The organism is Knoellia sp. AC549 (assembly GCF_979258975.1).
In genome coordinates this window covers 3,232,741-3,458,834 of sequence record NZ_OZ409890.1, presented here as the reverse complement: position 1 = coordinate 3,458,834, position 226,094 = coordinate 3,232,741, and the positions used below count along the sequence as shown (strand labels likewise).

Here is a 226,094-nt window from a genome sequence, read left to right as displayed (position 1 = left end):
CGGACCGTGGTCGTGCCGCTGCGGATGTCACGCTGGGTGTTCTGCAACCAGATGGTGCGATAGGCGGGCTCGTGCGCCAGGCGGCGGCGGTGGAGCACGGCGACGTCCTGGAGCAGACCGGGGTTGTTGATGATGCGCGGCGCCTGGCTCTCGATCTCGGCGCGCTCGATGCCGATCATCTCCTTGGACAACGGCACCCGCACCTCCTCACCGTCCACGGTCACCGCGGCCATGGTGAGCGAGTTGATCACACCGTCGTTGCGGACGGAGAAGGCGTACTGCGACATGGGCGCGAACGGCCACCAGCCGTCGTTGCCGATCAGGGTCCCCAGGGCGACCGTGACCGTGACGGCCACGCTCACGGCGATCCGCCACGCCACGGCATACCCAGGAATGGTGCGTGTCGACTCCCCCGTCATGGCGTCATGGTGCCAGATCCCGTGGCGCCGACGAAAGACGTTGCCGCCGGATGCCGTGGCTTGCGTTATCTCATATCTGACATACGCTATTCGGCATGACTGAGTCCAGCTACCTCACTCGTATCGGCACCCTCATCCGGGACGCACGCCGCCATCAGGGCCTCACCCAGAACGAGCTCGCCGACAAGCTCGGCACCAGCCAGAGCGCCGTCGCGCGCATCGAACAGGGCCGCCAGAACCTCAGCCTCGAGATGCTCGCCCGCGTCGGCGAGACGCTCGGCAGCGAGTTCGTCTCGCTGGGGCACAGCGGTCCGCAGCACCTGCGGATCGTCGGCGGCGCCAAGCTGTCCGGCTCGATCCCCGTCAAGACCAGCAAGAACGCCGCCGTCGGCCTGCTCTGCGCCGCCCTCCTCAACAAGGGGCGCACCACGCTGCGCAACCTCGCCCGCATCGAGGAGGTCAACCGGATCATCGAGGTCCTCACCTCGATGGGCGTCAAGGTGCGTTGGCTCCCGGACAGCAGCGACCTCGAGATCATCCCGCCGGCGACGCTCGACCTCGACGCCATCGACGTCGCGGCCGCCCGCCGCACGCGGACCGTGATCATGTTCCTCGGCCCGCTGCTGCACCAGTTCGAGACGTTCTCGCTTCCCTACGCCGGTGGCTGCGACCTCGGCACGCGCACCGTCGAGCCGCACCTCACGACGCTGCAGTCGTTCGGTCTCGACGTCGCGGCGACGCACGGCTTCTACGAGGCCAAGGTGGACAAGACCAAGCGCCCCGAGAAGGCCATCGTCCTCACCGAGCGTGGCGACACGGTCACCGAGAACGTGCTCTTCGCCGCAGCCCTGTATGCCGGTACGACCGTCATCCGCAACGCGTCGTCGAACTACATGGTCCAGGACGTCTGCTTCTTCCTCCAGCGCCTCGGCGTGACGATCGAGGGCATCGGCACGACGACCCTCACGGTCACCGGCCGCGAGTCCATCGACGTCGACGTCGACTACTCCCCCAGCGAGGACCCGATCGAGGCCATGAGCCTCATCGCCGCCGCCGTCGTCACGGAGTCGTCGATCACCATCGAGAGGGCACCGATCGAGTTCCTCGAGATCGAGCTCGCGACGCTGGACGGGATGGGCCTGCAGTACGAGATCTCGCAGGAGTACCTCGCCAAGAACGGCCACACGCGTCTCGCCGACATCACCATCCTGCCGAGCCAGCTCACTGCCCCGATCGACAAGATCGCGCCGATGCCCTTCCCCGGGCTCAACATCGACAACCTGCCGTTCTTCGCGCTCATCGCCGCCTGCGCCGAGGGCACGACGATGATCCACGACTGGGTCTACGAGAACCGCGCGATCTATCTCACCGAGCTGACCAAGGTCGGCGCCCAGGTGCAGCTGCTCGACCCGCACCGCGTCATGATCACCGGCCGCACCGCCAAGTGGCGTCCGGCCGAGGTCATGTGCCCACCGGCGCTGCGTCCCGGTGTCGTCGTGCTGCTCGCGATGCTGGCTGCCAACGGCACCTCGGTGCTGCGCAACGTCTATGTCATCAACCGCGGATACGAGGATCTCGCCGAGCGCCTCAACGCCCTCGGCGCGACCATCGAGATCTTCCGCGACATCTGATCCACACCCCCGGCCGCATTATCGGGTCACCCGATAAAGAGGCGCTCGACCCCGGATGTCAACTCGGGCGGAGCGGGACGAAGTCGGGTGGAGCCCGCAACCGAGGGCGCCTGGAGCGCCTGGAAGGAATGGATCTCGTGAACGACTGGGACGACCTGCGCCGCTGGCCCGACGTCGAGGCGTCCAACCTCCAGGCGTGGGACGCGACCGACCTCCTGCTCCTCGACGAGGCCGGTGCCCTGCCCGGTGGCGACGGCGACGTCGTCGTCATCGGGGACCACCACGGGGCGCTCACGCTCGGCGCCCTGGCGGCCGTAGCGTCAGGGGTCCGGGTGCACCAGGACGGGATCCTCAACGAACGGGCACTGGACGCCAACGCGGCCCGTCGCGGTGTGGACGGCTACGCCCGCCACGGTCTCGACGCCTCGCTCGTGGCGGGTGCGCGGCTGGTGCTCCTCCAGCTCCCCCGGTCGCTCGACGAGCTCGACGAGATCGCCCAGCTCATCGCCCAGCACGCGCACGCCGACGTCCGGGTGCTCGCCGGTGGTCGGGTCAAGCACATGTCGCTCAAGATGAACGACGTGCTCGGTGCGTCGTTCGCGACGGTCCGGCCGAGCCTGGCCCGGCAGAAGTCCCGGGTCCTGCGCGTCTCCGGCCCTCGCCAGGACGTCGCCTCGACCTGGCCCAGGCAGCGCACCCACGACGACCTCGGCGTCACGATCGTCGCGCACGGTGGCGTGTTCGCCGGCACCAACATCGACATCGGCACGCGGCTCCTGCTGGAGCACCTCACGGAGATGCGCGAGGCCGACCGAGCTGTCGACCTGGCCTCGGGCAGCGGAGTCGTGGCCGCGGCCTTGGCGCTGACCCGTCCTGCACTTCACGTCCTCGCGACCGACCAGTCCGCAGCCGCGGTCGCCTCGACCGTGGCGACGGCCGAGGCCAACGGCGTGGGCGAACGCATCGAGGTCGTCCGGGCCGACGCGCTCGAGATGCTCGACGCCGCGTCGGCCCAGCTCATCGTCCTGAACCCGCCGTTCCACGTCGGGTCGGCCGTCCACACCGGCCTCGCCGAACGCCTCTTCGCCGATGCGGCACGGGCTCTGGAACCGGGTGGCGAGCTCTGGTGCGTCTGGAACACCCCGTTGCACTACCGGCCGATCCTCGACAAGCTCGTCGGCTCCACCAAGCAGGTCCAGCGCACCTCCAAGTTCACGGTCACGAGCTCGCGCAAGCGCACCTGATCAGTGGGCGGTCCAGCCGCCGTCCATCGTGAACGAGCTGCCGGTGATCGAGTCCGACGACGGGCCGCAGAGGAAGCCGATGAGGTCCGCGACCTCGGCCGGCTCGATGAGCCGCTTCACGGCCACCGGCGTCAGCATGACCTCCGCCAGGACCTCGGACTCCGGTATGCCGTGTGCCTGCGCCTGCGCGCGAATCTGGTTCTCCACCAAAGGAGTTCGCACATAGGCCGGGTTGATGCAGTTGCTGGTGACGCCCTTGTCGCCGGCCTCGAGGGCCACGACCTTGCTCAGCCCTTCAAGGCCGTGCTTGGCCGAGACGTAGGCCGACTTGAAGGCACTCGCCCTTAGCCCGTGCACGGACGAGACGTTGACCACGCGACCCCAGCCGGCGGCATACATGTGTGGCAGGCAGGCACGCACGAGCCGGAACGGCGAGAGCAGCATGAGCCGGTGGATCCGCTCGAACTCCTCGATCGGGAACTCGTGGACCGGTGCGACGTGCTGGATGCCGGCGTTGTTGACGAGGACGTCGATGTCCGTGGGCAGGTCGGCGTGAGTGTCGAGGTCGGCCAGGTCGAGCACCCAGGGGGTCACCCGGTCCACGCCGAGGCGCGCGACGAGCTTGTCGAGGGCGTCGCCGTCGATGTCGACCGCATGGACCTGCGCTCCGTCGAGTGCGAGGCGCTCGACGACGGCGGCGCCGATCCCGCTGGCAGCACCGGTGACGAGCGCGGTGCGAACCTCAGGCATCACGGTCTCCGCGGGATGCAGGTCGGTTGCGGATCCGCTCGACGAGGTCGGCCACCGTGCCCCAGATGCCCTTGCGGAAGAGCAGGACGATGAGGACGAAGATCGTTCCGGTGATGATGCCGATGCCGTTGAAGCCGGAGGATGCCAGCTGGTCCTCGAGCAGGACGACGACGGCCGCGCCGAGTGGGCCACCCCAGAGGGTGCCGATGCCACCGAGGACCGTGATGAGCACGACCTTGCCCGACGTCTGCCAGATGAGCTCCTGCAAGGACGCGAAGCCGTGGCTTACCGAGAACACTCCCCCGGCCAGCCCGGCGATGCCGGCGGAGATGACGAACACCATGATCTTGTAGCGCTCGACGTCGTAGCCGAGAGCCCGGGCCCGGGCCGGGTTGTCGCGGATGGCGAGGAGCACCCGGCCGAACGGCGACGACACGGTGCGCCAGGCGATGAAGGCGCCCAACAGGATGAGCGGCAGCGCCGCGTAGTAGAAGTAGAAGGCGTCCCTGTTGATGAGGTCGGTCAGCCCGCCCAGGTTCTTGGGGATGCCCTGGAGGCCGTTCTCGCCACCGGTGAGGTCGCGCGCCTGGTTGGCGATGAAGTAGATCATCTGGGCGAAGGCCAGCGTGACCATCGCGAAGTAGATCCCGGTCCGGCGCACGGCGAGGTATCCCGTGGGGACGGCGACGATCATGGCCACGACGGCCCCACCCAGGATGGCCACCGGGAACGGCAGACCCGAGCGGATGGCGATGATCCCGGTGACATAGGCCGAGGTCCCCCAGAACATCGCGTGTCCGAAGCTCAGCAGCCCCGTGAACCCGAGCAGGAGGTCGATGGAGATGGCGAAGAGCCCCCACGCGAGGATGTCCATGGCCACGGGTGGGTAGATGAGCCAGGGCAGGGCGAGGACCGCGAGCAGGGCGAGGAGCAGCAGGCCGGCCCGGACCAGCGGGTTCAGCCTGCGGTCCGGCGCCGCCGACGCGGCTGTCTCCACCCGCGTCGTCTCGGTGAGCTGGGCACTCATGAGGCCTCCTCGCGGCCGAAGAGTCCCGCCGGGCGGACGAGGACGACCGCTGCCATGAGGACGAAGATGAGGACCTGCGCGTAGGACGGTGCGTAGGCCTGACCGTAGGCCTCGACGAGCCCGACAAGGAACCCGGCGACGACGGCGCCGAGGATCGATCCGAGCCCGCCGATGACGACAACGGCGAACAGGATGATGATGAAGTTGCTGCCCATGTCGGCGGTGATCGCGCGGAACGGCGCGGCGAGCACCCCGGCCACACCGGCCAGCGCGATGCCGAAGCCAAAGACCGGCGTCACCCACCGACCCACGTTGATGCCGAGGGCCCTGGTGCGTTCGGCGTCCTCGGTCGAGGCCCGCACGATCATGCCGATGCGGGTCTTGGTGAGCAGCAGCCAGACGGCGACGCAGAGCACCACCGAGAAGAACGCTGCGAACAGCTGGTAGCTCGACAGGCTCAGCCCGCCCACGCTCACCCGCCCCTCGAGTCCGGCCGGCAGCTCGTAGGGCAGCCCCGAGACGCCGTAGCGGCGCTTGACCAGGTCGACGATGAGCAGCGTCAGGCCGAAGGTGAGGAGGAAGTTGTAGAGCGGGTCGAGCCTCAGCAACCACCTCACGAGGAGTCGCTCGACGAGGATGCCGAAGAGGAACAGCAGGATCGGGACGATGACGAGCGCACCCCAGAACGGGATGTCCGCGACGTCGAGGAGCACGGCCGACCCGACGGCGCCGAGCATGTACATGGCGCCGTGGCTGAAGTTGACCACCCCCATGACACCGAAGATGACCGCCAGCCCCAGGGCGGCGAGGGCGTAGAATCCGCCCGTCGCCAGGCCCTGGAGCGTGTACTGGATGAATGCACTCATCGGGGTCTCAGTGACCTCTCGTCACATCGAGCAGCCGGACTCGGCCACCGGCTTGAAGGCTTCGGCCGCCGGGATGGTGGCGACGATCTTCTCGTAGTCCCACTCCTCCTTGACCTCGGCGGCGGGCTTGACCTCGGCGAGGTAGGCGTCGTGGATGACGCGGTGGTCCTGCGCACGGACCTCACCGTTGCGCAGGAAGAAGTCGTTGATCTTCTTGCCCTCGAGCTTGGCGACGACGTCGTCACCGGTGTCGCTGCCGGCCTCCTGGACGGCCTCGAGGTAGTTGTAGGCCGCGGAGTAGTTCGCGGCGTGCGCGAACGAGGGACGCGTCTTGGTCCGCTCCTGAAACTTGTCGGCCCACTTGCGGTTCTGCTCGTCGAAGTTCCAGTACCAGGCCTCGGTGAAGGTGACGCCCTTGAACTGCTCGGCGCCCAGGCTGTGGATGTCGGTGATGAACATCAGGCCGACGGCAAGCTTGATCTGGTCGGAGATGCCGGCCTGGTTGTACTGCTTGACGAAGTTGATCAGGTCACCGCCGGCGTGCATCGTGCCGATGACGTCGGGGTCGTCGGCCGCGGCCTTGGTGATGTAGGTGGCGAAGTTGTCGTTGGGGAAGGGCGTGGGGACCTTCTGGCCGATGGCGCCGCCGGCGCCCGTGATCTGACCCTCGAACGACTTCGTCATGTCCTGGCCGAAGGCGTAGTCGGGGTAGACGACGTTCCAGTCCTTGCCGCCGTCCTTGGTGAGCGTGCCGCCCGTGCCCTTGGCGAGCATGTAGGTGTCGTAGGCCCAGTGGAACGTGTACTTGTTGCACTGCGCGCCCGTCAGCGCGGTCGTGCCGGCGCCGATGTTGATGTAGACCTTCTTCTTCGCCTTGGCCTGCGTCGCGACGGCGAGGGCCGCCGACGAGGTGGGGACGTCGAGGATGATGTCGGCCTTCTGCCGGTCGTAGAGCTCCTGCGCCTTGGTGTTGGCGATGTCGGGCTTGTTCTGGTGGTCGGCCGTGACGACCTCGATGTTCGTGCTCACCGCATCGTCCTTGTGCGCGGCCTTCCAGTCCTCGACGGCCATCTTCACGGCCTCGACCGAGTTGGGTCCGGAGAGGTCCTTGTAGACGCCGGACTGGTCGTTGAGGACGGCGAGGACGACCTTGTCGTCGCTGATCTTGCCGCCGCCCGAGGCTGGGCCACCGCCGGCGCTGCCGCACGCGGTCAGCACGAGGCCGGAGCCGGCCACCATGGCCGCGAGACTGATCATCTTGGTGTTTCGCATGTTCCCCTCCTGGGGTGTGTATGCCGTGCCCGGCGAGAGTGCGTCCCGGCTACATGCCGAGGTGCTGAAGCAGTTCCGTCGTGCGCGTCTGGAACTCGGTGTTGTCGAGACTCTCGACGACCTCGCCCTGGGCGAGGAGGTTGTGGCGGTCGGCGACGGTGGACGCGAACTTCACGTTCTGCTCGACGAGCAGGACGGCGACGCCCTGCGCCTTGATGTCGCGGATGATCTGGCCGATCTGGTTGACGATGACCGGAGCCAGACCCTCACTCGGCTCGTCGAGGAGCAACAGCCGTGACCCGGCGCGCAGCGGGCGGGCCATGGCGAGCATCTGCTGCTCGCCACCGGACAGCTTGGTGCCTGGGAAGTCACGTCGCTCGCGCAGGACCGGGAACTGGTCGTAGATCGAGTCGAGGCTCCAGGCGGCGTCCTTGTCGACGACGGGAGGCAGGCTGAGGTTCTCGGCGACGGTGAGCGTGGCATAGATGCCGCGGTCGTCGGGCACCCAGCCGAGGCCGAGACGTGCTCGCCGGTCGGCCGACCGACCCTCGAGCGAGGTCCCGGCAAAGGTGATCGAGCCGCGAGTCCCCTTGTGCAGACCCATGATCGAGCGCAACAGAGTCGTCTTGCCGGCGCCGTTGCGACCCACGAGCGTGACGACCTCACCTGCCGCGACGTCGATGGAGACGTCGCTCAGGACCTGCGCCTCGCCGTAGAAGGCGGAGAGGTTGTCGACCGAGAGCAACGTGTCACTCATGGGTCTCTCCCCCCGTCTCTCCGAGGTATGCCGTGATGACCCGTTCGTCCTCGCGCACCTCGTCGTAGGTGCCCTCTGCGAGCACCTCGCCCGACTGGAGGACGGTGACCCGGTCGGCGAGCGAGCCCACGACGTGCATGTTGTGGTCGACGAAGACGACCGTGCGGCCGGCGGACACCTTCTTGACCAGCCCGATGGTCCGGTCGACGTCCTCGAGGCCCATCCCTGCGGTGGGCTCGTCGAGCAGGAGCAGGGTGGGGTCGAGGGCCAGGGCGAGGGCGATCTCGAGGGCCCTCTTCTGCCCGTAGGCGAGCGACCCGGCCCGCTGCCCGCTCCGGTCGGCCAGTCCGACCTCGGAGAGCAGCTCCATCGAGCGCTCCCTGAAGGCTCCGAGCTTCTTGCGCGAGGTCCAGAAGCGGTAGCCCAGACCCGTCGGCGACGCGAGGGCGAGCTCGAGGTGCTCGAGCAGGGTCATCTGGTCGAACAAGCTGGTGATCTGGAACGAGCGGGCGACCCCGAGGTGGGTGATCTTCTCCGGCTGCTGGCCGGCGATGTCCTGGCCACGCAGCAGGATCTGACCTGACGTCGGGGTGAGGAAGCCGGTGAGCAGGTTGAAGAGGGTGGTCTTGCCGGCCCCGTTGGGTCCCACGAGCGCATGGATCGTGCCGTCGGCGACGTCGAGGTTCACGGCGCTCACGGCGGTGAAACCGCGGAAGTCCTTCGTCAGGTCGACGGTCCGCAGGACGGGTGTGGACCCGGCCGACGGGGACGCCGACGGGGACTCCGTCGTCGATGGGCTCGCGCTCACCAGCACCTCCTCGTGCTCCGCGATGCAGGACCTCTGCAGGCGGTGAAGACACACCCTAGGACGGCCGTGCACGGGCCCACATGGCGCCTGGCCCCATGGTCTGGCGGGTCTCATGGTCTGTGAGCCCATGCGTCGGGTGCGAGTGGAGCCTAGGATCGACCCATGCACGACGACGTGGATGTGGGCACCGGGCTGCTCGAGCTGCTCGCCTCGGGGGCATCTGCGGCCGAGCTCGCGGCCCTCGACGTCAACCCTCGCGCCCGCGACCTCGCGATCCGGATCAGCGGTGCCTTCGACGTGCAGCGCCGACGGGAGCAGCAGCTCGCCGCGCTCGTGGAGACAGCCGGCGAACTGGCCTCGATGCGCGACCCGTCGGTCGTCCTCGACGCGATCGTCCGACGCGCCCGCACCCTCATGGGCACCGACGTCGCCTACCTCACGCTCTTCGACCACGACCGTGGCGACACCTACATGCGCGCCACGGCCGGATCGGTCTCGGCCCAGTTCCAGGTCGTGCGCCTGGCCTTCGGGGCCGGCCTCGGTGGGCTCGTCGCGCAGTCGCACAAGCCCTACTGGACCTCCGACTACTTCGCCGACTCACGCTTTCGGCACACCCACTCGATCGACGGTGCCGTCGGAGACGAGGGGCTCGTCGCCATCTGCGGCACGCCGCTCATCGTCAAGGACGAGTTCGTCGGGGTGCTCTTCGCCTCCAACCGGACCCCCCGTCCCTTCACCCACGACGAGGTCGCCCTGCTCGGCTCGCTCGCCGCCCTGGCAGCCGTGACCATCGTCCAGGTCCAGGCGGCCGAGGAGGCGTCGCGGACCCTGGCCGCCCTCTCGAACGCGACCGACCGGGTGAGTCACTACGCCGCCGGGATCGAACGGGCCGCGGCCGCGCACGACCGCTTCGCCGAGATCGTGCTCGAGGGCGGTGGCGTCGACGACCTCACCGAGTCCCTGAGCCAGCTTCTCGGTGGGTGGGCCCTCCTCCTCGACCTCGACGGCGCAGCCCGGAGCATCGCCGGTGATGCTCCGCCGACGGGCGCGGCGTTGCGGCGCCTCGCCGACAGTGTCGCCGGCGGTGTCGAGGGTGGTCGACTGTCGAGGCTCGACGGCTCCTGGGCCATCGGCATCGCCGCAGCCGGTGAACCCTTGGGCGTCCTCGTCGTGGGCGAGGTGTCCTCGATGGACGACTCCGACGAACGGACGGTCGAACGCGCCGCCGTCGTCACCGCCCTCGTGCTCCTCGGTGAGCGCAACCGCGCCGAGACGCGGCAGCAGCAACGGAGCGACCTGGTGGCGGGTCTCGTGGGCGGGCACGGCGACCTCGGGCTCCTGCTCCCCACCGCCCGCTCTCTCGGACTCGACCTGCGCGAGCCCGCCTGCCTGCTCGCCGTCCTCGGCGCCGAGGCAACCGCGCGATCTCTGGTCCTCGCGACCAACGCCGCGCTGGGGGGCGTCGGCCTGGTGGGCGAGGTCGATGGTCACGTCGTCGCGCTGGTCCCGGGCGACGACCCGGGCTCTGCCGCAGCAGATCTGGCGCAGCGACTGTCTCGCAGCAATGTCGTCACCGTGGGGGCGGCGGGGCCGGTGAGCGAGGCAGCCGGCACGCTGAGCCTCGACCTCGCGGCCGCGCACACCGAGGCGGTGCGCACCGCCGAGGCGCTCGAGGCACTGGGGCGTCGTGGGGACGGGGCGGCGGCCACGGACCTGGGCTTCGCGGGTCTCATCGTGGGCACCCAACCGGAGGTGACGGCATACGTGCACTCCATCCTGGGACCGTTGCGCGACTACGACGCCTCGCGCGGCACCGACCTCGTTGGGACCCTCGAGGCCTACTTCCTCGCCGGCGCCAGCCCGCGCCACGCCGCCAGCAGGTTGCACGTCCACACCAACACGGTGGCGCAACGGCTGGAGCGCATCACCCGGCTCGTGGGCGAGGGCTGGCAGGCGCCCGAGCGGGCACTCGAGCTGCAGCTGGCCCTGCGACTGCGGCACCTCGTCGGAGCCACCACACCCTGAGCGGTGTTTCGCGGTCCCGCCGCCACCTGCGAGGCTGAGCGCGTGCTGACCCCCAACGACGTGGCCAAGTGCGAGCAGTGGTTCGACGCCAACGGTCTCCCATACTTCGTCGAGGCCGGCCACGAGTCCATCCGCCGCGCCTTCGGCCCTCGTGTGGTCGCGCTCTGGGCCGGCATCGCGCTCGCCGTGGGGGTGGGTGCCGCAGCCCTGGCACTGGTGGCCGGTGCCTCCCGGCCGGATGCTGCGCTCGTCGCTGTCGTCACGGCGGCCATGGTCGCCGCACTGCGTTGCGCCAAGGTGCTCCGGGTCCCGCTCATCGGGCGGTGGGCGCTCGCTCATGCGTGGGCGGGACGGTCGCTGCTCATCCCCTTGGCGACGCGGGCGCTGCCGTTCCTGCTGCTGTTCATCACCTTCCTCTTCATCAACACCGAGGTGTGGCAGGTCGCGTCGTCGCTCAGTCGCCAGCTCCTCTGGGCGAGCGTCGCCGTCTTCGTCGTCCTGGCTGTGTCCTTCCTCGCCCCTTCGTTCGACACGGAGATCAGTCGGTTGGGTGCAGAGGTTCAGGGTGAGCGACTGGTGGCGTCGTGCGTCGGCACCCCAGTGGCATCGGCGGCGCGGGAGATCCTCGACGAGCCGCAGCTCGCCGCCCAGGTCGCCGGCATCCGGCTGCGCGGGCTCGAGCGCCGCAACCTGCTGCTCATGCTCTTCATCACCCAAGCCATCCAGGTCGTCAGCCTGGCCTTCATCGTCTTCTGCTTCTTCGTCGTGTTCGGCTCCATCGCCATCCAGCCGGAGGTCATCGAGTCGTGGGTCGGTCACCCGCCGACCTACGAGACAGGCGGACTGCACCTCGTGAGCAACGAGCTGTTCTCGGTCGCAGTCTTCCTCTCCGGGTTCGCGGGGCTCTACTTCACCGTGCAGGCGGTCATCGACCAGAACTACCGCCGTGAGTTCTTCTCGCGGATCGAGGACGACCTCCAGCGCGCGATCGGCGTCCGCAAGGTCTACGTGGCGCTGCGAGCCCACCTGGCCGACCGCCCCTGACAGCTCAGGCGGCCAGCTCGAAGCGACGAGTCGGGAAGGCGAAGTCGACACGCAACACCCAGTCGTCGGGCTCCGGTTCGGGTTCGGGCCAGCCTTCCCCGAGGATCGGTGGCGCGGTGGAGTCGTGCACGCGTCCCGTGGGTGTCGTGATGCGTATGCCGTGTGCTCCCGTTCCGTCGAGACCGGTCGACTCGACTCTCACGTGCCACCCAGGTTCTTCCTTCACCAAGTTGTGGCGTTTGCAGAGCCCAGCACCATTGGCCCCTGCTGTCGGGCCGTTGGCTTGGATCGCGTGCACATGATCTGCCTCGACCGCGGGAGCGTCACACCAAGGGACGCGGCAGGTCGGATCGCGCAGCTCCAGGAAGCGGCGGAGGCCGGCGAGGAAGCGCCGGCGCTTCGAGTCGAGCGCCACGAGGTCGCGACCGGAGGGGTCGGTGAACAGCCGACGCAGCCACAGTGTGGTCGCGCAGTTCTTGCCGCCATCGCCGGCGCCGCGTGCGATGGCGGCTGCGTCGGCATGATCGAGCAGTTCGGCGATGTGCGCGCGAGCCTCGGCTCCGGGGATCGAGCCCCAGCCGGGGATGACTGCCACGTCGTCGTCGGGTGCCCGGCCACCGAAGGCGGCCGGTAGCAGGACCTTGTCGGTCATGACGAGGTTGACCTCGACCGGCTGCGGCTGACCCTTCGCCCGACCTGACAACAGCTCCAAGGCCCGGTCAGCAAGCCACGCACCCTTGCCGCGAGCGTCCGCACGAGCTGCGGCAGCGGCAGCCTCCCACTGAACACCGGGTAGGTCGGGGTCGATGACGTGACGGTGGGACTCCTCGGCGGTCAACGCGACGTGCGCGCCGATGATCTCTTTCATCGGACCCAGGATCGACAGCCAGGCCATCCCATCGGCGGCCGGGCGGACACTGACACGACGACTCGCGACAGCGCGGCGGTTGCGCTCAGCAAGACTCTCCGCATCCAACGCGGCACCGGCACGCCGGGCCGCCCCGGCCAACGCCTTGTCCCCCAACGACCCGATCGTCGGAGCCAGCCGCTTGTCGACCTCCGCGCGGTGCTCCACACTCAGGCAGGCCGTCTCCCGCACCACGATCATCGCCCGCCGCTCACTGATTTCCCCACGCGTCAACGCCGCCATCGTCTCGGGCATCTCACCCACCAGCGCCTTCGCGACACCCACGTGCTGGTCCGCCAACGTGGGCGAACAGCGCCGCGCCAGAGCCAAGTCCGCGCGCACACTGCGCGAGTCCTCACCCAACGCCTCACGATCCACCACCGCAGCCGCCGTCAGTCGCGCCTGCGCAGCAGCAGCCGCACCCTTCAACGCCTCCAACGCGGACACTGTTGCGACCCGCTCCGCCTGCGTCAAACCCTCCGGGTCCATCTCCGCGAGAGAGGACACGACGAAGCGGACCTGAACCTCAGGCCCTCCGATTGCTGGTGTCCCCTCCATACCACTTATCGTACACCTGTTCGGTGACAGTCCACGGGTTATCCACACCAATTCACCTGCGGCACAGCGCATCTGGCCCAAGACACGGCAAGGAGCCCTTCAGGTTTAGGCAACCCGAAGCGCACTCAGGTCGTCGAACCAGCCGACAGTCGATGATGTCGGCCAGGCAGCGACCGGTGCCGAGGCCAGCACGATCGATGAGTAGTTGGTGTCGGGGACAGATGTCGTCTCGGCCAGCCGGCAGCCCGAGCAAACCGCGCCGTCAGCGCGTCGTCGACCGAAGTCGTGGAACGACCTCATCAAGTGGCCGACGAGGACCGGCAGCCTGCCGATGGCAGACGCGACCGCGCTGGGCGTCAACGGGTCTGGTGGATCCACGAGGGCGGGGTCACAATGGCACATGGCCCCGCAGCGCACGCCCCGCACCGGGATGGTCCTCCCCGACCTCCGTGGTGATGGCCGCTCGCTTCGCGCGACCTGGCACCAGGAGCAGCAGGTCGTCGTCCTGTCGCTGTGGCGCAACAACGTCTGCGTCAGCACCTTCCGGCTCGCAGCCGACGACGTGCCCGACCTGATCACCCTGCTCCGCCACGGGCTCGACGAGGCGTACGACACCGCCCGTGAACGGGTGGAGCGCCTCGAACGGCCCTCCCAAGCGGGCTGACGGCCGCGTCGGAACCCCCGTCAGCCGTGCGCAGCGAGACGCGGCCTCAGCACAACGCGGCGAGAAGCCTCGTCGAGATGGCGTCCGGCGTGAGGCCGACCCGGTCGAGGACCTGTCCGCGCGAACCATGGTCGAGGAACTCGCGCGGCAGCCCGAACAGGTCGATGGGAGCGTCGATCCCGTTGTCGCGCAAGGACTTCATGACGTGTGAACCCACGCCGCCGGCAACCGAGTTGTCCTCGACGACCGCGATGCGACCAGCCGAACGCCCCAGCTCACCCAGCGCCGGGTTGACCGGCAGGGCCCACACGGGGTCGACCACGCGCACGCGCAGCCCCTCGGCGGAGAGCTTGTCGGCGACGGTGAGGGCGGTGGCGACCATGGACCCGACGCCGACCAGGAGCAGGTCGACCGGCTCATCGGTGTCCGCGGGCTCGACGAGCACGTCGACACCATCGACGGTGCGCACGGCCTCGATCGGGTCGGACACCGAACCCTTGGGGAAGCGGATGACCGAGGGTGCGTCGTCGATGTCGACGGCCGCGCGCAGGGCGATCGGGATCTGGTGGCCGTCCCGGGGTGCGGCGAGGTGCAGACCGGGGACGATGCCGGCGATCGACATGTCCCACATGCCGTGGTGCGAGGCCCCGTCGGGACCGGTGATGCCGGAGCGGTCGAGCACGAACGTCACGCCGGCCCGGTGCAGCGCGCAGTCCATGAGCAGCTGGTCGAAGGCGCGGTTCAGGAAGGTCGCATAGATCGCGACGACCGGATGCCGGCCGGCATACGCAAGTCCGGCAGCCATCGTCGTCGCGTGCTGCTCGGCGATGCCGACGTCGAAGGTGCGGTCCGGGAAGCGCTTCGAGAACGCGTCGAGCCCGACCGGGATCATCATGGCCGCGGTGATCGCGACGATGTCCTCCCGCTCCTCGCCGAGCTCGACGAGGGCGTCGCTGAACTCGTCGGTCCAGCTGCGTCCCGAGATCTCGAGCGGCAGGCCGGTCTCGGGGTTGATCACCCCGACGGCGTGGAACTGGTCGCTCTCGTCGTTGACCGCGTGCTCGTATCCCTTGCCCTTCTGGGTGATGACGTGCACGAGCACCGGCCCACCGAAGGCACGAGCCCGACGCAGCGCCTGCTCGAGCGCCGCCTCGTCGTGGCCGTCGACGGGCCCGACGTACTTCAGGCCCAGGTCCTCGAAGAGACCCTGCGGCGCGACGATGTCCTTGATGCCCTTCTTGACGCCGTGGAGCGTCTCGTACATCGCTCCTCCGACGACGGGAGTGCGGTGCAGGGCGGACTTGCCCCAGTCGAGGAACCGCTCGTAGCCGCGGGTCGTGCGCAGCGTCGCGAGGTGGTCGGCGAGCCCGCCGCGGGTCGGCGCGTAGGAACGCTCGTTGTCGTTGACGACGATGACGAGCGGGAGGTCGGACTCGGCGGCGATGTTGTTGATGGCCTCCCAGGCCATGCCGCCGGTGAGCGCGCCGTCACCGATGACGGCGACGGTGTGCCGGTTGCTCTCACCCGCGAGGACACGCCCGGCCGCGATTCCGTGTGCCCACGACAGCGAGCTCGACGCGTGGGAAGCTCGACGACGTCGTGCTCGGACTCGGCGCGGCTGGGGTAGCCCGACAGCCCTCCCTGCTTGCGCAGCGTGGTGAAGTCATGGCGACCGGTGAGGAGCTTGTGAACATAGGACTGGTGACCGGTGTCGAAGACGACGGTGTCGCGGGGGCTGTCGAAGACGCGGTGGATGGCGATCGTCAGCTCGACGACGCCGAGGTTGGGTCCGAGGTGTCCGCCGGTGCGGGAGACCTCGTCGACGAGGAAGGCACGGATCTCCTCCGCCAGCGTCGCAAGCTTCCGAACGGCTCAGGGCCTCGAGGTCATCAGGCCCCTGGATGCGCTCCAACACGCTCACGCGCTCTCCCTCTCGGTGCGGTAGTCCATCCGCAAGAGTCTAGGTGCTCTCCTGCGCGCCGCCGCTCCCCCTTGGAGCAGCTGCCGTGGTCCCACACGAAACACTCACCGGCTCCACACTCCCTCCTCAGAGGCGCGGCACGAAGGCATGGCCGTGCATCGCCTCCAGCAGGAGCCCTGCTGCGCGCCGAGCCGCGAGGAGGCGTGCCCCCTCGGCCTCCAGCGCCGCCAGCGAGGCGGCGATCCCCTCGGGCTCGACGTGCTCGGCGAGGTCCACCCGCAGACCCCGGTATGCCGCCCGCATGGCTCCCAGCTGTGCGTCCAGATGGTGCGTGGTCACCCAGGCGAGGGCGATCGGATGGCGACGCCACACGGCATACATGCGGTACTCGGACGGGCAGTGGTCCAGCAGCCAGCCGACCGCGGGCACCTGCCAGCCGGGCGCTTCCGGTGGTGGCACGCGGTCGGGCCAGCCCGGCGGGCCCGGACGGCCCGATCCGCCCGGAGCTTCCCGGGCTCGCCGCACGGCGCAGCGGAGGCCGGGCGGGCGTGTCGAACATGTGTTCGATGGTAGCGCCTCTCGCGCTGTCCCGACACGGCCACATCGTGGACCTCGTCCTCCTGCGACATAACCGACACTTATGCTTCCCATCAGCATTGGCACCCCATTGAGGAACGAGGACCCATGACGAGCGTCGCCTCCGGCAGCCGCGCCCTGCGGCCGCCGCGCACCGGCCGGTCCAACGGTCAGTGGGCCGTCGACGGCCGCGAGCCGCTCAACCCGAACGAGACGTTCAAGGCGGAGGACAACGGGCTCAACGTCCGCGAGCGGATCGAGACGATCTATGCGCGGGAGGGGTTCGACGCCATCCCGGGCGACGACCTCCACGGGCGCTTCCGCTGGTGGGGCCTCTACACGCAGCGCAAACCCGGCATCGACGGCGGGCAGACCGCCTCGCTCGAGCCGCACGAGCTCGAGGACAAGTTCTTCATGCTCCGGGTCCGCACCGACGGTCAGGTCCTCTCCCCCACCCAGCTGCGCGTCCTAGGCGGCATCTCGACCGACTTCGCGCGCGAGAGCGCGGACATCAGCGACCGGCAGAACATCCAGTACCACTGGATCGCCATCGAGAGCGTGCCGGAGATCTGGCGCCGGCTCGAGGAGGTCGGCCTGCAGACCACCGAGGCCTGTGGCGACACACCTCGTGCCTTCCTCGGCAGTCCCGTCGCCGGGATCGCCGCGGACGAGATCATCGACCCCACCGCACTGATCCGCGTCATCACCGACCGGTGGTTGGGCGACCCCGAGCTGTCCAACCTCCCCCGCAAGTTCAAGACGGCGATCACGGGTCACCCGAGCCTCGACGTCGTCCACGAGATCAACGACATCTCCCTCGTCGGTGTCGTCCATCCCGAGCTGGGGCCCGGGTTCGACCTCTGGGTGGGTGGCGCCCTCTCGACCGCGCCGCGGCTCGCCGAACGACTCGGTGTCTTCGTGTCCGAGGCCGACGCCCCCGACGTGTGGCACGGGGTCATCTCGATCTTCCGTGACTACGGCTACCGGCGGATGCGCACCAAGGCCCGCCTGAAGTTCCTCCTCGCCGAGTGGGGGCCCGTGAAGTTCCGCGAGATCCTCGAGACCGAGTACCTCGGGCGGGCACTCCCTGACGGGCCCGCGCCCGCGCCCGCCAGGGGTCCCGGCGACCACGTCGGTGTCCACCCCCAGAAGGACGGTCGCTTCTACGTCGGTGCGGCCCCCATCGTCGGTCGGGTCAGCGGCACCATCCTCAGCAGCCTCGGTGACCTCGTCGAGCGGATCGGCGGCGACGGTGTGCGCCTCACCGCCCACCAGAAGCTCGTCGTCCTCGGTGTCCCGGAGTCGGGAGTCGCCGAGCTCGTCGCCGGCCTGGAGGGGCTCGGGCTGACCGCGACGCCCAGCCCGTTCCGTCGCACGACGATGGCCTGCACGGGCATCGAGTTCTGCAAGCTGGCGATCGTCGACACCAAGGACACCGCGACCGCGGTCATCGCCGAGCTCGAGGAGCGTCTTGCCGGAGTCGAGCTCGACACCCCGATCTCGTTGCACGTCAACGGTTGCCCGAACTCGTGCGCCCGCATCCAGACCGCCGACATCGGACTCAAGGGACTCATCACGACCAACGACGCGGGCGAGAGCGTGCCCGGCTTCCAGGTCCACCTCGGTGGCGGGCTGGCCTCCCCCGAGCGGGACGAGGCCGGGCTGGGCCGCACGGTCCGCGGACTCAAGATCGCCTCGACCGACCTCGCCGACTACGTCGAGCGGATCACCCGCCGCTTCCTGGCCCAGCGGACCGCCGGCGAGTCCTTCGCCACCTGGGCCCACCGAGTTCCGGACGAGGAGCTGACATGAGCACCCTGACCCGACGCACCACCAGGCGCAGTGAGGAGGAGCTGCGTGCCCTCGCCCTCGAGGGGTCGCAGCTCGACGACACGGACGCTGCCGGCGTCGCGCGCTGGGCGGCGGCGAACTTCCACGGCACCCTTGCTGTCGCCTGCAGCATGGCCGAAGGCGTTCTCCCGCACCTGATCTCACAGGACTCCCCCGGTGTGGACGTGCTCTTCCTCGAGACCGGCTACCACTTCTCGGACACCATCGGCACCCGCGCCCGCGTCGCCGACGAGCTCGACGTCACCATCGTCGACGTCATGCCCACGCGCACCGTCGCCGAGCAGGACGCGGAGTTCGGTGCCCGCCTCTACGAGCGCGACCCGGCCGCCTGCTGCGCCATGCGCAAGATGGAGCCGCTCGCCCGGACGCTCGCAGGCTACGAGGCGTGGGTGACCGGCGTGCGTCGTGACGAGGCGCCGACTCGCACGGCGACGCCCGTCGTCACGTTCGACGAGAAGCACGGCCTGGTGAAGATCAACCCTCTCGTCACCTGGTCGCTCGACGACGTCACGGACTACGCCCTCGATCACGGCGTGCCCATCAACCTCCTTCTCTCCGACGGCTATCCGTCGATCGGTTGCGAGCCGTGCACCAAGCGCGTCGCACCCGGAGAGGACCCTCGATCCGGTCGATGGGCCGGACTCTCGAAGACCGAATGCGGGATCCACACATGAGCGCCACCACCACCGACCTCACCGGGTCGCCGCTCGACACCGCCGTGGCCACGGAGGCCACCACGTCGTATGCCGGCCAACCGGCATACGAGGGGCACGTCCTCAGCCAGCTCGACGCCCTCGAGGCCGAGGCGATCCTGATCATCCGCGAGGTCGTCGGTGAGCTCGAGCGTCCGGTGCTGCTCTTCAGCGGGGGCAAGGACTCCGTCATCATGCTGCACCTGGCGACCAAGGCCTTCTGGCCGGCGCCCATCCCCTTCCCCGTGCTGCACGTCGACACCGGGCACAACTTCCCCGAGGTCCTCGACTACCGCGACGAGACGGTCGCGAGGCTCGGGCTGCGGCTCGAGGTGGCGAGCGTCCAGGACTACCTCGACGACGGCCGCCTCCGCGAGCGGGCCGACGGCCTACGCAACGCCCTCCAGACGGTGCCGCTGCTCGACGCGATCAACGAGCACCGCTTCGACGGTGTCTTCGGGGGCGGGCGCCGTGACGAGGAGAAGGCCCGCGCCAAGGAGCGGATCGTCTCCCTCCGGGACGAGTTCGGCCAGTGGGACCCCAAGAACCAGCGGCCCGAGCTGTGGAACCTCTTCAACCCCCACCATCGACCGGGCGAGCACGTGCGTGCCTTCCCGATCAGCAACTGGACCGAGGTCGACGTCTGGAAGTACATCGAGCGCGAGGACATCCCGCTCGCGCCGCTCTACTACGCCCACGAGCGCGAGGTCTTCAGCCGCGACGGCATGTGGCTCGCGGTCGGCCCCCACAGCCAGCCGCGCGAGGACGAGACGGTGGAGACCCGGCTCGTGCGCTACCGCACCGTCGGTGACATGTCGTGCACCGGGGCCGTCGAGTCTCCGGCGCGGACCAACGCCGAGATCGTCGTCGAGGTGGCCGCCTCGACCCTGACCGAGCGAGGCGCCACCCGCGCCGACGACCGGATCTCCGAGGCCGCCATGGAAGACCGCAAGAAGGAGGGCTACTTCTGATGCAGCCCACGACCACCGCAGTCGCCACCCGCGGAACGCTCTTGCGCCTGGCCACCGCCGGCTCCGTCGACGACGGCAAGTCCACGCTCGTGGGCCGCCTCCTCCACGACACCAAGTCGGTCCTCTCCGACCAGCTCGCTGCCGTCGAACGGGTCTCACGAGACCGCGGGCTCACCGGCGCCGACCTCGCGCTCCTCACCGACGGCCTACGCGCAGAGCGTGAGCAGGGCATCACCATCGACGTCGCCTACCGCTACTTCGCAACGGCCCGGCGCTCCTTCGTGCTCGCCGACTGCCCCGGGCACGTGCAGTACACGCGCAACACCGTGACCGGCAGCTCGACGGCCGACGTCGTCGTGCTCCTCGTCGATGCCCGCAAGGGCGTGCTCGAGCAGACGCGTCGCCACCTCGCCGTCACCGCCCTGCTGCGCGTGCCCCACGTCATCGTGGCGGTCAACAAGATCGACCTCGTCGGCTTCTCCCAGGAGACCTACGAACGGGTCAACGCCGAGGTGCAGGCCGTCGCGCGAGAGCTCGGCGTGGCCGAGGCCACGGCCATCCCCGTGAGCGCCCTCGACGGCGACAACATCGCCACCCGTTCGGCACGCACCCCCTGGTATGCCGGCCCGAGCCTGCTGGAGCTGCTCGAGGCACTGCCCCCGGCGGACGACCCGTCCCACGAGGCCTTCCGTCTGCCCGTCCAGCTCGTCATCCGTCCGCAGGGTGCCGCCCTGGACGAGGCGCACCGGGACTACCGGGGGTATGCCGGCCAGGTCGCCTCAGGTGTCGTGCGGGTCGGCGACGAGGTCGTCGCCCTGCCCTCCGGGCGGCGCTCGACCGTCACCGGGATCGACCTCGGCGAGCGGTCACTGACCGAGGCCTTCGCGCTCCAGTCGGTGACGCTGCGCCTCGCCGACGAGATCGACATCTCGCGGGGCGACGTCCTCGCCGCGGTGGCGGACGCCCCACAGCCCACGCAGGACATCAAGGCCGTGGTCTGCTGGCTCGGCGATGCTCCCCTGCGCCCGGGCCAGCGCCTGCTGCTCAAGCACGGGTCGCGCACGGTGCAGTCCGCGGTGCGCAGCATCGACGGTGCCCTCGACCTCGACGGCCTGCACTCCATCCCGGCCGAGACGTTGGCTCTCAACGACATCGGCCTCGTGACGCTCCGCCTGGCGAGCCCGGTGCCGGTCGAGAACTACGCGACCTCACGGCGCGGTGGGTCCTTCCTCCTCATCGATGCGCACGACGGACGCACCGTCGCCGCCGGCATGGTCGGCGCGACCCTGCCGACCGCCGCCGACGCGCCGACGCAGCCCGAGGGGGACGAGGAGTGGGAGATCTGAGAGGGGCCCTGCCGGTCGTCCTGGACCTCACCGGCCGAATGGTCGCCGTCTTCGGCGGTGGCCCGGTGACCGGGCGCCGCGTTCGGGCCTTCCTCGACGAGGGTGCCGTCGTGCGGCTCGTCTCGCCGTGGATCTGCGAAGAGGTCCATGACCTCGTCGCGGAGCATTCTGACCGGGTCACCTGGCTGCAGCGGGACTACGCCGGACCAGCAGACCTCGACGGCGCCTGGCTGGCCCACACGGCGACCGGCGATCCCGACGTGGACAACGCCATCAGCGCGGACTCGCAGGAGCTGCGCGTGTGGTGTGTCGACGCCACCGACTCGCGGGCCACTGCAGCCAGCATCCCTGCCCGCACGCACGTGACCACGCCCGACGGCAGGGTCACGGTGGCCGTCCACGGCGGCGGCGACCCCCTCCTCGCGACCACCGTCCGCGACGGCATCGACCTTGCCCTGCGCAGCGGTGGCCTCGACCTGCGCCGTCACCGTCCCCGAGCCGGAGGCTGGGTCGCCCTCGTCGGTGGCGGGCCCGGAGCCGACGGTCTGCTGACCTCACGCGGGCACGAGTTGCTCGCCACGGCCGACGTCGTCGTCATCGACCGGCTCGCCCCGCGGGGAGTCGTGTCCCGCCTGCACGAGTCGGTGCGGGTCATCGACGTCGGCAAGACCCCTGGGCATCATCCGGTCCCACAGGACCGCATCAACGAGATCCTCGTCGAGGAGGCCCAGCGCGGCCTCGGCGTCGTCCGGCTCAAGGGCGGCGACCCCTATGTCCTCGGGCGCGGAGGCGAGGAGCGCCTCGCGTGCGAGGCACACGGCATACCTGTCGAGGTCGTTCCCGGAGTGACGAGCGCAGTCTCCGTGCCCGCGGCCGCAGGCATCCCCCTCACCCACCGCGGGGTCGCCAAGGCCTTCACCGTGGTCTCCGGCCACGAGCAGATCCCGACGCTCCCCCCGGGTTCCGACCACACCCTCGTGCTCCTCATGGGTGTGTCCACCCTGCGCAACAGTGCGAGTTCTCTCGTGGCAGGGGGACGGTCGGCCGACTGCCCCGTGGCCATCATCGAGCGTGGCTTCCTGCCGACCCAGCGAGTGACGATCGGCACGCTCGGTGACATCGCCGACCTCGCGCTGTTCCGCGGCGTCGAGTCACCGGCCGTCGTCGTCGTCGGCGACGTCGTCCGCCTCGCCCACGACGCCTGAGTGCACCATCACGTCGACGGGCAGCCGGACGTCGGCAGTCGTCGCTAGGTTGCTGTCATGGACAGCGAACGCAGTGATCTCATCGAGTCCCTCCAGCGCCACCGCGGCTTCCTGCGGACCACGGTGCACGGCATCACCGACGACCAGGCGCGGGAGCGCACCACCGTCAGCGAGCTCACCCTCGGCGGGCTCGTCAAGCACGTGGCAGGCACCGAGAAGCAGTGGGCCACCTTCATCACCGACGGGCCCGCAGAGGGTCCCTCGATCGACTGGGAGAGCGTCGACTGGAGCAATCCACCGCCCGAGGTGCAGGCCTTCATGGACTCGCACCGGATGACCGAGGACGAGACCCTCGAGGGCCTGCTCGCCACCTATGACGAGGTTGCTGCGGCGACCGACGCCCTCGTCGAGTCGGTGCCCGACCTCAACGCCAGCCAGCCTTTGCCGCCGGCCCCGTGGTTCGAGCCCGGAGCGCGATGGTCCGCGCGCCGCACCGTCCTGCACATCATCGCCGAGACCTCCCAGCACTCGGGCCACGCCGACATCATCCGTGAGGCCCTCGACGGCCAGAAGACCATGGGCTGATCGGCGTCCCCGCGGCGACGACGGGGCGCCCCTCCGTCGAGTCAGGTGCCGCGGCCAGCTGCGCTGCTCACGCGATGGTGACCTCGAGGCCGGGGGCCTGCACGTCCACGACTTCCCCTCCGGAGTCGACCGACACCGACACCTCGACGTCACCGACCCGTATCCCCCGCACCGTCGTGGCGCCGAAGGGTGCCGGTCTCATCGGCGCGATCGTGAGACTGCGGTTCGGCGCGTCGGCGGTCAGGCCGAGCGCCACTTCCACCAGCACCCCCGCCGACGCGGCCGCCCAGGCCTGCGGTCGGCACGACGCCGGGTAGGGCACGGGCCGTCCCATGAGGAGCTCGCCACCGAACAGCTCTGGCCACCTGTTCCCGCTCGACGAGGCGACCTCGATCAGGGTCTCGAGCACGCGTCCGGCCTCCTCGGTGAAGCCCTCTCTGGCCAGCCCGAGCGCCACGATGGCGTTGTCATGGGTCCAGACCGAGCCGGTGTGATAGCCGATCGGGTTGTAGGCGGGGTTGTCACGAGAGAGGGTGCGCACGCCTGCGTCCCCGAGCATGTCCGGCGACGTGAGCGTCCGGGCCGTCCGTCGCGCCTCCGGTGCACTGAGCACGCCGCTCCCGAGGACGTGGCCCATGTTGCTGCCCACGCCGTCGACGGGTTCGCCGTCGCCCGCGATCGCCATGGACAGGTACCTGCCGGTCGAGGACTCATCGACCCAGAACAGCTCGCGAACGGTGCCGGTGAGGTCGTCGGCCCATGACCGCCACTCGTCACCGGGTTCGCCCAGCACCGACTCGAGAAGGTGCGCCGCACCGCAGGCTGCCGCGACGGCATACGCCTGCGTCTCCAGCAGAGCGATGGGCCCCATGGCGATCGAGCCGTCGCTGTGGCGCATCGAGTCACCGGAGTCCTTCCAGCCCTGGTTGGCCAGGCCCGAGCCGCTCTCGTCGACGTAGCGGAGCAGCCCGTCACCCTTGTCCGCCTCGGCGCGCATCCAGGACAGGGCAGCCCGCAAGTGAGGAGCGAGCTCCTGGACGACCTGGTCGTCCAGGCCCCAACGCCACGAGTCGTGCAGCAACCCGACCCACAGTGGTGTCGCGTCGACCGAGCCGTAGTAGACCGGCGGCAGCGTCATGCCCGTCACCGGGTCGACGTAGGGGGTCCGTCGGACCTCGTGGAGGATCTTGCCCGGGGCCGACGCCGCGACCGAGTCGGTCGCGGTCGCCTGGCGTCGGGCCAGCGCGCGCAGCGTCCCCCGGGCGAGGTCGGTGCCGAAGGGGAGCATGAAGCGGGCGGCCCACAGGGAGTCGCGACCGAAGAGCGTGAGGTACCACGGCGTCCCGGCTGCCGCGAAGACGTCCCCGGGTGACTCCGGGTCGGTGAGCAGGAGTCCACGCAGGTCGACGAGCGACTGGGTGAGGATCCTGCCCGGGCGGGGGTCCGTGGCCTCGAGCGCGACGTCGTCCCAGTGGATCTCGTCCCAGCCTGCGTCGGTCGCAAAGACCGCGTGACCCATCCGACGGCTCTGCACGCTCGTCTCAAGGGTCGACGAGGCGCCCGGCGCGACCGTCGTCACCCACACCCAGGTCGCGCTGCCGTCCTCGTGGTGGCCGGACCCCTCCGACGCCGTGAACGTCGTGGCGTGCCGCCCGTCCTGCCAGGTCACCCCACCGTCCGTGACCTGCGCGTCAAGGAGGTCCGCACCGGCCCCACCCTTCACCGTCGCCACGTCGGCGCCGTCGGCGCCCAGGCGTATCACCAGCCGCACCTCGACAGGTCCTGCGGCGTGCGAGCTGACGGTCAGGGTCTCGCGCATGCCCTGGTCGACGAGCGTCCGGCCGCGCACGAGCCCCACCGTCGGGTCGGCGCCGAGGTCGCCGAGCGAACGCAGGAGTGTCGAGACCGTCGTCGTCGGACCGGAGCTCCCTGCTGCCAGCCAGGTGGGCCGCTCGTCCTCGACCCGGACCTCCCACAGCGACAGGACGCGCCGGTCGTCGACGAACAGCCCGGTCCCGGGCTCGCCCATGTCGCCATGGCGGTCCGAGACGCTCGTGACGTTGCCCCGCACCGCGATCTCGAGCTCGTGGAGCCACGGCTGCACGTAGCGCGTCATGCTCGCATCCGCTCCCTGCTCTCGGTCCTCGGCGTGGGCGGTGATGCCCTCGGTCGCTTGACAGCCAAACGTGGTCCGGGTCACAGTAGGCACTATAGCGATTTGAAGGTTCAAATTCGATACACATCGTTTTGGGCCCGCAGCCGCACCGCTTCTCACCGTCGAGGAGGTCCCCATGGCGTCACGGCCGTCAGCTCGAAGCCGCGCGACCGTCAACGACGTCGCATCCGCGGCCCGGGTCTCACGCCAGACGGTCTCCAACGCCCTCATGCACCCCGAGCGGGTCAGGCCCGAGACCCTGCGGCGCGTGCACGCGGAGATCGAGCGTCTGGGCTACTCCCCCTCGACGGCTGCCAGCTCCCTGCGCCAGCAAAGGGCCGGTGCCGTGGGCATGGAGCTGACCGGTCTGGGGTCGCAGTCCCTGAGCGACGCCCTCGCGCCGTTCCTGGTCTCGCTCACCATCTGCGCCCCTACTCACGAGTGCCACATCGTGACGTTCGGGTCCGACCAGGACGGCCCCACCCTCGAGCGTTACCGCGAGATGTGGCGCGGCCGCCTCGTCGACGCCTTCGTCATCATGGACACCCACCACGGCGACCCCCGCCCGACGTGGCTGGCCGACCAGGGGATCCCGTTCGCCTCCTTCGGCCGCGTCTGGGACGAGCCCGCCTTCACTGCCTGGGCTGATGTGGACGGGCGCGCCGGCACCGACACCGCGGTGGAGCACCTCGTCTCCGAGGGGTACGGAGCCATCGGCTACCTCGGCTGGCCCTACGGCTCCCTCGTGGGTGACGAGCGCCGCGAGGGCTGGGCCAATGCCACCGCCCGCCACGGTCGCGGCGACCTGAGCCTCCAGGAAACCTCCAACCAGGTCCTCCCCGAGGCCATCGACGCGGCAGGTCGGCTGGTGGACCGCGTCGGCGACGGTGGCGCCATCGTCTGTGCCTCCGACCTGCTCGCCCTCGCCGTCCACCACGTCCTGCTCACCCGTGGACTGAGGCCGGGCCGGGACGTGGGGATCGTCGGCTTCGACGGATCCCAGTCCGCACTCGCCCACGGTCTCACCAGCGTGGCGCAGCCGTTCCGGGCGATCGCCGACGAGCTGCTCACCCAGGTGCACGACCAGCTGACCTCCGCTCCCCAGCCCACCTCCGGCGTCATGCTCACCCCCGCACTCGTCCACCGATCCAGCTCGCATCGCAGACCCACCGCCCCCGCCACCCACCATCAGGAGAAGTCATGAACACCCACCGCGCCCGGCGCTCACGCGCCGCCATCGTCTGTGCCGCAGGCGTCATCCTCTCGCTCGCCGCATGCGGCGGCGGCGGAGGTTTCGAGGAGGACTCCGCTGCCCCGCAGCAGTCGACCGGGCCCTCCAGCTTCCAGATTCTCATCGGCACGTCCGGTGACGCCGAGACCGCTGCTGTCAAGGCTGCCGCGGACGGCTGGGCGAAGAAGACCGGCAACACCGCAGAGGTCATCGTCGCCTCCGACCTCAACCAGCAGCTCGGCCAGGGGTTCGCCGGCGGAACGCCGCCGGACATCTTCTACGCGGACGCTGCCCGCATCGGCGACTTCGCCAAGGCCGGGAACCTGTTCGCCTACGGGGACCAGGTCGCGGACGCGGGCTTCCTCGACAGCCTCGTCAAGACCTACACCTACGAGGACAAGCTCCAGTGCGCGCCCAAGGACTTCTCGACGCTGGCCCTCATCATCAACACCGACCTGTGGACCAAGGCCGGCCTCACCGACGCCGACATCCCCAAGGACTGGGCCGGTCTCGAGGCCGCGGCCACGAAGCTCACGAACGGCAAGGTCACCGGCCTCGTCGTCAGCGGCGAGTGGGCCCGGGTAGGCGCCTTCATGAAGCAGGCGGGTGGCTGGGTCGTCAACGAGGACGGCACCGAGGTCACGGCCGACTCGGCCGAGAACCTCGCCGGGCTGACGCAGGCGCAGAAGCTCCTGAAGTCCGGATCCATGAAGTATGCCAAGGAGGTCGACTCCGGCTGGGGCGGCGAGGCACTGGGCAAGGGCGTTGCCGCGATGACGATCGAGGGCAACTGGATCCGGGGTGCCCTCACCAAGGACTTCCCGAACATCAAGACCAAGGTCGTCGAGCTGCCCGAGGGCCCCGGCGGAAAGGGCACCCTCGTCTTCAGCAACTGCTGGGGCATCGCTGCCAAGTCCAAGTCGCAGGCGGCGGCGGTCGACCTGGTCAAGACGCTGACCTCAACCGAGCAGCAGATGGCCTTCGCCAAGGCGTTCGGCGTCATGCCGTCGACCAAGGAGGGCAGCGAGCAGTACGCCCAGCAGTTCCCGGACAACGCCGCCTTCGCGGCCGGCGGTGAGTACGGTCAGGGCCCGGTCAACGCGCCCGGCTTCGACCCCGTCATGGCCGCGTTCAACACCGACCTCGAGCAGCTGAAGACCAAGGACCCCAAGGCCATCCTCGAGGCCCTCCAGAAGAATGGCGCCTCCGCCCTCGGCGGGAAGTGAGCCATGACCAGTGATGTCGCATCCCGTCGCGGCCGGACAGCCTCCGGCCGCGACGGGACCCGCAAGGGTGATGGCGCGGCGGGCTGGTTGTTCACGGCCCCCATGCTCCTGATCCTCGGTGTCTTCCTGTTCATCCCGGTCCTCATGGCCTTCTACGTGAGCCTGACCAGCTGGAACGGCAACGGATCGCCGTTCACGGGAGGGGAGAACGCGCAGTTCGTCGGGGTCGACAACTACACCTCGCTGTTCGCCGAGGACGGCCTGCGGCGAGAGAACTTCATGCAGAGCATCGGCAACAACTTCTGGTTCGTGTTCTTCGTCGTGCCGCTGCAGACCGCCCTGTCGTTCTTCCTCGCCGTGATCGTCAACAACAAGTTCCTCAAGGGCAAGGGGTTCTTCCGGACCGCGTTCTACTTCCCGTCGGTGACCAGCTCGATCGCGATATCGGTCGTGTTCATCTTCCTGTTCGCGAACTCGGGTGCGGTCAACGCCGTTCTGAGCAAGCTCGGCGTCGACGGGCCGGCCTGGTTCAGCGATGCCCGTGGGCTGTTCCACATCCTCGCCGGCGGCGTCGGTGTGGACGGCGCGCCCGGGTTCGCCGAGGCGGAGGTCCTCGGACGCAGTCTCTGGGACTGGTTCTCCGGGCCCTCGGTCGCCATGTGTGTCGTCATCATCCTGGTCGTCTGGACCACCACCGGAACCTTCATGCTGATGTTCCTCGCAGCGCTCCAGGACGTCCCGGTGGAGGTCGAGGAGGCCGCGATGCTCGACGGCACCACGGGGTGGCAGAAGATGCGTCACGTCACGGTCCCGATGCTCAAACCCGCGTTCTTCCTCGTGACGACCCTCGGACTCATCGGCACGTGGCAGGTCTTCGACCAGATCTACGTGATGGGCAAGGGTGCTCCCGCGAACACCACGCTGACACCGGCGTTCCTGTCCTACAAGCAGTCGTTCACGAGTCTCGACTACGGCACGGGAGCGGCGATCTCGTTCGTCGTCTTCGCACTCATCGTCGCGCTTACCTCGGCCCAGCGGTGGCTCCTGCGCGACCGTGACCCCAAGCCCCGGCGCAAGGCACGCCAGGCGAGCATCGCGGCCTCCAACACCCAGACCGGAGCGAGGAAATGACTCACCGCACCACCACGTGGAAGCTGCTCGTCTTCTACTTCCTGCTCGTCCTCTTCGCCGTCGTCTTCATCTATCCCTTCTTCATCCAGATCGCGACCTCCTTCAAGTCCAACCCCGCTGCGACCGAGAACCCCCTCAGCCTGCTCCCCAACCCCCTCGACCTCGATGCCTGGAAGCGCATCTTCGGAGTGGAGGGCGGCGCTGCGGTTCCCATCCCCACGTGGACGAAGAACTCCTTCCTCGTGGCCACCGTCGTCACCGGTCTGCGGGTCTTCCTCGACAGCCTCGCCGGCTATGCCCTGTCGCGACTGAAGTTCCGCGGTCGCGGGTTCCTGTTCGCGACGGTGCTGGCCGTGATGAGTGTGCCCGGGGTGGCGCTCCTCATCCCCAAGTTCCTCATCGTCAACTACCTCGGCATCTACGACACCTACACCGCGATGATCCTCCCCCTCATCGTCGATGCGGCCGGCGTCTTCATCATGAAGCAGTTCTTCGACTCGATCCCGGTCTCGATCGAGGAGGCCGCCCGGATCGACGGGGCCAGCGTCTTCCGCACCTTCTGGTCGGTGGTGCTCCCCATGGCCAAGCCGGCGCTCATCACCCTGACGATCCTGTCGTTCCAGGGTTCGTGGAACGAGTTCGGCCACTTCCTCGTCGTCACCCAGGACGTCGAGAAGCGCACCCTCGTGACCGGTCTGGCGAGCTTGGCCAGCGGCGAGCTCAGCGCGGGGACGCAGTACCCCCTCAAGCTCGGAGCCGCCCTGCTCACCACCATCCCTGTGGCCATCCTCTTCTTCATCTTCCAGCGCCACTTCACCTCAGGCGCCAACGAGGGCGGGGTCAAGGGCTGAGCCCTGCGCGGCCCAGGACGACCAGACGACAACGAGAGACGCCGGTATGCCGTGAGCTCACGGCATACCGGCGTCGTCGTCTTTCCGACGGAGTCGGGTTACTTCACGAGCGACCGCAGGACGTACTGGAGGATGCCGCCGTTGCGGTAGTAGTCGGCCTCGCCGGGGGTGTCGATGCGGACGACGGCATCGAACTCGATCGGGGACTCGGTGTCGGAGTCCTTGCGGGCGGACACCTTGACCGTCCTGGGCGTGGTGCCGTCGTTGAGTGCGGTGATCCCCGTGATCGAGATCGTCTCGGTGCCGTCGAGGCCGAGCGAGTCGGCGTTCTGGCCCTCAGGGTACTGGAGCGGAATGACGCCCATACCAATGAGATTCGAGCGGTGGATGCGCTCGTAGCTCTCGGCGATGACGGCTCGGACGCCGAGCAGGCGGGTGCCCTTGGCGGCCCAGTCACGCGAGGAGCCCGAGCCGTACTCCTTGCCCGAGAGGATCACCAGCGGCACTCCAGCGGCTTGGTAGGCGGCCGAGGCGTCATAGATCGTCGACTGCTCGCCTGCCTTGACCTCGGGGGTGTCGATGAAGGTCCGGGTGAAGCCACCCTCGACGCCGTCGAGCAGGAGGTTCTTGAGGCGGATGTTGGCGAACGTGCCGCGGATCATGACCTCGTGGTTGCCGCGACGTGAGCCGTAGGAGTTGAAGTCCTTGCGCTCGACACCGTGCTCGGCGAGGTACTTGCCGGCGGGGCTGTCGGCCTTGATCGAGCCGGCCGGGCTGATGTGGTCGGTCGTGACCGAGTCACCGAGCTTGGCCAGGACGCGGGCGTCCTCGATGTCGACCACCGGTGTGGTGTCCATCGACATGCCGTCGAAGTACGGAGGCTTGCGGACGTAGGTCGAGTCCTCCGCCCACTCGAAGGTCTTGCCCTCGGGCGTGGGCAGGCTCTGCCAGCGCTGGTCGCCGGCGAACACGTCGGCGTAGTCGCTGGTGAACATCTCCTTGCTGATGCTCTCGGCGATGACTCGCTCCACGTCGGCGGGGGCCGGCCACAGGTCCTTCAGGAAGACCTCCGTGCCGTCGGTGTCAACGCCCAGCGGCTCGATGTCGAAGTCGAAGTCCATCGTCCCGGCCAGCGCGTAGGCGATGACGAGCGGCGGCGACGCGAGGTAGTTCATCTTCACGTCGGGGTTGATGCGCCCCTCGAAGTTGCGGTTGCCCGACAGCACCGAGACGACGGCGAGGTCGTGGTCGTTCACCGCCTGGCTCACCTCGTCGATGATCGGACCCGAGTTGCCGATGCAGGTCGTGCACCCGTAGCCAACGAGGTGGAAGCCGAGCTTCTCGAGGTAGGGCCACATGCCGGCCTTCTCGTAGTAGCCGGTGACGACCTTGGAGCCGGGCGCCATCGAGGTCTTGACCCAGGGGGCGACGGTGAGGCCGCGCTCGACGGCGTTCTTGGCGAGCATGGCGGCGGCCATCATGACCGACGGGTTCGAGGTGTTGGTGCACGACGTGATCGAGGCGATCGCCACGATGCCGTGGTCGACCTCGGTCGCCTGACCGTTGATCGTGATCGGGACCTTCTTGTTCGGGCGGTCGCTGCCGTTGCCCTGGTCGGCCGGCTTGTCGCCACCGTTGCGACCCTCGGGCGAACCCTGTGGAGTCGGGTCGCTCGCGGGGAAGGACGAGGCCAGGCCGTCGTCACCCTCCTCGTGCGCCACGTAGGTCGGAAGCACCTTGCGGAACGACTCCTTGGCGTCGGTCAGGGCGATGCGGTCCTGCGGACGCTTCGGGCCGGCGATCGACGGGACGACCGTCGACAGGTCGAGCTCGAGGCGCTCGGAGTAGCGCGCCTCCGCAGAGGCGTCCAGCCACATGCCCTGTTCCTTGGCGTAGGCCTCGACGAGCGCGAGCGACTCCTCGGAGCGACCCGTCAGGCGCAGGTAGTCCAGCGTGACCGAGTCGATGGGGAAGATCGCGCAGGTCGAGCCGAACTCCGGGCTCATGTTGCCGATCGTCGCGCGGTTGGCCAGCGGCACGGCCGAGACACCCTCGCCGTAGAACTCGACGAACTTGCCGACGACGCCGTGGGCGCGCAGCTGCTCGGTGATCGTGAGGACGACGTCGGTCGCGGTCGCACCGGCCGGGATCTCGCCGGTGAGCTTGAAGCCGACGACGCGCGGGATGAGCATGGAGACGGGCTGGCCGAGCATGGCCGCCTCGGCCTCGATGCCGCCGACGCCCCACCCGAGGACGCCGAGGCCGTTGACCATCGTCGTGTGCGAGTCGGTGCCCACGCAGGTGTCGGGATAGGCGACGACGCCGGTCTCGGTCTCCCGCGTCATGACGGTGCGGGCGAGGTGCTCGATGTTGACCTGGTGGACGATGCCGGTGCCCGGAGGGACGACCTTGAAGTCCTCGAAGGCGGTCTGGCCCCAGCGCAGGAACTGGTAGCGCTCGCCGTTGCGCTCGTACTCGATGTCGACGTTGCGCTCGAAGGCGTCGGCGCGGCCGAAGACGTCGATGATGACGGAGTGGTCGATGACCATCTCGGCGGGGCTCAGCGGGTTGATCTTGGCCGGGTCGCCACCGAGGTCGGCAACGGCCTCGCGCATGGTGGCGAGGTCGACGATGCAGGGCACCCCGGTGAAGTCCTGCATGAGGACGCGAGCGGGCGTGAACTGGATCTCGGTGTCGGGGTCGGCGTTCTCGTCCCAGGCGCCCAGCGCACGGATGTGGTCGGCGGTGATGTTGGCGCCGTCCTCGGTGCGCAGGAGGTTCTCGAGGAGGACCTTGAGGCTGTAGGGAAGCGTCTCACTGCCCTCGACCGCCGCGAGGCGGTAGATCTCGTAGGCGTTCTCGCCCACCTGGAGTTCGCCGTGTGCCTTGAAGCTGTCAGTGCTCGTCACGAGCCTGCTCCTTCCGCGCGTCATCGCGTGTGTCGGTCCACCAAATTATCTTGACGTCAAGATACTAGCGGAGGGGCCTTCCTGTCCAACCTTCCCACGCCGGAAACGACCATGGGCGGCGCGGCCCCGGCCCGTCAGGCCTGGTCCCTCTCGAAGATCGCCACGCACTCGACGTGGTGCGTCATGGGGAAGGCGTCGAACGCCCTCAGGGAGACGAGCGCGTAGCCGCGCTCCATGAGGTATGCCGTGTCGCGGGCCAGCGCTGCCGGGTCACAGGCGACGTAGGCCAGGGCGCGTGGCGCCAGCGAGACGACGGCTCCGATGACCGCCTTGCCGGCTCCCGTGCGAGGGGGGTCGAGCACCACCACGTCGGCAGTGGGCGGCATGGCGCTGTTCGGCCGGCGGGGCGCACTTCGACGGCGACCGCCCTTGCGCGAACCGGCCACGCGCCCTGTCGACTCGACACCGAAGACGTGGTCGACCCGGCCCTGGACGTAGTGGACCCACGGAGTGGACTCCACGTTCAGCCGCGCCTGGGCGACGGCGGTGGCGTCCGACTCGACGGCGATGACCTGGCCGCCCTCCCCCACTGCTTGTGCCAGGGCGGAGGTGAAGACCCCGACGCCCGCATAGAGGTCGAGGCAACGCTCACCCGCTCGGGGGTGCAGCCCGTCAATGACAGCGTCGACGAAGGTGGCGGCGGCGCCGGGATGGACCTGCCAGAAACCGCGTGCGCTCACGTCGAACTTCCGCGAGAGCGACTGCGCCGCAACGCTTTCCGTCACGACCGGGACCATGGGCTCATCCGAGGGGATGCGCACGACGACCGCCGCACCCTCGCTGGGAGCGATGACGTCGACCGCCTTCTCACCCGCCCAATGACCGTGCAGCACACCGGTGCCGACGACTCGATCGGCGGCGATGAGGCAGTCGTCGATCGTCAGGACGTCATGACTGCGGTGCCGCCGCATGCCCGCCCGTGCATCGGGGCCCACGGCGAACTCGGCTCGGGTGCGCCAACGCAAACCGTCCGTGTCACCTGGCACCGGCTCGACCACGACCTCGCGCTCGACGTGGGCCAGGCGCTGCAGCTGTTCCGCCACGACCGCTGCCTTGAGGCGCCGTTGCTCGGCGAGCTCGACGTGCTGGAAGTCGCAGCCACCGCACAGTCCGGGGCCGGCATACGGGCAGGGCGGTTCGACCCGGTGAGGTGAGGGATCGACGACCTCGACGGCATCGGCACGCAGGAAGCGGTCGCCGGCGCCACCCTCGGTGATGCGCACACGGACGCGCTCCCCGGGGATCGCGTGCCGCACGAAGATGACGCGACCCTCGTGCCGCGCGACGACGAAACCACCATGCGCGATCGGCCCTGCGTCGACGACGACCTCGTCGCCGACCGTGAGGCCTGCCTCGCTCATCCCTCGCCGCGTCGCACGTCGCCGGCCACGGGGCCGTCCAGGCGTTCCTCGACACCTGCGGAGGACACCAGCTGCCACGGCACGCTGGCCACCATGACCCCCGGGGTGAAGAGGAGCCGCCCCTTGAGCCGCAGCGCGCTCTGGTTGTGCAGCGCCTGCTCCCACCAGTGCCCCAGGACGTACTCGGGGATGTAGACCACGACGATGTCACGCGGGTTGCCGGACCGGATCGACTTCACGTAGTCGACGACCGGGCGGGTCACCTCGCGGTAGGGGCTGTCGAGGGCCTTGAGGGGGATCGGGATGTCGCGGCGGTCCCACTCGGCCTGCAGTGCCTTGGTCTCGTCGGGGTCCACGTCGACGGTCAGTGCCTCGAGCATCGAGGGTCGGGTGGCCCGCGCGTAGGCGAGCGCCCGCAGCGTCGGCTTGTGGATCTTGGACACGAGCACGATGGCGTGAACCCTTGACGGCAGGAGCTGCTGCCTGGTGTCGCCCTCGTCGACGCGCAGCTCGTCGCGCACCCGGTCGTAGTGGCGCCTCACCCGCATCATGAGGAAGTAGAGGACGGCCATGGCGGCCATCGCGTAGCCGGCACCGTGCAGGAACTTCGTCGCGAGGACGACGAGGAGGACCAGGCCACACATCACCGCACCCACGCCGTTGATGATCCGGCTGCGCTGCATGCGTGCCCGCGTCCGAGGGTTCCGCTCGACCGCGAGGTGGCGGTTCCAGTGACGGACCATGCCGACCTGGCTCAGGGTGAACGAGACGAAGACACCGACGATGTAGAGCTGGATGAGCTTGGTGACCTGCGCGTCGTAGAGCGCGATGAGTACCGCCGCAGCGCCGGCCAGGATGAGGATCCCGTTGGAGAACGCGAGCCGGTCGCCCCTGGTGTGGAGCTGACGCGGCAGGAAGCCGTCCTTGGCGAGGATCGAGCCGAGGACCGGGAAGCCGTTGAACGCCGTGTTGGCCGCGAGGAAGAGGATGAGCCCGGTGACGACGGAGACGAGGACGACGCCGGGGAGGAAGCCGTCGAAGACCGCCTTGGAGACCTGCCCCATGACGGTGTCCTGCACGTGCCCCTCGCCGACCGGCTGACCGTCGCGGAGCAGCTGGGTCGCGGGGTCCTCGGCGATCTTGACACCGGTCCACCGGGCGAGAGCCACCATCGAGACGAGCATGGTGATGGCGAGGCCACCCATGAGGAGCAGCGTCGTCGCCGCGTTGCGGCTCTTCGGCTTCTGGAACGCAGGCACTCCGTTGGAGATCGCCTCGACCCCCGTGAGCGCCGCACAGCCGGACGAGAACGCCCGCAGCAGCAGGAACGCCATCGCGGCTGTGCCCAGGGCGCCCATGCCGGGCTCGGGGGCGAAGCTCGAGCTCCGCACTCTCGGCGAGCGGCAGGGTCCCGGCGGCCTCCCGGAAGAACCCGATGACCGCCATGCCGAGAATCGTCAACATGAAGAGGTAGGTCGGGAGCGCGAAGGCCTTGCCGGACTCCCGGACCCCGCGCAGGTTCATGGCGGTGAGGAGGACGACGATCGTCACGGCCGCGGCCACCTCGTGCCCGCGCAGGAACGTGAAGGCCGATGCGGCGTTCTGGACACCGGCCGAGACCGACACCGCGACGGTGAGGACGTAGTCGACGAGGAGGGCGCTGCCCACGGTGAGGCCGGCCTTGGGCCCGAGGTTGACGCTCGCCACCTCGTAGTCGCCACCACCGGACGGGTAGGCATGGACGTTCTGGCGGTAGCTGAGGACGACGACGGCCATGACGACGACGACGCCGAGGGCGATCTCCCAGGAGTGGGTGGCGGCCAGCGCACCGCCGGCGAGGCCGAGGGTGAGCAGGATCTCGTCCGGGGCGTAGGCCACGGACGACAGGGCGTCGCTGGCGAAGACGGGGAGGGCGAGGCGCTTGGGGAGGAGGGTCTCGCCGAGCCGGTCCGAGCGCATGGCCCGCCCGAGGATGACGCGTTTGACCACGCGACCTGAGGAACTCACGACGGCCACTCTATGCATCCGCACGCCCCGTTGCGCCCATGGTTCGCCGGTGTAGCGTCGGAGCGTGCATTTCGTCATCATGGGCTGCGGCCGCGTCGGTGCCTCGCTGGCCCGAGCCCTCGAGCGGGCCGGCCACGAGGTCGCGATCATCGACCAGGACGAGTCGGCCTTCCGCCGGCTGGGTGCGTCCTTCGAGGGGCGGCGCGTCGTCGGTGTCGGCTTCGACCGGGACACGTTGCGAGAGGCCGGGATCGAGGAGGCCTACGCGTTCGCGGCCGTCTCGAGCGGTGACAACTCCAACATCCTCGCGGCGCGGGTCGCCCGCGAGAAGTTCGGCGTCGAGAACGTCGTCGCCCGCATCTACGACCCCGGTCGTGCCGAGATCTACCAACGGCTCGGCATCCCCACGGTGGCGACGGTCAAGTGGACGAGCGACCAGGTCCTCCGACGGCTGCTCCCCCAGGGCCACGTCCCGGAGTTCACCGACCCCAGCGGTCGGGTGGTCATCGCGGAGATGCCGGTCAACCCTGCCTGGGTGGGTCGTCGCGTCTTCGATCTCGAGGCCGTCGTCGGTGGACGGGTCGCCTACCTCACCCGTCTCGGCGAAGGGCTCATCCCCACGAGCGAGACCGTCCACCAGGACGGCGACCTCCTCCACTTCTCGCTCGACCGCGCCCGCCTCTCCGAGGCCGAGCGAATCCTCGACGCCGCTCCCCCGGCCTAACCGACAGCAAGGACCACCACGCATGCGCGTCGTCATCGCCGGAGCCGGGAGTGTCGGTCGCTCCATCGCCCGCGAGCTCATCCGCAACGGACACCAGCTCCTCCTCATCGACCGGGACGCTGACGGCGAGCGGGTCGCCAAGGTCGCCGACGCGGCCTGGCTCCAGGCCGATGCCTGCGAGCTGAGCGCCCTCACCGAGGCCGGTGTCGCAGACTGCGACGTCGTCGTCGCGGCCACCGGGGACGACAAGACCAACTTGGTCGTTTCGCTGCTCGCCAAGACGGAGTTCGGCGTCCCGCGGACGGTGGCCCGCGTCAACAACCCCAAGAACGAGTGGATGTTCGACGACGCCTGGGGTGTCGACGTCGCCGTCTCGACCCCACGCCTCATGACCGCACTCATCGAGGAGGCCGTCTCAGTCGGCGACCTCGTGCGCATCTTCGAGTTCCAGCAGGGTCACGCCGCGATGGTGGAGATGACCTTGCCCGAGGGCAGTCCGTATGCCGGCACGCGCGTCGGTGACATCGCCTTCCCTCCCGACACGGTCCTGACCGCGATCATCCGCGGCGGCGCCCCGATCGCGCCCAGCCGTGACGACGCCCTGGAACCGCTCGACGAGCTGCTGTTCATCACGACGACCGACGGCGAGTCAGACCTCGAGTCGATGCTCAGCCCCGGCACCCGGCAGAAGCGTCAGCTCGACGACTGAGCGACCTCGGGGTCGAGCTGTTGGGGCGTGTTGCCACGGACGAGCAGCCAGCCCATGACCGCCACTCCCGCGAGCCACAACGGCCAGCCCAGGACGATCTTGGCGACGCCCAGCGCCTCGACCTGCGCGGCGAGGTAGAGGGGGATCTGGATCGAGAGCCGCACGACGTAGACCCCCACGAGAACCCACGACAGGCGCGAGCAGACTCGCACCATGCCGGCGTCCCGACGCCAGCCGAACGGGTCGTCGGCGACGCGCGGGTCGCCGGCTCCGACGAGGAAGCCCACCGCGGGCCATTTCACGAGGATCGAGACCACGGTGCCGACGAGGTAGGCGCCCGAGAGCAGCATGCCGGGCAGGAAGGCATCCTCGGCCCTGCCGCTGCGCATGGCGAAGAACGCCGCCAGTCCGGTGGCGATGACAGCCCCGAAGACGTGCTGCAGGCTGGAGCGCTGCACGATCCGGACGACCGCGAGGACGACCGCCACGCCGACAGCGGTCCAGACGGCCAGCTGCAGGTCCTGACGCCAGCTCCAGAGCGCGATGAACGCGATGGTCGGCAGGGCCGTCTCCAGGGAGCCACGCCAGCCACCGAGGGCCGCGGACAGCCGCCGCCGGATGAGCTGCTCGACCGTCTGAGCTGCAGCCCTCTCGTCCGCGGTCACCTCAGCGCTCACTTGGTCGCGACGATCTGGTAGGTCGGGTTGAAGATCGTGGGCTGTCCCTTGGCCTTGGCGATACGCCCCTGCGCGGTGAGGAAGACGCCAGGCTCGATCCCGGCGATGCGTCGACGGCCGATCCAGACGAGGTTGACCGAGCGTTCACCGTCGAAGAGCTCAGCGACGAGCACCGGCATGCCCTGGCGCGGCGGCATGGTGATGCAGCGGATGCAGCCCGCGACGGTGGCCTCCCGGCGCTCGACCAGCTTGCCTGCGCACGCGACTGCGGCGCCGGGGTCGGAGATCGTCCGCTGGCGGATCTCGTCGGCCTCGAGCTGGGTCTCGGTCCGGGTGAGGTCTCGCAACCGCTCCTTGAGGCCCATCAGCGCACCTCGGTGATCTCGGGCCCGCGTTCGAACGGGTTGAGGTCGTCGGTCGACGTCGGGGTCTCCTCCGCGTCGGGCGCGGCCGGCATCGGTGCGGCCTCCTCCTGCGGCAGGCTCAGCGGAAGCAGCTCCCGCGGCGCCATCGGGTCGCTGCCGCGCACCACGACGGTCTCGCGGAAGATCTCGAGCAGCTTCTGGGCGGCCGGCTCGTCGATGGCCCCACGGCCGGAGATGACTCCGCGCAGGAACCACCGGGGTCCGTCGACGCCGATGAAGCGCGCCGGGGCGAAGACGGTGCGTCCATCCGGGCCCGCACTGGGCATCCGGGTGCGGAGCTCGGTGCCGAACTCGGTGTGCTCGACGTCCGCCGTGCCGCCCTGGGCCTCGATCGCGACCGCGATCTCGGAGCGGATCTGGGCCCACAGGCCACCCGATCGTGGCGCCGCGAACGCCTGGAGCTGCAGCGCGGACTCGCCCACGACAGCGGTCGCCGCGATGACGTTCTGCTGCTCCTGGTCGATCTCGAGGCGCAGCTCCATGCCCTCCGTGCCGCTGATGCGCAGCGAGCCCAGGTCGAGCCGGCCGTCGTCGTCGTCGACCTCGGTCGCGTCGAACGGTCCGGCCGAGCGGTCCACGGGCTCGTCGGCAACGATCTGCGCCGAGCCCTCGGTCACGTCGTCCGACGCGTCCTCGGAGGCGTCGGTGTCGGTGTCGGGGTCGACTGCAGACTCTGCCTCGACGGCCGTCTCTGCGTCGGCCTTGCGCCGGCGAAAGATGCTCACGGTGTGGTCACTTCCTCGAAGGTGTCTGGAGGCGTCGTGCCGAAACCTCCGGTGGATCCGTGTCCAGTGTCCCCCCGGACGCTGTCCGGCAGCGAGTCGGCCTCGCTGAAGTCGGCGTGGAGATGTTCCTGGACGACGATCTGGGCGATGCGGTCCCCCACCGCGACGGTGAACGCCTCGTAGGGGTCCAGGTTGACGAGGTTCACGAGGATCTCGCCGCGGTATCCGGAGTCGATCGTCCCGGGAGCATTGACGACGGTCACGCCGTGTCGTGTCGCGAGGCCGGAGCGCGGGTGGACGAGCCCCACCGTGCCCGGCGGCAGGGCGATCGCGATCCCCGTCGGGACGAGTGCTCGCTCACCGGGGGCGAGCGTCACCGAGGCCACTGCGGTGAGGTCCGCCCCGGCGTCGCCGTCCGACGCGTATGCCGGCATGCGGGCTTCCGGAGTGAGCCGCCGAAAATCGACCGGAATGCGAGAAGGGCCAGTCACGGGGACTGACCCTATCTCGGACGCAGGCGTGGCCGACCACGGTCGGACCACGCGGGACGTGCGTGGCGCACTGGTCAGGCAGCGCACTCGCGGCAGACCATCTGGCCGGCCTTCTCGCTCGCCAGCTGGCTGCGGTGGTGCACCAGGAAGCACCGCGAACAGGTGAACTCGTCGGCCTGACGCGGGATGACCCGCACCGACATCTCCTCACCGGAGAGATCTGCTCCTGGGAAGCTCGAACCCCTCGGCCTGCTCGGTCTCGTCGACGTCGACGCTGGAGGATCGCTTGTCGTTGCGACGCGTCTTGAGCTCCTCGATGGAGTCCTCCGACAGCTCATCGTCAGTCTTGCGTGGGGCGTCGTAATCGGTCGCCATGGCTCTCCTTCCACAAAGTCGTCTGGCCGCTCACCGACGAGCTGTCGGTTGCTGGCATCCCTGCTGGCCCAGTCAACGCACGGAGCGTCGATTTTGTGCCCGTGCGAGCGGCGATTGTGCACCATCTGAGCCCTGAGCGCCACAGCGGACCTGAGACTAGCCCCTGAGGTGCCTTCTGGTGCCGTCTTCGACAAGGTCCGGGAAGGCCGGGGCGAGTCCAGGGGCACAGGCCGAGGTCAGCGCTTCGCCCGGACCGTCCAGCCCACCGACCACCGCACCTGCCTCGGCGGCGACGAGCCACCCGGCCGCGAGATCCCACGGGTTGAGACCGGTTTCGTAGTAGGCGTCGACCAGACCGGCTCCCACCGCACAGAGGTCGAGGGCGGCGCTGCCGATCCGACGGATGTCACGCACCTGCGGAAGGAGGTCGAGCAGGAGCTGGGCCTGTCGCTCGCGGCGCTCCGCGGCATACCCGAAGCCGGTGGCGACGAGTGCCTGACCGACGTCGGTGCACCCCGTGGGGGTGAGCGAGCGTTCGTCGCCGCCCGGGCGGACGACCAGCGACCCCGCACCCGCCCGGGCCCGGTAGAGCTCGTCCGTGACGGGGTTGTAGACCGCCCCGACGAAGGGGCGCCACGCACCGTGCGTCGTCGGGTCACCGACGACCGCGGCGACGGACACGGCATACGCGGGTATGCCGTAGAGGTAGTTGACCGTGCCGTCGATCGGGTCGATGACCCAGGTGATCCCGGAGGTGCCGGTCGCTCCCCCGCTCTCCTCACCGAGGACGGCGTCATCGGGCCGGCTCTCGCGCAGCCGGGCGATGAGGTGGTCCTGCGAGCGCTGGTCCATGACGGTCACGACGTCGGTCGCGCTCGACTTGGTCGATGCGACCTCGACGGCGTCCGGTCGTTCGTCGACGACGAGGCGACCGGCGGATCGTGCCACGTCGGCGGCGAGCGCCTCGAGGACCTGCGCCAGGGAGTCGTCGGGGAGGGTGAGGTCGGGCGAGGTCGATGACATGTCAGTCCCGTCCACAGAGAGCCGGCAGCGCCGCCCGGAGGTTGGGGCAGCAGCCCGGGTCACAGGTCGACGGTCGCACGTCGCCGCCATCCGCATGGGCGGGGATGACGACCTCGCCGCGTGCCTGCGCCGCGCGCTCCTGGAGCAGGTCGACGAGGGCTTCGACGAAGAGGGGATGGGTTCCTGCCGTCGGGACGCGCACGAGACGCACACCGAGCCGGTCGGCCGTCTCGCGGGCCTCTCGGTCGAGGTCGTTGACGACCTCCATGTGGTCGGACACGAAGCCGATCGGGGCGAGCACGACAGAGGTGACGCCCTCGGCGGCCAGCTCCTCGATGCGGTCGTTGACATCGGGCTCGAGCCACGGGGTGCGCGGGCTTCCCGAGCGTGAGCAGAAGACCAGCTCCTGCTCGAGGGTCACGCCGGTGCGTTCGGCGAGCCCCTGGGCGATGAGATGCCCCGCTCGGAGGTGCTGCTCGACATAGAGGTTGCCGTCGCCGTCGCCCGGTCCTGACGTGTCGTCCATCGCCTCGGGCACCGAATGCGTGACGAAGAGCAGCCGAGTGGTCGGGAGGTCCGCGGCGTCGATCACGCCCACGGCCTCGACGAGGTGCTCGGTGTTGACGGCGATGAAGCCGGGGTGCAGGGCGTAGGGCCGCACCTTGTCGATGTCGAGGTCGACCGCCGCGAGGCCGAGCTCCTCGGTGGCCGCGGCGAGGTCCTCGCGGTACTGGCGGCACCCGGAGTACGACGAGTAGGCCGACGTGACGACGACGCAGATGCGCAGGTGGCCCTGCGCCCGGGCCGCGCGGAGGGTGTCGGTGACGAACGGCTCGCTGTTGCGGTTGCCCCAGAGCACGGGGACCGTCGAGCCGCGACGGGTCAGCTCGGTCTGCATCGCCGCGATGAGCTGCCGGTTCTGTCCGTTGATCGGGCTGGCACCCCCGAAGTGGTGGTAGTGCGTCGCCACCTCCTGAAGCCGGTCCTCAGGGACGTCCCGTCCGGCTGTCACGCGTCGGAGGAACGGCATCACCTCGTCGGGTGCTTCGGGACCTCCGAACGAGAGCAGGAGCACGGCGTCGTAGGGGGCGAGTGCGTCGTCATCGGACCTGGTCGGCATGGTTCCAACCTAACGAGCCCCGGATCGCTGCTCACGACCGGCGTGGGCTGCTTTGTCGAAGGCGTCAAGGGTGGCACAGTCGTGGGTGACCAGTCCACAGCCCGGGAGTTCACTGATGCAGGACCTTCGTCTCATCGGCGTCCACGAGGACGGCGCGCACGTCCTCCTGTCCGACGCCGAGGGCAAGCGCTACCGCGTGCCGCTCGACGAGGCGATGCGCGCTGCCGCCCGGCGGGACCGCCCCCGGCTCGGCCAGCTGCAGATCGAGATCGACGGAGGCCTCCGGCCACGCGACGTGCAGTCGCTCATCCGGTCCGGCCTGTCGACGGAGGAGGTCGCGGACCGCGCCGGCTGGACCGTCGAGAAGGTCCAGCGGTTCGAGGGCCCCGTCCTCGCCGAGCGCGAGCACATCGCCAACCAGGCCCGGGCCTGCGTCATCGGCACCTCACGCACCGACTCGGTGACGGGTGCCGGGCGGGGCTCGGTCAGCAGCGCGGGGAGCGAACAGACCCTGGGGAACCGTGCGGACGAGCGCTTCAAGGAGCGCGGGGTCCCCGCCGAGCTGGTCCGTTGGGACTCGTCGCGCCTCGACGACGGCCAGTGGACGGTCACCGCCCTCTTCCCGGCCGGCGGCCGTGAGCGCACCGCGTCGTGGCGCTTCGACCCGCGCCTGCGCTCACTCGTGCCCGGCAACGACGAGGCGCGCTGGCTGAGTGAGGAGTCCTCTGGCGACTCTGCCATCCCGACTCCCCACGTGGCCACCAACTCCAACCGCGCCAGCGCCGTGTTCGACGTCGAGGCCGAGGGAGGCGTCGAGGACGAGAAGCCGACCCGGCGGGCGAAGTCGCGCGAGCCGATCGACCTCATGGCCGCCATGCGCGAGCAGTCCACCCGCAGCCGGCGTGGGCGCCGCCGCCCTTCACCCACGCACACGCCCGTCGAGGAGTCGCCACGCGAGGACGCGCTCCCCCTCGAGGACCTCGTGATGGACACCGCCGACGCCCCGGAACCCCCGGCCGCCCGCGGCGAGCACCCGATGGCCGCACACCTCGACGAGCGCGCCCCCGACGACGACGCCGCCCCGGCCAACATCCACCACCTGCCCCCCAGCACGGTGGACGACGCCGTCGACGACCCCGAGCCCGACCCCATCGAGACCCACGACGCCAAAGCCGAGGACGAGCCCGCCACCGAGGAACCAACCCCGACGGTGCCGGCGGCGCCGAAGCCGGCCGCTCGCAAGACCTCCGGCCGCAAGGGCCGACCGAGCGTCCCCAGCTGGGACGACATCATGTTCGGCGGAGGCCGCGGCAGCAACAGCTCCTGACCCAAGTCGAGATCGGGCGACACGCCGATCAGAGGGGCCGAACCTGAGCATGTCCCCCGACCTCGACCCCCTGAGCGTCGACAGCGGCACGTGACACGCACCTGGGAGTGGGCACATGCCGGTTCGCCGCCGGCTGGGCCTGGCGGGAGCCGGGAGTGCGCTCAGCGCGCGAGCGGCGGATGGGACTGCGGCGAACCGGCATGTGCCCGCGACCCACAAAGCCGAGCAAGCGGCATACGCGAAAGTCAGTCGCGCGGGGGCACCGCACAGACGTCGAGGTCGAAGGGGAGGACGTCGGGAGTGGCGGAGGCCATGCGCGCCGCGTGGCTGCTCATGCGTCGCATGTAGTGGCGCCGGCAGAGGACCTCGTACTCGACCGAGGCGTCGGTCGCACTCGCCGTGTCCCCGACGACGACCTGCTCGCCCTCGACGACCATGACCCCGTCGATGATGCGGGCGTTGTGGGTGGCGCGGGCGCCGCACCAGCAGAGCGCGGCCACCTGCAGCACCTGCACCCGGTCGGCGAGCTCGAAGAGGCGCTTCGAGCCCGGGAAGAGCTCGGTGCGGAAGTCCGCCGTGATGCCGAAGCAGTTCACGTCGATGCCGAGCTCGTCGACGATCCTGGCCAGCTGCTCGATCTGGGCCGCGGTGTAGAACTGCGACTCGTCACAGATGAGGTAGTCGGCGCGCTGGCCGTGGGTGAGGTGCTCGACGACGACGTCCCAGAAGTCGAGGTCGTCGCTGACCTCGTGGGCCTGGGTGGAGAGACCGAGCCGCGACGACAGGACCGACTCGCCCATCCGGTCGAGCTTGGTGAAGATCAGACCCACCCGGGCTCGCGCCCGGTGGTTGTGGTCCATCTGGAGCGCAAGCGTCGACTTGCCGCAGTCCATCGTCCCGGAGAAGAACACGAGCTCAGCCACGAGGCGACACCCTAGATCGACCTCGGCGCGACATGGAACATCGGCACGGGCACCTCGTCGTCCGTGAGCGATCCGTGCAGGCCGACGAGGGCCAGCAGCGCCGGCCGGTGGTGGCGGGAGTCGACGACGGCGTGGGCGTCGCGCATGGCGACGACGACGTCCCCGATCCGGGCGAGGTGCTCGTCGTGCACGGCCCCGAACAGGCCGCCGCCGACCGCCTCGTCGCGTGACAACACCCACGCGAAGTCGCCCACTCGGGCCCGCCACGTCGCGAGCACGTCGTCCACGGCGCCAGCCTCGCAGTAGAGCTGTGGCGCCCTCGGCTCTCCCCCGGTGTGCCGCACCCCCGCGGCGAGCTCGGGGTCGTGGGCGACGTCGACCCGGTTGGCCATGGGGACGTCGACCATGCCGTGGTCGGCCGTGATCGTGAGAGAGCAGTCCGAGGGCAGGCCGTCGGCCAGCCGAGCGAGGGCCCGGTCGATCGTCTCGAGCTCGTCACCCCACTGCCAGGACTCGCAGCCGTGGACGTGGCCGACCTTGTCGAGGTCGCCCCAGTAGAGATAGGTGAGCGTCGTCCCCGGCGTCCGTGCGTGGGCGAGCGTCGCGTCGACCCGGGCGTCGAGCTCCTGCGCCGCGACGAAGCGCCCACCGCGCAGCGCTGCCCGGGTCAGGCCGGAGCCGTCGAAGAAGCCGGGACCGGTGCGCATGACGTCGACTCCCGCGGCTGCGGCCTTCTCGAACCACGTGTCCCGTGGCTGCCAGCGCTCGGGGACCGGTCCGTCCTCCCACGAGAAGCTCGTTGAGCAGCCGGTCCTCGCCGGGCACGAGCACCTCGAAGCCGACCATGCCGTGCGCGCCCGGCACCAGGCCGGTGCCGAACGACCCCATCGACACCGGTGTCGTCGACGGGAAGCCGCTCGTGATGCGCAGCCCGTCACCGAAGAGGGAGCGCAGCCACGGCGCGTGTCCACCCCGACGCCGGAGCAGGTCGTAGCCGAGTCCGTCGACGAGCACGACGACGGCGCTGCGGGCGGGAGGCAGGACCCAGCGGGGTCCGCCGCCGCGGAGGCCGATCGATGCAGCGATCGAGGGCAGGACGTCGGCTAGGCCGCCCCCGGCGTAGGCCGGTGCCGGGACCCCTGACAGCGCAGACGTCGTCGGAGCCGTCGGTGCCGTGGATGCTGTGGATGGCTCGTATGCCGCCGCGCGCCTCGCGCGTGAGTGCCGCGGCTTCCGCGGCGTGCGCGGCTCCGGCTGCGCGGGCTCGGTCACTGGCCGAGCGAGCCCGAGAGCTCGTGCGCGAAGGCGATGGCCTGTTGGAGGGCCGCGTCACCGTCCGCCGTGGCGGAGACCCGCAGCGCGAGGTCGTCGCTGGAGATGGTGCCGTCGTAGCCGTGGTCGGCGTCGCACCCGGGGTCGCCACAGGTCGCCGGGAGCAGGTCGACCCGGCTCACGGCGCCCCAGCCCAGCGTCAGGGTCAGCTCGCGTCCGAGCGATCCGGGCACGTAGTTCTGCGGGTCGGCGACGACGTGGGTGAGCATGACGCCGCGGACCGCGGACAGCGGGATGCTCTCGGTCGTGGCGGTGGCGACCTCCTGCCCACCCGGACCGGCGACGTCGCCGTCGCCCTCGACGCCGGCACCCGGACTCCCGGCGTCGGTCACGCCGGCGCCGGCAGCCTCATCCGCGTGGTCGTCGGCGTGGGCGATGACGAGCCGTGAGGGGGTGAGCACGAGGACGGTGACGTGCCGACGGATGACGTCACGGTCGAAGGTCGTCTCGAGGTGGACGAGGTGTGAGCGCACCTGCTCTCCGGCCAGCGCCGCAGCGACGACATCGCCGACGAGCGCCGGGTAGTAGCCCGCTCGCTCGATCGCCGCAGTGAGGTCCACCGGCAGGGTGGGGACGTCGAACGAGCGCATCATGTCGCCCATTCTGCCGCACCGACCCGGCCGCGCCCGCCCGTGCACGGGTCACACCCACCCCCGACACCGGGCTCAGGTGAGCGAGCGACGCCCCGGGTCCGTGCGCCGGGCCGTCGGCGCGAGGGTCACCTCGGCCCCGAGCACCTCGACCCCGCCGGGGTGGGCGTTGACCGGGTTGAGGCGCAGCGAGGCGATCTCGGGCATGTCGTCACTGATGACGGACACGCGGGCGATGAGGTCGGCGAGCGCCGCGCGGTGCACCGGCGTGGAGCCACGGTGGCCGTGCAGCACGGGGGCCGCCTTGACCGACGAGATCAGCTCGGAGACGGCGACGTCGGTGAGTGGCGGGATGCGGTGGGCGATGTCGTCGAGCAGCTCGGTCGGCAGGCCCGCGACACCGAAGCTCACGACGGGACCGAAGAGCGGGTCCTCGTCCGCGGTGACGACGCAGGCCACGCCCGGGGTCGCCATGCGCTGCACCTCGAGCTGCCCGGCAGCCAGGGGCGAGAGGCGCTCGCTCAGCGAGGCCCAGGCCTCGCGCACCGACTGCTCGCCAGCGAGGTCGACGCGCACCCCGGTGATGCCGCCCTGGTGACGCAGCATCGGTGCCGTGGACTTGAGCACGACCGGGTAGCCGATGTCGTCGGCCGCCTCGACGGCTTCCTCGACGGTCGACACCCGCCGGGAGGGCCACACCTCGATGCCGTATGCCGTGAGGAGGGCGAACGTCTCGTCAGGGTCCAGTCGTCGTCCCTCCGGACTCACCGACAGCACCGTCTGGACGACGTCCTCGGCCACGCGCCGGTTGATCCCCGCCGGAGCGACCGGGACGCCGTGGTCCTTGTTGCGCCACTCGGCATACTTCGTGGCCTTGGCGAGGGCGTAGGCCGCGTCCTCCGGCATCGCGTAGATGGGGATCGCCTGCCCGGTCCCACCCTCGTCCATGGAGGTGGAGGAGTTGACCCCCCGCATGCCGAGAAAGGTTGCTACACAGGTCTTGTCGGAGTCTCGGGCTGCTGAGCGGACCGCCTCGGTGACATCCTCGTCGTGCGCGACGATCGGCGGGATGAAGCAGGTGAGCACCGAGTCCACGTCTGGGTCGGCGAAGGCCTCGGTCAGGGCCTCGCGGAACTGCTGGGCCGTGGCCTCGGACGGCAGGTTCACCGGTCCATGGGTCACGGTCAACCCGCGTCCTGCCACCGCGCCGGCAGAGAGGGCACCCAGCGCCGACGAGTTGCCGACGATCGCGACGCGACGCCCGGCCGGCAGCGGCTGGTGGACGACGAGCTGGGCCACGTCGAACATCTGGTGGACGTTGGACACCCGGATGCAACCCGCCTGGCGCAGCATGGCGCCGAAGACGGCCGGCCTCACCTTGGTGCGGCGGACCCGGTGACCTGGCGGCGTGCCATAGGCCGACACGCCGGACTGGACGACGATGACGGGCTTGATCCGGCCGAGGTTGCGCGCGATCCGTGAGAACTTGCGCGGGTTGCCCATCGACTCCAGGTAGAGCCCGACCGCATGGGTGTCGGCATCGTCGATCCAGTACTGCATGAAGTCGTTGCCGGAGACGTCGACCCGGTTGCCTGCCGACGCGAACGTCGAGATGCCCAGTCTGCGGCGGGCTGCGGACGCGAGGACCGCGATGCCCAGGGCGCCGGACTGCGCGAAGAGTCCGAGGTGCCCCGCCGGCGGCATCTCGGGCGACAGCGACGCGTTGAGGGACAGCGACGGGTCGGTGTTGATGAGGCCGAACGAGTTGGGTCCGACGATGCGCATGCCCGACCCTCGCGCCCGACGCACGAGCTCGGCCTGGAGCTCGTCACCGCCCGCTCCTCCGCCCTCGCCGAAGCCGGCGCTGACGATGAGGAGGGCGTCGACGTCGGCTTCCGCGCACTCGTCCACGACCTTGAGCACCTTGTCGGCGGGCACCGCGATGACCGCGAGGTCCACGTGACCGGGGACGTCACCGATCGTGTCGTATGCCGTCCGCCCCAGGATCGTCGTGGCGTTGCGGTTGACGGGGTGCGCCTCTCCGGTGAAACCGCTGTCGAGGAGATTCTTGAGGAAGTGGTGGCCCATGGACTGTGGCGACCGCCCGGCGCCGATGACGGCCACGGTGCTCGGCCGCAGCATCCGCTTGACGCTGATCGCCTCGGCGCGGTGCTCTCGCGACATGGCGACGGCCTTGGACCGGTCGGTCGGCTCGATGTCGAAGTGCAGCGCGACGACACCGTCCTCGACCTTGCGGCTCACCTCGTAGCCGGCCTCCGAGAAGACCGTGAGCATCTTGCGGTTCTGCGGCAGGACCTCGGCCGTGAAGCGGGAGATCCCGAACTCCTGGGCGATGGCGGCGAGGTGCTCGAGGAGGACCGAGCCGATGCCACGGCCCTGGTAGTGGTCGCTGACGTTGAAGGCGACCTCGGCGGAGGTCGCCTCCACGCGGTCGTAGCGCCCGATGCCGATGATCTCGTCGCTGAGCGTGAGGACGAGGGCGACGCGGTCGTAGTAGTCCACGTGGGTGAACCGGTGGACGTCCTTGTCCGACAGCCGCCGGAGAGGAGCGAAGAAGCGCAGGTAGATCGACTCGTCGGACTGCTTGGCGTGGAAGGCGTGGATGCCCTCCTCGTCGCTGGGCAGGATGGGTCGCAGGTGTCCGACGCTGCCGTCGCGGAGCACGACGTCGGCCTCCCACTGCACCGGGTAGCCCGGCGGGAGATCGAGGTCCTCGCTCATGCGCCCATCGTGGCACGGCACGATGGACGCCATGGACCTGACCGAGGCGGTGTCGCGGCGACGGATGGTGCGACGCTTCGACGCCGACCGCGCCGTCCCGCTCGAGACCGTCGAGCGGCTCGTCGCGCTCGCCCAGCGCGCTCCGAGCGCCGGCCACACCCAGGGGTGGGACGTGCTCGCCCTCACCGGTGCGCAGGACCGAGAGCGGTTCTGGGAGGTGAGTCGCGAGCGCGAGGGCGAGCCGGACGGATGGCTGCGCGGAGTCTCGGCAGCGCCGGTCCTGCTCGTCATGCTCGCCGACCCGGCGGCATACCTCGATCGCTATGCCGAGCCGGACAAGGGCTGGACCGACCGCTCGCTGGACCGGTGGCCGATCCCCTACTGGGACACCGACACCGCGATGGCCGCGATGATCATCCTGCTCGGGGCGGTCGACGCCGGACTGGGTGCGCTCTTCTTCGGTGTCCCGGCCGGGCGTCACGACGCGGTCAGAGCGGCGTATGCCGTCCCGCCCGGTCGGCGGCTCGTCGGCGTCATCGCACTGGGTCACGAGGCCAGACGGGTGAGGAGTCCGTCGCTCCGGAGGGGACGTCGTCCTCTGGGTGACGTCCTCCACCACGGCACCTTCGGCGCGTCGGCTGCGGGGACGTCAGAGCGCTGAGGGAGGATGCAGTGATCGCTCGCGCCGCGTCCGCGAGGCACCGAACCCGACTGAGGTAGACCGCCCACCCATGGCAAAACGCACCAGCTCCCCACCGGAGACGCCGAAGAGGTCGCCGAGCACATCGTCGACATCGACGTGGGGCTCGAGATGCAGAACGCCTTCCTCGAGTACTCCGTGTCGGTCATCCACTCGCGCGCGCTCCCGGACGTGCGCGACGGGCTCAAGCCGGTGCAGCGCCGCATCCTCTACTCGATGAGCGAGATGGGCCTGCGCCCCGACCGCGGCCACGTCAAGTCCTCGCGCGTCGTCGGCGACGTCATGGGCAAGTACCACCCGCACGGCGACACCGCCATCTATGACGCCCTCGTCCGCATGGCACAGCCGTTCACGATGCGCCTGCCGCTGGTCGACGGCCACGGCAACTTCGGCTCGCTCGACGACGGGCCGGCCGCGTCGCGCTACACCGAGGCGCGGCTCGCACCCGCCGCGCTCGTCATGACCGCCGGTCTCGACGAGGACACCGTCGACTTCGTCCCCAACTACGACGACCAGCTGCTCCAGCCAGGCGTGCTGCCGGCGGCCTATCCCAACCTGCTCGTCAACGGCGTGAGCGGCATCGCCGTCGGCTTCGCGACGAACATGCCTCCGCACAACCTCGTCGAGGTGATCGGCGCGGCCAGGCACCTCATCGCCCACCCCGACTGCAGCCTCGACGACCTCATGAAGTTCGTCCCCGGGCCCGACCTGCCGCTGGGCGGCAAGATCGTCGGGCTCGACGGCATCCGCGACGCCTACCTCACCGGCAAGGGCAGCTTCAGGACGCGCGCCACCACGCGGATCGAGAAGCTCACCCCTCGCAGGTCCGGCATCGTCGTCACCGAGCTGCCCTACCTCGTCGGCCCCGAGAAGGTCATCGAGCGGATGAAGACGCTCGTCCAGGGCAAGAGCTTCCAGGGCATCAGCGACGTCAAGGACCTCACCGACCGCAAGCACGGCCTGCGGCTCGTCATCGAGGTCAAGAACGGCTTCCACCCTGAGGCCGTCCTCGAGCAGCTCTTCAAGCTCACGCCGATGGAGGACTCGTTCGGCATCAACAGCGTCGCGCTGGTCGACGGCCAGCCGCAGACGCTCGGCCTCAAGGACCTCCTGCGCCACTACGTCGAGTTCCGCATCGACGTCGTCCGGCGCCGGACGGCATACCGGCTGCGCAAGGCCCAGGACCAGCTCCACCTCGTCGAGGGCCTCCTCATCGCGATCCTCGACATCGACGAGGTCATCCAGCTCATCCGCACGAGCGAGGACACGGCCACGGCCCGGTCCCGCCTCATGAGCGTCTTCGACCTCAGCGAGGTCCAGGCCAACCACATCCTTGACCTGCAGCTGCGCCGCCTGACCAAGTTCTCGCGCCTCGAGCTCGAGACCCAGCGTGACGACCTGCGCAGGCGCATCGAGGAGCTCGAGGCGATCCTCGGCGACGAGAAGCTGCTCCACAAGACCGTGTCGAGCGAGCTGGCCGAGGTCGCCAAGCAGCACGGCACACCAAGGCGCACCGTGCTGCTCGAGTCGGCCGGCAACCCGGTGAGCACCGCGGCCCCGCTCGAGGTGAGCGACGACCCGTGCTGGGTGCTCCTCTCCTCCACCGGGCTGCTCGCTCGCACCGGGACCGACGACCCCATCCCGTCAGAGGGCCCGCGCGCCAAGCACGACGCCGTCATCGCGGCCGTGCGCACGACGGCTCGCGGCGAGGTCGGTCTCGTCACGAGCCGCGGCCGGATGATCCGCATCAGCGCGCTCGAGCTGCCGACCCTGCCGCCGCTCGGTGGTGCACCGAGCCTCTCCGGCGGGGCACCGCTCGCGGCCTACGTCGACCTCCCCCGTGGTGAGGAGCCGATCACGGTCGTCTCGCTCGACCCCGACGGTCCGGGCCTCGCGCTCGGCACCGCGCAGGGCATCGTCAAGCGGGTGACTGCCGACCAGCCCAAGTCCCACGACTGGGAGGTCATCTCCCTTAGGGACGGCGACACCGTGGTCGGGGCCGGCCAGGTCGTCACCGGTGACGAGGACCTCGTCTTCGTCACCACCGACGCCCAGCTCCTGCGGTTCCCGGCGAGCGCCGTCCGCCCGCAGGGCCGCTCCGGCGGAGGCATCGCCGGCGTGCGGGTCACCCCCCGTGAGCGGGTGGCCTTCTTCGGCGTCGTCGACCCGGCTCGCGAAGCCGTCGTCGTCACCGCCAGCGGGTCCGCCGACGCCCTGCCCGGCACCCAGCCCGGAGCCATCAAGGCCACTCCCCTGTCCGAGTACCCCGCCAAGGGGCGGGGCACCGGCGGCGTGCGGGCGCACCGCTTCCTCAAGGGCGAGGACACCCTCGTGCTTGCCTGGGTCGGCGCCACCCCTGCTCGCGCCAGCGGTGCCGGCGGCGTGGCCCTCGAGCTGCCGCAGGCCAACGGGCGGCGCGACGGTTCAGGTGTCCAGGGCTCGGCCGTGATCACCGGCATCGGCTCCTCACCCTCCTGAGCCCCCCGTGTGCAAGGAGTCCGCGGGCTGAGACGCCGGACGTCGGGTTGCGGCTCATGACGGTGCGAGGACCCGCGAAACCGGCCGTCACTGCGCGAAGGTGAGCGAACGGCATACTCGCAGAGCAGTTTCGGTCGTGTTACTGGATCGTGACCGACGAATGACAGCAAAGACGTTCCACCGGACATGTAACCGCTTTTACACTTCGAACGAATCACCTCAGCGCCGAGGGTCAGTGATGGCCACGGCGCGTCCCCTTGAACAGATGGAGGCGGGCATGGCCCACAAATCACAGCGCCGCACAGCACTGGCGTTCGCCAGCATTGTCGCGGTTTCCCTGAGCGTCGCGGCCTGCGGCTCCTCGGACGACGGCGGCGGCAGCACCGACGCCGGTGCCAGCGGAGACAAGAGCTCGATCGACTGCGCGCCCTACGAGGCGTTCGGCGACCTCAAGGGCAAGACGGTCTCGGTCTACACCTCGATCACCGCGCCCGAGGACGAGCCGCACATCAACTCGTACAAGCCGTTCGAGGACTGCACCGGCGTCGAGATCAAGTACGAAGGCTCCAAGGAGTTCGAGGCGCAGCTGCCCGTGCGGGTCAAGGGCGGCAACGCCCCCGACATCGCCTACCTGCCGCAGCCCGGCCTCCTCAAGACGATGGTCGCCACCGGCAAGGTCATCCCGGCCCCGCCGGAGACCGTGGCCAACGTCGACAAGAACATGCCCGACTTCAAGGAGTACGGCACCGTCGACGGCAAGTTCTACGCCGCCGCCCTCGGCGCCAACGTCAAGTCTTTCGTCTGGTACTCCCCCTCTGCCTTCGAGGAGAAGGGCTACGAGATCCCCAAGACGTGGGACGAGCTGCTCACGCTGAGCGAGAAGATCGCGACCGACAACCCCGACAGCAAGCCGTGGTGCGCGGGCATCGAGTCCGGTGACGCCACCGGGTGGACGGCGACCGACTGGGTCGAGGACGTCATGCTCCGCACGGCGGGTCCCGAGACCTACGACAAGTGGGTCAAGCACGAGATCCCGTTCAACGACCCCGCGGTCGCGACGGCTCTCGCCGAGGTCGGCAAGATCCTCAAGAACCCGAAGTACGTCAACGGTGGACAGGGTGACGTGAAGACGATCGCCTCGACGTCCTTCCAGGACGCGGGTCTGCCCATCCTCGACAACGCCTGCTACATGCACCGCCAGGCGTCGTTCTACGCCGCCAACTGGCCCGAGGGCACCAAGGTCGCCGAGGACGGCGACGTCTGGGCCTTCTACCTGCCGTCCAAGGACGAGAGCACTCGTCCGGTCCTCGGTGGTGGCGAGTTCACCACAGCCTTCGCCGACCGCCCCGAGGTCAAGGCCTTCCAGACGTACCTCTCCTCCGTCGAGTGGGCGGACGAGCGCGCCAGGACCTGCGGATCCGGTGGTTGCGTGACCGCCAACAAGAACGCCGACGTGTCGCTGCTCAAGAACGCCGTCGACGCGCTGTCGGCCGAGCAGCTCACCGACAAGAGTGCGACGTTCCGCTTCGACGGGTCCGACCTCATGCCGGGAGCCGTGGGTTCGGGAACGTTCTGGAAGGGCATGACCAACTGGATCACCGGACAGGACGACAAGGCCACTCTCGACTTCATCGAGAACTCCTGGCCCAAGTCCTGACCTGACTCCTCGGTCCGAATCCCGGACCTGAACGGTCACCAGCCGGGGTGGGGTGGCATCCCACCCCACCCCGGCTTCCCTTCTTCTGCACCCTCACCCAGGAGGTGGAGTCATGGTCGCGAGCCTGCTGAGCACCGCGCCGTCCGCAATCCCAGAGCCGTTGCTTCGTGCCGAGAGCACGGCCGGCAAGTTCTTCCTCATGTTCTTCGCGGTGGCCGTCTTCGCCGCAGTGTTCGGCCTCATCCTCCTGCTGGCCTCGCGATTCAACGGACGCAAGGGAGAGCGGACCCAGGGCGCGCTCTTCGTCTTCCCGGCCGTCTTCCTCCTCGCGGTCGGCCTCCTGTACCCCGCCGTCCTCACCATCATCCAGTCGCTGCGCGGCAAGACGGGCGAGGGTGGCTTCACGCTCGACAACTACGGGGCGATGTTCACCCAGCCCGAGCTCCTCATCGTGCTGCGCAACACCGCGCTGTGGGTCATCCTCGTGCCGTTCCTCGCGACCGCGATCGGCCTGCTCTATGCGATCCTGATCGACCGGGCCCGAGGTGAGGCGTTCGCCAAGGCACTCATCTTCCTCCCCATGGCGATCTCGATGGTGGGCGCCGGCATCATCTGGAAGTTCGTCTACCAGTACAAGCAGACCGAGCGTCCCCAGATCGGCCTGCTCAACCAGATCGTGAAGAGCCTGGGCTTCGAGACCCAGCAGTTCCTCCTCGACGCCCCGCGCAACACGTTCATGCTCATCATCGTCATGGTGTGGATCCAAGCTGGGTTTGCCATGACCATCCTGTCGGCGGCGATCAAGTCGATCCCCGACGACATCATCGAGGCCGCTCGCCTTGACGGTGTCGGTGGTCTGAAGATGTTCCGTCACATCACCCTGCCGAGCATCCGGGCAGCCCTCGTCGTCGTGCTGACGACGATCGGCATCGGCACGCTCAAGGTGTTCGACATCGTCCGGACCATGACCGCTGGTCAGTTCGACACCTCGGTCGTCGCCAACGAGTTCTACAACCAGAGCTTCCGGTATGACGCGCCCGGCCTCGGGGCGGCCCTCGCGGTGCTGCTCTTCGTCCTGGTCGTCCCCATCGTCATCTACAACATCGTCCAGATGCGCAAGGAGGCTTGAGCCGTGAGCACTGTCCAGACGGGCGCGCTTCCCGAGTCGTTCGAACCCACGGATCTCGAGCCGCCGAACAAGCCGAAGAAGGCCAAGAAGGCAGCCAGCGGCGACGCCGCCGGAGCCCTGAACTCACGCTGGGCCTCGCTCGTCGCGGTCGTCATCGCCGTCCTGTGGACGACGCCCACCCTCGGTCTGCTCGTGACGTCGTTCCGCAGCCAGCGCGACATCAACCGCAGTGGCTGGTGGACGGCCCTGACCGACCCTGGCGCCTTCACGCTGGAGAACTACCGCCAGGCCCTCGCACCGGGCACCTCCGCGAGCCTGAGCCAGTACTTCATCAACACCATCGTCATCACCGTCCCGGCGGTGCTTCTACCGCTCTTCCTCGCCTCGCTGGCGGCCTACGCCTTCGCCTGGATGCCGTTCCGAGGGCGCGACGCGATCTTCGTCGCAGTGTTCGCCCTCCAGATCGTCCCTCTGCAGATCGCCCTCATCCCCCTGCTCGACATCTACACCAACAAGCTGGGGTTCGGGGCGTCCTACTGGAGCGTGTGGCTGTCTCACACGATCTTCGCCTTGCCACTCGCGACCTTCCTGATCCACAACTTCATGCGCGAGCTCCCGGGCGAGCTGATGGAGGCGGCTCGCGTCGACGGAGCCGGGCACGTGACGATCTTCTTCAAGATCATGCTTCCCCTGCTCACCCCGGCTCTGGCGGCGTTCGGGATCTTCCAGTTCCTCTGGGTCTGGAACGACCTGCTCGTCTCGTTGATCTTCCTCGGAGGATCGCCGGACGTCGCGCCGATCACCGTGCGGGTGGCCGAGCTCTCCGGATCTCGCGGCAGTGCCTGGTACCTCCTGTCGGCCGGTGCGTTCATCTCGATGATCGTCCCCGTCGCCGTGTTCCTGGCCCTGCAGCGGTTCTTCGTCCGAGGCCTCCTCGCAGGCGGCCTGAAGGGCTGACATGACTGCTCCAGACCGCCGCCGGCGGATGAGCACGATCACAGATGTTGCGCGGGAGGCCGGGGTCTCCGTGGCCACGGTCTCCCGCGCCCTCCGTGGGCTCGACCGGGTGAGCCCGCGCACCCGTGAGCGGGTGTTCAAGGTGGCCACGGAGCTCGACTACGTCGCCAGCCCGACGGCGACGTCACTCGCGTCCGGACGCACCCAGGTCGTCGGAGTCGTGGCGCCCTTCCTCACCCGGTGGTTCTTTGCGACCCTCGTGAGTGCCATCGAGAAGACCCTGCGGCAGCACGGACACCACGTCCTGCTCTTCGACCTCGAGGACGACACCTACGACCAGCGGCTCCCGCTGTCGCAGAACATGCTGTGGAAGCGCGTCGACGGTGTCATCACCCTCAACCTGCCCCTGACCGTGCAGGAGCTCGAGCTCGTCGACCGTCTCGGCCTGCCCCTCGTCGCCATCGGGACCCCGGTCGCCGACCGGCCCAACGTCCGCATCGACGAGGACCTCGCGATGCGCACCGCCACCGAGCACCTGGTGTCCCTGGGGCACCAGCGCATCGCCTACATCGGCACCGTCCCGTCCAACGCGGCGCACATCCAGACCCCGCAGGCGCGCCTGGACGCGTTCCGGGACGTCATGCGCGCACACGGGCTCCAGGAGCACCCGGACTGGATCCTGGAGTCCGACTGGACCGCGGACAGTGCCGCGGCGGACACGCGGACCCTGCTGGCGTCGGCGGACCGACCCACCGCCCTGGCTGCCGCCTCGGACGAGATGGCGATGGGCGCGATGGCCGCGGCACGGGCCGAGGGCCTCCGCGTCCCTGAGGACCTCTCCGTCATCGGTGTCGACGACCACGTCCTCAGCAACGTGCTCGGCCTGACGACGGTGCGCCAGGACGTCGCCGCCCAGGGCCGTGAGGCTGCCGAGATCCTCCTGCGGGCCTTGGGGGTCGACACCCCAGGTGGCGGCACGACCGAGGTCGTCGTGCCCACGGAGCTCATCGTGCGAGGAAGCACGGCGCCGCCCCCGCCCAGCTCCTGACTCCGCCACCCCTACGACCCGTCACGCAGACAAGACTGTGCCCCCAGGAAGGTCCTGGGGGCACGGTGACGTCTCGCGAGGCCTCGGTCAGGCGGCGCCGGCCTCAGTGGCGAGCGTGGTCGGGGTCGCCGAGCTCCTCCGGGTCACGCATGTAGGTCTTCTTGGCGAAGAAGAACCGGTTGGCCAGCCACGTGATCGCCCACAGGACGACTCCGATGGCCAAGAGGCCCCCCGCGATCTTGTACTGGATCGTGTCACGCCCGGTCCACGGACCCACGAAGAACGCGCAGACGATGGCGCCGATGATGGGCAGCGCCGTCGGGGCGACGAAGTGCTTCCGGTTGATCTTGTCCTTGCGCAGGACGAGCACGCAGACGTTGACGATGCTGAACACCCCGAGCAGCAGCAGCGCAGTGGTGCCACCCAGTGCCGCGATGATCGGCGAGTCCGACCGGGTCGACACGAAGTAGATGAGCCCGAAGGAGATGGCCGTGGTGAAGAGGATGGCCGCCCACGGGGTCCGGCGCTCGGCGTGCACCTTGCCGAGGAACGGCGGGAGCACCTCCTGCTTGGCCATGCCGTAGAGCAGGCGGCTGGCCATGAGCATGTTGATCAGCGCCGAGTTGGCCACGGCGAACATGCCGATGAACGGGAACACCTTGTCGAACGGGACGTTGGGTGCGCCCGCCGCCACGACCTGGGTGAGGGCCGACTCGTTGTCGGGGTTCGCCAGCTCCCCCACGGGCACGAGTGCGACGGCCGTGATCGAGACGAGGACGTAGATGAGGCCGGTGATGCCGAGGCCGGTAAGCATGACCCGCGGGAAGTCCCGGACCGGGTCCTTGGTCTCCTCGGCCATGTTGACCGAGTCCTCGAAGCCGACCATGGCGAAGAACGCGAGTGACGTGGCTGCGGTGATGGCGAAGAACGTGCTCTTGTCGCTCGGGCTGTCGAAGACGACGGCCCGTGAGAAGTCCGCCTTGCCCTGGGTCACGGCATACAGGCCGATGAAGATGATGAGGAGCAGACCCGAGAGCTCGACCATCGTCAGGACGACGTTGGCCTTGACGCTCTCGCTGACCCCGCGGAAGTTGATCGCCGCGACGAGCGCCATGAAGCCGAGCGCGATGATGAGCAGGGGCGTGCTTCCCGCCTCCCACTCCGTCCCGAGGCCGTCGCGCAGGAAGCCCGCGAAGGCGTTGGACGCGGTCGAGGCCGAGGTGATGCCCGAGCACATCACCGCGAAGCACACGATGAACGTCACGAAGTGCACTCCGAAGGCCTTATGCGTGTAGAGCGCTGCACCGGCCGCCTGCGGGTACTTCGTCACGAGCTCGAGGTAGGAGAAGGCCGTGATCGTCGCAATGACGAACGCGACGAGGAATGGGGCCCAGGCCGCACCGCCGACCTCACCCGCGACGGTGCCGGTCAGGGCGTAGACACCTGTCCCGAGGATGTCACCGACAATGAAGAGCAGGAGCAGCTTGGGTCCCATGACCCGGTTGAGCTCGGGCTCTCCGTTGCGTGGTGCGTCGATCACTCCCGTGTCGCCGCGATCGTCGATGTGACCACTCATGTGCACGCCCTCCTGATGCGGCCCCGGGTGTCCGACGCCTGTATCGGCTTACTGTGGCCCAGATCACGGCTCAGGGCAACGCAAACGCGCCGGTATGCCGTGAGTTCGCCGAATGCGTTCCGTGAGCCTCCATCCACGGCGAAAGTGAGGTGTGGCCGGCTCAGGCGTCGATGCGCTCCCGGTCGAGCCGGGCCGAGCCCTGCACGATGAAGTCGCGGCGCGGCGCCACCTCGTTGCCCATGAGCAGCTCGAAGATTTGCTCGGCCTTCTCGGCGTCGGCCATCGTGACCTTGCGCAGGGTGCGGTGGCGCGGGTCCATGGTGGTCTCGGCCAGCTGGTCGGCGTCCATCTCGCCCAGCCCCTTGTAGCGCTGCATGGGCTGCTTGATGTTGCGGCCCTTCCTCGTGAGGGAGGCGACGGTCTTGCGCATCTCTCCCTCGGAGTAGGTGTAGATGAGCTCGCCCTTGCGCGCCCCCACGCCCGACACCTCGATGCGATGCAGTGGTGGCACCGCGGCATACACCCGCCCCGCCTCCACGAGGGGCCGCATGTAGCGGAAGAACAGGGTGAGCAGCAGGGTGCGGATGTGGGCGCCGTCGACGTCGGCGTCGGTCATGATGATGACCTTGCCGTAGCGCGTGGACTCGAGGTCGAACGTCCGCCCCGAACCGGCGCCCAGCACCTGGATGATCGCGGCGCACTCGGCGTTGCCGAGCATGTCGGTCAGTGAGGCCTTCTGGACGTTGAGGATCTTGCCCCGGATGGGCAGGAGCGCCTGGACGTCGGAGTCGCGGGCCAGCTTGGCGGTGCCGAGGGCGCTGTCACCCTCGACGATGAAGAGCTCGGTGCGGTCGACGTCGTTGCTCCGGCAGTCAGCGAGCTTGGCCGGCAGCGACGAGGTCTCGAGCGCGTTCTTCTTGCGCTGGGTCTCCTTGTGCAACCGCGCACTGATGCGCGACTTCATCTCGGCAGTGACCTTCTCGAGGAGCATGGCCGCCTGCTGCTTCTCGCCGCGCTTGGTCGACGTGAGGTTGGTGGTGAGCTCCTTCTCGACGACTCGGCCGACGATGGCGCGCACGGCGTTGGTGCCGAGCACCTCCTTGGTCTGACCCTCGAACTGGGGCTCGGCGAGGCGCACGGTCACCACGGCCGTGAGCCCCGCGAGGATGTCGTCCTTGTCGACCTTGTCGCTGCCGACCTTGAGGCGACGGGCGTTGACCTCGAGCTGCTTGCGGAAGACCTTGAGCAGGGCCTGCTCGAAGCCCACCATGTGCGTGCCGCCCTTGGGCGTCGCGATGATGTTGACGAAGGAGCTGATCCTGGCGTCGTAGCCGGTGCCCCAGCGCACCGCGATGTCGACCTCGCACTCGCGCTCGACCTCCTGCGGGGACATGTGGCCCTTGGAGTCGAGGACGGGCACGGTCTCGGTGAAGCTGCCGGTGCCCTGGAGCCGCCACACGTCGGTGACCGACGGGTCGGGTGCGAGGAACTCGGCGAACTCGCTGATGCCGCCGTCGTGGAAGAAGACCTCCTCGTGCGGACCGGCCTCGCCCGCGGTCCCGGGGAGCCGGCGTTCGTCGCGGATCATCAGGGTGAGCCCGGGGACGAGGAACGACGTCTGCCGCGCGCGCGCGACGAGTCCCTCGTAGTCGAACTCGGCGTCCTTGATGAAGATCTGCGGATCGGCCCAGTAGCGGATGCGCGTGCCCGTGACACCGCGCTTCGCCTTGCCGATGATCGCGAGCTCGCTGGTCCGCTCGTAGGGCTTGAACTCGTGCTCGGGGCTCTTGTCGGCGCTCGCCACGTCGGGGAAGTAGCCGGGCTCACCGCGGCGGAAGCTCATCGCATAGGTGTTGCCACCCCGGTCGACCTCGACGTCGAGGCGGGCGGAGAGGGCGTTGACGACCGAGGCGCCCACCCCGTGGAGGCCTCCGGAGGCGGTGTAGGACCCGCCACCGAACTTGCCACCGGCGTGCAGCTTGGTGAAGACGACCTCGACCCCGGTGAGCCCGGTGCGGGGCTCGATGTCGACGGGGATGCCACGCGCGACGTCCCGGACCTCGACCGAGCCGTCCTGGTGCAGGATCACCTCGATGCGGTCACCGTGGCCACCGAGGGCCTCGTCGACGGCGTTGTCGATGATCTCCCAGAGACAGTGCATGAGACCGCGGCTGTCGGTCGACCCGATGTACATGCCCGGCCGCTTGCGCACGGCCTCGAGGCCCTCGAGGACCTGGAGGTGGTGCGCGCTGTAGTCGGACGAGGTCTTGCTCGTCGCGGCCTTCTTGGCCGGGGACGTGGGGCTCATGCGTTCCTTCGGGTCGTGCGTGGCGGGGTCGGGAGGCGGATGCCGCCTGTGCCGCTGGTCAGCGCGTCGTGCGTGTTGCCTCGCGTTGCGCTCAGGCTAGCTCCGGCCACCGACCACCCCACCGAGGCGCGCTGTCCGACCCGTGGGGAAGAATCGTGTCGTCGGCATCGGATCGGTCACAACGCGAGCACTTCCCGCGCAGGAACAGGTCGGCATGTTTGACTGTTACAACGCTCGACGCCCACGCATCCGCCGTGGGCGCAACTGACGAGATCAGCCGAGGAGGCCGATGTGACCACCGCACTGGCACCCACCCTGACCGCTGCGGACCGCTGTGACCGCTGCGGTGCCCAGGCCTATGTTCGGGCGACGCTCCACGTCGGGGGTGAGCTGCTCTTCTGCGCTCACCACGGGCGCGAGCACCTTCCGAAGCTCCGCGACCACGCGGACATCACCGACGAGAGCGACCGGCTCACGGAGCCGCCCAGCGTCGCAGACATCGACGTCTGACGCCGCACGCGTGAACCTCCTGCCGGAGGGCACCAGCGTCTGGGTGCCGGCGATCCTCATCTTCGTGGGGATCGTCGGCATCGTCGTCCCGGTCGTCCCCGGCCTCCTGCTCGCCGTGCTCGGCGTGCTGCTGTGGGCCTACGAGACCGGCGGCCCCACGGCCTGGACGTTCTTCGGGGTGTGCCTGGCGATCTATCTCGCCGGCGTCGTGATCCAGTTCCTCGTGCCGGGCAGGCGCCTGCGCGAGCAGGGCGTGAAGACGACCACCCTCCTGTTGGCCGTCGTCCTCGGCATCGTCGGGATGTTCGTCATCCCAGTCATCGGCTTCATCATCGGCTTCGTGCTCGGGATCTTCCTCGTCGAGCAGAGCCGCAGCCGGGACCGCGCTCAGGCGTGGGCACGCACCAGAAGTGCAGTCCGGGCCGTCATCACGAGCATGGGCATCGAGCTCTGCGCCGGACTGCTCATCGCGGTCACCTGGGTTCTCGGCGTCCTCGCCACCTGACCGCGCCCCACTTCAGGCCGCGCCTTTATTGGGTGACCCGATAAAGGGGCGGCCGACCCGACTTGCCAACCGGGGTCGAGCGGACCATCATCGGGTCACCCGATGATGCGGCAACTGCGGGCGGTATGCCGTCCGCCCAGGTGCGCGTGTCCGAGGACCGTCGATCGGACCTAGTTCCAGCCGTCCTGGCCTCGGCGGTCCCACCGGTTGTCGAGCTTGTCCATGAACCCGGATCCGCTCTTCTGCTTGCGCCCGCTCGACGCCGGCCCGGTCGAGCCGTCGTGGCGCACGACCGCGAGCTTGCCGCGTCGTGGCGGGGTGAGGGCGAACGCGACGGCGGCGACCATCACCGCGAAGCCGGCCGCGCCGACCCACATCGTCGTCTGGATGCCCACGAGGACGAGACCCAGACCCACGAGCACACCGACGATGCCGATGATCCACCGCAGACGCGTGGGGCCACCGCGTCGGGTGCCCTCCATGCTGGAGGCGAACTTGGGGTCTTCGGCGACCAGGGCCTGCTCCAACTGCTCGAGCATTCGCTGCTCGTGCTCTGACAGCGGCACGGCGTCCTCCTGGTGTGCGGCGTGGGTGGTGTCGTGTCATTGATCTTCCACCAATGACAACGCTTGGCGCCGCGGTTTCGTTGCTTCGCCAGCTGCGGTGCTGGTTCTTCCTAGGATAGGTCCCGATCGTCGCTGGGGGAAGGTTGGCCCCGGTCAATCAAACTCGCAGGTCGCACGGAGCCCGCACCGAAGCGGGCGCTCGCCCGGTCGACGGCCCGGTCGGCGTCCCGCCACCCGTGATCGGCCTCGCCGAGCATGCCCTGGATCGGAGCCTGCTCGACCGCCACCAGCTTCTCGAGCCGCACGCCGACGAGCCTGATCCGGGCCCGCTGCAGCCCGAGGGCGTCGAACAGCGAGGTCGCGGTCTCATAGATCTCACGGCTGGTGTCGGTCGGCTCGCGCAGCGTGCGGGCCCGGGTGATCGTCGTGAAGTCCGAGAACCTCACCTTGATCGACACCGTGCGGCCGGTGAGCCGAGCCCCTCGGAGCCGCGCTGCGACCCGGTCGCTCAGCTTGAGCAGGTGCCGGTGGATCTCTCGCGGGTCGTCGATGTCGTACTCGAAGGTCTCGTCGGCGCCGATGCTCTTCTCTCGCTGCTCCCGCTGCACCGACCGCGGGTCACGTCCCCAGGCGAGCTCGTAGAGGTGGTTGCCGGTCGCCTCACCCAGCCCACGGACGAGGGTCGGCAGAGGGGTGTGCGCGATGTCGGCGACGGTGCGCAGCCCGAGCCGGGTGAGCTGCTCCTCGGTCTTCTCCCCCACTCCCCACAGCGCGCCGACGGGCAGCTGCTGGACGAAGGGGATGACCTCGTCGCGCGGCACGACGACCATGCCGTCGGGCTTGGCCAGACCGGACGCGATCTTGGCCACGAACTTCGTCGACGCCACCCCGACCGAGCAGGTGATGCCCTGCTCGTCGTGGATCGTGTCCCGGATCTGCGCCCCGATCAGGGCGGGCGACCCCAGCCGTCGGATGGCGCCCGACACGTCGAGGAAGGCCTCGTCGAGCGACAACGGCTCGATGTCGGGGGTCACCGAGCGGAAGGTCTCCATTACCGCGGACGAGATCGCGGCATACAGGCGGTGATCCGGCGGCAGGACCGTCGCCTGCGGGCAGAGCCGCCGCGCACGCGTCATCGGCATCGCCGAGGCCACCCCGAAGCGGCGGGCTTCGTAGGTCGCAGACAGGACGACTCCCCTGTTGCCGCCGCCGATGATGACGGGGGTGCCGACGAGCTCGGGGTGCGAGAGCAACGTCGCCATGGCATAGAAGGCGTCCATGTCGACGTGCAGGATCGTGCACCCGGTGTCGTCGGGTGGCTCGTTCGAGGACCGACCGGGGAGGCTGAACTGGCGACGGCTCATGGCCGCTCTCAGGGCCGGGTGGCGATGACGTGCAGCGAGGTGCCGAGGTCAGCGAGGACGGCGAAGTCCGGGTGGGCCGCCACGGCACGCTCGAGGTCGAGGAGTGCGGCGCGGTCGGCGTCGGAGTCCACGAGCGCCGAGGGGACGAGGTCGCTGAAGAGACGTATGCCGTGTGCGCCCGTGATCGTGAGGCCGGCGGCCTCGAGGAGGCCGACGACGCCTGCCCTGTCGAACCGGCGCGGGACGGGATCGGCGTCGCCCCAGCGTCCATCGGGACGGTCGAGAGCCGCGCGAGCCTGGGCGAACTGGCCGGCGAGGGCACGGGCGATGACGGCTGCGGACCGCTGGGGGACGACGAGGCTGAGGATGCCGGAGGGCGCGAGAACCTCGGCGATCTGGGCGAGGGTCGCCTCCGGGTCGTCGACGTACTCGAGGGTGCCGTGGCACAGGACGAGGTCGGGTCGGTCGCGGCCCACGAGGGACGACAAGGTCTCGGCGTCACCCTGCACGGCGCTGACCCGCGACGACGCCTGGGCCTCGGTGGCGCGACGGCGCAGGGAGGCCAAGGCGTCCGGGCTGGGGTCGACGACCGTGACGTCGTGACCGGCGACGGCGAGTGGGACGGCGAGGCCGCCGGTGCCGCCACCGAGGTCGATGACCCGCAGGGGGCGTCCGAGCAGGGCGCTGCGGGCGCGGACGACCTCGTCGACCGCCGCCCACATGGCTGCTGTCCGTGGTGAGGTCGAGACCCCGGTGCGGCGTGCGATCGTCGCGTCCTCGGTCACGATCCACCTCCTCGTCAGATGCCTCTGGGGCAGTGCGACCGGCCGGGTGCCTCGCGCCCCACCAGCCTAGTTGCCGCGCACGACAGCGTCCTCAGCCGACCGCCTTCCTGACGAGTGTCGCGACGAGCTTCTCGTTCGCGGCGTTGACCGCGGTGATGGCGAACACCGTCGGCCACATCGTGCCGTCGTCGAGGGCGGCCTCCTCGTTGAACCCGAGCTCCGAGTAGCGGACGTCGAACTTGGAGGCTGCCTTGAAGAAGCAGACGACCTTGCCGTCGGCGTTGGCGTAGGCCGGCATGCCGTACCAGGTCTTCGGCATGAGGTCGGGTGCGTTCTCGGTGACGATCCGGTGGATCGCCTCGGCGAGAGCTCGGTCGTCGTCGGGCATCTCCTTGATCTTGGACTCGAGGTCGGCCAGGCCCTTGGCCCGGTCCTTCTCGCCCTTGGCCTCGGCCCGCAGCTCCTTGGCGCGCTCCTTCATGGCGGCGCGCTCGTCGGCGCTGAAGCCGCTCTTGGTCGTGGTCTTCGTGGTCTTCGTGGCTGCTGTCCTGGTGGTCATGGAAGCACCGTAGGTTTGCGGGCCACGTCGCTGCTTCTCGATTCCTGACCGGTTCCCTTCCGGGGTCTCAGTGGCCGGAGCTGCCGGGGCTGGAGTGCCACAGCTTGCGCGACGGCGTGCCGTGCTCCGGGACGGCGACCGATCCGACGAGACGGCCGTCGGTGGTCGACGTGCCCGCGGGCTTGATGTCGGCATAGGGCGACTGCTTGAACCCGGACGCGTGCACGAGCACCCGGCGCCTCCCGCGGGAGTCGGCCTCGCGCTCCCCCACCTCGGCGCGGGCGATGGCCTCGGCGTCGGCACTCTCGAGCGCACGCACGACAGCAGCCTGACCACCGTCGCGCCAGGCATCCCAGAGCCCGGCGAGCTCCCAGGCACCGGTCGCACGGACCGAGATCCCGCGTGGGCCCGTTCGACGGACGACACCACGCACCAGCAGGAGCCAGGAGTGGAAGATCGTTGCGGCATACGGGCCCTGGACGTCCTCGAAGAAGGTCGCGTCGACGGGACCGGTGGAGTCGTCGAGGGTGAGGAAGACGACCCGGCGGCCCGACCGGATGGGTGGGGTCTGGGTCGCGACCTTGACCCCGGCGATCCACACCTCGCTGTTGCTGCGCGCTCCCAGCAGGTCGCGGCTGCGGACGACCCCGAGCGCGTCGAGCATCGGCCCGTAGAACTCGACGACGTGCGCCGAGGCGTCGAGCCCGAGGACGTCGAGCTCGGCCCGGACCCGCTCGGTGCCGGTCATCTCGGGCAGGCCGGTGCCGGGGGTGAGCTCGGGCCGGTCGCCGAGGTCGAGGGTGAGCTGCACCGACTGCTCGGCTGCAGCCACGACCGGCCGAGCTGCCTGTGACTGCGCCGCTGCCCGCTCCCGCACGAGGTCGTCGCGGAGGGTCGGCGGCGGGACCCGGCGACGCGACGACCGTCCCGTGCTCACCCGCTCCCACCGGTCTAGCTCACCGACGTGGAGCAGGAGGTCACGGCGGGTGATGCGACCGCGACGCCCCAGCCCGGAGCCCGAGACCCCGATGCCGTGCATGGAGTCGAAGGCACCGGCGAGGACGAGTCGTTCGACGACCGGCCGGCTCACCGTGGCACGTGACCAGAAGTCACCGAGGTTCGAGAACGGCTGTCCCGCAACGATGCTCGCGACCTCGGCACCACTGATGCCCTTGACGTCGGTAAGCGAGAGGCGGATGCCGTAGCCGCTTGCGTCGGGCAGGTCGGGGTGCACCGGGGTGAAGTCGCCCCTCCTGCCCTCGTCGAGCCGCTCGATGCGGTAGGTGTCGCCCGAGGCGTTGACGTCGAGCGCGAGGACGGCGATGCCGAGCGACCGGGCGTCGTCGAGGATGAGCCGCTTGGGATACATCCCCGGGTCGTGGGTGAGGACACCGGCGAGGAACGCCGCCGGGTGGTGGGTCTTGAGCCAGGCCGAGTGGTAGGTCGGGAGGGCGAAGGCTGCGGCGTGCGCCTTGCAGAACCCGAACGACGCAAAGGACTTGAGCACGGCCCAGATCTGGTCGACATCGTCCGGCGCATACCCTCGCGCCCGGGCCGCGGGACGCCACCACGCCTCGATGTCGAGCTGCCCCTGGGGAGTGCCCATCGTGCGGCGCACCTCGTCGGCCTGGGCCAGCGTCACCCCGGTCGTCTCGGCGACGATCCGCAGGACCTGCTCGTGGAAGACGACGACACCCTCGGTCTCGGCGAGGGTCGGCACGAGGGTCGGGTGGATGAGCTGGGGCTTGGACCAGCCGTGCCGGCTCTCGAGGAACGGGCGGATCATGTCGGACTTCACCGGCCCGGGGCGGAAGAGCGAGATGTCGATGATGAGGTCACCGAAGCGTTCGGGACCGAACTTGCCGATGAGCTCGCGCTGCCCCGGGCTCTCAATCTGGAAGCAGCCGAGGGTGTGGGCCGTGCGGATGAGCCGGAACGTCGCCTCGTCGTCGAGCGGCACCTGCCTCTCGTCGTCGAGGTCGACCTCGTCGCCGTCGACCCGCCTGACCTCGGCGACGGCGTGGGCCATCGCCGACTGCATCCGGATGCCGAGGACGTCGAGCTTGAGCAGGCCGAGGGTCTCGACGTCGTCCTTGTCGAAGTGGCTCATCGGGAAGCCGGGCCAGCTCGCCTCGACGGGCGTGCGGTCGAGCAGCCCGGCGTTGGACAGGACGACGCCGCACGGGTGCAGGGCGATGTGGCGAGGCAGCCCGTCGAGGCGTTCGACGAGCTCGAAGAAGGTGTCGAGGCGGGGCGCATCCAGCCCGCGAGAACGCAGCTCGGGTAGGTCGGCGATCGCACTGCGGGCGTCCTTGGCGCGGATGTGCGGGAACGCCTTGGCGATCTCGTCGATCTCGACGGGCGGCATCCCGAGTGCCGCACCGACGTCACGGATGGCGTGGCGCACCTTGTAGGTGTCCATCATCGACACGCAGGTCACCCGGTCACCGCCGAAGCGGTCGAGGATCGCCTCATAGATCTCGGTCCGCCGCGCCGACTCCACGTCGATGTCGATGTCGGGCAGCTCGGCGCGCAGCGGTGAGCAGAACCGCTCCATGAGCAGGTCGTGCCGGATCGGGTCGACCCCGCTGATGCCCAGCAGGTAGTTGACGAGCGACCCTGCCCCCGAGCCGCGAGCCGCGACGCGCACCCCCTTGGCCTTGATGAGGTCGGTCACCTCCGCGACCGTGAGGAAGTAGGTGGGGTACCCCAGGTCCGCGATGACGCGCAGCTCGTCGTCCAGACGGGACAGCACGGTATGCCGTGCCGCGTCCCCGATCTCGGGGAACCTTGCGCCCATCGCGGCTCGACAGCGCTCGGTGAGGACCTGGTGCGGGTCGACCCCGGCCTCGATGCCCAGGATGCTCGGCTCGGGCAGGTGGACGGCGCCGATGCCGAGGTCGCCGCGGGCGTCTTGGACGCACTCGTCGGCCAGTGCGAGCGTGGCGCCGACGAGCTGGGCGGCGCGGCCGTTGTCACCGGCGATCTCGAGGGCGCGCAGCCACATCTCCTCGCTGCTCGCGAGGTGACCGGCGTCGGTGACCCGGTCGAGGTGGCGTGAGTCGAGGACCACCAGCCGACGTGCGGCGTCGAGGATGTCGACGGTGCGCACCCCGTCGCGGTCGGCGTGCCGGACCGCTGCGGTGATGACGGCGGGGACGCGGGCCTCGTCGGCGAGGCCGAGCAGGTGGCGGGCGTGGACGCGGGAGCCGGGGGTCCCCTCGGGCCCACCGTTGCCGACGACCTCGATGGCGAGCGCCTCGGGTGGCAGGAGCGTCCGCCACCTCTCGAGCCGGGCTCGGGCCTCGACGGGGCGACGGGCGAGGAGCGCCCGACCCACGTCGGAGTCCGGTCCGAGGAGCACCCGCAGGCGACTTTGTGCCCCATGGGGACCATCCGCTCGATGGTCACCGATGCTGGAACGGTCCCAATGGGGCACAAAGTCGGAGTCGCCGCCGCGGCACCAGCGGGCGAGGAGGTCGGGCAGCGTCACGGGGACACCGCGCTCACCGCGCAGGTGGGTGTCTGTGACGAGCCGGCACAGGGCAGCCCAACCGAGCCCGGGACCGGTGCCCGCAGCCCGTCCCCGGGCGAGCACGGTGACCCGCGGCAGCCGTGGGTCGACGACGGCGCCGCCACGCACCGGCGTGCGGGCCTTGCGCGCGGGGCGCCCCGTCACGGGCTCCCCGACGGCGAGGTCGACACCGAGGATGGGGTCGATGCCGGCCCGGCGACAGGCCATCGCGAACCGCACCGCGCCATAGAGACCGTCGCGGTCGGTGAGGGCCAGGGCAGGCTGCCCGTCGGCGGCGGCCCGTTCGACGAGGTCCTCCGGGGTCGAGGCGCCGAACCTCATCGAGAAGCCGGACGCGGCGTGCAGGTGGACGAAGTCGTTCATGCCGTCTCTCGAGCGGCGGCGAGGCGACGGGCAGCACGCTCGCCACGCGGCATACCCAGGGTGACGGTGACAAGCTCGACGAAGGTCTCGGCGGCGCGCAGCAGGTCGTCGGCCTCGCGCACCGACACCCGGACCGTGCGCGACTCGATCTCCTCGCGACGCACGGCCGCGAGGGCGAAGAAGTCGGCCCACTCGCCGAGCTCCGGGGCGTGGTTCGCGACCAGCGGCCACAGGTCCTGACGGCTGCGTCCGCGTCCGGAGTGACCGGCGACGAGGGCGGCGGCGGCCCGCATCGCGGCATCCTGGGAGGTGACGTAGCGAGCGGCAGCCAGCTCCGCGGCATACGCCTCGGCAAGGCACTGGCGGGACTGTTCGAGCAGGGCGAGGGCAGGGGCGGCACCCACGGCGGTCAGTCCTGGGCCCGGAGCAGGACCCAGGGGTCGCTGCAGCCGTCGGCGGCGTCGGAGGCGAGGTCGTAGACGCCGGTGCCAGCAGCGCTGCCGGCCTCGACCCGCCAGACATGACGTTCGGGACGCGCGCCGAGGTCACCGAGGTCGCGCCACCACGACCGGCGCTCGCTCCAGTCCTCGAGGACCTCTCGGACGACGAGGATGCGGCCGCGCCAGACGAACGCACGCGGGCGGCAGCGGACGGCGAGCGAGCCATCCGTGGCGGGCGCCGCGGCCTCGACCCGGACCTCGACGCGTTCTTCGTACCGGCGCACCACGACATGGCCTCCTCAGGCAGGATGGGATGGAGTGAGAGGGGCGATCGAGATGATCGCCAAGGTTCGAACGCCTGTTCGAACATCTCCACTGTACAACCGCCGGACAGCACGCCGTCAAGCCCCTACGCTGACGGCATGAGCCAGCCCGGGGACGCCGTCTCTCAACGAGACCTGAGCAACCACCCCTCGGTCGCTGCCGTGCTGAGCACCCTTGCGACACACCATGTCCAGACCGTGGTGCGCTACCTCCCCGATGCCGTCCGCACGGCTCGGGCCGCCGCCGAGGCACTCGGGGTCTCCCCCTCCGAGATCGCCAACTCGCTCGTCTTCGCCGGGCGCCGCCACGACGGCTCGACCGAGCCGCTCCTCGTGCTCGCCTCGGGTGGTCGCCGCGTCGACCAGGACCGCATCGCCGCCCTGCTCGACCTCGCCGCCGTCGAGAAGGCCACGCCCGAGCAGGTGCGCGAGTGGACCGGCTTCGCCATCGGCGGGGTGGCGCCCGTCGGTCACCCCACTCCCCTGCGCACCGTCGTCGACGTGACGCTCAGCAGCTTCGACGTGGTGTGGGCCGCGGCCGGGCACAGCCACTCCGTCTTTCGCACGACGTACGACGAGCTGCTGCGCATCACGAGCGGCAAGGCGATCCAGGTCGACTGACGCCGGCCACGAGAGGCGGGACGGCCGCGTCGCCGGGATGACGAGCGCCCCTCCACACTCACCGACCCGGCCACGCGGCCGCGTGATCACTCTGGCGGCAACAAAGGTGGCGCCGGATCAGTACACGTACTCAGGTTCGGCAGGCCCGAGGTACTCAGACCAGGGTCAGCGAGCCCCCGCGGACAGGCCGAGGTTCTCGTAGACCTCGAGCGTCGCCGTGGAGCGGTTCATCGTGATGAAGTGCAGCCCCGGTGCGCCCTCGGCGAGCATGCGCTGGGCCAGCTCGGTCGCGATCTCGACGCCGACCGCACGGACCGCGGCCGGATCCTCGCTCACGGCCTCGAGCCGGTCGACGACCGGCTTGGGCAGTGGCGTCCCCATGAGCTGCGACATCCGGGTGATCTGCCTGAGGTTGGTCACCGGCATGAGTCCGGGCGTGATCGGCAGGTCGCGGTGCTCGGCGACCCGGTCACGCAGGCGCAGATAGCTGTCGGCGTCGAAGACCATCTGCGTGACCGCGAAGCTCGCGCCCGCATCGGCCTTCTTGAGCATGATGTCGACGTCGTGGTCGAGGTCCGGGGAGGCCGGGTGCACGTCGGGGAAGGCCGCGACGCCGATCGTGAAGTCGCCGAGCGTGCGGATGAGCGACACGAGGTCGGTTGCGTGGTTGAGGCCCTCGGGATGGGCGACCCACTCGCCACCGGGGTCGCCCGGCGGGTCGCCACGCAACGCAAGGATGTTGCGCACTCCCGCGGCGGCATACTGCCCGATGACCCGGCGGACGTCCTCGACGGACGCACCGACGCAGGTCAGGTGGGCCAACGGGGTGAGGGTCGTCTCGCGCGCGATGCGCTCGGTGACCCGGACGGTGCGGTCCTGGGTCGTCCCCCCGGCGCCGTAGGTCACCGACACGAAGTCGGGTCGGACCCGCTCGAGGCGTCGGATGGCATCCCACAGCGCCGCCTCGGACACGTCGTCCTTGGGCGGGAAGAACTCGAAGCTCACCGAGGGCCGCTCGGAGGAGAGGAGCTGGGGGATGGAGCGGGGTGCCATGGGGTGAGATTAGTCCAGTGGGCAGGCCGTAGGCTCAGGCCCACACCCCGTGAGATGCGTGAGATGCGAGGAGCGTTCGTGACCAGCCCGTTGGACGAGGCAGATCTCCGCGCTCGCGTGCAGGCCTGCATCGACGACGAGCTGCGGCGCCAGGCCGTCGTCCTCGACGAGCTCGGACCGGACGTCACCGACCTCCTCGACCGCGTCGGATCCCTGCTCGCCGGGGGCAAACGACTGCGGGCCGCCTTCCTCTACTGGGGCCACCGGGCCGCCGGCCGCGCCGACTCGAACGAGCTCGTGCGCCTCGCGACCGCCATGGAGTTCTTCCAGGCCGCGGCGCTCATCCATGACGACGTCATGGACGACTCGGACACCCGACGGGGTATGCCGGCCGCCCACCGCGCGCTCGCCGCCGTCCACACCGAGCGTGGCTGGGGCGGTGACGACGAGCGTTTCGGCGTGGCGGGCGCCATCCTCGCCGGCAACCTCTGCCTCACCTGGACCGACGAGCTGGTCGCCACGAGTGGGCTCGACGCGGCCGACCTGGCGCGGGGACGTGTGGTCTTCGACCGGATGCGCACCCAGCTCATGGCCGGGCAGTTCCTCGACGTCGTCGACTCGGTCCGCCCGTGGGACGACCTGCCGGCAACCGAGCGCATCGAGCGGGCGCAGCGGGTCATCCGCTACAAGAGCGCCAAGTACACCGTCGAGCACCCGCTCCTCATCGGCGCCACGGCCGGGGGCCTCGGTGAGGCTGATCTCGCCTACCTGTCGTCGTACGGCCTCGACCTCGGGCACGCCTTCCAGCTGCGTGACGACCTCCTCGGGGTCTTCGGCGACCCCGAGGCGACGGGCAAGCCGGCGGGCGACGACCTGCGCGAGGGCAAGCGCACCGTGCTCATCGCGCACACCCTGAGCGGCACCGACGACGCCGGACGCCAGCTCCTCCGCACCGCCCTCGGCGACCCGAACCTCGGGACCACCGCCGTCGACGACCTTCGAGCGGTCATCACCGCTTCCGGCGCCGTCGACGCGGTCGAGTCCGAGATCGGCCGTCTCGCCGCCAGTGCCCGCGCCTCCCTCGCGGCGGCCACCGGTGTCGCCCCCGACGCAGCGGTCATCCTCGACCAGCTCGTCGAGATCAGCACCGCCCGCACCGCCTGACCCGCCTCGACAGCGATTCGCCTCAGGTGGACCGGTTCAGGGCCACCTTGCGCACCATCACGCAGTTGCCCAGGCCTTTGGGGCGGTCATACGTGAAGCCCTCGCGCTCGTACATCGTGCGGGTGCCGTTGTAGAGGAACGACGAGTTCTTCTTCCGTTTCCCGCCGGTGTCGTGGGGGTAGCCCTCGACCACGCCGCCGCCTGCCTGCGCGATCAGGTCCACGGCTCCGCGCAGGGCAACCGACGCCAGCCCCTTGCCACGGTGGGCCTTCTCGACCTGGATGCAGGTGATCCGGTAGTCGGGCAGTCGCTCGGCCGTGGCCAGATACTCCTTGCGGTGGTGGATGCCGGGTAGCTCCTCAGGTGTGCCGTACTCCGCCCAGGCGATGGCCAGGTCCCCGTCGTAGACCAACGCCGCGTGCGCGATCCCCTCGTCCACACGGCGCCTCTTGAACGCCCGGTTGTCCTCGACGGCGCTGTCCGGCTCCCGGTCGTCGGGATGGAACCAGGTGCACCAGCAGCTGGCGAACATCCCCTTGTTGCGCTCGACGAGGGCGGCGAAGTCGTCAAAGGTCTCCGGAGTGAGCGACCTGGTCGTGAGCTCGGACATGTTGGCAACCTAGACCGCGTCGGACGTGGACTCCTACCGTTCGGCCCCCCAGCGTCCGAGGGCAGCGATCGCCTCGCTTAGTGCGAGCCCTCGATCGGTCAGCGCGTAGGCGCGTGTGTTGTGCCGAAGAGGCAGTCGGGTCAGCACACCGGCGGCCTCCAACTCGCGCAGGCGGGTCGCCAGCATGTTTGTCGGCGTCCCGAGGTCGCGCTGGAGGTCGCCGTAGCGCTGCGGGCCCTCGAGCAGCCGCTCCACGATGAGCAGCGCCCACCGGCTTCCGACGATGTCGAGGGCCGCGGCCAGGTCGCTCACTCGGCGGAGTCGGTGTTCGGCTTCATCCAGAACGGCGAGTAGTGGTAGCCGTCGGGATCGTCGAACTGGCGCTGGTACATGAAGGGGTAGTCGTCGATGTCGCCGACTCGTCCGCCGGCTGCACCGGCACGGTCGACCAGCTCGTCGACCGCCTCCCGGCTGCCGAGGTCGAACGACACCGTGACCTTCGAGGGTGTGTCCGGTCCGCCGATCACTTCCTCGACTCCCCCGATGCTCGCGTACATCTCGCGGCTGCCGAGCATGAGGTACTGCTCCGGCGCGATGGCGAAGCACGACACGTTGTGGTCGGACATCTCCGGGTTGAGCGTCCAGCCCAAGGCCGTGTAGAAGGCGGTGGCGCGCTCGACGCTCTGGACGGGGCAGGTGATGAAGAGGCTCATGCGGCCATACTTGCAAAATGCAAGTGCGCCGTCAAGGGCTGCCCCATCTCTCACCGGGACCGTTAGCTCAGCGCACCCACACGACGTGCGTTCCGGCGGTACGGAAGCCGGCCGAGAGCCACTGACCCAGCTCGTCCCCGTGCGCGTAGCCGACGAGCGGTCGGCCGGGGTTGAGGACGGCTGCGCACGCGACCATGGCGGCAACATCCTCAGTCCCGTCGGCAGCGGCCCACGCGTTGGAGAGCTCCACCGTGGTGCCTGCCTCGTGCAGCACGGCGCCGCCGACCAGCTCCTTGCTCTCGCGTTGGGCGAGGATCGTGAAGCGCGGGTGCTCGAGGAATGCCGGAAGGAGCACTCCCGTGTAGTCGTGCAGCTCGTTCCATGTCACCAGCTCGTCAGGCTCGGCGACGACGCCCCACCCATCGGGCAGGGTGGCTTGAGGGGAAGCCGCTTCGCGGTGCAGCCAGTCCGCCTCGAACAACCGCTGGAACCCGGCAGGCTCGAGGTCGACCGTGCCGTACGAGTCGGCGACGGAGCAGTGCTCGAACGGCTCCATGGCGCGCAGCACACGGTCGACCGTGACGTCGCGCCGCAGCGTCTTGGCGGCGGAGTGCCACGGGGGCGGCTCAGCGAGCGCCCACCACAGGGCGTCGTCGGACCGGGTGGGGATCCCGTGCACGGCGAAGACGTCCTCGTACCACGCTTGGCTCGCGCGGACCCCGGCCTCGTGCTCCGCCGCCGTCTCCCCTGCCACCCTCCAGTGGTACCAGAACGGAGGCTTCACGGTCCGGTGGACGAGGAACGTAGGCGGGCACTCCGTCACCTGATGCGACGTACGAACCCGCCCGCTCATCGTGGCGTGTTCGGATGTCCGAGCAACGTGACCCGCTGTGTTGTGATCCGGGTGCGAGGGACCTCCTCGACCTGCGATCTCGGTCTGATTCGGTGTGGCAGTCGGACCAGCCAGTCCCTAGGGTCAACCCCATGAAGCGGGTGTGCAAGGTCGGTGTCCAGCTGCCGGAGGTGGAACGGTTCCTCCCGTGGCCCGAGTACCTGGATCTGGCGCGACGGGTGGAGGCATCCGGCTACGACTCGGTCTGGGTGGGTGACCACTTGCTCTACGACTTGCCGAATGGGGTGACGCGGGGGCCGTACGAGGCCTGGACGACGCTCGCGGCCATCGCGGCAGTGACGGAGCGGGTGGAGCTCGGGCCGCTCGTCGCCTCGACCAGCTTTCACTCCCCGCCGATGCTGGCCAAGCAGGCCGCGACCGTGGACGCGATCTCTCAGGGGCGGCTCATCGTCGGGCTCGGCGCAGGCTGGAACCGACGGGAGTACGACGCGTTCGGCTTCCCCTATGACCGGCGCGTCTCACGCTTCGAGGAGGCGCTGGCGATCATCGTCCCGCTGCTGCGGACGGGGCGCACCACCTTCCATGGGGAGTTCTATGACGTCGAGGACTGCGTGCTCGACCCGCGCCCGGTGAGGGAGGGTGGCCCGCCGATCATGCTCGGCTCCACCGGCCCTCGGATGCTGGGCATCGGGTTGCCGGTCGTGGACTCCTGGAACGTCTGGTGGAGCCGGTACGACAACTCGGTGGAGCGCTTCGCGGAGGAGAAGTCGAAGGTCGATGCTGTGATGCCGAACGGGCGGCACGTAGAGGCAACCGCTGCCGTTCTGGTCACCCTCCCCGGCGCAAAGGGCCGGCTGATGGGTGACGTCTACGACGCGAAGGTAAGGACGGTCACGCCCGACGATCTCTGCGACCACGTGCAAGGGCTGTCACAGGCCGGCGCGACGCACCTCCAGCTGGTGTTGGACCCGATCACAGCCGAGTCGATCGACGTGGTGGCGGAGTCGCTGGCTGGTCTCGACGGCTGACTGTCGAACGAGGGTCAGGCCTCGAAGCGGTCCACACGGCAACGGGCGAACTGGTCTACCGTGCCGTTCCCGAGGATCTCGTCGGCGGCCAGGCGCCCCACCGTGGGGCCCAGGCACAGTCCAGAGTGCATGACGGCGAGGTAGAGGCCCGGCAGTGACCGGTGACCGCCGATGATCGGGCCCTGGTCCCCGGGCATCGGCCGGCGCCCCAGCTGGTAATCGAGAAGTCGCACGTTGTGCCCGCCCTCGAAAGCGGAGGCCAGCCGCTCGACGGCCCGAGCGGCCAGCCTGGCCAGCGCACCGACGCCGTGGGCATCTTCCCCAACCGCACACTGGAGCCCGATCGCAGTGTTAGTTCCGAATGGGGCGAAGCGCACGAAGAGCGAACCTGATCCGGATCCGGGGGCACGAACCTGATGGAAGCGCCGGACACGTCTGCCGAACCCTCTCCGATGTGTCTCTATGACCACGGTCATGTGTGGGATGCGTTCCACAAGGTCGGCCCGAAGATCCTTTGGTTGACTGCCTCCATGTCCCGAGCGATGAAGTGGTTGATTGCGTTCATCATTGCGATGGCCGCAAACTCGATCGCTGGCATCTGGCTGGAGGGCGACAGCGCTCAGATGGTTCGGTTGGCGCTTACCGTCGTGATGATGGGCTGCGGAGCAACGGCCTTCTTCGTTTGGTTCCGCGAGTCCCAGCGATGACTGGTCCCTACGACCCCCCGAAGCCGACCCGAGAGCAACGTCGGTCCGTTTTCCTGTGGTCTCTCGGCCTCCTCACCGTCGTCGTCGCAGGAGTCGTCTTGCGGGTTGCGTTCGAGGACGAACCCTTGGTCCGTATCGCCTTGACAGTTGTTGCCGTCCTCACCGCAGCAGTACTCATTGGCGGGTGGCTGAACCTTGCAAAAGTACTTCGTGACCTCAAGGTCAGAGACCGCGAGTGAGGACCGTCCTGGTCCCAGTCAATGGCGCGTGGCCCGCCATGGAGGCGCCTCAATAACGACGATCTACAGGACCCTGATGCGGGCACAGGCGGACCGATGTGTCCTCGGTGCGGCTCGTCACGCTGCCCGGTCCACGCCAGCCCGTGCTCGTCCTGGGACTCGTCGTCCTTTCCTCCGCAGCCGTAGCGATGCATCCGCGACTCATCCAGCGCACTAAACGCGGCTACTTGTTTCATTGACGGCAGGACCGGTGCCTGCGCAGGCTCGGTTCAGGTGCCCGGGTTCGTCGCTCTCAATCGCGGCTGCCCACGATGATCGTGTGGCTCTCACATGGACTGCGCCGCCCGGGCACCGCCGGGCAGGAGAGGCTCAAGAAGGGATTGCTCTGCTCGAAGTAGCGGTGCCCTCCACGCCCAACCATCACAGGTTCAAGGCGACGGAGGACGTCATGGAAGAGCAGGTTCCGCGGGTTGTTATCGGGATGGATCCGCACAAACGCAGCGTCACGATCGAGGTGATGCTCGCCGACGAGACGGTCGTGGCTGGTGGCCGGTTCGACACCACGGTCGAGGGTTACCAGGCGATGCTGGACTTCGTCGCCGGGTGGCCGGACCGGGTCTGGGCGATCGAGGGCTGCGAAGGCATCGGCCGGCACATCGCCCACCGGCTCCTGGCCGACGGACAAGACATCGTCGACGTGCCGGCCAAGCTCTCCGCTCGGGCGCGGGTGTTCGCCACCGGGCAGGGCCGCAAGACCGACGCCACCGACGCGCACTCGGTCGCGCTGGTCGGCACCCGCATGGCCGGGCTGCGACCCGTGGTGTCCGACGCCCAGCTCGAGGTGCTCCAGCTGCTGGTGGATCGGCGCCGCTCCATCGGGGACGAGCACACCCGCAAGATCAGCCAGCTGCACCGGATCCTGTTGGAAATGCTGCCTGGTGGCGCGAAGAAGTACCTCTCCGCGGCCCAGGCCAAGACCCTGCTCGCCGGCGTGCGCCCGCGTGACGTCGTGGGCAAGACCCGCAAGCGGGTCGCGGCCGAGCTCGTGGCCGACCTGGAACGGATCTACACCCGCAAGAAGGCCGCCGACAAGGAGCTCAAGGACCTCGTCGCCGCGACCGGGACCTCCCTGCTCGACCTGCACGGCATCGGCCCCTCCGGCGCCGCACGGCTCCTGGTCGAGGTCGGGGACCTGTCCCGCTTCCCCGACCGCAACCATTTCGCGTCCTGGACCGGCACCGCCCCCATCGACGCCTCCTCCGGCGACCACGTGCGCCACCGCCTCTCCCGCGGCGGAAACCGACAGATCAACCGGGTGCTGCACATCATGGCCACGGTCCAGCTGCGCACCCCCACCACCGAGGGACGCGCCTACTTCGACCGGAAGAAAGCCGCCGGCAAGACCTCGATGGAAGCGATGCGATGCCTCAAACGGCGCCTGTCCGACCTCGTCTACCGAACGATGCTCGGCGACTACACCGCGAGCAAGGTGACGAGCCCGGGAGGGCAACGGGGCAACGACTCTGACTCCAGCGCGACCGGCTCACAACCCCACGCCGGCTCTTCGGACAAGCCACTTCCCGGACCCGCCACCACCAAGCCTACGACCAGCCTCCCGCGGGCGTCTTGACACAGAAGGGAGCCATGGCCGGACGAGGGCATCGACCGCGATATTCGAATCCGTGCGAAAGATGCCTGGTCACCCCTACCAGTTGTCCATGGGCACCGGGTGGGGTCGTCTCGTTGAGAGCCCCGCATACAAGTACGTCGTCCTCGTTGTGTGCATCGCTGTTCAAATCAGCATCATGGCGAGCCCAAACCGCGAGCGTGATCTCGACTGGGTGGGTTGGTCCGCCCTACTCCTGTTCAGTGTGCTCGGCTTTGTCTACGCGGTTCGCGACGTCAGGCGCACAAGCGGCCGGGGGTAAGGCGTCAGACGATCAGCGGCCCAAGAGACCACTGCCGCCTTAAAAGCTAGGGGTGGTGTCCCGTCCATCAGGATGCCCGGATCGCGGCATGTCCGGAAGTTACGAGGCCGCCTGTGCCCGTCGGATCGCGGTCTTCCAACCCCAGACCTTGTGGCTCGTGCCGACCTGCGTATCGCGGAAGTTAAACGGGAGCGAGGTCGCCACAATCTCGGCTTGGTCGACGACCTGCAGCCCACCCTGAGTGAACAGCTCCACCGGAGCTAGGCCATGTTCGACCGCGCCGATGCCGACGATGTCGTCACGAGTCGGAGCGGCTTGCCCGCGCCAGGGCAGCACTCCAGCCACGAACGTGGTGCGCGCTCCAGCGCCGCCGCGCCGGAGATCCACCACCTGTAAGCACGCCCAGCCAGACGGTTCGCACGGAACCGCAATCAGGTCGCCCACCTCGAGCGCGACCGTACTCCGAGGTGAGAACGGGAACGAGCGGTCAGCCATGGGCGCATCGTTTCAGAAGTGCCGTTCATCGGTGCAACGGATCGCGCTAACTGCGGCAGAAGAGTGCGTTTCCTCATGCCTTCCAGGGGAGCCGGCGGCGGAGTTCCTCATGCTCCGGACGCATGCCCCGAACTTTCATTGCCCGCACCGACCGGAGTTTTGGCAGATCCAGTAGTGGGCTGTAGTCGAGGTCGTCAACCACAACCGTGTGCAAGAGAACCTTCTCCAGGTCTCTGAGCGGGCGCAGGAATCCAATGCTCGCGATGTGACCGTTGCGCGGGGTCATCCAGGCTCCGCCGATCTCGAGATCGGCCAAGCGGTGCAAGTTCGCAAAGGGCGACGGGTCCTCAATCGTGCGAAAGCCCTCCAGCGCTAGCAACCTCAAGTCGTGAAGAGCCGCCAGAGGCCCCACATCGGTCACAGCAGAGGCGCCGCGCAGCTCCAAATGGCGCAGCCCCGTCATCGAGCCGAGCGGGCTCAAGTCCGTGTAGTCGCCCCACTTCACGACAAGTCGAGTCAGTTGTGGCTGACCGGCCAGCGCCGCGAACAGGCGCTTCGGAGTGCGGGTCGTGAACCGCAGTTCCGTTAACGGCGTGCGACTGCTCAGGAGCTCGATCCACTCATCAACGACACGCCGGGCCCGGCTGGACGTGAACCCGGTCCCAAGTTGGGTGCAAGAGACGGCAATGGCCTGCTGACCGGTGTACTCCGACACCTCGGTGAGCATCGGGACTGCGGCTTCTCGAGGCACGAGGATCAGCGTAGGGGCACGCTCGTATTCGCCCAATGCGGCAGATGCGGACGTTCTGTGGTGGACGTTGGCACCCTGCCAGCCCCCTGCTGCACATGGGCTCGATGGGGAATTCATGCCTTTATCGACGCTTCGCGACGACGCGCCCAAGACGCCGTAGCCAAGGGTAGTTCTGAGAACTCGCGACCAGCCCATTGCTCCAAGCGTCGGCAAACTTCGTCGAGTTCTGGGCCACCTACGTCTGTGAGCAGCACGGCGAGCACTATGTCCCTCATGCCGGGGCGGTGGAGGACTGGGCTAGTTTCGTCTATCGCGCCAGTTCTGAGCGCAGTGAGCATCCGACCAGGACCCATGAGGCCCAGCATCCTTGTTATAGCCACGTCTTGCAGGGCGGCGGTCATCTCAGCCGAGGCGGCTCTCGCCTGAGCCAGTGAATCCACCGTCCATTCGGTCGAGTGGTGGTTTCGTTTCCCTGGGGGCATTAACCCACCTCGGTACAGGCCGTCCCAAGGGAGTGCCCGACCGGGTTTGCTCGAGCTTCCCCAAGGCGTGTCTGGGGCGCACTCGTGCGTCCACGCCCACCAGCAAGGTGGAACGACGGACAGGCTGACGTCGAAGGTCCCATAAGTACCCTCGTTGTACTGACCGGACTGAATACTGACCACGGCCGTGTCGCCGTCACGCTCCAGCCGCCACGTCGGGTACGTCCCCCTGAAGCCGGCCGCCCGCAGCGTCGGCACAACGTCGTCCTTGACCGCTAACTTCAGTGCATCCCTGGCCAACATCAAAGGATTGTGACACTTCCCTACTCACACGTCCTGTCACCCATGGAGAGAAGGGAGCGGGCGCATCAGGCGGGCGGACGCCGCTCCCCAAGGAAACGGATCGCGGCAAGAGAGTGCGTTTCATGGCACCCTGCCACCCGTGCCCTTCAACCTGGAGATGTTCGCGCCCCGTGTGCAGCAACATGCGATCGAGTGGGATTCCCTCGGGCTGGACTGGTCCGTTGGTCCGATCAAGGCGAACTACGGCAAGGCGGTCACGTCCGCCATATTCGCGAATGGACAGTGGCTAGCCGAGATTCTCATTTGGGAATCGGGTGAGACTGAACTCGGAACCCTTCGTTTGCGGGATGGGCAAACCATCAACAAGCACTACGACCTTGTGACCGTCGCCGACCTCGACGCGGTCATTGACGAAGTTCTGGCACTGCTGAAGGACGGAGAGATCCCGGCCGAGGCATACCTTCCCTGACTACCGCTCATCGGCATGAGCGGACGTTTCATCGCCGAATGCCTTCCGAGACAACTCGTCTCTGTGGCACGTGCCTTCGGACGAATCAGAAGGCGAGTTCCATGGCCCGTCGCCGCACCTCGGTCTTGAAACCGCCACGGAGCGAGTCGATCGGGGCACCTTCGACGGGCAGCGTGGGGTCCGGGGTGAAGAGCCAGGTCAGGATCTCCGTGTCGTTCATGCCGCCGTCGCCGAGCACGGTGAACGTGCCCTTGAGGGAGGACATGACGCCCTCGTCGTCGAGGAACTTCTCGGGCACGGCGACGACGCGACGCTCGCCGATGCGAGCCGAGAGCACCTCGCGGTCGTCGATGAGCTGACGCACCGCCGACAGGGGCAGGTCGAGCCGCTCGGCGAGGTCGGGAACGGTCAGCCACTGGCCGACGAGGGCCTCGAGATCGGTGTCCTGGTCTTTCACGAGGCAAGCGTGCCACACCGCTACCCCTCGCACGGACTAGTCTCACCCGCTACTCTGTCAACGCTTACCACATCTGTCCCATTGTCAACACCAGTCTCCACGACGGCCCTCGGCGGGCCGTTGCCTCGGAAAGGACGGCCCTCATGGTCATCGCCCTGCCCCCCGCGACGGTGCCACCCGCCGTCCTCGTCCCCGCGACGGTCTCGACCCACTCCAGCCCGGCACCACATGGCTGGACCACCTACACGGTGAAGGACGGCGACACCCTCATCGGTCTCGCCGCGACCTTCCGCACGACGCCACGTGCACTCGCCGCCAAGAACCACATCAGCGACGCCCGTCGGCTCTGGGCCGGCTCCACCATCCAGGTGCCGGGCCGCGCGGGGTCGACGGCCAAGGCGAGCCCCCGGGCGACGTCCCGTTCGGCCGGCAGCCACACGGTCAGGGCCGGTGACACCCTCTACGGCATCGCCGCCCGCTACGGGACGACCGTCCCCGCGATCGCCAAGGCCAACGGCATCTCCCCGCGCTCCTTCATCTACCCGGGCCAGCAGCTGCGCCTCTCCGGTGCGGCGTCCTCCCAGAACAACAGCGCGAAGGCGAGCGGCAAGGGCAAGTCGTCGAGTGCGGCATACACGGTCAAGAACGGTGACACCCTGCTCGCCATCGCGGCCCGCACCGGGCGCACCGTCTCCTCGATCGTCAAGGCCAACGGCTTGCGCGGCACGATGATCTACCCCGGCCAGCGCCTCACCCTGCCGGGCACCGCGGCACGGAAGTCTGCCCCCAAGGCGGCGCTGCCGAACACCTTCGCCGGGCGCACCTACCCCGACCGCATCGTCCAGAACGCAGCGCGCAACCGTGAGATCCTCGCCGGCCGCTCGGTGCCGACGCGCTCGCAGACCAAGGCCCTCATCAAGGCGACCGCCCGCCGGCACGGTGTCGACCCGCGGCTCGCGCTCGCGATCTCGATGCAGGAGTCCGGGTGGAACCAGCGCCAGGTGTCTGTCGCGAACGCAGTCGGCATCATGCAGGTCATCCCGTCCGGCGGTGAGTGGGCGTCCTCCCTCATCGGACGCAAGCTCAACCTGCTCGACCCCGAGGACAACGTGACGGCAGGAGTCGTCATGCTGCGCGCCCTCACTCGCGCCGCCCCGTCCGAGGACATGGCCATCGCGGGCTACTACCAGGGCCTGCACTCGGTGACGACGCGCGGGATGTTCACCGACACCAAGAGCTATGTGGCCAACATCAAGGCGCTCAGGGGTCGTATGTGACACCGGCAGCGTCGGGCACCGGGGTCCCCGGGCTGCAACCGCGCAGTCCGTACACTCAACTGGTGTCCACCGCCCCCGCCGACGGTCTCGTCGGAGAGATCCTCGACGGTCGCTACCGCGTCATCGAGCGCCTCGCCGACGGTGGGATGGCCACGGTCTACCTCGCCCTCGACACCCGTCTCGACCGGGAGGTCGCGCTCAAGGTCATGCGCCAGCACCTGGCCCAGGACGCCATGTTCCGCTCACGCTTCCACCGCGAGGCCCGGTCCGCCGCCCGCCTCTCGCACCCCGGCGTCGTCGCGGTCTTCGACCAGGGCGAGGACGACGGTCGGATGTTCCTCGCGATGGAGTACGTCCCCGGGCAGACGCTGCGCGAGGTCATCGACGCCGAGGGCTCGCTCACCCCGCGGGCCGCGATCGATATCATGATCCCGGTGCTCGACGCCCTCGCCGCGGCCCACCGCGCCGGCATCATCCACCGCGACGTCAAGCCCGAGAACGTCATCCTGCGTGAGGACGGCGCGGTCAAGGTGGCGGACTTCGGGCTCGCCCGCGCCGTGACCTCGCAGACCGTGACGTCGTCGTCCGGACTCCTCCTCGGCACGGTCGCCTACCTCTCCCCGGAGCAGGTGGAGCGGGGCATCGCCGACGCCCGGAGCGACGTCTACGCGGCGGGTCTCGTCCTCTTCGAGATGCTCACGGGGTCCAAGGCCTTCGACGGCGACACCGCGATCAACGTCGCCTACCAGCACGTGCACGCCGGTGCGCCACGGCTGCGCAGCCGTGACCCCGAGGCGCCCGAGATCCTCGACGAGGTCGTGGCGGCAGCGACGTCCCTCGACCCTGACGGTCGACCCGCGGACGCCGCCGCGTTCGCCGCCCTGCTGCGCACGGCTCGCCGTGAGCTCACCAGTGACGAGCTCGACGACCGCCCCTCCGCAGCCGAGGCCGCGGCATCGACCCTCACCCGCACGACCGCGCTGCCGGTCGCGCGCTCGCGCCATGCCGCACCTCGAACAGAGACGTCGTTGCGCGACCAGGTCCGGGGCGCACCTCCCGCCACGGCCGGTGTCGCCGTGCGCGACGACGCACCCCGCGCCCGGCGCCGGGCCGTCTGGCCGTGGGTGCTCGTCGTCGTGTCCGCTGCCATCGCCTCGGCCACGGCGTGGTTTTTCATCGCCGGCCCGGGCTCCCCGACGATCGTGCCGGCAGTCGTGGGCAAACCGGTGGTGGCGGCTGAGGCCACGTTGCGCACCCAGCACCTGGACCCCGACCGGCGGGACGGCTTCAGCGAAAGCGTCGCCAAGGGTCTGGTCATCTCGACTACGCCCGCGGCCAACGCCGAGGTCCGGCGCGGCACAGCCGTCACGCTGCTCGTGTCCAAGGGCCCCGAGCGCTACGTCGTCCCACCCCTGCCCGGCACCAGCCAGGCCGAGGCGACCAACCAGCTCACCGCTGCCAACCTCGTCGTCGGCAAGATCACGGAGGCGTTCAGCGAGGACGTCGACGACGGGCAGGTCATCTCGACCAACCCCAAGGTCGGCACCCAGCTCAAGCGCGGCACCGCCGTCGCACTCGTGGTCAGCAAGGGTCGCCAGCCGATCACGGTCGAGAACTTCACCGGCAAGAGCCTCGACTCTGCGCAGGACACGCTCGGCAAGGCCGGTCTCGAGGTCGAGGTGACCGGCGAGGAGAACGACGACACCATCCCCGACGGGTCGATCATCCGGCAGGACCCAGCAGGCGGGAACCTCTTCAGAGGCGACAAGGTCTCCGTCGTCGTCTCCAAGGGGCCGGTGCTGATCACCGTGCCCGGTGGCCTCATCGGCAAGCAGTTCACCGAGGTCAAGGGCCTGCTCGAAGGGCTCGGCCTCAAGGTCACCGAACGCCAGGCGATCCCGGGCATCAACTTCGGCACCGTCCAGGGCCTCAACCCGGGCTCGGGCGACCAGGTCCGCAAGGGCTCCGAGATCGTCGTGACGACGGTCTGAGGTGACCTCTCCCCCATCGCCCGCCCACGACCGGCAGTCCCGCCTCGCCGTCCTGCTGCTGCTCGCGGTCACGGCCGTCTGGGGCTCGACGTTCTTCCTCATCCGTGACCTCGTCGAGCACGTCCCGTCGGCGGACTTCCTCGCGGTGCGCTTCGGCATCGCCGCGGTCCTCATGTTCGCCCTGTTCCACCGGCAGACCCTGGCCCTGACCCGTCGAGAGCTCACCCTGGGCGCGGGACTCGGAGCCCTGTATGCCGTGGCGCAGCTCCTGCAGACCACCGGACTCGAGACGACCGCCGCCTCCGTGTCGGGATTCCTCACCGGGACCTACATCGTCCTCACGCCCGTGCTCGGCGCGCTGCTGCTGCGCGACCACATCCCCCGCGCTGCCTGGGTCGCAGCCCTCATCGCCACCATCGGCATCGGGGTGCTGTCGCTGCAAGGTCTGGCGATGGGGTTCGGCGAGGCCCTCACGTTGGGCTCCGCCGTCATCTATGCCCTGCACATCCTCGCGCTCGGCCGCTGGTCCACGGGGTCCACGGCGCTGGGGCTCTCGACGGTCCAGGCGGCGGTCATCGCCGTCATCTGCTTCGGCGCGGCCATCCCAGACGGAGTGACCCTGCCGGCGACCGGCGGTCAGTGGACCTCGCTGCTCTACATGGCCGTGGTCGCCGGGGCCGGCGTCCTCATCGCGCAGACGTGGGCCCAGGCCCACCTCACGGCGACCCGCGCCGCGATCGTCATGGCGATGGAGCCGGTCTTCGCGGCCGTGTTCGCCGTGCTCTTCGGCAACGAGGTCGTCACGGCGCGGCTGCTGCTCGGCGGCGGTCTCGTGCTCGGAGCGATGTACCTCGTGGAGCTGCGCGGCAGCACCCACACCGACGACGCGTCAGCGCTCGAAGACCCACCGGTGGAGATCCTGCACCACGACGTCTGAGAGCGTCCGCTCCCTGCGCCAGGACGTCAGCGCAGCAGGTCGACCAACACGTCGGTCGCGGCGTCCGTCGCCGCGTCGTCGACGTCGAGGTGCCAGACGAGACGCACGCCGGTCCGCCCGGCGGCATACGTGCGTATGCCGCGTGCCCCAGCCGCGTCGACCAGCTCAGCCGGTGCCCACTTGGTCGAGGACAGGTCGAGCATGACGATGTTGGTCTCGACCGACGCCGGGTCGAGCACGGAAGGAGCGACCTCTCCCACGGCCGCTGCGAACCGCGCGGCCCGGGCGTGGTCGTCCGCGAGGCGCTCGATGTGGTGGTCGAGCGCGTGCAGACCTGCCGCGGCGAGGATGCCGACCTGCCGCATCCCACCACCAAAACGCTTGCGCCAGATGCGTGCTCGCGCCATGAGCTCGGCCGAACCCACGAGGACGGAGCCCACAGGAGCACCGAGCCCCTTGGAGAGGCACACGCTCACGGTGTCGAACTCTCGGCCGTAGTCACTGAGCGGCACACCGGTGGCGACATGGGCGTTCCAGAGGCGGGCACCGTCGAGGTGCATCGCGACGCCGGCCTCGCGGCTCACCGACCGCACCTCGCGGATCGCGCCCAGAGGCTGGATCGTTCCGCCGCCGAAGTTGTGCGTGTTCTCGACGACGATGAGGGCGGTCCCCACCTGGTAAGGCCCGGCACCGACGCTCATGAGACCCAGCGGTCCAGACGGCACGAGACGGCCGCGCTCACTGGCCCACGTGCGTGACGAGATGCCCGACAGCACCGCGGCGGCGCCCAGCTCCGCGCGCAGGACGTGGGCGAGGGTGTCGGCGATGATCTCCTGGCCGTGCTCGACGTGCAGCCGCATGCCGAGCTGGTTGGCCATCGAGCCGGTCGGTGCGAAGAGGGCGGCCTCGTGGCCGAGCAGCGCGGCGACCCGGGCCTCGAGGGCGTTGACCGTGGGGTCCTCACCGAAGACGTCGTCGCCCACGGGCGCGTCGGCCATGGCGCGGCGCATCGCCGGTGTCGGCTGGGTCAGCGTGTCCGAGAGCAGGTCGGCAACCCAGCGACGCGGCATACCGGCGTCCTGAGTGGGTTCAGAGGTGACCACGTCAGTCACGACTGAGCATCTCGGCGACGAGGAAGGCCAGCTCGAGGCTCTGCTGGTGGTTGAGGCGCGGGTCGCAGACCGTCTCGTAGCGCTTGTTGAGGTCGGCGTCGAGGATCTTCTCGGCGCCACCGATGCACTCGGTGACGTCGTTGCCGGTGAGCTCGACGTGGATGCCGCCGGGCACCGTGCCGAGGGCCTGGTGCACCTCGAAGAAGCCGCGCACCTCGTCGACGACGTCCTCGAAGTCGCGCGTCTTGTAGCCGGAGGCCGACTCGAAGGTGTTGCCGTGCATCGGGTCGCAGATCCACGTGACGGCCGCGCCACTCGCCGTGACCTTCTCGACGATCGACGGCAGGGACTCGCGGACCTGGCCGGCGCCCATGCGGGTGATGAACGTCAGGCGACCCGGAGTGCGCTCGGGGTCGACGAGGTCGATCATCCGGAGGAGGTCGTCGACCTGGGCCTTGGCCGAGACCTTGACCCCGATCGGGTTGTGGATGCGGCTCACGAAGTCGAGGTGCGCGCCACCGATGTCGCGGGTGCGCTCGCCGATCCAGACGAAGTGGGCCGAGGTGTCGTAGAGGTTGCCGGTGCGCGAGTCGACCCGGGTGAGGGGCCGCTCGTAGTCGAGGAGGAGCGCCTCGTGCGCGGCGAAGAACTCGGTCCCCTTCATCGCCTCGAAGTCGGCGCCACACGCGGCCATGAACTTCATCGCCTTGTCGATGTCGCGGGCGATCTTCTCGTAGCGCTGGTTGGCGGAGTTGGCGACGAAGCCACGGTTCCAGTCGTGGACGTGGCGCAGGTCGGCGAAGCCGCCGGTCGTGAAGGCGCGCACGAGGTTCAGCGTCGCGCTGCTCGCGTGGTAGGCCCTGACGAGCCGCTGCGGGTCGGGGTTGCGAGCGGCCTCGGTGAACTCGAAGTCGTTGACCATGTCGCCGCGGTAGGCCGGGAGGGTCACGCCCTCGCGGGTTTCGGTGTGGCTGCTGCGCGGCTTGGCGAACTGCCCCGCCATCCGACCGACCTTGACCACGGGCACGGACGCGCCATAGGTGAGCACGGCGGCCATCTGCAGGATCGTCTTGATCCGGTTCTTGATGTTGTCGGCCGTGGCGCCGGCGAAGGTCTCGGCACAGTCGCCGCCCTGCAGGACGAAGGCGTCACCGCGGGAGGCGGCAGCCATCCGGTCGCGCAGGACGTCGCACTCACCGGCGAAGACGAGCGGCGGATAGGTCGCGAGCTCGGTGACGGCGGCGTCGAGGGCGGCAGCGTCCGGCCACAGCGGCTGCTGGGCAGCGGGGAGGTCGGGAGTCGCCTCGAGAGAGGTGCGCAGTTCGGGATCGGTGGTCAGGCTCACCCGCCAAGGATAGGCGCGTCGCGTGGGAGGGCCTGCGGCGCCCGTATGCCGGTCAGCCGCCGATCGCGTGCCCGCTCACTCATCCGCCTCCCGAGCCGCATTATCGGGTCACCCGATAATGTCCCGCTCGACCCGGGTTGCCAACCGCGGTCGAGCGCCCCTTTATCGGGTCACCCGATAATGCGGCAGGGCCTGCGGCGCCCGTATGCCGGTCAGCCGCCGATCGCAGGCCCTCTCACGACTCCGTGCCGCTGGGACCGTCCTCGAGGCCTCGGGCCAGGGCGAAGCGGACGAGCTCGACCCGGTTGTGCAGGTGCAGCTTGCCCAGGGTGTTCTGGACGTGGTTCTGCACCGTGCGGTGCGAGAGGACGAGCTCGGCGGCGATCTCCTTGTAGGACATGCCCGTGGCGACGAGCCGCAGCACCTCGGTCTCGCGGTCGGTGAGCTCGGGGATGGGCCGCTCGGCCGGCTGCGGTGTGGCCACGGCCTCGGCGCCACCGGCAGCCATCCGACGGAACTCGCCGAGGACGAGCCCGGCCAGTCCGGGGGTGAACACGGCCTCACCTCGGGCGGTGGCTGTGACGGCGGCGACGATGTCCTTGCTGGACGCCGACTTCACGAGGTAGCCGGTCGCGCCGGCCTTGATCGCGGCGAGGACGTCCAGCTGTTCACCGCTCGCCGAGAGGATGAGGACGCGGGTCTCGAGGTCGCCCAGAGCCCGGCACACCTCGTCGCCGCGCATCCCCGGCAGGTTGAGGTCGAGGACGAGGACGTCGGGCCGGGTCGCCCGGGCCCGCCGCACGGTCGAGGGCCCGTCGGCAGCTGTCGCGACCACGTCTAGGCCCGCCTGGACGAGGTCGCGCTCGAGGGCACCGAGCCACAGGGGGTGGTCGTCGGCGACGAGCACTGTGGTGGCGGGTGGGCTCTCTGTCATGCGGACTCCTCGCGTGGGACGGTGATGACGACACGGCAGCCACCGCCGGGTCGGGTGATGACGTCGGCGGTGCCGCCGAGGTCGCGGACACGACCGACGATCGACTGGCTGACGCCGAGCCGCCCGCGGGAGGCAGCCGAGAGCAGATGGTCGGGCTCGTCGCCGACACCGTTGTCGCGCACGGTGACCGTGACCGTGTCGCCGTGGTCCTCGAGCAGCAGCCACGCCCGGGCGTCGTCGCCCGCGTGACGCTGGACGTTGTCGAGGGCCGCCACCACGGCGGCATCGAGCTCCTCGGCACGGGCGCCCTCGAGGGGCACGGGTCCACCGGGGAGGGACACGCTGACCCGCTCACCCTCGTGGGCGCCGAGCAGCAGGCGGAGGTCCCGGCGGACCGCGCCTGCCGGGACCGCGAATGCACCGGGCAGCTGCGCACCCGTGACGTCCTGGGAGACCAGGCGGCGCAGGGTGCGCTCCTGCTCGGCGGCCATTGCGCCCAGCTCTGCACCCTCGCCTCCGAGCTCCTCACCGCGGCGGTGGATGAACGCGAGGGTCTGGAGCACCCCGTCGTGGACGACGCGGGCCAGCCGCTCGCGCTCGCGCAGCCGCTCACGTTCGGCGAGCACCTGTTCGTAGCGGTGCAAACCGCCCCGGGCGAGGTCGACGGCGAGGCCGATGAGCACGCCGAGCAGGACGAGCAGCAGGATGTTGTGCCACGTGGTCTGGGTGGGCGACCCGATCTCGACCAGGTCGGCCGCCGCGATGATCCCAGCCACCACGAGGCCGCCGAGCCGGCCGTGGAGGACGGCGGCACCGACGACGCCTCCGGCCGCCCAGATCGTGGGCAGAGTGAACTGTCCTGCGGCGACGTCCTCGGGGTGGTCGGCGAGCAGGGTCGCGAAGATCCCGCCGACGGCCAACGCCACCTCGATGGCGAGCAACCAGGTCGTCCGGCGCCGGAAGACGAGCAGCAGCAGGCTGAACGCCATGAGGACCCCGATGACGGTGAACGCCACCCAGGGCCGTGCCATCGTGTCGTGGCGAGCCCAGACGACCGACCCGGCATATAGGGCCGCCGCAGGCCGGAAGTAGTCGAGCCCGCGCGAGAAGGCCTCGACGATGACCGGTTCGGACCGACCAGTGCGCACCGAGCGGTACGTCACCCCGAACAGGGCCCCCCGGCGGTTCATGGCCTCAGCCAGCACGTTGTTCGTCGGCGTCCCGGGTCCTGGCCTCGCCGGCGTCCCTGGCCTCGCCGGCGTCAGCGGCTTCGTCGGCGTCTTCGGCTTCGGCCGCGGCATCGACCGCGTCAGCGGCATCGAGCTCACGCTCGAGCTCGTCGGCCGCGCGACCGGGGTTGGCCGCCTCGGCCTGCTCACGCTGCAGGATGCGCTTGGCGCGGGTGAGACGGTCCTTCATCGACCCGGCATACATGTCGACGTACTCCTGGCCGGAGAGCTCCATGAGCGCATACATCACCTCGTCGGTGATGGATCGCAGGACGAAGCGGTCGTCCTCCATCCCCTTGTAGCGTGAGAAGTCGAGCGGCTTGCCGACGCGCACGCCCACGCGCATGACCTTGGGGATGACCTGACCGGTCGGCTGTGCCTTGTCGGTGTCGATCATCGCGACGGGGATGACGGGGACGCCGGCCTCGAGGGCCATGCGGGCGACACCGGTCTTGCCCTTGTAGAGGCGGCCGTCGGGTGAGCGCGTGCCCTCGGGATAGAGGCCGAGGAGCTCGCCGCGCCGCAGGATCCTCAAGCCCGAGCTGAGCGCCGCCTCGCTGGCCTTGCCGCCGGAACGGTCGACCGGAACCTGGCCGACGCCCTTGAAGAAGGCCGCGGTCAGCCTCCCCTTGAGGCCACCGCCGGTGAAGTAGTCGGCCTTCGCCAGGAACGTCACCCGGCGCGGCACGACGAGCGGCAGGAAGATGGAGTCCGAGAACGACAGGTGGTTGCTCGCGAAGATCGCGGCGCCGGTCTCCGGGATGTGCTCCTCACCCTCGACCCAGGGGCGGAACAGGATCTTGAGCAGTGGTCCCAGGATCACCGTTTTGAGCACCCAGTAGAACACCGTCGTCCTTTCCGTCGAATTCTGCTGACTCTAGTGCACGGGGTGCACCCCACCTGCCGGACTAATCCGATCCCCCAGAACGTTGGCGAGGGTGTTCCGGTGCACCCACCGTCCGCGACGTGGCACCATTTCAAGTGTTCGTCCCCATCCCCGTGAGGCAGCCATGAGCGAGCGTGACATCGACGCCGAGTTCGACGCGATCGTCTCGCGGTGGGACGACGACTCGCCGCAGCCGCCCAGGCCGCGGACCGTCCAGGACATCACGACGGCGTATGCCGCCCTCTCCCCTCCCGAGACCACTCCACCCGAGCCGGTGGACGAGTCCACCGACGACGTGGCGCCGGTCGATCCCGACGCGGAGGGGGCCCGGGCGAGGCGCGAGCCCGAGGCCCGGCCCGAGGCCTGGCCCGAGGTCGAGGCGGAGCCCGCACCAGCGTGGCGCGAGGGACCGAGCATCGACGCCGAGGACGACGACCACTTCGAGCCCGCGCCGGTGCAGCTGCCACCCGGCGAGGACATCGGCTACTGGGGCGCGATCGTCGGGCTCGTGGGTGGCCCCCTGCTCATGGTGTGGATCGCCCTGGCCGGCCCCTTCTACCGCGGCTGGTGGATCCTCGGCTCGATCGTGCTCTTCCTCGGTGGCTTCGCCCTGCTCGTCATGAGGTCGCCGCGACTGCGCGACCCTCACGACGACGACGGTGCCCGGGTCTGACCCAGCACGACGTCCGCCACACCCGGGGGGCCTACAGCCGGAGGTCGACCCAGGTCGGTCGGTGGTCGCTGCCGGCGACGAGGTCGGCCTCGTCGATCGGCACGTCCGCGTGCGGCTCGGCCTCCAGCCCGGACGAGGCGAAGATGACGTCGAGGACCTTGCGGGGCCGTGACGCGGGATAGGTCGGGGTCATGGGAGACACGAGTCGCAGGGCACCGGCGAAGGCCTGCCAGGCCTGACCGGACTCACCCTCGTTGAGGTCCCCGGCAAGGACCACCTCGCCCCCGACGTCGATCATCTGCAGGATGACCCGGGCGTGGGCAGCGCGCTCCTGAGCATCGAGGCTGAGGTGGACGCTCGCCACGGCGATGGGCTCCCGACCGGGCGCCGCGACCCGGGCCAGGGCGAACCCACGAGTCCGTTGCAGCCGCGCGACGCGCAGCCGGTGGTGCGCGGACTCGACCACGTCAACGCGCGTGGACGTGAAGATCGTCGTCCCGCCGCTCCCCCGGTGCCGACCCGTCCAGGACATGCCGCAGTGCTTGGCGAAGGTCGCGACCCGTCGGGTCGAGAACAGCCGCCTCGGCACCTCCTGCAGGCACAGCACGTCCGGGTCGATGGCACGCACGACCCGCGCCGCGGCATACGGGTCCTCGAGGAAGTCCCGCGTGTTGTAGCTCGCGATCCGGATCGTCGTCATGCCGGGTCCACCACCAGGACTCAGGGCGTGCTGTCGTTGCGGGCGAGGTCGGCCGCTCCGATGAGACCGGCCTCGTTGCCCAGCCTGGCGGCGACGATCCGGGCCTCGGGCCGGTAGCCGCGGCCCGTGAGACGTCGGCGGAAGGTGTCGCGGGCGGGGCCGAGCAACAGCTCGCCGGCGGCCGAGACGCCACCGCCGATGACGAACGTGCCGGGGTCGAAGGCCGCTGCGAGGTTGGCGATCCCGATGCCGAGCCAGTGGCCGATCTCGGCGAGCAGCTCGATGGAGGTCGGGTCTCCCTCGCGGGCGGCCTCGGTGACGATGGGTCCGGTGAGCTCGTCGGCGCGTCCGTCGACGCGGGCCGCCAGGTCGGTGGCCACGGGCGAGTTCGCGAGGATCATCGCCCGGGCCTCGCGCACGAGGGCGTTGCCGGAGGCGTACTGCTCCCAGCAGCCGCGGTTGCCGCACTCGCAGCGCTGGCCCTCGGGCACGACCTGCATGTGGCCGAACTCGCCCGCGATGCCGTAGCGGCCACGGATGACCTCGCCGTGCATGAGGATGGCGCCGCCGATGCCGGTGCCGAGGTTGACCATGACGACGTCCGAGTCGCCCTGTGCGGCACCGAACCTCCACTCGGCCCAGCAGGCCGCGTTGGCGTCGTTGTCGACCATGATCGGGGCGTCGATGCGCTTGCTGAGCGCGTCGCGCAGGGGTTCGTCGCGCCACGACAGGTGCGGCGCGAAGACCACCGTCGCACGGTCCGCCGCGACGAACCCCGCCGCGCCGATGCCCACGGCCACGACGTCCGGGTGCTCCGCCCGCAGCTCCTCGACGACGTCGACGATCGTGTCCTCGACGACCTGGGGTCGCTTGGAGCGGTGGGGAGTATCGCGGCGAGCGCGCGCGAGGATCTCGCCGTTCTCGTCGACAACACCACCAGCCACCTTGGTCCCGCCGATGTCGATGCCGATGGCCAGACTCATGACAGCTCCTCCTCGTCGACGACGGCGATGGGTTCGGTGCGGGGGGTGCGGTCCGCGGGCGCGCGCCCGGTGTCGGCCGACGAAGCCGCGGTATGCCGGCTCGCCAGGTCCGCGAGAACCGTCGCTGCCGCTGTGGCCAGGTCGGCGAGACGCGTCAGGGTCTCGGGACTCACTCCCCTGAGCAGGGACACCGAGCGGCAGACGGGGCACCAGGTGCAGGTCTCGGCATCGCCCATCGCGACGTGCACGTGCTCCGGAGGCACAGTCTCGTCGCCGGTGCGCGGCGCCCCCTCCGGACGTGGTGCGCCGGCAAGGCTCTCGCCGCGCGGCGGCTGGCCACGGCTCATGGTCTCGAGCAGCCTCGCGGCCTCCTCGGCCACCGAACCGACCGCGGCATCGAGTCGCGCCTCAGCGTCCACGGGGCCACACCTCCTCCACACGAGCGAATCGCACCCGGAGCTCCCCGGCGCGCACCCCAGCATTCTTGACGATGCATCGTCGCAGCACCGAGGGCAGGGCGATGACCCGGCGCACACCCCCGACGTCGACGACGAGGTCATCGGCCCGGCGGGCGAGGTCCACGTCGCCCGAACGGGCCAGGGGCAGGGGCAGGGTGAGGACGAACTCGTCACCGTCGGCCTCGACGCGCAGCCCCTGCGACCGCACCGGTGCGTCCAGCGCGGGCAGCTCACCGTCGAGGCAGGTCGTCTGCTCCGCGAGGTCTGCGAGCGCATCGACCCCCGTCGGCTCGCCCGCCAGATAGGGAGCGGTGAGGACCGGCGTGCCGTGGAACGACTCGGTGATGGTGGTGATGCCGGCCGCCTGCGCGGTGTTCCAGGCCGAGCGCCAGGGGTCGTCGTCGACGGGGATGACGCGGTTGACGACGACCGCGTCCACGGCATACCCGTGCAGTGAGAGGGAGGTGAGGATGCGACGGGCCTCGGCGATGACGACGTTCTCGGGAGTGAGGACGATCCGCACGCTGGCCCGGTCGGAGGTGAGCATCGTGCGGATGTCGGCCATGTGGGCCCGCCACGTCGCGATGACGTCAAGGACTGCTGCGTCGGGCATCGGCACGCCGGCCGCCGCGGCGGCGGCGGGGCGCATCACGGTGAGGAGCCGGCGCTGGGCCGGGAGGAGGCGGTCGAGGTGCCAGCCGAGCACCTCCGGCAGGGCGAGCAGGCGCAGCGTCTCGGCGGTCGGGGCGCAGTCGACGACGATGACGTCCCACTCGCCGCTCGCCGCGTGGTGTCCCAGCGTGAGCAGGGCGCTGATCTCGTCGGCCCCCGGGAGCGCGGTGAGCTCCTCGGCCACGACCGGGTCGACCCCGACGGAGTCGAGCACCGTGAGCAGGTAGTCGCGCAGGGTCCCCCAGTCGGCGGCGACGCTCGTGCGTGCACCGACGGCCTGGGCATGGAGCCGGTCCTGCACCAGCAGGGTCTGCTCCCACGACGGCGACGTGCGCAGCTCGACCCCGAGGGCGTCACCCAGGCTGTGCGCGACGTCGGTCGACATGACGAGGGTCCGGCGCCCGGTGCGGGCGGACTCGACGGCCATCGCCGCCGCCGTCGTCGTCTTGCCCACCCCGCCCTTGCCGGTGACGAGGACGACGCGGGGTGCGGCGCGCGTCGCGACGGGCGCCACGGGAGAGGTCACGGCCGGCGGCACCGGGTCGTCGTCGCTCAGCTGAGGGACTCGACGCGCTTCTTGAGCTCCTTGAGCGCCGTGTCGATGATGACCTTCTCGGCCTTGCGCTTGAGCATCCCGATCATCGGGATCTTGACGTCCGCTGCCAGGGAGTAGGCCACCTGCGTGCCGTCACCGTCGCGGCTGAGCGTGTAGGTGCCGTCGAGGGCCTTGAGGACCCCTGCTCGCACGAGGTGCCACGACACCGAGCCGGAGCCGTCCTCGGCGATCCCGTCCCAGTCGTACTCGAGCACGTAGGTGTCCTTGATGGCTCCCGCGTCGAGGACGTACTCGACCTGGTCGGCCCATCCGTCGCCGTCCTCACTGAGGACCGTCACCGTCTTCACCTGCTCGGCCCATTCGGGGTAGGCCTCGAAGTCGGCGATCACGTCGAGCACGGCGCCCGGGTCGGCAGCGATGTGGACGGAGGACGACGTGCTGTCTGTCATAGGCGCAGGCTACCGGGCGCGGAAGTTCCCCTAGGATCGACCGCGCGGTGGATGTCGCGTCCGTCGCCCCACCCGCTGGTGATCCGGGACGACGACGACGTCGCACCCGGACGAAGGAGAGCACCTTGCACGAGAAGACCACTCCGGCCCTCGCCCCCGCGACCACGCAGGGTTGCCTTGCCGACCTCCCCGTCCGGCATCGACGCGACACCCCCGGCAAGGCCCTGTTCGGCGTCCGCGACGGCTCGGGCTGGAGCGACGTCACGGCCAAGGAGTTCGCCGACCAGGTCGACGCGCTCGCCAAGGGCTTCGTCGCTGCCGGGGTCACGCCGGGCGCCGCGATCGGCATCATGAGCCGGACGCGCTACGAGTGGACCCTCGTCGACTTCGCTCTCTGGGCCGCGGGCGCCATCCCGGTCCCGATCTATGAGACCTCCTCGCCCGACCAGGTCGAGTGGATCCTCAAGGACTCCGGCGCCGTCGGCGTCGTGCTCGAGACCGACAAGCACGTCAGCGCCCTGGCCAGCGTGTCGGCCAACCTCTCCGCCCTGGCCCACACCTGGGTCATCGACAACGGCGACCTCGACAGCCTTGCCGCATCGGGAGCCGCGTCCGACGACGCGGTCCTGGCCACGGCCCGGGCTCACACCGACCGCCGGTCCGTCGCGACGATCATCTACACGTCCGGCACGACCGGTCGCCCCAAGGGTGTCGAGCTCACCCACGGCAACTTCCTCGACCTGGCCGAGAACACGGTGGAGAAGCTGAAGGACGTCGTGAGCAGCGACGGCGCGTCGACCCTGCTCTTCCTCCCGCTCGCGCACGTCTTTGCCCGCTTCATCGAGGTGCTCTGCCTGGCCTCCGGCGCCAAGATGGCCCACTCGGCCGACATCAAGACCCTCCTCGACGACTTCGCGAGCTACCAGCCGACCTTCATCCTCGCTGTGCCGCGAGTCTTCGAGAAGGTCTACAACTCGGCCGAGGCCAAGGCCGTCGCCGGCGGCAAGGGCAACATCTTCGCCAAGGCGGCAGAGACCGCCATCGCGTGGTCCGAGGCCACGGACAAGGGGTCGGTCGGCTTCGGCCTCAGGGCCAAGCACGCCGTCTTCGACAAGCTCGTCTACGGCAAGCTGCGCGACGCGATGGGTGGCAAGGTCCAGTACGCCGTCTCCGGTGGCGCCCCGCTCGGCACGCGTCTGGGTCACTTCTTCCGGGGCATCGGCGTGACGATCCTCGAGGGCTACGGCCTCACCGAGACGACGGCGCCAATCTGCGTCAACCTGCCCGAGCGACTCAAGATCGGCACGGTCGGCCCGCCCCTGCCCGGCACCTCGGTGCGCATCGCGGAGGACGGCGAGATCCTTCTGCAGGGCGTCAACGTCTTCGGCGCCTACCGCAACAACGACGGCGCGACGGCCGAAGCCATCCGCGACGGCTGGTTCCACACGGGTGACATCGGCGAGCTCGACGACGACGGCTACCTCAGGATCACCGGCCGCAAGAAGGAGATCCTCGTGACCGCGGGCGGCAAGAACGTTGCCCCGGCCGTCCTCGAGGACCGCCTCCGCGCGCACCCGCTCGTGTCCCAGTGCATCGTCGTCGGCGACCAGAAGCCCTTCATCGCGGCCCTCGTCACGATCGACGAGGAGATGCTCCCGATGTGGGCCGCCAACAACGGTCTCGAGGGTCTCACCGCCGCCAAGGCACGCACCCACGAGACCGTCCTCGCCGAGATCCAGAAGGCCGTGGACGACGCGAACTCGGCCGTCTCCAAGGCCGAGTCGATCCGCAAGTTCGCGGTCCTCGAGGCGGACTTCACCGAGGAGTCGGGCCACCTGACGCCCTCGCTCAAGCTCAAGCGCAACGTCGTCATGCGCGATTTCGCGGACGAGGTCGATGCGCTCTACGGCGACTGACCCCACCTCGCGCCCGACCGCCCTCACCCGCTCCCACACGAGCTCCGGGTATGCCGCGTGCGCGCTTGCCGCTCTCTGGCTCGCCTCCCTTGGTGTGCTCCAGTGGAGCGTCGTCCGGTTCCGCTTCCCGATCGTGCTCACCCTCACGGTGGCCGCGCTGGGGCTCGGGGTCTGGCTCTGGCGGCGCACCGAGATCCGCTCTGCGCCACCGTGGCTCGTGCCGGTCGTGCTGCTCGCGTCGGTCGCCATCACCTGGGCCGTCCCGCTCTTCAGCTATCTGAGAGGGGGCACGCTCACTGCTGCACTGGCGGTCCTCACGGCCGTCGGCGTCGGCGCTGCTGGGCTCCTGGCTGCGCCGACAGCGGCACGTGCGGGGGCGGCATACCTGCTCGCGGTGCTCGGCCACGTCGTCACCGCGGCGATCGCCACGATCGGTGACCCCGCGCCCAGGATCGACGTGTGGGTGACCCTCCAGCAGGCGAGCGATGCGCTGGCCCGGGGCGAGAACTTCTACGACATGAGCTGGACCGACTCCCCCGGCATCCAGGACGCGTTCACCTACCTGCCCTGGACGACGGTGCTGCTCGCGCCGGGACGCTGGCTCGGCGGGGACGTGCGATGGGCGATCGCCTTCTGGTCGTTCGTCCTCTTCGCGGGCATCTGGGTCCTCGCCCGCCCGGTCCGGGGCGACGCCCCGAGCGACGCGTGCGCCACGGCGCTGCGAGCGGCGGTCCCGGTGACGGTGCTCGTCGTGGCCCCGGGCACGCTCACCCAGATCGACCAGGCCTGGACCGAGCCCCTGCTCGCCGCCGGGCTCGTGTGGTGGGCCGTCCTCGTGCGTCGCGGTCACGCCTGGTGGGCGATCGTCCCGCTCGCGCTGGTCTGTGCGAGCAAGCAGCACCTCGCCCTGCTCCTGCCCCTGCTCCTGCTGTGGCGTCCGTTCGGGGCTCGGCGTGCGGTCGCGACCGGGGCGCTCACGGGCGTGCTCATCGCGCCGTGGTTCCTTGCCTCCCCGTCGGACTTCGTCCACGACACGGTCACGCTGCTCGTCGGCTTCCACCCGATCAGGTTCGCCAACACCTGGTACCTGTACTTCCTCAACGAGCACGGCATCACCCTGCCCTTCTGGGTCACCGGTCTTGTCGTCCTCGGGGCTCTCGGGGCGGCGGCGTGGCTCATCTCGCGACGGCAACCGGCGGTCGGCGAGCTGCTCAGGTGGTTCGCGTTCGTCCTGCTGGTGGCCAACCTCGTCAACAAGCAGGCGTTCTACAACCAGTTCTGGCTCAGCGCTGCGCTCGTCGCGATCTCGCTCGCGGTGCCGGCACTGGCCGGAGAACGACGCTGACGACGTTCTCGGCAGCCGCGCTGGTGACGTCGGTGCCGTCGATGTCACCGCGGAGCCGCGAGCTGGTTCAGCTCGGCCAGCCACCGGCTCGTGAACCGCGCGCGGGTCGTGCCGAGAACGTCGACGAAGGCCCGGTCCATGGCGGTGTCCGCCGCCGCCGGCGAGCCCATCACGCTCGAGGCCTCGTAGAACCTCTGCAGCCTGGCCTCACCGTGGCGCCGTGCGATGAGGTCGACCGCGAGCCAGGCCCCGAGGTAGGTCGGGGCGATCTCACCCTGGCTCGGGTCGAAGTCGCCCTGGGTGGGCAGGCGCGTCGGCCCGCTGCCCTCTGCCACCCGGGTGAGCAGCGGCGCGGCGAGATCCACTGTGCGGCGCCCCGATCCGGCGTAGCCGACGTGGTCGGCGAACCCCTCGACGAGCCACAGGGGGGCCGTGCCGGGCAGCGAGCCGCGCACGGCGACATGGGTGGTCTCGTGGGTGATGACGAACTGCCGGCCGGTGGGCGTGAGCCGGGCGAAGGCATCGGGGTTGAGGACGACCCGGTCAGTGGTCGCGCGACCGGAGGCATCGACGGGGCCGTCGGTGACGGCCGCGACCTGGCTGAGGTCGTCGGCCCGTCCGACCTGCTGGCGGAAGGCTGCGGCGTCCTTGGGGGCGACGATCGACACCCGGCGTGGCCACGTGCGTCGCCAGTGCTTCGACACGTCCGCCACTGCACGGTCGGCCATCGTCGCGTAGGCCGTGAGCGTCGCTCGGTCGACGGTGCCGGTGACGGTGCTCGACCGGCCGGTGACCGTGGTCGCGCCGGCCAGGGGTGTGGCGGTCTGCTGGTCGGCAGGCGGTGACGGGGCAACGGTCGGTGACGCGTCCGGAGCCGGCTGCGCGGTCTCCGGTGCGGTCGGCGACGGAGCAACCGAGGCCGAGGTGGTGGGTGTCGCCTCGTCACGGGCACAGGCGGTGGCGAGGGTGAGGAGAAGGGAGGCGACAGCGACGCAGGCGGTGCGACGCGCACGCAAGGTGCGTCGCGGCATACGCGAAGGTCGGTCGTCCGGGGGCACGAGCCCATCGTCTCAGGCGAGGCTCAGCCGACAGCACGTCCGATGTCGAAGGGCGCGCGCTGGGAGCGCACCGTCGCGGCCACCTCGGCCGTGATGAGCCCGGCGCGCACGCACGCCGTCACCGCAGCGCGCTCGTCGTGGTCGAGCGGCAGGTCACTGCCGAGCCCCATGGAGGCCGGGTCGATGAGAGCGGTCACCATGCAGTCGCCGCACTGGAGGTCACGCACCGGGCAGCGCGCGCAGACGATGGTCAGGCTGTCGTGGTTGAGGTCGTGGATCATGTCGTCACCCCTTTCGTCTTGGGCACTGCCCACGCTAGGAGCCGCCACTGACAGTGGTGGGGTGTGCCCGGCGGTGGGACGTCCCACACCCGGCCGGCACGCGGCTTGGCTACCCTCCATCCGTGAGCAACCGCATCGAGACCTTCACCAACGAGGCTCTGCGCTTCCCGGTGGTGGACACCGGTCCGCTCGACGGCGTCCCCGTCCTGCTCCTGCACGGCTGGCCGCAGGACCAGCACAGCTGGGCGCAGGTGGCCAAGCGGCTCAACGACTCCGGCTACCGGACCTTCGCACCGGGACTTCGTGGCACGAGTGAGGCTGCCAACCCACCGGACCGGCGCTCGTTCGGTGCCAGCAGGCTGCGCGACGACGTGAGGGTGATGGTGCGCCAGATCGGGCAGCCGGTGCACCTGGTGGGCCACGACTGGGGTGCGGCCCTGGCCTGGGACGTCGCGACGCACGACCCGCAGCTGTTGCGCAGCCTCACGGCGGTGTCGGTCCCCCACCGGGCCGCCTTCCTCCGCTCCCTCCTCACGAGCACCCAGGGTGTGAGCTCCTGGTACATGTACTTCTTCCAGCTCCCCTGGCTGCCGGAGCTGTCGCTGCGTTCAACCTGGCTCCTGACCCGCGCCCTCACGATGACGGGCCAGCGACCCGAGCTCGCCGCCCGCGACGCACGACGCAACCAGACCCACAGCCTGCGCCGGGGCGGGCTGAACTGGTACCGCGGCATGCTCACCGAGCCCCCGGACTTCGGCTCCCCCACACCGGTGCCGGTCCTGCAGGTCTGGAGCGATGGTGACACCGCGGTCCGACGAGACGCGATCGACCGCACCTCGGCGCACGCGGCGGGCACCTACCGCCTGGCGGTCCTCGAGGGTGTGTCTCACTGGGTCCCGGAGGAAGCCCCGGACGCGCTCACCGCCGAGCTCATCAGCCACTTCACCGATGCCGACGGCCAGCCCGCCTGAGGCAGGCCTGCCCACACGTGTTGGTCCTCCGGCCCGCGCCGCGCCTCCACGGGCCTGTCGGACCTCACACCTAACCTCGCTGACATGCAGATGGTCCAGGGCACTCTCGACGACCTGGGCACCCCTCTGTCGGACGTGACGTTCGTCGTCGTCGACCTCGAGACGACCGGCGGCAGCCCCAGCGAGTGCGGCATCACCGAGATCGGCGCGGTCAAGGTGCGTGGCGGGGTGGTCCTCGGCGAGTTCCAGACGTTCGTCAACCCCGGCCAGCCGATCCCCGCCTTCATCTCCGTCCTCACCGGCATCACCGATGCCATGGTGCGTGGCGCGCCGCGCGTCGAGCCCGCCCTCGTCGCCTTCCTCGAGTTCGCCGCAGGGTCGGTGCTCGTCGCTCACAACGCCGGCTTCGACATCTCGTTCCTCAAGGCTGCCTGCGCTCGCGCCGAGCGCGACTGGCCCCGCTTCCCCGTCGTCGACACCGTCCACCTCGCCCGCCAGCTCGTGACCCGCGACGAAGCCCCCAACCACCGACTGGGTTCTCTCGCAGTGCTGTTCGGTGCGACGACGACCCCTGACCACCGCGCCCTCCATGACGCGCGGGCGACAGTGGACGTCCTTCACGGGCTCATCGCCCGGGTCGGGTCGCTCGGGGTGCACTCGCTCGAGGAGCTTCGGGCCTACTCGGCCAAGGTCCCCGCTGCGACGAGGCGCAAGCGCCACCTCGCCGACGGGCTGCCGGAGGCACCCGGTGTCTACCTCTTCAAGGACGGCCAGGGCCGCGTCCTCTACGTCGGCACGTCGGTGTCGATCCGCACCCGCGTGCGCAGCTACTTCACGGCGTCGGAGCAGCGTCGCCGCATGGCCGAGATGGTGCGCATCGCCGAGTCGGTGACGCCGATCGTCTGCGCCACGCCCCTCGAGGCCGAGGTGCGCGAGCTGCGGCTCATCGCCGAGCACAAGCCCCGCTACAACCGGCGGTCCCGTCACCCAGAACGCGCCTGGTGGGTCAAGCTGACCGTCGAGGCCTTCCCACGTCTCTCGATCGTCCGCGACGTCGCCGACGACGACACACGCTACGTCGGGCCCTTCGCCTCTCGCGGCTCCGCAGCCGACGCGGTCGCCGCCGTCCACGAGGTCCTGCCCCTGCGCCAGTGCCTCGAGCGCCTGTCGGCGACCAGGCCGCGCTCCGCCTGCGCCCTGGCCGACATGGGCAAGTGCGGTGCGCCGTGCACCGGCGCGCAGAGCGTCGAGGACTACTCCGCTGTGGTCGCCGAAGCAGTGGCCCTCCTCGCCGGCGACGCCACCTCGGCCGTCTCGACGTGGCGCGAGCGGATGGACCACCTCGCCGAGCAGCAACGCTTCGAGGACGCCGGAATCGTGCGAGACCGGATGCTCAGCCTTGTGCGTGGCGCCTCGCGCGCCCAGCGCCTCGATCCCCTGTCCCGGACCGCCGAGCTGCTCGTCGCCCGGCGGAGCGAGACCGGCGGCTGGGAGGTCATGTGCATCCGGCACGGACGCCTCGCGGGCAGCACGCTGTCACCGCGGGGAGCCGACCCCATGCCCTACGTCGAGGCCTTGCGCGCGAGTGCTGAGGTCGTGCCCGCCCCGTTGCCGCCGGCCACGTCGGCGACGCCGGAGGAGAGCGAGCGCATCCTGCGCTGGCTCGACGCCCCCGGGGTGCGCGTCGTCGACATCGACGGTGCCTGGACGTGTCCCGTCGGCGGCGCGACGGGTGTGCGTCAGGCGCTGGAGCCGGTCGAGGCGTCGAAGCGCGCGACCCCGGGGTTTCGCTCGGCGGGCTGAAGCCCTGGCGAGGGTCAGGCCACGTAGCCCTCGAAGACGTGGACACCGTCGAGGTTGCCGTTGGTGCTCGTCGAACGGTTGGTGTTGAAGTACAGCTTGCCGTCCTTGCTGTTGATCCCCAGGCTCTCCATCTCGAACTTGCTGTACTTCGAGGAGGTGATGCGGAAGGAGGTGTCGCTCGAGGGCGAGAGGACCCCCGACGACGTGGGGCTCACGTTGCGATAGACCAGCACGACACTGACGTTGTCCTTGGTGAGCGGGTAGTAGAGGACCTGCTTCGACTCGTGGTAGAAGAATCCCTGGTTCGCGAAGCCGGTGAGGTCGATCGGCTGGCCGTTGACCAGAGCACCGCTGGTCTTCAGCGTGAACGCCGTCGAGACCGTGATGTTCCCCGTGTTGGCCGTCGCGGGGATGCTGCCCCGGTAGACCGTGGCACCGCTCTTGAAGAAGAAGTCGATCTTCGTCGACGTGACCAGGACCCGGTTGATGCCGGACACGGCCTTGGTGGCCCCGCTCGAGTCCTTCACCGTGAAGCGGCCGACCTCGCGATAGGTGTTGCCCGAGTAGCTAGCTTCTTGACCTGGTAGCCGGTGGTCGACATCGTGACGACGAAGAAGTGGTTGACCCCACCGATGGTCACGATCGTCATGTCGTTGGCGTGCCCCAGCCCCGTGATGGAGCTCGACCCGTTGGCGCCGTTCTTCATCACCTGCGGCACCTCGGTGGCGTTGGGGACGCGGTAGATGACCGCCGACCCATCGTCACGCGTGCGGTTCTTGATCGAGTAGTTGTAGTCCGCGCCCACGGCGAATCCCTGGGCACCGGTGTGCTCGCCCACGTTGGGGGTCGCGCCCTCGTCCTGGTAGGTGTTGAAGTAGCCGGTGCCGGCCTGACCGGCGGGCGCCGATGCCAGGACGAGCCCGGCAACCCCCGCGGCCAGGATCAGTCGTCGTGTGCCGAATCGCATGATGAACGCACTCCCTCACAAGTCCTGCATGTCGAGTGAGACCCCTGACCGAAGCCCCCGGAGCGAGGCTATGGCCGGCACCGGAGGCCCGCAACCGCTGGTGACGGGGAGCTTCTCCCCGGACCGGTCACCGGCCTACGCTCGATGCGTCGCCACACCACCCCGACCCTCGAGGAGCGATCCCGTGTCCTATCCCCCACCGCTCTACACCGGCCCCAGCGGCGAGAAGTCGGCCTGGGTTCGACCCGGGGCGGACGAGCCAGACGTGGTCTACCCCAACGGAAACCGCGTGCACTACCTCGCCCGGGGCGCTGCCACCGGAGGCCTCTTCGGCCTCTATCGGTGGGAGTTCGCCGGGCCTCCGAGCGGTCCCGGGTCACACTTCCACCGGACCATCTCCGAGTCCTTCTACGTGCTCGAGGGCACGGTCACGATCTTCGACGGCGACAGCTGGGTCAAGGCCGGCTCCGGCGACTTCCTCCACGTGCCGCCGGGCGGGCTCCACGGCTTCCGCAACGAGGACGGCCCGGCCTCGATGCTCCTCCACTTCGCGCCGGGGGCGCCGCGCGAGGCCTACTTCGAGGGGCTGGCGCAGGAGGGCGGGATCGCCGCGATGAGCGAGGAGGAGCAGGCCGAGTTCATGGCCGCCCACGACAACTTCTGGCAGGAGGACTGACCCGACTACGCTGCGAGACGTGATCACCGCCATCGTCCTCATCACTGCCGACGTCAACCGGATCCCCGAGGTGGCCCAGGAGGTCGCCGAGCTCGACGGCGTGAGCGAGGTGTACTCCGTCGCCGGGGACGCCGACCTCATCGCCATGGTGCGCGTGCGTCAGCACGACGAGCTCGCCAAGGTCATCGCCGACAACCTCAACAAGGTCGAAGGCGTCACCGGCACGGCCACGCACATCGCCTTCCAGACCTACTCCAGGCACGACCTCGAGGCCGCCTTCAGCCTCGGTCTCGAGTAGCGAGCCTTCGGCTCGCCGGTCGGGGTATGCCGGCCGGCTCAGCTGTCGGCGACGGCGCCGCTCGCGCCGACCCAGCGGTCCAACAGTGCAGCCGCGTCACCGGAGTCGATCGCTCCGGCAGCTCGCTCGACACCTGCCGCGATGGCCGCGTGGATCTCGGGAGCCGACGTGCCGGCAGCACCTGCCGCCACAGCGAGGGCCGTGCCGGCGTTGAGGACGACGGCGTCCCGCGCCGGACCTCGGTCACCGGCGAAGACCCGGCGAGCCACCTCGGCGTTCTCGTCAGCCAGGCCTCCCCGGATGCTCTCGATCGTCGAGACCTCGAGTCCCACGTCGGACGGGTGCACCGACACCTCGTCGACCACGCCGCCACGAGCCCACAACAGGGTCGTCGGCCCCGCGATGGACATCTCGTCGAGCCCCTCGTCACCACGGAAGACCGCCGCCGACGTCCCGCGGTCCGCGAACACTCCTGCGACGATCGGGAGGAAACGCACGTCCGCGACGCCGACTGCGGCATACGTCGGCTGTGCCGGGTTCGTGAGCGGTCCCAGGAGGTTGAACGCCGTGGGGACCCCGAGCTCGGCACGAGCCGGACCGGCGTGCCGCATCGACGGGTGGAAGGTCTGCGCGAAGCAGAAGGTGATGCCCGCGTCGAGCGCGACCCTGCGCACCTGGTCGGGGGTGAGCGCCAGGTTGACCCCGAGCGACTCGAGGACGTCGGCCGAGCCGGACTTCGACGACGCCGCCCGGTTGCCGTGCTTGACGACGCGCAACCCGGTCGCGGCGATGACGACCGACGACATCGTGGAGATGTTGACGGTGCCGAAGCGGTCACCACCGGTGCCGACGATGTCGATGCTCTCGCCCGGCACCTCGATGCGGTGGGCGTGCTCGAGCATGACGTCCGCCAGACCGCGGACCTCGGCCACCGACTCGACCTTGGAGCGCAGCGCCATGAGGAACCCCGCGACCTGGGCGGGGGTGGCCTCGCCCCCCATGATGCGGGTCATCGCCCAGCGAGCCTCGTCGAGCGAGAGGTCCTCGCGAGCGAGGAGCCGGCTGAGCAGGTCAGGCCACGTCAGGCCCGCAGAGGGGGTCGTGGCCGCCACGTCAGCCGTGGTCCGAGGCGCGTGTGCGCGCGAGCCCGGCAATCGCCTCGGCGACCTTGATGGGGTCCAGGGGGTGGGGCACCGCATCGTCGGCGAGGGACCAGGCGGCGAGCCAACCGTCCTGGGGGCGACCCGTGAGGACGAGGATGGGCGGGCAGCGGTAGATCTCGTTCTTGAGCTCGCGGCACAGACCCAGGCCACCGTTCTTGGCGGCCTCACCGTCGAGGACGACGACGTCCCAGCCACCGGCGTCGAGCGCCTCGGTGACGGCGAAGGCCGTCGCACACTCGAGCCAACGAGTGACCTCGACGTCGCGGGCAGGACGACGGCCCGCCGCCGCGCGCACGGCGTCACGGGTGGTGATGTCGTCGCTGTAGAGCAGGACGGAGACCTGGTGGGCGGGGCCGCCTCCGGTGGTCGCCGGACCCGTCGTCGCGTGGTCAACCGGGTGTGCTGAGGTCATGCCGTCATCCTAGCCACGGGGGGTTCCTGCGCCGGACACCACCAACCCGGGGGTCGGTGCAGCATTCACAGAGGAATGCGGCAATAATGACGCTCGTGGCGATCGCAGAAACAACGACTCGAGTCTCCGGTCCGGTTCCGAGCATCCCGGACTACGGTCCGGCGACCCGACCCAACATGGTCGCGGTCGGCACGATGGTCTGGCTGGCCAGTGAGCTGATGTTCTTCGCGGCGCTGTTCGCCTTCTACTTCTCGCTCCGCGGCAACCTGCCGGAGCAGTGGGACATCCGGACCGAGCAGCTCAACGTGCCCTTCGCCTTCGCCAACACGGTGATCCTCGTGATCTCGTCCGTGTGGTGCCAGCTCGGCGTCTGGAAGGCCGAGAGCGGGCAGGTCGCCCGCACGGGTTCCTTCCGGCAGTTCAAGCAGTGGGGCATGCGCGAGTGGTACGTCCTGACCTACATCTTCGGCTCGATCTTCATCGCCGGACAGGTCTACGAGTACGCCCACCTCGTCCACGAGGGCATCACCCTGAGCACTGACTCCTACTCGTCGATCTTCTACCTCGCGACCGGCTTCCACGGCATGCACGTCACCGGTGGCCTCATCGCCTTCCTGCTCATCATCGGACGCACCTTCACGACGCGCCGCTACACCCACCTCCAGGAGACCGGCGCGGTCGTCACCTCCTACTACTGGCACTTCGTCGACGTCGTGTGGATCGCGCTGTTCGCGATGATCTACCTGCTGCAGTGACGTGACCAGTCTCCCGACTAGCCTGACCAGCTCCACCGCACAAGACATCCCCGAGACCCCCGACAGGACCGCACCGTGAACGCACTGGCAGCCCGTCGCCGTCACCCGGCGGCGATCGCCATCCTGCTCATGCTCGGCCTTCTCGTGACCGGCTTCGCCTATGCGGCCGTCGCGCCGCAGCCCGCGCAGGCCGAGGCGAGCACCGCCGAGGACGTCGCCGCGGGCAAGAACCTCTTCGTCGCCAACTGCGCCTCGTGCCACGGTGTCAACGCCGAGGGCCGCGCCACCGGCAACGACGACAGGATCGCCGGACCCGCCCTCGCGGGCGTCGGCGCAGCAGCCGTCGACTTCCAGATGGGCACCGGCCGCATGCCGATGCGCCAGCCGAGCGTGCAGGCCGAGCCGTCCGACGTCCAGTTCAGCCAGGAGGAGATCGACCAGGTCGCCGCCTACATCGCGTCCCTGGCTGCCGGCCCGGCCGTGCCCTCCGAGGAGGACGTCGACCCGGCCAAAGGAGACCCCGCCAAGGGTGGTGAGCTCTTCCGCGTCAACTGCGCCATGTGCCACAACTTCGCCGGCGCCGGCGGGGCCCTCACCCGCGGCAAGTACGCACCGTCACTCGAGGGCGTCGAGGGCAAGCACATCTACGAGGCCATGGTGACCGGCCCGCAGAACATGCCCGTCTTCAACGACGCCAACATCGCCCCCGAGGACAAGCGAGACATCATCGCCTTCCTCAAGTCGGTCGAGGACGCGCCCCAGCAGGGCGGTCACGCCCTGGGCTCACTCGGACCCGTCACCGAAGGCTGGTTCGCCTGGTTCTTCGGACTCGGCCTCTTGGTCGCCGCAGCGGTCTGGCTCGGCCAGAAGTCGGCCTGACCGTGCGCGCCGCCGCTCCCCACTCTCCGTCGACAGGATCGAACGACCGATGAACGAGCAGGACAGCCACTCCACCCGAGGCGAGGTCATCCCCACGGGTGAGTTCGGTTCGGGTGCCGTTCGCCTCGATGAGGGCCACGTCGTCGGTGACGGCGGCATCCCCGAGCGCTTCGAGAACCCCGGCTTCGCGCCCCACGTCCACCGTGGCACCGACCTCGACGAGGTCGCCGCCAAGCGCGCCGAGCGCGTCGTCGGAGGGCTCTTCCTGATCTCGATCCTGGGCACGCTCGGCTTCATCGTCGCCTACTTCGCGATCGACGAGCAGGCCACGATGTTCGTCCCCGGCATCGGCCGGACCAACGCCCTCCACCTGGTCCTCGGCGTGACCATGGCCGCGTCCCTCCTCGGCATCGGTTTCGGCGCGGTCCAGTGGGCCAAGGCCCTCATGCCCGACGAGGAGGAGGTCGAGGAGCGTCACCTGATGCGCTCGGCCGACGAGCACCGCGAAAACTTCGTCAACATCCTCGGTGACGGCGCAGAGACCTCGCACCTCACCCGTCGGCCCTTCATCAAGTACGCCATGGGCGGGGCCCTCGGCCTGTTCGCCGTGCCGGTCGTCCTCCCCCTCATCGGCGGTCTCGGACCCATGCCCGGCGATGACCTCTCGGTGAGCTTCTGGAACGGCGAGCAGGAGGACGGCACCTACCTCAACGCGCCGATGCGCCTCGTGCGCGACCCCCAGAACACACCGATCAAGGCCAGCGACGTCACCATCGGCTCGGTCTTCCACGTCCTGCCCGAGGGTCTGCTCGACCTCGACCACCACGTCCTCGAGGAGAAGGCCAAGGCGGCCGTCCTCCTCATGCGCCTCGACCCCGACGAGATCGTGTCGCAGAAGGAGAAGGACTGGGGCCACCAGGGCATCGTCGCCTACTCCAAGATCTGCACCCACGTGGGTTGCCCCGTGGGCCTGTACGAGCAGCAGACCCACCACCTGCTCTGCCCGTGTCACCAGTCCACGTTCGACGTGACGCAGGACTGCAAGGTGATCTTCGGACCGGCCAAGCGCGCCCTTCCGCAATTGCCGATCACCGTCGATGATGAGGGGTATCTCATCTCCAAGGGCCCGTTCAAAGAGGCTGTCGGACCGAGTTTCTGGGAGCGTGGTTCCGCATGAGCACCGAGACCTTCCCCACCGGGCGACCGGCGGACCGCCTTCGGGACGGCGACACCGAGGTGACGCCCGGGTCGAGCGCGACGGCCCGCAAGGCCGGCGGCATGGCCGGGTGGATCGACGACCGCACGAGCGCCGCCAAGGGCGTCAACTACCTCCTGCGCAAGGTCTTCCCCGACCACTGGTCGTTCATGCTCGGCGAGATCGCGATGTACTCGCTGATCATCTGCCTCATCTCAGGAGCCCTGCTCACCCTCTGGTTCGTCCCCAGCGCCGGCCAGATCGTCTACGACGGGTCGTACGTCCCGCTGCGGGGCCAGACCGTGTCCGAGGCCTACGCCTCGACGCTCGACATCTCGTTCGACATCCCGGGTGGCCTCCTCGTCCGCCAGATCCACCACTGGGCAGCGCTGATGTTCGTCGTCGGCCTCACCGTCCACATGTTCCGCGTGTTCTTCACCGGGGCCTTCCGCAAGCCGCGTGAGCTCAACTGGGTCATCGGCACCGTCCTTGCCCTCCTGGCAGCGATCGAGGGCTTCGCCGGCTACTCCCTCCCCGACGACCTCCTCTCCGGAACCGGCCTGCGGGCCATGGAGGGCTTCGTCCAGACCGCTCCGGTCATCGGGTCCTACCTCGCCTACGGCATCTTCGGTGGCCCGTTCCCCGGTGAGGCGATCATCCCGCGCCTCTACAGCGCCCACGTGCTGCTTCTGCCGGCGATCATCGTCGGCCTGTTCACCGCGCACATCATCCTCGTGGCGGTCAACAAGCACACCCAGTTCCCCGGGCCGGGCCGCACCAACGACAACGTCGTCGGCTACCGCGTCATGCCGGTGTATGCCGCCAAGGCCGGCGGGTTCTTCTTCATCGTCTTCGGCATCATCGCCTTGATTTCGGCCCTGTTCACGATCAACCCGATCTGGGCCTACGGCCCCTACGACCCCTCGCCGGTCACCGCCGGCTCCCAGCCCGACTGGTACATGGGTGCCTACGACGGCGCGCTGCGCCTGCTGCCCGGTTGGCTGGAGTTCCAGATCTTCGGGAACACCCTGTCGCTCAACATCGCGCTCGGAGCGCTCGTCCTGCTGCCGTTGGTCTACATCGTCATCGGCGTCTACCCCTTCGTCGAGCGCTGGGTCACTGGAGACACGGGCGAGCACCACCTGCTCGACCGCCCGCGCAACAACCCGACGCGCACCGGCATCGGCATGGCGGGGATCGTCGCCTACTCGGTGTTCCTGTTCGCCTCGGGCAACGACATCATGGCCATCAAGCTCGGCATGTCGATCAACGACCTCACCAGGTTCTTCCAGATCGGCCTGTTCCTCTTCCCGCCGCTGGCCTTCATCGTCACCAAGCGCATCTGCCTCAGCCTGCAGCGCCACGACCGTGAGCTCGCTCTGCACTCGCGGGAGTCCGGGCGCATCATCCGCGGTGCGGACGGCTCGTTCCACGAGCGGCACGACGCCCTCACGGACCGGGAGCGGTGGATCCTCGTGCAGCACGAGCCGGTCAAGCCCCTCGAGCTCAGCCCCGACGTCGACGAGAACGGCGTCGCGCGGCCGGCTGCTCGCAAGGAGCGGCTCCGCGCCAAGCTGTCGCACTTCTACTTCAAGGACGCCGTCAACCCGGTCACCCCGGCCGAGCTCGCAGCGGCCCACCACGACGGCCACCACGCCGAGGAGATCGAGGCACCCTTCGACTACGAAGGCATCGAAGGCACGCAGGACCATGGTCCGGGCGACGGTGGCCACGGCGCCGACACCGATGCCGGCGCCGACTCCTCCATCGGCAGCGCCAGCCGCGTCAGGGAGTGAGGGCGCGCGGCGGGCCTGACGGACCGCCGCCTCCTGCATCATCGACAGTGACCTCGAGGACCTCTCCTCGGGGTCACCGTCGTCTGTGGGGCCCACCCTCCCCGGGGTGCCGCTGACCCCCCACATCGCCGGGTCGCGAAAGAATGGTCGCGAGGATGTCGAGAACCGGCTCACGGTTCCGTCTCAGGGGTGTCGGCGGCCACTCGGGTCGCGACGGGACAAGGAGAGACCACGATGGCGAAGTACCTGCTTCTCAAGCACTACCGCGGCGGACCGGAGCGACAGCTCCACGAGGACGTCCCCATGGACCAGTGGACGCCGCAGGAGGTCAGCGACCACATCGCCTTCATGGGTCACGTCGCGGACACGCTGCGGAAGCAGGGTGAGTTCGTCGACGAGCGGGCGCTCTCGCCCGAGGGCACGTTCGTGCGCTTCGGCGGCCAGGGCAAGCCACCGGTCACCGATGGCCCCTTCGCCGAGACCAAGGATCTCATCGCCGGATGGATGGCCATCGACGTCGACTCGAAGGAGCGGGCCCACGAGGTCGCAGCCTTCCTCTCGTCCGCGCCCGGTCCGGGGGGCACGCCGCTGCACGAGTGGATCGAGGTCCGGCCGTTCCTCGAGGCACCGCCCGAGATCGACGGCTGACCCCGAGAGAGCCTCATGCGCGACCTGGACGGACTCTTCAAGGACCTCGGTCCCCGCGTCCTCGGCGTCCTCGTCCGGCGAGGTGCTGACTTCGCCTCGGGCGAGGACGCCGTCCAGGAAGCGCTTCTCGAGGCTTCCCGCAGCTGGGCCGCACACCGCCCCGACGACCCGTTCGCCTGGCTCGTGACGACGGCCTGGCGCAAGCACGTCGACGCGATGAGATCACACAGCGCCCGGCGCCGGCGCGAGCTCGCCGACCACCAGCAGCCCCCAGCGGGGCCGGTCACGGGGGCGGACGAGACCCTGCTCCTGCTCTTCCTGGCCTGTCATCCGGCGCTCACGCCCGCCTCGGCGGTGGCACTGACCCTGCGGGCCGTCGGTGGCCTCACGACGCGTCAGGTGGCCACGGCATACCTCGTGCCCGAGAGCACCATGGCCCAGCGCATCTCGCGGGCCAAGCGCACCCTGGCGCAGGAGCGCCTCACCGAGCCCGGGGACCTCGGCGTCGTGCTCCGGGTGCTCTACCTCATCTACAACGAGGGCCACACCGGCGAGGTCGACCTGGCTCAGGAGGCCATCCGCCTGACCCGCCAGCTGGCGGCCTCGACGAGCGAGCCCGAGGTCGGTGGGCTGCTCGCCCTCATGCTGCTCCACCATGCCCGACGACCTGCTCGGTGGGCGAGCGACGGGGCGCTCGTGAGCCTGACCGACCAGGACCGCGCATTGTGGGACACCACGCTCATCGCCGAGGGCGTCGAGATCCTCCAGTCGGCTCTCGCGCAGGACCGCCTGGGCCAGTACCAGGCACAGGCGGCGATCGCCGCCCTCCATGCCGACGCACCCACCGCCGACCAGACGGACTGGACCCAGATCCTGGAGTGGTACGACGAGCTGCTCCGGCTGCACCCCACCCCCGTCGTCGAGCTGAACCGGGCGGTCGCCGTCGGTGAGGCCGACGGACCCCTGGCCGGGCTGGCCGCGGTCGCCCGGGTCCCCGAGAGCGTGCCCAGGCATGCCGCCGTGCGCGCGCACCTCCACGAGCGCGCCGGCGACCTCGCCCGGGCCCAGGCCCTGTATGCCGTGGCCGCCCGTGCCGCAGGCAGCGTTGCCGAGCGTGACCATCTCACCCGCCAGGCGGCTCGGCTGCACGCCCGTCCACCGCAGCCATGACAGGGTTGGGCCGTGGAGCCCATCGATGCAGCAGCCTTCGAGTCAATCGTCGAGGAGTCGCTCGACGAGGTGCCCGAGGAGCTCATGGCGATGCTCGACAACGTCGTCTTCCTCGTCGAGGCCGAGCCCCCGGCTGATGACCCCGACCTCCTCGGTGTCTATGACGGCATCCCGCTGACCGAGCGTGACTCCGGGTGGGGCCTGGGCAACCTCCCGGACCGCATCACCCTCTTCCAGGGGCCGCTCACGCGGATGTGTGATGACCTCGAAGAACTGCGGGAGGAGATCGCCGTGACCGTCGTCCACGAGATCGCGCACCACTTCGGCATCGACGACGCCGCGCTGCACGAGCTCGGCTGGGGCTAGCTCGCCGTGGAGCCGTGCGAGTCGCGGTGGTGGCGCCGCAGGGCGTCCCCACCGAAGTCGTCCCGCAGGTGACGCAGGACGGAGTGGGCGTGGTTGGCGCCGTCCTGGGTGTTGTCGTACTCGATGAGGAACACCGGCGTCGTGAGGCAGTAGTAGTGCCCCTGACCGACCGCGGTGCCACCCGCCCAGGCGAAGGCCATGTCGTCGGCGGCGAGGTCCATCGCCTCGGTCCAGCACTCCTCGGCGTAGGCCGTGGGCAGGCGATCGAGGTAGCGCCCGGCCAGTGCGTCGAACGTCCGCCGCTGGGCGCTGTCGAGCTCCGCCCGCCGGATGCCGGTCGGCAGGACGCTCGGGTCGACGACCGGGTCCATCGCGCTGAGGATGTCAGCCGGGGCGGTCTCGGAGCTGACGGCAAGCTGGCGTTGGGCCGGTCGTAGCTGGGCCACAAGATCGCGTGCGAGATCCTCCTCGCGCCCCAGGAGGCGCGTCCCGGCATGCTCACCGTCCGTGAGGTGTGCCGGTTCGGACCCGATGAAGTGCGGAGTGGCCGTGAACGCCTCACCCACCACGCTCACGTGTACCCCGACGTGGTGGCCGCCCAGCCGCCACGCCCAGGTCGTGTCCGAGCCCGGTGTCCCGTGGACCCGAAGCCAGTAGCGGTCGCCGCTCGGGGTCTGCCCGGAGAGGGACCTGCGACGTTCGCGCTCGACCGCTATGGCACCGGCCACGAGGTCGGCACCCCGCTGCGAGTGCGAGGCCGCGATCAGAGCGCTGACGTGACCCAGCAGCTCGGGGTCGGCGTGCTCGAGCGAGAGGCCCGGGCGATCGCCGGGGAGATAGCTCCATTGGGTCCACGTGGGGTCATCCACGGTGGCCAAGAGGTCGACCCGACCGGCTGTCGACACGGCGCCGAGCAGGTCGGACGCCACGCGGGTGAGCCTCGTGGTCAGGTCACGGTCCGTCATGTCCGAAGTCGTCCTGGCCCCGGGTCAGAGGGCGTGGGGGCCCTTCCAGTACTCGAAGACCCAACCGACGAGCGCCGGGATGACGAAGAAGGCACCGAGGGCGACGAGCCACCAGCCGATGGCCAGGCCGAGGAAGATCAGGGCGCAGGACGCACCGAGCCAGAGCGGCCACCAGCTGTACGGGCTGAAGAAGCCGTAGTCCCCCGCGATGTCGCTGATCTCGCCCAGCGGGTCATCCTCCGGCGGGACGCCCTCGAGCTTGCGTCGGGTGATGTTGAGGTAGCCAGCGATCATGAAGCCGAGCAGCGCGGTCACGACCAGACACACGACGCCGATGGGCTCGGTCCACTTGTTCCAGGCGCCGTAGACGACCGCCATCAGGGCGGCGAAGACACCGAGGATGTAGCCGATCCGTTCCATCGCCAGCATGGTTCAGGACTCCTGCTTCTTCGTCGTGTTCGACATGGAGTCGTCGCCGATGTCGGCGGCGCCAAGTGCCTTGACGAGCCCGGTGGACTCGTAGCCGGCCGGGGCGGCCTCGGGGTGGTTGAGGTCGAAGGCCGGACGCTCGGAGCGGATCCGCGGGATGGAGTTGAAGTTGTGGCGCGGCGGCGGGCACGACGTCGCCCACTCGAGGGAGGCGCCGTAGCCCCACGGGTCGTCGGTCTCCACGAGCGGTGCGTAGCGCCAGGTCTTCCAGAGGTTGTAGAAGAACGGGAGCATCGATGCGCCGAGGAGGAAGGCGCCGGCGGACGAGATCTGGTTGGCGAGCGTGAAGCCGTCCTCGGGGAGGTAGTCGGCGTAGCGCCTCGGCATGCCCCAGATGCCCAAAAGGTGCTGGATGAGGAAGGTGGCGTGGAAGCCGATGAACAGCATCCAGAAGTGGATCTTGCCCAGCGTCTCGTCGAGCATCCGACCGGTGAGCTTGGGCCACCAGAAGTAGAAGCCGCCGAACATTGCGAAGACGACGGTGCCGAAGACGACGTAGTGGAAGTGCGCCACGACGAAGTAGCTGTCGGTGAGGTGGAAGTCGAGCGCCGGGCTGGCGAGGATGATGCCGGTGAGACCGCCGAAGAGGAAGGTCACGAGGAAGCCGACGGCCCACAGCATCGGGGTGGCGAAGGTGAGCTTGCCGCCCCACATCGTGCCGATCCAGTTGAAGAACTTCACGCCCGTCGGCACCGCGATGAGCATCGTCATGATGGCGAAGAACGGGAGGAGCACCTGGCCCGTGCCGTACATGTGGTGGGCCCAGACCGAGACCGACAGCGCGGCGATGGCGATGGTCGCGTAGACGAGGGTCTTGTAGCCGAAGACCGGCTTGCGGGAGAAGACCGGGAGGATCTCGGAGATGATCCCGAAGAAGGGCAGCGCGATGACATAGACCTCTGGGTGACCGAAGAACCAGAAGACGTGCTGCCAGAGCATCACCCCGCCGCTGTCCGGGTCGAAGATGTGCGCCCCGAACCGCCGGTCGGCGCCGAGCGCGAAGAGCGCGGCCGCCAGCGCCGGGAAGATGAGGAGCACGAGGATCGAGGTGATGAGGACGGTCCACACGAAGATCGGCATCCGGAACATCGTCATGCCGGGGGCGCGCATCGTCAGGATGGTCGTGATGAAGTTGACCGAGCCGAGGATGGTCCCGAAGCCGCTGAGCGCCAGGCCGAAGACCCAGAGGTTGCCGCCCATGCCCGGGCTGTAGGAGGCGTCGGAGAGCGGGGTGTAGGCGAACCACCCGAACGCGGCCGCGCCACCGGGGGTGAGGAAGCCACCGGCCGCGATGAGGCCGCCGAAGAGGTAGAGCCAGTAGGCGAACATGTTGAGCCGTGGGAACGACACGTCCGGCGCGCCGATCTGCAGCGGCATCAGCGCGTTGGCGAAGGCCGCGAACAGGGGCGTCGCGAACAGCAGCAGCATGATCGTGCCGTGCATCGTGAACAGCTGGTTGAACTGGTCGGGGTTGTCCACGACCTGCATGCCCGGCTGCAACAGCTCGGCGCGGATGATGAGCGCCATGACGCCGCCCATGAGGAACCACGCGAACGAGGTGATGAAGTAGAGGTTGCCGATGACCTTGTGGTCGGTCGTGGTGACCCACTTGACCACCGTGGCGCCGGGCGCGAGCCGCGGCCGTGCGCGAGTGGACTCGCGCTCACGGAGCATGGTGCTGGTTTCTGTTGCCGCGCTCATCTGGTCAGTTCCTCAGCTCTTCGGGCAGCTTCTCGTCCTCGCCGGGAACCAGGCCCGAGCCCTCACGGTTGAGGTCGGTCCCGAGCATGCCGGTCTGGCCGCGTGACTCCAGGTCGGCCAGGTGCGCGTCGAACTCCGCACGCGGCACCACCTTGACGTTGAACAGCATCTGCGAGTGGTAGGCGCCGCACAGCTCCGCGCACTTGCCCTTGAAGGTGCCTTCCTCGGTCGGGACGACCTGGAACTTGTTGACCTTGCCGGGGATCATGTCGAGCTTCTGCAGGAACTGCGGCACCCAGAAGGAGTGGATGACGTCGCGGGCGGTGAGCACGAACTCGACGCGCTCGCCCACCGGCAGGTACAGGGTCGGGATGGTCTCCTCGGCGCCCGGCTCCCCCGTGAGGATCGCCTGGGTGCCGGTCTCGTGGACGTCGCCCTCGACGTAGTTGAAGTCCCAGGACCACTGCTTGCCGACGACGTTCACCGTCACGGCCGGGTCCTTGGAGGTGTCCAGCAGGGCGCTCTGGTCACGAGCGGTGTAGAAGAAGAACACCGCGACCATGAAGATCGGGACGATCGTGTAGAGGATCTCCAGTGGCACGTTGTAGCGCAGCTGCACCGGGAGCTCGTTGTCGTCGCGGCGGCGACGGTAGGCCACCACGCACCACAGGATGAGGCCCCACACGAGGGCTCCCACGAGGAGTGCGGCGATCCAGGCGCCGATCCAGAGCGAGCGCACCCGCTCGGCGTTCTCGGTGACGCCCCGGGGCAGGAAGCCGTCCTTGACGTCACCCAGCTCGCACCCGCTGAGAGCCGCCATCGCGACCACGGCCACGAGGGCCCAGATGGCCGCCCGGCGGCCGCGTGTGCGGGGCGTGAAACGGTCGTCCTGCGGCACCGCGGCACCCTCCTGCTTCGTCTGCTGGAACACGAAGAAAGACTAGTGCATGGAAGGGATCGGCCCGGGGACGGGTGGCGTTACGGTCGAGGCGTGCTGGACGCCACCCGCAGCCCTCTGCACCCCTCCGCCCGCGACACCCTGCTCGCGGCCCTCGACGCGGGGTGGGCCGATCCTCGGCGCCTCCATCGGGACGGTCGCCGGGCCCGCCTCCTCCTCGACCGCGCCCGCGAGAGCGTCGCCGCGTCGCTGGGCGTCCGGCCCGACGAGGTGTCCTTCCATCCGAGCGGCGCGCACGCCCTGCGCACCGGGGTGGCGGGTCTGCGACATGCACGCCGTCGCGTCGGCGCCCGAGTCGTGACGTCCGCCGTCGACCAGGCCGTCCTCCTCCATGAGGCCCACGACGCCGACCCCGAGGCCGACCCCCTGCCCGTCGACCGGTGGGGCCGCCTGCTGCCCGAGACGCTGCGCTCCGCCCTCGCTGCCGGTCCGCCGGTGGCGGCGGTCGCCCTCCAGCAGGCCAACGGAGAGGTCGGCACGACGCAGCCCCTCGACGACCTTTTCCCGGTATGCCGTGCAGCTCGCCTTCCGCTCCTGGTGGACGGCACCTCCTCGCTGGGGCGGATGGCCACGCCTGACAGCTTCGACGTCCTCGCCGGGGACGCCTCCTGCGTGGCCGGGCCTCCGCTCGGGGTGCTCGTCGTCCGCACCGGCACGCGCTTCGACCTGCCGGGCCCACGGTGGGAGCCCGAGCACGGGCGTGAGCCGGCCGATCCCTGGGTGCCGCTCGCCCTGGCCGCTGCGGAGGCGTGGCAGCAGACCACGCACGCGCGTGCTGCCGAGTCGGCCTCGGCCCACGCCCTCGTCGACCGGATCCGGGCGGCTGCCGCCGACATCCCGGACGTCGACGTCGTGGGCGACCCGAGCGACCGACTCCCCCACGTCGTGACCTTCAGCGCCCTCTATGTCGACGGCGAGAGCCTCGTCGACGCCCTCGACCGGCGCGGCATCGTCGTCGCGTCCGGGTCGGCGTGCACCTCGAGCCGTCTGGAGCCCAGCCACGTCCTGGCCGCCATGGGCGCCCTCACCCACGGCAACGTCCGCGTCACGCTCCCCCTCGAGGCCGTCGCACCCGACCGGGCGAGCGACGTGGAGACCCTGTGCCGCGAGCTCCCCGGCGTCATCGCCGACCTGCGCTCACGCCTCGGGGTGACCGACCTGTGAAGCCTGCTCCCGATCCGCACCCGTCGCCCGATGTCGATGCCCGAGGCCTCAAGTGCCCGCTGCCCGTGATCCATCTCGCGCGGCTGGCGCGTGAGCTGCCCTCCGGCACAACGGTGCTCGCCTGGGCCGACGACCCCGCAGCCGAGGCGGACATCCCGGCATGGGCCCGGATGCGCGGTCACGTGGTGACCGTCGAACGACAGGGTGCGCACACGGCATACACCGTCGTCCTGGGGTGAAGCTCAGCCGAACCGCGCGGGCGGCGCCTGCAACGCCTCACCGAGCGCTGCGAGGTATCGCTCCCGTGGCCACTCCTGCACCCCGAGCCGTGCGAGGTGCTCGGTGGCCCACTGGACGTCGATGAGCCGGCGTGGGTCGGCGTCGGCGTGGACGATGTCGACCAGAGCGGCCAGGGCGACCTTGGACGCATCGCGCTCGGAGTGGAACATCGACTCACCGGCGAAGAGACCACCGATCGCGATGCCGTAGAGCCCGCCGACGAGGGACCCGTCCCGCCACGTCTCGACGCTGTGCGCCCAGCCGAGCCGGTGCAGCCCGGTGTATGCCGCGATGATCTCGTCGGTGATCCAGCGGCCCTCGCGCTCGGGGTCGGCGCACCGCGCCATGACGTCGGCGAAGGCGGTGTCGACGCGGATCTCGAAGCGGGCCCTGGCCTTCTTGAGGGAGCGCCGCTCGCGGAAGCCGCCCGGCACGAGCACTCCCCGTGGCTCGGGAGACCACCATCCGATGGGTCGCGCGCCGTGGTCCCCGAGACCCATGGGGAACAGACCGGCGCGGTAGGCCATGAGCAGGGTCCCCGGCTCGAGGTCGGCACCGGCAGCGACGAGGTCCTCGCCGGCGCTGGGCCGGACGTGCCCGAGGGCCCACTCGCTCGAGGGCGGCTCGACAGGGGGGAACGGGACGCTCACCGGCGTGGGGTCAGGGCCTCACGCAGGTGATGTGCGGCTCGACCTCGGCGGCCGAGTCGTCACCGTAGGACTGCGCGAGCCGGTCGAGGAAGGCCGTCTTGTCGAGGACGTACTCCTGGGTGCCGATCGTCTCGAGGACGTAGGTCGCCAGAAGGGACCCGATCTCGGCGCAGCGACGGTGGCCCAGGCCCGCCGAGAGCCCGGTGAGGAAGCCGGCGCGGAACGCGTCGCCGACGCCGGTGGGGTCCGCCCGACGCGTCTCGCCGGCGATGGGGACCTCGATGGGCTCCTCACCGCGGGTGATGATGACGGCGCCGTCCTTGCCCTTGGTGATGACCCGGGTCGTCACCTGGGCCTCGATGTCGGCGGCGCTCCAGCCGGTCTTCTGCTCGGTGAGGTGCGCCTCGTACTCGTTGGTGAAGAGGTAGTCGGCGCCCTCGATGAGCTTGCGGATGAACGGCCCGTCGGCGAAGGCGAGCTGCTGCGACGGGTCCGCGACGAAGGTGATGTCGCGGCTGCGGCACTCGTCAGTGTGCCGGAGCATCGCCTCGGGGTCGTTGGCGCCGATGAGGACGAGGTCGAGCGGGGCGGCGTTCTCGATCGGGCCGAGCTCGATGAGCCGCGCCTCGCTCATGGCCCCGGCATAGAAGGTCGCCATCTGGGCCATGTCGTCGTCGGTCGTGCAGACGAAGCGGGCCGTGTGCTTGGTCGTGGAGATGAGGACGTGGTCGCAGTTGACCCCGTGCCGGCTCAGCCAGCTGCGGTAGTCACCGAAGTCCTCCCCGGCCGCGCCGACGAGCAGGGGCCGCTGGCCGAGCGCCGCCATGCCGAAGCAGATGTTGCCGGCCACCCCGCCTCGCCGGATCTCCAGCGTGTCGGCGAGGAAGCTCACCGAGATCTTGTCGAGCTGCTCGACGACGAGGGAGTCGGCGAACCGACCCCTGAAGGTCATGAGGTGGTCGGTCGCGATGGACCCGGTGACAGCGATACGCACGTCGGCAACCTACCTCCTCGCCGTCCCCCGGCGCCCCTCCGCCCTCGCAGCCGGTACTTGACAATGTCGAGTACTGCACATCACAGTAGAGCCGTGCCCACCCATGATCCACAGATGCTCAAGGGAGTCCTCGGGCTCCTGCTCCTCAGCGCCCTCGCGACCCGGGACCACTACGGCTACGGCCTCGTCACCCAGCTGCGCTCGGCCGGCTTCGACGAGCTCGCCGAGGGCACGGTCTATCCGGGGCTCACGCGCCTCGAGAGCGCGGGCTACCTCGAGTCCTACCTCCTGCGCAGCGACTCCGGTCCGGCGCGCAAGTACTACCGGCTCACCGACGCCGGCGCCGCCGAGCTCGACCACCGGCGCACCTCGTGGAGCGACCTCGTCCGGTCCGTCGCCACCGCCACCGCCGCAACCACCACCGCCCACCAGTCAGGGGACACCGCATGAAGCCCGTCGACCGCCTCCGGATCGAGTTCGCCGTCCTGCGCTACGACTTCTGGCTGGAGATGCGCGGCGTGCGTGGCCGCCGTCGCCGCGCCCTGCGCTCGGAGCTGCGTGCAAACCTCCTCGAGGCCACGTCCGACGTGGGGGTGACCCGCGCACTCTTCGGGATCGGCTCACCGAAACAGCTGGCGTATGCCGCGCAGCCGGCCGACCCGTCCCGGCCCCGCTGGTCGCAGGGGCTGCTGTGGGCCACAGCTGCCTTCGTGCTCGTGTTCTGGGGGCTCATGGCCACCCTCCTCACGATCCTCCAGACGGTCGAGGCCGCCGGTGTGACCAACACCGTCGAGCTGCGGACCTTCCCGTGGTTCGGGACGAGCTTCACGGCCCAGCACACCCCGGGCACGATCGAGGCCGGCTTCGAGCGACCGTGGGCTCTCCTCGTGGCGCCGCTGCTCGTATTCCTGCTCGTCGCCCAGCCCTGGCGGCTCCTGCGCCGGCGGCAGCGGGCTGCCGGTGCCGCCGAACCCGAGCGCGTCTGACCCCGGCCTTGCCCGGCGAAGGGCCGGGGAGCAGGGTGTGCGCATGGACACCCCCCACTGGCAGGACGCCGACTTCACTGGCCTGCGAGCCATGATCTTCAACTGCACCCTCAAGCGCTCCCCCGAGAAGAGCCACACCCAGGGGCTCATCGACGTGAGCACCGCGATCCTCGAGAAGCACGGCGTCGAGGTGGAGGTGCTGCGCGCCGTCGACCACGACATCGCGACCGGTGTCTATCCGGACATGACGGAGCACGGGTGGCAGAGCGACGCCTGGCCGCAGATCTGGGAGCGGGTGCAGGCCAGCGACATCCTCGTCATCGCGGGTCCGATCTGGCTCGGTGACAACTCGAGCGTCACCAAGCGCGTCATCGAACGCCTCTACGCCATGAGCGGCATGACCAACGACCGGGGCCAGTACATCTTCTACGGCAAGGTCGGTGGCGCGATCGTCACCGGCAACGAGGACGGCATCAAGCACTGCGCGTCCAACATCCTCTACAGCCTCCAGCACCTCGGCTGCTCGATCCCACCCAACGCCGACGCCGGCTGGATCGGCGAGGCGGGCCCGGGACCGTCCTACCTCGACGACGGCAGCGGTGGACCGCAGAACGAGTTCACCCAGCGCAACACGACGTTCATGACCTGGAACCTCATGCATCTCGCCTGGCTGCTCAAGCAGGGAGGCGGCTTCCCCGCCGGCGGCAACGAGCGGGTCGAGTGGGACAAGGGCACGAGCTTCGACCACCCCAACCCCGAGTACCGCTGAGCCGAGCCGGCTGTCGTCTCGCTGAAGTCTGCACGCTTCGCCGCAACGTCAGCGAGACCTGCGCGGATCAGCGCAACGAGCGCCACGGCATACGCGAAGGGCCCCTCACCACGACGGTGAGGGGCCCTTCGGCGATGCCGGGCCGGGCTCAGCCGAACGAGTCGCCGCAGGCGCAGGAGCTGCCCGCGTTGGGGTTGTCGATGGTGAAGCCCTGCTTCTCGATGGTGTCGGAGAAGTCGATCGTGGCGCCCTCGAGGTAGGGACCGCTCATGCGGTCGACGACGACCTCGACACCGTCGAAGTCGCGCACGAGGTCACCGTCGAGGGACCGCTCGTCGAAGTAGAGCTGGTAGATGAGGCCGGAGCAGCCGCCGGGCTGCACGCCGACGCGCAGGCGCAGGTCCTCGCGGCCCTCCTGGGCGAGGAGGGACTTGACCTTGCCCGCAGCGAGGTCGGTGAGGAGGACGCCGTGCGCGGGCGCAGAACCGGGCTCGGCCGCTGTGGTGGTCTGGGTCTGGGTGTCGAGCTCGCTCATGGGTCACTCCTGTGATGCGTCGGGGCTCGGGCTGGGACTGTGGGTGGTGCATGAGTTCGCAACTGCCATGAGCCGCGATCTGTTCCCGTGCATCTTCAGGATACGACCACTTCGCGGATCACCGGGCGGGGGACCACGTCCGGGCGACCCGGGCCGCCCTGGCGCGCAGGGTGCCGACCGGGTCGAGGAGCGCGGCGTCGATCTCCTCGCGAGTCTCGGCGACGGCATACGTGCCGCTGATCCCCAGCCCCATCGTCTCGCGCCGGCCGACGAGGACCTGGCCGGCGAGCACGATGCTGGGCAGCCCGGCTTCGAGGGCGGCCACGGCCACGCCGGAGGCGACCTTGCCCTGCAGGCTCTGCCAGTCGAAGGTGCCCTCCCCGGTCACGACGAGCTCGCAGCCGCGCACCACGTCACGGAACCCGACGGTGTCGAGGACCAGCTCGACCCCGCTGACCCGATGTCCACCGAGGAGGAGCAGCCCGTAGCCGAGCCCCCCAGCGGCTCCGGCCCCCGGCTCGCGGTCGAGCCGGCGAGCTGCGCCGGTGAGGAGGTCCAGGGGCGCGGGGACGGTGCGAGCCACGATCTCGGTGAACCGTCCAAGTGCGCCCTCGAGCTCCTGGGCGAGCTCGGGTGTGGCGCCCTTCTGCGGCCCGAAGACGGCACTGGCGCCCTTGAAGCCGAGCAGCGGGTTCTCGACGTCGGTCGCCAGCACGAGGTCGACACCGGCGAGCTGCTCGCGCGCCGACAGCAGCCCGGACAGCGCGTCATCGGGGGCATCGGCGAGGGCTCCGCCACCGCGCGCCAGGTGCTCGGCGGGACCGGCGCCGAGGGCGGCGAGCATCCCGGCGCCACCGTCGTTGGTGCCACTACCGCCGAGGCCGACGACGATGCGCTGCGGCTTCTCGGCCAGGGCGGCCAGGAGCAGCTGGCCCACTCCCCAGGTGCTCGTGAGCGCGGGGTTGCGCTCGTCCGCGGCGAGCAGGTGCAGGCCTGCGGCCTGGGCCGACTCGATGTATGCCGTCCGCTCACCCGGTGCGCCCGCGACGAGGACCGCTGCGGGCACCTCTCGCCCGAGGGGGTCGCTGACGGTGAGCGCCACGATGTCCCCGTCGAGAGCCCCCGCGAGGACGTCGAGGAAGCCCGGCCCGCCGTCGGACAGCGGGAGGAGGGTCAGGGTGTCCTGGGGGGCGGTGTCGTGCCATCCCGCCGCGATGGCCTCCGCAGCCTGGGTGGCGGTGAGGGTTCCGGTGAAGCAGTCCGGGGCGATGACGACGTGCACGGCACGCACGGTATCGGGTGCCCCTCGGCCATGGCGAGGGCCGGTTCGAGGAGGCTCCGCACGGTACCAACCTCGACCGGCGTGCCGTCGTGGTTCGCGTTCTCGCGTATGGGCCGCAGCCGGGTCCGCCGGCTGGCAGGATCGTGCGTGCACCAGGCGCGCCGACGGAACGAGCGACATGGCCTCCAAGCCCACCATCCTTGCCGTGGATGACGACCCCGCCGTGTCCCAGGCGATCGTGCGCGACCTCCGCAAGCGCTACGGCGGCGACTACCGCCTGGTGTCGGCGACCTCCGGCGGCGAAGCACTCGGCCTGCTGGACGAGCTGATCCTGCGAGACCGGTCGGTGGCGCTCGTGGTCTCGGACCAGATGATGCCGCAGATGACCGGGATCGGGATGCTCGCACAGGTGCGCGAGAAGTCCCCGGAGTCCAAGCTCCTGCTCCTGACGGCCTATGCCGACACCGACGTCGCCATCAGGGCGATCAACGACATCGCGCTGGACTACTACATGTTCAAGCCCTGGGACCCACCCGAGGAGCAGCTCTACCCCGTCGTTGACGGGCTTCTCGACGACTGGGTCGGTGCGCATCCCCCGGAGACCTCCGAGGTCCGCGTCCTCGGCCACCGGTGGTCGGAGCGCAGCTACGAGATCAAGACCTTTCTGGCGCGCAACCACGTCCCCTACCGGTGGCTGGACCTGGAGCGCGACGAGGAGGCGCGGCTCCTGCTCGATCTCTCCAAGCGCACGGTCGACGACCTCCCTCTGGTCCTCGTGCCCGATGGTGACTCGCTTGCCTCCCCCTCCACGCGGGATCTCGCCGCCGCGCTGGGTCTGCGCACCAGGGCGGAGCAGACCCTCTATGACCTGTGCATCGTCGGGGCGGGGCCGGCCGGCCTCGCCGCCGCCGTCTACGCGGCCTCGGAGGGGCTCTCCACGGTGGTCGTCGAGCGGGACGCCCCGGGAGGTCAGGCAGCCCAGAGTGCGTCGATCGAGAACTACCTCGGCTTCCCGAAGGGGTTGTCGGGAGCCGACCTCACCCACCGAGCGGTCGCCCAGGCGGCTCGCTTCGGCGCGGAGACGGTCCTTGCCAGTGGCGTCACCGGGTTCGAGACGAGAGGACCGGTCCGCGCCGTCCTCCTCGAGGGAGGCGACTCCATCGAGGCACGCGCCGTCCTCGTGGCCACAGGCGTGTCCTACCGTCGCCTCGACGCGCCCGGGGTCGAGGAGCTCGGCATGCGAGGCGTGTACTACGGGGCTTCGGCGAACGAGGCCCTCCAGTGCGAGGGTGAGGACGTCTACATCGTCGGTGCCGCGAACTCCGCAGGCCAGGCGGTGCTGAACTTCGCCCGCCATGCCCGACGCGTCGTGATGCTCGTGCGTGGCCGTGAGCTGGAGGCCGGCATGTCCCATTACCTGGTCGACCGGATCCGTTCGACGCCGAACGTCGAGGTGCGTCTGGGCACCGAGGTCGGAGCGGTCTCCGGTGAGGGCCATCTCGAGCGCCTCACCCTCGTCGACCGTGCGTCGGGAGAGCAGGAGGAGGTGAGGGCCAGCTGGCTGTTCGTCTTCATCGGTGCCACTCCTCGAACCGACTGGGTGGGTGACGTGGCTCGTGACGCGAAGGGGTTCCTGCTGACCGGGCAGGAGATGATGGCCAGTCCCAGTGGTGAACAGTGGCCGCTCCCCCGGGCACCCTTCGCCCTGGAGACCAGCGTCCCAGGCGTCTTCGCTGCGGGAGACGTCCGCCAGGACTCGATGAAGCGGGTCGCCTCGGCGGTCGGCGAGGGTGCCATGTCGGTCTACCTGGTCCACCGCTACCTGGCGACGATCTGATGGCGATCCAGGACCTGCGCCGGATCCCGCTGTTCGACGGGCTGAGCGACGCACAGCTCTCACAGCTGGAGCACGCCGGAAGCGAGATGGTCGCCGAGCCGGGCGAGGAGCTGTGGCGTGAGGGGCAACCGGCCGACACGTGGTGGGTGATGCTCGAGGGGTCGGTCAACCTCCTCAAGCGCGTCGGCAAGGAGGAGACGGTCGTCGGAGCCATGACGACCCCCGGGCAGTGGGCAGGCGGGTTCGCGGCCTGGGACCCCAACGCGCTGTGCTTCGCGACCGGACGAGTGGTGGAGCGCACCCGTCTCATGCGGGTCCCCTCCGACGAGCTCGGCAGGCTCGGCAACGAGTGGTTCGCGTTCGGCGTGCACTTCATCCGTGGCCTGGTCGACACGGTGCGGCGAGTGGAGTCGAACGCCCGACAGCGCGAGGCGCTCGTGGCGCTGGGGACGCTCGCGGCCGGACTCGCCCACGAGATCAACAACCCTGCGGCTGCCGCCACCCGGGCCGTGGACTCCTTGGCGACGACCTCGGAGGCGTTGGTCTCAGCCATGCTGCGGCTGGTCTCGCACGGCGTCACGCCGGAGCAGGTGGCTCGCCTCGAGGAGCTGCGCCACGTCGCCGCTCCACAGGCAGCTGCGCTCGATCGGCTCGCAGTGGCTGATCGCGAGGACGAGCTGGCGGACTGGCTCGCGGACCACGGTGTGGACGAGGCCTGGATGCTCGCCCCGCCACTGGCAGCAGCCGGGATGGACCCGAGCTGGTGCGACGAGGTGGAGGAGGCTGTCGGTTCCGCTGCGCTCGGGCCCGGCATCGAGTGGGTGGCCCACTCGTTGACCGTCCACGCGCTCCTGTCGGAGGTCAAGGACGCCACAGGGCGCATCTCGAGCCTGGTCGGGGCAGTGCGTTCCTACTCGCAGCTCGACCGCGCCGGGGTCCAGCGGATCGACCTGGTCGAAGGGCTGGAGAGCACGCTGACGATGCTGGCCCACAAGCTCGAGGGCATCACGGTCGAACGCGACTTCACCCCGGAGGTGCCGACGATCGAGGGCATTCCCGGCGAGCTCAACCAGGTGTGGACCAACCTGATCGACAACGCCGTGGACGCCATGGACGGACAGGGCACCCTGCGCGTCTCCACCCACCTCGACGAGCTCGGCCTCGTCATCGTCACGATCGAGGACTCCGGGCCCGGGATGCCGGCCGACGTCCAAGCACGTGCCTTCGAGCCGTTCTACACGACGAAGGACGTGGGCAAGGGCACCGGACTCGGGCTCGACATCTCGCGTCGCATCGTCGTCGAGCGTCACTCAGGAGAGATCTCGATCGACTCGCGTCCCGGCCGGACCAGCATGCGGGTGAGCCTGCCCGTGGGTGGGCCGGCCTGACCGGGCCGGGCGAGGCTGTGGGCCGCCAGGGGGTGAAACTTCTTCACGGACGTGGTTGCATGAAGGGAAACAACTCACGACCATCGGGAGCCACCGTGAAGCTGCGCCACCTTGCCATCGCCACCACTGTCGCCGCCCTGGGCGCCATTGCCGCCAGCGGGCCGTCGGCCTCGGCGCAGCCCGACGGTCGGAGCCTTCCACCGGGAGGCGGCTTCCACGCCGTGATCCGCCCCGTCGACGACGCGACCCGCGCCACGATGATCGGCGTCTCGTGGAAGCCCGGCTGTCCCGTCCCCATCGAGGACCTGCGCATCATCGACATGACCCATCGCGGGTTCGACGGCGAGGACCACGAGGGCCAGCTCATGGTCCACGAGGACATCGCCCGCGACACCGTCAACGCCTTCCGCAAGCTCTATCTCGATGACTTCCCGATCCGCCGCATGGAGCTGATCGAGAACTACGGAGGGTCCGACGACGCGTCGATGGACGCCGACAACACCTCGGCCTTCAACTGCCGAGCCATCACCGGCGGCACCCGCTACTCGACGCACTCCTACGGCAAGGCGATCGACATCAACACGATCGAGAACCCCTATGTCAAGGGCTCCAGCGTCTACCCGCCAGCCGGAAGAGGCTTCCTCGACCGGACCGACGTCCGTCCCGGCATGCTCATCGACGGCGACATCGCCGTGACGTCGTTCACGAGCCGCGGCTTCGACTGGGGCGGCCACTGGACCTCGCTCAAGGACTACCAGCACATGGAGATCCCCCAGCCCTGAGCGAGCTGCTCCGCGTCGGACTCGGCGGGCGTGACTCAGGACACGACCATCCAGCCACCCGGCATACGATCTTCGGGTGACGACCACGACCCCCGCCCCGCTCCCGCTCCTCGTCCTCGGCCAGGGACGCGACCTGCACAGCGAGCGCGGCGTCGAGTGCCCCGGTGACCTCCCCCTGCCCTCCGACCCCGACCTGGTGGCCCGGGCCCGCGCGGCCAAGGCGGCGCTCGGCGACAAGGTGTTCGTCCTGGGCCACCACTACCAACGCAACGAGGTCATCGAGTTCGCCGACGTCACCGGTGACTCGTTCAAGCTGGCCAAGGAGGCCGCCGCGCGGCCCGACGCGCCGTGGATCGTCTTCTGCGGTGTCCACTTCATGGCCGAGTCCGCCGACATCCTCACGAGCGACGAGCAGACGGTGATCCTGCCCGACCTCGCGGCGGGGTGCTCCATGGCCGACATGGCGGCCATCGCCCAGGTCGAGGACTGCTGGGACCAGCTCGTCGAGGCCGGGGTCGCGGAGCAGACCATCCCGGTGACCTACATGAACAGCTCAGCAGCGATCAAGGCCTTCACCGGTCGTCACTCCGGCACCGTGTGCACGTCGTCCAACGCCAAGACGGCACTCACCTGGGCCTTCGGCGAGTCCGGTGGGATCGAGGGCGCCGGCAAGGTGCTCTTCCTGCCCGACCAGCACCTCGGACGCAACACCTGGGCGCGTGACCTCGGTGGTTCGCTCGACGACTGCGTCGTCTGGGACCCGCACCGCCCCATGGGCGGTCTGACGGTCGAGCAGCTCCAGGCAGCCAGGATGATCCTGTGGCGCGGACACTGCTCGGTCCACGGACGCTTCACCACGGAGGCCGTCGAGGCCGCTCGGGCCACCATCCCCGGCGTCAAGGTCATCGTGCACCCCGAGTGCCGTCACGAGGTCGTCGAGCTGGCCGACGAGGTCGGTTCGACCGAGAAGATCATCCAGACCATCGCGGCGGCACCGGACGGCACGGCCTGGGCGGTCGGCACCGAGCTCAACCTCGTCCAGCGCCTCGGCCAGATGTTCCCCCGGCAGCGCATCAGCTTCCTCGAGAAGAACGTCTGCTACTGCTCGACGATGAACCGCATCGACCTGCCACACTTCGTGTGGGCGCTCGAGTCCCTCGTCGAGGGTCGGGTCGTCAACGCGATCCGGGTCGACGAGCAGGTCGCCGTCGAGGCCCGGGCCGCTCTCGACCAGATGCTCGCCCTGCCCGGCGAGACCAGCAAGGACTGAGCCGGGCCGGTGGGGCGCGGGACTAGTCCCGCACCTCGGATCATGGGGGCCGCACCCACGCCCTGGCGGCCCGGTCCTCACTAGCGTCAGCCCGAACCAGGGCGTCGACGGCGATGCCCGGAACTCGGGAGGCCGACATGGTTCGCACCCACAAGCTCCTTGGCTGGACGAGCGCACTGGCGGTGGCCGCCGCAGCAGCGCTGGGCGTCGTCACCGCACAGGGAGCGTCCGCGGCCACCCTCCAGCAGGTGACGTCGTTCGGGTCCAACCCCGGCGCCCTGACGATGTGGAGCTATCGCCCGGACAACGCGGCCAGTGGCGCTCCCCTGGTCGTCGCCCTGCACGGCTGCACCCAGGATGCGCCGGGCTACCTGAGCGGCTCGGGATGGCGTGACCTCGCCGACCGCCGGGGCGTCACGGTCGTCCTGCCGCAGCAGTCCACGGCCAACAACTCGAGCCGGTGCTTCAACTGGTTCCAGTCGGGGGACGTGACCCGGGGGCAGGGTGAGGTCGCCTCGATCGCCAGCATGGTGAGGCATGCGATCTCGGCCTACGGGGCGGACCCGAGCCGGGTCTACGTCACCGGCCTCTCGGGCGGCGGTGCCATGACGGCCAGCATGCTCGCGGCATACCCGGATCTCTTTGCCGGTGGATCCGTGAACGCCGGCATCGCGCACGGGTGCGCAACGACTGTGGCACAGGCCTACTCGTGCATGAACCCGGGCATGGACAGGACGCCGCGCGCGTGGGGTGACCTTGCCAGGGCGGGGTATGCCGGGTGGTCCGGACCGCGACCCAGGGTCGCCATCTGGCACGGCCAGTCCGACACGACCGTGACCCCGATGAACGGTCGGGAGCTGCGCGACCAGTGGACCGACGTCGCGGGTGTGAGCCAGCTCCCCACCGCCACAGGCACGTTGGCGTCAGGAGTGACCTGGACGGAGTACGGCGGAGGGGCCGTGCGACTCACCGAGATCGCGGGGATGGGCCACGGCACACCCGTGGATCCCGGCAGCGGCCCGACCCAGTGCGGCACCGCGGGTGCCTACTTCATCGACACCGTCTGCGGCGCCCACCACGACGCCCAGTTCTTCGGACTGCTCGGGTCGCCTCCGTCACCCACTCCGACGACGTCGCCCACGGGGACGGCGACTCCCACCGCGACACCGTCTCCCACGCCGACGGCGACCAGCAGCCCGACCTGTGTCACGTCGACGAACTACGCGCACGTCCAGGCAGGTCGGGCCAGGCACTCGGGCGGCTACGCCCTGGCCCTCGGCTCCAACGACAACCTCGGGCTCTACAACACCTTCAACACGTCAGCGGTGCGCGAGACGAGCCCCGGCTACTGGCAGAAGTGCTAGACGTCAGAGTGAGATGAGGCCGTCGTCGCCCACGTGCGGGTTGTTGCTCTTCGCCACGCGCTCACCCTCGGGCGGCGGACCCGGCGGTGTCCCGTCGCCGAACGGCCGCCCACCGAGCGACTCCCGACCGTGGGACGTCCCCCAGCCCGCGAGGTCCGGCCCGAGCGGCACGACCCCCGTCGGGTTGATGTCACGGTGGACCTCGTAGTAGTGGCTCTTGATCTGGACGAAGTCGGTGGTGTCACCGAAGCCGGGGGTCTGGAACAGGTCGCGGGCGTAGGCCCACAGCACCGGCATCTCGGTGAGCTTGCTGCGGTTGCACTTGAAGTGGCCGTGGTAGACCGCGTCGAAGCGTGCCAGCGTGGTGAAGAGGCGCACATCGGCCTCGGTGATCGTGTCGCCGACGAGGTAACGCTGCGTGGCGAGGCGCTCCTCGAGCCAGTCGAGGGCGGTGAACAGCCGTTCGTATGCCGCGTCGTAGGACTCCTGCGTGCCGGCGAACCCGCACCGGTAGACACCGTTGTTGACCTCGGTGTAGACGCGCTTGTTGACCTCGTCGATCTCGGCCCGCAGGCGCTCGGGATAGAGCTGAGGCGCTCCCTCCCGGTGGAGCTCGGTCCACTCCCCCGAGAGGTCGAGGGTGATCTGCGGGAAGTCGTTGGTCACGACCTCCCCGCTGGGCACGTCGACGATGGCGGGCACGGTGATGCCCTTGGGGTAGTCCGGGAAACGGGCGAGGTAGGCGTCCTTGATGCGGGGTATCCCCAGCACCGGGTCGAGCCCGTCGGGGTCGAGGTCGAAGGTCCAGGAGTCCGCGTCGTGCGTCGGTCCGCAGATGCCCATCGAGATCGCGCCCTCGAGGCCGAGGAGTCGACGCACGATGATCGCCCGGTTGGCCCAGGGGCACGCCCGGGCCACGACGAGGCGGTAGCGAGCCGGCTCGACCGGCCACTGCTCGCCGCCCCGGGTGATCCGGTCCTCGATGTAGTCGGTGTCGCGCTCGAACTCGGGCTCGACGTACTTCCCCTGGGTGGTCTCGGGCATCTCAGCTCCTCCTCATCGAGCCGAGGCGGGCGAAGAGCACAGCCTCGGCCACACAGACCTTCTCGAACTCGCCGAGATGCAGTGACTCGTTGGCGCCGTGGGCGCGCGTGTCGGGGTCCTCGACACCGGTGACGAGGATGGCCGCGTCCGGGAAGCGCTCGGCAAAGGCCGCCACGAACGGGATCGAGCCGCCGACGCCGATGTCGACCGGCTCCTTGCCCCAGGCGTCCGCGAAGGCGGCACGCGCCTGGTCATAGACCGGGCCGCTGGCGTCGGCGGCGAACCCCGCACCTTGGTCGTCGAGGGTGATCTCGACCTTGGCGCCCCAGGGCGCGTTCTCGAGCAGGTGCTTCTCGAGGGCGACGAACGCGTCGGTCGGCACCTCATCGGCGGCGATGCGCATCGAGAAGCTTCGCGGAGGCGGTGGGAACGAGGGTGTTGGACGACTTCTCGACCGACGGCGCGTTGATGCCGATGGTCGTCAGCGACGGCTTGGTCCACATGCGCGAGAGCAGCGAGCCGGAGCCGATCGTCGACACACCGTCGAGCAGGCCCGACTCCTCACGCAGGCGCTCCTCGGAGAACTCGAGGTCGGCGGCCTCACCGGACCTGAGCCCGGCGACGGCCACGTTGCCCTCGTCGTCGTGGAGGGTCGCGATGAGGCGGACGAGCGCGGTGATGGCGTCGGGAACGGCCCCGCCGAACATGCCGGAGTGGACGCCGTGGTCGAGGGTCGTGACGGTCACGACGACGCGGATGAGCCCGCGCAGGGTCGTCGTGAGCGCAGGGGTGCCGATGTCCCAGTTCGTCGAGTCGGCGAGGACGATGGCGTCGGCCTTGAGCTTGTCGCCGTGGCGCTCGAGGATGGTCATGAGCGAGTCCGAGCCGACCTCCTCCTCACCCTCGACGAAGACCGTGACACCGACGGGCAGGTGGCCGGCGTGGGCGCGCAGGGCGGCGATGTGCGCCATGATCCCGGCCTTGTCGTCGGCGGCCCCCCGGCCATAGAGACGACCGTCGCGCTCGGTCGGCTCGAACGGCGCGCTGTCCCAGTCCGCGTCGTCACCCGGCGGCTGCACGTCGTGGTGCGCGTAGAGCATGACGGTCGGGGCGCCCTCGGGTCCGTCGATGTGCCCGATGACCGCGGGAGCGCCCCCCTCACGCACGATCTCGACCTCGAGCCCCTCGGCCCGCAGAAGCGCCGCGGTGGCCTCGGCCGAGGCGTCCACATGGCTCTGGTCGAAGGCCGGCAGGGAGACGCTCGGGATCCGGGTCAGCGCCTCGAGGTCGGTCCGCAGCCCGGGCATGAGGTCGCGGACGGTGTCGCGGAGCGCGGAGAAGCTCAGCCGGGTCGCTCTGGTTGGTGGAGTCAGTCACCCTGCCGACCCTACCCACGGCCCTCGGTCACGTGCACGGAGGACTCAGCCCGGCGGCATACACTCGGGCCGTGTTCGGACGCAGCAGGACCACCAACGACGAGCTCGCGGAGCAGACGGCGATCGCCCGCGAGGGCGCCAAGAACCGCCCCACGCCCAAGCGGCGCGACCAGGAGGCGGCCCGCAGGCAGCCCCTCGTCGTCAAGGACCGCAAGGCGGCCAAGGGCGCCGACCGGGCCAAGCGCCGCGAGCAGCTGGCCAAGCAGCGCCAGGCGATGCTCACCGGCGACGAGACGCACCTGCCCGCGCGGGACAAGGGTCCGGCCAAGCGCTTCATCCGCGACTACGTCGACGCGCGGTGGGGCGTGGCCGAGTTCATGCTTCCGGTGATGCTCATCGTGCTGGCGCTGTCGTTCGTGCGTCAGCCGTGGGCGATGCTCATCGTCTTCGCCCTCGTCTACGGGCTCATCGCCGCCGCGGTCGTCGACACGTTCCTCGCGTGGCGCCGGATCAAGAAGAGGCTCGTGGCCAAGCACGGCGAGGACGCCGTCCAGCGGGGCGACGGCTTCTATGCCGCGATGCGCTCGTTCCAGATGCGCCGCACCCGCATGCCCCGCCCGATCGTCAAGCGCGGCGCCTACCCCAGCTAGACCGAGGCGTCGAGCGGCATCGGACCATAGATCTTCTCCCCGTCGCGGTGCAGCGACACCGCCGCGACGCCGGCCTCGGCCAGCTCGCGCCACACCTCGCCGAACCAGTTCTCGGCGTCGGACTGCGTGGGGAACGCGGTCTCCGTGGTCGGCTCCCCCGTCACTGCTGCTCCGGCGGCGTTCTCATAGGTCCAGGTCCAGGCCTCGGTCATGACACGTTCTCCTCTGGGGCTGTCTCGACGGTCGGCTCGAGCACGACCTCGGTGATAAGTGAGTTGGCGATGAAGCAGCTCTCGTGGGCCTCGTGCATGAGCTCCTCGAACCGGCTCACGTCGCTGCCCGCGGCGACCAAGACCTTGGGGCGCAACGTGATTCGCGTGATGCGCATGGGCTTCACTTCTTCGGGCATGATGCCCACCGCGTCGTCGGTGTAGTCGAGCACGTCCAGCTTGGCGCTCGCCGCGACGTGGAGGAACGACAGCAGCTGGCACGAGCTGGCGGCGAGCACGAGGAGCTGCTCGGGGTTGGCCCGGGTCGCGTCACCGCGGAAGTGCGGGTCGGCGCTCAGCGCGAACGGCTCGGTCGCCGGCGGGACGCTCCCGTCGTGATCGCGCGGGTATGCCGTGTAGCCGCCACCCGTGGACCCCTCCCACGCGATCGTGGCCCGATAGCTGTGCTCGCCCATGCGCGTCGCCTCGTCCCTCGTCGTCCGTCAGCTCGTGCGGACGCCGACCTCGACGAACGGTGGCTTGGTCACCGTCGCCCGGACCTCGCGACCCCGCACGTCGACGACGACCTCGTCCCCGACGGCGACCGACCGCTCGAGCTGCGCCAGCGCGATGCCCTCCTTGCGGGTCGGGCTGAACGTCCCGGACGTCACCTCGCCGACGACCTCTCCGTCCTTGAGCACCGAGCAGTGGGCCCGCGGGATGCCGCGACCGGTGACGACGAGACCGCGGTTCAACCGTGAGGTCTTGGCGGCGCGCTGCTCGGCGAGCGCCTCCTTGCCCCAGAAGCTCTCCTTCTCCCAGCCGACGGCCCACGCCGCTCCGGCCATGACGGGCGTGATCTCGGTGCTGAGGTCGTTGCCGTGCAACGGGTAGCCCATCTCGGTGCGCAGGGTGTCACGCGCACCGAGACCGGCCGGCATACCGGACTGGTCGGCGACCGCGGAGGCGAGCGCGTCCCAGAGCGAGCCGGCCGCGTCCCAGGCGGGCACGAGCTCGTAGCCGCGCTCTCCCGTGTATCCCGTGCGGCAGACGATGACGGGCAGGCCCTGCCACTCCGTCTCGACGAACGACATGTAGTCGTGGTCGACCGGCAGCCCGAGCGAGGTGAGCACCTCGTCACTCCTGGGACCCTGGACGGCGAACACGGCATACGCGTCGTGGAGGTTCTCGACGGTGATGCCCTCGGGGGCTGCGGCGCGGAGGAGCTCGACGACGGCGGTGGTGTTGGCGGCGTTGGGGATGAGGAAGACGTCGTCCTCGCTGCGGACGTAGGCGATGAGGTCGTCGACGACTCCGCCGTCGTCCTGGCAGCAGAGGGTGTACTGCGCCTGGCCCGGACCGATACGGCGCAGGTCATTGGTCAGGCACGAGTTGACGAAGTCCACCGCCGACTGCCCGGCTGAGCTCCCGGACACCCGAGCCTTGCCGAGGTGGCTCACGTCGAAGAGCCCGACGCGCTCGCGGACGGCCGTGTGCTCGGCGACGACGCCGCCTCCGGGGTACTCGATCGGCATCTCCCACCCGCCGAAGTCGGCGAGCTTGGCACCGAGCGCGACGTGCCGGTCATGGACGGGAGAGTGCAGCAGATCGGTCATGACGGCACGCTATCGCGACGCCTCCTTCACCGTCGCGGCTAGGGTGCGACGCACAGGGGCGATGATCTCGCCTGCCCGGATCGGCCGTAGGAGACACAGCGTGACAGCAGCGCCAACCCTCAACCTCACCACCCGCGACGCCGGGAGCCTCAAGGTCGACGCTCTCGTCGTCGGCTCCGTCTCGAGCGACTCGGGGGCCACCCTCGCGACCGGACACGGTCTGCCCGCCGCCGCCGCCAAGCACCTCACGTCGGTGCTCGCCGACCTTGAGTCCAAGGGCAAGCCCGGCGAGACCGTGCGCGTCGTGGCCGTCCCCGGCGTCTCCGCGACGGCGGTCGTCATCACCGGCCTCGGCGCCGCTGCCGACCTCACCCCGGACGTGCTCCGTGCTGCTGCCGGCTCGGCGCTGCGCTCGGTCGCCACGAAGGCGAGCGTCGCCGTCGCCCTCCCGGCCACCGACGAGGCCGCGCTCGCGGCTGTCGCCGACGGTGCGTATGCCGGGTGCTACAGCTTCGATGCCGCCTCCACCAAGGTGTCGGTCGGGGCACAGGCCAAGGCCCGGAAGGCCCCTGCTGCGTCTGGCGGGCCCAAGATCACCATCGTGTCCTCACTCGGACAGGGCAAGTCGGTCAAGGCACTCCTCGAGCGTGCGGCCGTCATCGGCTCTGCGCGTGACCTCGCCCGCGACCTCGTCAACACCCCGCCGAACCTCCTCACCCCGCAGGCGTTCGTCGACCGGGTCAAGGCGGTCGTCGCTGCGTCCTCGGGCAAGGTCTCGGTCTCCGTCCTCGACGAGAAGGCGCTCGCCAAGGGTGGCTTCGGCGGCATCGTCGGCGTCGGCCAGGGCTCGGTCAACCCGCCGCGCATCGTGACGATGACCTACTCCCCCAGCGGGTCCCGCGGCTCGAAGGCCGGCTCGGTCGCGCTCGTGGGCAAGGGCATCACCTTCGACTCCGGCGGCCTGTGCATCAAGCCGGCGGGCAGCATGCTGACGATGAAGTCCGACATGGCGGGCGCTGCGGCGGTTGCCGCCACGGTCGTCGCCGCCGCCGAGCTGGGCGGGCCCGTGGCCGTCACCGGCTACCTCTGCCTCGCCGAGAACATGCCCAGCGGCACCGCGCAACGTCCCGGTGACGTCGTGACGATGCGCAACGGCACGACCGTCGAGATCATCGACACCGACGCCGAGGGGCGCATGGTCCTCGGTGACGGCATCTGCCTGGCCAGCGAGGCCGAGCCCGACGTCATCGTCGACATCGCCACGCTCACCGGAGCGCAGATGGTCGCCCTCGGCGCCCGCGTCGCCGGCGTCATGGGCAACGACGACGCCTTCCGCACCCGGGTCGTCGACGCCGGTGGCGCCGAGGGCGAGGACTCGTGGGCGATGCCGCTGCCGCGCGAGCTGCGTGCCGGCCTGGACTCGGTCGTCGCCGACCTCCAGCACAAGGCCGACCGGTGGGGCGGCATGCTCACGGCAGGGCTCTTCCTGCAGGAGTTCGTCGGCGAGGGCATCCCGTGGGCCCACGTCGACATCGCCGGCCCGTCGTTCAACGAGAAGGGTGCCGACGGCGCCATCCCCAAGGGCGGCACCGGATACGGCGTCGCGACCCTGGTCAACCTGATCGAGAACCACACCGCCTGACCGACAGCAAGAGAGAGGTCCCCGCCTGCGCCGAGCGCGGACGGGGACCTCTCTCGTTCTGGCCGGGTCAGCCGGACTTGCGGCGGAACATCTGGTCGCGCCCGGAGGTCTCGGGGCCGTGCCCGTGGTCGACCTTGCCGTGGTCGCTGCCACCGGAGACGTCGGCGCCGCCGTGGGCGTGCTTCTTGTCCAGGGCCTCGCGGAACTTCTTCTTCATGTCCTCGCTGGGCGTCGGACGGGAACTCTTCGACTCGGACACGGGTCCTCCTGGATCGGTGGTGCGGTCGCCCTCACTCTCCCACGACCCGCGGCAGGGCGGCCACAGGCTTTGCGCCACCCACGAGACACCGGGCGCCGGGCGCCGGGCGATGCGATCCTGGCTCGCCGGCGGGGTCAGCGACGGCGCTGTCGCGAGTTCCAGTCGCGCATCCGCTGCGGGTAGCCCGTCTGGTTGACGTCGTAGGTCGGGAGGTGCAGGTCGGTCGCGAGCCTGAACGCGTCCTCGCGCGACGGCACCGCGCGCCGCGTCCACTCGCCGTCGTGCGCGATGAGGATGACGGTCGTCGCCGTGACGTTGGTCGCGGGCTCGACGAACGCCTCCACCCCGCGGCGGCTTCGGGCGAACTCCTCCAAGTGTGCTCGCGCCCTGCGGACGTCGTCCTTGGAGGGCGCCGTCGCGCCCTGCGCCGGCACCCCGCCCTTTCGTCGCCTGAACCACGCCATGGCGCCACGATACGGAAGAGCGCTGGAAGGTGGGTGTGACTTCGCTGGGCGCGCCGACGGCATACGCACAGGGGCGGTTCTCCCTGCTCGGACCTCGTGTGACGCCCGACACGGCGCAGTGACAGGATGTGCCGCACTGGCGCGGCGAGGGCGAGACCCGTTCGGCTCGTGCCTCACGGACCCGACCCGAGGGAGCACCACGCATGCCGGCCACCGCCGAGGACACATACGACGTCGTCATCCTGGGAGGCGGGAGCGGCGGCTACGCCTGCGCCTTCCGCGCGGCGGAGCTGGGGCTCCGTGTCGCTCTTGTCGAGCGGTCCAAGCTCGGCGGGACGTGCCTGCACGTCGGCTGCATCCCCACCAAGGCCCTGCTCCACGCCGCAGAGGTCGCCGACTCCGCCCGTGAGAGCGAGCAGTTCGGTGTGCGGGCGACCCTGGAGTCGATCGACATGGCCGGGGTCAACGCCTACAAGGACGGGGTGGTCGGCCGTCTGCACAAGGGGCTGCTGGGCCTGGCCAAGGCGCACAAGGTCGACATCGTCGAGGGCACCGGTCGGCTCGTCGACCGCACCACCGTCGAGGTCGACGGACGTCGCGTCACGGGACGCCACGTCGTGCTGGCCACCGGTTCCTATCCCAGGACGCTTCCCGGTCTCGAGATCGCCGGCCGCATCATGACGAGCGAACAGGCCCTGCAGCTCGACTTCGTTCCGGATCGGGTCGTCGTCCTGGGTGGCGGTGTCATCGGGGTCGAGTTCGCCTCGGTCTTCCGGTCCTTCGGCTCCGAGGTCACCGTCGTCGAGGCGCTGCCCCGACTCGTGGCGGCGGAGGACGAGGCCGTCTCCAAGGTGTTGGAGCGCACCTTCCATAAGCGCAAGATCACCGTCAAGGCCGGCGTGAAGTTCGCTGGCGCGACCCAGGAGGGCGACGTCGTCACCGTCTCCCTCGAGGACGGCACCACCATCGACGCCGACCTGCTGCTCGTCGCCGTGGGACGCGGCCCCGTCACCGACGGACTCGGGTTCGCCGAGGTGGGGGTCACGCTCGATCGTGGTTTCGTCACGACCGATGACCGCCTCCGCACCGGGGTCGACGGCGTGTATGCCGTGGGAGACATCGTCCCCGGTCTCCAGCTCGCGCACCGTGGCTTCCAGCAGGGCATCTTCGTCGCCGAGGAGATCGCCGGACTCTCGCCGGCACCCATCGTGGAGACTCTCATCCCGCGCGTCACCTACTGCAACCCCGAGATCGCGTCGGTCGGCCTCACGGAGGCGCAGGCCCGCGAGGTGCATGGCGAGGTCGAGACGTATGAGTACAACCTCGGCGGCAACGGCAAGTCCCAGATCCTGCAGACCCAGGGGTTCGTCAAGCTCGTGCGCTCCAAGGACGGACCGGTCGTCGGCGTCCACATGGTCGGCGCGCGGATGGGCGAGCAGATCGGCGAGGCCCAGCTCATCGTCGGCTGGGAGGCGCACCCGGACGATGTCGCGCCTCTCATCCACGCCCACCCCACCCAGAACGAAGCGCTCGGCGAAGCCCATCTGGCGCTCGCTGGCAAACCGCTGCATGCTCACAACTAGAGTTGACGCAGAGCCACCGTCGATAGGAGAACTGACACCATGTCCGAACGTGTGACCATGCCCGCCCTCGGCGAGTCCGTGACCGAGGGCACCGTCACCCGGTGGCTCAAGAACGTCGGTGACCAGGTCGAGGTCGACGAGCCGCTGCTCGAGGTCTCGACCGACAAGGTCGACACCGAGATCCCCTCGCCGGTCGCCGGCACCCTCCAGGAGATCCTGGCCGAGGAGGACGAGACGGTCGCCGTGGGCGCCGACCTCGCCGTCATCGGTGACGGTTCCGCGGCCGGTGGCGACGACGCCGCGCCCGCTGAGGAGTCAGCCTCGGAGGCCGCGCCGGCCGCCGAGGACAGCTCCGGCGACAGCGGCGACGGCGACGCCATCGAGTCCCCTGCCGACCGTGACGAGGTGGCTGCGGCCGGCGACGAGGGCGGCCAGGAGCCGGCATCTCCCCACACCGATGCACCCGCCGAGTCCACGTCCGCCGAGTCCGCACCGTCGCAGTCCGCTCCGGCCGAGTCGGCCCCGGCCGCCCCGAGCGGTGGCGGTGGCACGACCGTGACCATGCCGGCCCTGGGTGAGTCCGTCACCGAGGGCACGATCACCCGCTGGCTCAAGGCCGAGGGCGACGAGGTCGCCGTCGACGAACCACTGCTCGAGGTCTCGACCGACAAGGTCGACACCGAGATCCCCTCCCCCGTGGCGGGCAAGCTGAGCAAGATCCTCGTCCAGGAGGACGAGACCGTCCCCGTGGGTGCCGACCTCGCCGTGGTCGGTGGCGACGCCGACGGCGGAGCCGCCGCAGCCTCGGACAACACGGACACGTCAGAGGCCGCGGCCCCCGCGCAGCCCAGTGCCGAGGAGGCAGCGCCCGAGCCGGAAGCCGAGAGCCCCGGACAGTCCGCGGAGCCTGAGGCAGAGCAGCCGAAGCAGCAGGAGCAGGCGCCGCCCGAGAAGCCTGCGGACACCACCAGCGACCAGCCCGCGCAGGCCCAGAGCGTCGCACCCGACGAGCCGGCACCATCCGAGGGCGAGGTGGCCAAGGGCACTGCTCCGGCGACCGAGGCCGGCGGGTCCGAAGAGGCCCAGGACGCGTCGGCCTATGTCACTCCCCTCGTGCGCAAGATCGCGAACGAGAACGGCATCGACCTCGCCTCCATCAAGGGCACCGGCGTCGGTGGTCGCATCCGCAAGCAGGACGTCCTCGCCGCTGCCGAGGCAGCCAAGGCTCCCGCGGCGACGCCCGAGGCGGCCCCGGCCGCGAGCACGACGACCGCTGCGCCTGCGCCCTCCTCGACGGGCAAGTCCGCCGCCGTCGACACGAGCCTGCGCGGCACGACCCAGCCGATGACGCGACTGCGCAAGGTCATCGCCAAGCGGATGGTCGAGTCGCTGCAGACGTCGGCCCAGCTGACGACCGTCGTCGAGGTGGACGTCACCAAGATCGCGCGCCTGCGTGACCGCGCCAAGGGTGACTTCGCCCGCCGTGAGGGGACCAAGCTCAGCTTCCTGCCGTTCTTCACCCTCGCCGCCATCGAGGCCCTCAAGGCCCACCCCACCGTGAACGCGAGCATCGACGGCGACACGGTGATCTATCACGGCAGCGAGAACGTCGGCATGGCCGTGGACACCGACAAGGGCCTGCTCGTGCCGGTGGTCAAGAACGCCGGCGACCTCAACATCGCCGGACTCTCCCGCAACATCGCCGACCTCGCGGAGCGCACGCGCACCAACAAGATCACGCCCGACGACCTCGCCGGCGGCACCTTCACCATCACCAACACCGGGTCCCGCGGCGCACTCTTCGACACGCCGATCATCAATCAGCCACAGGTCGCCATCCTCGGCACCGGCGCTGTCGTGAAGCGACCGGTCGTCGTCAGCGACTCCGACGGCGGCGAGACGATCGCGATCCGGTCGATGGTCTACCTCGCTCTCTCCTACGACCACCGGATCGTGGACGGCGCAGACGCCGCCCGCTTCCTCACGACGGTCAAGGAGCGACTCGAGGAGGGCGCCTTCGAGGCGGACCTGGGCCTCTGAGGCACTGCACATGACACAGCGCATCGCCGTCGCCGGCTCGTCCGGACTGATCGGTGGTGCGCTGTGTCGTTCGCTGCGTGAGCGGGGCGACGAGGTCATCCAGCTGGTGCGACGCCCTGCGAAGCAGGCGAGCGAGGTGCAGTGGGATCCGTCGACCCGTCACCTCGCCCCTGAGGTGCTCGACGGGGTCGACGCAGTCGTCAACGTCGCGGGTGCCAGCATCGGTGCGCACCGGTGGACACCCGACTTCAAGACCGAGCTCATCGCGTCGCGCACCGACGGAACCACCGCCCTGGCGACGGCCATCGCAGCGACCGGTAGGCCGATCCACCTCGTCAACGGGTCCGCGGTCGGCTACTACGGCGACCGCGGCGACGAGATCCTCACCGAGGAGAGCAGCGCCGGATCCGGCTTCCTCGTCGACCTGGTCCACGCCTGGGAGGGCGCGACCGAGCCGGCTCGCGCGGCCGGCGCGCCGGTCACCCTCCTGCGCACGGGCATCGTCCTGGATGCCGAGGGCGACGCGATCAAGATGCTGCTCCGGCTCACGAGGTTGGGGCTCGGAGGACCGCTGGGCAACGGCCGTCACTACTGGTCGTGGATCACCCTGGCCGACGAGGTGCGCGCGATCGAGCACGTGCTCGACCAGCGGCTCGAGGGCCCGGTCAACCTCACCGGCCCTGAGCCTGCACGACAGCGTGACATCGTGGCCGAGATGGGCCGCCAGCTCCATCGCCCGACCCTGCTGCTGGCGCCCAGGCTCGCGCTGCGACTCGTCGTCGGCGAGATGGCCGGCGACATCGTCTCGAGCCAGCGCGCCCTGCCACGACGCCTGCAGGGCAGCGGGTTCGTCCACGCTCAGGCCACCCTCCCCGACGCGGTCCGCTGGCTGCTCACGGCTCGCTCCTAGCCGGCCGAGCCCTCCTCGCGCCATCCCGACCAGGACGAACGCACAGTCGACGCGTGACGTCGGTGGTCGGTCAGCGCGCGCCACCTGCTCGCACGTCGTGAACGCGCCACCCCGCGTCCGTGCGGACGAGGTCGAGCAGCACCGGCGCGGCCGTGACCGCAGGTCGCGGCAGGTCGCCATCGCGACCCCGCACGACGTGAGCTCCCGGTGTCGATCCGCGCCCTGACGGTCGCCACACCGCCCGACTCCCCCACGAAGGTCGCCTCGCGAACCACGAAGGCCAGGCCGACGTATCGTTGGTTCGCTCGCTGGACCCCGGCCAGGACCTCGGTGTCGCGCGCCAGAGCCGGGGAACGCGGGGCATCGACCTCGACCAGTCGGGCGGCGATCCCGCTCGACCAGGCTGCAGCCCGGGCCTGCGCCAGAGAGCTGACGAGGGCGAGCGGTCGAGTGCGGGGAGCATCCGGCACGAGGCGGGCATCGGCCGTCCCTGACCCAGCAGCCTCCACACCACTCGAGGTCGGGGTCGTCCCCGGCCCACTCGCAGCCGAGGCCTGGCCGTCGCCGCGGCCGCCGCTCCACGCGAGCACCCCGAGGGCCACCGCGACGAGAGTCGCGACCACGACGACGAACGGCACCACCGTGCGGATGCCCCGCAGGCACGCCGCCGCGCTCCTCCTGACGGACGCGGTCTGGAAACGGCCACGACGAGCGACAACTCGGACGCGGCGGGAAGCCGAGGCGCCCGCCGCTGCTGGCGAGGCGTCATCAGCTCCGCCCGCGCAGCCGCTCGAATCCGCCGGGTGAGCAGACTGACGTCGTCCTCACCCTGCACGAGCACGAGCGGCTCAGGGGCGGCGCTGTCGAAGATCGCCAACGCCAGGGCGTCGGCATCCGGGCGGTCCTCGGGGCGGGAGCGCAGGGCCCCCTCGACCGCAGTCGCCAGCTCGGCAGGGAGGCCTGCGACCCGGTCGCCGAGGCGTCCTCGCAGCACCGCCGGGCCCGGCGCCTCACCGGTGAGGCAGAACCACGCCAGCGCTCCGAGGGCGTAGGTGTCGGAGGCGATGGTGGGCACCCCTCCGACGGCCACCTCCGGCGCGATGAAGCCCTCGGTGCCACGGACCTCGGCCGACTCGCGCCCGGCGATGCGCGCCACCCCCAGGTCGGCCAGGAAGGGGCGGCCCTCGAGATCCAGGAGCACGTTGCCGGGTGACACGTCGCCGTGGACGACACCGATGCCGTGCAGGCGGCCCAGCGTGGACGCGATCGGGCTGAGCACGGTGACGACCTCACCAGGTGCGAGATGCCCACGGGCACGCACCGCCGCCCCGAGGGTGCCGCCCGCGAGGTGGTCGAGCACGAGCGCGATGTCGCCCCCGGGCAGCGCCGTGGCCTCGTGCATCCGGACGAGGTGCGGCTCGTTGATCCGACCGAGCACGGCGAGCTCGACGAGGGCATCCTCGGCGTCCACCGCCGAGACAACCTTGATCGCGACAGTCTCCCCGGCCGTGTTCGTCGCCGACCACACGGCACCCGACCCTCCCTGCCCGATCGGCTCGAGCAGCTCGTAGCCGGGCACGCTGGGAGCGCGGTGGTCCACGATCCGGTGGCGTCCGGCATACCGGCCGTCCAGCGCCTTGTCCACGGTCTCCATCAGCTCATCCTTGCCCAGGGCGCCGAAGCCACCGCGAGGTTTTCCACAGGGCGGGGCGTCCGTCCCACTCGGCTAAGGTCGCGAGCATGCCTGCCGACCAGCCGACGATCCTCGCCACCTCGGGTGGCTACCGCCCCGCCAGCCGGACCTACCTCGAGTTCGACGCGCTCGTGCACCACGCCGTCGAGCTTCTCCGGGGTCACGGGCCGAGCGCCGAAGGTCACGGTCCTGGGGACGGCGAGCGGTGACCAGCGGTTCTTCAACGACCACCTCCACCAGGCCGGTCGGGTCGCGGGCTTCGACATCTCGACCCTCGATCTCTTCCCGATGCCGAACCACGACGACGTGCCCGGGATGCTCCTCGAGCAGGACGTCATCTGGGTCAACGGTGGTTCGGTCGCCAACCTCCTCGCGGTGTGGCAGGTCCACGACCTCGGCGCGTCGATGCGCGCCGCCTGGGAGGCCGGTGTCGTCCTCTCGGGTGTCTCGGCCGGGTCGATCTGCTGGTACGTCGGGGGCACGACCGACTCGTTCGGCCCGGAGCTGCGGGCCGTCACCAACGGGCTCTCCCTCCTCCCCTACGGCAACGGCGTGCACTACGACTCAGAGGCCCGCCGTCGGCCGCTCGTCCACGAGCTCGTCGCCGCCGGCACGCTGCCCACGACTCATTGCACCGACGACGGAGTGGGACTCGTCTATCACGGCACCGAGCTCGTCGAGGCCGTCTCGGAGCGCGACGGCAAGGGTGCCTACATCGTCACCCGCGACAGTGACGCCGCAGTCGAGGAGCGTCTCGAGCCGCGCCGCCTCGTCAACCCCTGACGCGAGCAGCGCCTCAGCGGAAGCTGTCTGCGCTCTGCTGCACCCGGTTTCGGTAGGTCTCCCAGTAGTCGGGGCCACCCTCGGGAAGGTTCGACGCGTCAACCCGCATGCCCACGGCGCCGTCGATGAGCTCACGGACGATGTCGAGCTGGCCACCGTGCCGGTTGGTCTCGGCGACCATGTGGACGAGGAGCCACTGCAGGGTGACGTCCGTGCCGTCAGACCCCCACCACGACACGGTGCCTGCACTGTCGAGGTCCAGCTCGTCGATGACGGTGTCGGCGTGGGCCGTCACCCTCTTGTAGAGGTCGAGGATCGAGTCGCTGGACTCCTCCTCGGTCGCCCACATGTCCGCGTTGTCCTCGCCCACGTCATCCATCATCTCGGCGTACCACGGCGGCATGTCGGGCACGGGACGACCGAAGCAGTCCCCGAAGTAGCCTGCCTCGACCCCGGCAAGGTGCTTGACCACCCCGAGGGCGTTGGTGCCCGTCGGGGTCAGGGGGCGACGCAGGTCGTGGTCGGACAAACCCTCGAGCTTCCAGAGGACGGCCTCACGGGCCCGGCCCAGATAGCGCTGCAGGATCGCCTTGTGGTCGTCGCTCATGTCAGGACTCCTCATCGGTGTGCCCCGGACGCACCCCGGGAGTGATGACCTCGACCACCCGCTCGCCCTCAGCGCTCGCCCGGGCCGCGTCGATCACGGCCAGGGTGTGGATGGCGTCACGAGGGTCGACCGGCATCGCCGCCTGACGGTCCGGCGCCGACAGCGCTGACCCCACGGCCCGGTAGAAGTCGACCTGGTTGGCGGGTGTGGTCGGCACCGGCTCTCGCTCCATCGCGCGAAAGAGCCAACCGCAGTGGTCCGCGTCGGCGTCGGCCGTGTCCGGGAAGACGTTGGGCTCGCCCTCGAAGTCGTTCTGGACGTATGCCGCATCACGACCGAGCAGTCGGACGCGTGGACCGGCAGCGCCCGCGATCGACGTGGCGCCGAGGTGGCTCACCACGCCGGATGCGTGACGGCACACGAGGAAGGCGTCGTCCTCGGCAGGAGTCGTGTGCGACTCGACCGTGGCGAAGACGGTGAGGACCGGGCCGAAGAGCTGCACGGCGGAGTCGATGAGATGTGCGTGCAGGTCGAGCAGGATGCCGCCGCCCTCGGCCGCAGAAGCGTTCTCGCGCCAGCGGTCCTTGGGCACCGGGCGCCACCGTTCCCAGCGGAGCTCGCACCGGAAGGGCTCTCCCGCAAGCCGATCCGCGACGACCGTGGCGAGCGTGGTGTGCGACGGGTCGTATCGACGGTTGTGGAACACGGTCAGTGGCACACCGGCCTGCTCGGCCGCGTCGACCACGGTCAGGCAGTCGTCCGCGGTGACGGCAAGGGGCTTGTCGACCACGCAGGCGATGCCCGCCTCGATGACCTTGAGGGCGTGCTCGAGGTGGCTCCCGCTCGGCGTCGCCAGCACGATGACGTCGAGCCCCTCGACCGCCAGGAGCGCGTCGAGGTCGTCCACGACGAGCGCGTCGGGGAAGTCGGCGTCGACCTCGGCTCGACGGTCGGGGTTAGACGTCGCCACGGCGGCGAGCTCGAGCCCGGCTTCCCGGATGAGGGGCGCGTGGATCCCACGCCCCGCCGATGCGTACCCAGCCAGTCCGACTCTCACCATGCGCAGAACCCTAGTGCGCGGCAGCGTCACCGACCGGAGGCCGCTCCGTCGCGCCCGAGCGGTCACCGGCCAGCCGCGCCGGCCACCACACCCTGGCCCCGATGTCGTGGGCCAACGCAGGAACGAGCAGGCTGCGGACGACGAAGGTGTCGAGGATGACGCCGAAGGCGACGATGAACGCCACCTGCACGAGGAAGACCAGGGGCAGCACGACCAGCGCCGAGAAGGTCGCCGCGAGGACGATCCCGGCGCTCGTGATGACGCCCCCCGTCACCGCCAGGCCGACGAGGATCCCCGGTCTGGTGCCGCGGCGCACGGACTCCTCGCGCACCCGGGTCATGAGGAAGATCGAGTAGTCGATGCCGAGCGCGACGAGGAAGACGAAGCCGTAGAGCGGGATCGCCGGGTCACTGCCACCGAACCCGAGGAGGTGGTCGAAGACGAGGGCCGAGACGCCTATCGTCGCCGCGAACGACACGACGTTGGCCAGGACCAGCAACAGCGGCGCGACGAGCGAGCGCAGCAGCAGGCAGAGGACGAGGAAGATGACGACGAGGATCGCGGGGACGATGACGCGCAGGTCGCGGCCACTCGCCTCGAGGACGTCGAGGTTGATCGCGGCCTGACCACCGACGAGGGCGTCGGGGCTGACCGAGTCGAGCGAGGTGCGCAACCGCCGCACGGTCTCCTCGGCCTCGGCGCTGTCGGCCGCCCCTCTCGCGGTGCCCTGCACGAGCTGCCGGCCGTCGACCGGCTCGGCGTCGGGGGCGGGCTGACCGGGGACCGGGGGTGTCAGCCCGATGTAGGCGGACTCGATGCCGGGGTCGGCGTCGAGGGCTGATCTCACCGCGGCGGCCCGGTCCTCGGGCACCACGACCTGCACGGGGCTGCCCGCGCCCGCCGCGAAGTGCCGCTCGATCGCCTCCTGCGCGTCGACCGAGTCGGTGGCGACGAGGAAGGTGTCCTTGATGGTGACGCCCTCGGCCTTGAACGTCGGCGCGAACGCGGCTGCCGCAAGCAGTGCGGCGAGGGTGAGCACCCACGTCCGTCGCGGGTGTCGGCCGACGAGACCCGAGACCCGTCCCCAGAGCGAACGGGTGCCGACGGCGTCCTCGGCGTGACGGTGGTCGACTCGAGGAGCGAACGGCCAGAACGCCTTGCGCCCGAAGAGGAGCAGCACGGCAGGCAGGAAGGTCAGGGATGCCAGGAGCGCCCCGGCCACACCGAACGCGCCCACCGGGCCGAGGCCCGCGGTGTTGCGTAGCGACGCCAGCATGAGGCACAGCAGGCCGAGGATGACGGTGGCGCCGGACGCCACGATGGGCTCGACCGAACCGCGCCATGCCCTCCGTAGCGCCACCCACGTGCTCTCGTGCTCGTGCAGCTCCTCGCGGAAGCGGCTGACGAGCAGCAGCGCATAGTCCGTGGCAGCGCCGATGACGAGGATGAACATGATCCCCTGCGACTGGCCCGACAGCTCGATCGTGCCGTTCTCGGCGAGCGGCCGGACGACGAGCACGGCCAGGCTCAGCCCGAAGACGGCGCTGAGCAGCACGGCGATGGGCAGGATCGGGCTGCGATAGACGACGAGCAGGATGACGAGCACGACGGCCAGGGCCACGAGGAGCAGCACACCGTCGATGCCCGCGAAGGCAGCGGAGAAGTCGGCCACGAGCCCGCCGGGTCCACCAACGTTCGCCGTCAGCCCCGTGCCGCCCAGAGCGACGCGCGCCTTGACGCGGACCTCCTCGGCGGCCGCGACGATCGGCGCCTCGCCACCCACGACGTCGGACACCGCCGCCTCCCTGAGCGGGATGGCGACGAGGGCCGCACGTCGGTCCTCGCTCGGCACGGGGACGATCCGAGCCCCCGGGACGACGTAGTCGCCGAGGGTCCTGTCCATGCCGGGGAGCGGCAACGACGGCAGCTCCTGTCCGAGCTCGAGGAGCGCCAAGCCGTCACGCTCGTCGAGCTGCCCTCCATCGCGCTTCTCGACGATGAGGAAGAGCGGGATCTCCGGCTCGTCGGTGAAACGGTTCACGGCCTCCAGCACTGCGGTGGACTCGGCCTCGGTCGGGAGGAAGGACGCGTTGTCGTTCTTCTGGACCTCCGAAAGACGGCCGGTGGCAGGGCCGCCGACCGCACCGACGGCGAGCCAGCAGAGCAGGACGACGAGAGCCCCGAGCAGCACCCGTCGAGGTCGGCGCGATCCGGTCTCAACCCTGCGGTGCCTCACACGCCTCACCCTAGGTCGCCCGAGCGCTCCGGGGAGGCGAGACGCAAGGTTCGCGGACGGCATACGGTGTCGTCATGCGTTTCGTTCATCTGGGCTTCGCGCCCGACCTGGTCGACTACCTCGATGGCTGGGAGCGACAGCGTGAGGTGCACGCCGCGGTCGCGGAGGGGCGCGAGCCCGACACGACGCTGCTGCTCGAGCACGCAGCGGTCTACACCGCGGGCAAGCGCACCCAGCCTGAGCAGCGGCCCTTCGACGGGACACCGGTCGTCGACGTCGACCGTGGCGGCCTCATCACGTGGCACGGGCCCGGGCAGCTCGTGGGCTACCCGATCGTCGCGCTCCCGGAGGTGCCCATCGACGTCGTCGCCCACGTGCGCCGGCTCGAGGAGGCAATGATGCGGATGACCCGCGACTTCGGGGTCGAGACGGTGCGCGTCGAGGGCCGCAGCGGCGTCTGGGTCCTCGCCGACGAACGCGGCCCGGACCGCAAGCTCGGCGCCATCGGCGTCCGGGTCAGCAGGCGCACGACGATGCACGGGTTCGCCCTCAACTGCGACGCGGACCTGTCGTGGGCCGACAACATCGTCGCCTGCGGCATCGACGACGCCGGAGTCTCGTCGATCAGCCGTGAGGCCGGCCGGACCGTGACCGTCCAGGACGTGCTTCCCTACGCCGAGAAGCACCTCACCGACGTCCTTGGCTGAGGTCGATCAGGACGGCGTATGCCGTGTGCTCGTCACCCGCTCGGCTGGCACATCAGCGGGGTGGGCAGTTTGGTGATCCGCCCGCACGAAGTCGTGTATCCGGCCAGGTTGCCGCCGAAGGTGTCCTAGCTCGTGTCCACCTTCGCCGTTAGCGTGCCATCGGCTGACAGGAGCCACGACGTCACGATCGGGTCGCCCTCCGTCGTTGGTCCAGTGACCACCAGGCGCGCGCTGCGACCTTCACCCAGGGCCTTGTCGAGGCAAGCCAGCCCTGTGGCCCCAGCTCCTTCCAACGTCTCCCCCTGAGCCAGCACGACCTCGCGACATCCGATCTCGGCTTCAGCGGACGGCTGCGGCGGCCGGCTGTCTCGCGTTGCGAGGGGCTCCGGCAGCGGCGACCCGCACGATACGAGGAGCCCGAGCGCTGCCACCGGCACCAGTCCTTTCACGAACCTCTGACGCCGCTGCGGGCCACCTGGTTCCGGGACGACACGAGGCTGCTGGGCACAGCGCGCTGCCAGAGACCTGTGACGCCGATGACGATCGCCCACAGTCCGAGCAGGCCGCCCAACGGGAAGAGCGCGTCGAACCGGTCGGTGTAGGCGATGGTCGCCGAGGCCAGCGCGAAGGCGACGCCGCCGACCAGCCCCAGAGCCGCCGTGACGACGTTTCCGATGGTCCGGGTCAGCCCGCCGACGACCGCGAGAGCGGCGAAGGCCAGCCCCCACGTCGTGTCGATGACCGTCTCGTTGACGGCCATCACCTGCGAGAAGGCGTTGGCCTGACCGTCAGCCAGGTGCGGTGCATTGAGGCCTTCGAGAAGGTGCACGACCATCCCGACGACGGCGATGACGGCGATGACGGCCACCGTTCGGGCGACCCACCGGAACCGCTCGGGCACCCGCCCGCGAAGCGCGAAGGCGCCCCAGGCGAAGCCCGCCATGCCGAGCAGGAGCAGGAAGTGGGACGGATACCACGAGGGCTGGACGAGCATCTCGTGAAGCTGCTCGACCTTGGAGCCCTCGCCGCTGTCGCCGGGATGGGTGACGCCGCCAGCGACGAAGAGGGCGCCGCCAAGGGCGAGCGCGATGAGTGGGGCACGGGGCGTGAAGGTTGTCATGGCTCGAATCTGAAGGGTTGGCGCCGAGCGCACGACGGGGCAGACCCTGGATTTCACGGTCCAGGGATAACCCTGTACTCCATCGACGTCCGCCATGTCTGCACGCGTGCGAGCCTTGGGCCGTGGTCGAGCCCCGACAGAGTCCCCTCGAGACCGCGGTGGTCCTCCTCGCGGTCAGCGGGCTCTCCGTCCTGGTCGCGCTCGGGGCAGCACGCGGCTTCTGGGCCTCGAACCTGCACAACGGTGTCTTCGCGGTGTCGTTCGGCCTGGTGGGCGCCCTGTTGTTGTCGCGCCGACCGGGTCATCGGGTCGCGGGGCAGTTCGTCCTGAACGGGTTGCTGAGCGCCGTGATCTTCTGGGGGCGCCAGGTCGGCCTGAGCTCGACGGGTGATGACGCCGCGTGGTGGGGCTGGGTCGGCGTGTGGCCGACGGCGCTGGCGATCGCGCAGACGACCTGGCTGGTGCTGTGGTTCCCGGAAGGTCACTTCGTCTCGACCCGGTGGCGCCGCGTGGGGATCACCGTGCTCGTGTGGTCCGGGTTGCTCGCACTCACCTCCGCCCTGTGGCCGGTCGAGTACGCCTCGACAGGCGTGACGACACCGTTCCCCTTCACGCTCCCCGGGGGCGACGTCGCCGAGGCGGTGTGGGGAGCCGTCGCCCACCCCACCTATGCCGTCCTCCAGCTCCTGTGGCTGGTCGCTCTCGTCGCTCGGTGGCGCTCCTCCGACTCCGTGGTGCGACGCCAGCTCGTCATCCTCCTCGTCGCCGTCGCCGTCATCCTCGTCGTCCTCTTCGGGGGCCTCCTCGCCGCCCGGACCGTCACCCCCGGGCTGCTGTCGGTCGCCGTCCTCCCCGTCATCGCGGGCATTCTGCTGAACCGGCTGAGCCTGGCCCACGTCGTCGAGGTCGAGCGCGCGGCCGGTCGACTCGAGGACGCTCACCGCGCGAGAACGACGTGCTCGACCTCATGGCCCGTGGCCTGTCCAACGCCGCGATCGCCGAGCGACTCCACCTGAGCGTCAAGACCGTCGAACCGGCGATCAGCGCCATCTTCCGCAAGCTCGGTTTCGACGAGGATCCGGCCAGCAATCGCCGCGTCCTCGCCGTCGCCGAGTACTGGTCGCGCGAGCGTTCCTGACGGCCGCGTATGCCGTCCGCGTCGACTCGGCCGACGGCGTGCGGGTGTGTTCGGTCTCCCCCGAGGGCGGGCGTACGCTGGTTGGTGTGACTGTCGCACCCGAAGGACGTCGTCTCCTGCGCGTCGAGGCCCGCAACGCCGAGACCCCCATCGAGCGCAAGCCCGAGTGGATCCGCACCACCGCCAAGATGGGGCCGGAGTACACCCAGCTCCACTCGATGGTGAAGAAGGAAGGCCTGCACACGGTCTGCCAGGAAGCCAGCTGTCCCAACATCTTCGAGTGCTGGGAGGACAAGGAGGCGACCTTCCTCATCGGCGGTGACGTCTGCACCCGACGCTGCGACTTCTGCGACATCGCCACCGGTCGGCCGACCTCGCTCGACCTCGACGAGCCGCGACGCGTCGCGGAGTCGGTCCAGTCGATGGGTCTGCGCTACTCCACCGTCACCGGCGTCGCCCGTGACGACCAGCCCGACGGCGCCGCCGGCCTCTACGCCGAGACGATCCGCCAGATCCACGCCCTCAACCCCAACACCGGCGTCGAGATCCTGCCGCCCGACTTCGGCGCCAAGCCCGAGCTCGTCGGCCAGGTCTTCGACGCCCGCCCCGAGGTCTTTGCCCACAACCTCGAGACGGTGCCGCGCATCTTCCGGCAGATCCGCCCTGCCTTCACCTATGAGAAGTCGCTCAAGGTGCTGTCGATGGCCCGCGAGGCCGAGCTCGTCACCAAGTCCAACCTCATCCTCGGCATGGGCGAGGAGGACCACGAGGTGGAGCAGGCGATCGCGGACCTGCACGACGCCGGCTGCGACATCCTCACCATCACCCAGTACCTCCGACCCTCCAAGCTGCACCACCCGATCGACCGGTGGGTCAAGCCCGAGGAGTTCGTGCACTGGAGCACGGTGGCCGAGGACATGGGCTTCAAGGGCGTCATGGCCGGACCGCTGGTGCGTTCGTCCTACCGCGCGGGCCGCCTCTGGGTGACGGCGATGAAGAAATGGGGCCGCCCGATCCCCGAGCACCTGTCCCACCTCGAGCAGGCCGCGAGCGACCCCGCCCGCCAGGAAGCCGCGTCGTTGGTGGCGCGCTCCGTGCGCGCCGTATCCTGAGCTGAGCACCAGGGCGTCCGACGACGCCATCCACCGACGCAGGAGCACGCACCTCGTGGCCAAAGAGACCACCGAAGCCAAGAAGCCCGGCCGGTTCGCCGAGATCCGCCAGGCCTACAGCGCCATCAAGACGCTCGACGCCAAGATCGGGTGGGCCATGTTGGCGGCGGCCCTCGTCACCTTCGCGGTGATCGTCGGCCTCGGCTTCCTCCTCGGCGGGCTGTGGCGCTGGTACCTCATCATCATCGCCATCCCCTCTGCCCTCCTCGCAGCTGTCTTCGTCATGAACCGTCGCGGCAACAAGGCGATGTACGGCGCCCTCGAGGGCAGGGCCGGCGCCGCCGGTGCTGCTCTCCAGGGCGTGGGCAAGCGCGGCTGGTACGCCTCGACCGAGCCGGTGGCCGTCGACGTCAACCGGGCCGCCAAGCCCAGCGACCTCGCGGGGTCGGCGATGGTCTTCCGTGCCCTCGGGCGCCCCGGAGTCGTCCTCATCGGTGAGGGCCCCAAGCAGCGCGCCCTCAAGCTCCTCAAGGCCGAGGAGAAGAAGGTCAGCCGCGTCGCTCCCGGCGTCCCGATCCACCTCTGGGTCATCGGCGACGGCGACGACGAGGTCAAGGTCAGCAAGATCAGCTCCAAGCTCACCCGCATGCGTCCGGTGCTCACCAAGGACGAGGCGTCGGTCGTCAACAAGCGCCTCAAGTCCCTCGGCGGCCTGCGCACCGGCGTGCCGGCAGGCATGGACCCGACCCGCGCCCGTGTCGACCGCAAGGCCATGAAGGGCAAGTAGCCCGGCCCTTCACCGAGCGCGACGGATGACGTCGAGCCGGTCCGACGCACGTCTCAACAACGTCATGGGCCGACCTTGGAATACGCCTGACCGCCCCACCTCTCGGATTGTCGTGACCCTTCGTGGGTGGTGAGGTCTAGCGTGCGACGTATGCCGTCCCCCACCACCATTGCCGCGTTCGCCGGTGCGTCGCTCCTGCTCATCCTCCTTCCGGGGCCCGCCATGCTCTTCCTCGTGGCACGCGGGGTCTCCGGAGGCCGCCGCGCGGGTGTCATGTCGGCACTCGGGGTCGACTCCGCGACCGCGACGTTCGTCGTCGCCACCGCGCTCGGACTCACTGCGGTCCTGGCCACTTCGGCCCTGGCACTGTCCGTCGTGAGGTATGTCGGCGCGGCATACCTCGTCTGGCTCGGGATCGGAGTGCTGCGCTCGCGCGGCGAGGCGACCACGATCGAAGCTCCTGTCGTCACGGCTCCGCCGAGTGACTTCACGAACTGGCGACAGGGTTATGTCGTCGGCATCGCCAACCCCAAGGTGGCGCTGTTCTTCCTCGCGTTCTTCCCGCAGTTCCTCGACCCGGCTCGGGGATCGATGACCGGGCAGATCCTCGTCCTGGGCGCGGTCTTCGTCGCGATCGGTGTCGTCTTCGATGCCGCCTACGCAGCGCTCGCCGGGACGATCTCGTCCCGGCTGAGCCGTCGTCGGCCTGGCCGGGGCGCGGCCAAGGGTCGGATCGCGATCGGTCTGACCTACATCGGGCTCGGCGGCTTCACCGCGGCCACCGGTTCGCGCACCCTCTGAGACCTGGCCCTCAGCGGCGGACGATGACGGTGCCAGCCGCCGCGTCGTGGAAGCCACGGCCGTTGCGGTCCGTGAGGACCGCAGGGACGAAGAGGCACAGCAGCAGCGTCCTGATGACGACCTGGAGCGAGAACGAGCCCGGACGCACCTGGAGCACTTGGAGGCGCACGATCGCCTGTCCGGGAGTCGCGGCGAACGCGGTGATGCACAGGACGTTGAGCACCGCGAGCACCCCCAGCGGCACGAACGCCTGCGCTCCCCCGGACCCCAGCTCGGCACCGAAGGCGAGGACCGAGACGAGCTGGACGAGGATCCAGTCGACGAGCAGACCCACGGCGCGCCGCCAGAGCGGGGCCATCGACCCGGGACCGGAAGCCGGCATGCCCAGGTGCTGACCGGCATACTCCGACGGCTGTTCCGTGCTCACCCGAAGGACTGTATGCGCTCCCACCACGGACGCCCGCGACGGGTCTGCGCGGCCTCTGGCAGGGTGTAACACCGGTGAAACATCCGGGTCATGACCGAGAAACCGCTCCCACCTAGGGTTTCGACCATGCCCGGGCGCCGCCCGACCTTCCCCTTTGCCTAGGAGGCCCCACTTGTTCAGCTCTGCTGACGAGGTCCTGTCGTTCATCAAGGACGAGGACGTCAAGTTCGTCGACATCCGTTTCTGTGACCTGCCCGGCGTGATGCAGCACTTCAACGTGCCGGCCCAGTCGGTCGACGAGGACTTCTTCACGAACGGCCAGGCGTTCGACGGATCCTCGATCCGCGGGTTCCAGGCCATCCACGAGTCCGACATGAAGCTCATCCCCGACGTGAGCTCGGCCTACCTCGACCCGTTCCGTGAGCACAAGACGCTCATCATGAACTTCTCCATCGTTGACCCGTTCACGGACGAGCCCTACAGCCGCGACCCGCGCAACATCGCCGCCAAGGCCGAGGCGTACCTCAAGTCGACCGGCATCGCCGACACCGCCTACTTCGGTGCCGAGGCTGAGTTCTACGTCTTCGACGACGTGCGCTTCGAGACCAAGGCGAACGCCTCGTACTACTACCTCGACTCGATCGAGGCCGCGTGGAACACCGGTCGCGTCGAGGAGGGCGGCAACCAGGGCTACAAGACCCGCTACAAGGGTGGCTACTTCCCGGTCCCCCCGGTCGACCACTTCGCCGACATGCGCGACAACATCTGCCTCAACCTCGACAAGGTCGGGATCAACGTCGAGCGCAGCCACCACGAGGTGGGCACCGCCGGTCAGCAGGAGATCAACTACCGCTTCGACACGCTGCTCGCCTCCGGCGACGACATGATGAAGTTCAAGTACGTCGTCAAGAACACGGTCTGGCAGAGCGGCAAGACGGCGACGTTCATGCCGAAGCCCCTCTTCGGTGACAACGGATCGGGCATGCACACCCACCAGTCGCTCTGGAAGGACGGCGAGCCGCTCTTCTACGACGAGCGCGGCTACGGCGGCCTCTCGGACCTCGCACGCTGGTACATCGGTGGCCTGCTCAAGCACGCCCCCGCCGTGCTCGCGTTCACGAACCCGACGGTGAACTCCTATCACCGCCTCGTGCCGGGCTACGAGGCTCCGGTCAACCTCGTCTACTCGGCGCGCAACCGCTCCGCCTGCGTGCGCATCCCGATCGCCGGCGACTCGCCCAAGGCCAAGCGCATCGAGTTCCGCATCCCGGACCCGTCGTCGAACCCGTACCTCGCGTTCGCCGCGCAGCTCATGGCCGGTCTCGACGGCATCAAGAACCGCATCGAGCCCCCGGAGCCGGTGGACAAGGACCTCTACGAGCTCCGCCCGAGGAGCACGAGGCCATCGAGCAGGTCCCCGGTTCGCTGCCGGCCGTGCTCGAGGCGCTCGCCGCCGACCACGAGTTCCTGCTCGAGGGTGACGTCTTCACCCAGGACCTGATCGACACGTGGATCGAGTGGAAGACCAAGAACGAGGTCGACCCGATCCGCTTCCGCCCGCACCCGCACGAGTTCGAGATGTACTTCGACATCTGATCGGAGCTTGTGGAGTCAGTTGTCGAACGAAGACACAGTGACATCTGATCTCACTCGTCGAGGGTAGAGAGATCCCCGTCCGGCCACTGGCCGGGCGGGGATCCCTCTCGTCTCGCGCGGACCATCGACCACAATGGCGGCATGGCGACGACGCAGCGCGACACTCTCATCGACGAGCTCCGCGAGGCGGGGGCACACGTCGTCTCACGCGGACTGGTCCAGGCCAGCGGTGGCAACCTCTCGACGAGACTGCCCGGAACGGACCAGTTCATCGTCACGGGCTCCGGCACCTGGCTGGACCGCCTGGTGCCCGACGACTTCGCCGTGATGACCCTGGCCGGAGAGTGGGTCGACGGCGCGGAGCGGGCTTCGGTGGAGTGGAAGCTGCACCAGCGAACGTATGCCGCACGCCCTGACATCAACGCGATCGTGCACCTGCACCCTCAGCACGTCCTGCTGGTCGACATGCTCGGCGCACCCATCCGCTTCACGACGTTGGACCACCAGTACTACCTCGGCAGCGCGGGTCGGGTGCCGTTCCTGCCCTCAGGGTCGGACGCCATAGCCGACGCCGCTGCGGAAGCCGCTCTGGAACACGATGCAGTCGTGCTCGCCCACCACGGGTGTTCCACCTTGGGCGAGTCGGTCGCCATGGCCCTGCGTCGAGCCCTCAACCTCGAGGAAGCGGCCACCATGACGTATCGCCTGCTCCTGGCAGGGGACACCAAGACCACCTTCCCCCCAGAGTGGAAGGACAACATCCTCACTGCTTGAGCCACGACGTGGCCCGAGGCACTTGCTGCCCTTCAGCGGCGCCAGAGGGGAAGCTCAGCGCTTCAGGGCGACGGTCGCTCGCGCCAACGTCGCGAGGTCACTCCCTGATCGGGGCTCGGCCACCCCTCGCTCCGTGCTCACCGCATCGACGAGGCGGGCCGGGGTGACGTCGAAGGCGGGGTTGAAGCCCTGCGTCCCCTCTGGGACCGCGCGGATCCCTGCCCAGTGGGTCACCTCGTCGCCGTCCCTCTCCTCGATCTCGATCCTCGAGCCGTCGCTCATCGAGAGGTCGACGGTCGACCACGGCGCCGCCACCATGAAGGGGATGCCGGCGTCATGGCACGCGAGGGCCACACCCAGCGTGCCGATCTTGTTGGCGGTGTCGCCGTTCGCCGCGATCCGGTCGGCGCCGACGACCGCGAGGTCTACCAGCCCTCGCATGATGGTCGAGGCGGCTGCGGAGTCGGTCTGCACGACGTGCGGGATGCCCTCCTTCGCCAGCTCGTATGCCGTCAGCCTCGCCCCCTGGAGCAGCGGCCTGGTCTCGTCGGCGTAGACGAGCTCGACCCGGTCGCGTGCATGCAGCTCACGGACCACCCCGAGTGCGGTGCCCCAGCCCGAGGTCGCGAGGATGCCGGCATTGCAGTGGGTCAGCACCCTGAGCCGCGGACGGTCGATCCGCTCGAGCAGCCAGTCCGCGGCGAGCCTGGAGAGCTGTCGGTTGGCGGCCTCGTCATCCTGCGCCAACCTCAGTGCCGCCTCCAGGACGGCCTCACGCCCGTCAGCCACCAGGGGCCGCACTTCGTCGACACCCCAGGCCAGGTTGACCGCCGTCGGGCGCGCGTGCCGCACCCTGTCAACGGCCGCCTGCAGCTCCTGGCCGTCCCAGCCTTCTCGGGCCGCCTCGTCCATCGCCACAACGACGCCCAGCGCGCCGGCGACACCGAGCGCGGGGGCCCCGCGCACCGCCAGCTCGCGGATCGCGGTCACGAGGTCGTCTGTGCGCTCCACCGTGCGGAACTCGGTGCGCAGCGGGAGCAGGGTCTGGTCGAGCAGACGCACGGCACCTCGTCGGTCACGGCCGGCTGTGTGGTCCCACTCGATGGCGCGGATGGTCATGTCCCCACCCTAGGCACGTCGCACCCTCAGCCCTGCCCGAACAGGTCCTGCCCATCGATCGTCTCGGCGTTCTCGTCGATGGCCTCGACAGCTGCCGTCGGCTCGGCGTCGGCGGTGGGGCGGCGGTCGAGGTGAACGCCGGCGATCATGCACCGCACCGACCCACCGGCGAGCTCGATCGTCGGGATGTCGACGGCGACGATCTCGCAGGACTCCTCGATGGCGGCGATCTGCTCGGGGCGCAGGCTGCGGCGGGCGCGTGCCGACATGGCCATGACGTAGCGGCGCCGGCCTTCGGGGGTGCGCCCGCACAGCTCGACCGCGTTGCCGGCGAACTCGCGGATCTGCTCCTCGGTGAGCTCGACGATGGTGCGACCGGTCACGGACAGCCGCTCACGAACCTGCTCGCGGCGCTGCTCGTCGGGGATCATCTCGAGGGCGATCATGGCGACGTCGGTGCCGATGCAGGCGATGACGTTGGTGTGATAGACCGGCACGCCGCCGGAGTCCACCGCGTCGAACCCCATGGGCTCGTAGCCGAAGTCGGTGCAGAACCGTTCGAGCACAGCGATGTCCGCGCGGTGGCTGCGGGCCGTGTAGGCCACTCGCGACACGTGGTCAAGGACCATGGCGCCGGTGCCTTCGAGGAAGATCCCGTCGGGCTCGAGACCGGAGTAGTCGACGATGGCTTGGACGCGGTAGTCGGACTTGAGCAACTCGAGGACGTCCGCGCGGCGCTCGTGGCGACGGTTGGAGGCATACATCGGGTACACCGCGACATAGCCGCCGGCATGCGTGGACAACCAGTTGTTGGGGAAGACGCTGTCGGGGCGGGTGTGGTCCTCGTCCGCGAAGACATGGACCCTGACGCCGACCGCGCGCAGCGCCTCGGCCAGCGCGTCCATCTCGGCGAGAGCCGCCCCCGACACGGCATCAGGCGCCTCCCCCGTGGGGACATCGCGCTGGAAGGCGTTGTCGGCCGCTGTGGCGGGGTTGGGCATGAACCGTTCGGCACGGATCAGGATGACGGCGGAAGGGGCCTGAGCACTCACGGACGGAATCTAGACCATCGGAGCGTCATGCTCCGACTCCGGACTCGCGGCCGGCCCCTCCCGTCGGAGACCGTCAGAAGCCGCCGAAGTCGCCGCCACCACCGAAGTCGCCGCCACCACCGAAGTCACTGCCTCCACCGAAGTCACCGCCGCCGAAGTCGCTGCCTCCGGCGAAGTCAGCGCCGCCAGCGTCCGCGCCGCCAGCGTCTCCGCCACCAGCATCACCACCGGCATCTCCGCCACCGGCGCCGCCGGACTCACCGCCACCTGCGTCGCCGGACTCGCCGACCTCGGACGCCTCTGACGAGGAGCCATAGTCGTCGAAGAGCGTGTTGGCGATGGCCGACCCGATGACGACACCGGCAATGGTGCCCATCATCGAACCCATCACCATGCCGCCCATGCCCATCCCGCCCGCGCCACCACCGAACGACCTACCACCGAAGGTGCGCTCGAGTGTTCCCGGCTGGCGCATCTCGGCCCGGGTGGCGGCCCGGGCGAGGTCCTGGGGCTCGGCACTGCGAGGTGCCTCACCCTCCGGCGCCGACTGCGACAGCTCCGCGAGCAGCTGTTCCCGCTGCTCCGGGGTCAGCTGCGAGAACGCCTCGGCGTGCACCTGCTCCAGCTTCTCCGGGGGTGCAGTGCGCAGGAGGTAGCGGTAGCGGGCGACAGCGCGCTCGTCCTCACTCGCACCTGCGCCGTGACCACCCGAGCTGCCGCCCTGCGACATCTGGCCGAACTGTTGTGCGCTGCCCTGTCCCGGGCTCTGGCTCGGTGCGGACCACGATCCGCCGCCGGCCCCTGGGGTCTGCGCCTGCTGGCGGGGCTCACGGCCGAGCAGCTTGTCGAGAAATCCCACGGGTCCTCCTCAGTTCGGGCCGGGCCTGTGCCACGGCCTCGACCCAGCATGCCTCACCCGGGCCCTCAGCGGGTGAGCGCCAACGACCCCAGTGCGACGAGCCAGCTGACGAAGCTGCCGACCAGGAAGTACTCGGTGACCTCGTCGATGCCATCACCCTTGACGCTCGTCGTGTCGTCCTTGGCGGACTGCAGCTCGGGGAAGCGGATGAGCCCCTTGGCCGCGATGACGATGCTCGCTGCGGTGAGCTGGCCGGCGAGGCCGAGACCGAGGATGAAGGCGCGCTCCATCGGGCCGAGCAGACGGCCGCCCTTGAGCTTCTCGGAGGGCTGTGTCTCGTCAGCGTGGGCAGCGTTGGCCGATGGGCGCAGGGCCCCGACACTCACGAGGACGAGGCGCACGATGACGTTGCCCGTGGCGAGGTTGGCGACGAAGAATCCGAGCACGAGGAGCAGCCGCTCGACACTGAGCCGGCCCGAGAAGGGCAGGTCGGCCCAGCCCAGCCAGTCCAGCAGCAGGCCACCGGGCGAGGACGCCAGCCCGGACAGTGCGACGAGCGAGACCGCCGTGCCGCCGAGGAGGAGCAGCGCCCCGATGTGTCCACCTCCCCGCCGCAGGGACCTCTCGGACAGGGCTACCCACCCGGCCAGGGGCGCGAGCGCGACGACGAGGACCACGACGTCGGCGACGCCCGTGAGACCTGCGAGCGTCGCGACGGCGATGACCGTGATGGCTCCGACCGGCACCGCGAGCGGACGCACGACTCGATGGTCGATGGCGCGCAGCAGGTCGGTGACACCCACGCCGAGCAGCCACACCGCGAGCCAGGTCACGGCAGGTCCTTGAGCAGGTCGTGGCAGCGCACGATGACGGCGAGGCCATCGGCTCGCACGCGTTGCGAGACCGCCGAAGGCGTGATGCCCTCGGCTGCAGCGAGCTCGCGTTGCGTCATACCGTCCAGGAGTCCCTTCAGCAGTCGCCCTGACCGCTCGGACAACGAGCCAACCATGTGGTCCTGACAGTGCAACGCGGCCTCGACCGCCAGGGCGGTCCCTGAGTCGTCGTCCTCCCCCTCGGCCAGCCGGTATGCCGTGTGCACGTGTCCCAGGGCAGCGCGCCCGGCCGTTCGCTCCACCTCGACGATGGCCTCGCGGGCCGCCCACCACGCCGGTCCGTCCTTGATCCCGCGATCCTTGTCGAGCGTTGTCGTGGTTCCACGACCCAGCCCGTAGCGACTCTCGGCCTGCGGGCGCAGGGCGAGCCTGGTGCGCAGTGCAGCATCGAGCGCCGGACCGAGGTGGGGATAGATCCCCTGGAACTCGTCGCCGACGGTGATCTCGAGCGGCTCGACGTGCTCGACCCTCGCGTTGGTGTCGGAGAGCGCGGCTTCGAGGGCGCGGTGAAGACCCCGACGATCCTTGCTCTGCCGGGAGGAGACCACGTCCCCGATGAGCACGACAGGTGAAGGCTTAAGTCGAGACATATCCAGATCATACCTTAACTATGCAGACATTCAGTGATGGACTTCATTCCTCGCCAATGCAGCCATTGCCTGAACCTTGCGCCGTGGCGACAGAGGTCCATCATGGAGGTACGGACCCATCAGAGCCCGTGACGACGGGGCCCCGGTCCCGGGCCGGAGAGCTCCCCGCCGCCTGATCTCCACCTCGACGGAGGCATCATGAGCGGCACCACCTCACCCACCCCCACCGCACGCATCGTCGTAGGCATCGACGGCTCCGCCCACGGCTGGGCTGCGCTCGCCTGGGCCGCCGAGCAGGCGAACGCCCTGAGAGTCCCCCTGCACCTCATCCATGCCTTCGCACCCGACATTCCGATGCTCGGCTTCGGCACCACGGACCAGAGCTCGATCCTGGCCGAGGGCAGGCGCCTGCTCGCCACGGCCACCGCACGCGTCCACTCCCTCGACTCCCGGCTCGTCGTCACCACGTCCCTGCCGCCGGGCTTCGCCTCCCCTGCCCTGGTCGGCGCGTCGCGTGACGCCACCATGGTCGTCCTCGGCGCCGTCGGCCACGGACTGCTCAGCCGCGCAACCATCGGAGCGGTCGCCCAGCAGGTCGCCGCGCACGCGCGGTGTCCCGTCGTCATCGTCGGACACGAGGGTCACACCGAGGGGACCCACCGGCGCATCGTCGTCGGCGTCGACGGCTCAACCTCCTCGATGGCGGCTCTGCACAATGCTTTTGGTCATGCCGCAGCCCGTGGCGCCGAGCTCATCGTCGTGCACTCCTGGGAGGCCAAGGGACCCGCGGACCCGACCCTGCAGACAGACTCGAGCTGGCCGGCATACGAGAGCCACCTCGAGCAGGCAGTGGGCCGCGAGATCACCGCGAGCAGCACCCAGCATCCGGACGTGAAGGTCCGCCACCAGGTGGTCCGCAGCTCCCCCGTCGCGGCCCTCATCCAGGCGGCGGACGCAGCCGACCTCGTCGTGGTCGGCGCGCGAGGCACCGGCGGCTTCCCCGGGCTGCACCTCGGGTCAGTGTCGGGCCGGCTCCTCGGACGCACTGCCTGCCCGCTCGTCGTCGTGCACACGCGGGAGGCGTGAGGTCGCACCCAGCTGGTCGAGCACGAAGGCCCACTCCCAGGCGACCTGCTCCCAGGCGGCGTAGCGACCACTGCGTCCGCCGTGCCCGGCCGCCATCTCGGTGCGCAGCAGGATCGGTCGGGCGGCCGCATCGTTGGTGACCGTGGCCCGCAACCGCGCCACCCACTTCGCCGCCTCGGTGAAGTAGACGCGCGTGTCGTTGAGGCTCGTCGTCGCCAGAATGGCCGGATAGGCCCGCGCCGCAACGTTCTCGTAGGGCGTGTAGGCCTTCATCGCGGCATAGACCTCTGGGTCCTCGAGCGGGTTGCCCCACTCCTCCCACTCCCCCACGGTCAGCGGCAGGTCGGGCCGCAGGATCGTCGTCAACGCGTCGACGAAGGGCACGGCGCCGTGTGCGACGCGGAACCGGTCAGGGGCGAGGTTGACGACGGCCCCCACGAGCAACCCGCCGGCAGAGCCGCCCTCGAGACCGAGCCGGTCCGGAGCCACCCAGCCGAGCTCGACGAGCCGGTCGGCGCAGGCGAGAGTGTCGCTGAACGTGTTGGGCTTGGCGAGCAGCTTGCCCTGGTCATACCAGTGGCGCCCCATCTCGCCGCCGCCACGCACGTGGGCCGTCGCGTGGACGACGCCCCGGTCGAGCAGCGACAGCCGAGCCACGGAGAAGTAGGGGTCGCTCGAGTGCTCATATGCCCCGTATGCCGTGAGGAGACCGGGGTGGGTGCCGACCGGTGCGAGGTCGACCCGGTGCACGACGGAGATGGGGACGAGGGTGCCGTCGGTCGCGGTCGCCCACTCGCGGCGCTGCACGTAGTCGGAGAGGTCGACGTCACCGAGCACCGGCTGCTGCTTGAGGACCGTGCGCTCCCCCGTGGCGAGGTCGAGATCGAGGACGGTGCGCGGCGTGACGAACGACTCGAAGACCACCTGCAGCACCGACTGCCCCGGCTCCGGGTTGTCGCCCAGGCCAACCGAGTAGATCGGCTCGTCGAAGGGCACCGGAACCGGTGCGGCATACCCGGATTCGCTCGCGGCGTCTACCGGGAGCAACGACAGCGACGTCAGCCCCTCCCGTCGCAGCGACAGGACGGCGACCTCGTCGAAGGCGTCGATGCCGAGGAAGCGCTCGCCCTTGCCGGCCGCCAGGAGAGGCTGCCACTGCTCGTGGCTCGTGGTGTCGAGCGGCGCCCAGGCCAGGTCGGAGTCAGGGTTGTCCGTGTTGTGGACGATGAGCAGCCGGTCGGCCGCGGGCTCGACGTCGTACTCGACACCCTCGCGTCTGGGGGCCACGACGCGGAAGTCGGCCTCGGGGGTCGTCGCGTCGAGCAGCCGCACCTCCGAGGTCGTCTTGGAGCCGAGCGCGAGGATGAGCCAGCGGTCGTCACGACTGGAGCCGATGCCCATCCAGAAGCGCTCGTCCGGCTCGTCGTGGACGAGGACGTCACCGCTGGGGTCCGATCCGACGACGTGCCGCCACAGCTGGTGCGGGCGCCAGGCGTCATCGACCCGGGTGTAGAAGAGCGTGCCGCCGTCGTGCGAGAACTCGACGCCGTAGCCGATGCCGGTGAGCGACTCGTCGAGCGTCTCGCCGGTCGCGAGGTCGCGGACGACGAGGTCGAAGCGCTCGTCACCACTGGTGTCCGTGGCGAAGGCGAGGCGCGAGTGGTCGACGCTGACCGAGAGGGCGCCGACCGAGAAGAACTCCGAGCTCCCCGCCTCGACGTTGCCGTCCAGCAGGACCTGCTCACCGTCCGGGGTCTCGTCCGGGGCGACCACCGGACGCACCGCAGGGTCAGTGACCGCGACGCGTGCGTGGATGGCGTACTGCTGGCCCTCGACGGTGCGCGAGTAGTACCACCAGGGGCCGGAGCGCACCGGGACCGAGAGGTCGGTCTCGAGGACGCGTGACTTGATCTCACCAAAGATGTTGTCCCGCAACGGTTGCAGCCCTGCCGTGCGCGCATCGGCGTAGGCGTTCTCGGCGTCGAGGTAGGCACGGACCTCGGGGTCATCGCCGTCGCGCAACCATTCGTAGGGGTCGATGACGCGGTCGCCGTGGTGCTCGCGGACGTGCTCTCGCATGGCGGCGAGCGGCGGGTTCAAGTCAGCCACCGGTGAGACACCTCGGGCCGAAGAGCACCTTGAGATCGCCGAACAGTGACTCGCTCGCGTCGACACGGAAGTCAGGCAAGGTCATGATCTCAACAGCCCGATCTGGCTTAACCATCCGCAACTTCACGTCGGTTGTTCCGGGATGGTTCGTGAGGACGTCCTTGAACTGGAGCGCGACCCGATCGTTGATTCGTCGAGTGTCGAGGGTGACGACGACCGGGCCGCGGGGACCTTCGGTGATCTCGGGCAAAGTCAGCTCCTGGGCATAGATCGACACCGAGTCGTCGCGCCGGTTGACCTTGCCACGCACCACGGCGACGACGTCCTGCTGCAGCATCGTCGACACCGTGAGGTAGGAGCTGGGGAAGAAGAGGCACTCGATCGCGCCCTCGAGGTCCTCCACGGTCGCGATCGCCCAGAGGTCACCCTTCTTGGTCCGCTTGATCTGGAGGCCGGTGATGAGCCCGGCGACCGTGACCATCGACCCCTCGGGCTTGCCCTCCTCGGCGCTCAGGGTCGCGATGGCCGTGTCGGCGTGCTGCCGGAGGATGTGCTCGACCCCAAAGAGCGGGTGGTCGGAGACATAGAGACCGAGCATCTCGCGCTCGAAGGTCAGCAGCGTCGACTTGTCCCATTCGTGATCGTGAATTACGGGCAAAACGTTGGTCCCGCTCGTCTCATCAGTCTCAGATGCGCTCATTTGGAAGACGTCGAAAGTGGACCAGCCGATCTCCTCCCGACGCTTGTCTGCGGCTAACGCCTCGACGAAGCCCTCATGAGCATCGAAGAGGCCGCGGCGGGTATGTCCCAAGGAGTCAAAGGCCCCACCCTTGATCAGCGACTCGATGGTCCTCTTGTTGCAAACGACCGCGTCACACTTACGAAGGAAGTCCTCAAAGGACGTGAAAGCACCCTTGTCCTCTCTGGTCCGCACAATTGCCTCGACGACGTTGTGGCCGACGTTGCGGATGGCGGCCATGCCGAAGCGGATGTCGGTGCCCACGGCGGCGAACCGGGCGACGGAGTCGTTGACGTCCGGCGGAAGCACCTTGATGCCCATGCGACGGCACTCACCGAGATAGAGCGCGGACTTGTCCTTGTCGTCGCCGACGCTCGTCAGCAGTCCGGCCATGTACTCGGCCGGGTAGTTGGCCTTGAGATAGGCGGTCCAGTACGAGACGAGCCCGTATGCCGCCGTGTGGGCCTTGTTGAACGCGTAGTCCGAGAAGGGCACGAGAACGCCCCAGAGGGAGGCGATGGAGGCCTCGTTGAACCCCTTGGCCTTCATGCCCTCGGAGAAGGGGACGTACTCCTTGTCGAGGACCTCCTTCTTCTTCTTGCCCATGGCGCGGCGGAGCAGGTCGGCGTTGCCGAGGGTGTAGCCGGCGAGCTGCTGGGCGATCTCCATGACCTGCTCCTGGTAGATCACCAGGCCGTAGGTCGTGCCGAGGATCGGCAGCAGGGCGTCGATCATCTCCTGCTGCAGCTTGCCCTTGAGCTGGGGGTCGAGCGGGGTGAGCTCCTGCTTGCCGTTCTTGCGCAGGGCGAAGTTGGTGTGCGCGTTGACACCCATGGGACCCGGCCGATAGAGCGCCAGGGCGGCGGAGATGTCCTCGAAGTTGTCGGGCTGCATCAGCTTGAGCAGGGTGCGCATGCCGCCACCGTCGAGCTGGAAGACCCCGAGCGTGTCCCCTCGCGACAGGAGGCGATAGGTCGCCTTGTCAGTCATGTCCTTGGACAGGGCGTCGAGGTCGAGGTCCTCGCCCCGGTTGGCCTTCACGTTCTCGATGGCGTCGTCGAGGATCGTGAGGTTGCGCAGGCCCAGGAAGTCCATCTTGACCAGGCCGAGCGTCTCGCACGTCGGGTAGTCGAACTGGGTGAGGATCTGGCCGTCCTGCAGCCGCTTCATGATCGGGATGACGTCGATGAGCGGCTCGCTGCTCATGATGACGCCGGCCGCGTGCACGCCCCACTGACGCTTGAGCCCCTCGAGGCCCTTGGCGGTCTCGACGACCTCCTTGAAGTGCGGCTCGGTCTCGACGAGGGCACGGAACTCGTTGCCCTCGGCGTAGCGGGGGTGCTCCGGGTCATAGATCCCGGAGAGCGGCACTCCCTTGCCCATGACGTCGGCCGGCATCGCCTTGGTGAGCTGCTCCCCGACGATGAAGGGGTGCCCCATGACGCGGGCCGAGTCCTTGACCGCCTGCTTGGCCTTGATCGTGCCGTAGGTGACGATCTGGGCGACCCGCTCCGAGCCGTACTTCTCGGTGACGTAGCGGATGACCTCGCCGCGTCGGCGCTCGTCGAAGTCGATGTCGAAGTCGGGCATCGACATGCGCTCGGGGTTGAGGAACCGCTCGAAGATCAGGCCGTGCGGAATCGGGTCGAGGTCGGTGATGCGCATCGCGTAGGCGCACATCGACCCGGCACCGGAGCCACGACCCGGGCCGACGCGAATACCGTTCTCCTTGGCCCAGTTGATGAAGTCGGCGACGACGAGGAAGTAGGACGCGTAGCCCTTGGACGCGATGATGTCGACCTCGTAGTCGGCCTGCTTCTGGGCGTATGCCGGCACGTCACCGTCGAAGCGTGCGCTCAGTCCGCGCTGGACCTCCTTGACGAACCAGGACTCCTCGCTCTCACCCGGCGGGCACTCGAACCGCGGCATGTAGCGGCCTTCGCCCTCGGTGAAGGACACCTCGCACATGTCGGCGACGAGCAGGGTGTTGTCGCACGCCTCCGGGAACTCGCGCCAGGTGTGGCGCATCTCGGCCGCGGACTTGAGGTAGTAGCCGTCCCCGTCGAACTTGAAGCGGTTGGGGTCCATGAGCGTCGAACCCGACTGGACGCAGAGAAGGGCGCCGTGGGCCGTGGCGTCCTCGGGGTAGGTGTAGTGGCTGTCGTTGGTGGCCAGGAGCGGGAGGTCGAGCTCCTTGGCCAGCCGCAGCAGGTCCTTGATCGTGCGGCGCTCGATCTCGTTCTGGTGGTCCATGACCTCGCAGAAGTAGTTCTCGGCGCCGAAGATGTCGCGGTAGTCGCTGGCCGCCTGCTTGGCCAGGTCGTACTGACCCAGACGCAGCCGGGTCTGGATCTCGCTCGAGGGGCAGCCCGTCGTGGCGATGAGGCCCTGGCCGTACTCGTCGATGAGCTCGCGGTCCAGGCGAGGCCACTTGGCGTAGACCTGGTCGAGCGAGGCGAGACTGTCCATCTTGAAGAGGTTGCGCAGGCCGGTGTTGTTCTTGGCCAGCAGCGTCATGTGCGTGTAGGCACCCGAACCCGACACGTCGTCGCCCTGTCGGGTGCGCTCGTCGCCCCACTTGACCCGGGTCTTGTCCGTGCGGTGGGTGCCGGGGGTCACGTAGGCCTCGAGGCCGATGATCGGCTTGACGCCGGTCCCCTGGGCCTTGCGCCAGAACTCGTGGGCGCCGTAGAGGTAACCGTGGTCGGTCATGGCGAGAGCCGGCATACCCAGCTCGCCGGCCCGGGTGAACAGGTCGCCAATCCGGGCGGCCCCGTCGAGCATGGAGTACTCGGTGTGGACGTGCAGATGGACGAAGTTGTCCTTGCGGTCCGGGACTGGGGAGGAGGTGGTGGACGACATCGTGGACCATCCTAGGTCGCCCGGCCGACACCCCTGAGCGCCGCGCCAGCGTGTGACGGCTGTGGCCCCTGTGACTGCAGGGCGGTGTCGGCTCCCCCGCCTCAGAGGAGGTCGAGCGCGCTCTGCAGGTCGGCGGGGTACTGGCTCTCGAAGGTGACCCAGTCGCCGGACCCGGGGTGCTCGAAGCCGAGCCCCACGGCGTGCAGCCACTGGCGCTCGAGACCGAGCTTCTTGGCCAGCGTCGGGTCCGCGCCGTAGGTCAGGTCGCCGACGCAGGGGTGCCGCAGCGCCGAGAAGTGGACGCGGATCTGGTGGGTGCGGCCGGTCTCGAGCCGGATGTCGAGCAGGCTCGCGTGCCGGAAGGCCTCGATCAGCTCGTAGTGCGTCACCGCGTGCTTGCCCGACTCCATGACGGCGAACTTGTAGTCGTGACCCGGGTGGCGCGCGATCGGAGCGTCGATCGTGCCGACGAGCGGGTCGGGCAGGCCCTGCACGAGCGTGTGGTAGGTCTTCTCGACCCGACGCTCCTTGAACGCTCGCTTGAGGATCGAGTAGCCGCGCTCGCTCTTGCAGACGACCATGAGACCGGACGTGCCGACGTCGAGGCGTGAGACGACGCCCTGCCGCTCGCTCGCGCCGCTCGTCGAGATGCGGTAGCCGGCCGCGGCGAGGCCGCCGAGGACCGTCGGTCCGGTCCAGCCCACGCTGGGGTGCGCGGCGACGCCGACCGGCTTGTCGACGACGACGATGTCGTCGTCGTCGTGGACGATCCCCATGCCCGGCACGGGCTCGGCGATGACCTCGAGCGTGGGGCTGGCATCGGCGCCGGGCAGGGTCACCTCGAGCAGGTCGCCGCCGTGGACGCGGTGGGACTTGCCGACGCTCGTGCCGTTGACCGCCACGCCGCCGTCGGCGGCGAGATCGGCTGCCCGGGTGCGCGAAAGGCCGAAGAGACGGGAGATGGCCGCGTCGACACGCTCACCCTGCAGGCCCTCGGGGACGAGCATGGTGCGGCTGTCAGACATGGTCGCCATTCGTCGTCGAGGTGTCGGCGCCGGTCCGGCGGGCGCTCGGGGTGCTGTCGTCAGCGGAGCTGTCGCCGGCGCTGTCGGTGACCGGACCAGCCGGGTGCGCCTCGTGGCGAGCGGGCCTGACTCCGTCGAGCGGTATGCCGCGCAGCGCCAGGATGCCTCCGAGCGCAGCCGCCACGACGATCGCGATGTCCGCGACGTTGCCGATGAAGAGGCCGAAGTAGTCGATGAAGTCGACGACGTGGCCCCGCCCGAGGCCGGGCGCGCGGAAGATCCGGTCCACGAGGTTGCCGATGGCGCCGCCGAGGAGCATGCCGAGCGTGACGGCCCAGGCCGGGTGACCCACCTGGCGAGCGGCACGAGCGACCCACACGACGATCCCGAGGGCGAGGAGCGTCAACAACCACGTGACACCGTCCCCGAGCGAGAAGGCCGCGCCCGCGTTGCGGATGAGGTTGAGACGCACGAAGGACCCGAGCAGGTCCCGCGGCTCCCCCGGGGTCAGCGCAGCCAGTGCCCACACCTTCGAGCCTTGGTCCAGGGCCAGCGTGAGCAGCCCCAGTCCGATGAGGAGGGCAAACAGCCGCGACCGGCCCTGGACGTGATCCTGGACCGGTGCGGTGGTGGGCTGGGCGCTGGGCGTCAGCGGCGTTCCTGTTTCGTCTTGCATCGCATGCATAGGGTCGCACGAGGTGCAGCCTGGAGACGAAGTTTGCCGATCGGCTGGCCACACGACTCGCACACGCCGTAGGTCCCGTCGTCCAGCCGCTCGAGGGCGTGCTCGTTCTGGCGGAGCATCTCGCGGGCGTTGTCGGCCAGCGCGATCTCCTGCTCGCGGTCATAGGTCTTGGCGCCGGCGTCGGCCTGGTCGTCGCCCGCTCCGTCACCCGAGTCACGCAGCAGGTCCGACAGCTCGGCCTCTGCGACCGCGACCTCGGAGGTGAGCTGGGCGATGTCGGCCTCGATCGCGGTCCGGACCTGCTTGAGCTCCTTGGCCGTCCACGGTGACTCGTCCTCGCGCACGACCAGCGGCGCCTTCTTGCTCGCTCGCTGGGCGGACGCCTTCGTGGCGGCGGTCTTCCCCGCTGCCGGTGCCTTCTTCGTGGGTGCCTTCTTGGCCGGCGCCTGCTGGGCGGGCGCCGCCTTGGTCGGAGCCTTCTTCGCCGGTGCCTTCTTGGCCGGTGCCGCCTTGGCCGGCGCCTTCTGGGCTGACGCTGCCTTGGCGGGTGCCTTCTTTGCGGGCGCCTTCTTGGCAGGCGTGGCAGCCACCTTCGACGCGCCGGCCTTCTTCGCCGGCTTCGCACCGGCCGAGGACGTCAGCGCGCCCGTGGCCGTCGCCGACTTCGGTGAGGCGGTGGCCTTCGCCCCGACCTTCTTCGCCACCGCCTTCGCGGACGACGCCTTGCCGGATCCAGCTCTGGTGGCCCCCGAAGGAGCGCGCTTGGCAGCCATGCCTGTCCTCACTGCTCAACAAAGGCCGGGCCCAGGAGGGCTCGACCACGTGCCGAGAGGATAAGCCCTCATCATGCCCATCACAACGCTAAGGGCCGCACGACCTGCGAAGTTCGCCGGCGGCATACCGGCGGTGACGTGCCGAAGGGCACCCGGTGACCGGGTGCCCTTCGGGGAGAGCAGTGATCAGCGACGGATCACGTGTCCTGCCTGGCGTGCTCCTCGACCTCGCTGTCGTCCTCGGTGTCGACCGCCGTGTGGTCGAGCTCGTGCAGCTGACCCTCGATGTAGGTCTTGAGACGACCGCGGTAGTCGCGCTCGAAGCCCCGCAGCTGCTCGATCTTGCGCTCGAGCACCGTCCGCTGCTCACCGAGCTCGGCGAGGATGGACGCCTTGCGCTGCTGTGCCTCGTGGACCATGCCGGTGGAGCGCTCACGCGCCTCGGTGATGAGCTCCTCGCGCTTGCTCGTGGCCTCGGCGAGCATCGTGTCGTGCTGCGACTTCGCCGTCGTCACGAGCTCGTCGTGCTGCGCCTGGGCGGTGCTCACGAGCTCGTCGTGCCTGGCCTGACCCGTGCTGACCAGCTCGTCGTGCTGCGACTGGCCACTGGTGACCAGCTCGTCGTGCTTGCTCTCGCCGGTGCTCAGCAGCTCGTCGTGCCGCGCCTGGGCCTCACGCACGAGCTCGTCACGACGGCTCTCGCCCGCAGACACGTGCTCGTCGTGGAGTCGCTGGGCCAGGGCGAGGACACCCGCTGCCGAACCGGCACCCATGGCGCCTGCTCCGGCGACGGCAGCAGCGTCGGAACCCTGGTCGTCCTGCGCCGCTCCCTGCGCGTTGGCGACACGCTGCTGGGCCTCGGACTCGGCCTGCTCGGCGTCCGCCTGCGCCTGCTGGATCCGGCGCTGGGCCTCGGCCTCGGCCTCTTCGACGCGGGCACGCAGGGTGGCGAGCTGCTCGTCGGCGTTGTCGTTGGCCTTGGCGTAGACGGCCTCGCGCTCCTGCTCGTTCTGCGCCGACGCGGCCTCGCGCTCGGCGCGCTCACGATCGCGCTCGGTGGCGAGGGTGTCGCGCTCAGCCACGAGGGAGTCGCGCTCGCTGACCAGGGCGTCGTGCTGGTCGCGGAGCTGGGCGATCTCACGGTCGGACTCGCCGAGCTGGTGCTCGAGGTCCTTGACCCGGTTCTCGAGCTCGTTGTTGCGCTGGGAGAGGCCATCGGCTTCGCCCTTGTCCTCGTCGGCTTGGCTCTTGCCCTCGAGCTCCTCGAGCTCGCGCACCCGCGCCTCGAGCTCGGAGTTGCGACCCTCGAGCTTGGAGATCTCGGCGGAGCGGTCGGGGACGACGGCGGCCGGTGCCGGCATGGCGGCGGTGACGGGCTCGAGGCCGCGGCCCTGACGGCAGTCGTTGAGCTGCTTGCGCACCTCGTCGTCCGCCTTGGTCATGCGACGCATCTCGGCGACGATGTCATCGAGGAAGTCATCGACCTCGCGCTCGTCGTAGCCGCGTCGGAACTGGGTGGTCGTGAACGTCTTGTTGAGGACATCCTCGGGCGACAACGCCATGTCAACTCCTCTGTGTCAGTCGGTTCGGGGACGCCGGGCATCACGGAGGACACACGGCTCAGCGATCCAGACTAGAGGATGTAGATCAGGAGGTAGAGCGCGAGGACCAGAACGAGGAACGCCAGGTCGATCGACGCCCCGCCGAGGCGCAGTGGCGGGATGACCTTCCGCAGTGCGTTCAGTGGCGGGTCGGTCAGGGTGTAGACCGCTTCGGCGATGACGAGCATCACTCCGCGCGGTCGCCAGTCACGGGCGAACACTCGAATCCAGTCCAGGATGAGGCGCCCGAAGACCACCATCAGGTAGAGCCAGACGATGAATTCGAGCAGGGCACGCACGGTGTTCATGCGGACCAGTGTGCGGGACCGGGCTGGGTCCGGAGGGCGGCGGGGTCAGCTCTGGTTGAAGAGCGTGCGACCGGGGACGGCGCCGGACTCCTCGGCGTGGACCTCGACGGTCGACGGCGAGAGCAGGAAGACCTTGGCGGTGACCCGCTCGATCGCTCCATGGAGACCGAAGACGAGCCCTGCGGCGAAGTCGACGAGGCGCTTGGCGTCGGCGTCGTCCATGTCGGTGAGGTTCATGATGACGGGGGTGCCGTCACGGAAGTTCTCGCCGATCGTCTTGGCCTCGTTGTAGGTGCGCGGGTGAATCGTCGTGATCCGTGACATGCCCGTGGCCTCCGGTGTGCGCACGACCTGCGCGACGCTGCGTCGGTTGGCCAGCGGGGTGACCTCGGCGGCCCGCTCCCGTGGCTCCCTGGTCTCCTCCGAGTCGAGGCCCTCGTCGGTGTCGTACTCGTCGTAGGCGTCGTCGTAGTAACGGCCCTCGTCCTCGGCCAGGCCGAGATAGACCATCGTCTTGCGCAGCGCGCCAGCCATGAGAGCTCCTCGTACGAATCGGCGACCGGTGTGGTCAGTGGTTCGACGACGAAGTTACCCAAGTGAGGGGCGAGAACCGAGTATTGCCGTCCCGACACGCAGGTGTGTCGCTCCCTCGCCGACGGCAGCCTCCAGATCGCCGCTCATCCCGGCCGAGATCCACGTCGCATCCGGATGATCTGCGCGTATGCCGTGTGCCACCTCGCGCAGTCGGGCGAAGGGGGCCCTCGGGTCACCCTCGCGAGGTGCCACGGCCATGACCCCCCGAAGGCTGAGGCAGTGGGACTCCGCCACGAGGTCGGCGAGCGCCGCGACGTCGCCCGGTGCGACTCCGGCGCGGCCCGGGGCCTCGTCGAGCGACACCTGGAGGAGGACGTCCACCCGCCGGTCGGCGCGCTGAGCCGCACGGTCCAACGCCGTGACGATCTTGGCCCGGTCGACGGACTGCACCACGTCGGCGTAGGCAGCGACGTGGCCGGCCTTGTTGGACTGGAGCTGACCGATGAAGTGCACCATGACGTCTCGACGGTGCGACAGCTCAGCGACCTTGGCGCTGGCCTCCTGGTCTTTATTCTCACCGATGTGTCGGACACCCAGGTCGGCCAGCAGGTCGACATCACTGGCCGGGAAGTACTTCGTCACGACGACGAGCTCGATCTCCGCGGCATCTCGCCCGGCCGCCGAGGCCGCGCCCGCGATGCGCTCATGGACCCTCGCCAGGTTGGCCTCGAGCTCGGCCCGGCGTCCGGTCATGAGGCGCCTCGCACGATCACTCCCGCGAACCGGCCGGTCGTGCCGTCGCGACGGTAGGAGAACAGGGACTCGTCCTCGCGGGCGCAGCCCGGCACCCAGGTGATCTCGTCCACGCCGGCTCCTCGCAGCTGGGCGACGACACCGGCGGCGACGTCGATGGCCGGCGTTCCCGTCCACGACACGGCTCGCGCCTCCGGGGCCACGGCCGCGGCGTCCTCACGCATGCCCAGCGGAACTTCGTAGCAACGGCCACACACGCTCGGACCGACCACTGCCGCGATGTCGGTCGCACCGAGACCTGCCATGGCCTCGATCGCCTGTGACACAACGCTTTTGGTCATGCCGGGGCGCCCCGCGTGGACCGCACCGACGACGCCCGCCGCCTGGTCCGACAGCAGGACGGGCGTGCAGTCCGCCACCAGCACGGCGAGGGCCAGGCCCGGCGTCGAGGTGACGACTCCGTCGACGACGAGCGGGCCATCCGGTCGCTCGCTGATCACGGCCACGTCAGCGCCGTGGCACTGGTCCATGAAGACGAGGTGGGCGAGGTCGACGCCCAGCGACCGCGCCACCCGGAACCGGTTCTCCCGCACCGCATCCGGGGCATCGCCCACATGACCACCCAGGTTGAGGCCGGCATACGCCCCCACGCTGACGCCGTCCGAGCGGTCGGTGAAGGCACGGCGAATCCCGCCCACGTCGTCACGCCAGAAGAACACGTCACCACCGTAGACGCGACGAGGGCGACCGGTGGAACCGGTCGCCCTCGTCGTGATCAGCGCTCAGGCGCTCACTTCAGGAAGTCGGGCACGTCCAGGTCGTCGCCGTCGTCGAAGGTCACGGTGCGCGGCGGGGTCGGGCGCTGCTCCCCCTCGGCGCTGCGCTGCACGGGCGCTCCCTCCGTCGCCGGACGAACCGGCTCACCGTTGGTGGCGACCGGCGGGGAAGCCGTACCGGGAGCGGACTGGCGGTGGGCCTCCCCCTGGGGTGCGGGACGCAGGGCCGGCTGGCCCTGCTGCCCCTGGCCCTGCTGCCCCTGCTGGAACTGCTGCTGGCCCGTGGACTGCTGCGCTGCTGCGGCCTGCTGGGTCTTGCTCGGCCCCTGGATGCTGCCGATCCCGCGCTCGTCCGGACGCTTGACCGGAGTGCCCCCGTCGAAGCCGGCCGCGATGACGGTCACGCGCACCTCGTCGCCGAGGGCGTCGTCGATGACTGCACCGAAGATGATGTTGGCCTCCGGGTGCGCGGCCTCCTGGACGAGGCGGGCGGCCTCGTTGATCTCGAAGAGGCCGAGGTCGCTGCCGCCCTGGATCGAGAGGAGCACGCCGTGCGCCCCGTCGATGCTCGCCTCGAGGAGCGGGCTCGAGATGGCGAGCTCTGCGGCCTGGACGGCCCGGTCCTCGCCGCGGGCCGAACCGATGCCCATGAGCGCGGAGCCGGCCCCCTGCATGACCGACTTGACGTCGGCGAAGTCGAGGTTGATCAGGCCCGGGGTGGTGATGAGGTCGGTGATGCCCTGGACACCCGAGAGCAGCACCTGGTCGGCGCTGCGGAAGGCGTCGAGCATCGAGACGGCACGGTCGCTGATCGAGAGCAGGCGGTCGTTGGGGATCACGATGAGGGTGTCGACCTCTTCGCGCAGACCGGCGATGCCCGACTCGGCCTGGTTGGCACGCCGGCGACCCTCGAAGGTGAACGGCCGGGTGACGACGCCGATCGTCAACGCTCCGAGGCCTCGGGCGATGCGCGCGACGACGGGAGCCCCACCCGTGCCCGTGCCACCGCCCTCACCGGCGGTCACGAAGACCATGTCGGCCCCCTTGAGGACCTCCTCGATCTCCTCGGCGTGGTCCTCGGCGGCCTTCTTGCCGACCTCGGGGTCGGCGCCGGCGCCGAGCCCGCGGGTCAGCTCGCGGCCGACGTCGAGTTTGACGTCGGCGTCACTCATGAGCAGTGCCTGGGCATCGGTGTTGATCGCGATGAACTCGACACCCTTGAGCCCGACCTCGATCATCCGGTTGATGGCGTTGACACCACCACCACCGATGCCGACGACCTTGATGACGGCCAAGTAGTTCTGGGGTGTTGCCACGGTGAGGGCCTCTCCTGAGATTGCTGGGTGCTCGAGCTGGTGGTGCGACGTGCCGGTCAGGTCGTCACAAGGCTGGTGCTGCGGACCCCTGAGTCTCGACCTCAGGTCAAGGGTCACAGTTTGATTCCGAACCGTTGGCCTGACGCTAGGCGTCGGCGCGGTGTCATGCAACGAGCGCAAGGGCGTGTCGCGGGCGGGTCCGACGATTGTTCCTCACCCACGTCACTTGCGTCACACCACCCCCATCTCCCCCACAACGCCCGCCGTTGGTGGCGCGACACAGGACGAGCAGTGCCAGCGGCAGGTCAGCGGGTGACGGGGCTGTCCGGTGCGCTGACGTCGATGGTTCCGGGCTTGGTCGGCAGGAGCGCGCGAAGGATCTCGAGCTTGCGCTCCGCCTCGTCGGCGCCACCCCAGACCACCCGGACGCCCGCCAGGTTGAACGACACGAGGTTCGCCGTGCTGACCTGGATCGCCGTGACCCGCTGGGTGAGGTCGGTGGGCAGCGTCTGGATCACCGAGAGGGCTGCCTCCAGAGCCGCCTTGGTCGTGCCCTTGGTCGACGCAGCGGACACGACGGGGATGCCGGCCGGCGGCGACGCCACCGTGTCGTAGGAGACGCCGGTGGCATCCACAACCTCAAGTTGACCCTGAGGGTTCTTGAGCACCAGCGCCGGCTGGCGAGCCACCACGCTGACCCGCAGGGTGCCGGGCCAGCCGCGCTCGACGGACACCTCGGCGATGGTTCGGCGAGAGCGGACCCTCTCCTCGACGTCGTCGAGGTCCACCCGGGCCAAGGGGGTGCCACGGTCGACGCCGACGAGCGAGGCCACCGCCGTCCGGTCGGCGCCGGTCACGCCGGCCACCTGGATCGAGCGCACAGCGAAGACCGGGCTCCAGAAGGCGAGCCAGACTCCGGCCGACGCGACGAGGACGGCGAGCATCGCCCACAGGACGCGGCGCCAGGGGCGACGGCGGCGAGCGAGCGCTCGCTCCCGGAAGCGCGAGTCGGCGGACGCCAGCCCGCGCGCCGAGACCTCCACGCCGCTCACCGCGCTTCCAGGCTGTCGAGGACGAGACCGGCCAGGTCCGTGACGTCGCCGGCGCCGACCGTGAGGACGAGGTCGCCGGAAGCAGCGGCGGCGGCCAGTGCCCGCGCCACGTCGTCGAAGGTCCCCCCGACGGTGACGGTGCGCGGGCCCGGCAGGTCGCGCAGAGGCACCGCGATGAGGTCGCTCGTCACGCCCTCCATCGGCTGCTCCCGGGCTCCGTAGACGTCGAGGAGGGCGACGGTGTCGGCCGGAGCGAGACCGGCCGCGAACCCCTCGGCGAAGTCACGGGTGCGGGAGTACAGGTGAGGTTGGAAGGCGACGTGCAGGCGCCCACCCCGGCGGTCGGCGATCTCGGCCGCGGTGCGGACGACGGCTGCGACCTTGCCGACGTTGTGGGCGTAGTCGTCGACGACCGTGACTCCCCTGACCTCACCGCGCACTTCGAAACGGCGGCGCGCCCCGTCGAAGCCGGCGAGACCCTCGAGGACCAGGGTGCTGTCGGCCCCGAAACCAGCGGTCGCCGCGAGGTATGCCGCGGCGGCGTTGAGGGCGTTGTGCGGACCCGGCGTGGCGAGGCGCAGGTGCGCCGTGGTGCCGTCGGCCAGCTCCAGGGTCGTCGTCGTGCCGATGCCCTCGTCGTCGGGGCGGTGGTCGGTCAGCGTGAGGTCCGCCGACGCGGCGAAGCCATAGGTGAGGACACGAGTGTCCGACGACGCGGCGCGAGCGGCCAGGCGTGCCGATCCTGCGTCGTCGGCGCAGGCCACGAGCAGGCCCCCTGGCCGGAGCGAGGCGGCGAAGTCCGCGTAGGCCGCCTCCACGTTGTCGTAGGTGCCGTAGAAGTCGAGGTGGTCCGGCTGCACGTTGGTGACGACGGCGACCTCGGGGCCATAGACGAGGAAGGACCCGTCGCTCTCGTCGGCCTCGACGACGAACAGCTCACCACCTGTCCACGCCGCGTTGGTGCCCTGCCCGGTGAGCTCGCCCCCGGACGCGAAGGACGGGTCGAGCCCGGCCCGCTGCAGCGCGACGGTGAGCATCGACGTCGTCGTCGTCTTGCCGTTGGCGCCCGCGACGGCGACGGGTCGCGAGTCGTGCATCGTGGCCGCCAGGCCCTGGGAGCGGTGCAGCACCAGCCGTCCGGCTGCTCGGGCGGCGGCGAGCTCGACGTTGGTCTCGGGGATCGCCGAGGAGATGACGATCGTGTCGGCGTCGGCCACGTGCGCCGGGTCGTGTCCGACGAAGACCTGCGCACCCAGCCCGCGCAGCGCATCGAGAACGGGGCTGTCCCTGGAGTCGGATCCGCTCACGACGACGCCGCGGGCCAGCATGAGGCGAGCGACGGCGGACATGCCCGCACCACCGATGGCGATGAGGTGGACGCGGCCGAGACTGTCGAGCCCGGGGACCTCAGAGGTGAAGTCGAACCGGGGGCTGGGCGCCTCCACCGTCAGCCCTTCCCGGACGCGGCATCGGCGACGAGGTCGGCCAGCAGCTCGTCACCGTCACGCTCCCCCACGGACGCTGCGGCCGCTGCCATCTCGGCGAGCGCCGGCGCGTCCCGCAGCAGCGGGACGAGCGTGGTCTCGATCCAGGTCGTGGTGAGGTCGACGTCGTCGACGACGAGACCTCCCCCCGCAGCCACGACGGCACGCGCGTTGAGGCTCTGCTCACCGTTGCCGATGGGCAGGGGGACATAGGCCGCCGGGAGCCCGACCGCCGTGAGCTCGCACACCGTGTTGGCCCCGGAGCGCGCCACGACGATGTCGGCAGCGGCATACGCCAGCTCCATGTGGTCCGCATAGGGGACGACGACATAGGGTGCGCCACCATCGGACGCGACGGGGAACTCCTTGCCGGCACCGGTCACGTGCAGGACCTGGACCCCCGCCGCACCGAGGAAGCCGACGGCCCCGTGGAAGGCCTCGTTGATGCGCTGCGCACCGAGCGAGCCTCCGGTGACGAGGACGGTCGGCCACTGCGGGTCGAGGCCGAAGTGCGCGAGCGCCTCGGCCCGGCGGGCCTTGCGGTCGAGCAGCGCGATCTCGCGCCGCAACGGCATACCCGTCACGGTCGCACCGGGCAACGGCGTGTCCGGGAAGGTGACGGCGACATGCCTGGCGAAGCGGGAGCCGAGCTTGTTGGCCAGGCCGGGACGGGCGTTCTGCTCATGGACGACGACCGGTATGCCGCGTCGCCGGGCGGCGAGGTAGGCCGGCGTCGACACGTAGCCACCGAAGCCGACGACCACCTGCGCGTCGGCGGAGCCCATGGCGTCGTCCGCGGCCTGGACGGCTCGACGCAGCGAGCCCGGAAGGCGCAGCAACGCGGCCGAGGGCCGGCGCGGCATCGGCACCTTGGGGATGACCTCGAGGTCGTAGCCGCGGGCCGGCACGAGTCGCGCCTCGAGGCCCTCGGCTGTGCCGAGGGCGGTGATGCGGACGTCGGGCTCACGCCGACGCAGGCAGTCGGCGAGGGCGAGCAGCGGCGAGACGTGCCCGGCGGTGCCCCCGCCCGCGAGGACGACCGAACCAAGGCCAGCGGACGTCCCGGTCATGAGCGCGACCCCCGCTTCGGCAGAACGGCGAAGGAGCGCCTGAGGAGGGACGGTCGCGCGGCGAGGGCCTTGGCGCAGCCCGGTTCGGCCCGCGCGAAGGAGAGGAGGATGCCGAGCGCGAGCATGGTCGTCACGAGGGAGGACCCGCCCGAGGAGACGAACGGCAGGGGCACTCCGATGACCGGGAGCAGCCCGATGACGGACCCGACGTTGATCATGGCCTGGACGACGATCCAGCTCATGATGCCGGCCGTGGCGATGCGCACGAAGAAGTCGGAGCTTCGCATCACGAGGCGGTAGCAGGCCAGGGCCAGGACGACGAAGAGGGCGAGCACCATGATCGTGCCGGGCAGGCCCAGCTCCTCGCCGATGATCGCGAAGATGAAGTCGTTGTGCGGCTCGGAGAGCCACTCCCACTTCTCGCGGGACTGGCCCAGGCCCACCCCGGTCCACCCGCCGTCGGCGAGGGCGTAGCGCCCGTGGATCGACTGCCGCGCCATGCCGGTGGGGTCGGTGTCACGGCCCAGCCAGACGTCGAAGCGGCCGAGCCGGTTGGGGCTCGTGATGACGAAGGCCACGGCCATGGCCGCGAAGGCCGCGGCGGACAGCGCGAACCATCGCCCCGGGACGCCTGCGGTGAACATCGCGCCGCCGACCACGGCCGACAGGATGAGGACCGTGCCGAGGTCGTGGCCGAGGAGGACGAGACAGATCGCCAGCATCGCGAGCGGGAAGACGTAGGGGACGAGGGCGTGACCCACCCGGTTGAGCCGCTTGCGCTTGGCCGACAGGATGAGGCCGCCGCTGAGGGCCAGGCCCACCTTGAGCAGCTCTGAGGGCTGCATCGTGAAGACCTTGAAGTCCAGCCAGTTGCGGTTGCCCTGGACGTCGAACCCGAGGGGCGTGAAGACCAGCACCTGGAGGACGAGTGCGGCGCCGACCAACGGCAGCGCCAGCCTCTTCCAGGTCGCCACGGACAGGCGCGACGCGACGACCAGCGCCACCCCGCCGATGATGGCGAAGACGAGCTGGCTGATGAAGATCGAGTAGGCGGTGCCGGAGTCGGTCGCGTTGAGCGAGGTGACCGTCGAGGCGGAGAGCACCATGATGAGGCCGAAGCCGACGAGGATCGAGGTGACACCGGTCAGGACGTAGTACGTCGTGACCGGCCGGTCGAGCCGCTCGAGCCACTCGGCGACGCCGAGACCGCGGCCGCTCCTCGCCGAGCTCTTGGACTCCTTGACCGAACCGGTCGTGCTGCTCACGTGCTCACTCCCCCGAAGCAGCGCGGCGGAGCACCGCCTCGGCGAAGGCGTCTCCGCGTGCGCCGTAGTTGTCGAACATGTCCATCGACGCGGCCGCCGGCGCGAGCAGCACGACGTCGCCCGGCTGAGCGAGCGACGCGGCCTGCGAGACGACGCGATCCATGGCTCCAGTGTCCGTGTCGGCGACGTCGACGACGGGGACATCGGGCGCGTGTCGGGCAAGCGCGTCGGCGATCAGCGCGCGGTCGCGACCGATGAGCACGACCCCCCGCAGACGAGGAGCGGCGGTGCGCACGAGGTCGTCGACGTCGGCTCCCTTGAGGAGCCCTCCGGCGACCCAGACGACCTGCTCGTATGCCGTGAGCGAGGCTGCCGCTGCGTGCGGGTTGGTCGCCTTGGAGTCGTCGACGTAGCGCACCTCGGCCAGGGTGGCGACGTGGGCGATGCGGTGGGCCTCGGGCCGGAAGGAGCGCAGTCCCGCGCGCACGGCAGCGGGCTCGACCCCGTGGGCCCGGGCCAGCGCCGCTGCGGCGAGGGCGTTGGCGACGAGGTGGGGCGCCACGTCCGGCGCGTCGCCGCGCAGGTCCTCGACCGTCGCGAGCTCGGCTGCGGCGTGGCGGCGCTGCTCGACGAAGGCGCGGTCGGCGAGGACGTCACCCACGAGCCCGAGCATCGACGGGGCCGGCGTGCCCAGGGTGAAGCCGACGGCGCGGCACCCGTCCTGGACCTCGGCGTCCTCGACGAGGCGTTCGGTCTGGGGGTCGTCGACGTTGTAGATGCAGGCGACCTGCGTGCCGGAGTAGACCTTGCCCTTGGCGGCGAGGTAGTCCTCATAGCTGCCGTGCCAGTCGACGTGGTCGGGTGCGACGTTGAGGCACACCGAGGCCTGGGGCCGGATCGAGTCCGACCAGTGCAGCTGGAAGCTCGAGAAGCTCGACGGCGATGGCGTCGAAGGGCTGCGGGTCCATGATCGCCTCGAGGATCGGCGTGCCGACGTTGCCGGCGCTGATCGCGCGCTTGCCCGCGGCCCGCAGGATCGAGGTGAGCATCTGGACCGTCGTCGTCTTGCCGTTGGTCCCGGTGACGGTGAGCCACGGCGCCGCCCCCTCGAGGGGGCGCATCCGCCAGGCGAGCTCGACCTCGCCCCAGATCGCGACACCCGCCTTCGCGGCGGCGGCCAGCAGCGGCTGGGTCGGCGGCCATCCCGGGGAGGTGACGACGAGGTCGACCTGCTCGGACGGCATACCGGAGACGTGTTCGGGACCGAAGCGCAGCTCGGCGTCGAGGACCTCGAGGATACGTGCCCGCTCGGCCATGGCCGGCGACGAGTCGCCCGACGAGCCGTCGACGACGACGACGTGAGCACCCCTCTCCAGCAGGGCATCGGCGGCTGCGAAGCCACTGACACCCAGTCCGGCGACGAGGACGCGCAGCCCGGCCCAGTCGGCTTCGCGGTGGGTGAGCCGCTCCAGCCGATCCGTGGTGCCGGCGGTCATGCTGCGCCCACGACCCATTCGGCATAGAAGAGGCCCAGGCCCAGCGCGACGAAGAGACCGGCGATGATCCAGAACCGGATGACGATGGTGACCTCCTGCCAGCCGAGGAGCTCGAAGTGGTGCTGCAGCGGCGCCATCCGGAACACCCGTCTGCCGGTCGCCTTGAACGAGGCCACCTGGATGATGACGGAGAGGGTGATGGTGACGAACAGGCCACCGAGGATGACGACGAGGAACTCGGTGCGGGTGACGATCGCCAGTCCGGCGAGCAGGCCGCCGAGGGCCAGCGACCCCGTGTCGCCCATGAAGATCTTGGCCGGTGAGGCGTTCCACCAGAGGAAGCCGAAGCAGGCGCCCATGGCAGCCGCCGCGACGATGGCGATGTCGAGCGGGTCTCGCACCTCGTAGCACTTGATGCCGACGCCGGCGTCGGTCTGGCAGTTCTGGTTGAACTGCCAGATCCCGATGAGCACGTAGGCCGCGAAGGTCATCACCGACGCGCCGGTGGCCAGGCCGTCGAGGCCGTCGGTGAGGTTCACGCCGTTGCTCGTGCCGGCGATGATGACGTTGGCGAAGAGGATGAAGAGCAGCACGCCGACGATCGTCCCCGCGAAGGCCAGGTCGAGGTTGGTGTCCCGGACGAACGAGATCTTCGTCGAGGCCGGGGTGCGCCCCGAGTCGTTGGGGAACTGCAGGGCGAGGATCGCGAAGATCACGGCCACGGCGGTCTGGCCGGCGAGCTTCTGCTTGGACCGGAGCCCGAGGCTGCGCTGCCTGCTGATCTTGATGTAGTCGTCGAGGAAGCCGACGAGCCCCAGGCCCGCCATGAGGAAGAGCACGAGGACACCGCTCCAGCTGGGCGCCGTCCAGAAGACGAGGTGCGCCATGGCGTAGGCCGACAGGGTCGCGCCGACGATGACGGCGCCCCCCATGGTCGGGGTCCCGCGCTTGGTGTGGTGCGACGTGGGTCCGTCGTCGCGGATGAACTGGCCGTAGCCCTGCTTCACCAGCCACTTGATGAACATGGGGGTGCCGAAGAGCGCGACGACCAGGCTGACCACCGCAGCGACGAGCACGGCCTTCACTGGGGGTCCTCCTGGGTGGTGCGGTTCTCGGTCATCCGTGGGACGGAGGTGAGTCTGTCTCCGAGCCACCGTAGACCTGCATCTCGGCTCGACTTGAACAACACGACGTCGCCTGGCTCGACTTCTGCGCGGAGCAGCGCCTCGGCGGCGTCGGCGTCGAGGACCCAGCGGATCCGGGTGCCCTCGATGGGCGCGATGTCGGCCATCGGGCGGGCGGTCTCGCCGACGACGACGAGCTCGTCGACACCTCGGCGCTGCGCCTCGGCACCGACCTCGGCGTGGTCGGCGTCGGACTCGTCCCCGAGCTCGAGCATCGAGCCGAGGACGGCCCAGGTGCGCCGCCCCTCCCCCATGGACTCGAGCGCCGCGAGGGCGGCTCTCATCGAGTCGGGGTTGGCGTTGTAGGCGTCGTTGACGACGGTCACCCCGTCGGGGCGTTCGGTGACCTCCATGCGCCAGCGGCTGACGATGCCGGCCTCGGCGATCGACGTGGTCGCCGCTCGAAGGGGTATGCCGCATTCCAGGGCTACTGCGAGCACGGCCAGGGCGTTGCCCACATGGTGTCGGCCGACGAGGCGCAGCGCGATGGCGACCTCGCCCGCGGGGGTGATGGCGCGGAAGCTCGCGCGGCCGTCGCTGCCCACGCTGACGTCCTCGGCGCGGACGTCTGAGTCCTCGGCCTCACCGACGAGCACCACCCGGGCATCGGTGCGGGCAGCCATGGCTCGCACGACCGGGTCGTCGGCGTTGAGGACGGCGACGCCGTCGCGGGGCAGGGCCTGCACCAGCTCGGCCTTGGCCGTGGCGATGGCCTCGCGAGAGCCGAACTCGCCGACGTGGGCGGTGCCGACGTTGAGGACGACACCGATGCGGGGTGGTGCGATGCGGGTGAGGTAGTCGATGTGGCCGATGCCCCGGGCGCCCATCTCGACGACGAGGAACCTCGTCTCCGGGGTGACCCGGGTGACGGTGAGCGGCACCCCGACCTCGGAGTTGTAGGAGCCGACCGGTGCGACCGTCGGGGCAGCAGCAGCCAGGACCGTGCCGAGCAGGTCCTTGGTGCTCGTCTTGCCGGACGATCCGGTGATGCCGATGACGGTGAGGTCGGTCGCCCGGTCGAGCACGGCGCGCGAGATGGCGACGAAGGCGGCCTGGACGTCGGCGACGACGACGCAGGGAAGCTCCTGGACAAGGCGGCTCGTGAGCGCAGCGACGGCCCCGTTGTCCCGGGCCGCAGCGACGAACTGGTGGCCGTCCATGGCCTCGCCGATGCGCGCGACGTAGAGACTGCCGGCCTCCGCCTCACGCGAGTCGGTGACGACGGCTCCGGTGATGACGGGTTGCTCAGCGGAGTCCGCGGGGCCGTGGAGCGTGCCGCCGGTGAGGTCGGCGATCTCGGCGAGGGAGAGGGCGATCACGACGACACTCCTTGGTCTTCGAGCGCGGCGCGCAGCTCGTCGCGGTCGTCGAACGGGTGGATGACCCCGGCGATCTCCTGACCGGTCTCGTGACCCTTGCCGACGACCGCGACGACAGACCCCGGACCACCCTCGCGGGCGAGGCGGACGGCCTGCCGGATGGCGTCCCGGCGTCCGTCGACCTCGACGAGGAGGGAGGAAGAGTCGAGGGACCGCGCACCCTCGAGCACGGCGGCACGAATCTGCGCCGCGTCCTCGCCACGCGGGTTGTCGTCGGTGATGACCACGACGTCGGCGATGCCGGCGGCCGCGCGACCCATGCCGTGGCGCTTGCCACGGTCACGGTCCCCGCCGGCCCCGAGCACGACGACGAGGCGGCCGGTCGTCGACGGGCGCAGGGCTGCCAGCGCTGCCTCGACCGCGTCCGGGGTGTGGGCGTAGTCGACGACCGCGAGGAGACCGTCGTCCACGGAGTCGCCGGAGGCAATGACCTTCTCCATCCGACCGGGGACGTGCGGGTCGGTGAGGATCGCCCGCCCGACCGCGTCCGTGTCCTCGCCGAGCAGCAGCAGGGCCACCGCGGCCATGGCCGTGTTGGCCACGTTGAAGTCCCCGGGGAGGGCCGAGCGCAGGTCGAGCTCGATGTCCCTGCCCCGCAGCCGGAATCGCGCCGGCTCGCCGGCGTCGACGCTCACCCTCCAGTCGGCCGACTGGTCCTCGTGCGTCGTCAGGGTCGTCACGGGGACGGCCGACTCCCGTGCCAGACGGCGGCCCCAGTCGTCGTCGACACAGACCAGAGCACGCGCCGATCGCTTGGGCGTGAACAGCTGTGCCTTGGCCGAGAAGTAGTCCTCCATGTCGGCGTGGAAGTCGAGGTGGTCCTGCGAGAGGTTCGTGAAGAGAGCGAGGTCATAGACCACGCCGTCGACGCGGTGCTGGCTCAGCGCGTGGCTGGAGACCTCCATGACGCAGGTGTCGGTGTCGCGCTCCTCCATCACCGCGAGGATGGAGTGGAGATCGGTCGACTCCGGCGTGGTGCGCACGCTCTTGATCCGCTCGTCCCCGATGCGGGTCTCGACCGTGCCGATGAGCCCCGTCCGGTGCCCGAGCACGTCGAGGGCGCCGGCCACGAGGTAGGCCGTCGTCGTCTTGCCGTTGGTGCCCGTGATCCCCACCATCGTGAGCCCCTGGTCGGTCGTGCCATAGATCCTGGCGGCGACCGAACCGAGGACCGACCGGGGGTCCTCCACGACGACCACCGGCAGGTCGACGCCGGCGGCCCGCAGGCGCTCGAGGCCGGCCGCGTCGGTGAGGACGGCGGCCGCGCCCGCCTGCGAGGCCTGCGCCGCGAAGTCGGCGCCGTGGGCCGTCGAACCGGGCAGAGCGGCATACAGGTCGCCGGGTCGCACGGCGCGCGAGTCGAGCGTCACACCGGTGACGAGGAGGTCGTCGGCGTCGAGCCAGCCGTCCGTGGAGGCGCCGACGAGCAGCGCGAGGTCACGCAGGCTCGAGCTGGTCAGGGAGGCGGGTCGGGGTGCAGACACGACCAGTCAGACTACTTGCCGCGACTGCGTGGTTTGTCCCGCAGCGTGTCGGGGTTCGACGCGGCCTCCTGCGGTGTGACCGAGATCTGGATGGGCGCCTTGGTCGTGCCGGTCGGCGGGATCTTGAGCTCCTGCAGCGCGTAGGTCATGACGTCGTGGAAGACGGGGCCCGAGACCGTGCCGCCGTAGATGCTGGCGTTGGGTCGCTGGATGATGACGGCCACGACGATCTCGGGGTCGTCGGCGGGGGCGTAGCCGATGAAGCTCGCCGTCATGCCGCTGTACCGGCCCAGGCTCGGGTCGTAGAAGTCGGCGGTGCCGGTCTTGCCGGCGACGCGGTAGCCGGGGATCTGCGCCTGCGGGGCCGTGCCCTCCCTGGAGACCGCACCCTCCAGCATGGCGTTGACCTGGGTCGCGGTCGCCTCGGAGATGACGCGCGTACCCGGCTTCTTGGCCGCCTTGGTGAGGGTGCCGTTGGCGTCCTTCGTGCCCTGGATGAGGCTCGGTGTCATGCGCATCCCGCCGTTGGCGATGGTCTGGAATACCGAGGCGGCCTGGATGGCGGTGACCGACAGGCCCTGTCCGAACATCACCGTCGAGCGCTGGGTGCCGCTCCACTTCTCTGACGGCGCGAGGAGGCCGGCGGACTCCCCCGGGAAGCCCATGCCGGACTTCGACCCGAGGCCGAACTTGCGGTAGTACTCCTCGAGGCGCTTGGGCTCGAGGGTCTCGCCGATGAGGATGGTGCCGATGTTGCTCGACTCGGCGAGCGCGCCCGCGACCGTGCGGTGGAGGGTCGCGTGGTCGTGGCTGTCCTTGAAGGAGACGTCGAAGCGCTTCATCCGGTTCGGGATGACGACCGGCTGGTCCGGGGTGACTCGCTTGTCCTCGAGGGCAGCCGCCACGGTCATGACCTTGGCGGTGGACCCGGGCTCGAAGACGTCGTTGAGTGCCTTGTTGACCAGGCTCCCCTTGGCACGGCCGATGTCGTTGGGGTCGTAGGTCGGGTAGGACGCCAGGGCGAGGATCTCGCTGGTCTTGGCGTTCATGACCACGGCGGTCCCGGACTGGCCACCCATCTTGGCCATCTGCTGGGCGATGGCGTTCTGGGCGTACCACTGGATGTTGGAGTTCACCGTGAGGGTGACGTCCCCCCCGTCGACGGCCGCGACGCCGCCCTGTCGTCCTCCGGGGATCTTGGAGCCGTTGGGGGCCTTCTCGAAGATCGAGTGGCCCGGGGTGCCCTTGAGTGCCTCGTCCATCATCGACTCGAGACCACCACCGGCAGCCCCGTCGTTGGTGACGAAGCCGACGAGCGAGGCGGAGTTCGGGCCCTGGGGGTAGACCCGCTCGGGCACGGCCTCGGCCGAGTCCTTGTAGATGCCCGGGATGCCGAGCTTGGCGATCTTGCGCCAGGTCAACGGGCTCACCTTGCGGTCGAGGACCTGGTAACGGCCCGTGCCGCCCAGCTTGGAGCGCAGGTCGTCGACGCTGCGACCGAGCAGGGGTGACAGCGCCGTGGCGGCGAGGTCGACGGCGGCCGCGCTCGTCGCGGGGCTGCATGCCTTCTTGTCCTTCTGCCGGTAGGTGCAGACGGCCGTCGGGTCCGCGACGACGGTCTCGCGGGCCCGGCTGGACGCGAGCACGACACCGTCGGAGGACATGATCTTGCCGCGCAGCGCCGGGATCTGGACCTTCTCGGTGCGCTGCTCGAGCGCCTCCGCGGCGACGGCCGACGAGTCGAAGCCCTGGATGCGGAGCAGCTGGGCGGCGAAGATGCTGAAGACGAACAGGGTGGCCACGGTCAGTCCGCGCATGCGGCGGCGCGGGTTGCCCGGAGGCTTGGGGGGGCGGGCAGGCCCCCTGCGAGCAGCAGGGCGGCGACGCGTGGGTGTCGTGGTGCGGGGCTTGCGCGGCCCGGCCGGTCGACCGGTCGGCTGCGCCTTGGACGACGCAGCGACCCTGGCCGACGGCGCGCCCTTGGCCGCAGAGGCGCGCTTGGCGGGGGTCTGGCGCTTGCTGGCAGGCCGGCCGGACGGGACGCGACCCGATGGCGACGCAGCCGAGCGGCGAGGGTCACGTCCCCGCGATGGCGGCTGGGGCGGCGTCCGCGGCGTCCGGGGGGTCACGGGGTCGAGGTGGCGGTGGGACGAGCCGCCTGGCTCGGTGAGGTCGAGGCATCGGTCCCGACCGACGGCTCGGGCCCGGCGTCGGTGGGCGCAGCCTTCGACCTGCGGGTCGACGTCGTCGAGCTCGTCACCCCGGTGCGCGAGTCGACGCTCGTGGTCGTGACCTCGATGTTGGCCCCCTTCGTCGTCGTCACCTTCGTGGTCGTCACCGTGCCCACCGTCTTGACCGTGGTCTTCGGGGTCGTGGAGGGGCGCGCGGCTTCGGCTGCCGAGTTGCCCTGTGTGGCAACAGTAAATTTCTTCTTGGCGTCAGCCGGGACCGCCACGCCGAGGACCTTGCCGTCACTGAGGCGGAGGAAGGCAGCACTGGTGGACGGCACCATGCCCATGTCGATCGCCCGCTGGGCGAGCACGGCCGGCGCGCTCTGCGCGTCGATCGCGTGACTGAGCTCCTCCTCGGCCGCGGCAAGCTCGTTGGACGTGTCCTGGAGGTCGCCGAGGACGAAGGAGCCCTTGGCCATGGCCGTGTTGAGCATGAGCACGCCGAGCAGGCCCGCGACGAGCAGGGCGAGGCAGGCGGCCACGAACCCCGGCTGCCCCTGCTGCGGCTGCTCGCGCACGACCCTCAGCGGACGCGGGCGGGCGGTCCTCGGTGCGGTGCGAGGCGCGGAGCGGTTGAGTGGACGGGCCGCGGTCTGGGTCATCGCCGGGCTCCCTTCGTGAGACGAGTGCGTTCTGCGACCCGCAGTCGTGCCGACGCGGATCGGGGGTTCGTGGACTGCTCGCTCGCCGAGGGCTCCTCGGCGCCTCGGGTGAGCAGGCGGAGGTATGCCGCGTGCTCCGGGAGCTCGACGGGGATACCGGGAGGGGTGCTCGAGGTCGCACCCGCGGCGAGCGCACGCTTGGTGATGCGGTCCTCGAGCGAGTGGTAGGACAGGACGGCGATCCGCCCGCCGACGGCCAGCACGTCGATGGAGGCGCCGACGGCGCGCTGCCAGGCGCCGAGCTCGTCGTTGACCTCGATGCGCAGGGCCTGGAAGGTGCGCTTGGCCGGGTGGCCGCCGGTGCGTTGGGACGCGGCCGGCACGGCGGTCCGCAGGAGCTCCACGAGGCGGGCCGACCGGGTGAACGGCTCGACCTCGCGCTCGCGGACGATCGCCGAGACGATGCGCTTGGCGAACCGCTCCTCGCCGAAGTCCCGCAGGATCCGCAGGAGGTCGGCGGGCGCGTAGGTGTTGAGGACCTCGGCGGCGGTGATGCCGCTCCCCTGGTCCATGCGCATGTCGAGCGGCGCGTCCTGGGCGTAGGCGAACCCGCGGTCCGCTTCGTCGAGCTGGAGCGAGGAGACCCCGAGGTCGAAGAGCACGGCCTGGACCTCGCGCAGGCCGAGGTCGGCCACGACGCCGCCGATCTCGTCATAGACGGCGTGCACGCCACGGAAGCGCCTCCCGAAGCCGGCCAGCCGCTCGCCCGCGAGCGCCAGGGCCTCCTCGTCACGGTCGATGCCGATGACGGTCGCCTCGGGGCAGGCCTCGAGGAAGGCCTGCGCGTGGCCCCCCATCCCCAGCGTGCCGTCGACAAGGACTGACCCCGGCGCTGAGAGGGCCGGGGCGAGGAGGTCGACGATGCGGTCGCGGAGCACGGGAACGTGCCGCTGTTCGGCGGCTCCCCGTGACGACATCTCGAACTCCTTCTGGTGGTGACGTGCTCTGGGCTGGGGTGGAGCTGGCGGGTCTGATCCGTCGGGTGGTGATCGCTTCCCCGGCTCCTGGTCCCCATCCGTCCGGGGCCCGGCACGGGGGAAGTCGTGTCGGGAGTCCGGTCGGCTGGAGGCCGGGAGCCGGGGTGGATCACATGAGTCCGGGGATGACCTCCTCGGACTGCTCGGAGTAGGCCTGCTCCGTGCTGGCGAGGTAGGCGTTCCAGGCGTCGGTGTCCCAGACCTCGACGCGGGACCCGGTGCCGATGACGGTGCACTCGCGGGTGAGGCCGGCGTACTGGCGCAGGTGCGCCGGGACCGTGACCCGTCCCTGCTTGTCGGGGATCTCGTCGCTGGCTCCGGAGAGGAAGACGCGGATGTAGTCGCGGACCGCGCGGTTCGTGGTCGGCGCCTCCTGCATCTGCTGGGTCACCTTGGTGAACTCGTCCATCGGGAAGACATAGAGGCAGCGCTCCTGCCCGCGCGTCACGACGAGGCCGGTCGAGAGGCGCTCCCGGAACTTCGCCGGAAGGAACAGGCGCCCCTTGTCGTCGAGGCGAGGCGTGTGCGTTCCGAGGAACACCGCGCTCACCTCCCCACTTCGTCTCGACCCCGGGGCGACACTTCTCTCCGGTTTCCCCCACTTTACTCCACCCACCTCCGAAATCAAGTCGTTATGAAGCTTCCGACCCGGTTAATTCGCAGGTCAGAGGCGGTGGTGCAAAGTGGGGCAATCCGCGCGTGTCCGGAGCTGACATCGGCAGCGAGGCACCCGGCATACGCCGGTATGCCGGGTGCCCACCGCCCGCTCAACCTGCGAGCCCGCTGTGAACCCCGCTTTTCACGCCCTGGCGCCTACCCGGGTGGGGCAATGTGGGGCAAGATCGAAACCCCCGTTGCGCACGGCACGGGACCAGCCATTCCAGGAGCCACCGGTGTCGACACACGACGAGGTCCACCAGACCCACGAGCAGCGACGCGTCGACGTGAGCGCTCCTCGCACGGGAGCCGCACTGGACCAGGTCCTCCAGGTCGCGAGCTCGCTGCAGACCGCCATGAACACGGTCATCGAGGGCAAGCCGGCCGCCGTGCGCACCGCCGTCACCGCCCTGCTCGCCGAGGGCCACCTGCTCATCGAGGACGTGCCGGGTGTCGGCAAGACCATGCTGGCCAAGACCCTCGGCCGCTGCATCGACGCCTCGGTGCGCCGCGTCCAGTTCACACCCGACCTCCTGCCGAGCGACATCACCGGTGTCAGCGTCTACAACCAGGACGTGCGGGACTTCGAGTTCCGCCCGGGCGCGATCTTCGCCAACGTCGTCGTCGGTGACGAGATCAACCGGGCGTCGCCCAAGACCCAGTCCGCGCTGCTCGAGTCGATGGAGGAGTCCCAGGTCACCGTCGACGGCACCACCTATGCCCTGCCGAGGCCGTTCATGGTCCTCGCGACCCAGAACCCCATCGAGATGGAGGGCACCTACCCCCTCCCCGAGGCTCAGCGCGACCGCTTCATGGCCCGCATCTCGATGGGCTACCCCTCGGCCCGCAGCGAGGTCGACATGCTCGACCAGCACGGCGGCAGGTCACCGCTCGACGACCTGCACCCCGTCACCGACGCCGCCACCGTCACGCAGATGATCGAGGCGGTGCGGTCGGTGCACGCGTCACAGGCCCTCAAGCAGTACGTCGTCGACGTCACGCAGGCCACCCGGTCGAGCTCGGCGTTGCGCCTCGGTGCCTCGCCCCGCGCGAGCCTGCACCTCCTGCGCGCGAGCCGGGCCCACGCCGCCCTGGCCGGCCGCGACCACGTCCTCCCGGACGACGTGCAGTCCATGACGATCCCGGTCCTCGCCCACCGCCTCATGCTCACCGGCGAGAGCCAGCTCGCGCACCGCTCGGCGGCCGACGTGCTCACAGACCTGCTCCAGCGCGTGCGCGTGCCGGCACCGACACGCTGAGGAGGGTCCATGCGTCGGTTCCGTGACTCCCTGACGACGCGAGGAGCCGCCTTCCTCGCCTCGGGGCTCGTGCTCGTCCTCGCGGGTCTCGCCCTCGGTCAGCACGACCTCAGCCGGATCGGGACGGCCCTCTGCGCCCTGCCCGCCCTGGCGGGGCTCATGGGCCGGCGCCACGACCTCGGCCTCGTCGTCGACCGGGAGGCACGCCCTTCCCGGCTCACCATCGACGAGCCCGCGGTCGTCCAGATGACGATCTCCAACCCGTCACAGACCCGCTCGCCGCTGCTCTTCGCCGAGGAACATCTCGACTACTCGCTGGGCGATCGTCCGCGCTTCGTCATCCCCGCGCTGTCCTCCGGTGCCTCGACCCACGTGGAGTATGCCGTCCGTGCCCACGCCCGCGGCGCCCACCGCCTGGGGCCGCTGGGTGTGCGCGTCCAGGACCCCTTCGGGCTGACGATGCGCCACGCGTCACTGAGCAGCCACGACGAGCTGCTCGTCCTGCCCCGGATCATCAGTCTGTCCGACGGGCGAGCCCTCGGGCGCGGACTCGGCGCCGAGGGGTCGGTCCCGCACCGGGTCGCCCTGCACGGTGAGGACGACCAGTCCATCCGCGAGTACCGCGATGGTGACGACCTGCGCCGCATCCACTGGCCGGCGACCGCCCGCACCGGCGACCTCATGGTGCGCCAGGAGGATCGGCCGGCCAAGCGACGGGCGGTCGTCATCCTCGACACCCGTGCCCGGGCGCACGGTGGCAAGGGACCCTCCAGCTCGCTCGAGTGGGCCGTGACGATGGCCGCCTCCGCCGTGACCCACCTCCTCCACCAGGGCTTCGCCGTCCACCTGCTCACCCCTGACGCCAGCCAGGAGTCGGGGGTGCTCGAGGACTCCGACCTCGACCGCGCCCTCGAGACGCTCGCCCGCACCGTCCCGACCGACGAGTCCGGGATCGGCGGCCTCCTGCACGCCGCCAGCGGGGCAACGGCGCAGGGTGGCCTCATCGTCGCGCTCGTCGGGGCGGTCGACGACGACGCCGCCCGAGCCCTGGCCTCGCTGCGGCAGCCCGGTGGGCCCGGGCTGTCGTTCGTCATCGACGCGGCGGCCTTCCACGGGTCGGGTTCGGGTCGTCGGGCCGCGGACCTCGAGGCCGGCGCCACCACGGCCTCCCTCTCCGGAGCCGGCTGGTCGGTGCTCTCCGTCGCTCCCGGGCTCGAGGTGGCGGACGCGTGGGCGACCGTCGCCGGCTCGCGCAGCCTGGTCGGTGCGCGATGAACCGGGTCCGCCCGGTCGAGACCCTGCTCGCCTCGCTCGCCAGCTTCACCGTGGCGCTGCCGCTGCTCACCCTCTTCGACGCCAACACGTGGGTCCGGCCGGCTGTCGTCGTCATCGCCACCATCGCCCTCGTGGGCCTCGGTCTGCGAGCCCTCGTCCTGTCCGCCTGGGCGGTGATCCTCGGGCAGCTCCTCGCCGGGTTCCTCGCCGTCTGCTGGATGCACGGGCAGGGTCACCTCTACGGCGGCGTGCTTCCCGGTCCCGACACGGTCACCTCGCTCGGCATCCTCCTGGGCGAGGCCGGCCAGACGGTCATGGCCTTCTCGGCGCCGGTCCCCACCGAGCGCGGGATCGTCGTGGCCATCACCATCCTCATCGGCGCGACGGCCCTCGTCGTCGACGCGGTCGCGGTGACCCTGCGCTCGCCCGCCCTCGCCGGTCTCGCGCTGCTCACGGCATACCTCGTCTCGGCCACGAACTCCGGTGACGGACTCTCGTGGAGATACTTCGTGCTCCCCGTGGGGTTCTGGCTCGCCCTCCTCGCGACCCAGGGCATCGGCACGGTCCGCCGATGGAGCACTGCGGTGCCGCGCGGCCGGGACGGCGAGGACCACGACCCAGTCCTCGGCGTCGCCGGCACTGCCCGGCTCCTCGGTGCCGGCACCCTGGCGCTCGCGGTCGTGATGCCCATGGTGGTGCCGCACCTGCCGACGACGTTCCTCGCCGACGGGCTCGGCCGCGCCGACAACTCCCGCGGTGGTGGAGCCATCACGCTCAACACCACCGTCGACCTGCGCCGGTCGCTCGAGGACCAGTCGCAGTCCCCCGTCATCAGCTACAAGACGACGTCGAGCGCGCCCGACCCCCTGCGGGTCGGCATCCTCACGGACTACCGGGGCGGCGAGTGGAGCACTCGCTTCAACACCAACCGGCCCCTCGCCGGGGGCCCACAGGCTCCCGACGCCGATCCCTCGATCAAGCGGACCACCGTCGAGGTCACGGTCGAGGAGAATCGGCTCCAGGCGCCCCAGATCGCGCTGCCCACACCGCTGCTCAACGTCGACGTCGGCGAGGTGGCCCTGCGGACCAACTTCGCCGGCAGCATCGCGGTCGACCGCAACGTCGAGGAGTACACCGCGACCTACGGCCAGCTCACCCCTGAGGCGAGCAACTTCTCCAGCGAGGGGCCGCGCCCTCGCGGGTGGGACGAGGGCGTCTACAACGAGCTCGACGGCGAGAGCCTCAGCCGGCTCACCGAGCTCGTCGACAGCGTCGTGCCCTCGGACGCCACCCCCCTCGAGACCGCCCGGCTCCTCCAGGCCCACTTCCGCAGCACCCAGTACACCTACTCCCTGCAGCTGCCCACTCCGACCGACCCCGCCTCCGGCCGCACGATGATGTCGGACCCGCTGTCGAACTTCCTCGTGTCCCGCACCGGCTACTGCGTGCAGTTCGCGTCGGCGTTCATCATGGCGGCACGCGTCAAGGGCATCCCGGCGCGGATGGCGATCGGCTTCCTCCCCGGCACCTTCTCCAACGGCTCCTACACCGTGCGCTCCGCGGACGCCCACGCCTGGCCCGAGCTCTGGTTCCCCGACCTGGGCTGGACCCGCTTCGAGCCGACGCCGGGCGTGCGGACCGGAGGCGCCCCCGTCTACAGCCTCATCCCTTCGGAGTCCAACCCCTCGGCATCGGCGACGCCGACACCGACCGCGGCCACACCGACACCGTCGGCGTCGCAGCGCCCGGACGGCGACCCCGGCCTCGTGGAGGACACCACCACCGCGTCCGGCGGTCCGATCACCTGGCTCGGCGACCACGCGCTGACACTCCTCGCCGCACTTGCGGTCGTGCTGTCGCTCCTCCTGCTGCCCGTGGCGGCGTGGCTGCGGCGACGACGGCTCCGGGTCGCGGCCCGCGACGACGCCGAGCGGGTCGAGGCCGACTGGGCCTCACTCATCTCACGGCTCGGCGACATCGGCATCGCTCCTCCGGACGGCAGCACCCCACGTCAGGCGGGCGCCCGGCTCACCCACGACGCCATCCTGTCGGGCGAGTCCAAGGAGGCGATGGGCCGCATCGTGGCGACCGTCGAGCAGGCCCGCTACGCGCCCCCACGGACGCAGATCCCCGACGTCAGCGCCGACACCCACACGGTGTGGAGGGCCGCGGTCTCCGCCCGCCAACGCAGCGACCAGCTGCGGGCCTACCTCGTCCCCGGCGACGGCGTGCGCCAGTGGGCCGCCGCCAAGGATGCCGTGCTCGCGTGGCCCCGAGGGGCATGGTCGCGCCTTCGCCGCGACTGACGAACCCGCTCCAGACGCACGTATGCCGCGCACCCGACACGGGCACGCGGCATACGTTGCGTTGGTGGTGTGCTGAGACTCAGTCCAGGTAGTCGCGCAGCGCCTGGCTGCGGCTGGGGTGACGCAGCTTGCTCATCGTCTTGGACTCGATCTGACGGATCCGCTCGCGGGTCACGCCGTAGACCTTGCCGATCTCGTCGAGGGTCTTCGGCTGACCGTCGGTGAGACCGAAGCGCATCGAGACGACACCTGCCTCGCGCTCGGAGAGCGTGTCGAGGACCGAGTGCAGCTGCTCCTGGAGGAGCGTGAAGCTCACGGCGTCGGCGGGGACGACGGCTTCGGAGTCCTCGATGAGGTCACCGAACTCGCTGTCGCCGTCCTCGCCGAGGGGGGTGTGCAGGGAGATCGGCTCGCGGCCGTACTTCTGCACCTCGACGACCTTCTCGGGCGTCATGTCGAGCTCGATCGCGAGCTCTTCGGGCGTGGGTTCGCGACCCAGGTCCTGGAGCATCTGGCGCTGGACGCGGGCCAGCTTGTTGATGACCTCGACCATGTGGACCGGGATGCGGATCGTGCGGGCCTGGTCGGCCATGGCGCGGGTGATGGCCTGACGGATCCACCACGTCGCGTAGGTCGAGAACTTGTAGCCCTTGGTGTAGTCGAACTTCTCGACCGCACGGATGAGGCCGAGGTTGCCCTCCTGGATGAGGTCGAGGAAGAGCATGCCGCGACCGGTGTAGCGCTTGGCCAGCGAGACGACGAGACGCAGGTTGGCCTCGAGCAGGTGGTTCTTGGCGTTCTTGCCGTCCTGGGCGATCCACCACAGCTCGCGCTTGAGCTTCATGTCGATCTTGTCGCCGGAGTTCAGGCGTTCCTCACCGAAGAGGCCGGCTTCGATGCGCTTGGCGAGCTCGACCTCCTGCTCGGCGTTGAGGAGGGCGACCTTGCCGATCTGCTTGAGGTAGTCCTTGACCGGGTCGGCCGTCGCGCCGGCGGTGACGACCTGCTGGACGGGTGCGTCCTCCTCGTCGTCGTCGCGCAGCACGAAGCCACCGGCGGCCACGGGCTCGGGCGTGTCCTTGGCCGTCTTGTCCTCGGCGTCGTCGCCCTCCTCGGTCTCGGGCGCCTCGACGCTCTCGGCCTGGGCGGCGGCGTCGGCCTTGGCGGCGGCGACCTTCTTGGCCGCTGCCTTCTTGGCCGCGGCCTTGGTCGCGGGGGCTGCGGCGGCCGAAGCCGCCTCCTTGGTCGTCGTCGCCTTGGCGGCGGCGGCCTTCTTGGCCGGGGTTGCCTTGGTTGTCGTCACCGGCGCGGCCTTCCTGGCGGATGCAGAGGCCGTCGTTGCGGGACCGGCCTCCTCACCAGCGGCCTTGGCGGCAGCGGTCTTGGCGGCAGCGGTCTTGGGCGCGGCGGCCTTGGTGGCAGCAGGCTTGGTCGCAGTGGACTTGGCGGGTGCAGCCTTCTTGGCGGCGGCAGCCTTCTTCGTCGTCGCGGTGGTGGTCTTGCTGGCCGAGGCCTTGGTGGCGGCCACGGCCCGGTCCGGCAGCGTCATGCTGACCTGGATGCCCTGCGCTGCCAGTGCCGTCAGCACGATGCGACCGCGGTTGGCCTTCACGCCGGCCGCGTGGATGGCCTGGGCCACCTGCTCACCCGTCACCTGTCCCGTCGTGTGTCCGGTGCGGACGAGGTCCTGCAGAGCCGGGTGGCTGAACTCGGAGGGGAGGGGCATCTCGGAGGCGTTCGTGGGCACAGGCGACACCGACAACCTTTCGTCACGGGGAGCGCACGGTGATGCTCACGCTCGGGCGGAGCACTGACCGGCTGGTCGAGTTTGTGCACTCTCTGACGTGATCCGTAGGGGTGAGGATCGGCCGTTGCTTGGAGGGTGCCTTTACATTATAAATCGCCGCGGCCCTCATCCCTATTCCATGGGGCCGCGGCGATTCGTCCACGTGCGCTCGCACCGCCCGTTGAGGCGGTTTCCTCCCGCTCGAGGCAGGTGCGGTGTGGGGGTCGGTCAGCTCTTGACGGCGAGCACCGGGCACGGCGCGTCGAGCAGGATCCGCTGGGCGTTGGAGCCCAGGATCAGCTTGCCCACGGGAGTGCGGCGACGCAGTCCGATGACGATGAGCTGGGCACCGACCTCGTCGGCGACTGCGAGGAGGTCCTCGGCGGGCTCGTTGCCGCGCACCAGCTGACGCACCTCGACGTCGACCCCCTTGCCCTTGAGGTCCTCGCCGAGCGTCGTGAGCTCACTGCCGTCGCTGGACCCGTCACGGTCGGAGTTGATGATGACGAGGTTGGTCTTGCGCAGGAGCGCTTCCTCGCCGGCACGAGCCAACGCGGCCGCGCCCTCCTTGGTCGGGATGTATCCCACGACGATGGCCACGAGTTCCTCCTTGTCAGCAGGTCAGCCCGCTCGGGCTCTTGCTGGGACCGTACCGGAGATTGTGACGCTTGACACGGGGCGCGACGGCGAGCCTTGGAGCCGGTCCCCCGGCGCTCTGCCGCTCAGCGGACCGGCTCACCACCGAGCGCCTCGCGGATGATCTCGCCGACCCTGCCGATCTCGATGAGGAAACCGTCATGACCGAAACGCGACGGGATGTGCCGGAGCGTCGTGCCCGGACGAAGGGCCGCGATCTCGTCGGAGAGGCGTGCGGGGTAGAGCCGGTCCGTGTCGACCCCCGCGACGACGAGGTGGCCGGCGAAGGCCGCGAGCGCGGCACCCACTCCGCCGCGGTCCCGCCCGACGTCGTGGCTGTTCATGGCCTCGCTGAGGACGAGGTAGGAGTTGGCGTCGAAGCGGGCACCGAGCTTGCCCGCGTGGTGGTCGAGGTAGGACTCGACGGCGAACCGGCCGGTGCGGCCGTCGCTGCCCAGTGGCTCCTCACCCAGCTGCGCCTCACGACCGAACCGCTCGGCGAGCTCGCCCTCGTGCCGATAGGTGACGTGGGCGATCCGACGGGCGATGCCGAGTCCGTCGAGAGGCGCGACACCGTGCTCGTAGTAGTCCCCGCCGTGGAACCGGGGATCGGCGCGAATTGCGAGCAGCTGCGGTTGGCACCAGGCGATCTGGTCGGCCGTGGCGTATGCCGTGGAGGCCAGCACGATGCACGTGTCGACCCGCTGCGGGTGGGTCGTCGCCCACTCGATGGCGCGCATCCCACCCATGGACCCACCGAGCACCCCGGCCCAGCGGTCGATGCCGAGACGGTCGGCGAGCCGAGCCTCGACGGTGACCTGGTCGCGGATGGTGATGGCCGGGAACCGTGCGCCCCACGGTCGCCCGTCGGGGGCCTCGCTCGACGGCCCCGTCGTGCCCTGGCAGCCTCCGAGGACGTTGCTCGAGACGACGAAGAACCTGCGGGTGTCGAGAGGTCGTCCGGGGCCCACGAGCCCGTCCCACCACCCGGGTGTCGCGTGCCCGGGACCGGCGGGCCCCTCGACGTGGGCGTCGCCGGTGAGGGCGTGCTCGACCAGGACGGCGTTGTCGCCCGCCTCGTTGAGCGTGCCCCAGGTCTCGTACGCGACCGTGACGTCCGGCAGCGACCCACCACGTTCCAGAGCGACGGGACCGACACCCGCGAACTTGCGGTCTCCGGGATGGTCACCGGGGCGCCAGAACGACGCCGTCGGGAGGTCGGTGATGGTCATCAGGCTGTGCTCCTCGGATCGCGCTTGCCCGCCGGAGTTCGGCAGGGCCGTGTCTTCACCCGGGGCACCCCACCGCGAGGAGGGTTGCCGCCCAGCAAGCCGGGGCTTGTCGCTGGGACTCATGACCTTGGGCACGAGTCTAGAACCGGGGACACCCGTGGGGACAGCCTGTCCGCAGCGTGAGAGGTCATCGCACGCGCCGACACGGCCCCGGCCCCCACGCGTCCCGAGCCACGCGGTGACTCACGACCGGCAGTGAGGCGCCGGGCGGTCACGCGGCCAGGTCGGTCCACGCGTGGCGCGGTCGCATCTGGAACTCGACCATCCGGCCGAGGTAGCGCGCCAGGGTGTAGCCCGGCTCCACGCGCAGTGCTCGCCCCACCGCGTCACCGGCGGTCGACCCGTTGCCGATCCCCCAGGCCACGCAGGCGGAGACCGTGCAGATCGCCGCAGCCTCGTGGGACCAGTCGTCAGGCACCCGCGTGCCGAGCCGGAGCAAGCGTCGCAACACCGTCTGGGAGCGCTCCGACGTCGTCGCCGGGCCGTCCTCGACGTGCTCCACGAGAAGGTCGCGTGACTTGTCGTCGACCTGGTCGAGCGGGAACATCACCGGGGACATCCAGGCGATGAGGGCGTCCCGCCACTGCTTGTTGACGAGGGAACGGGTCATGAGGGCCACGTCGGCGTCGGACGCCCCGAAGGTGTCGCCGCGCTCCCCCTCGGGCGCGAGCACCCGGGCCCAGAGGTGGGGGACGCGGTCGACATCCCCGATCCAGTCCGCGGCGCGCGCCCTCGCCTCGGCGACCTCGTCAGCGAGGCCCGGGGTGTCCACGTCGTCCGGGTCGATCTCGAGCACACCCTCGGGGTCGATCCGCGACACGACGTCCTCCCACAGCTCCTCGAGCGCGTCACCAACCCCCGAGCCGGCCGACAGGTCCTCGGCGACGAGGTCGCTCAGAGCGTCGCGACCGGGCAACGGCGCGCTGCCACGGGCGATGAACTCGGCGACCGCGGGCACGCACGCTTCGTCGGCCATTGCGTGACCGTCGAGGTGCTCGCGCCGGATCGCGTCGAGGGAGCCCTGCGGCCGGCAGCACCAGCCCCACCACCGGCCCCCGCGCACGACGACGTGGTCGATGAGCTGGACGCCGGCGTCGAGCAGGCCGTGGTGGAGGGCGTGCATGAGGGACCGCGACTCGCCGGGCACGGACTCGTAGCCGACGAGCATCGCCAGCTCCGGCCCGACCCGAAGGAGGCTGTCGAGGACGCCTGCGGCCACGCCCTCGACGTCACGCTCGGAGGGGAGGTCGGTGCGGGCCACGGGCCCGACGATCTTGTCGGTCACCATGAGGATGGCGACGCAGTCTTCGAGGCGGTAGCCGAGCTGGTGCGGCAGGACAGCAAGCAGCTCGTCGGTGGTGGAGATCTTCACTGAGGTCATGACCCCAGCGTCTTCAGGGACCCGGGATCCCGGGAAGCCTCAGTTCAGGCGTCTGTGGACAACGCGGCATACCGAATCGGCTTGTGGACAGCCCTCACGCACGAGGCGACGACGAACCGCCACGCCCGTCGTCGACGACTTCGCCGGGCACGGCATCCTGTCCGGCGCCGTGGCCCGAGCCGCGACCTGTCGACCGCTCCCACGCGAGGAACTCCTCGGTCTCGGTGACGAGCTGCGCCGCGAGCCAGGAACCGACCACCGCGTCGTCGGCGAGGCCGAACGCGCCCAGGATTCCCTCGGGCAGGAGGTCGACGGGTGAGACGAGGTAGCCCGCTGCGCCGAGGATCATGAGGAGCCGGCCGACGGAGGTGCCGGTGTACTCGCCGGAACGCACGGCCTTGAGCAGGCGCGGAACGGCCTGCGCCCGCTCGACCATGGACGGGCCGCCGGGGCGGGTCGCGATGCGCACGGCCGTCGCGAGGCTCCTGAACGTGGCCACCTTCGAAGCCATCGCCATGGTCAGACCCCCGTGATCTGCGCCGTCGCCGGCGGGAACTCGCGACGGGCGTTGTCGGCGATCCGGTTGAGCAGCCAGCCATCGAGCCCCGCGCCCACGACGCCACCGATGAGCGGCACGTTGCGACCGAAGCGGCTGAACGTCTTCTTGCCGGCGGTGGACAGGAGCCGGAAGCCGACCGCCTTGTTGACGACCATGAGGGCCGGGCCGGGAAGCCGCTGAGCCGCCAGGTTGGTCATGCGGCCGGCCGGCGCGACCATGCCGGCCTTGGCGAGCAGGTCGTCGGCATCGGCACCGACGAGGGTGAGGAGGACGGCCGTGCGGACCTGCTGCTGGGCGATGTCATGGCCCCGCAGCGACGCGACGGCGCCGGTCATCCGGGTGGCGATGAGATAGAAGCCGAGCACGTTGGCCGGCAGCGACACGGGCAACGTGATGAAGCCGCCGAGGCTGGTGACGAACCCGCCCGCCGCGGCGAGCTTGAGGTGGCTCTTGATGACGCTGTCCACGGCCTTGTCGACGTTGCCGCCGCTCTTCTTGAGGGCGCCCGCCGCGACCGTGGCCGCCGAGTCGAACGGCCCCTTGCCGTCGATGCCGCTGTCGAGGAGGTTCTCGACGAGCTTGGCGGCGTTGTTGCCGATGAATCCTTGGTCCTTGGGCGCGTCCTGGGCCTGCTCGAGCGCCGACCTGGTCTGCGCGAGCTGGCCCTTGGCGTCCCGGGCGTCGTCCTTGCCGAATCCGAAGAGTCCCATGGTGACCTCCTGTGGCGCGCCCGGTCCGACCGAGCCGCCGTAGCGGTGCTGTCACCACCGATCCTGCCACGTCAGAGCGGGTGCGCCGCTCTGCGCCGAGGGTGTCACCGACCTCACCTAGGCTGCCGCCCATGGCAACCCCCGGCGCAGGCGTCGACCTCGTCGCCGTCGTGGTCCATGACGGACGAGCCGCTCTCGTGGGTGCCGACGGGCGCCGGGCGGGTTCGGTCCAGGAGGTCGCCGGCGCCATGGCCGCCGCGGAGTCGACGTCCCGACCGCGGTGGGTCTGGTGGTCCGCTGCGTATGCCGGACGGCTGGTTGCCGCTGCCGGCTCACCCCTCGCTCGGGCCTGGGACCTTGCCGAGGCCCACCGGATCCTGCACGGCGGGTGGAAGGCCGAGCCCGGCCGCGTGTGGGCGGGGGCACACGGCATACCCGTCGAGACGATGCCGGCACCCTCGGGAGGCGACCTCTTCGACTTCACCGGCGCCGACGGCATCGGCCCGGAGGAGCTCGTGCGCAGTGACGGGCACGTGCGCGCCGATGCGGCCACGGGCTGGTTGGAGACCGACGAGCGGCTGCTGCGGTGGGCCGAGGCTGCGCTCGAATGCGCTGTGCGACAGCGGGATCGGGCAGAGTCACTGGGTTCGCGCATCGTGGGGACGATCCACTCGGAGTCCGCTGCGGCGCTGCTGTGCCTCGAGCTGGAGGCGGGCGGTCTGCCGGTGGACCGCGTCGTGATGGAGCGGCTCATCGGGGAGTTCGCCGGCCCGCGGGCGTCGTCGGAGGAGGCTGCCGCTGCCGGACGTCGCGAGCGGGACGCCGAGGTGCTGAAGCACGTGCCGGGGCGCGAGTCGACCGACCTGCGCAACCCGGTGCAGGTGCGCGACATGCTCGCCGGGGTCGGCGTGGACGTGCCCAACACGCGCAAGTGGGTGCTCGACGCCTATCGGCACGCGCACCCCGTCGTCGACGCACTGCTCGCCTGGCGCAAGGCCGAACGCATCGCCACGACCTACGGCTACCGGTGGCTGGACCTGTGCGTCGGGCCGGACGACCGGCTGCGAGGTGGGTGGACGGCGAGCGACGGGGCGGCGGGCAGGATGACGGCCGAGAACGGCCTCCACAATCTCCCGGCGGCGCTGCGGTCAGGGGTGGCGGCGCACCCGGGGCACGTGTTCGTCCGGGCCGACCTGGGGCAGATAGAGCCCCGCGTGCTGGCGGTCGTGTCGGGTGACCCCGCCTTCGCCGAGGCGACTCGCGCCGACGACCTCTACGCGCCGGTGGCGTCCCGGCTCGGGGTGGAGCGTCCCGTCGCCAAGATCGCGGTGCTGGCGGCGATGTACGGCCAGCGTTCGGGGGCGGCCGGCGAGGCGCTCAAGGGGCTGGAGCGGGCCTATCCGGTGGCCATGGGGCTGCTCGACCGCGCCTACGACACCGGGGTGCGCGGTGACCCGTTGCGCACGTTCGGGGGCCGGCTCATCCCCACAGGACGCTTCCTCGCGCAGTCCCCGGTGGGGACGAACCCGGCGCTGGACGCAGCGCGGGGCCGGTTCGCACGCAACGCGATCATCCAGGGCGCCGCGGCCGAGCTCTTCAAGGCGTGGGCCGCGACGGTGCGGGCCCTGGGTGCGCCGCTCGGCGCGCAGATCGTGCTGTGCCTGCACGACGAGCTGCTCGTGCACGCGCCTCAGTCGCGGGCCGACGAGGTGGCGGCGGTGGTCGACCAGGCGCTGGCGGACGCGTCCCGGCGGTGGGCTGCCGGTGCGCCGGTGCGGTTCGTCGCCGACACCTCGGTCATCGCGCGCTGGTCCGACGCCAAGGACTGAGCGCCCGTTGCCGCTCGTCAGTCGTCGCTGACGTTGCGGAGGAACTCCTCGATGTCGGCGCCCAGCTCCTCGGCCGACGGGAGGTCCTCGGCCTCGGTCGCGAGCAGGCTGGGCCGCTCCTGACCCTCGACGAACGCGTCGTACTGCTGCTCGAGGGCGCTGACGATCTGGCCGGCGTCGGCGTTGTCCTCCAGCTCCGAGGCGATCTCACGGTTGTTGACGCCCGCCTTGGCGATGAGGTCGTCGTTGGGCAGGTTGAGCCCGGTCGCGTCGGTGATGGCGTTGAGCGCGGCGAGGGCTCCCTCGGCCCACTCGGCCTGCGCGAGGTACTGCGGCACGTGGATCGCGAAGCCCAGGGCGTCGCGGCCGGCCTCACCGAGTCGCAGCTCGAGCAGAGCAGGGAAGCTCGCAGGCACCTGCACCTGGCCGAAGGGCGACTCCTTGCCGCCGACGAGGCGCGCGTCCGTGGCGTGCGCGGTCATGCCGACCGGACGCGTGTGCGGCACCCCCATGGGGATGCCGTGGCTGGTCACGACGAGCGAGATGCCGAGGATCTGGATGAGCTGGCGGATGGCCTCGATCGCGCGCTCCCACTGGAAGTCCGGCTCCGGCCCCGTGAGCAGGTAGTAGGTCTGACCGTCGCGGTCGGACATCCGGTAGAGCACCATCGACGGGTCCGCGTAGCTTCTCCCAGCGGTTGGTGTCGAAGAGCATCGCCGGGCGGCGGCCGCGGTAGTCGAGGAGCGCGTCGACGTCGAAGGTCGCCACGACCTCGGCGTCACTCGTGTCGACGAGGTGGGTACCGAGGATGCGCTGGATGTTGCCGGCGTCGATGAAGGCACCGAGGAGCACGATGAGGGCGCCCGGTTGGCGCGTGGGCGCCGGGGCGTCGAGTTCGAAGCGGTAGAGGTCAGACGGGTTCTGCACGGGAACAGCCTCTCAGGGGGGTCGCGTGAAAGTTGGAACGTGTCGGGCCGCGCGGAGATTCCCTCATCGGGCTCGCCGCACGGCCCGCAGCATCATCGAGCGCAGGACCGGCCCGTGCAGCACCCCGACCGGCACGAAGTAGAGCCGACCTCGCCAGTTGTGGTGCACCACCACCGTGGTGGCGCGCAGCAGCCCGGCGTCCTCGTCGACGGCCACTCCCAGGCGGAAGAGCAGGTGCGGTGCATCGGAGACGACGAGCGCCTCGCCGTCGACGACGTCGCGGACCTCGAAGGGGCTCGCCGCCCGCTCGCGGGACTGGTTCAGGCCGATGAAGGGGACCAGCACGGCCCGCAGACCGAAGAGCGCCTTGACCCACACCGGGAGACTGCGCGCGTCGAAGATCGCCCTGACCCAGTCGTCAGCGGCGACCCCGGTCGCACCCCTCAGGGCCACGATCTGCACATCGGCGAAGTCGGGCTCCGGCACGCCGTCGAGGGCATGGCTCGCGAACGCCGCTCCGCCGTTCACGGTGACACCGCCGCGATGGCGGCTCGGATGCGCTTCTCGCTCACGGGATGCGCCGTGCCGAGCGACTGCGCGAAGAGACTGACGCGCAGCTCCTCGATCATCCAGGCGATGTCGGTCACCTCGGGCTCCTGTCTGGCGGTTGCGGGGAGGTCGTCCAAAAGGTCGGCGTATGCCGTCTCGATCGCGTCGATCTGCGTCTGCAGCTGCGCCTCGCGAGGGTTGGTCGCGGCGCGCTCGAGGCGCTGGAGCATGGCCCGCAGGTAGCGCTGGAGGTGGGGAAGCCGGGCCAGCCCGCTGTCCGCGACGAACCCGGGTCGGACGAGACCGTCGAGCTGCGCCCGCACGTCGGCCGTGGTGGCGGCCAGGCTGTTCCTCACGGCACTCGTCTCTAGGGCGTCGAGGCGACGACGGACCTCTGTGGAGAGCGCGAGCACCGGCTCGACGGCCTCGATGACGAGCAGGACCCGCGTGACGACATGAGTGCGGACAGCCGTGTGCGCGGCGTCGAACTCGGCCTTGGTGCGCACCGAGGCAGCACTGGCCCGGCCCTCCCCCAGGTCCGCGACGATCGAGTCGACCGCCGCCGCGAGGCAGTCCTCGAGCAGGGCCGGGACCGACCCGTGGGGGTTCTGGCCGAGAGCGAGCTTCTGCGCGTTGGTGAGACGGGCGAGCACCCTCTTCCACGGAGCCGTGGTGTTGAGCAGGAGCAGCCGCCGCACGCCCGCCCGGTGGGCCGCCTCGGCCGAACCCGGGTGGTCGAGAACTCGGAGCGACACGCTCGAGCCCTCGTCGACGAGGGCGGGATGGCCCTGGATGGTGTGCTCGCCCGACCGGGCCTCGAAGGTCTGCGGCACGTCGTCCACGCTCCACCGGGTGAGACCGCTGCGCTCGATCGAGGCACCGGCCTTGGCGAGCCGCTGACGGACCGCGCCCTGCGACTTCGGGCGGAGTCGTCGAGGTCCTTGCCGCGGGCGACGACGCGTCCGCCCGGAGCCTCGACCGAGAAGGTGATGCGCAGGTGGTCGGGCACCCGTTGCCAGTCCCATTCCCCCGCAGGGATGTTCACGCCCGTGCGGGCACGCAGGACCCGGGCCAGCTCGTCGGTCAAGGAGCCGCCGGCTGACGGATCGGCGCCCGCGAGAGCGGCCCGCGCATGGTCGGGGGTGGGGACGAAATGGCGGCGGGTGGCCTTGGGCAGGGACTTCAGCAGGGCGACGGCGAGGTCCTCGCGCAGCCCCGGGACCTGCCAGTCGAAGCCGACGGGTGTGACCTGGTTGAGGATCGCCGTGGGGACGTGCACGGTCACCCCGTCGGCGTCCGCCCCCGGCGAGAACTGGTAGGTCACGTCGAGCTCCAGGTCGCCCTGCCGCCAGGTGCGCGGGTAGTCGTTCGCCGACACGGCGTCGACGTCCTCGCGGGTGAGGAGCTCCTCGGTGAAGGTCAGCAGGTCTGGTCGCCTGCGTTGCTCGCCCTTCCACCACCGGTCGAAGTGCCTCACCGACGTGACGTCGGGCGGGATCCGCGCGTCGTAGAACGCGAACACCACCTCGTCGTCGACGATGAGGTCACGTCGGCGCGCGCGCTCCTCGAGCTCCGAGAGGCGCTGCAGCAGCTGGGTGTTGGCCTTCCAGAACTTGTGATGGGTGTCCCAGTCACCCTCGACGAGGGCGTGACGGATGAAGAGGTCGCGCGCCTCCTCGGGGTTGATCCGGCCATAGAGCACCGTCCGGTCGACGATGAGCGGCACGCCGTAGAGCGTCACCCGCTCCGAAGCCACGACGCTGCCCTTGGACTTCGACCAGCGCGGCTCGCTGTAGGTGCGCTTGATGACGTGCGCCCCCACCTCCTCGGCCCACTCGGGGTCGATCGCGGCGTTGACCCGGGCCCACAGGCGCGTCGTCTCGACGAGCTCCGCAGCCATGACCACGTCGGGCTGCTTCTTGAACAGGCCCGACCCGGGATTGATGCCGAAACGCGAACCCCGCGCGCCGGCATACTCTCGCTTCTGCTCGTCGCGGACGCCGATGTGCGACAGGAGGCCGGCGAGCAGGGCCTTGTGGACGACGTCCCAGTCCGGTTCGTCGTCGGGGGCAGCGGTGCTCTGGTCGGGGTCGATGCGGGCCGCCTTGCAGGCGCTGCGGAGCTGCTGGTGCAGGTCCTGCCACTCGCGGATGCGCAGGTAGTGGAGGAACTCCGCCTTGCACTGGCGCCGGAAAGCGCTGCCGGACAGCTCTTTCTGCTGCTGCTTGAGGTAGCGCCAGAGGGCGTGGAAGCCGGCGAAGTCCGAGGTCTCGCTGGTGAAGCGCGCATGCATCTGCTTGGCCTGCGCCTCCTTGTCGACGGGGCGCTCGCGCGGGTCCTGGATGGTGAGGGCGGCCACGATGACGAGCACCTCGCGGGTGCAGCCGAGACGACCGGCCTCGATGATCATGCGGCCCATGCGAGGGTCGAGCGGCAGTCTCGCCAGCGTCTTCCCGTATGCCGTGAGTCGCCTCTCGCCGCGCCTCCCCTTGCCGTCCTGGAGGGCCCCCAGCTCGTCGAGGAGGCGGACGCCGTCGGTGATCTGCCTCGGGTCGGGGGCGTCGACGAACGGGAAGCGGGCGATGTCGCCTAGCCCGAGAGCGGTCATCTGCAGGATGACCGCGGCCAGCGACGTGCGCTGGATCTCGGGCTCGGTGAACTCGGCGCGGGACTCGAAGTCCTCCTGTGAGTAGAGCCTGACCGCGATGCCGTCCGCGACTCGACCACACCGCCCGGAGCGCTGCGAGGCACTGGCCTGCGAGATCGGCTCGATGGGCAGGCGCTGCACCTTGGTGCGCTGGGAGTAGCGGGAGATCCGGGCCGTTCCGGTGTCGATGACGTAGCCGATGCCCGGGACCGTCAGGGAGGTCTCGGCGACGTTGGTGGCGAGGATGATGCGGCGCCCCTTGCCCCGGGTGAAGACGCGGTGCTGCTCGTTCGCGGAGAGGCGCGCGTAGAGCGGGAGGACCTCGGTGCTCGGCAGGTTGAGGGCGTTCAGCGCGTCGGCCGCGTCACGGATCTCCCGCTCCCCCGAGAAGAACACGAGGATGTCGGTGGCGGAGTGACCGGGCGGGGTCTCGGTCCAGAGCTCGGTGACGGCATCGCAGACCGCGGTGACCTGGTCGCGCTCCTCGACGATCCCGCCGCTGTCGTCGCGCTCCACGAGCGGTCGGTAGCGGACCTCGACGGGGAAGGTGCGTCCGGAGACCTCGATGACCGGGACCTCGCGGACGACGTCGCCGCGGGCATCGGTGGAGAAGTGCTCGGCGAACCGGACCGGGTCGATCGTCGCCGAGGTGATGACCACCTTGAGGTCCGGTCGGCGCGGGAGGAGCGACTTGAGGTAGCCGAGGATGAAGTCGATGTTGAGCGAGCGCTCGTGGGCCTCGTCGATGATGATCGTGTCGTAGCGGCGCAGGTCCCGGTCGCGCTGCATCTCGGCGAGCAGGATGCCGTCGGTCATGACCTTGAGCCTGGTGCGGTCGCTGCTGTGGTCGGTGAAGCGCACCTGGTAGCCGACGAGGTCGCCGAGCTCGACCTCCATCTCCTCGGCGATGCGTTCAGCGACGGAGCGGGCCGCGATGCGTCGCGGCTGGGTGTGGCCGATCTGGCCGGTGCTGCCCAGACCGAGCTCGAGACACATCTTGGGGAGCTGGGTGGTCTTGCCGGAGCCGGTCTCGCCGGCGATGACGACGACCTGGTGGTCGCGCAGGGCGGCGAGGATGTCGTCGCGGCGCTCGACGACGGGGAGCTGCTCGGGGTACTTCAAGTGCGCGGGGTCGAGGGGGCCGCGCTCTGCAACGGCAGCTCCTGACTCTGGCACGGGGTCAAGGATAGGTCGGGCGTGATGCCTTCTCCTCCGAGTTCCCGTCCACGGCATCCACTGCGCGCGCCTGGACCTTGGGGATGGCCTTCTCCAGGGTCGTGCCGGCGACGAACATCCCCTGCGCGTTGGTGCCACCGGCCGTGGCGGCCCTCCAGCCGTCGAAGAACGCCTCGTCGGCCTTCCTCCTCGCCACCGCAGCGCTGTGACGACCCAGGACCTGCGCCTTCTGCTGGAGCGGGAGCCCTTTGAGACCGGGAAGCGGTGGGAGAACATCCAGGGGGACCACCATGCGACTGGCCGGAACCGGCTGGCTCCCGCTGATCCCGGCCACCTTCCGCTGCAGCTGCTCGCGTGTGCCGATCGCGAACCGCTCCCCCGTGCCGACCTGCTCACCCGTGTAGGCGCGCCGGCCGTCGGCAAGGCGGGACACGGGACTCGCGCCGGCGAGTGCGCCGGACTTGAGGCCCGAGGCCCCGATGAGCGTCACGCTGGCCGCCGTGTTGATGCCGATCTCCTTCCAGCTCCCCTCGTCGTAGAAGACCCGCAGCGCGACCTGGCTCATGGTGCTGACCGCGTCGCTCACCATCGTGACCTGCCCCACGACCGGCACCTTCTTGGCCCAGACGGGCAGGCTGCCCACGGCGTGCGAGAAGCCTTGGACCTTGGTCACCGCCGTGTAGTGCCAGGAGTCGTCGAGAATGTCCTCGGCGAGCACCCGGAGCGTGCGGGCCAGACGACGATCGGCTGAGTCGAACCGCTCCCAGGCCAGCGCGTGTCGCTGTTGCGCCTGGTTGATGTTGGCCAGCACCTGGTTCTGGAGCCTCAGGAGGTCGTCCCAGGGCTCCCCCGCTTCCAGCCGGGCATCGATCTGCTCCTGGAGCGCTTGGTGAACCGACTCCTCGGCCTTCTTCCACTCGATGGCGCGCTGCGCTGAGCCCTGTGCCTCGCCCAGCTCGTCGGCGAAACCGCGCAGCGCCGCTGCGGCACCGGCATACCGGTCGACGAGCGCGTCGAGGAGCGGCGGCGACTCTCGCACGGACGCCTCGAACAGCTCACCCGCCGGGCTGTCCCACGAGGATCCCGCCTTGATGTTCACGAGGACGGCGTTGATCGCCGAGAAGCTTGGCCGCGCCGGACGTCAGAGCGGCCGCCAGGCTCCGGACCGAGTCCGCGTTGCCCTCGATCGGCTGGAGGGTCGGGCCGGTCATCGCGTGGGACCCCCGGACATGCGGCGCACGTCGGACTCGGTCTCGACGTATGCCGTCCCGGCGACCTGTGCCTTGTCACCCAGGTCGCGCATGACCTTGGCGAGCAGGAGTCGGTTGCGCCTCCAGCCGGCAAGCAGGTCGTCGAAGGCCTCGGAGCTCTCGCCGCAGCCGAGGGCCCACCGGTCGACCGACCCGTCGGCGGTGGACTCCAGGCCGTCGGCGACCTCACCCAGGGAGACCCCGAGCGCTGCGATCACCTCGGCACCGATCTGCATCCGTGTCATGCCTGAAGACGCTAGGTCGATCCGTGGATCTCACCGTCGAGTTATCCACACCCTCGCTGCGGGGCCGCGAGCGTGAGAGAGTACCGAGCGCGGGTCAGGCTCCCTTGGCCGCGACGAAGCCGAGCTCGAGGTCGGCGACGATGTCGTCGATGTGCTCGATCCCGACGGCGAGACGCACGAGGCCAGGCGTCACACCCGCGGCGAGCCGATCCTCGTCCGGTCCCTGCGAGTGCGTCGTCGACGCCGGGTGGATGACGAGGGAGCGCACGTCGCCGAGGTTCGCGACGTGCGAGTGCAGCTGCAGCGCCTCGACGAACCGTCGTCCCGCCTCTGCACCGCCCGCGATCTCGAACGCCAGCACCGCACCCGATCCCTTGGGGGTGTACTTCTGCGCCAGGTCATGGAACTGGTCACCCGGCAGTGACGCCCACCGCACGGACTCCACCTGGTCGTGCCCCTGCAGGAACTGTGCCACCGCCCTGGTGTTCTCGAGGTGGCGGTCGATCCGCAGGCTCAGCGTCTCGATGCCCTGTGCGATGAGGAAGGCGTTGAACGGCGCGACCGCCGGTCCCAGGTCGCGCAGCAGCTGCACCCGCGCCTTGAGGATGTAGGCGAGGTTCGCACCCAGCGGCGACCCCACACCGAGGTCCCGGGCGAACACGAGCCCGTGGTAGCTCTCCTCGGGTGTGTTGAAGTTCGGGAACTTCTCCGGGTCGGCAGCGAAGTCGAACTTACCACCGTCGACGATCACTCCGGCGATCGTCGTGCCATGACCGCCGAGGTACTTCGTCGCCGAGTGCACCACGATGTCGGCGCCGAACTCGAGGGGACGCAGCACATAGGGCGTGGCAACGGTGTTGTCGACGATCAGGGGCACGCCCGCCTCGTGGGCCACCGCGGCAACCGACTCGATGTCGAGGACCTCGACCTTGGGGTTGGAGATCGTCTCGCCGTAGAAGAGCTTCGTGTTGGGGCGCACCGCTGAACGCCACGACTGCGGGTCGGTGGAGTCCTCGACGAAGGTCACCTCGATGCCGAACTTCGGCAGGGTGTGCTTGAGCAGGTTGAAGGTTCCGCCGTAGAGCGACGGTGACGCGACGATGTGGTCGCCCGCCTCGGCGATGTTGAGGATCGCGATGGTCTCGGCCGCCTGACCCGAGGCGACGAGCAGAGCGCCGACACCACCCTCCAGGGACGCGATGCGCTGCTCCACGACGTCCTGCGTCGGGTTCATGATGCGCGTGTAGATGTTGCCGAACTCCTTGAGCGCGAACAGGTTCGCGGCCTGCTCGGTGTCCTTGAAGACGTAGGAGGTCGTCTGGTAGATCGGCAGGGCGCGAGCGCCCGTCGTGGGGTCGGGCTCCTGCCCCGCGTGGATCTGTCGGGTCTCGAAGGACCAGCTCGGGGTGCCGGAAACAGCGTCGTCAGCCATCGGAAGAGCTCCTCGTGTGCCGTGCTTGCGGGCGCCGGTCGACGCTCCGCCTGGTCTTCACCCGGGGCACCCCACCGCGGTTGGAGGGTTGCCGGCCAGCGAGCCGGGGCTTGTCACTGGCACTCATGACCTGTGGTTGAGACGTTAACGCCGGACCCTCGTCTCGCGGCACCGGTGTCTCTGATCGTGGACCGCCACGGGCGGGCATGATGGGTCGCATGACCTTCCACGTCGACGAGTACAAGGCGGCCGCTGGCCGTTACCGCGCCGGTATGCCGTACCGCCGGGTGGGGCGGTCGGGTCTCGACCTTCCGGCCATCTCGCTCGGCCTGTGGCACAACTTCGGTGACGACGTCCCACTCGAACGCCAGCAGGCGATCCTGCGTCGCGCGTTCGACAAGGGCATCACCCACTTCGACCTGGCCAACAACTACGGCCCTCCCTACGGCAGCGCCGAGCGCAACTTCGGCACTCTCTTCGCACGCGACTTCAAGCCCTACCGCGACGAGCTGGTCATCAGCAGCAAGGCTGGCTACGACATGTGGCCGGGCCCCTACGGTCAGGGTGGTGGCGGTCGCAAATACATCCTCGCGAGTGCCGACCAGTCGCTGAAGCGGATGGGCCTGGACTACGTCGACATCTTCTACAGCCACCGCTTCGACGAGACGACGCCCCTCGAGGAGACGATGGGGGCGCTCGACTCCCTCGTGCGACAGGGCAAGGCGCTCTACGTGGGCATCTCGTCCTACTCCGGGCCGCGTACTCGCGAGGCCGTCGAGATCCTGCGCGAGCTCGGCACTCCCCTGCTCATCCACCAGCCGTCCTACTCGATGCTCAACCGCTGGGTGGAGGAGGACCTGCTGGACGTCCTCGGAGAGCACGGCGTCGGCTGCATCGCCTTCTCACCGCTGGCCCAGGGCATGCTCACCAGCAAGTACCTCAAGGGGATCCCCGAAGGCTCTCGAGCGTCGCAGGGCAAGAGCCTCAGCCCGGACCTCCTCACCGAGGAGTCCCTCAAGCACGTGCGTGCCCTCAACGCGATGGCCAAGAAGCGCGGCCAGTCGCTCGCCCAGATGGCACTGGCCTGGCTGCTCAGGGACTCGCGGGTGACGTCCGTGCTCGTCGGCGCGTCGAGCGTCGAGCAGCTCGACGACAACCTGCTGGCAGTCAAGAACCTCTCGTTCACCGACGCCGAGCTCAAGGCCATCGACAAGCACGCCGTCGAGGCCGGGATCAACCTCTGGGCGACGTCCTCACGCGGCTGACCTCCGAACCCGGCCCAGCCACCAGATGCCGAGCATGGGCAGGAACAGCGGCACGTAGCCGTAGCCGGAGCCGAAGTGCGACCATACGGTCTTGTCCGGGAACGCGTCGGGAACGGCATACGACAACGCTCCGACGACCAGGACACCGACGAGCTCGACCGTGCACGCGAGCAGGGCGATCCGGGTGCTTCGACGGTCGCCGCGGGCCATGCCGACGGTGGCGACGAGATAGATGACGGCCGCGAGCGCGGACAGGACGTAGGCGAGCGGCGCGCGGTCGAAGTACTCGACGATCTGCAGGATCGAGCGACCGGTCGCCGCGAGGGCGAGCACGCCGTAGACGGCGACGAGGATCCGGCCGGGGCCGCGCGACGAGTGGGCTTCTGGGATGGCGTCAGGCATGGAGGTCCCAGATCTGCTGGAGGCGCAGGGTCATCACGGCGACGGCGAAGGCCCCCACGGCGATCGAGCCCATCGCCCACCGGGTCTTGTCCTTGATGGCGCTCCACACCGTGATGGCCAGGACGAAGGGCAGGGTGACGAGGTATGCCGTGAACGTCGCCTTCGGCTCCGTGCCCTCCAAGGAGGGGATGCCGACGAGGCCGCGCACGAGCTGGACGATCACACCCAGCTCGACGAGTGCCGCCAGCCCGAGCACGACGTTGCCGATGAGCCGGTCGAGGAGCGCGTAGCCACCGGCGACGACGGTGAGCAGGAGCGCCGCGGCGACGAGCACCTGGGTGAGCGGGAGGAGCACGGCGGACAGCCTACGTCGCGCGGACCGGAGGCCTTCGTCACCTCCTCGGGTGACGGTCAGCCTCGTTTGGTTGGATGCGAGCATGACTTCCGCCGAGATCGGTGACCAGCGCATCGAGTACGTCATCGACGGTCCCGACGACGCCGAGCCGATCCTGCTGATCATGGGCATGGGCGCCCAGCTCGTGGCGTGGCCGACCGACCTCGTCGACCTCCTCGTCGCAGCTGGATTCCGGGTCATCCGCTACGACAACCGCGACCAGGGGCTGTCGTCGTTCACCGACGCACCGCCGCCGACCCGGGGCCACGTCGTGCGTGGGCTCGCCGCCCGCCGCTGGGCCACGTCCGACTACACGTTGGCCGACCTGGCCGACGATGCTGCGGGGTTGCTCGAGCACCTCGGCATCGACTCGACGCACGTCGTGGGCGCCTCGATGGGCGGGATGATCGCCCAGGAGCTGACCCTGCGGCACCCGCAGCGGGTGCGGTCGCTCTGCTCGATCATGTCCAACACGGGGCACCGACGCTACGGACGGTCCTCGGCCCGGCTGCTCCCGGCGTTGCTCCGCCAGGTCCGGGCGACGCCACCGACGACGCGCGACGAGGCGATCGCGGCAGGTGTGGAGGCGTTCCGGGTCATCGCCGGGCTCGAGTTCGACGAGGTCGAGATGCGCGAGCTCGCGGAGGCGCACGTCACCCGGCGCGCCAACACGGCGACGAGCCGCGATCGCCAGCTCAACGCCATCAACGCCTCCCCCGACCGGACCGCGCGACTGCGCACGATCACCGTGCCCACCCTTGTCATCCACGGGCTTCGCGACCGCCTCGTCCTGCCCAGTGGTGGCGCGGCGACGGCCCGGGCCGTCCCGGGGTCACGGCTGCTGATGTTCCCTGAGATGGGTCACGACCTGCCTCGTGGGCGCCGGGCCGAGATGGTCGACGCGATCACGCAGAACGCGCGCCGGGCCTCGCCCGCAGGCTGAAGACCACGGCTGCGGTCGCGATGGCTGCCGCAGCAAGGAGTGCCGTCACACCGACCACTGTCGACTGCGGCTCGTCGGCGAAGCGCCCGAAGGCCAACCAGCCCAGGCCCCAGACGGCTGCGGCCGCAACTCCCCAACGGGTGGGCTCGGCGCGCGTCAGGCCGATGGCAAGGGCTGCCACCACGACGACACCCACGAGGGCCGCCATGACCGCTCCCGCACCACTGCTCAGGTCGACGCCGCTGCCCGCCGCAGCCGCTGCGATGTTGGCGAACGTCGCCACGGCCACCCATCCGAGATAGAGACCGGCGGTCGCACGGGTGATCCACGTGCCGACGACATCGGCCGGACGCTCACGCATGGCGGCCAGCTCGAGAGCCAGCCGGACGAGCACGAGCAGCAGGGCCACAATGACGAGGACACTGAACCAGACCCACCCCTGCTGGGTCACGAGCAACCAGACGGCATTGAGCACCATCGAGGCCGCCACCAGCCAGCCGGTGCGCCGGGCCAGCTCACTGCGGCCGGCCACAGGGAGCCACTGCCACACCGTGTAGGCGGCAAGACCCAGGTAGACGACTGACCAGATCGAGAAGGCCGGGCCGGCCGGGGCGAGCAGGGTGGCGTCCGCCGAGAGCGAGCCACCGGCGGACTCTGCGACCCGGGTGCCGATCACTCCCACCCCCGCGAGGGTGCCGAGGACGCAGAAGATCTCGGCTAGGGTGACGGCGATCTGACGGGTCCGGTCACTGGAGGTCATGGCTCCAGCCTGCCACCGCGGGGAGTGCTCCCCATTCCGTCCCGGTCGCAGGGTCCCTAGCGTTCAGGCCATGACGATCCGGATCCTCCCCGGAGAGGTGCGCAGCGCGTGGTCGCTCGGGGCCGCCGAGGCGCGCACCGACCTGGGCAGGACGAGCGCCGACCTCGCAGACGCCGAGGGCTCGTCCATGGGTGACCTCGCCGACGACCTCGCGTATGCCGTGGAGCGGGTCCGCGGCGTCACGAGGACGACGACCGCGGTGATCGACTCCTTCGAGACCAACGTCGAGTCGTGCATCACGACCTACACGACCACGGACCGGGCGTCGGCCGGGGCCTTCACCCAGCTCACGCCCCCACAGACATGAGCGTCATCACCGACGTCATCGACGAGTTGCAGGGCGTCCTCGCGGACCTGCAGGACGTCGACCTGTGGCCACCGTGGGACGCGGCCCAGACGATCGTCGACCTCATCGGCGCGATGGTGGAGGTCGCCACCGAGGCACCCGACCCCGCGGCGACCGACATCGACGACGCTGCTGCAGCCTGGCGTCGCCTCGGCCGGACCTGGAGCGGGGCCTGCACCGATGTGGAGCGCACGGCCACCAGGACGACCGTCGCCATCTGGGAGGGCGACGCCGGCGACGGCTACCGCTCCTCTCTCACGGCACTTCAGGACCGGATGGACTCGGTCGAGCCCGCCACCAACAGGATCGACAGTGCACTGTGCACCCTGAGCACCGAGATGACCGATGCTCGCCGGCGACACGGCGATGCCTGGGACGAGCTGGGCAAGCACACCTCGATCTCCTGGGGCGACCTGTGGCCGTGGGAAGCTCAGGGACTACATCGCGGGCATCCTGGAAGCCGTCATCCACGGCGCCGGAGAGCTCCTCGGCGCGTATCAGGACGCACACGGGGCCATCACGACGGCGGCACGAGAGATCCGCAACGCGATCGACGAGCTGGAGCTGCCGCACGAGCTGCCCGAGGGCGTGAGTCCGGTGAGCGGGGTGAACCTCTTCGTCGGTGGTGGCGACGGCAACGACTCAGGACCGTTGCGCGGCAACGTCGTCGAGCGCGCCAACGACGCCATGAGGGCCATGACCCCCGAGGAGCGTGCGGCCGCCGAGCGACTGCTCGCCGGAGCCTCTGACGACACGTCACGCGGCTGGCTCCTCGCTGCGATCGCCGCCGGGGCAACAGGGACCACCCTCGTCAACTACGCCCGCAAGCTCGGCCAGCTCACCCCGGCGCAGCGGAAGGCACTCGACCCCACGAGCCATCCAGGGGTGTTCACGCAGCCGGACTCGACGACCTGTGGCTCCTCCAGCCTGCTCCTCTCGAAGATGCTCAACGACCCGCTCTACGCCATGCGGGTCATGACGGGCTACGACCCGCGGACCGGTCAGCAGGTCGGCGATCCCGACCCGGTCTCCGACGACCGGAACCCGCTGCCCGCAGGCGCCACCCCCGAGCAGGTCGCGATGCACAACCGCTTCCAGCACGCGGCCATCGACGTGCACCACCAGACCAACGGATTCACCACGCACGACGGCAAGTTCAACGGCTGGTGGCCGGAAGCGGCAGGCACGAGCCCCGGCTCGGCCGCTCGTCACATGTCCGGCGACGGTGGCTCCGGGACGGGCGGCGGCTACGAGACGCGCTACATCGATCCGGACAACCCCGGTGAGACCTACGACCGCATCGCTCGAGCGGCCGACAACGGTCAGGCCGTCCCCGTCTACACCTATGACGTGAAGGGCACCGACAACGCCGGGGCTCACGTGGTGCTCGTCACCGGCACCGAGGACGGCAACCTCCGCGTCTACGAGCCCGAGTCAGGCGAGACGAGGATCACCACCCGCGAGGAGTTCCACGAGCGCCAGCTCAGCGACTCGATGGGTTGGGACAAGCCGCTCGTCGCCATCCTGCCGCCCGAATGAGCACATGGCAGGCTGGCATCATGCGAGCACGGACCTGGCCGACGACGGTCGCCACGGCTGTGCTCACGGTCGGACTCCTCAGTGGCTGCACCGCGAGGGATGGTCGCACCTTCCCCGATGCCACGGACCTCACTCGGGCGCAGAGGGTGTGGAGCGACCCGTGGGTGGCGCCCGACGTCGCCACGACGGTGGAGCCGCAGGGAGCAGCGCCCGGCGTGCGCCGTGACGTCGCTGGTCGCAGCTATCTCACGGACGCCGCACCTCGCGTGGTGGTCACGACGGAGGTGCGGGCGGCGATCGCGGCGGGCTGGAGCCTCGTCGGGGTGCGGTGCGAGCCGGACGAGCAGGGGCTCGCTGGGGGCGCCTCGGCCCAGCTGGCACAGGGCACCACACCGGACGACGGAAACCACGCCACGATCCAGGCCTCCCTGACGGCCCCGGACGCGGCGCAGGCCCAGCCCCGGGCGACGCAGGTCGGCTTGGGCGCCTCTGTCCCCCACCACCTCGACACCGCCTGGTCGGCACCTGCGCCGATAGACCTCGACGACAGCTGTCTCGTGCAGGGCACGCTTCCCACCTCACCCACGGCAGCGTCATCAGCACCCGCGCAGCTGTCGGGCCCGGTCCCGCTGTCAGGTGAACGGGTCGACCCACCCGAGTGGACGGACGAGGCCGTTGCGGACGACCTCGAGAAGGCGGTCGATGCTGTTCGCAGTGACCGGTCGCTGACCGCCCTGGGCCTCACTGTGACCCCGCCCGCGGACACCGGGGAGAGCGAACCGAGGCGGGCCGCCATGTCGGCGCCTGCCCCGCTGAAGGCCTCGGGCGGTCTTGCCCAGACCGTCACCTCACTGTCGTCGCAGGGCTGGACCCTGACGTATGCCGGATGCATCGGACCCGGGGCACCGAACGTCGCCGAGCTGACCCGGCCGGCCGGCAACCGCACGGCCGCGCTCCGCCTGTCAGAGGTGGTCACCCGCGCTGATGGCGCTCCGGTCGACGCCACCGTGGTCATCTCCACGCCGGGCTACAGCTCCGATCCACCGGGAGCAGTCGCGGACCCGTGCTTTGCTGAAGGGTCAGCACCAACGTCGTTCTCCCACAAGGGCGCTCCGCATCTCGGGCCCACGAGGATGTTCCCGCTCCAACGGTGACCGTCCACTCCGGACGGTGCCCACCGTCCAGCTCGGTGGCTCGTTGACGGCACCTCATCGACTGAGTCACGAGCAAGGTCCCGCAGGACGCGGCATACGGCACGCGGTCTGCGGGACCTTGCCGTCTCGAGAGACAGGCTGGGTGCTCAGGCCGTGAGGGAGTCCTTGACGGCGGCCACGAGCTGGTCGACCTCGTCCTCGGTGATGACGAGCGGTGGAGCGAGACGGATCGTCATGCCGTGGGTGTCCTTGGCAAGGATGCCGCGCTCCATGAGGCGCTCGCACAGCTCACGGCCGGTGGGCCCGCCGGGCGTGACGTCGAGGCCCGCCCACAGCCCCCGCACCCGCACCGCGTCGAGACCGTTGCCGACGAGCGGCTCGAGACCGGCCAGCAGTCGTGCACCCAGCCGACGGGCGCGCTCCTGGAACTCACCCGTGGCGAGCAGACGGCATACCTCATGTCCGATCGCGGCAGCGAGCGGGTTCCCACCGAAGGTGGACCCGTGTGACCCGGGCGAGATGACGCCGAGGACGTCCTTGTCGGCCGCGACGGCCGAGACCGGATAGAGGCCACCGCCGAGGGCCTTGCCGAGGATGTACATGTCGGGCACGACGTCCTCGAGGTCGCACGCGAAGGTCGTGCCGGTGCGGGCCAGACCCGACTGGATCTCGTCGGCGACCATGAGAACGTTCTGCTCGGTGCAGAGCTCGCGGACGTCACGGAGGAAGCCCTCCGGCGGGACGACGACGCCGCCCTCGCCCTGGATCGGCTCGAGGAGCACGGCGACGGTGAACTCGTCGACGGCGGCGCGCAGCGAGTCGATGTCGCCGTAGCGGACGGCGCGGAAGCCCGGCGTGTAGGGGCCGTAGTTGTCGTGGGCCACCTTGTCGTCGGAGAAGCTGATGATCGTCGTCGTGCGGCCGTGGAAGTTGCCCTCCATGACGATGATGTTGGCCTGGTCCTCGGGGACGTTCTTGACCTCGTAGCCCCACTTGCGGCTCACCTTGAGCGCGGTCTCGACCGCCTCGGCGCCGGAGTTCATCGGCAGGACCATGTCCTTGGCGGTGAGCTCGGCGAGGGCCTGGGCGAACGGACCGAGCTGGTCGTTGAAGAAGGCGCGGCTCGTCAGGGTCAGGGTGCCCAGCTGCTGGCGGGCGCGCTCGACGAGCTGCGGGTGCGAGTGGCCGAAGTTGAGCGCGGAGTAGCCGGCGAGGCAGTCCAGGTAGCGCTTGCCGTCGACGTCGGTGACCCATGCGCCCTCACCACTGGCGATGACGACCGGGAGGGGGTGGTAGTTGTGCGCCGCATGGCGCTCGGTCGTCTCGATGTGCTGCTCGGTACTCATTGCCGGGCTGGTGCCGGGCTGCTCGGGCGTCATGGCTGGGCTCACTCCTTCGTTGCGTGGTCGCGATCACTGTAACGGCGCAGGAAGGCACCGCCGAACCGCCGAACGGAGCCCTCTGTCGTCGCAGGACTCAAGGCTGACGGCGGCTGAGCGACCACGCCGACGCGTCGTCCAGAGACCCCTCGCGGACGCGGGTGAAGACGAGCCGGTCGTGCAGCCGGTTGGTGCGACCTCCCCAGAACTCGACCTCGTTGCAGGTGATCCGGTAGCCGCCCCAGAAGTCCGGGACGGGGACGTCGTCCGACTGACCACGGTCGGGCCAACGGGCGGCATACCTCTCGTATGCCGTCTCGAGCTCGGTTCGCGATGCCACCGGTTGCGACTGCTGCGAGGCCCACGCCGAGATCCGCGAGCCCCACGGCCTCGAACCGAAGTAGTCGCTGACCTCGTCGCGGTCGAGCAGGACCGACTGCCCACGGAACCGGATGGCGCGAAACATCGAGGGCCACGTCAGCGAGGCCGCGATGCCTCGGTTCTCTGCGAGCTCGGCTCCCTTGGTGGACAGCGTGTTGGTGAGGAAGCCGGGACCTCGCTCGTCGAAGAAGCGCATGAGGACGGTGCGGACGTTGGGCAGGCCGTTCTGGTCGACTGTCGCGACGGAGAGTGCGTGCGGTTCGGGCACGTCCGCTTGCGCGCCGGAGCGCTCGACGGCATCGTCGACCCAGCGCTTCGCCTGGACCCAGGGGGTGGCGGCGACCTCGTCCTCGGAGAGACCGGTGCCGGTGTAGTCGATGCGCGTCATGTCGTTCACGCCTCCGAGCCTAGGGCCGACTCGTTGCCGGCGGGCGTGGCGAAGATCCAGCACGCCAACGGCATGTGCGTGGCGGCCGAGCTCTGGCGACTCAGCGAGGCGCGCGGCCGGCGAAGGCTGCGAGTCGGTCGTGCACCGAGGCGTCCGGTGCGGCGTCGACCTCTGGCTCGAACGCTCCTGCCCGGTTCTCCGGCGTGAGGTTGGCGGTCATGAAGGCGTAGGCATGCTCGGCCACCTCGTCGTCGAGTGCCGTCCGGCTGCCGATGGATCGGGCAAGGTCCCAGCCGTGGACCGCGAACTCGGGAATCGCGGCCCCGGACGAGCCGCCGGACGCGTCCGCGCGAGCGTGCTCGAGCAAGTCCGCGGCACCGGCCCGGAAGTCCCCCGCAGGGTCGTCGCCGAGCTCGGGCGGGTTGGCCCAGTCGACCTCCTGGCCAGCAAACATCGAGACGAAGTTCCGCGGCGACGCGACGACGTGTCGGACGAGGTCGCGGACCGTCCAGTCCTGGCACGTCGAGGCGTCGTCGTACTGCTCCGGCGACACCTCGTCGAGCAGACGAGCCGTCTGGTCGAGGGCGCGTGAGAGGAGCGTGCCGGCGTCGGTTTGGGCGTTCATGGCTGGCCTTCCGTGGACGGTGGGCGGGCGTTGGCGACGCTACCCACTGCCACCGACACGGTCGAGGACACGCGGCTAGCCTGAAGTTCGGCGCGGCCTCCTCAACCGGTGGCGCCGCCGCCCTCCCACATCGCGCTCTCAGCTGGCCACGAGCTCGGCGCGGGCAAGAACCTCGTTGGGCACGGCATACAGCTGGTCGCCGACTCTCACCTGGCTGCGCGTCGAGAACGCGGCCTCCACCTCACCGACGACGCCGTGCAGCGGCCCGTCCGCCACGATGCGCACCATCGCTCCGACGACGAGTGCAGGCTGCGCCGTCGCAGCATCCCCCGACCCGGCACCCTTCGGAGCCTTTGCCGCCTTGCGACCGAGAGTCAGTGCCTCGAGCTCCTCGCGATAGGCCTGCCCCATCGAGACCCGGCGCCCGTGGAAGGTCCAGGTGATGACGAACTCCGGGTCGAAGCCGTGGCGGCAGCGCGAGCAGCTCAGCACCCGGGTCGGCCGACGGTGCCGAGTCGAGACGTGGCCGTGGGGGCACACGCCGCGCCAGGGACCCTCGACGCTCGGCGCGCTCGTGGGGACAGTGCGCTCACCGGAGCAGCCGATCGCCCGGGCCTTCGCGCGCCACACCTCATCGTGTCCGTGGCTTGGGCCGACGAGAGCGTGGGCGATCTCGTGCAGGATCGTGTCGCGCACCTCGGCCTCGCCGTGGAGGCGCGTCAACGGGGCGCTGAGCGAGATCGTGCGGGACGCGAAGCGGCACACGCCGGCCCTGGTCTTCGCCCGATCCATCGTGACGTTCCAGTGCTCCAGCCCGTGCTCACGCAGCAGGCGGCGCCCGAGTGCGAGCGCCGGTGAGATCTCCATGTACTCATGCTGTCAGCGACCACTGACACTGCCTGTCCACGCACGATCATCCCCGAGTCGGAAGCGACGTATAAGGTTTGTGGAATCTCGCCCACGAGGAGCTGTGATGGCAACCGCCGACGACACCGATGCCACTCCCACCCGTTGGGACGAGCGTGCCCGCACCCAGCTCGCCCACGCCCTGCGTTCGAGAGTGGCGGGTGACGACGCTGCAGCCAAGGCCGCGGTGATCTGGGGGGCCGAGGGTGAGCGGTGGTTCACGCCGGACGACCCCATCTGGCGGGTGCACGCGGACGCGGCCATGTTTCCCGGCGGCATCCGGGCGCTGCTGCTCCAGTCGCTGCACCCCCTCGCCATGGCCGGGGTCGCGGGTCACTCGGGCTTCAAGGGCGACCCGTGGGGGCGGCTCCAGCGCACGAGCGAATTCCTGGCGACGACGACGTTCGGGACGATCGAGCATGCCGAGGTGCTCATCGAGCGCGTGCGCTCCATCCACGAACGGGTCCGCGGCAAGGCCGAGGACGGACGCCCCTACGCCGCGAGCGACCCTCAACTGCTCCGCTGGGTCCACATCACCGAGGTCGACAGCTTCCTGACAGCGTTCCAGCGCTACGCCTCCGAGCCGCTCACCGACACCGAGGCCGACCTTTATGTCGAGCAAGCCGCAGTCGTGGCGCGACGACTGGGAGTCGTCGATCCACCGCTGACCACTGCTGCGCTGGCCGCGATGATCGAGGACTACCGGCCCGAGCTGCAGTCCACGGCCGCATCGCGGGAGGCAGCGCGATTCCTGCTGCTTCACCCGCCGCTCCCCCTGGCTGCCAAGCCGGGGTATGCCGCCCTGGCTGCGGGCGCCGTCGCGCTCCTTCCACGGTGGGCACGACGACCGCTGCGGCTGCCCTGGCTGCCGCTCACCGAGATGGTGCTGGCGCGTCCTCTGGGCGATGCGGCAACCGCGACGGTGCGGTGGGCCATGACCGACCCGGCGGATATGCGGACGGTCGCGACGGAGTCCCGCGCCGGCTGATCCGGGCACCTCACAGGAGGTGCCCACGCACCGTGTTGGCGCCTCGCCACGCCAGTTTTGGCCGCGGTGAGCACCGAGAAGCGCATCAGGTCAGGCGGGCACGTCCCAGCGAGTGAGGTCCGCTTCCCACTGCGCGAGGTGTTCGGCTTCGAGGTCGTCGGCGATCTCGAGCAGCACCCACTCGGGGACGGCCTGAGCCAACCCATCGGGTGGACCCGTATCGAGTCGTTCTCGATGTCGTTGCCGCTGTCGTCGGTCACTCGCCCTGGCTCGCTCCCGAGCACGGGCGAACTCCGCCAGTCGCTCGGTCAGATGTCGGTCATAGCTGCCTCGGCTCAGGTCCCAGGTCACGGATCGTCCGTGTTCGTTCGGTGGATGAACGGTCGCGATGAGGCGCTGGTCGTGCACCTGGGAGTGGTGGCGCTGGCACAGCAGCGCCGCGTTGTCGAGGTCGGACGGACCGCCATCGACCCAGTGCACGACGTGGTGCGCCTGAGTCCAGGCAGCGGGCGCCGTGCACCCGGGGAAGGTGCACTGACCGTCTCGGTGCCACAGGAAGCGGCGCTGTCCGAGGGTGAAGAGCCGGGTGACCCGACCGAGGTCGGCCACCTCACCGTCCGCGCCAAGGACGACCGGGATGAGGTCGGCGTCGCACGCGAGCTGTCGGACGGCCGAAGGGGCAAGCATCGTCTGCTGGGCCCGCGAACCCATGACGGAGCCGGACCCTGACCCGCCCCCCTCCGCGCAGTCCGACGCGCCGACCCGAGCGAGCCCCGCCAGCAGGTCCGCCAGAGTCACGGTCACGTGGACGACCGTCGCCGCGCCTCCGGGACTCTGGCTCCCCGAGTCCGCCGAGGCGGCGCCGGTGAGCACGGCGTCCAGGGCTTCCACCCGGCGCTGACCTGCGCAGCGCAGGTCAGCCTCCCCCGTGTCGGGATTGGGAGCCGGCTTCGACAACGGTCCGATCGCGGCCTCGAGTCGCGAGGCCTGCGCGGGGGTCATCGCCATCCGGTACTCGGTCAGGTCACCGTCGGCCACGGTCGGACTCGACAGGAACGCCCCCGGACGCAGTCGTCGCTGCTTGTCGTCGAACTCGCCCTCGCGACCGTACTGTGCGAGCAGCCGGGGCCGGATCCTGCGAGCTTCGGCCTGCCCCCACTCGACGCCGTGGTCGAGGATCGCCTTGGTCACCGTCGGCATGGCCTCGTCAGTGAGGAGATCCTTCATCCGCGCCACCTCACGCAGGGCGGTCAGCGCGAGCCCCGCGCCCACCTCCCCGGAGACGACGCGGCTCCACACGATGCCCTCCGGTCGGCTCTCGTCGGCGAAGGCGCCGGCGTCCGGACCACCACGCGACCACAGGCCACCGGGTGTCGATGCAGCCGCCTCCTGCGCGAGCTGCGCCACCTGACCGGCGCCGCCCTGGC

Annotated in this window: 206 protein-coding genes, 10 pseudogenes and 2 riboswitches (2 of these 218 only partly in view); of the genes and pseudogenes, 85 read left to right on the top strand and 131 right to left on the bottom strand. The window is 70.0% G+C overall.

Annotation, left to right across the window (positions count from 1 at the left end):
- Nucleotides 1–419 carry the 5' portion of a hypothetical protein gene (locus ACZZ98_RS16810; RefSeq protein ID WP_463517314.1) on the bottom strand. Its footprint begins 73 nt before the window's first position, so the window shows 419 of its 492 coding nt (coding positions 1–419); its start codon is at nt 417–419; its stop codon lies beyond the left edge, outside the window.
- Between the two features lie 95 nt (nt 420–514).
- Here ACZZ98_RS16810 and ACZZ98_RS16805 point away from each other — a divergent pair, with 95 nt between their 5' ends.
- Nucleotides 515–2,050 carry a helix-turn-helix domain-containing protein gene (locus ACZZ98_RS16805; RefSeq protein ID WP_463517313.1) on the top strand — a complete coding sequence of 512 codons (1,536 nt, stop codon included), beginning with the start codon at nt 515–517 and terminating at the stop codon, nt 2,048–2,050.
- A 128-nt stretch (nt 2,051–2,178) separates the two neighbouring features.
- A complete protein-coding gene (locus ACZZ98_RS16800; RefSeq protein WP_463517312.1) occupies nt 2,179–3,294 on the top strand; it encodes a class I SAM-dependent methyltransferase in 1,116 nt (371 codons plus the stop codon).
- Here the strand turns inward: ACZZ98_RS16800 and ACZZ98_RS16795 are convergent, their stop codons facing one another.
- Genes ACZZ98_RS16795 through ACZZ98_RS16770 form a run of 6 tightly spaced genes read right to left on the bottom strand, consistent with a single transcriptional unit; the run spans nt 3,295 to nt 8,774 of the window.
- Nucleotides 3,295–4,044 (bottom strand): 3-hydroxybutyrate dehydrogenase, encoded by a 750-nt coding sequence (locus tag ACZZ98_RS16795; RefSeq protein WP_463517311.1) that lies wholly within the window; start codon nt 4,042–4,044, stop codon nt 3,295–3,297.
- The gene (locus tag ACZZ98_RS16790) at nt 4,037–5,071 is read right to left on the bottom strand and encodes a branched-chain amino acid ABC transporter permease (protein ID WP_463517310.1); all 1,035 of its coding nucleotides are present in this window, start codon (nt 5,069–5,071) and stop codon (nt 4,037–4,039) included. The genes ACZZ98_RS16795 and ACZZ98_RS16790 overlap by 8 nt, the downstream gene beginning before the upstream one ends.
- Nucleotides 5,068–5,937, bottom strand: a complete 870-nt coding sequence (locus ACZZ98_RS16785) for a branched-chain amino acid ABC transporter permease (RefSeq protein ID WP_463517309.1) — start codon at nt 5,935–5,937, stop codon at nt 5,068–5,070. Before ACZZ98_RS16785 ends, ACZZ98_RS16790 begins: the two co-directional genes overlap by 4 nt.
- A 21-nt stretch (nt 5,938–5,958) precedes the next feature.
- The gene (locus ACZZ98_RS16780) at nt 5,959–7,209 is read right to left on the bottom strand and encodes an ABC transporter substrate-binding protein (RefSeq protein WP_463517308.1); all 1,251 of its coding nucleotides are present in this window, start codon (nt 7,207–7,209) and stop codon (nt 5,959–5,961) included.
- Nucleotides 7,210–7,258: 49 nt separating this feature from the next.
- Entirely contained in the window at nt 7,259–7,966 is a 708-nt protein-coding gene (locus tag ACZZ98_RS16775; protein ID WP_463517307.1) for an ABC transporter ATP-binding protein, read from the bottom strand.
- The gene (locus tag ACZZ98_RS16770) at nt 7,959–8,774 is read right to left on the bottom strand and encodes an ABC transporter ATP-binding protein (protein ID WP_463517306.1); all 816 of its coding nucleotides are present in this window, start codon (nt 8,772–8,774) and stop codon (nt 7,959–7,961) included. Before ACZZ98_RS16770 ends, ACZZ98_RS16775 begins: the two co-directional genes overlap by 8 nt.
- Before the next feature lie 162 nt (nt 8,775–8,936).
- On the opposite strand from ACZZ98_RS16770, the gene ACZZ98_RS16765 reads away from it, so the two are divergent.
- Both ACZZ98_RS16765 and ACZZ98_RS16760 read left to right on the top strand, forming a co-directional pair.
- Nucleotides 8,937–10,799 carry a helix-turn-helix domain-containing protein gene (locus ACZZ98_RS16765; RefSeq protein ID WP_463517305.1) on the top strand — a complete coding sequence of 621 codons (1,863 nt, stop codon included), beginning with the start codon at nt 8,937–8,939 and terminating at the stop codon, nt 10,797–10,799.
- Nucleotides 10,800–10,841: 42 nt separating this feature from the next.
- Nucleotides 10,842–11,843, top strand: coding sequence for a hypothetical protein (locus ACZZ98_RS16760; protein ID WP_463517304.1), 1,002 nt, complete (start codon nt 10,842–10,844; stop codon nt 11,841–11,843).
- Between the two features lie 4 nt (nt 11,844–11,847).
- Here the strand turns inward: ACZZ98_RS16760 and ACZZ98_RS16755 are convergent, their stop codons facing one another.
- Complete coding sequence (locus ACZZ98_RS16755) at nt 11,848–13,197, bottom strand: HNH endonuclease signature motif containing protein (RefSeq protein ID WP_463517801.1); 1,350 nt, start codon at nt 13,195–13,197, stop codon at nt 11,848–11,850.
- A 511-nt stretch (nt 13,198–13,708) separates the two neighbouring features.
- On the opposite strand from ACZZ98_RS16755, the gene ACZZ98_RS16750 reads away from it, so the two are divergent.
- Entirely contained in the window at nt 13,709–13,972 is a 264-nt protein-coding gene (locus tag ACZZ98_RS16750) for a hypothetical protein (protein ID WP_463517303.1), read from the top strand.
- Nucleotides 13,973–14,018: 46 nt separating this feature from the next.
- Here the strand turns inward: ACZZ98_RS16750 and dxs are convergent.
- Nucleotides 14,019–15,893 (bottom strand): annotated as a pseudogene (dxs, locus tag ACZZ98_RS16745) (1-deoxy-D-xylulose-5-phosphate synthase).
- 126 nt (nt 15,894–16,019) lie between these two features.
- Complete coding sequence (locus ACZZ98_RS16740; protein ID WP_463517302.1) at nt 16,020–16,352, bottom strand: hypothetical protein; 333 nt, start codon at nt 16,350–16,352, stop codon at nt 16,020–16,022.
- A 225-nt stretch (nt 16,353–16,577) separates the two neighbouring features.
- Between ACZZ98_RS16740 and ACZZ98_RS16735 the strand changes: the two genes are divergently transcribed.
- From ACZZ98_RS16735 to ACZZ98_RS16710, 6 genes are read left to right on the top strand one after another with little or no spacing between them, the layout of a single operon-like run.
- Nucleotides 16,578–18,281, top strand: a complete 1,704-nt coding sequence (locus tag ACZZ98_RS16735; protein WP_463517301.1) for a nitrite/sulfite reductase — start codon at nt 16,578–16,580, stop codon at nt 18,279–18,281.
- A complete protein-coding gene (locus ACZZ98_RS16730) occupies nt 18,278–18,994 on the top strand; it encodes a phosphoadenylyl-sulfate reductase (RefSeq protein ID WP_463517300.1) in 717 nt (238 codons plus the stop codon). Before ACZZ98_RS16735 ends, ACZZ98_RS16730 begins: the two co-directional genes overlap by 4 nt.
- Complete coding sequence (gene cysD, locus ACZZ98_RS16725; RefSeq protein WP_463517299.1) at nt 18,991–19,983, top strand: sulfate adenylyltransferase subunit CysD; 993 nt, start codon at nt 18,991–18,993, stop codon at nt 19,981–19,983. The genes ACZZ98_RS16730 and cysD overlap by 4 nt, the downstream gene beginning before the upstream one ends.
- Nucleotides 19,983–21,329 carry a sulfate adenylyltransferase subunit 1 gene (locus ACZZ98_RS16720; RefSeq protein ID WP_463517298.1) on the top strand — a complete coding sequence of 449 codons (1,347 nt, stop codon included), beginning with the start codon at nt 19,983–19,985 and terminating at the stop codon, nt 21,327–21,329. Before cysD ends, ACZZ98_RS16720 begins: the two co-directional genes overlap by 1 nt.
- On the top strand, nt 21,317–22,534 hold the full coding sequence (gene cobA, locus ACZZ98_RS16715; protein WP_463517297.1) for a uroporphyrinogen-III C-methyltransferase: 1,218 nt from the start codon (nt 21,317–21,319) through the stop codon (nt 22,532–22,534). Before ACZZ98_RS16720 ends, cobA begins: the two co-directional genes overlap by 13 nt.
- A 57-nt stretch (nt 22,535–22,591) precedes the next feature.
- Complete coding sequence (locus ACZZ98_RS16710; protein WP_463517296.1) at nt 22,592–23,119, top strand: DinB family protein; 528 nt, start codon at nt 22,592–22,594, stop codon at nt 23,117–23,119.
- 67 nt (nt 23,120–23,186) lie between these two features.
- On the opposite strand, the gene ACZZ98_RS16705 is transcribed toward ACZZ98_RS16710, so the two are convergent.
- On the bottom strand, nt 23,187–25,235 hold the full coding sequence (locus tag ACZZ98_RS16705; protein WP_463517295.1) for an amylo-alpha-1,6-glucosidase: 2,049 nt from the start codon (nt 25,233–25,235) through the stop codon (nt 23,187–23,189).
- 175 nt (nt 25,236–25,410) lie between these two features.
- Here ACZZ98_RS16705 and ACZZ98_RS16700 point away from each other — a divergent pair, with 175 nt between their 5' ends.
- From ACZZ98_RS16700 to ACZZ98_RS16685, 4 genes are read left to right on the top strand one after another with little or no spacing between them, the layout of a single operon-like run.
- Nucleotides 25,411–26,478, top strand: a complete 1,068-nt coding sequence (locus ACZZ98_RS16700; protein WP_463517294.1) for a LacI family DNA-binding transcriptional regulator — start codon at nt 25,411–25,413, stop codon at nt 26,476–26,478.
- Complete coding sequence (locus tag ACZZ98_RS16695; RefSeq protein ID WP_463517293.1) at nt 26,475–27,731, top strand: sugar ABC transporter substrate-binding protein; 1,257 nt, start codon at nt 26,475–26,477, stop codon at nt 27,729–27,731. Before ACZZ98_RS16700 ends, ACZZ98_RS16695 begins: the two co-directional genes overlap by 4 nt.
- A 3-nt stretch (nt 27,732–27,734) precedes the next feature.
- The gene (locus ACZZ98_RS16690) at nt 27,735–28,862 is read left to right on the top strand and encodes a carbohydrate ABC transporter permease (protein WP_463517292.1); all 1,128 of its coding nucleotides are present in this window, start codon (nt 27,735–27,737) and stop codon (nt 28,860–28,862) included.
- Nucleotides 28,859–29,713 (top strand): carbohydrate ABC transporter permease, encoded by an 855-nt coding sequence (locus tag ACZZ98_RS16685; protein ID WP_463517291.1) that lies wholly within the window; start codon nt 28,859–28,861, stop codon nt 29,711–29,713. Before ACZZ98_RS16690 ends, ACZZ98_RS16685 begins: the two co-directional genes overlap by 4 nt.
- A 98-nt stretch (nt 29,714–29,811) precedes the next feature.
- On the opposite strand, the gene acnA is transcribed toward ACZZ98_RS16685, so the two are convergent.
- The 3 genes and pseudogenes from acnA to ACZZ98_RS16670 all read right to left on the bottom strand — a co-directional run bounded on the left by acnA (nt 29,812) and on the right by ACZZ98_RS16670 (nt 36,068).
- Complete coding sequence (gene acnA / locus ACZZ98_RS16680) at nt 29,812–32,646, bottom strand: aconitate hydratase AcnA (RefSeq protein WP_463517290.1); 2,835 nt, start codon at nt 32,644–32,646, stop codon at nt 29,812–29,814.
- 110 nt (nt 32,647–32,756) lie between these two features.
- Entirely contained in the window at nt 32,757–34,043 is a 1,287-nt protein-coding gene (locus ACZZ98_RS16675) for a class I SAM-dependent RNA methyltransferase (protein WP_463517289.1), read from the bottom strand.
- Nucleotides 34,040–36,068, bottom strand: a pseudogene (locus ACZZ98_RS16670) (APC family permease). The gene ACZZ98_RS16675 and the pseudogene ACZZ98_RS16670 overlap by 4 nt, the downstream one beginning before the upstream one ends.
- Nucleotides 36,069–36,114: 46 nt before the next feature.
- Here ACZZ98_RS16670 and ACZZ98_RS16665 point away from each other — a divergent pair.
- Both ACZZ98_RS16665 and ACZZ98_RS16660 read left to right on the top strand, forming a co-directional pair.
- Nucleotides 36,115–36,774, top strand: a complete 660-nt coding sequence (locus ACZZ98_RS16665) for a potassium channel family protein (RefSeq protein WP_463517288.1) — start codon at nt 36,115–36,117, stop codon at nt 36,772–36,774.
- Between the two features lie 22 nt (nt 36,775–36,796).
- A complete protein-coding gene (locus ACZZ98_RS16660; protein WP_380089063.1) occupies nt 36,797–37,483 on the top strand; it encodes a potassium channel family protein in 687 nt (228 codons plus the stop codon).
- Here the strand turns inward: ACZZ98_RS16660 and ACZZ98_RS16655 are convergent.
- The 7 genes and pseudogenes from ACZZ98_RS16655 to ACZZ98_RS16625 all read right to left on the bottom strand — a co-directional run bounded on the left by ACZZ98_RS16655 (nt 37,468) and on the right by ACZZ98_RS16625 (nt 42,319).
- Nucleotides 37,468–38,148: a DUF3159 domain-containing protein gene (locus ACZZ98_RS16655; RefSeq protein ID WP_463517287.1), complete on the bottom strand. Its 681-nt coding sequence runs from the start codon at nt 38,146–38,148 to the stop codon at nt 37,468–37,470. The two genes, ACZZ98_RS16660 and ACZZ98_RS16655, sit on opposite strands and share 16 nt — an antisense overlap.
- An 8-nt stretch (nt 38,149–38,156) precedes the next feature.
- Complete coding sequence (locus ACZZ98_RS16650) at nt 38,157–38,525, bottom strand: OB-fold nucleic acid binding domain-containing protein (RefSeq protein ID WP_463517286.1); 369 nt, start codon at nt 38,523–38,525, stop codon at nt 38,157–38,159.
- Nucleotides 38,525–39,310: a DUF3710 domain-containing protein gene (locus ACZZ98_RS16645; RefSeq protein WP_463517285.1), complete on the bottom strand. Its 786-nt coding sequence runs from the start codon at nt 39,308–39,310 to the stop codon at nt 38,525–38,527. The genes ACZZ98_RS16650 and ACZZ98_RS16645 overlap by 1 nt, the downstream gene beginning before the upstream one ends.
- The gene (gene dut, locus ACZZ98_RS16640) at nt 39,307–39,801 is read right to left on the bottom strand and encodes a dUTP diphosphatase (protein WP_463517284.1); all 495 of its coding nucleotides are present in this window, start codon (nt 39,799–39,801) and stop codon (nt 39,307–39,309) included. Before dut ends, ACZZ98_RS16645 begins: the two co-directional genes overlap by 4 nt.
- 74 nt (nt 39,802–39,875) lie before the next feature.
- A pseudogene (locus ACZZ98_RS16635) lies at nt 39,876–40,176 on the bottom strand (DUF4193 domain-containing protein).
- Between the two features lie 156 nt (nt 40,177–40,332).
- Nucleotides 40,333–41,199 (bottom strand): inositol monophosphatase family protein, encoded by an 867-nt coding sequence (locus ACZZ98_RS16630; protein ID WP_463517283.1) that lies wholly within the window; start codon nt 41,197–41,199, stop codon nt 40,333–40,335.
- Between the two features lies 1 nt (nt 41,200).
- The gene (locus ACZZ98_RS16625) at nt 41,201–42,319 is read right to left on the bottom strand and encodes a ferrochelatase (RefSeq protein WP_463517282.1); all 1,119 of its coding nucleotides are present in this window, start codon (nt 42,317–42,319) and stop codon (nt 41,201–41,203) included.
- A 115-nt stretch (nt 42,320–42,434) separates the two neighbouring features.
- Between ACZZ98_RS16625 and sepH the strand changes: the two genes are divergently transcribed.
- A complete protein-coding gene (gene sepH / locus ACZZ98_RS16620; protein ID WP_463517281.1) occupies nt 42,435–43,646 on the top strand; it encodes a septation protein SepH in 1,212 nt (403 codons plus the stop codon).
- Between the two features lie 245 nt (nt 43,647–43,891).
- Here the strand turns inward: sepH and ACZZ98_RS16615 are convergent, their stop codons facing one another.
- The 5 genes and pseudogenes from ACZZ98_RS16615 to ACZZ98_RS16595 form a co-directional block, all read right to left on the bottom strand.
- Nucleotides 43,892–44,569, bottom strand: a complete 678-nt coding sequence (locus tag ACZZ98_RS16615; protein WP_463517280.1) for a thymidine kinase — start codon at nt 44,567–44,569, stop codon at nt 43,892–43,894.
- An 11-nt stretch (nt 44,570–44,580) separates the two neighbouring features.
- A complete protein-coding gene (locus ACZZ98_RS16610; protein WP_463517279.1) occupies nt 44,581–45,507 on the bottom strand; it encodes an alkaline phosphatase family protein in 927 nt (308 codons plus the stop codon).
- Nucleotides 45,437–45,583: pseudogene (locus ACZZ98_RS16605) on the bottom strand (alkaline phosphatase family protein); the annotation flags it as partial. The gene ACZZ98_RS16610 and the pseudogene ACZZ98_RS16605, both read right to left, overlap by 71 nt.
- A gap of 254 nt (nt 45,584–45,837) precedes the next feature.
- Entirely contained in the window at nt 45,838–46,503 is a 666-nt protein-coding gene (locus tag ACZZ98_RS16600) for a DUF5998 family protein (RefSeq protein ID WP_463517278.1), read from the bottom strand.
- Nucleotides 46,504–46,566: 63 nt separating this feature from the next.
- Nucleotides 46,567–49,233 carry a bifunctional acetate--CoA ligase family protein/GNAT family N-acetyltransferase gene (locus ACZZ98_RS16595; RefSeq protein ID WP_463517277.1) on the bottom strand — a complete coding sequence of 889 codons (2,667 nt, stop codon included), beginning with the start codon at nt 49,231–49,233 and terminating at the stop codon, nt 46,567–46,569.
- On the opposite strand from ACZZ98_RS16595, the gene ACZZ98_RS16590 reads away from it, so the two are divergent.
- The 6 genes from ACZZ98_RS16590 (at nt 49,232) to ACZZ98_RS16565 (ending at nt 57,202) form a co-directional block, all read left to right on the top strand.
- Nucleotides 49,232–49,894, top strand: coding sequence for a nitroreductase family protein (locus ACZZ98_RS16590; RefSeq protein ID WP_463517276.1), 663 nt, complete (start codon nt 49,232–49,234; stop codon nt 49,892–49,894). The two genes, ACZZ98_RS16595 and ACZZ98_RS16590, sit on opposite strands and share 2 nt — an antisense overlap.
- Before the next feature lie 150 nt (nt 49,895–50,044).
- Nucleotides 50,045–52,411: a DNA gyrase/topoisomerase IV subunit A gene (locus ACZZ98_RS16585; protein ID WP_463517275.1), complete on the top strand. Its 2,367-nt coding sequence runs from the start codon at nt 50,045–50,047 to the stop codon at nt 52,409–52,411.
- A 277-nt stretch (nt 52,412–52,688) separates the two neighbouring features.
- Nucleotides 52,689–54,068 carry an ABC transporter substrate-binding protein gene (locus ACZZ98_RS16580; RefSeq protein WP_463517274.1) on the top strand — a complete coding sequence of 460 codons (1,380 nt, stop codon included), beginning with the start codon at nt 52,689–52,691 and terminating at the stop codon, nt 54,066–54,068.
- Between the two features lie 112 nt (nt 54,069–54,180).
- Entirely contained in the window at nt 54,181–55,197 is a 1,017-nt protein-coding gene (locus tag ACZZ98_RS16575) for a carbohydrate ABC transporter permease (RefSeq protein ID WP_463517273.1), read from the top strand.
- A 3-nt stretch (nt 55,198–55,200) separates the two neighbouring features.
- On the top strand, nt 55,201–56,154 hold the full coding sequence (locus tag ACZZ98_RS16570) for a carbohydrate ABC transporter permease (RefSeq protein WP_463517272.1): 954 nt from the start codon (nt 55,201–55,203) through the stop codon (nt 56,152–56,154).
- Between the two features lie 28 nt (nt 56,155–56,182).
- Entirely contained in the window at nt 56,183–57,202 is a 1,020-nt protein-coding gene (locus tag ACZZ98_RS16565; protein ID WP_463517271.1) for a LacI family DNA-binding transcriptional regulator, read from the top strand.
- Between the two features lie 103 nt (nt 57,203–57,305).
- Here ACZZ98_RS16565 and ACZZ98_RS16560 read toward each other — a convergent pair whose 3' ends face one another.
- Entirely contained in the window at nt 57,306–58,778 is a 1,473-nt protein-coding gene (locus ACZZ98_RS16560; RefSeq protein WP_463517270.1) for an APC family permease, read from the bottom strand.
- Nucleotides 58,779–58,938: 160 nt separating this feature from the next.
- The gene (locus ACZZ98_RS16555) at nt 58,939–61,086 is read right to left on the bottom strand and encodes a DNA gyrase/topoisomerase IV subunit B (RefSeq protein ID WP_463517269.1); all 2,148 of its coding nucleotides are present in this window, start codon (nt 61,084–61,086) and stop codon (nt 58,939–58,941) included.
- Between the two features lie 291 nt (nt 61,087–61,377).
- Between ACZZ98_RS16555 and ACZZ98_RS16550 the strand changes: the two genes are divergently transcribed.
- Together ACZZ98_RS16550 and ACZZ98_RS16545 are read left to right on the top strand one after the other, a co-directional pair.
- Entirely contained in the window at nt 61,378–61,596 is a 219-nt protein-coding gene (locus tag ACZZ98_RS16550) for a DUF7455 domain-containing protein (RefSeq protein ID WP_380089028.1), read from the top strand.
- A 10-nt stretch (nt 61,597–61,606) separates the two neighbouring features.
- Nucleotides 61,607–62,101 (top strand): DUF456 domain-containing protein, encoded by a 495-nt coding sequence (locus ACZZ98_RS16545; protein ID WP_463517268.1) that lies wholly within the window; start codon nt 61,607–61,609, stop codon nt 62,099–62,101.
- A 170-nt stretch (nt 62,102–62,271) separates the two neighbouring features.
- Here ACZZ98_RS16545 and ACZZ98_RS16540 read toward each other — a convergent pair whose 3' ends face one another.
- The 7 genes from ACZZ98_RS16540 to ACZZ98_RS16510 form a co-directional block, all read right to left on the bottom strand.
- A complete protein-coding gene (locus tag ACZZ98_RS16540) occupies nt 62,272–62,667 on the bottom strand; it encodes a DUF3040 domain-containing protein (protein WP_463517267.1) in 396 nt (131 codons plus the stop codon).
- Nucleotides 62,668–62,777: 110 nt separating this feature from the next.
- Nucleotides 62,778–64,031 carry a DNA polymerase IV gene (gene dinB, locus ACZZ98_RS16535; protein WP_463517266.1) on the bottom strand — a complete coding sequence of 418 codons (1,254 nt, stop codon included), beginning with the start codon at nt 64,029–64,031 and terminating at the stop codon, nt 62,778–62,780.
- An 8-nt stretch (nt 64,032–64,039) separates the two neighbouring features.
- Nucleotides 64,040–64,816, bottom strand: a complete 777-nt coding sequence (locus tag ACZZ98_RS16530) for a methyltransferase domain-containing protein (protein WP_463517265.1) — start codon at nt 64,814–64,816, stop codon at nt 64,040–64,042.
- A gap of 91 nt (nt 64,817–64,907) precedes the next feature.
- Nucleotides 64,908–65,375, bottom strand: coding sequence for an iron chaperone (locus ACZZ98_RS16525; protein ID WP_463517264.1), 468 nt, complete (start codon nt 65,373–65,375; stop codon nt 64,908–64,910).
- Nucleotides 65,376–65,442: 67 nt separating this feature from the next.
- On the bottom strand, nt 65,443–69,273 hold the full coding sequence (locus ACZZ98_RS16520) for a DNA polymerase III subunit alpha (RefSeq protein ID WP_463517263.1): 3,831 nt from the start codon (nt 69,271–69,273) through the stop codon (nt 65,443–65,445).
- Nucleotides 69,270–69,677, bottom strand: coding sequence for an SAV_6107 family HEPN domain-containing protein (locus tag ACZZ98_RS16515; RefSeq protein ID WP_463517262.1), 408 nt, complete (start codon nt 69,675–69,677; stop codon nt 69,270–69,272). Before ACZZ98_RS16515 ends, ACZZ98_RS16520 begins: the two co-directional genes overlap by 4 nt.
- A gap of 5 nt (nt 69,678–69,682) precedes the next feature.
- On the bottom strand, nt 69,683–70,000 hold the full coding sequence (locus ACZZ98_RS16510) for a DUF6504 family protein (protein WP_463517261.1): 318 nt from the start codon (nt 69,998–70,000) through the stop codon (nt 69,683–69,685).
- Nucleotides 70,001–70,135: 135 nt separating this feature from the next.
- Between ACZZ98_RS16510 and ACZZ98_RS16505 the strand changes: the two genes are divergently transcribed.
- A complete protein-coding gene (locus ACZZ98_RS16505) occupies nt 70,136–70,657 on the top strand; it encodes a YbaK/EbsC family protein (RefSeq protein ID WP_463517260.1) in 522 nt (173 codons plus the stop codon).
- Nucleotides 70,658–70,822: 165 nt separating this feature from the next.
- Here ACZZ98_RS16505 and metF read toward each other — a convergent pair whose 3' ends face one another.
- A complete protein-coding gene (metF, locus tag ACZZ98_RS16500; RefSeq protein WP_463517259.1) occupies nt 70,823–71,710 on the bottom strand; it encodes a methylenetetrahydrofolate reductase [NAD(P)H] in 888 nt (295 codons plus the stop codon).
- Nucleotides 71,711–71,788: 78 nt separating this feature from the next.
- Between metF and ACZZ98_RS16495 the strand changes: the two genes are divergently transcribed.
- Nucleotides 71,789–72,874: a polyprenyl synthetase family protein gene (locus tag ACZZ98_RS16495; protein WP_463517258.1), complete on the top strand. Its 1,086-nt coding sequence runs from the start codon at nt 71,789–71,791 to the stop codon at nt 72,872–72,874.
- A 22-nt stretch (nt 72,875–72,896) separates the two neighbouring features.
- On the opposite strand, the gene ACZZ98_RS16490 is transcribed toward ACZZ98_RS16495, so the two are convergent.
- The 4 genes from ACZZ98_RS16490 to ACZZ98_RS16475 form a co-directional block, all read right to left on the bottom strand.
- Complete coding sequence (locus tag ACZZ98_RS16490) at nt 72,897–73,484, bottom strand: GNAT family N-acetyltransferase (RefSeq protein WP_463517257.1); 588 nt, start codon at nt 73,482–73,484, stop codon at nt 72,897–72,899.
- Nucleotides 73,485–73,517: 33 nt separating this feature from the next.
- On the bottom strand, nt 73,518–73,796 hold the full coding sequence (locus tag ACZZ98_RS16485; protein WP_463517256.1) for a winged helix-turn-helix transcriptional regulator: 279 nt from the start codon (nt 73,794–73,796) through the stop codon (nt 73,518–73,520).
- Complete coding sequence (locus ACZZ98_RS16480) at nt 73,793–74,197, bottom strand: VOC family protein (protein ID WP_463517255.1); 405 nt, start codon at nt 74,195–74,197, stop codon at nt 73,793–73,795. The genes ACZZ98_RS16485 and ACZZ98_RS16480 overlap by 4 nt, the downstream gene beginning before the upstream one ends.
- 67 nt (nt 74,198–74,264) lie before the next feature.
- Nucleotides 74,265–74,951 (bottom strand): hypothetical protein, encoded by a 687-nt coding sequence (locus tag ACZZ98_RS16475; RefSeq protein WP_463517254.1) that lies wholly within the window; start codon nt 74,949–74,951, stop codon nt 74,265–74,267.
- A 230-nt stretch (nt 74,952–75,181) separates the two neighbouring features.
- Between ACZZ98_RS16475 and ACZZ98_RS16470 the strand changes: the two genes are divergently transcribed.
- Nucleotides 75,182–76,078 (top strand): LLM class flavin-dependent oxidoreductase, encoded by an 897-nt coding sequence (locus ACZZ98_RS16470; protein ID WP_463517253.1) that lies wholly within the window; start codon nt 75,182–75,184, stop codon nt 76,076–76,078.
- Nucleotides 76,079–76,092: 14 nt separating this feature from the next.
- Here the strand turns inward: ACZZ98_RS16470 and ACZZ98_RS16465 are convergent, their stop codons facing one another.
- A complete protein-coding gene (locus tag ACZZ98_RS16465) occupies nt 76,093–76,311 on the bottom strand; it encodes a hypothetical protein (RefSeq protein WP_463517252.1) in 219 nt (72 codons plus the stop codon).
- Between the two features lie 183 nt (nt 76,312–76,494).
- Between ACZZ98_RS16465 and ACZZ98_RS16460 the strand changes: the two genes are divergently transcribed.
- The 3 genes from ACZZ98_RS16460 (at nt 76,495) to ACZZ98_RS16450 (ending at nt 78,654) form a co-directional block, all read left to right on the top strand.
- On the top strand, nt 76,495–76,785 hold the full coding sequence (locus tag ACZZ98_RS16460; protein WP_463517251.1) for a hypothetical protein: 291 nt from the start codon (nt 76,495–76,497) through the stop codon (nt 76,783–76,785).
- Nucleotides 76,782–77,024: a hypothetical protein gene (locus ACZZ98_RS16455; RefSeq protein WP_463517250.1), complete on the top strand. Its 243-nt coding sequence runs from the start codon at nt 76,782–76,784 to the stop codon at nt 77,022–77,024. Before ACZZ98_RS16460 ends, ACZZ98_RS16455 begins: the two co-directional genes overlap by 4 nt.
- Nucleotides 77,025–77,505: 481 nt before the next feature.
- On the top strand, nt 77,506–78,654 hold the full coding sequence (locus ACZZ98_RS16450) for an IS110 family RNA-guided transposase (RefSeq protein ID WP_463517249.1): 1,149 nt from the start codon (nt 77,506–77,508) through the stop codon (nt 78,652–78,654).
- Nucleotides 78,655–79,051: 397 nt separating this feature from the next.
- On the opposite strand, the gene ACZZ98_RS16445 is transcribed toward ACZZ98_RS16450, so the two are convergent.
- The 3 genes from ACZZ98_RS16445 to ACZZ98_RS16435 all read right to left on the bottom strand — a co-directional run bounded on the left by ACZZ98_RS16445 (nt 79,052) and on the right by ACZZ98_RS16435 (nt 80,983).
- Nucleotides 79,052–79,447: a hypothetical protein gene (locus tag ACZZ98_RS16445; protein WP_463517248.1), complete on the bottom strand. Its 396-nt coding sequence runs from the start codon at nt 79,445–79,447 to the stop codon at nt 79,052–79,054.
- 73 nt (nt 79,448–79,520) lie between these two features.
- Entirely contained in the window at nt 79,521–80,174 is a 654-nt protein-coding gene (locus tag ACZZ98_RS16440) for a hypothetical protein (protein WP_463517247.1), read from the bottom strand.
- Between the two features lie 137 nt (nt 80,175–80,311).
- Entirely contained in the window at nt 80,312–80,983 is a 672-nt protein-coding gene (locus ACZZ98_RS16435; RefSeq protein ID WP_463517246.1) for a DUF4304 domain-containing protein, read from the bottom strand.
- A gap of 139 nt (nt 80,984–81,122) precedes the next feature.
- Here ACZZ98_RS16435 and ACZZ98_RS16430 point away from each other — a divergent pair, with 139 nt between their 5' ends.
- Nucleotides 81,123–81,452, top strand: coding sequence for a hypothetical protein (locus ACZZ98_RS16430; protein ID WP_463517245.1), 330 nt, complete (start codon nt 81,123–81,125; stop codon nt 81,450–81,452).
- Between the two features lie 85 nt (nt 81,453–81,537).
- On the opposite strand, the gene ACZZ98_RS16425 is transcribed toward ACZZ98_RS16430, so the two are convergent.
- Nucleotides 81,538–81,909 carry an Rv2175c family DNA-binding protein gene (locus tag ACZZ98_RS16425; protein ID WP_463517244.1) on the bottom strand — a complete coding sequence of 124 codons (372 nt, stop codon included), beginning with the start codon at nt 81,907–81,909 and terminating at the stop codon, nt 81,538–81,540.
- A gap of 143 nt (nt 81,910–82,052) precedes the next feature.
- Between ACZZ98_RS16425 and ACZZ98_RS16420 the strand changes: the two genes are divergently transcribed.
- From ACZZ98_RS16420 to ACZZ98_RS16410, 3 genes are all read left to right on the top strand, one after another.
- Nucleotides 82,053–83,186 (top strand): lytic transglycosylase domain-containing protein, encoded by a 1,134-nt coding sequence (locus ACZZ98_RS16420; protein WP_463517243.1) that lies wholly within the window; start codon nt 82,053–82,055, stop codon nt 83,184–83,186.
- 62 nt (nt 83,187–83,248) lie between these two features.
- A complete protein-coding gene (pknB, locus tag ACZZ98_RS16415) occupies nt 83,249–85,177 on the top strand; it encodes a Stk1 family PASTA domain-containing Ser/Thr kinase (protein ID WP_463517242.1) in 1,929 nt (642 codons plus the stop codon).
- A 1-nt stretch (nt 85,178) separates the two neighbouring features.
- Nucleotides 85,179–86,114 (top strand): DMT family transporter, encoded by a 936-nt coding sequence (locus ACZZ98_RS16410; RefSeq protein WP_463517241.1) that lies wholly within the window; start codon nt 85,179–85,181, stop codon nt 86,112–86,114.
- A gap of 26 nt (nt 86,115–86,140) precedes the next feature.
- Here the strand turns inward: ACZZ98_RS16410 and ACZZ98_RS16405 are convergent, their stop codons facing one another.
- The 5 genes from ACZZ98_RS16405 to ACZZ98_RS16385 form a co-directional block, all read right to left on the bottom strand.
- Nucleotides 86,141–87,226 carry a threonine aldolase family protein gene (locus ACZZ98_RS16405; RefSeq protein ID WP_463517240.1) on the bottom strand — a complete coding sequence of 362 codons (1,086 nt, stop codon included), beginning with the start codon at nt 87,224–87,226 and terminating at the stop codon, nt 86,141–86,143.
- On the bottom strand, nt 87,219–88,571 hold the full coding sequence (locus ACZZ98_RS16400) for a class II 3-deoxy-7-phosphoheptulonate synthase (protein ID WP_463517239.1): 1,353 nt from the start codon (nt 88,569–88,571) through the stop codon (nt 87,219–87,221). The genes ACZZ98_RS16405 and ACZZ98_RS16400 overlap by 8 nt, the downstream gene beginning before the upstream one ends.
- Before the next feature lie 235 nt (nt 88,572–88,806).
- Nucleotides 88,807–89,505, bottom strand: coding sequence for a response regulator (locus ACZZ98_RS16395; RefSeq protein WP_463517238.1), 699 nt, complete (start codon nt 89,503–89,505; stop codon nt 88,807–88,809).
- The gene (gene macS / locus ACZZ98_RS16390; protein WP_463517237.1) at nt 89,502–90,695 is read right to left on the bottom strand and encodes a MacS family sensor histidine kinase; all 1,194 of its coding nucleotides are present in this window, start codon (nt 90,693–90,695) and stop codon (nt 89,502–89,504) included. The genes ACZZ98_RS16395 and macS overlap by 4 nt, the downstream gene beginning before the upstream one ends.
- Nucleotides 90,696–90,699: 4 nt before the next feature.
- Nucleotides 90,700–91,581 carry a lysophospholipid acyltransferase family protein gene (locus ACZZ98_RS16385; RefSeq protein WP_463517236.1) on the bottom strand — a complete coding sequence of 294 codons (882 nt, stop codon included), beginning with the start codon at nt 91,579–91,581 and terminating at the stop codon, nt 90,700–90,702.
- A gap of 163 nt (nt 91,582–91,744) precedes the next feature.
- Between ACZZ98_RS16385 and ACZZ98_RS16380 the strand changes: the two genes are divergently transcribed.
- Nucleotides 91,745–92,293 (top strand): hypothetical protein, encoded by a 549-nt coding sequence (locus ACZZ98_RS16380; RefSeq protein ID WP_463517235.1) that lies wholly within the window; start codon nt 91,745–91,747, stop codon nt 92,291–92,293.
- 31 nt (nt 92,294–92,324) lie between these two features.
- Here ACZZ98_RS16380 and ACZZ98_RS16375 read toward each other — a convergent pair whose 3' ends face one another.
- The 5 genes from ACZZ98_RS16375 to ACZZ98_RS16355 are packed head-to-tail and all read right to left on the bottom strand — an operon-like array spanning nt 92,325 to nt 96,111.
- Nucleotides 92,325–92,993: an endonuclease/exonuclease/phosphatase family protein gene (locus ACZZ98_RS16375; protein WP_463517234.1), complete on the bottom strand. Its 669-nt coding sequence runs from the start codon at nt 92,991–92,993 to the stop codon at nt 92,325–92,327.
- Nucleotides 92,994–93,013: 20 nt separating this feature from the next.
- On the bottom strand, nt 93,014–93,976 hold the full coding sequence (locus ACZZ98_RS16370; protein WP_380088968.1) for an ROK family glucokinase: 963 nt from the start codon (nt 93,974–93,976) through the stop codon (nt 93,014–93,016).
- Nucleotides 93,973–94,395 carry a hypothetical protein gene (locus ACZZ98_RS16365; RefSeq protein WP_463517233.1) on the bottom strand — a complete coding sequence of 141 codons (423 nt, stop codon included), beginning with the start codon at nt 94,393–94,395 and terminating at the stop codon, nt 93,973–93,975. Before ACZZ98_RS16365 ends, ACZZ98_RS16370 begins: the two co-directional genes overlap by 4 nt.
- Nucleotides 94,385–95,644: an ArsA family ATPase gene (locus tag ACZZ98_RS16360; protein WP_463517232.1), complete on the bottom strand. Its 1,260-nt coding sequence runs from the start codon at nt 95,642–95,644 to the stop codon at nt 94,385–94,387. The genes ACZZ98_RS16365 and ACZZ98_RS16360 overlap by 11 nt, the downstream gene beginning before the upstream one ends.
- Nucleotides 95,645–95,658: 14 nt before the next feature.
- Nucleotides 95,659–96,111 carry an SRPBCC family protein gene (locus ACZZ98_RS16355; protein WP_380088964.1) on the bottom strand — a complete coding sequence of 151 codons (453 nt, stop codon included), beginning with the start codon at nt 96,109–96,111 and terminating at the stop codon, nt 95,659–95,661.
- Nucleotides 96,112–96,236: 125 nt separating this feature from the next.
- On the opposite strand from ACZZ98_RS16355, the gene ACZZ98_RS16350 reads away from it, so the two are divergent.
- Nucleotides 96,237–98,027: an AMP-dependent synthetase/ligase gene (locus tag ACZZ98_RS16350; RefSeq protein ID WP_463517231.1), complete on the top strand. Its 1,791-nt coding sequence runs from the start codon at nt 96,237–96,239 to the stop codon at nt 98,025–98,027.
- Nucleotides 98,008–99,372, top strand: coding sequence for a hypothetical protein (locus ACZZ98_RS16345; protein WP_463517230.1), 1,365 nt, complete (start codon nt 98,008–98,010; stop codon nt 99,370–99,372). The genes ACZZ98_RS16350 and ACZZ98_RS16345 overlap by 20 nt, the downstream gene beginning before the upstream one ends.
- 44 nt (nt 99,373–99,416) lie before the next feature.
- On the opposite strand, the gene ACZZ98_RS16340 is transcribed toward ACZZ98_RS16345, so the two are convergent.
- Together ACZZ98_RS16340 and ACZZ98_RS16335 are read right to left on the bottom strand one after the other, a co-directional pair.
- Nucleotides 99,417–100,430 carry a hypothetical protein gene (locus tag ACZZ98_RS16340; protein ID WP_463517229.1) on the bottom strand — a complete coding sequence of 338 codons (1,014 nt, stop codon included), beginning with the start codon at nt 100,428–100,430 and terminating at the stop codon, nt 99,417–99,419.
- A gap of 23 nt (nt 100,431–100,453) precedes the next feature.
- Nucleotides 100,454–100,711, bottom strand: a complete 258-nt coding sequence (locus tag ACZZ98_RS16335; RefSeq protein WP_463517228.1) for a hypothetical protein — start codon at nt 100,709–100,711, stop codon at nt 100,454–100,456.
- Nucleotides 100,712–100,833: 122 nt separating this feature from the next.
- Here ACZZ98_RS16335 and ACZZ98_RS16330 point away from each other — a divergent pair, with 122 nt between their 5' ends.
- Nucleotides 100,834–101,682, top strand: coding sequence for an alpha/beta fold hydrolase (locus ACZZ98_RS16330; RefSeq protein WP_463517227.1), 849 nt, complete (start codon nt 100,834–100,836; stop codon nt 101,680–101,682).
- Between the two features lie 84 nt (nt 101,683–101,766).
- Nucleotides 101,767–103,485 carry a DEDD exonuclease domain-containing protein gene (locus ACZZ98_RS16325; protein WP_463517226.1) on the top strand — a complete coding sequence of 573 codons (1,719 nt, stop codon included), beginning with the start codon at nt 101,767–101,769 and terminating at the stop codon, nt 103,483–103,485.
- Between the two features lie 14 nt (nt 103,486–103,499).
- Here ACZZ98_RS16325 and ACZZ98_RS16320 read toward each other — a convergent pair whose 3' ends face one another.
- Both ACZZ98_RS16320 and ACZZ98_RS16315 read right to left on the bottom strand, forming a co-directional pair.
- Complete coding sequence (locus ACZZ98_RS16320; RefSeq protein WP_463517225.1) at nt 103,500–104,012, bottom strand: hypothetical protein; 513 nt, start codon at nt 104,010–104,012, stop codon at nt 103,500–103,502.
- Nucleotides 104,009–104,452: a hypothetical protein gene (locus ACZZ98_RS16315; RefSeq protein WP_463517224.1), complete on the bottom strand. Its 444-nt coding sequence runs from the start codon at nt 104,450–104,452 to the stop codon at nt 104,009–104,011. Before ACZZ98_RS16315 ends, ACZZ98_RS16320 begins: the two co-directional genes overlap by 4 nt.
- 184 nt (nt 104,453–104,636) lie before the next feature.
- Between ACZZ98_RS16315 and ACZZ98_RS16310 the strand changes: the two genes are divergently transcribed.
- Together ACZZ98_RS16310 and ACZZ98_RS16305 are read left to right on the top strand one after the other, a co-directional pair.
- On the top strand, nt 104,637–105,128 hold the full coding sequence (locus tag ACZZ98_RS16310; RefSeq protein WP_463517223.1) for a cupin domain-containing protein: 492 nt from the start codon (nt 104,637–104,639) through the stop codon (nt 105,126–105,128).
- A gap of 19 nt (nt 105,129–105,147) precedes the next feature.
- The gene (locus tag ACZZ98_RS16305) at nt 105,148–105,426 is read left to right on the top strand and encodes an Lrp/AsnC family transcriptional regulator (RefSeq protein WP_463517222.1); all 279 of its coding nucleotides are present in this window, start codon (nt 105,148–105,150) and stop codon (nt 105,424–105,426) included.
- Nucleotides 105,427–105,464: 38 nt separating this feature from the next.
- On the opposite strand, the gene trpD is transcribed toward ACZZ98_RS16305, so the two are convergent.
- Nucleotides 105,465–106,538 carry an anthranilate phosphoribosyltransferase gene (trpD, locus tag ACZZ98_RS16300; protein WP_463517221.1) on the bottom strand — a complete coding sequence of 358 codons (1,074 nt, stop codon included), beginning with the start codon at nt 106,536–106,538 and terminating at the stop codon, nt 105,465–105,467.
- A gap of 1 nt (nt 106,539) precedes the next feature.
- Nucleotides 106,540–107,001 (bottom strand): response regulator transcription factor, encoded by a 462-nt coding sequence (locus ACZZ98_RS16295; protein WP_463517220.1) that lies wholly within the window; start codon nt 106,999–107,001, stop codon nt 106,540–106,542.
- 86 nt (nt 107,002–107,087) lie between these two features.
- Here ACZZ98_RS16295 and ctaE point away from each other — a divergent pair, with 86 nt between their 5' ends.
- From ctaE to ACZZ98_RS16260, 7 genes are all read left to right on the top strand, one after another.
- Complete coding sequence (ctaE, locus tag ACZZ98_RS16290; RefSeq protein WP_463517219.1) at nt 107,088–107,756, top strand: aa3-type cytochrome oxidase subunit III; 669 nt, start codon at nt 107,088–107,090, stop codon at nt 107,754–107,756.
- A 75-nt stretch (nt 107,757–107,831) separates the two neighbouring features.
- Nucleotides 107,832–108,635, top strand: a complete 804-nt coding sequence (gene qcrC, locus ACZZ98_RS16285; RefSeq protein ID WP_463517218.1) for a cytochrome bc1 complex diheme cytochrome c subunit — start codon at nt 107,832–107,834, stop codon at nt 108,633–108,635.
- 49 nt (nt 108,636–108,684) lie between these two features.
- Nucleotides 108,685–109,812 carry a cytochrome bc1 complex Rieske iron-sulfur subunit gene (gene qcrA / locus ACZZ98_RS16280; protein ID WP_463517217.1) on the top strand — a complete coding sequence of 376 codons (1,128 nt, stop codon included), beginning with the start codon at nt 108,685–108,687 and terminating at the stop codon, nt 109,810–109,812.
- Nucleotides 109,809–111,626 (top strand): cytochrome bc1 complex cytochrome b subunit, encoded by a 1,818-nt coding sequence (gene qcrB / locus ACZZ98_RS16275; protein ID WP_463517216.1) that lies wholly within the window; start codon nt 109,809–109,811, stop codon nt 111,624–111,626. Before qcrA ends, qcrB begins: the two co-directional genes overlap by 4 nt.
- A gap of 234 nt (nt 111,627–111,860) precedes the next feature.
- Nucleotides 111,861–112,274, top strand: coding sequence for a YciI family protein (locus ACZZ98_RS16270; RefSeq protein WP_463517215.1), 414 nt, complete (start codon nt 111,861–111,863; stop codon nt 112,272–112,274).
- A gap of 15 nt (nt 112,275–112,289) precedes the next feature.
- On the top strand, nt 112,290–113,444 hold the full coding sequence (locus tag ACZZ98_RS16265; protein WP_463517214.1) for an RNA polymerase sigma factor: 1,155 nt from the start codon (nt 112,290–112,292) through the stop codon (nt 113,442–113,444).
- 12 nt (nt 113,445–113,456) lie between these two features.
- The gene (locus tag ACZZ98_RS16260; RefSeq protein ID WP_463517213.1) at nt 113,457–113,810 is read left to right on the top strand and encodes a metallopeptidase family protein; all 354 of its coding nucleotides are present in this window, start codon (nt 113,457–113,459) and stop codon (nt 113,808–113,810) included.
- Here ACZZ98_RS16260 and ACZZ98_RS16255 read toward each other — a convergent pair.
- Genes ACZZ98_RS16255 through ctaC form a run of 4 tightly spaced genes read right to left on the bottom strand, consistent with a single transcriptional unit; the run spans nt 113,807 to nt 117,896 of the window.
- A complete protein-coding gene (locus tag ACZZ98_RS16255; RefSeq protein WP_463517212.1) occupies nt 113,807–114,775 on the bottom strand; it encodes a DUF3500 domain-containing protein in 969 nt (322 codons plus the stop codon). The genes ACZZ98_RS16260 and ACZZ98_RS16255 overlap by 4 nt on opposite strands.
- 24 nt (nt 114,776–114,799) lie before the next feature.
- Nucleotides 114,800–115,204, bottom strand: a complete 405-nt coding sequence (locus ACZZ98_RS16250) for a cytochrome c oxidase subunit 4 (protein ID WP_463517211.1) — start codon at nt 115,202–115,204, stop codon at nt 114,800–114,802.
- 3 nt (nt 115,205–115,207) lie between these two features.
- Nucleotides 115,208–116,938 carry an aa3-type cytochrome oxidase subunit I gene (ctaD, locus tag ACZZ98_RS16245; RefSeq protein ID WP_463517800.1) on the bottom strand — a complete coding sequence of 577 codons (1,731 nt, stop codon included), beginning with the start codon at nt 116,936–116,938 and terminating at the stop codon, nt 115,208–115,210.
- 31 nt (nt 116,939–116,969) lie between these two features.
- A complete protein-coding gene (ctaC, locus tag ACZZ98_RS16240; RefSeq protein ID WP_463517210.1) occupies nt 116,970–117,896 on the bottom strand; it encodes an aa3-type cytochrome oxidase subunit II in 927 nt (308 codons plus the stop codon).
- Between the two features lie 60 nt (nt 117,897–117,956).
- Between ctaC and ACZZ98_RS16235 the strand changes: the two genes are divergently transcribed.
- Nucleotides 117,957–119,087, top strand: a complete 1,131-nt coding sequence (locus tag ACZZ98_RS16235) for a cysteine desulfurase family protein (protein WP_463517209.1) — start codon at nt 117,957–117,959, stop codon at nt 119,085–119,087.
- Nucleotides 119,024–119,326, top strand: coding sequence for a sulfurtransferase TusA family protein (locus ACZZ98_RS16230; protein ID WP_463517208.1), 303 nt, complete (start codon nt 119,024–119,026; stop codon nt 119,324–119,326). Before ACZZ98_RS16235 ends, ACZZ98_RS16230 begins: the two co-directional genes overlap by 64 nt.
- Nucleotides 119,327–119,329: 3 nt before the next feature.
- On the opposite strand, the gene aat is transcribed toward ACZZ98_RS16230, so the two are convergent.
- Together aat and ACZZ98_RS16220 are read right to left on the bottom strand one after the other, a co-directional pair.
- Nucleotides 119,330–120,016 (bottom strand): leucyl/phenylalanyl-tRNA--protein transferase, encoded by a 687-nt coding sequence (gene aat, locus ACZZ98_RS16225; RefSeq protein ID WP_463517207.1) that lies wholly within the window; start codon nt 120,014–120,016, stop codon nt 119,330–119,332.
- 10 nt (nt 120,017–120,026) lie between these two features.
- Entirely contained in the window at nt 120,027–121,010 is a 984-nt protein-coding gene (locus ACZZ98_RS16220; protein WP_463517206.1) for a carbohydrate kinase family protein, read from the bottom strand.
- 93 nt (nt 121,011–121,103) lie between these two features.
- On the opposite strand from ACZZ98_RS16220, the gene ACZZ98_RS16215 reads away from it, so the two are divergent.
- From ACZZ98_RS16215 to ACZZ98_RS16205, 3 genes are read left to right on the top strand one after another with little or no spacing between them, the layout of a single operon-like run.
- Complete coding sequence (locus tag ACZZ98_RS16215) at nt 121,104–121,460, top strand: PadR family transcriptional regulator (RefSeq protein ID WP_463517205.1); 357 nt, start codon at nt 121,104–121,106, stop codon at nt 121,458–121,460.
- Nucleotides 121,457–121,996, top strand: coding sequence for a hypothetical protein (locus tag ACZZ98_RS16210; protein WP_463517204.1), 540 nt, complete (start codon nt 121,457–121,459; stop codon nt 121,994–121,996). The genes ACZZ98_RS16215 and ACZZ98_RS16210 overlap by 4 nt, the downstream gene beginning before the upstream one ends.
- Nucleotides 121,997–122,039: 43 nt before the next feature.
- Nucleotides 122,040–122,765, top strand: coding sequence for a flavodoxin family protein (locus ACZZ98_RS16205; RefSeq protein WP_463517203.1), 726 nt, complete (start codon nt 122,040–122,042; stop codon nt 122,763–122,765).
- A 148-nt stretch (nt 122,766–122,913) separates the two neighbouring features.
- Here ACZZ98_RS16205 and ACZZ98_RS16200 read toward each other — a convergent pair whose 3' ends face one another.
- Together ACZZ98_RS16200 and ACZZ98_RS16195 are read right to left on the bottom strand one after the other, a co-directional pair.
- Nucleotides 122,914–123,300 (bottom strand): HesB/IscA family protein, encoded by a 387-nt coding sequence (locus tag ACZZ98_RS16200; RefSeq protein WP_463517202.1) that lies wholly within the window; start codon nt 123,298–123,300, stop codon nt 122,914–122,916.
- A gap of 118 nt (nt 123,301–123,418) precedes the next feature.
- A complete protein-coding gene (locus ACZZ98_RS16195) occupies nt 123,419–124,582 on the bottom strand; it encodes a glycerate kinase family protein (protein ID WP_463517201.1) in 1,164 nt (387 codons plus the stop codon).
- A gap of 178 nt (nt 124,583–124,760) precedes the next feature.
- Here ACZZ98_RS16195 and ACZZ98_RS16190 point away from each other — a divergent pair, with 178 nt between their 5' ends.
- The 5 genes from ACZZ98_RS16190 to ACZZ98_RS16170 all read left to right on the top strand — a co-directional run bounded on the left by ACZZ98_RS16190 (nt 124,761) and on the right by ACZZ98_RS16170 (nt 131,223).
- On the top strand, nt 124,761–126,419 hold the full coding sequence (locus tag ACZZ98_RS16190) for an FAD-dependent oxidoreductase (RefSeq protein WP_463517200.1): 1,659 nt from the start codon (nt 124,761–124,763) through the stop codon (nt 126,417–126,419).
- Complete coding sequence (locus ACZZ98_RS16185) at nt 126,419–127,807, top strand: ATP-binding protein (RefSeq protein WP_463517199.1); 1,389 nt, start codon at nt 126,419–126,421, stop codon at nt 127,805–127,807. Before ACZZ98_RS16190 ends, ACZZ98_RS16185 begins: the two co-directional genes overlap by 1 nt.
- Before the next feature lie 59 nt (nt 127,808–127,866).
- Nucleotides 127,867–128,589, top strand: coding sequence for a M15 family metallopeptidase (locus tag ACZZ98_RS16180; RefSeq protein ID WP_463517198.1), 723 nt, complete (start codon nt 127,867–127,869; stop codon nt 128,587–128,589).
- A 76-nt stretch (nt 128,590–128,665) separates the two neighbouring features.
- Nucleotides 128,666–129,859 (top strand): quinolinate synthase NadA, encoded by a 1,194-nt coding sequence (gene nadA / locus ACZZ98_RS16175; protein ID WP_463517197.1) that lies wholly within the window; start codon nt 128,666–128,668, stop codon nt 129,857–129,859.
- Between the two features lie 137 nt (nt 129,860–129,996).
- Nucleotides 129,997–131,223 (top strand): extracellular catalytic domain type 1 short-chain-length polyhydroxyalkanoate depolymerase, encoded by a 1,227-nt coding sequence (locus ACZZ98_RS16170; RefSeq protein ID WP_463517196.1) that lies wholly within the window; start codon nt 129,997–129,999, stop codon nt 131,221–131,223.
- Between the two features lie 3 nt (nt 131,224–131,226).
- Here ACZZ98_RS16170 and ACZZ98_RS16165 read toward each other — a convergent pair whose 3' ends face one another.
- Nucleotides 131,227–132,267 (bottom strand): glutathione S-transferase family protein, encoded by a 1,041-nt coding sequence (locus ACZZ98_RS16165; protein ID WP_463517195.1) that lies wholly within the window; start codon nt 132,265–132,267, stop codon nt 131,227–131,229.
- Between the two features lies 1 nt (nt 132,268).
- A pseudogene (locus ACZZ98_RS16160) lies at nt 132,269–133,574 on the bottom strand (M20/M25/M40 family metallo-hydrolase).
- A gap of 140 nt (nt 133,575–133,714) precedes the next feature.
- Here ACZZ98_RS16160 and ACZZ98_RS16155 point away from each other — a divergent pair.
- On the top strand, nt 133,715–134,293 hold the full coding sequence (locus tag ACZZ98_RS16155; RefSeq protein WP_463517194.1) for a DUF3043 domain-containing protein: 579 nt from the start codon (nt 133,715–133,717) through the stop codon (nt 134,291–134,293).
- On the opposite strand, the gene ACZZ98_RS16150 is transcribed toward ACZZ98_RS16155, so the two are convergent.
- Genes ACZZ98_RS16150 through gcvT form a run of 3 tightly spaced genes read right to left on the bottom strand, consistent with a single transcriptional unit; the run spans nt 134,290 to nt 136,118 of the window.
- Nucleotides 134,290–134,505 carry a hypothetical protein gene (locus ACZZ98_RS16150; protein WP_463517193.1) on the bottom strand — a complete coding sequence of 72 codons (216 nt, stop codon included), beginning with the start codon at nt 134,503–134,505 and terminating at the stop codon, nt 134,290–134,292. The genes ACZZ98_RS16155 and ACZZ98_RS16150 overlap by 4 nt on opposite strands.
- Complete coding sequence (locus ACZZ98_RS16145) at nt 134,502–134,978, bottom strand: OsmC family protein (protein ID WP_463517192.1); 477 nt, start codon at nt 134,976–134,978, stop codon at nt 134,502–134,504. Before ACZZ98_RS16145 ends, ACZZ98_RS16150 begins: the two co-directional genes overlap by 4 nt.
- Before the next feature lie 27 nt (nt 134,979–135,005).
- The gene (gene gcvT, locus ACZZ98_RS16140; RefSeq protein WP_463517191.1) at nt 135,006–136,118 is read right to left on the bottom strand and encodes a glycine cleavage system aminomethyltransferase GcvT; all 1,113 of its coding nucleotides are present in this window, start codon (nt 136,116–136,118) and stop codon (nt 135,006–135,008) included.
- A gap of 61 nt (nt 136,119–136,179) precedes the next feature.
- Between gcvT and ACZZ98_RS16135 the strand changes: the two genes are divergently transcribed.
- Entirely contained in the window at nt 136,180–137,760 is a 1,581-nt protein-coding gene (locus tag ACZZ98_RS16135; protein ID WP_463517799.1) for a leucyl aminopeptidase, read from the top strand.
- Nucleotides 137,761–137,827: 67 nt separating this feature from the next.
- On the opposite strand, the gene ACZZ98_RS16130 is transcribed toward ACZZ98_RS16135, so the two are convergent.
- Both ACZZ98_RS16130 and ACZZ98_RS16125 read right to left on the bottom strand, forming a co-directional pair.
- Entirely contained in the window at nt 137,828–138,019 is a 192-nt protein-coding gene (locus ACZZ98_RS16130) for a DUF5302 domain-containing protein (RefSeq protein WP_463517190.1), read from the bottom strand.
- Nucleotides 138,020–138,153: 134 nt separating this feature from the next.
- A complete protein-coding gene (locus ACZZ98_RS16125) occupies nt 138,154–138,483 on the bottom strand; it encodes a hypothetical protein (protein ID WP_463517189.1) in 330 nt (109 codons plus the stop codon).
- 203 nt (nt 138,484–138,686) lie between these two features.
- Here ACZZ98_RS16125 and lpdA point away from each other — a divergent pair, with 203 nt between their 5' ends.
- The 3 genes from lpdA to ACZZ98_RS16110 are packed head-to-tail and all read left to right on the top strand — an operon-like array spanning nt 138,687 to nt 143,016.
- Entirely contained in the window at nt 138,687–140,066 is a 1,380-nt protein-coding gene (gene lpdA / locus ACZZ98_RS16120) for a dihydrolipoyl dehydrogenase (RefSeq protein WP_463517188.1), read from the top strand.
- Between the two features lie 39 nt (nt 140,067–140,105).
- Nucleotides 140,106–142,106, top strand: a complete 2,001-nt coding sequence (gene sucB, locus ACZZ98_RS16115; RefSeq protein WP_463517187.1) for a 2-oxoglutarate dehydrogenase, E2 component, dihydrolipoamide succinyltransferase — start codon at nt 140,106–140,108, stop codon at nt 142,104–142,106.
- A 10-nt stretch (nt 142,107–142,116) separates the two neighbouring features.
- Nucleotides 142,117–143,016 (top strand): TIGR01777 family oxidoreductase, encoded by a 900-nt coding sequence (locus tag ACZZ98_RS16110; protein WP_463517186.1) that lies wholly within the window; start codon nt 142,117–142,119, stop codon nt 143,014–143,016.
- Nucleotides 143,017–143,086: 70 nt separating this feature from the next.
- On the opposite strand, the gene ACZZ98_RS16105 is transcribed toward ACZZ98_RS16110, so the two are convergent.
- The gene (locus tag ACZZ98_RS16105) at nt 143,087–144,670 is read right to left on the bottom strand and encodes a serine/threonine-protein kinase (RefSeq protein WP_463517185.1); all 1,584 of its coding nucleotides are present in this window, start codon (nt 144,668–144,670) and stop codon (nt 143,087–143,089) included.
- Nucleotides 144,671–144,756: 86 nt separating this feature from the next.
- On the opposite strand from ACZZ98_RS16105, the pseudogene ACZZ98_RS16100 reads away from it, so the two are divergent.
- Nucleotides 144,757–145,492, top strand: a pseudogene (locus ACZZ98_RS16100) (Type 1 glutamine amidotransferase-like domain-containing protein).
- Between the two features lie 13 nt (nt 145,493–145,505).
- Here ACZZ98_RS16100 and ACZZ98_RS16095 read toward each other — a convergent pair.
- The 3 genes from ACZZ98_RS16095 to ACZZ98_RS16085 are packed head-to-tail and all read right to left on the bottom strand — an operon-like array spanning nt 145,506 to nt 149,395.
- Nucleotides 145,506–146,099: a DinB family protein gene (locus ACZZ98_RS16095; protein WP_463517184.1), complete on the bottom strand. Its 594-nt coding sequence runs from the start codon at nt 146,097–146,099 to the stop codon at nt 145,506–145,508.
- Nucleotide 146,100: 1 nt separating this feature from the next.
- Entirely contained in the window at nt 146,101–147,159 is a 1,059-nt protein-coding gene (locus ACZZ98_RS16090) for a Gfo/Idh/MocA family protein (protein ID WP_463517183.1), read from the bottom strand.
- 10 nt (nt 147,160–147,169) lie between these two features.
- The gene (locus ACZZ98_RS16085; protein WP_463517182.1) at nt 147,170–149,395 is read right to left on the bottom strand and encodes an MMPL family transporter; all 2,226 of its coding nucleotides are present in this window, start codon (nt 149,393–149,395) and stop codon (nt 147,170–147,172) included.
- 74 nt (nt 149,396–149,469) lie between these two features.
- Here ACZZ98_RS16085 and lipB point away from each other — a divergent pair, with 74 nt between their 5' ends.
- Nucleotides 149,470–150,102, top strand: coding sequence for a lipoyl(octanoyl) transferase LipB (gene lipB, locus ACZZ98_RS16080; protein WP_463517181.1), 633 nt, complete (start codon nt 149,470–149,472; stop codon nt 150,100–150,102).
- A 445-nt stretch (nt 150,103–150,547) separates the two neighbouring features.
- Here the strand turns inward: lipB and ACZZ98_RS16075 are convergent, their stop codons facing one another.
- On the bottom strand, nt 150,548–151,222 hold the full coding sequence (locus ACZZ98_RS16075) for a hypothetical protein (RefSeq protein ID WP_463517180.1): 675 nt from the start codon (nt 151,220–151,222) through the stop codon (nt 150,548–150,550).
- A gap of 122 nt (nt 151,223–151,344) precedes the next feature.
- On the opposite strand from ACZZ98_RS16075, the gene ACZZ98_RS16070 reads away from it, so the two are divergent.
- The 5 genes from ACZZ98_RS16070 (at nt 151,345) to ACZZ98_RS16050 (ending at nt 155,060) form a co-directional block, all read left to right on the top strand.
- Nucleotides 151,345–152,238: a hypothetical protein gene (locus tag ACZZ98_RS16070; protein WP_463517179.1), complete on the top strand. Its 894-nt coding sequence runs from the start codon at nt 151,345–151,347 to the stop codon at nt 152,236–152,238.
- Nucleotides 152,190–152,360, top strand: coding sequence for a LuxR C-terminal-related transcriptional regulator (locus ACZZ98_RS16065; protein WP_463517178.1), 171 nt, complete (start codon nt 152,190–152,192; stop codon nt 152,358–152,360). Before ACZZ98_RS16070 ends, ACZZ98_RS16065 begins: the two co-directional genes overlap by 49 nt.
- An 86-nt stretch (nt 152,361–152,446) precedes the next feature.
- Complete coding sequence (gene lipA, locus ACZZ98_RS16060) at nt 152,447–153,472, top strand: lipoyl synthase (protein WP_463517177.1); 1,026 nt, start codon at nt 152,447–152,449, stop codon at nt 153,470–153,472.
- Nucleotides 153,473–153,527: 55 nt separating this feature from the next.
- Nucleotides 153,528–154,259: a DUF4191 family protein gene (locus ACZZ98_RS16055; protein WP_463517176.1), complete on the top strand. Its 732-nt coding sequence runs from the start codon at nt 153,528–153,530 to the stop codon at nt 154,257–154,259.
- A 150-nt stretch (nt 154,260–154,409) separates the two neighbouring features.
- On the top strand, nt 154,410–155,060 hold the full coding sequence (locus ACZZ98_RS16050; RefSeq protein ID WP_463517175.1) for a LysE family translocator: 651 nt from the start codon (nt 154,410–154,412) through the stop codon (nt 155,058–155,060).
- Between the two features lie 10 nt (nt 155,061–155,070).
- On the opposite strand, the gene ACZZ98_RS16045 is transcribed toward ACZZ98_RS16050, so the two are convergent.
- Nucleotides 155,071–155,487 carry an RDD family protein gene (locus ACZZ98_RS16045; protein WP_463517174.1) on the bottom strand — a complete coding sequence of 139 codons (417 nt, stop codon included), beginning with the start codon at nt 155,485–155,487 and terminating at the stop codon, nt 155,071–155,073.
- 154 nt (nt 155,488–155,641) lie between these two features.
- Between ACZZ98_RS16045 and glnA the strand changes: the two are divergent.
- Together glnA and ACZZ98_RS16035 are read left to right on the top strand one after the other, a co-directional pair.
- A pseudogene (glnA, locus tag ACZZ98_RS16040) lies at nt 155,642–157,083 on the top strand (type I glutamate--ammonia ligase).
- A 141-nt stretch (nt 157,084–157,224) separates the two neighbouring features.
- Entirely contained in the window at nt 157,225–157,857 is a 633-nt protein-coding gene (locus ACZZ98_RS16035; RefSeq protein WP_463517173.1) for a class II aldolase/adducin family protein, read from the top strand.
- 54 nt (nt 157,858–157,911) lie between these two features.
- Here the strand turns inward: ACZZ98_RS16035 and mtnA are convergent, their stop codons facing one another.
- The 5 genes from mtnA to ACZZ98_RS16010 all read right to left on the bottom strand — a co-directional run bounded on the left by mtnA (nt 157,912) and on the right by ACZZ98_RS16010 (nt 162,370).
- Complete coding sequence (gene mtnA / locus ACZZ98_RS16030) at nt 157,912–158,976, bottom strand: S-methyl-5-thioribose-1-phosphate isomerase (RefSeq protein WP_463517172.1); 1,065 nt, start codon at nt 158,974–158,976, stop codon at nt 157,912–157,914.
- A gap of 26 nt (nt 158,977–159,002) precedes the next feature.
- Entirely contained in the window at nt 159,003–160,028 is a 1,026-nt protein-coding gene (gene ctlX, locus ACZZ98_RS16025) for a citrulline utilization hydrolase CtlX (RefSeq protein ID WP_463517171.1), read from the bottom strand.
- Nucleotides 160,029–160,101: 73 nt separating this feature from the next.
- Nucleotides 160,102–160,887 carry a hypothetical protein gene (locus tag ACZZ98_RS16020; protein ID WP_463517170.1) on the bottom strand — a complete coding sequence of 262 codons (786 nt, stop codon included), beginning with the start codon at nt 160,885–160,887 and terminating at the stop codon, nt 160,102–160,104.
- A gap of 65 nt (nt 160,888–160,952) precedes the next feature.
- Nucleotides 160,953–161,720 carry a hypothetical protein gene (locus ACZZ98_RS16015; RefSeq protein ID WP_463517169.1) on the bottom strand — a complete coding sequence of 256 codons (768 nt, stop codon included), beginning with the start codon at nt 161,718–161,720 and terminating at the stop codon, nt 160,953–160,955.
- Nucleotides 161,717–162,370, bottom strand: a complete 654-nt coding sequence (locus ACZZ98_RS16010; RefSeq protein ID WP_463517168.1) for a SatD family protein — start codon at nt 162,368–162,370, stop codon at nt 161,717–161,719. The genes ACZZ98_RS16015 and ACZZ98_RS16010 overlap by 4 nt, the downstream gene beginning before the upstream one ends.
- Before the next feature lie 198 nt (nt 162,371–162,568).
- On the opposite strand from ACZZ98_RS16010, the gene ACZZ98_RS16005 reads away from it, so the two are divergent.
- The gene (locus ACZZ98_RS16005) at nt 162,569–163,456 is read left to right on the top strand and encodes a universal stress protein (RefSeq protein ID WP_463517167.1); all 888 of its coding nucleotides are present in this window, start codon (nt 162,569–162,571) and stop codon (nt 163,454–163,456) included.
- On the opposite strand, the gene ACZZ98_RS16000 is transcribed toward ACZZ98_RS16005, so the two are convergent.
- The 23 genes and pseudogenes from ACZZ98_RS16000 to mraZ form a co-directional block, all read right to left on the bottom strand.
- Complete coding sequence (locus ACZZ98_RS16000) at nt 163,388–165,565, bottom strand: S9 family peptidase (RefSeq protein ID WP_463517166.1); 2,178 nt, start codon at nt 165,563–165,565, stop codon at nt 163,388–163,390. The genes ACZZ98_RS16005 and ACZZ98_RS16000 overlap by 69 nt on opposite strands.
- Nucleotides 165,558–169,166: a DNA polymerase III subunit alpha gene (gene dnaE, locus ACZZ98_RS15995; protein ID WP_463517165.1), complete on the bottom strand. Its 3,609-nt coding sequence runs from the start codon at nt 169,164–169,166 to the stop codon at nt 165,558–165,560. Before dnaE ends, ACZZ98_RS16000 begins: the two co-directional genes overlap by 8 nt.
- Nucleotides 169,167–169,267: 101 nt before the next feature.
- A complete protein-coding gene (locus ACZZ98_RS15990; protein ID WP_463517164.1) occupies nt 169,268–170,191 on the bottom strand; it encodes an RluA family pseudouridine synthase in 924 nt (307 codons plus the stop codon).
- Nucleotides 170,184–170,867, bottom strand: a complete 684-nt coding sequence (lspA, locus tag ACZZ98_RS15985) for a signal peptidase II (RefSeq protein ID WP_463517163.1) — start codon at nt 170,865–170,867, stop codon at nt 170,184–170,186. Before lspA ends, ACZZ98_RS15990 begins: the two co-directional genes overlap by 8 nt.
- Complete coding sequence (locus tag ACZZ98_RS15980; protein ID WP_463517162.1) at nt 170,840–171,649, bottom strand: TraR/DksA family transcriptional regulator; 810 nt, start codon at nt 171,647–171,649, stop codon at nt 170,840–170,842. Before ACZZ98_RS15980 ends, lspA begins: the two co-directional genes overlap by 28 nt.
- 197 nt (nt 171,650–171,846) lie before the next feature.
- Nucleotides 171,847–173,211: a DivIVA domain-containing protein gene (locus ACZZ98_RS15975; protein ID WP_463517161.1), complete on the bottom strand. Its 1,365-nt coding sequence runs from the start codon at nt 173,209–173,211 to the stop codon at nt 171,847–171,849.
- A gap of 71 nt (nt 173,212–173,282) precedes the next feature.
- Nucleotides 173,283–173,558, bottom strand: coding sequence for a YggT family protein (locus tag ACZZ98_RS15970; protein WP_380088845.1), 276 nt, complete (start codon nt 173,556–173,558; stop codon nt 173,283–173,285).
- A 45-nt stretch (nt 173,559–173,603) separates the two neighbouring features.
- A complete protein-coding gene (locus ACZZ98_RS15965) occupies nt 173,604–174,092 on the bottom strand; it encodes a cell division protein SepF (protein WP_380088843.1) in 489 nt (162 codons plus the stop codon).
- Nucleotides 174,093–174,146: 54 nt separating this feature from the next.
- Entirely contained in the window at nt 174,147–174,845 is a 699-nt protein-coding gene (locus tag ACZZ98_RS15960) for a YggS family pyridoxal phosphate-dependent enzyme (protein ID WP_463517160.1), read from the bottom strand.
- A complete protein-coding gene (pgeF, locus tag ACZZ98_RS15955; RefSeq protein WP_463517159.1) occupies nt 174,842–175,564 on the bottom strand; it encodes a peptidoglycan editing factor PgeF in 723 nt (240 codons plus the stop codon). Before pgeF ends, ACZZ98_RS15960 begins: the two co-directional genes overlap by 4 nt.
- Nucleotides 175,565–175,635: 71 nt before the next feature.
- Nucleotides 175,636–176,937 carry a cell division protein FtsZ gene (gene ftsZ, locus ACZZ98_RS15950; RefSeq protein ID WP_463517158.1) on the bottom strand — a complete coding sequence of 434 codons (1,302 nt, stop codon included), beginning with the start codon at nt 176,935–176,937 and terminating at the stop codon, nt 175,636–175,638.
- A 305-nt stretch (nt 176,938–177,242) separates the two neighbouring features.
- Nucleotides 177,243–177,989, bottom strand: coding sequence for a cell division protein FtsQ/DivIB (locus ACZZ98_RS15945; protein WP_463517157.1), 747 nt, complete (start codon nt 177,987–177,989; stop codon nt 177,243–177,245).
- A complete protein-coding gene (gene murC, locus ACZZ98_RS15940) occupies nt 177,986–179,434 on the bottom strand; it encodes a UDP-N-acetylmuramate--L-alanine ligase (protein ID WP_463517156.1) in 1,449 nt (482 codons plus the stop codon). The genes ACZZ98_RS15945 and murC overlap by 4 nt, the downstream gene beginning before the upstream one ends.
- A gap of 2 nt (nt 179,435–179,436) precedes the next feature.
- Nucleotides 179,437–180,543 carry an undecaprenyldiphospho-muramoylpentapeptide beta-N-acetylglucosaminyltransferase gene (gene murG / locus ACZZ98_RS15935; protein WP_463517155.1) on the bottom strand — a complete coding sequence of 369 codons (1,107 nt, stop codon included), beginning with the start codon at nt 180,541–180,543 and terminating at the stop codon, nt 179,437–179,439.
- Nucleotides 180,540–181,808 carry a putative lipid II flippase FtsW gene (gene ftsW, locus ACZZ98_RS15930; protein ID WP_463517154.1) on the bottom strand — a complete coding sequence of 423 codons (1,269 nt, stop codon included), beginning with the start codon at nt 181,806–181,808 and terminating at the stop codon, nt 180,540–180,542. Before ftsW ends, murG begins: the two co-directional genes overlap by 4 nt.
- Nucleotides 181,809–181,812: 4 nt before the next feature.
- A pseudogene (gene murD / locus ACZZ98_RS15925) lies at nt 181,813–183,322 on the bottom strand (UDP-N-acetylmuramoyl-L-alanine--D-glutamate ligase).
- Nucleotides 183,301–184,389 carry a phospho-N-acetylmuramoyl-pentapeptide-transferase gene (gene mraY, locus ACZZ98_RS15920; RefSeq protein WP_463517153.1) on the bottom strand — a complete coding sequence of 363 codons (1,089 nt, stop codon included), beginning with the start codon at nt 184,387–184,389 and terminating at the stop codon, nt 183,301–183,303. The pseudogene murD and the gene mraY overlap by 22 nt, the downstream one beginning before the upstream one ends.
- A complete protein-coding gene (locus ACZZ98_RS15915; protein ID WP_463517152.1) occupies nt 184,386–185,807 on the bottom strand; it encodes a UDP-N-acetylmuramoyl-tripeptide--D-alanyl-D-alanine ligase in 1,422 nt (473 codons plus the stop codon). The genes mraY and ACZZ98_RS15915 overlap by 4 nt, the downstream gene beginning before the upstream one ends.
- On the bottom strand, nt 185,804–187,351 hold the full coding sequence (locus ACZZ98_RS15910) for a UDP-N-acetylmuramoyl-L-alanyl-D-glutamate--2,6-diaminopimelate ligase (RefSeq protein WP_463517151.1): 1,548 nt from the start codon (nt 187,349–187,351) through the stop codon (nt 185,804–185,806). The genes ACZZ98_RS15915 and ACZZ98_RS15910 overlap by 4 nt, the downstream gene beginning before the upstream one ends.
- Nucleotides 187,352–187,362: 11 nt before the next feature.
- Complete coding sequence (locus ACZZ98_RS15905) at nt 187,363–189,168, bottom strand: peptidoglycan D,D-transpeptidase FtsI family protein (protein ID WP_463517150.1); 1,806 nt, start codon at nt 189,166–189,168, stop codon at nt 187,363–187,365.
- Nucleotides 189,169–189,476: 308 nt separating this feature from the next.
- On the bottom strand, nt 189,477–190,184 hold the full coding sequence (ftsL, locus tag ACZZ98_RS15900; RefSeq protein WP_463517149.1) for a cell division protein FtsL: 708 nt from the start codon (nt 190,182–190,184) through the stop codon (nt 189,477–189,479).
- Nucleotides 190,181–191,161 carry a 16S rRNA (cytosine(1402)-N(4))-methyltransferase RsmH gene (gene rsmH / locus ACZZ98_RS15895; protein ID WP_463517148.1) on the bottom strand — a complete coding sequence of 327 codons (981 nt, stop codon included), beginning with the start codon at nt 191,159–191,161 and terminating at the stop codon, nt 190,181–190,183. The genes ftsL and rsmH overlap by 4 nt, the downstream gene beginning before the upstream one ends.
- 169 nt (nt 191,162–191,330) lie before the next feature.
- Nucleotides 191,331–191,762 carry a division/cell wall cluster transcriptional repressor MraZ gene (gene mraZ, locus ACZZ98_RS15890; RefSeq protein ID WP_380088817.1) on the bottom strand — a complete coding sequence of 144 codons (432 nt, stop codon included), beginning with the start codon at nt 191,760–191,762 and terminating at the stop codon, nt 191,331–191,333.
- Between the two features lie 403 nt (nt 191,763–192,165).
- Between mraZ and ACZZ98_RS15885 the strand changes: the two genes are divergently transcribed.
- Genes ACZZ98_RS15885 through ACZZ98_RS15875 form a run of 3 tightly spaced genes read left to right on the top strand, consistent with a single transcriptional unit; the run spans nt 192,166 to nt 196,718 of the window.
- Nucleotides 192,166–193,137: an AAA family ATPase gene (locus ACZZ98_RS15885; RefSeq protein WP_463517798.1), complete on the top strand. Its 972-nt coding sequence runs from the start codon at nt 192,166–192,168 to the stop codon at nt 193,135–193,137.
- A 9-nt stretch (nt 193,138–193,146) separates the two neighbouring features.
- Nucleotides 193,147–194,412 (top strand): DUF58 domain-containing protein, encoded by a 1,266-nt coding sequence (locus tag ACZZ98_RS15880; RefSeq protein ID WP_463517147.1) that lies wholly within the window; start codon nt 193,147–193,149, stop codon nt 194,410–194,412.
- Nucleotides 194,409–196,718 carry a transglutaminase TgpA family protein gene (locus ACZZ98_RS15875; protein ID WP_463517146.1) on the top strand — a complete coding sequence of 770 codons (2,310 nt, stop codon included), beginning with the start codon at nt 194,409–194,411 and terminating at the stop codon, nt 196,716–196,718. The genes ACZZ98_RS15880 and ACZZ98_RS15875 overlap by 4 nt, the downstream gene beginning before the upstream one ends.
- Before the next feature lie 79 nt (nt 196,719–196,797).
- Here the strand turns inward: ACZZ98_RS15875 and ACZZ98_RS15870 are convergent, their stop codons facing one another.
- The 6 genes from ACZZ98_RS15870 to ACZZ98_RS15845 all read right to left on the bottom strand — a co-directional run bounded on the left by ACZZ98_RS15870 (nt 196,798) and on the right by ACZZ98_RS15845 (nt 203,082).
- Entirely contained in the window at nt 196,798–198,444 is a 1,647-nt protein-coding gene (locus ACZZ98_RS15870; RefSeq protein ID WP_463517145.1) for an RNA polymerase sigma factor, read from the bottom strand.
- Between the two features lie 288 nt (nt 198,445–198,732).
- A complete protein-coding gene (locus ACZZ98_RS15865; RefSeq protein ID WP_463517144.1) occupies nt 198,733–199,104 on the bottom strand; it encodes a universal stress protein in 372 nt (123 codons plus the stop codon).
- 122 nt (nt 199,105–199,226) lie between these two features.
- Nucleotides 199,227–200,372 carry a homoserine O-acetyltransferase MetX gene (metX, locus tag ACZZ98_RS15860; protein WP_463517143.1) on the bottom strand — a complete coding sequence of 382 codons (1,146 nt, stop codon included), beginning with the start codon at nt 200,370–200,372 and terminating at the stop codon, nt 199,227–199,229.
- Between the two features lie 15 nt (nt 200,373–200,387).
- A riboswitch (SAM riboswitch) is annotated at nt 200,388–200,499 on the bottom strand.
- Between the two features lie 144 nt (nt 200,500–200,643).
- Nucleotides 200,644–201,813, bottom strand: coding sequence for a DUF4192 family protein (locus ACZZ98_RS15855; RefSeq protein WP_463517142.1), 1,170 nt, complete (start codon nt 201,811–201,813; stop codon nt 200,644–200,646).
- 94 nt (nt 201,814–201,907) lie between these two features.
- Nucleotides 201,908–202,330, bottom strand: coding sequence for a YkvA family protein (locus ACZZ98_RS15850; RefSeq protein WP_463517141.1), 423 nt, complete (start codon nt 202,328–202,330; stop codon nt 201,908–201,910).
- A 2-nt stretch (nt 202,331–202,332) separates the two neighbouring features.
- Complete coding sequence (locus ACZZ98_RS15845; RefSeq protein WP_463517140.1) at nt 202,333–203,082, bottom strand: EcsC family protein; 750 nt, start codon at nt 203,080–203,082, stop codon at nt 202,333–202,335.
- Between the two features lie 131 nt (nt 203,083–203,213).
- On the opposite strand from ACZZ98_RS15845, the gene ACZZ98_RS15840 reads away from it, so the two are divergent.
- Nucleotides 203,214–204,911 (top strand): DNA polymerase, encoded by a 1,698-nt coding sequence (locus ACZZ98_RS15840; RefSeq protein WP_463517139.1) that lies wholly within the window; start codon nt 203,214–203,216, stop codon nt 204,909–204,911.
- Between the two features lie 17 nt (nt 204,912–204,928).
- Here ACZZ98_RS15840 and ACZZ98_RS15835 read toward each other — a convergent pair whose 3' ends face one another.
- The 7 genes and pseudogenes from ACZZ98_RS15835 to ACZZ98_RS15805 form a co-directional block, all read right to left on the bottom strand.
- Entirely contained in the window at nt 204,929–205,579 is a 651-nt protein-coding gene (locus ACZZ98_RS15835) for a proteasome assembly chaperone family protein (protein ID WP_463517138.1), read from the bottom strand.
- A 100-nt stretch (nt 205,580–205,679) separates the two neighbouring features.
- A pseudogene (locus ACZZ98_RS15830) lies at nt 205,680–205,763 on the bottom strand (hypothetical protein); the annotation flags it as partial.
- 138 nt (nt 205,764–205,901) lie between these two features.
- Nucleotides 205,902–206,366, bottom strand: a complete 465-nt coding sequence (locus ACZZ98_RS15825) for a DUF2867 domain-containing protein (RefSeq protein WP_463517137.1) — start codon at nt 206,364–206,366, stop codon at nt 205,902–205,904.
- Nucleotides 206,363–210,267: pseudogene (gene hrpA / locus ACZZ98_RS15820) on the bottom strand (ATP-dependent RNA helicase HrpA). Before hrpA ends, ACZZ98_RS15825 begins: the two are co-directional and overlap by 4 nt.
- Nucleotides 210,215–211,309 (bottom strand): hypothetical protein, encoded by a 1,095-nt coding sequence (locus tag ACZZ98_RS15815; RefSeq protein WP_463517136.1) that lies wholly within the window; start codon nt 211,307–211,309, stop codon nt 210,215–210,217. Before ACZZ98_RS15815 ends, hrpA begins: the two are co-directional and overlap by 53 nt.
- 108 nt (nt 211,310–211,417) lie before the next feature.
- Nucleotides 211,418–211,705, bottom strand: coding sequence for a WXG100 family type VII secretion target (locus tag ACZZ98_RS15810; protein ID WP_463517135.1), 288 nt, complete (start codon nt 211,703–211,705; stop codon nt 211,418–211,420).
- A 94-nt stretch (nt 211,706–211,799) separates the two neighbouring features.
- Nucleotides 211,800–213,137 (bottom strand): bifunctional o-acetylhomoserine/o-acetylserine sulfhydrylase, encoded by a 1,338-nt coding sequence (locus tag ACZZ98_RS15805; RefSeq protein ID WP_463517134.1) that lies wholly within the window; start codon nt 213,135–213,137, stop codon nt 211,800–211,802.
- Nucleotides 213,138–213,153: 16 nt separating this feature from the next.
- Nucleotides 213,154–213,268, bottom strand: a riboswitch (SAM riboswitch).
- Between the two features lie 87 nt (nt 213,269–213,355).
- On the opposite strand from ACZZ98_RS15805, the gene mgrA reads away from it, so the two are divergent.
- The gene (mgrA, locus tag ACZZ98_RS15800; protein WP_463517133.1) at nt 213,356–214,402 is read left to right on the top strand and encodes an L-glyceraldehyde 3-phosphate reductase; all 1,047 of its coding nucleotides are present in this window, start codon (nt 213,356–213,358) and stop codon (nt 214,400–214,402) included.
- On the opposite strand, the gene ACZZ98_RS15795 is transcribed toward mgrA, so the two are convergent.
- Nucleotides 214,391–214,804, bottom strand: a complete 414-nt coding sequence (locus ACZZ98_RS15795; RefSeq protein ID WP_463517132.1) for a hypothetical protein — start codon at nt 214,802–214,804, stop codon at nt 214,391–214,393. The genes mgrA and ACZZ98_RS15795 overlap by 12 nt on opposite strands.
- Nucleotides 214,797–215,159 carry a hypothetical protein gene (locus tag ACZZ98_RS15790; protein WP_463517131.1) on the bottom strand — a complete coding sequence of 121 codons (363 nt, stop codon included), beginning with the start codon at nt 215,157–215,159 and terminating at the stop codon, nt 214,797–214,799. Before ACZZ98_RS15790 ends, ACZZ98_RS15795 begins: the two co-directional genes overlap by 8 nt.
- Nucleotides 215,160–215,241: 82 nt before the next feature.
- Here ACZZ98_RS15790 and ACZZ98_RS15785 point away from each other — a divergent pair, with 82 nt between their 5' ends.
- Nucleotides 215,242–216,141 (top strand): alpha/beta fold hydrolase, encoded by a 900-nt coding sequence (locus tag ACZZ98_RS15785; protein WP_463517130.1) that lies wholly within the window; start codon nt 215,242–215,244, stop codon nt 216,139–216,141.
- On the opposite strand, the gene ACZZ98_RS15780 is transcribed toward ACZZ98_RS15785, so the two are convergent.
- On the bottom strand, nt 216,104–216,901 hold the full coding sequence (locus ACZZ98_RS15780) for a tryptophan-rich sensory protein (protein WP_463517129.1): 798 nt from the start codon (nt 216,899–216,901) through the stop codon (nt 216,104–216,106). The two genes, ACZZ98_RS15785 and ACZZ98_RS15780, sit on opposite strands and share 38 nt — an antisense overlap.
- A 70-nt stretch (nt 216,902–216,971) precedes the next feature.
- On the opposite strand from ACZZ98_RS15780, the gene ACZZ98_RS15775 reads away from it, so the two are divergent.
- The 3 genes from ACZZ98_RS15775 (at nt 216,972) to ACZZ98_RS15765 (ending at nt 220,000) form a co-directional block, all read left to right on the top strand.
- The gene (locus ACZZ98_RS15775; RefSeq protein WP_463517128.1) at nt 216,972–217,268 is read left to right on the top strand and encodes a hypothetical protein; all 297 of its coding nucleotides are present in this window, start codon (nt 216,972–216,974) and stop codon (nt 217,266–217,268) included.
- A 384-nt stretch (nt 217,269–217,652) separates the two neighbouring features.
- Nucleotides 217,653–218,846 carry a hypothetical protein gene (locus ACZZ98_RS15770; protein WP_463517127.1) on the top strand — a complete coding sequence of 398 codons (1,194 nt, stop codon included), beginning with the start codon at nt 217,653–217,655 and terminating at the stop codon, nt 218,844–218,846.
- Between the two features lie 20 nt (nt 218,847–218,866).
- Entirely contained in the window at nt 218,867–220,000 is a 1,134-nt protein-coding gene (locus ACZZ98_RS15765) for a hypothetical protein (protein WP_463517126.1), read from the top strand.
- Between the two features lie 146 nt (nt 220,001–220,146).
- Here ACZZ98_RS15765 and rocD read toward each other — a convergent pair whose 3' ends face one another.
- From rocD to ACZZ98_RS15745, 4 genes are all read right to left on the bottom strand, one after another.
- Entirely contained in the window at nt 220,147–221,379 is a 1,233-nt protein-coding gene (gene rocD, locus ACZZ98_RS15760) for an ornithine--oxo-acid transaminase (RefSeq protein ID WP_463517125.1), read from the bottom strand.
- Between the two features lie 97 nt (nt 221,380–221,476).
- Nucleotides 221,477–222,157: a pyridoxamine 5'-phosphate oxidase gene (gene pdxH / locus ACZZ98_RS15755; RefSeq protein WP_463517124.1), complete on the bottom strand. Its 681-nt coding sequence runs from the start codon at nt 222,155–222,157 to the stop codon at nt 221,477–221,479.
- Between the two features lie 91 nt (nt 222,158–222,248).
- Nucleotides 222,249–222,773 (bottom strand): TIGR03086 family metal-binding protein, encoded by a 525-nt coding sequence (locus ACZZ98_RS15750; RefSeq protein ID WP_463517123.1) that lies wholly within the window; start codon nt 222,771–222,773, stop codon nt 222,249–222,251.
- 138 nt (nt 222,774–222,911) lie between these two features.
- The gene (locus ACZZ98_RS15745) at nt 222,912–223,640 is read right to left on the bottom strand and encodes a SprT-like domain-containing protein (RefSeq protein WP_463517122.1); all 729 of its coding nucleotides are present in this window, start codon (nt 223,638–223,640) and stop codon (nt 222,912–222,914) included.
- A gap of 106 nt (nt 223,641–223,746) precedes the next feature.
- Here ACZZ98_RS15745 and ACZZ98_RS15740 point away from each other — a divergent pair, with 106 nt between their 5' ends.
- The gene (locus ACZZ98_RS15740; protein WP_463517121.1) at nt 223,747–224,667 is read left to right on the top strand and encodes an oxygenase MpaB family protein; all 921 of its coding nucleotides are present in this window, start codon (nt 223,747–223,749) and stop codon (nt 224,665–224,667) included.
- 90 nt (nt 224,668–224,757) lie between these two features.
- Here the strand turns inward: ACZZ98_RS15740 and ACZZ98_RS15735 are convergent, their stop codons facing one another.
- Nucleotides 224,758–226,094, bottom strand: partial view of an HNH endonuclease signature motif containing protein gene (locus ACZZ98_RS15735; protein WP_463517120.1) — the 3' portion only. 271 nt of this gene lie beyond the right edge of the window; only the last 1,337 of its 1,608 coding nucleotides appear in the window; the start codon falls outside the window, past its right edge — the gene reads right to left on this strand; its stop codon occupies nt 224,758–224,760.

Excerpts from the sequence above, each read along its gene's own strand:
- ACZZ98_RS16805 (WP_463517313.1), top strand. The coding sequence starts at position 515 with ATGACTGAGTCCAGCTACCTCACTCGTATCGGCACCCTCATCCGGGAC.
- ACZZ98_RS16800 (WP_463517312.1), top strand. The coding sequence starts at position 2,179 with ATGGATCTCGTGAACGACTGGGACGACCTGCGCCGCTGGCCCGACGTC.
- ACZZ98_RS16795 (WP_463517311.1), bottom strand. The coding sequence starts at position 4,044 with ATGCCTGAGGTTCGCACCGCGCTCGTCACCGGTGCTGCCAGCGGGATC.
- ACZZ98_RS16790 (WP_463517310.1), bottom strand. The coding sequence starts at position 5,071 with ATGAGTGCCCAGCTCACCGAGACGACGCGGGTGGAGACAGCCGCGTCG.
- ACZZ98_RS16785 (WP_463517309.1), bottom strand. The coding sequence starts at position 5,937 with ATGAGTGCATTCATCCAGTACACGCTCCAGGGCCTGGCGACGGGCGGA.
- ACZZ98_RS16780 (WP_463517308.1), bottom strand. The coding sequence starts at position 7,209 with ATGCGAAACACCAAGATGATCAGTCTCGCGGCCATGGTGGCCGGCTCC.
- ACZZ98_RS16775 (WP_463517307.1), bottom strand. The coding sequence starts at position 7,966 with ATGAGTGACACGTTGCTCTCGGTCGACAACCTCTCCGCCTTCTACGGC.
- ACZZ98_RS16765 (WP_463517305.1), top strand. The coding sequence starts at position 8,937 with ATGCACGACGACGTGGATGTGGGCACCGGGCTGCTCGAGCTGCTCGCC.
- ACZZ98_RS16750 (WP_463517303.1), top strand. The coding sequence starts at position 13,709 with ATGGCCCCGCAGCGCACGCCCCGCACCGGGATGGTCCTCCCCGACCTC.
- ACZZ98_RS16735 (WP_463517301.1), top strand. The coding sequence starts at position 16,578 with ATGACGAGCGTCGCCTCCGGCAGCCGCGCCCTGCGGCCGCCGCGCACC.
- ACZZ98_RS16730 (WP_463517300.1), top strand. The coding sequence starts at position 18,278 with ATGAGCACCCTGACCCGACGCACCACCAGGCGCAGTGAGGAGGAGCTG.
- cysD (WP_463517299.1), top strand. The coding sequence starts at position 18,991 with ATGAGCGCCACCACCACCGACCTCACCGGGTCGCCGCTCGACACCGCC.
- ACZZ98_RS16720 (WP_463517298.1), top strand. The coding sequence starts at position 19,983 with ATGCAGCCCACGACCACCGCAGTCGCCACCCGCGGAACGCTCTTGCGC.
- ACZZ98_RS16710 (WP_463517296.1), top strand. The coding sequence starts at position 22,592 with ATGGACAGCGAACGCAGTGATCTCATCGAGTCCCTCCAGCGCCACCGC.
- ACZZ98_RS16705 (WP_463517295.1), bottom strand. The coding sequence starts at position 25,235 with ATGACGCGCTACGTGCAGCCGTGGCTCCACGAGCTCGAGATCGCGGTG.
- ACZZ98_RS16700 (WP_463517294.1), top strand. The coding sequence starts at position 25,411 with ATGGCGTCACGGCCGTCAGCTCGAAGCCGCGCGACCGTCAACGACGTC.
- ACZZ98_RS16695 (WP_463517293.1), top strand. The coding sequence starts at position 26,475 with ATGAACACCCACCGCGCCCGGCGCTCACGCGCCGCCATCGTCTGTGCC.
- ACZZ98_RS16690 (WP_463517292.1), top strand. The coding sequence starts at position 27,735 with ATGACCAGTGATGTCGCATCCCGTCGCGGCCGGACAGCCTCCGGCCGC.
- ACZZ98_RS16685 (WP_463517291.1), top strand. The coding sequence starts at position 28,859 with ATGACTCACCGCACCACCACGTGGAAGCTGCTCGTCTTCTACTTCCTG.
- acnA (WP_463517290.1), bottom strand. The coding sequence starts at position 32,646 with ATGACGCGCGGAAGGAGCAGGCTCGTGACGAGCACTGACAGCTTCAAG.
- ACZZ98_RS16675 (WP_463517289.1), bottom strand. The coding sequence starts at position 34,043 with ATGAGCGAGGCAGGCCTCACGGTCGGCGACGAGGTCGTCGTCGACGCA.
- ACZZ98_RS16660 (WP_380089063.1), top strand. The coding sequence starts at position 36,797 with ATGCGCGTCGTCATCGCCGGAGCCGGGAGTGTCGGTCGCTCCATCGCC.
- ACZZ98_RS16650 (WP_463517286.1), bottom strand. The coding sequence starts at position 38,525 with ATGGGCCTCAAGGAGCGGTTGCGAGACCTCACCCGGACCGAGACCCAG.
- ACZZ98_RS16630 (WP_463517283.1), bottom strand. The coding sequence starts at position 41,199 with ATGTCATCGACCTCGCCCGACCTCACCCTCCCCGACGACTCCCTGGCG.
- ACZZ98_RS16625 (WP_463517282.1), bottom strand. The coding sequence starts at position 42,319 with ATGCCGACCAGGTCCGATGACGACGCACTCGCCCCCTACGACGCCGTG.
- sepH (WP_463517281.1), top strand. The coding sequence starts at position 42,435 with ATGCAGGACCTTCGTCTCATCGGCGTCCACGAGGACGGCGCGCACGTC.
- ACZZ98_RS16600 (WP_463517278.1), bottom strand. The coding sequence starts at position 46,503 with ATGGGCGACATGATGCGCTCGTTCGACGTCCCCACCCTGCCGGTGGAC.
- ACZZ98_RS16590 (WP_463517276.1), top strand. The coding sequence starts at position 49,232 with ATGCGCCCATCGTGGCACGGCACGATGGACGCCATGGACCTGACCGAG.
- ACZZ98_RS16595 (WP_463517277.1), bottom strand. The coding sequence starts at position 49,233 with ATGAGCGAGGACCTCGATCTCCCGCCGGGCTACCCGGTGCAGTGGGAG.
- ACZZ98_RS16585 (WP_463517275.1), top strand. The coding sequence starts at position 50,045 with ATGCAGAACGCCTTCCTCGAGTACTCCGTGTCGGTCATCCACTCGCGC.
- ACZZ98_RS16580 (WP_463517274.1), top strand. The coding sequence starts at position 52,689 with ATGGCCCACAAATCACAGCGCCGCACAGCACTGGCGTTCGCCAGCATT.
- ACZZ98_RS16575 (WP_463517273.1), top strand. The coding sequence starts at position 54,181 with ATGGTCGCGAGCCTGCTGAGCACCGCGCCGTCCGCAATCCCAGAGCCG.
- ACZZ98_RS16565 (WP_463517271.1), top strand. The coding sequence starts at position 56,183 with ATGAGCACGATCACAGATGTTGCGCGGGAGGCCGGGGTCTCCGTGGCC.
- ACZZ98_RS16560 (WP_463517270.1), bottom strand. The coding sequence starts at position 58,778 with ATGAGTGGTCACATCGACGATCGCGGCGACACGGGAGTGATCGACGCA.
- ACZZ98_RS16555 (WP_463517269.1), bottom strand. The coding sequence starts at position 61,086 with ATGAGCCCCACGTCCCCGGCCAAGAAGGCCGCGACGAGCAAGACCTCG.
- dinB (WP_463517266.1), bottom strand. The coding sequence starts at position 64,031 with ATGAGCCGTCGCCAGTTCAGCCTCCCCGGTCGGTCCTCGAACGAGCCA.
- ACZZ98_RS16525 (WP_463517264.1), bottom strand. The coding sequence starts at position 65,375 with ATGACCACCAGGACAGCAGCCACGAAGACCACGAAGACCACGACCAAG.
- ACZZ98_RS16520 (WP_463517263.1), bottom strand. The coding sequence starts at position 69,273 with ATGAACGACTTCGTCCACCTGCACGCCGCGTCCGGCTTCTCGATGAGG.
- ACZZ98_RS16505 (WP_463517260.1), top strand. The coding sequence starts at position 70,136 with ATGAGCCAGCCCGGGGACGCCGTCTCTCAACGAGACCTGAGCAACCAC.
- metF (WP_463517259.1), bottom strand. The coding sequence starts at position 71,710 with ATGGCACCCCGCTCCATCCCCCAGCTCCTCTCCTCCGAGCGGCCCTCG.
- ACZZ98_RS16490 (WP_463517257.1), bottom strand. The coding sequence starts at position 73,484 with ATGTCCGAGCTCACGACCAGGTCGCTCACTCCGGAGACCTTTGACGAC.
- ACZZ98_RS16480 (WP_463517255.1), bottom strand. The coding sequence starts at position 74,197 with ATGAGCCTCTTCATCACCTGCCCCGTCCAGAGCGTCGAGCGCGCCACC.
- ACZZ98_RS16470 (WP_463517253.1), top strand. The coding sequence starts at position 75,182 with ATGAAGCGGGTGTGCAAGGTCGGTGTCCAGCTGCCGGAGGTGGAACGG.
- ACZZ98_RS16460 (WP_463517251.1), top strand. The coding sequence starts at position 76,495 with ATGGAAGCGCCGGACACGTCTGCCGAACCCTCTCCGATGTGTCTCTAT.
- ACZZ98_RS16455 (WP_463517250.1), top strand. The coding sequence starts at position 76,782 with ATGACTGGTCCCTACGACCCCCCGAAGCCGACCCGAGAGCAACGTCGG.
- ACZZ98_RS16450 (WP_463517249.1), top strand. The coding sequence starts at position 77,506 with ATGGATCCGCACAAACGCAGCGTCACGATCGAGGTGATGCTCGCCGAC.
- ACZZ98_RS16445 (WP_463517248.1), bottom strand. The coding sequence starts at position 79,447 with ATGGCTGACCGCTCGTTCCCGTTCTCACCTCGGAGTACGGTCGCGCTC.
- ACZZ98_RS16440 (WP_463517247.1), bottom strand. The coding sequence starts at position 80,174 with ATGCTCACCGAGGTGTCGGAGTACACCGGTCAGCAGGCCATTGCCGTC.
- ACZZ98_RS16435 (WP_463517246.1), bottom strand. The coding sequence starts at position 80,983 with ATGTTGGCCAGGGATGCACTGAAGTTAGCGGTCAAGGACGACGTTGTG.
- ACZZ98_RS16420 (WP_463517243.1), top strand. The coding sequence starts at position 82,053 with ATGGTCATCGCCCTGCCCCCCGCGACGGTGCCACCCGCCGTCCTCGTC.
- ACZZ98_RS16395 (WP_463517238.1), bottom strand. The coding sequence starts at position 89,505 with ATGACAGAGAGCCCACCCGCCACCACAGTGCTCGTCGCCGACGACCAC.
- macS (WP_463517237.1), bottom strand. The coding sequence starts at position 90,695 with ATGAACCGCCGGGGGGCCCTGTTCGGGGTGACGTACCGCTCGGTGCGC.
- ACZZ98_RS16380 (WP_463517235.1), top strand. The coding sequence starts at position 91,745 with ATGAGCGAGCGTGACATCGACGCCGAGTTCGACGCGATCGTCTCGCGG.
- ACZZ98_RS16375 (WP_463517234.1), bottom strand. The coding sequence starts at position 92,993 with ATGACGACGATCCGGATCGCGAGCTACAACACGCGGGACTTCCTCGAG.
- ACZZ98_RS16370 (WP_380088968.1), bottom strand. The coding sequence starts at position 93,976 with ATGAGTCTGGCCATCGGCATCGACATCGGCGGGACCAAGGTGGCTGGT.
- ACZZ98_RS16355 (WP_380088964.1), bottom strand. The coding sequence starts at position 96,111 with ATGACAGACAGCACGTCGTCCTCCGTCCACATCGCTGCCGACCCGGGC.
- ACZZ98_RS16345 (WP_463517230.1), top strand. The coding sequence starts at position 98,008 with ATGCGCTCTACGGCGACTGACCCCACCTCGCGCCCGACCGCCCTCACC.
- ACZZ98_RS16335 (WP_463517228.1), bottom strand. The coding sequence starts at position 100,711 with ATGATCCACGACCTCAACCACGACAGCCTGACCATCGTCTGCGCGCGC.
- ACZZ98_RS16325 (WP_463517226.1), top strand. The coding sequence starts at position 101,767 with ATGCAGATGGTCCAGGGCACTCTCGACGACCTGGGCACCCCTCTGTCG.
- ACZZ98_RS16315 (WP_463517224.1), bottom strand. The coding sequence starts at position 104,452 with ATGCGATTCGGCACACGACGACTGATCCTGGCCGCGGGGGTTGCCGGG.
- ACZZ98_RS16295 (WP_463517220.1), bottom strand. The coding sequence starts at position 107,001 with ATGACCTCAGCACACCCGGTTGACCACGCGACGACGGGTCCGGCGACC.
- ctaE (WP_463517219.1), top strand. The coding sequence starts at position 107,088 with ATGACGCTCGTGGCGATCGCAGAAACAACGACTCGAGTCTCCGGTCCG.
- qcrA (WP_463517217.1), top strand. The coding sequence starts at position 108,685 with ATGAACGAGCAGGACAGCCACTCCACCCGAGGCGAGGTCATCCCCACG.
- qcrB (WP_463517216.1), top strand. The coding sequence starts at position 109,809 with ATGAGCACCGAGACCTTCCCCACCGGGCGACCGGCGGACCGCCTTCGG.
- ACZZ98_RS16270 (WP_463517215.1), top strand. The coding sequence starts at position 111,861 with ATGGCGAAGTACCTGCTTCTCAAGCACTACCGCGGCGGACCGGAGCGA.
- ACZZ98_RS16265 (WP_463517214.1), top strand. The coding sequence starts at position 112,290 with ATGCGCGACCTGGACGGACTCTTCAAGGACCTCGGTCCCCGCGTCCTC.
- ACZZ98_RS16255 (WP_463517212.1), bottom strand. The coding sequence starts at position 114,775 with ATGACGGACCGTGACCTGACCACGAGGCTCACCCGCGTGGCGTCCGAC.
- ACZZ98_RS16250 (WP_463517211.1), bottom strand. The coding sequence starts at position 115,204 with ATGCTGGCGATGGAACGGATCGGCTACATCCTCGGTGTCTTCGCCGCC.
- ctaD (WP_463517800.1), bottom strand. The coding sequence starts at position 116,938 with ATGCTCCGTGAGCGCGAGTCCACTCGCGCACGGCCGCGGCTCGCGCCC.
- ACZZ98_RS16210 (WP_463517204.1), top strand. The coding sequence starts at position 121,457 with ATGAAGCCCGTCGACCGCCTCCGGATCGAGTTCGCCGTCCTGCGCTAC.
- ACZZ98_RS16205 (WP_463517203.1), top strand. The coding sequence starts at position 122,040 with ATGGACACCCCCCACTGGCAGGACGCCGACTTCACTGGCCTGCGAGCC.
- ACZZ98_RS16200 (WP_463517202.1), bottom strand. The coding sequence starts at position 123,300 with ATGAGCGAGCTCGACACCCAGACCCAGACCACCACAGCGGCCGAGCCC.
- ACZZ98_RS16190 (WP_463517200.1), top strand. The coding sequence starts at position 124,761 with ATGGCCTCCAAGCCCACCATCCTTGCCGTGGATGACGACCCCGCCGTG.
- ACZZ98_RS16185 (WP_463517199.1), top strand. The coding sequence starts at position 126,419 with ATGGCGATCCAGGACCTGCGCCGGATCCCGCTGTTCGACGGGCTGAGC.
- ACZZ98_RS16180 (WP_463517198.1), top strand. The coding sequence starts at position 127,867 with ATGAAGGGAAACAACTCACGACCATCGGGAGCCACCGTGAAGCTGCGC.
- ACZZ98_RS16170 (WP_463517196.1), top strand. The coding sequence starts at position 129,997 with ATGGTTCGCACCCACAAGCTCCTTGGCTGGACGAGCGCACTGGCGGTG.
- ACZZ98_RS16165 (WP_463517195.1), bottom strand. The coding sequence starts at position 132,267 with ATGCCCGAGACCACCCAGGGGAAGTACGTCGAGCCCGAGTTCGAGCGC.
- ACZZ98_RS16150 (WP_463517193.1), bottom strand. The coding sequence starts at position 134,505 with ATGACCGAGGCCTGGACCTGGACCTATGAGAACGCCGCCGGAGCAGCA.
- ACZZ98_RS16145 (WP_463517192.1), bottom strand. The coding sequence starts at position 134,978 with ATGGGCGAGCACAGCTATCGGGCCACGATCGCGTGGGAGGGGTCCACG.
- gcvT (WP_463517191.1), bottom strand. The coding sequence starts at position 136,118 with ATGACCGATCTGCTGCACTCTCCCGTCCATGACCGGCACGTCGCGCTC.
- ACZZ98_RS16135 (WP_463517799.1), top strand. The coding sequence starts at position 136,180 with ATGATCTCGCCTGCCCGGATCGGCCGTAGGAGACACAGCGTGACAGCA.
- ACZZ98_RS16125 (WP_463517189.1), bottom strand. The coding sequence starts at position 138,483 with ATGGCGTGGTTCAGGCGACGAAAGGGCGGGGTGCCGGCGCAGGGCGCG.
- lpdA (WP_463517188.1), top strand. The coding sequence starts at position 138,687 with ATGCCGGCCACCGCCGAGGACACATACGACGTCGTCATCCTGGGAGGC.
- sucB (WP_463517187.1), top strand. The coding sequence starts at position 140,106 with ATGTCCGAACGTGTGACCATGCCCGCCCTCGGCGAGTCCGTGACCGAG.
- ACZZ98_RS16110 (WP_463517186.1), top strand. The coding sequence starts at position 142,117 with ATGACACAGCGCATCGCCGTCGCCGGCTCGTCCGGACTGATCGGTGGT.
- ACZZ98_RS16105 (WP_463517185.1), bottom strand. The coding sequence starts at position 144,670 with ATGGAGACCGTGGACAAGGCGCTGGACGGCCGGTATGCCGGACGCCAC.
- ACZZ98_RS16095 (WP_463517184.1), bottom strand. The coding sequence starts at position 146,099 with ATGAGCGACGACCACAAGGCGATCCTGCAGCGCTATCTGGGCCGGGCC.
- ACZZ98_RS16090 (WP_463517183.1), bottom strand. The coding sequence starts at position 147,159 with ATGGTGAGAGTCGGACTGGCTGGGTACGCATCGGCGGGGCGTGGGATC.
- lipB (WP_463517181.1), top strand. The coding sequence starts at position 149,470 with ATGCGTTTCGTTCATCTGGGCTTCGCGCCCGACCTGGTCGACTACCTC.
- ACZZ98_RS16075 (WP_463517180.1), bottom strand. The coding sequence starts at position 151,222 with ATGACAACCTTCACGCCCCGTGCCCCACTCATCGCGCTCGCCCTTGGC.
- ACZZ98_RS16065 (WP_463517178.1), top strand. The coding sequence starts at position 152,190 with ATGGCCCGTGGCCTGTCCAACGCCGCGATCGCCGAGCGACTCCACCTG.
- ACZZ98_RS16050 (WP_463517175.1), top strand. The coding sequence starts at position 154,410 with ATGCCGTCCCCCACCACCATTGCCGCGTTCGCCGGTGCGTCGCTCCTG.
- ACZZ98_RS16035 (WP_463517173.1), top strand. The coding sequence starts at position 157,225 with ATGGCGACGACGCAGCGCGACACTCTCATCGACGAGCTCCGCGAGGCG.
- mtnA (WP_463517172.1), bottom strand. The coding sequence starts at position 158,976 with ATGACCATCCGCGCCATCGAGTGGGACCACACAGCCGGCCGTGACCGA.
- ACZZ98_RS16010 (WP_463517168.1), bottom strand. The coding sequence starts at position 162,370 with ATGTCTCGACTTAAGCCTTCACCTGTCGTGCTCATCGGGGACGTGGTC.
- ACZZ98_RS16005 (WP_463517167.1), top strand. The coding sequence starts at position 162,569 with ATGAGCGGCACCACCTCACCCACCCCCACCGCACGCATCGTCGTAGGC.
- dnaE (WP_463517165.1), bottom strand. The coding sequence starts at position 169,166 with ATGTCGTCCACCACCTCCTCCCCAGTCCCGGACCGCAAGGACAACTTC.
- ACZZ98_RS15990 (WP_463517164.1), bottom strand. The coding sequence starts at position 170,191 with ATGTCTGACAGCCGCACCATGCTCGTCCCCGAGGGCCTGCAGGGTGAG.
- lspA (WP_463517163.1), bottom strand. The coding sequence starts at position 170,867 with ATGCAAGACGAAACAGGAACGCCGCTGACGCCCAGCGCCCAGCCCACC.
- ACZZ98_RS15980 (WP_463517162.1), bottom strand. The coding sequence starts at position 171,649 with ATGGCTGCCAAGCGCGCTCCTTCGGGGGCCACCAGAGCTGGATCCGGC.
- ACZZ98_RS15975 (WP_463517161.1), bottom strand. The coding sequence starts at position 173,211 with ATGGCGTTGTCGCCCGAGGATGTCCTCAACAAGACGTTCACGACCACC.
- ACZZ98_RS15970 (WP_380088845.1), bottom strand. The coding sequence starts at position 173,558 with ATGAACACCGTGCGTGCCCTGCTCGAATTCATCGTCTGGCTCTACCTG.
- ACZZ98_RS15965 (WP_380088843.1), bottom strand. The coding sequence starts at position 174,092 with ATGGCTGGCGCGCTGCGCAAGACGATGGTCTATCTCGGCCTGGCCGAG.
- ACZZ98_RS15960 (WP_463517160.1), bottom strand. The coding sequence starts at position 174,845 with ATGACCGGACGCCGGGCCGAGCTCGAGGCCAACCTGGCGAGGGTCCAT.
- murG (WP_463517155.1), bottom strand. The coding sequence starts at position 180,543 with ATGACCGGGACGTCCGCTGGCCTTGGTTCGGTCGTCCTCGCGGGCGGG.
- ACZZ98_RS15905 (WP_463517150.1), bottom strand. The coding sequence starts at position 189,168 with ATGCGCGGACTGACCGTGGCCACCCTGTTCGTCTTCAGCATCTTCGCC.
- ftsL (WP_463517149.1), bottom strand. The coding sequence starts at position 190,184 with ATGACCCAGACCGCGGCCCGTCCACTCAACCGCTCCGCGCCTCGCACC.
- rsmH (WP_463517148.1), bottom strand. The coding sequence starts at position 191,161 with ATGTCGTCACGGGGAGCCGCCGAACAGCGGCACGTTCCCGTGCTCCGC.
- ACZZ98_RS15880 (WP_463517147.1), top strand. The coding sequence starts at position 193,147 with ATGCGTCGGTTCCGTGACTCCCTGACGACGCGAGGAGCCGCCTTCCTC.
- ACZZ98_RS15875 (WP_463517146.1), top strand. The coding sequence starts at position 194,409 with ATGAACCGGGTCCGCCCGGTCGAGACCCTGCTCGCCTCGCTCGCCAGC.
- ACZZ98_RS15870 (WP_463517145.1), bottom strand. The coding sequence starts at position 198,444 with ATGCCCCTCCCCTCCGAGTTCAGCCACCCGGCTCTGCAGGACCTCGTC.
- metX (WP_463517143.1), bottom strand. The coding sequence starts at position 200,372 with ATGACCATCACCGACCTCCCGACGGCGTCGTTCTGGCGCCCCGGTGAC.
- ACZZ98_RS15855 (WP_463517142.1), bottom strand. The coding sequence starts at position 201,813 with ATGACCTCAGTGAAGATCTCCACCACCGACGAGCTGCTTGCTGTCCTG.
- ACZZ98_RS15850 (WP_463517141.1), bottom strand. The coding sequence starts at position 202,330 with ATGGCGATGGCTTCGAAGGTGGCCACGTTCAGGAGCCTCGCGACGGCC.
- ACZZ98_RS15845 (WP_463517140.1), bottom strand. The coding sequence starts at position 203,082 with ATGGGACTCTTCGGATTCGGCAAGGACGACGCCCGGGACGCCAAGGGC.
- ACZZ98_RS15840 (WP_463517139.1), top strand. The coding sequence starts at position 203,214 with ATGGCAACCCCCGGCGCAGGCGTCGACCTCGTCGCCGTCGTGGTCCAT.
- ACZZ98_RS15835 (WP_463517138.1), bottom strand. The coding sequence starts at position 205,579 with ATGGTGCTCTACCGGATGTCCGACCGCGACGGTCAGACCTACTACCTG.
- ACZZ98_RS15810 (WP_463517135.1), bottom strand. The coding sequence starts at position 211,705 with ATGACACGGATGCAGATCGGTGCCGAGGTGATCGCAGCGCTCGGGGTC.
- ACZZ98_RS15805 (WP_463517134.1), bottom strand. The coding sequence starts at position 213,137 with ATGGCTGACGACGCTGTTTCCGGCACCCCGAGCTGGTCCTTCGAGACC.
- mgrA (WP_463517133.1), top strand. The coding sequence starts at position 213,356 with ATGACCTTCCACGTCGACGAGTACAAGGCGGCCGCTGGCCGTTACCGC.
- ACZZ98_RS15795 (WP_463517132.1), bottom strand. The coding sequence starts at position 214,804 with ATGCCTGACGCCATCCCAGAAGCCCACTCGTCGCGCGGCCCCGGCCGG.
- ACZZ98_RS15785 (WP_463517130.1), top strand. The coding sequence starts at position 215,242 with ATGACTTCCGCCGAGATCGGTGACCAGCGCATCGAGTACGTCATCGAC.
- ACZZ98_RS15780 (WP_463517129.1), bottom strand. The coding sequence starts at position 216,901 with ATGACCTCCAGTGACCGGACCCGTCAGATCGCCGTCACCCTAGCCGAG.
- ACZZ98_RS15775 (WP_463517128.1), top strand. The coding sequence starts at position 216,972 with ATGACGATCCGGATCCTCCCCGGAGAGGTGCGCAGCGCGTGGTCGCTC.
- ACZZ98_RS15770 (WP_463517127.1), top strand. The coding sequence starts at position 217,653 with ATGCTCGCCGGCGACACGGCGATGCCTGGGACGAGCTGGGCAAGCACA.
- ACZZ98_RS15765 (WP_463517126.1), top strand. The coding sequence starts at position 218,867 with ATGCGAGCACGGACCTGGCCGACGACGGTCGCCACGGCTGTGCTCACG.
- rocD (WP_463517125.1), bottom strand. The coding sequence starts at position 221,379 with ATGACGCCCGAGCAGCCCGGCACCAGCCCGGCAATGAGTACCGAGCAG.
- ACZZ98_RS15750 (WP_463517123.1), bottom strand. The coding sequence starts at position 222,773 with ATGAACGCCCAAACCGACGCCGGCACGCTCCTCTCACGCGCCCTCGAC.
- ACZZ98_RS15745 (WP_463517122.1), bottom strand. The coding sequence starts at position 223,640 with ATGGAGATCTCACCGGCGCTCGCACTCGGGCGCCGCCTGCTGCGTGAG.
- ACZZ98_RS15740 (WP_463517121.1), top strand. The coding sequence starts at position 223,747 with ATGGCAACCGCCGACGACACCGATGCCACTCCCACCCGTTGGGACGAG.